This is a genomic window from Puia dinghuensis (assembly GCF_014642875.1).
GTDB lineage: Bacteria > Bacteroidota > Bacteroidia > Chitinophagales > Chitinophagaceae > Puia > Puia dinghuensis.
The window spans coordinates 225,385-456,070 of the sequence record NZ_BMJC01000002.1 but is presented as its reverse complement, the minus strand read 5'-3'; the positions used below and the strand labels follow the sequence as shown (position 1 = coordinate 456,070).

The 230,686-nt window shown below is 53.1% G+C and carries 181 protein-coding genes, 2 tRNA genes and 1 pseudogene (2 of these 184 running past the window's edge); 86 read left to right on the top strand and 98 right to left on the bottom strand.

Annotation, left to right across the window (positions count from 1 at the left end; translation table 11 throughout):
- Positions 1-459 carry the 5' portion of a MiaE family protein gene (locus tag IEY39_RS10125; RefSeq protein WP_188931070.1) on the bottom strand. It extends 150 nt beyond the left edge of the window, so only the first 459 of its 609 coding nucleotides appear in the window; the start codon lies at positions 457-459; the stop codon falls past the left edge of the window.
- Between the two features lie 36 nt (positions 460-495).
- Between IEY39_RS10125 and IEY39_RS10120 the strand changes: the two genes are divergently transcribed.
- The 3 genes from IEY39_RS10120 (at position 496) to IEY39_RS10110 (ending at position 4,643) form a co-directional block, all read left to right on the top strand.
- On the top strand, positions 496-1,611 hold the full coding sequence (locus tag IEY39_RS10120; protein WP_188931069.1) for an aminotransferase class I/II-fold pyridoxal phosphate-dependent enzyme: 1,116 nt from the start codon (positions 496-498) through the stop codon (positions 1,609-1,611).
- 196 nt (positions 1,612-1,807) lie between these two features.
- Positions 1,808-4,273 (top strand): penicillin acylase family protein, encoded by a 2,466-nt coding sequence (locus IEY39_RS10115; protein ID WP_188931068.1) that lies wholly within the window; start codon positions 1,808-1,810, stop codon positions 4,271-4,273.
- 13 nt (positions 4,274-4,286) lie between these two features.
- Positions 4,287-4,643 carry a hypothetical protein gene (locus IEY39_RS10110; RefSeq protein WP_229688856.1) on the top strand — a complete coding sequence of 119 codons (357 nt, stop codon included), beginning with the start codon at positions 4,287-4,289 and terminating at the stop codon, positions 4,641-4,643.
- On the opposite strand, the gene IEY39_RS10105 is transcribed toward IEY39_RS10110, so the two are convergent.
- Positions 4,615-6,546: a tetratricopeptide repeat-containing sensor histidine kinase gene (locus IEY39_RS10105; RefSeq protein ID WP_188931067.1), complete on the bottom strand. Its 1,932-nt coding sequence runs from the start codon at positions 6,544-6,546 to the stop codon at positions 4,615-4,617. The genes IEY39_RS10110 and IEY39_RS10105 overlap by 29 nt on opposite strands.
- Before the next feature lie 95 nt (positions 6,547-6,641).
- Here IEY39_RS10105 and IEY39_RS10100 point away from each other — a divergent pair, with 95 nt between their 5' ends.
- Together IEY39_RS10100 and trhO are read left to right on the top strand one after the other, a co-directional pair.
- Positions 6,642-9,191: a DUF5686 and carboxypeptidase regulatory-like domain-containing protein gene (locus IEY39_RS10100; protein WP_188931066.1), complete on the top strand. Its 2,550-nt coding sequence runs from the start codon at positions 6,642-6,644 to the stop codon at positions 9,189-9,191.
- Between the two features lie 63 nt (positions 9,192-9,254).
- Positions 9,255-10,298: an oxygen-dependent tRNA uridine(34) hydroxylase TrhO gene (gene trhO, locus IEY39_RS10095; protein ID WP_188931065.1), complete on the top strand. Its 1,044-nt coding sequence runs from the start codon at positions 9,255-9,257 to the stop codon at positions 10,296-10,298.
- 59 nt (positions 10,299-10,357) lie between these two features.
- Here trhO and IEY39_RS10090 read toward each other — a convergent pair whose 3' ends face one another.
- On the bottom strand, positions 10,358-11,587 hold the full coding sequence (locus tag IEY39_RS10090) for a CehA/McbA family metallohydrolase (protein WP_188931064.1): 1,230 nt from the start codon (positions 11,585-11,587) through the stop codon (positions 10,358-10,360).
- 398 nt (positions 11,588-11,985) lie between these two features.
- Between IEY39_RS10090 and IEY39_RS10085 the strand changes: the two genes are divergently transcribed.
- The gene (locus IEY39_RS10085) at positions 11,986-13,389 is read left to right on the top strand and encodes a sensor histidine kinase (RefSeq protein ID WP_188931062.1); all 1,404 of its coding nucleotides are present in this window, start codon (positions 11,986-11,988) and stop codon (positions 13,387-13,389) included.
- 54 nt (positions 13,390-13,443) lie between these two features.
- On the opposite strand, the gene IEY39_RS10080 is transcribed toward IEY39_RS10085, so the two are convergent.
- Positions 13,444-14,370 (bottom strand): phosphoribosylaminoimidazolesuccinocarboxamide synthase, encoded by a 927-nt coding sequence (locus tag IEY39_RS10080; RefSeq protein WP_188931060.1) that lies wholly within the window; start codon positions 14,368-14,370, stop codon positions 13,444-13,446.
- A gap of 96 nt (positions 14,371-14,466) precedes the next feature.
- Here IEY39_RS10080 and IEY39_RS10075 point away from each other — a divergent pair, with 96 nt between their 5' ends.
- Positions 14,467-17,292 carry a TonB-dependent receptor gene (locus tag IEY39_RS10075; RefSeq protein ID WP_188931058.1) on the top strand — a complete coding sequence of 942 codons (2,826 nt, stop codon included), beginning with the start codon at positions 14,467-14,469 and terminating at the stop codon, positions 17,290-17,292.
- A 12-nt stretch (positions 17,293-17,304) separates the two neighbouring features.
- Here IEY39_RS10075 and ychF read toward each other — a convergent pair whose 3' ends face one another.
- A complete protein-coding gene (gene ychF, locus IEY39_RS10070) occupies positions 17,305-18,405 on the bottom strand; it encodes a redox-regulated ATPase YchF (protein WP_188931056.1) in 1,101 nt (366 codons plus the stop codon).
- 77 nt (positions 18,406-18,482) lie between these two features.
- Here ychF and IEY39_RS10065 point away from each other — a divergent pair, with 77 nt between their 5' ends.
- On the top strand, positions 18,483-19,913 hold the full coding sequence (locus IEY39_RS10065; RefSeq protein ID WP_188931054.1) for a spore maturation protein: 1,431 nt from the start codon (positions 18,483-18,485) through the stop codon (positions 19,911-19,913).
- A 50-nt stretch (positions 19,914-19,963) separates the two neighbouring features.
- Here IEY39_RS10065 and IEY39_RS10060 read toward each other — a convergent pair whose 3' ends face one another.
- The 9 genes from IEY39_RS10060 to IEY39_RS10020 form a co-directional block, all read right to left on the bottom strand.
- Positions 19,964-20,761, bottom strand: a complete 798-nt coding sequence (locus tag IEY39_RS10060; RefSeq protein ID WP_188931052.1) for a DUF4397 domain-containing protein — start codon at positions 20,759-20,761, stop codon at positions 19,964-19,966.
- A gap of 22 nt (positions 20,762-20,783) precedes the next feature.
- Complete coding sequence (locus IEY39_RS10055; RefSeq protein WP_188931049.1) at positions 20,784-22,433, bottom strand: SusD/RagB family nutrient-binding outer membrane lipoprotein; 1,650 nt, start codon at positions 22,431-22,433, stop codon at positions 20,784-20,786.
- A 35-nt stretch (positions 22,434-22,468) separates the two neighbouring features.
- Positions 22,469-25,615 carry a SusC/RagA family TonB-linked outer membrane protein gene (locus tag IEY39_RS10050; protein ID WP_188931047.1) on the bottom strand — a complete coding sequence of 1,049 codons (3,147 nt, stop codon included), beginning with the start codon at positions 25,613-25,615 and terminating at the stop codon, positions 22,469-22,471.
- A gap of 137 nt (positions 25,616-25,752) precedes the next feature.
- Positions 25,753-26,499 (bottom strand): DeoR/GlpR family DNA-binding transcription regulator, encoded by a 747-nt coding sequence (locus tag IEY39_RS10045; protein ID WP_188931046.1) that lies wholly within the window; start codon positions 26,497-26,499, stop codon positions 25,753-25,755.
- Positions 26,500-26,718: 219 nt separating this feature from the next.
- Positions 26,719-27,228, bottom strand: coding sequence for a hypothetical protein (locus tag IEY39_RS10040; protein ID WP_188931043.1), 510 nt, complete (start codon positions 27,226-27,228; stop codon positions 26,719-26,721).
- A 58-nt stretch (positions 27,229-27,286) separates the two neighbouring features.
- Entirely contained in the window at positions 27,287-29,875 is a 2,589-nt protein-coding gene (locus tag IEY39_RS10035; protein ID WP_188931040.1) for an OstA-like protein, read from the bottom strand.
- A gap of 2 nt (positions 29,876-29,877) precedes the next feature.
- Complete coding sequence (locus tag IEY39_RS10030; protein ID WP_188931038.1) at positions 29,878-30,879, bottom strand: MlaD family protein; 1,002 nt, start codon at positions 30,877-30,879, stop codon at positions 29,878-29,880.
- 65 nt (positions 30,880-30,944) lie between these two features.
- Positions 30,945-31,889: an N-acetylmuramoyl-L-alanine amidase family protein gene (locus IEY39_RS10025; protein ID WP_188931036.1), complete on the bottom strand. Its 945-nt coding sequence runs from the start codon at positions 31,887-31,889 to the stop codon at positions 30,945-30,947.
- A 62-nt stretch (positions 31,890-31,951) separates the two neighbouring features.
- A complete protein-coding gene (locus IEY39_RS10020; protein WP_188931033.1) occupies positions 31,952-32,875 on the bottom strand; it encodes an N-acetylmuramoyl-L-alanine amidase family protein in 924 nt (307 codons plus the stop codon).
- 316 nt (positions 32,876-33,191) lie between these two features.
- Here IEY39_RS10020 and IEY39_RS10015 point away from each other — a divergent pair, with 316 nt between their 5' ends.
- Positions 33,192-35,786, top strand: coding sequence for a putative LPS assembly protein LptD (locus IEY39_RS10015; RefSeq protein WP_229688855.1), 2,595 nt, complete (start codon positions 33,192-33,194; stop codon positions 35,784-35,786).
- A gap of 40 nt (positions 35,787-35,826) precedes the next feature.
- Here IEY39_RS10015 and IEY39_RS10010 read toward each other — a convergent pair whose 3' ends face one another.
- Together IEY39_RS10010 and ung are read right to left on the bottom strand one after the other, a co-directional pair.
- The gene (locus IEY39_RS10010; RefSeq protein ID WP_188931029.1) at positions 35,827-36,606 is read right to left on the bottom strand and encodes a lysophospholipid acyltransferase family protein; all 780 of its coding nucleotides are present in this window, start codon (positions 36,604-36,606) and stop codon (positions 35,827-35,829) included.
- A gap of 149 nt (positions 36,607-36,755) precedes the next feature.
- Entirely contained in the window at positions 36,756-37,427 is a 672-nt protein-coding gene (ung, locus tag IEY39_RS10005; RefSeq protein WP_188931027.1) for a uracil-DNA glycosylase, read from the bottom strand.
- A 130-nt stretch (positions 37,428-37,557) separates the two neighbouring features.
- Here ung and IEY39_RS10000 point away from each other — a divergent pair.
- Positions 37,558-37,631, top strand: a tRNA-Arg gene (locus IEY39_RS10000).
- A 10-nt stretch (positions 37,632-37,641) separates the two neighbouring features.
- Here the strand turns inward: IEY39_RS10000 and IEY39_RS09995 are convergent.
- Positions 37,642-38,154 (bottom strand): hypothetical protein, encoded by a 513-nt coding sequence (locus IEY39_RS09995; RefSeq protein ID WP_188931025.1) that lies wholly within the window; start codon positions 38,152-38,154, stop codon positions 37,642-37,644.
- A 471-nt stretch (positions 38,155-38,625) separates the two neighbouring features.
- Here IEY39_RS09995 and IEY39_RS09990 point away from each other — a divergent pair, with 471 nt between their 5' ends.
- From IEY39_RS09990 to IEY39_RS09960, 7 genes are all read left to right on the top strand, one after another.
- Positions 38,626-40,008, top strand: a complete 1,383-nt coding sequence (locus tag IEY39_RS09990) for an AAA family ATPase (protein WP_188931023.1) — start codon at positions 38,626-38,628, stop codon at positions 40,006-40,008.
- A 14-nt stretch (positions 40,009-40,022) separates the two neighbouring features.
- Positions 40,023-40,961, top strand: a complete 939-nt coding sequence (locus tag IEY39_RS09985; protein WP_188931021.1) for a DUF4435 domain-containing protein — start codon at positions 40,023-40,025, stop codon at positions 40,959-40,961.
- A 113-nt stretch (positions 40,962-41,074) separates the two neighbouring features.
- Entirely contained in the window at positions 41,075-41,374 is a 300-nt protein-coding gene (locus IEY39_RS09980) for a DUF3892 domain-containing protein (protein WP_188931019.1), read from the top strand.
- 215 nt (positions 41,375-41,589) lie between these two features.
- On the top strand, positions 41,590-42,681 hold the full coding sequence (locus IEY39_RS09975; RefSeq protein ID WP_188931017.1) for a PD-(D/E)XK nuclease family protein: 1,092 nt from the start codon (positions 41,590-41,592) through the stop codon (positions 42,679-42,681).
- 1,282 nt (positions 42,682-43,963) lie between these two features.
- On the top strand, positions 43,964-46,408 hold the full coding sequence (locus IEY39_RS09970; RefSeq protein WP_188931016.1) for an ABC transporter permease: 2,445 nt from the start codon (positions 43,964-43,966) through the stop codon (positions 46,406-46,408).
- 275 nt (positions 46,409-46,683) lie between these two features.
- A complete protein-coding gene (locus tag IEY39_RS09965; protein WP_188931015.1) occupies positions 46,684-47,223 on the top strand; it encodes a cupin domain-containing protein in 540 nt (179 codons plus the stop codon).
- Positions 47,224-47,526: 303 nt separating this feature from the next.
- Positions 47,527-49,971, top strand: coding sequence for an ABC transporter permease (locus IEY39_RS09960; protein WP_188931014.1), 2,445 nt, complete (start codon positions 47,527-47,529; stop codon positions 49,969-49,971).
- Between the two features lie 1,018 nt (positions 49,972-50,989).
- Here the strand turns inward: IEY39_RS09960 and IEY39_RS09955 are convergent.
- The gene (locus IEY39_RS09955) at positions 50,990-51,361 is read right to left on the bottom strand and encodes a VOC family protein (RefSeq protein ID WP_188931013.1); all 372 of its coding nucleotides are present in this window, start codon (positions 51,359-51,361) and stop codon (positions 50,990-50,992) included.
- Positions 51,362-52,160: 799 nt separating this feature from the next.
- On the opposite strand from IEY39_RS09955, the gene IEY39_RS09950 reads away from it, so the two are divergent.
- Together IEY39_RS09950 and IEY39_RS09945 are read left to right on the top strand one after the other, a co-directional pair.
- Positions 52,161-53,204: a hypothetical protein gene (locus tag IEY39_RS09950; protein WP_188931011.1), complete on the top strand. Its 1,044-nt coding sequence runs from the start codon at positions 52,161-52,163 to the stop codon at positions 53,202-53,204.
- 89 nt (positions 53,205-53,293) lie between these two features.
- Entirely contained in the window at positions 53,294-53,620 is a 327-nt protein-coding gene (locus IEY39_RS09945) for a hypothetical protein (protein ID WP_188931010.1), read from the top strand.
- 3 nt (positions 53,621-53,623) lie between these two features.
- Here IEY39_RS09945 and IEY39_RS09940 read toward each other — a convergent pair whose 3' ends face one another.
- A complete protein-coding gene (locus tag IEY39_RS09940) occupies positions 53,624-54,772 on the bottom strand; it encodes a flavin-containing monooxygenase (protein WP_188931009.1) in 1,149 nt (382 codons plus the stop codon).
- A gap of 98 nt (positions 54,773-54,870) precedes the next feature.
- Positions 54,871-56,541 carry a LuxR C-terminal-related transcriptional regulator gene (locus IEY39_RS09935; RefSeq protein ID WP_188931008.1) on the bottom strand — a complete coding sequence of 557 codons (1,671 nt, stop codon included), beginning with the start codon at positions 56,539-56,541 and terminating at the stop codon, positions 54,871-54,873.
- Positions 56,542-57,008: 467 nt separating this feature from the next.
- Between IEY39_RS09935 and IEY39_RS09930 the strand changes: the two genes are divergently transcribed.
- A complete protein-coding gene (locus IEY39_RS09930; RefSeq protein ID WP_188931007.1) occupies positions 57,009-57,683 on the top strand; it encodes a Type 1 glutamine amidotransferase-like domain-containing protein in 675 nt (224 codons plus the stop codon).
- 5 nt (positions 57,684-57,688) lie between these two features.
- Here the strand turns inward: IEY39_RS09930 and IEY39_RS09925 are convergent, their stop codons facing one another.
- Both IEY39_RS09925 and IEY39_RS09920 read right to left on the bottom strand, forming a co-directional pair.
- Positions 57,689-58,159, bottom strand: coding sequence for a hypothetical protein (locus tag IEY39_RS09925; RefSeq protein WP_188931006.1), 471 nt, complete (start codon positions 58,157-58,159; stop codon positions 57,689-57,691).
- A 70-nt stretch (positions 58,160-58,229) separates the two neighbouring features.
- Complete coding sequence (locus IEY39_RS09920) at positions 58,230-58,805, bottom strand: Crp/Fnr family transcriptional regulator (RefSeq protein ID WP_188931005.1); 576 nt, start codon at positions 58,803-58,805, stop codon at positions 58,230-58,232.
- Between the two features lie 216 nt (positions 58,806-59,021).
- Between IEY39_RS09920 and IEY39_RS09915 the strand changes: the two genes are divergently transcribed.
- A complete protein-coding gene (locus tag IEY39_RS09915) occupies positions 59,022-59,570 on the top strand; it encodes a hypothetical protein (protein ID WP_188931004.1) in 549 nt (182 codons plus the stop codon).
- Positions 59,571-59,579: 9 nt separating this feature from the next.
- Positions 59,580-60,374, top strand: coding sequence for an arginase family protein (locus tag IEY39_RS09910; RefSeq protein ID WP_188931002.1), 795 nt, complete (start codon positions 59,580-59,582; stop codon positions 60,372-60,374).
- A 182-nt stretch (positions 60,375-60,556) separates the two neighbouring features.
- On the opposite strand, the gene IEY39_RS09905 is transcribed toward IEY39_RS09910, so the two are convergent.
- From IEY39_RS09905 to IEY39_RS09870, 8 genes are all read right to left on the bottom strand, one after another.
- A complete protein-coding gene (locus IEY39_RS09905) occupies positions 60,557-60,928 on the bottom strand; it encodes a hypothetical protein (protein WP_188931001.1) in 372 nt (123 codons plus the stop codon).
- Between the two features lie 488 nt (positions 60,929-61,416).
- Complete coding sequence (locus tag IEY39_RS09900; protein WP_188931000.1) at positions 61,417-61,785, bottom strand: hypothetical protein; 369 nt, start codon at positions 61,783-61,785, stop codon at positions 61,417-61,419.
- A 401-nt stretch (positions 61,786-62,186) separates the two neighbouring features.
- Positions 62,187-62,549, bottom strand: coding sequence for a DoxX family protein (locus IEY39_RS09895; protein ID WP_188930999.1), 363 nt, complete (start codon positions 62,547-62,549; stop codon positions 62,187-62,189).
- Positions 62,546-63,343, bottom strand: coding sequence for an SDR family NAD(P)-dependent oxidoreductase (locus tag IEY39_RS09890; RefSeq protein ID WP_188930998.1), 798 nt, complete (start codon positions 63,341-63,343; stop codon positions 62,546-62,548). The genes IEY39_RS09895 and IEY39_RS09890 overlap by 4 nt, the downstream gene beginning before the upstream one ends.
- A gap of 85 nt (positions 63,344-63,428) precedes the next feature.
- Complete coding sequence (locus IEY39_RS09885; RefSeq protein ID WP_188930997.1) at positions 63,429-64,283, bottom strand: helix-turn-helix domain-containing protein; 855 nt, start codon at positions 64,281-64,283, stop codon at positions 63,429-63,431.
- Between the two features lie 93 nt (positions 64,284-64,376).
- Entirely contained in the window at positions 64,377-64,676 is a 300-nt protein-coding gene (locus tag IEY39_RS09880; protein WP_188930995.1) for a hypothetical protein, read from the bottom strand.
- Positions 64,677-64,718: 42 nt separating this feature from the next.
- The gene (locus tag IEY39_RS09875) at positions 64,719-64,979 is read right to left on the bottom strand and encodes a Txe/YoeB family addiction module toxin (protein ID WP_188930993.1); all 261 of its coding nucleotides are present in this window, start codon (positions 64,977-64,979) and stop codon (positions 64,719-64,721) included.
- Entirely contained in the window at positions 64,979-65,233 is a 255-nt protein-coding gene (locus IEY39_RS09870) for a type II toxin-antitoxin system Phd/YefM family antitoxin (protein WP_188930992.1), read from the bottom strand. Before IEY39_RS09870 ends, IEY39_RS09875 begins: the two co-directional genes overlap by 1 nt.
- 716 nt (positions 65,234-65,949) lie before the next feature.
- Between IEY39_RS09870 and IEY39_RS09865 the strand changes: the two genes are divergently transcribed.
- Complete coding sequence (locus IEY39_RS09865) at positions 65,950-67,023, top strand: hypothetical protein (protein ID WP_229688854.1); 1,074 nt, start codon at positions 65,950-65,952, stop codon at positions 67,021-67,023.
- 46 nt (positions 67,024-67,069) lie between these two features.
- On the opposite strand, the gene IEY39_RS09860 is transcribed toward IEY39_RS09865, so the two are convergent.
- Entirely contained in the window at positions 67,070-68,551 is a 1,482-nt protein-coding gene (locus tag IEY39_RS09860) for a Fic family protein (RefSeq protein ID WP_188930990.1), read from the bottom strand.
- Positions 68,552-68,774: 223 nt separating this feature from the next.
- Between IEY39_RS09860 and IEY39_RS09855 the strand changes: the two genes are divergently transcribed.
- Both IEY39_RS09855 and IEY39_RS09850 read left to right on the top strand, forming a co-directional pair.
- The gene (locus IEY39_RS09855) at positions 68,775-69,524 is read left to right on the top strand and encodes a DUF4261 domain-containing protein (RefSeq protein WP_188930989.1); all 750 of its coding nucleotides are present in this window, start codon (positions 68,775-68,777) and stop codon (positions 69,522-69,524) included.
- 167 nt (positions 69,525-69,691) lie between these two features.
- On the top strand, positions 69,692-69,991 hold the full coding sequence (locus tag IEY39_RS09850; RefSeq protein ID WP_188930988.1) for a putative quinol monooxygenase: 300 nt from the start codon (positions 69,692-69,694) through the stop codon (positions 69,989-69,991).
- A gap of 123 nt (positions 69,992-70,114) precedes the next feature.
- Here the strand turns inward: IEY39_RS09850 and IEY39_RS09845 are convergent, their stop codons facing one another.
- Complete coding sequence (locus IEY39_RS09845) at positions 70,115-71,245, bottom strand: CocE/NonD family hydrolase (RefSeq protein WP_188930986.1); 1,131 nt, start codon at positions 71,243-71,245, stop codon at positions 70,115-70,117.
- 83 nt (positions 71,246-71,328) lie between these two features.
- Here IEY39_RS09845 and IEY39_RS09840 point away from each other — a divergent pair, with 83 nt between their 5' ends.
- The 17 genes from IEY39_RS09840 (at position 71,329) to IEY39_RS09765 (ending at position 90,361) form a co-directional block, all read left to right on the top strand.
- Positions 71,329-72,087, top strand: coding sequence for a class I SAM-dependent methyltransferase (locus IEY39_RS09840; protein ID WP_188930984.1), 759 nt, complete (start codon positions 71,329-71,331; stop codon positions 72,085-72,087).
- A 39-nt stretch (positions 72,088-72,126) separates the two neighbouring features.
- Complete coding sequence (locus IEY39_RS09835) at positions 72,127-72,711, top strand: Crp/Fnr family transcriptional regulator (RefSeq protein ID WP_188930982.1); 585 nt, start codon at positions 72,127-72,129, stop codon at positions 72,709-72,711.
- 43 nt (positions 72,712-72,754) lie between these two features.
- Positions 72,755-73,285 (top strand): YceI family protein, encoded by a 531-nt coding sequence (locus tag IEY39_RS09830; RefSeq protein WP_188930980.1) that lies wholly within the window; start codon positions 72,755-72,757, stop codon positions 73,283-73,285.
- Between the two features lie 137 nt (positions 73,286-73,422).
- Positions 73,423-73,983 carry a dihydrofolate reductase family protein gene (locus IEY39_RS09825; protein WP_188930978.1) on the top strand — a complete coding sequence of 187 codons (561 nt, stop codon included), beginning with the start codon at positions 73,423-73,425 and terminating at the stop codon, positions 73,981-73,983.
- Positions 73,984-73,985: 2 nt separating this feature from the next.
- Entirely contained in the window at positions 73,986-74,876 is an 891-nt protein-coding gene (locus IEY39_RS09820) for an alpha/beta hydrolase family protein (RefSeq protein ID WP_188930976.1), read from the top strand.
- Positions 74,851-75,432, top strand: a complete 582-nt coding sequence (locus IEY39_RS09815; protein ID WP_188930974.1) for a sigma-70 family RNA polymerase sigma factor — start codon at positions 74,851-74,853, stop codon at positions 75,430-75,432. The genes IEY39_RS09820 and IEY39_RS09815 overlap by 26 nt, the downstream gene beginning before the upstream one ends.
- Before the next feature lie 69 nt (positions 75,433-75,501).
- On the top strand, positions 75,502-76,500 hold the full coding sequence (locus IEY39_RS09810) for a FecR family protein (RefSeq protein WP_188930972.1): 999 nt from the start codon (positions 75,502-75,504) through the stop codon (positions 76,498-76,500).
- Between the two features lie 24 nt (positions 76,501-76,524).
- Entirely contained in the window at positions 76,525-79,149 is a 2,625-nt protein-coding gene (locus IEY39_RS09805) for a TonB-dependent receptor (RefSeq protein WP_188930970.1), read from the top strand.
- A gap of 5 nt (positions 79,150-79,154) precedes the next feature.
- A complete protein-coding gene (locus IEY39_RS09800; RefSeq protein ID WP_188930968.1) occupies positions 79,155-79,964 on the top strand; it encodes a DUF4249 domain-containing protein in 810 nt (269 codons plus the stop codon).
- Between the two features lie 168 nt (positions 79,965-80,132).
- Positions 80,133-80,933 carry an SDR family NAD(P)-dependent oxidoreductase gene (locus IEY39_RS09795; RefSeq protein ID WP_188930966.1) on the top strand — a complete coding sequence of 267 codons (801 nt, stop codon included), beginning with the start codon at positions 80,133-80,135 and terminating at the stop codon, positions 80,931-80,933.
- A gap of 11 nt (positions 80,934-80,944) precedes the next feature.
- Positions 80,945-81,430: a YybH family protein gene (locus IEY39_RS09790; RefSeq protein ID WP_188930964.1), complete on the top strand. Its 486-nt coding sequence runs from the start codon at positions 80,945-80,947 to the stop codon at positions 81,428-81,430.
- A gap of 15 nt (positions 81,431-81,445) precedes the next feature.
- Entirely contained in the window at positions 81,446-81,793 is a 348-nt protein-coding gene (locus IEY39_RS09785) for a YciI family protein (RefSeq protein ID WP_188930962.1), read from the top strand.
- Positions 81,793-83,022 (top strand): RNA polymerase sigma factor, encoded by a 1,230-nt coding sequence (locus IEY39_RS09780; protein ID WP_188930961.1) that lies wholly within the window; start codon positions 81,793-81,795, stop codon positions 83,020-83,022. Before IEY39_RS09785 ends, IEY39_RS09780 begins: the two co-directional genes overlap by 1 nt.
- 112 nt (positions 83,023-83,134) lie before the next feature.
- Entirely contained in the window at positions 83,135-85,363 is a 2,229-nt protein-coding gene (locus IEY39_RS09775) for a xanthine dehydrogenase family protein molybdopterin-binding subunit (protein ID WP_188930959.1), read from the top strand.
- A 275-nt stretch (positions 85,364-85,638) separates the two neighbouring features.
- On the top strand, positions 85,639-88,395 hold the full coding sequence (locus IEY39_RS09770; RefSeq protein WP_229688853.1) for a SusC/RagA family TonB-linked outer membrane protein: 2,757 nt from the start codon (positions 85,639-85,641) through the stop codon (positions 88,393-88,395).
- 36 nt (positions 88,396-88,431) lie between these two features.
- A complete protein-coding gene (locus IEY39_RS29765; RefSeq protein WP_229688852.1) occupies positions 88,432-88,887 on the top strand; it encodes a hypothetical protein in 456 nt (151 codons plus the stop codon).
- A 106-nt stretch (positions 88,888-88,993) separates the two neighbouring features.
- Positions 88,994-90,361: a SusD/RagB family nutrient-binding outer membrane lipoprotein gene (locus IEY39_RS09765; protein WP_229688851.1), complete on the top strand. Its 1,368-nt coding sequence runs from the start codon at positions 88,994-88,996 to the stop codon at positions 90,359-90,361.
- An 84-nt stretch (positions 90,362-90,445) separates the two neighbouring features.
- On the opposite strand, the gene IEY39_RS09760 is transcribed toward IEY39_RS09765, so the two are convergent.
- Positions 90,446-91,492 carry a glutamine synthetase beta-grasp domain-containing protein gene (locus tag IEY39_RS09760; protein WP_188930955.1) on the bottom strand — a complete coding sequence of 349 codons (1,047 nt, stop codon included), beginning with the start codon at positions 91,490-91,492 and terminating at the stop codon, positions 90,446-90,448.
- A gap of 211 nt (positions 91,493-91,703) precedes the next feature.
- On the opposite strand from IEY39_RS09760, the gene IEY39_RS09755 reads away from it, so the two are divergent.
- The gene (locus tag IEY39_RS09755) at positions 91,704-92,609 is read left to right on the top strand and encodes a helix-turn-helix transcriptional regulator (protein ID WP_188930953.1); all 906 of its coding nucleotides are present in this window, start codon (positions 91,704-91,706) and stop codon (positions 92,607-92,609) included.
- Between the two features lie 68 nt (positions 92,610-92,677).
- The gene (locus tag IEY39_RS09750; protein WP_188930951.1) at positions 92,678-93,100 is read left to right on the top strand and encodes an ester cyclase; all 423 of its coding nucleotides are present in this window, start codon (positions 92,678-92,680) and stop codon (positions 93,098-93,100) included.
- Here IEY39_RS09750 and IEY39_RS09745 read toward each other — a convergent pair.
- The 12 genes from IEY39_RS09745 to IEY39_RS09690 all read right to left on the bottom strand — a co-directional run bounded on the left by IEY39_RS09745 (position 93,097) and on the right by IEY39_RS09690 (position 106,229).
- Positions 93,097-94,458: an outer membrane beta-barrel protein gene (locus IEY39_RS09745; RefSeq protein WP_188930949.1), complete on the bottom strand. Its 1,362-nt coding sequence runs from the start codon at positions 94,456-94,458 to the stop codon at positions 93,097-93,099. The genes IEY39_RS09750 and IEY39_RS09745 overlap by 4 nt on opposite strands.
- A gap of 137 nt (positions 94,459-94,595) precedes the next feature.
- The gene (locus IEY39_RS09740; protein WP_188930947.1) at positions 94,596-95,258 is read right to left on the bottom strand and encodes a YiaD family glycine zipper/OmpA-like lipoprotein; all 663 of its coding nucleotides are present in this window, start codon (positions 95,256-95,258) and stop codon (positions 94,596-94,598) included.
- A 26-nt stretch (positions 95,259-95,284) separates the two neighbouring features.
- Positions 95,285-96,109 (bottom strand): tetratricopeptide repeat protein, encoded by an 825-nt coding sequence (locus IEY39_RS09735; RefSeq protein WP_188930946.1) that lies wholly within the window; start codon positions 96,107-96,109, stop codon positions 95,285-95,287.
- A 51-nt stretch (positions 96,110-96,160) separates the two neighbouring features.
- Positions 96,161-96,916, bottom strand: coding sequence for a slipin family protein (locus tag IEY39_RS09730; RefSeq protein WP_188930944.1), 756 nt, complete (start codon positions 96,914-96,916; stop codon positions 96,161-96,163).
- Positions 96,917-96,928: 12 nt separating this feature from the next.
- Entirely contained in the window at positions 96,929-98,215 is a 1,287-nt protein-coding gene (locus IEY39_RS09725) for an NfeD family protein (RefSeq protein ID WP_188930942.1), read from the bottom strand.
- A 70-nt stretch (positions 98,216-98,285) separates the two neighbouring features.
- Positions 98,286-100,565, bottom strand: a complete 2,280-nt coding sequence (locus IEY39_RS09720; RefSeq protein WP_188930940.1) for an outer membrane protein assembly factor BamB family protein — start codon at positions 100,563-100,565, stop codon at positions 98,286-98,288.
- Positions 100,555-101,856 carry an aminotransferase class V-fold PLP-dependent enzyme gene (locus tag IEY39_RS09715; protein WP_188930938.1) on the bottom strand — a complete coding sequence of 434 codons (1,302 nt, stop codon included), beginning with the start codon at positions 101,854-101,856 and terminating at the stop codon, positions 100,555-100,557. Before IEY39_RS09715 ends, IEY39_RS09720 begins: the two co-directional genes overlap by 11 nt.
- A gap of 62 nt (positions 101,857-101,918) precedes the next feature.
- Positions 101,919-102,080 carry a DUF6520 family protein gene (locus IEY39_RS09710; RefSeq protein WP_188930936.1) on the bottom strand — a complete coding sequence of 54 codons (162 nt, stop codon included), beginning with the start codon at positions 102,078-102,080 and terminating at the stop codon, positions 101,919-101,921.
- A gap of 142 nt (positions 102,081-102,222) precedes the next feature.
- Entirely contained in the window at positions 102,223-103,374 is a 1,152-nt protein-coding gene (locus IEY39_RS09705) for a family 20 glycosylhydrolase (protein ID WP_188930935.1), read from the bottom strand.
- A gap of 20 nt (positions 103,375-103,394) precedes the next feature.
- The gene (locus IEY39_RS09700) at positions 103,395-104,720 is read right to left on the bottom strand and encodes an ATP-dependent DNA helicase (RefSeq protein WP_188930934.1); all 1,326 of its coding nucleotides are present in this window, start codon (positions 104,718-104,720) and stop codon (positions 103,395-103,397) included.
- A 32-nt stretch (positions 104,721-104,752) separates the two neighbouring features.
- Positions 104,753-105,775: an acetamidase/formamidase family protein gene (locus IEY39_RS09695; protein ID WP_188930933.1), complete on the bottom strand. Its 1,023-nt coding sequence runs from the start codon at positions 105,773-105,775 to the stop codon at positions 104,753-104,755.
- A 31-nt stretch (positions 105,776-105,806) separates the two neighbouring features.
- Positions 105,807-106,229, bottom strand: a complete 423-nt coding sequence (locus IEY39_RS09690) for an acyl-CoA thioesterase (protein WP_188930932.1) — start codon at positions 106,227-106,229, stop codon at positions 105,807-105,809.
- A gap of 67 nt (positions 106,230-106,296) precedes the next feature.
- On the opposite strand from IEY39_RS09690, the gene IEY39_RS09685 reads away from it, so the two are divergent.
- Positions 106,297-106,878: a hypothetical protein gene (locus IEY39_RS09685; RefSeq protein ID WP_188930931.1), complete on the top strand. Its 582-nt coding sequence runs from the start codon at positions 106,297-106,299 to the stop codon at positions 106,876-106,878.
- Here IEY39_RS09685 and IEY39_RS09680 read toward each other — a convergent pair.
- Positions 106,826-108,211: a S41 family peptidase gene (locus IEY39_RS09680; RefSeq protein ID WP_188930929.1), complete on the bottom strand. Its 1,386-nt coding sequence runs from the start codon at positions 108,209-108,211 to the stop codon at positions 106,826-106,828. The genes IEY39_RS09685 and IEY39_RS09680 overlap by 53 nt on opposite strands.
- Positions 108,212-108,415: 204 nt before the next feature.
- Between IEY39_RS09680 and IEY39_RS09675 the strand changes: the two genes are divergently transcribed.
- Together IEY39_RS09675 and IEY39_RS09670 are read left to right on the top strand one after the other, a co-directional pair.
- Entirely contained in the window at positions 108,416-109,399 is a 984-nt protein-coding gene (locus IEY39_RS09675; RefSeq protein WP_188930927.1) for a hypothetical protein, read from the top strand.
- A gap of 152 nt (positions 109,400-109,551) precedes the next feature.
- Complete coding sequence (locus tag IEY39_RS09670; protein ID WP_188930925.1) at positions 109,552-112,416, top strand: CHAT domain-containing protein; 2,865 nt, start codon at positions 109,552-109,554, stop codon at positions 112,414-112,416.
- A 327-nt stretch (positions 112,417-112,743) separates the two neighbouring features.
- Here IEY39_RS09670 and IEY39_RS09665 read toward each other — a convergent pair whose 3' ends face one another.
- From IEY39_RS09665 to IEY39_RS09640, 6 genes are all read right to left on the bottom strand, one after another.
- A complete protein-coding gene (locus tag IEY39_RS09665) occupies positions 112,744-113,535 on the bottom strand; it encodes a tetratricopeptide repeat protein (RefSeq protein ID WP_188930923.1) in 792 nt (263 codons plus the stop codon).
- Between the two features lie 10 nt (positions 113,536-113,545).
- Positions 113,546-114,148: an RNA polymerase sigma factor gene (locus IEY39_RS09660; RefSeq protein WP_188930921.1), complete on the bottom strand. Its 603-nt coding sequence runs from the start codon at positions 114,146-114,148 to the stop codon at positions 113,546-113,548.
- Between the two features lie 187 nt (positions 114,149-114,335).
- The gene (locus IEY39_RS09655) at positions 114,336-115,502 is read right to left on the bottom strand and encodes a hypothetical protein (protein WP_188930919.1); all 1,167 of its coding nucleotides are present in this window, start codon (positions 115,500-115,502) and stop codon (positions 114,336-114,338) included.
- Between the two features lie 241 nt (positions 115,503-115,743).
- Complete coding sequence (locus IEY39_RS09650; protein WP_188930917.1) at positions 115,744-117,078, bottom strand: hypothetical protein; 1,335 nt, start codon at positions 117,076-117,078, stop codon at positions 115,744-115,746.
- Positions 117,079-117,138: 60 nt separating this feature from the next.
- A complete protein-coding gene (locus tag IEY39_RS09645) occupies positions 117,139-119,310 on the bottom strand; it encodes an alpha/beta hydrolase family protein (protein ID WP_188930915.1) in 2,172 nt (723 codons plus the stop codon).
- Between the two features lie 50 nt (positions 119,311-119,360).
- Positions 119,361-119,768 (bottom strand): group III truncated hemoglobin, encoded by a 408-nt coding sequence (locus tag IEY39_RS09640; RefSeq protein WP_188930913.1) that lies wholly within the window; start codon positions 119,766-119,768, stop codon positions 119,361-119,363.
- 134 nt (positions 119,769-119,902) lie between these two features.
- Here IEY39_RS09640 and IEY39_RS09635 point away from each other — a divergent pair, with 134 nt between their 5' ends.
- Together IEY39_RS09635 and IEY39_RS09630 are read left to right on the top strand one after the other, a co-directional pair.
- Complete coding sequence (locus tag IEY39_RS09635) at positions 119,903-120,829, top strand: helix-turn-helix domain-containing protein (protein ID WP_188930911.1); 927 nt, start codon at positions 119,903-119,905, stop codon at positions 120,827-120,829.
- A 96-nt stretch (positions 120,830-120,925) separates the two neighbouring features.
- Positions 120,926-121,630 (top strand): SDR family oxidoreductase, encoded by a 705-nt coding sequence (locus tag IEY39_RS09630; protein ID WP_188930909.1) that lies wholly within the window; start codon positions 120,926-120,928, stop codon positions 121,628-121,630.
- A gap of 10 nt (positions 121,631-121,640) precedes the next feature.
- Here IEY39_RS09630 and IEY39_RS09625 read toward each other — a convergent pair whose 3' ends face one another.
- The 3 genes from IEY39_RS09625 to IEY39_RS09615 all read right to left on the bottom strand — a co-directional run bounded on the left by IEY39_RS09625 (position 121,641) and on the right by IEY39_RS09615 (position 124,718).
- On the bottom strand, positions 121,641-124,022 hold the full coding sequence (locus IEY39_RS09625; protein ID WP_188930907.1) for an ABC transporter permease: 2,382 nt from the start codon (positions 124,020-124,022) through the stop codon (positions 121,641-121,643).
- Positions 124,023-124,164: 142 nt separating this feature from the next.
- Positions 124,165-124,485, bottom strand: coding sequence for a HigA family addiction module antitoxin (locus IEY39_RS09620; RefSeq protein ID WP_188930904.1), 321 nt, complete (start codon positions 124,483-124,485; stop codon positions 124,165-124,167).
- 17 nt (positions 124,486-124,502) lie between these two features.
- Positions 124,503-124,718 carry a type II toxin-antitoxin system RelE/ParE family toxin gene (locus IEY39_RS09615; RefSeq protein ID WP_188932239.1) on the bottom strand — a complete coding sequence of 72 codons (216 nt, stop codon included), beginning with the start codon at positions 124,716-124,718 and terminating at the stop codon, positions 124,503-124,505.
- Positions 124,719-124,787: 69 nt separating this feature from the next.
- On the opposite strand from IEY39_RS09615, the gene IEY39_RS09610 reads away from it, so the two are divergent.
- Both IEY39_RS09610 and IEY39_RS09605 read left to right on the top strand, forming a co-directional pair.
- Positions 124,788-127,022, top strand: coding sequence for an outer membrane protein assembly factor BamB family protein (locus IEY39_RS09610; protein WP_188930902.1), 2,235 nt, complete (start codon positions 124,788-124,790; stop codon positions 127,020-127,022).
- A gap of 114 nt (positions 127,023-127,136) precedes the next feature.
- Positions 127,137-127,478 (top strand): hypothetical protein, encoded by a 342-nt coding sequence (locus IEY39_RS09605; protein WP_188930900.1) that lies wholly within the window; start codon positions 127,137-127,139, stop codon positions 127,476-127,478.
- A gap of 10 nt (positions 127,479-127,488) precedes the next feature.
- Here the strand turns inward: IEY39_RS09605 and IEY39_RS09600 are convergent, their stop codons facing one another.
- Both IEY39_RS09600 and IEY39_RS09595 read right to left on the bottom strand, forming a co-directional pair.
- Complete coding sequence (locus IEY39_RS09600) at positions 127,489-128,094, bottom strand: response regulator transcription factor (protein ID WP_229688849.1); 606 nt, start codon at positions 128,092-128,094, stop codon at positions 127,489-127,491.
- A 6-nt stretch (positions 128,095-128,100) separates the two neighbouring features.
- The gene (locus tag IEY39_RS09595) at positions 128,101-130,059 is read right to left on the bottom strand and encodes a histidine kinase dimerization/phosphoacceptor domain -containing protein (RefSeq protein ID WP_188930898.1); all 1,959 of its coding nucleotides are present in this window, start codon (positions 130,057-130,059) and stop codon (positions 128,101-128,103) included.
- Between the two features lie 207 nt (positions 130,060-130,266).
- Here IEY39_RS09595 and treS point away from each other — a divergent pair, with 207 nt between their 5' ends.
- Positions 130,267-133,632: a maltose alpha-D-glucosyltransferase gene (gene treS, locus IEY39_RS09590; protein WP_188930896.1), complete on the top strand. Its 3,366-nt coding sequence runs from the start codon at positions 130,267-130,269 to the stop codon at positions 133,630-133,632.
- Here treS and IEY39_RS09585 read toward each other — a convergent pair.
- Genes IEY39_RS09585 through IEY39_RS09575 form a run of 3 tightly spaced genes read right to left on the bottom strand, consistent with a single transcriptional unit; the run spans position 133,613 to position 135,530 of the window.
- Positions 133,613-133,984: a DUF488 domain-containing protein gene (locus IEY39_RS09585; protein WP_188930894.1), complete on the bottom strand. Its 372-nt coding sequence runs from the start codon at positions 133,982-133,984 to the stop codon at positions 133,613-133,615. The two genes, treS and IEY39_RS09585, sit on opposite strands and share 20 nt — an antisense overlap.
- An 18-nt stretch (positions 133,985-134,002) precedes the next feature.
- Positions 134,003-134,554: a GNAT family N-acetyltransferase gene (locus IEY39_RS09580; RefSeq protein WP_188930891.1), complete on the bottom strand. Its 552-nt coding sequence runs from the start codon at positions 134,552-134,554 to the stop codon at positions 134,003-134,005.
- A gap of 4 nt (positions 134,555-134,558) precedes the next feature.
- Positions 134,559-135,530: an MBL fold metallo-hydrolase gene (locus tag IEY39_RS09575; protein WP_188930890.1), complete on the bottom strand. Its 972-nt coding sequence runs from the start codon at positions 135,528-135,530 to the stop codon at positions 134,559-134,561.
- A gap of 165 nt (positions 135,531-135,695) precedes the next feature.
- Between IEY39_RS09575 and IEY39_RS09570 the strand changes: the two genes are divergently transcribed.
- Positions 135,696-137,177 (top strand): glycoside hydrolase family 32 protein, encoded by a 1,482-nt coding sequence (locus tag IEY39_RS09570; protein ID WP_229688848.1) that lies wholly within the window; start codon positions 135,696-135,698, stop codon positions 137,175-137,177.
- 37 nt (positions 137,178-137,214) lie between these two features.
- Here IEY39_RS09570 and IEY39_RS09565 read toward each other — a convergent pair whose 3' ends face one another.
- The 4 genes from IEY39_RS09565 to IEY39_RS09550 all read right to left on the bottom strand — a co-directional run bounded on the left by IEY39_RS09565 (position 137,215) and on the right by IEY39_RS09550 (position 142,628).
- Positions 137,215-139,467, bottom strand: coding sequence for an outer membrane beta-barrel family protein (locus IEY39_RS09565; protein WP_188930888.1), 2,253 nt, complete (start codon positions 139,465-139,467; stop codon positions 137,215-137,217).
- Between the two features lie 121 nt (positions 139,468-139,588).
- Positions 139,589-140,293, bottom strand: a complete 705-nt coding sequence (locus IEY39_RS09560; RefSeq protein ID WP_229688847.1) for a LytR/AlgR family response regulator transcription factor — start codon at positions 140,291-140,293, stop codon at positions 139,589-139,591.
- The gene (locus IEY39_RS09555; RefSeq protein ID WP_188930887.1) at positions 140,287-141,525 is read right to left on the bottom strand and encodes a sensor histidine kinase; all 1,239 of its coding nucleotides are present in this window, start codon (positions 141,523-141,525) and stop codon (positions 140,287-140,289) included. Before IEY39_RS09555 ends, IEY39_RS09560 begins: the two co-directional genes overlap by 7 nt.
- Positions 141,525-142,628: a hypothetical protein gene (locus tag IEY39_RS09550; protein WP_188930886.1), complete on the bottom strand. Its 1,104-nt coding sequence runs from the start codon at positions 142,626-142,628 to the stop codon at positions 141,525-141,527. The genes IEY39_RS09555 and IEY39_RS09550 overlap by 1 nt, the downstream gene beginning before the upstream one ends.
- Before the next feature lie 273 nt (positions 142,629-142,901).
- On the opposite strand from IEY39_RS09550, the gene IEY39_RS09545 reads away from it, so the two are divergent.
- From IEY39_RS09545 to IEY39_RS09535, 3 genes are all read left to right on the top strand, one after another.
- Positions 142,902-145,901 (top strand): DUF2135 domain-containing protein, encoded by a 3,000-nt coding sequence (locus tag IEY39_RS09545; RefSeq protein ID WP_188930885.1) that lies wholly within the window; start codon positions 142,902-142,904, stop codon positions 145,899-145,901.
- A gap of 79 nt (positions 145,902-145,980) precedes the next feature.
- The gene (locus IEY39_RS09540; RefSeq protein WP_188930883.1) at positions 145,981-147,465 is read left to right on the top strand and encodes a hypothetical protein; all 1,485 of its coding nucleotides are present in this window, start codon (positions 145,981-145,983) and stop codon (positions 147,463-147,465) included.
- Between the two features lie 19 nt (positions 147,466-147,484).
- Positions 147,485-148,363 (top strand): inositol oxygenase family protein, encoded by an 879-nt coding sequence (locus IEY39_RS09535; protein ID WP_188930881.1) that lies wholly within the window; start codon positions 147,485-147,487, stop codon positions 148,361-148,363.
- On the opposite strand, the gene IEY39_RS09530 is transcribed toward IEY39_RS09535, so the two are convergent.
- A complete protein-coding gene (locus IEY39_RS09530) occupies positions 148,360-150,132 on the bottom strand; it encodes a PQQ-dependent sugar dehydrogenase (protein ID WP_188930879.1) in 1,773 nt (590 codons plus the stop codon). The genes IEY39_RS09535 and IEY39_RS09530 overlap by 4 nt on opposite strands.
- Positions 150,133-150,307: 175 nt before the next feature.
- Here IEY39_RS09530 and IEY39_RS09525 point away from each other — a divergent pair, with 175 nt between their 5' ends.
- The 5 genes from IEY39_RS09525 to IEY39_RS09505 all read left to right on the top strand — a co-directional run bounded on the left by IEY39_RS09525 (position 150,308) and on the right by IEY39_RS09505 (position 156,073).
- Positions 150,308-151,681 carry an alpha-L-fucosidase gene (locus IEY39_RS09525; protein ID WP_188930877.1) on the top strand — a complete coding sequence of 458 codons (1,374 nt, stop codon included), beginning with the start codon at positions 150,308-150,310 and terminating at the stop codon, positions 151,679-151,681.
- A 10-nt stretch (positions 151,682-151,691) separates the two neighbouring features.
- A complete protein-coding gene (gene galA / locus IEY39_RS09520; RefSeq protein WP_188930875.1) occupies positions 151,692-154,043 on the top strand; it encodes a beta-galactosidase GalA in 2,352 nt (783 codons plus the stop codon).
- Positions 154,040-155,077: a sensor histidine kinase gene (locus IEY39_RS09515; protein WP_188930873.1), complete on the top strand. Its 1,038-nt coding sequence runs from the start codon at positions 154,040-154,042 to the stop codon at positions 155,075-155,077. The genes galA and IEY39_RS09515 overlap by 4 nt, the downstream gene beginning before the upstream one ends.
- Positions 155,052-155,765, top strand: a complete 714-nt coding sequence (locus IEY39_RS09510) for a LytR/AlgR family response regulator transcription factor (protein WP_188930871.1) — start codon at positions 155,052-155,054, stop codon at positions 155,763-155,765. Before IEY39_RS09515 ends, IEY39_RS09510 begins: the two co-directional genes overlap by 26 nt.
- 125 nt (positions 155,766-155,890) lie before the next feature.
- Complete coding sequence (locus IEY39_RS09505) at positions 155,891-156,073, top strand: hypothetical protein (protein WP_188930869.1); 183 nt, start codon at positions 155,891-155,893, stop codon at positions 156,071-156,073.
- Positions 156,074-156,139: 66 nt separating this feature from the next.
- Here IEY39_RS09505 and IEY39_RS09500 read toward each other — a convergent pair whose 3' ends face one another.
- Both IEY39_RS09500 and IEY39_RS09495 read right to left on the bottom strand, forming a co-directional pair.
- Positions 156,140-158,365, bottom strand: coding sequence for a T9SS type A sorting domain-containing protein (locus IEY39_RS09500; protein WP_188930867.1), 2,226 nt, complete (start codon positions 158,363-158,365; stop codon positions 156,140-156,142).
- Positions 158,366-158,653: 288 nt separating this feature from the next.
- Entirely contained in the window at positions 158,654-160,198 is a 1,545-nt protein-coding gene (locus IEY39_RS09495; RefSeq protein ID WP_188930865.1) for a putative Ig domain-containing protein, read from the bottom strand.
- A gap of 128 nt (positions 160,199-160,326) precedes the next feature.
- Here IEY39_RS09495 and IEY39_RS30080 point away from each other — a divergent pair, with 128 nt between their 5' ends.
- The 5 genes from IEY39_RS30080 to IEY39_RS09465 all read left to right on the top strand — a co-directional run bounded on the left by IEY39_RS30080 (position 160,327) and on the right by IEY39_RS09465 (position 171,575).
- The gene (locus IEY39_RS30080; RefSeq protein WP_188930863.1) at positions 160,327-162,819 is read left to right on the top strand and encodes a glycoside hydrolase family 2 protein; all 2,493 of its coding nucleotides are present in this window, start codon (positions 160,327-160,329) and stop codon (positions 162,817-162,819) included.
- A gap of 4 nt (positions 162,820-162,823) precedes the next feature.
- The gene (locus tag IEY39_RS29755) at positions 162,824-165,145 is read left to right on the top strand and encodes an alginate lyase family protein (protein ID WP_229688846.1); all 2,322 of its coding nucleotides are present in this window, start codon (positions 162,824-162,826) and stop codon (positions 165,143-165,145) included.
- A 62-nt stretch (positions 165,146-165,207) separates the two neighbouring features.
- Positions 165,208-166,581 carry an alpha-L-fucosidase gene (locus IEY39_RS09475; protein ID WP_229688845.1) on the top strand — a complete coding sequence of 458 codons (1,374 nt, stop codon included), beginning with the start codon at positions 165,208-165,210 and terminating at the stop codon, positions 166,579-166,581.
- Between the two features lie 139 nt (positions 166,582-166,720).
- Positions 166,721-169,843 (top strand): SusC/RagA family TonB-linked outer membrane protein, encoded by a 3,123-nt coding sequence (locus IEY39_RS09470; RefSeq protein ID WP_188930861.1) that lies wholly within the window; start codon positions 166,721-166,723, stop codon positions 169,841-169,843.
- A 19-nt stretch (positions 169,844-169,862) separates the two neighbouring features.
- Complete coding sequence (locus IEY39_RS09465) at positions 169,863-171,575, top strand: RagB/SusD family nutrient uptake outer membrane protein (protein ID WP_188930860.1); 1,713 nt, start codon at positions 169,863-169,865, stop codon at positions 171,573-171,575.
- Positions 171,576-171,594: 19 nt separating this feature from the next.
- Here IEY39_RS09465 and IEY39_RS09460 read toward each other — a convergent pair whose 3' ends face one another.
- Positions 171,595-172,839, bottom strand: coding sequence for a glycoside hydrolase family 88/105 protein (locus tag IEY39_RS09460; protein ID WP_188930859.1), 1,245 nt, complete (start codon positions 172,837-172,839; stop codon positions 171,595-171,597).
- A 124-nt stretch (positions 172,840-172,963) separates the two neighbouring features.
- Here IEY39_RS09460 and IEY39_RS29750 point away from each other — a divergent pair, with 124 nt between their 5' ends.
- On the top strand, positions 172,964-176,260 hold the full coding sequence (locus IEY39_RS29750) for a rhamnogalacturonidase (RefSeq protein ID WP_229688844.1): 3,297 nt from the start codon (positions 172,964-172,966) through the stop codon (positions 176,258-176,260).
- A 22-nt stretch (positions 176,261-176,282) separates the two neighbouring features.
- Here the strand turns inward: IEY39_RS29750 and IEY39_RS09445 are convergent, their stop codons facing one another.
- From IEY39_RS09445 to IEY39_RS09425, 5 genes are all read right to left on the bottom strand, one after another.
- The gene (locus tag IEY39_RS09445) at positions 176,283-178,790 is read right to left on the bottom strand and encodes a S8 family serine peptidase (RefSeq protein ID WP_188930858.1); all 2,508 of its coding nucleotides are present in this window, start codon (positions 178,788-178,790) and stop codon (positions 176,283-176,285) included.
- Positions 178,791-178,877: 87 nt separating this feature from the next.
- The gene (locus IEY39_RS09440; RefSeq protein WP_188930856.1) at positions 178,878-180,842 is read right to left on the bottom strand and encodes an alginate lyase family protein; all 1,965 of its coding nucleotides are present in this window, start codon (positions 180,840-180,842) and stop codon (positions 178,878-178,880) included.
- A 4-nt stretch (positions 180,843-180,846) separates the two neighbouring features.
- Complete coding sequence (locus tag IEY39_RS09435; protein ID WP_188930853.1) at positions 180,847-181,758, bottom strand: AraC family transcriptional regulator; 912 nt, start codon at positions 181,756-181,758, stop codon at positions 180,847-180,849.
- 15 nt (positions 181,759-181,773) lie between these two features.
- On the bottom strand, positions 181,774-183,225 hold the full coding sequence (locus IEY39_RS09430) for a RagB/SusD family nutrient uptake outer membrane protein (RefSeq protein ID WP_188930850.1): 1,452 nt from the start codon (positions 183,223-183,225) through the stop codon (positions 181,774-181,776).
- A gap of 20 nt (positions 183,226-183,245) precedes the next feature.
- Positions 183,246-186,320 carry a SusC/RagA family TonB-linked outer membrane protein gene (locus IEY39_RS09425; protein WP_188930848.1) on the bottom strand — a complete coding sequence of 1,025 codons (3,075 nt, stop codon included), beginning with the start codon at positions 186,318-186,320 and terminating at the stop codon, positions 183,246-183,248.
- 249 nt (positions 186,321-186,569) lie between these two features.
- Between IEY39_RS09425 and IEY39_RS09420 the strand changes: the two genes are divergently transcribed.
- On the top strand, positions 186,570-187,586 hold the full coding sequence (locus tag IEY39_RS09420; RefSeq protein ID WP_188930846.1) for a LacI family DNA-binding transcriptional regulator: 1,017 nt from the start codon (positions 186,570-186,572) through the stop codon (positions 187,584-187,586).
- On the opposite strand, the gene IEY39_RS09415 is transcribed toward IEY39_RS09420, so the two are convergent.
- Positions 187,583-189,034 carry an arylsulfatase gene (locus IEY39_RS09415; protein ID WP_188930844.1) on the bottom strand — a complete coding sequence of 484 codons (1,452 nt, stop codon included), beginning with the start codon at positions 189,032-189,034 and terminating at the stop codon, positions 187,583-187,585. The genes IEY39_RS09420 and IEY39_RS09415 overlap by 4 nt on opposite strands.
- Positions 189,035-189,185: 151 nt before the next feature.
- On the opposite strand from IEY39_RS09415, the gene IEY39_RS09410 reads away from it, so the two are divergent.
- Together IEY39_RS09410 and IEY39_RS09405 are read left to right on the top strand one after the other, a co-directional pair.
- The gene (locus tag IEY39_RS09410) at positions 189,186-190,352 is read left to right on the top strand and encodes an RNA-guided endonuclease TnpB family protein (RefSeq protein WP_229688843.1); all 1,167 of its coding nucleotides are present in this window, start codon (positions 189,186-189,188) and stop codon (positions 190,350-190,352) included.
- A 90-nt stretch (positions 190,353-190,442) separates the two neighbouring features.
- A complete protein-coding gene (locus IEY39_RS09405; protein WP_188930843.1) occupies positions 190,443-195,290 on the top strand; it encodes an FG-GAP-like repeat-containing protein in 4,848 nt (1,615 codons plus the stop codon).
- On the opposite strand, the gene IEY39_RS09400 is transcribed toward IEY39_RS09405, so the two are convergent.
- Positions 195,277-196,332 (bottom strand): LLM class flavin-dependent oxidoreductase, encoded by a 1,056-nt coding sequence (locus IEY39_RS09400; protein ID WP_229688842.1) that lies wholly within the window; start codon positions 196,330-196,332, stop codon positions 195,277-195,279. The two genes, IEY39_RS09405 and IEY39_RS09400, sit on opposite strands and share 14 nt — an antisense overlap.
- 100 nt (positions 196,333-196,432) lie before the next feature.
- On the opposite strand from IEY39_RS09400, the gene IEY39_RS09395 reads away from it, so the two are divergent.
- The 3 genes from IEY39_RS09395 to IEY39_RS09385 all read left to right on the top strand — a co-directional run bounded on the left by IEY39_RS09395 (position 196,433) and on the right by IEY39_RS09385 (position 199,619).
- Positions 196,433-197,299 carry an SPFH domain-containing protein gene (locus IEY39_RS09395; protein WP_188930842.1) on the top strand — a complete coding sequence of 289 codons (867 nt, stop codon included), beginning with the start codon at positions 196,433-196,435 and terminating at the stop codon, positions 197,297-197,299.
- A 3-nt stretch (positions 197,300-197,302) separates the two neighbouring features.
- Positions 197,303-197,521 (top strand): type II toxin-antitoxin system antitoxin, encoded by a 219-nt coding sequence (locus IEY39_RS09390; RefSeq protein ID WP_188930841.1) that lies wholly within the window; start codon positions 197,303-197,305, stop codon positions 197,519-197,521.
- A 199-nt stretch (positions 197,522-197,720) separates the two neighbouring features.
- Positions 197,721-199,619 (top strand): T9SS type A sorting domain-containing protein, encoded by a 1,899-nt coding sequence (locus IEY39_RS09385; protein ID WP_188930840.1) that lies wholly within the window; start codon positions 197,721-197,723, stop codon positions 199,617-199,619.
- A gap of 33 nt (positions 199,620-199,652) precedes the next feature.
- On the opposite strand, the gene IEY39_RS09380 is transcribed toward IEY39_RS09385, so the two are convergent.
- The 4 genes from IEY39_RS09380 to pyrE form a co-directional block, all read right to left on the bottom strand.
- The gene (locus IEY39_RS09380; protein ID WP_188930839.1) at positions 199,653-202,166 is read right to left on the bottom strand and encodes a TonB-dependent receptor; all 2,514 of its coding nucleotides are present in this window, start codon (positions 202,164-202,166) and stop codon (positions 199,653-199,655) included.
- Between the two features lie 39 nt (positions 202,167-202,205).
- The gene (locus IEY39_RS09375) at positions 202,206-202,544 is read right to left on the bottom strand and encodes a hypothetical protein (RefSeq protein WP_188930837.1); all 339 of its coding nucleotides are present in this window, start codon (positions 202,542-202,544) and stop codon (positions 202,206-202,208) included.
- Between the two features lie 110 nt (positions 202,545-202,654).
- Positions 202,655-203,017 carry a heavy-metal-associated domain-containing protein gene (locus tag IEY39_RS09370; RefSeq protein ID WP_188930835.1) on the bottom strand — a complete coding sequence of 121 codons (363 nt, stop codon included), beginning with the start codon at positions 203,015-203,017 and terminating at the stop codon, positions 202,655-202,657.
- Between the two features lie 81 nt (positions 203,018-203,098).
- Complete coding sequence (gene pyrE / locus IEY39_RS09365) at positions 203,099-203,749, bottom strand: orotate phosphoribosyltransferase (RefSeq protein ID WP_188930833.1); 651 nt, start codon at positions 203,747-203,749, stop codon at positions 203,099-203,101.
- Positions 203,750-203,787: 38 nt separating this feature from the next.
- Between pyrE and IEY39_RS09360 the strand changes: the two genes are divergently transcribed.
- Complete coding sequence (locus IEY39_RS09360; RefSeq protein WP_188930831.1) at positions 203,788-204,411, top strand: NUDIX hydrolase; 624 nt, start codon at positions 203,788-203,790, stop codon at positions 204,409-204,411.
- Here IEY39_RS09360 and IEY39_RS09355 read toward each other — a convergent pair.
- From IEY39_RS09355 to prfB, 8 genes are all read right to left on the bottom strand, one after another.
- Positions 204,392-204,823, bottom strand: coding sequence for a hotdog fold thioesterase (locus IEY39_RS09355; RefSeq protein WP_188930829.1), 432 nt, complete (start codon positions 204,821-204,823; stop codon positions 204,392-204,394). The two genes, IEY39_RS09360 and IEY39_RS09355, sit on opposite strands and share 20 nt — an antisense overlap.
- A gap of 6 nt (positions 204,824-204,829) precedes the next feature.
- Complete coding sequence (coaD, locus tag IEY39_RS09350; RefSeq protein ID WP_188930827.1) at positions 204,830-205,306, bottom strand: pantetheine-phosphate adenylyltransferase; 477 nt, start codon at positions 205,304-205,306, stop codon at positions 204,830-204,832.
- Positions 205,307-205,339: 33 nt separating this feature from the next.
- Positions 205,340-206,266, bottom strand: coding sequence for an aspartate carbamoyltransferase catalytic subunit (locus tag IEY39_RS09345; protein ID WP_188930825.1), 927 nt, complete (start codon positions 206,264-206,266; stop codon positions 205,340-205,342).
- 28 nt (positions 206,267-206,294) lie between these two features.
- Positions 206,295-206,816: a bifunctional pyr operon transcriptional regulator/uracil phosphoribosyltransferase PyrR gene (gene pyrR, locus IEY39_RS09340; RefSeq protein WP_188930823.1), complete on the bottom strand. Its 522-nt coding sequence runs from the start codon at positions 206,814-206,816 to the stop codon at positions 206,295-206,297.
- A gap of 88 nt (positions 206,817-206,904) precedes the next feature.
- Positions 206,905-207,435 (bottom strand): hypothetical protein, encoded by a 531-nt coding sequence (locus IEY39_RS09335; protein ID WP_188930821.1) that lies wholly within the window; start codon positions 207,433-207,435, stop codon positions 206,905-206,907.
- A gap of 182 nt (positions 207,436-207,617) precedes the next feature.
- Positions 207,618-208,211: a porin family protein gene (locus tag IEY39_RS09330; protein WP_188930819.1), complete on the bottom strand. Its 594-nt coding sequence runs from the start codon at positions 208,209-208,211 to the stop codon at positions 207,618-207,620.
- A 238-nt stretch (positions 208,212-208,449) separates the two neighbouring features.
- The gene (gene pruA, locus IEY39_RS09325; RefSeq protein ID WP_188930817.1) at positions 208,450-210,081 is read right to left on the bottom strand and encodes an L-glutamate gamma-semialdehyde dehydrogenase; all 1,632 of its coding nucleotides are present in this window, start codon (positions 210,079-210,081) and stop codon (positions 208,450-208,452) included.
- Between the two features lie 14 nt (positions 210,082-210,095).
- A protein-coding gene (prfB, locus tag IEY39_RS09320; RefSeq protein ID WP_188930815.1) for a peptide chain release factor 2 occupies positions 210,096-211,188 on the bottom strand; the annotation gives its coding sequence in 2 pieces (ribosomal slippage) (positions 210,096-211,127 and positions 211,129-211,188; 1,092 coding nt in all).
- 80 nt (positions 211,189-211,268) lie between these two features.
- On the opposite strand from prfB, the gene IEY39_RS09315 reads away from it, so the two are divergent.
- From IEY39_RS09315 to IEY39_RS09285, 7 genes and pseudogenes are all read left to right on the top strand, one after another.
- Positions 211,269-212,612: an ABC transporter permease gene (locus IEY39_RS09315; protein WP_188930813.1), complete on the top strand. Its 1,344-nt coding sequence runs from the start codon at positions 211,269-211,271 to the stop codon at positions 212,610-212,612.
- Positions 212,590-213,660 carry an ABC transporter permease gene (locus IEY39_RS09310; RefSeq protein WP_188930811.1) on the top strand — a complete coding sequence of 357 codons (1,071 nt, stop codon included), beginning with the start codon at positions 212,590-212,592 and terminating at the stop codon, positions 213,658-213,660. The genes IEY39_RS09315 and IEY39_RS09310 overlap by 23 nt, the downstream gene beginning before the upstream one ends.
- A gap of 133 nt (positions 213,661-213,793) precedes the next feature.
- A complete protein-coding gene (locus IEY39_RS09305) occupies positions 213,794-214,096 on the top strand; it encodes a YtxH domain-containing protein (RefSeq protein ID WP_188930809.1) in 303 nt (100 codons plus the stop codon).
- Positions 214,097-214,431: 335 nt separating this feature from the next.
- Positions 214,432-215,079 (top strand): annotated as a pseudogene (locus tag IEY39_RS09300) (transmembrane-type terpene cyclase); the annotation flags it as partial.
- A 9-nt stretch (positions 215,080-215,088) separates the two neighbouring features.
- A complete protein-coding gene (locus IEY39_RS09295) occupies positions 215,089-216,108 on the top strand; it encodes a threonine aldolase family protein (RefSeq protein ID WP_188930805.1) in 1,020 nt (339 codons plus the stop codon).
- Positions 216,109-216,147: 39 nt separating this feature from the next.
- Positions 216,148-217,776 carry a glucose-6-phosphate isomerase gene (pgi, locus tag IEY39_RS09290; protein ID WP_188930804.1) on the top strand — a complete coding sequence of 543 codons (1,629 nt, stop codon included), beginning with the start codon at positions 216,148-216,150 and terminating at the stop codon, positions 217,774-217,776.
- Between the two features lie 51 nt (positions 217,777-217,827).
- Positions 217,828-218,073, top strand: coding sequence for a hypothetical protein (locus IEY39_RS09285; protein ID WP_188930803.1), 246 nt, complete (start codon positions 217,828-217,830; stop codon positions 218,071-218,073).
- A 107-nt stretch (positions 218,074-218,180) separates the two neighbouring features.
- Here IEY39_RS09285 and IEY39_RS09280 read toward each other — a convergent pair.
- Positions 218,181-218,251 (bottom strand) — tRNA-Cys (locus tag IEY39_RS09280).
- A 212-nt stretch (positions 218,252-218,463) separates the two neighbouring features.
- Here IEY39_RS09280 and IEY39_RS09275 point away from each other — a divergent pair.
- Complete coding sequence (locus tag IEY39_RS09275) at positions 218,464-218,952, top strand: hypothetical protein (protein ID WP_188930802.1); 489 nt, start codon at positions 218,464-218,466, stop codon at positions 218,950-218,952.
- A gap of 115 nt (positions 218,953-219,067) precedes the next feature.
- Complete coding sequence (locus IEY39_RS09270; RefSeq protein WP_188930801.1) at positions 219,068-220,162, top strand: hypothetical protein; 1,095 nt, start codon at positions 219,068-219,070, stop codon at positions 220,160-220,162.
- 4 nt (positions 220,163-220,166) lie between these two features.
- Here the strand turns inward: IEY39_RS09270 and IEY39_RS09265 are convergent, their stop codons facing one another.
- The 3 genes from IEY39_RS09265 to IEY39_RS09255 form a co-directional block, all read right to left on the bottom strand.
- Entirely contained in the window at positions 220,167-220,631 is a 465-nt protein-coding gene (locus tag IEY39_RS09265; protein WP_188930800.1) for a DoxX family protein, read from the bottom strand.
- 143 nt (positions 220,632-220,774) lie between these two features.
- The gene (locus tag IEY39_RS09260) at positions 220,775-221,200 is read right to left on the bottom strand and encodes a GNAT family N-acetyltransferase (protein WP_188930798.1); all 426 of its coding nucleotides are present in this window, start codon (positions 221,198-221,200) and stop codon (positions 220,775-220,777) included.
- A 42-nt stretch (positions 221,201-221,242) separates the two neighbouring features.
- Entirely contained in the window at positions 221,243-223,063 is a 1,821-nt protein-coding gene (locus tag IEY39_RS09255) for a M61 family metallopeptidase (protein ID WP_188930797.1), read from the bottom strand.
- A gap of 151 nt (positions 223,064-223,214) precedes the next feature.
- Between IEY39_RS09255 and IEY39_RS09250 the strand changes: the two genes are divergently transcribed.
- Positions 223,215-223,805 carry a hypothetical protein gene (locus IEY39_RS09250; RefSeq protein ID WP_188930796.1) on the top strand — a complete coding sequence of 197 codons (591 nt, stop codon included), beginning with the start codon at positions 223,215-223,217 and terminating at the stop codon, positions 223,803-223,805.
- Between the two features lie 41 nt (positions 223,806-223,846).
- On the opposite strand, the gene IEY39_RS09245 is transcribed toward IEY39_RS09250, so the two are convergent.
- On the bottom strand, positions 223,847-224,209 hold the full coding sequence (locus tag IEY39_RS09245) for a hypothetical protein (protein WP_188930795.1): 363 nt from the start codon (positions 224,207-224,209) through the stop codon (positions 223,847-223,849).
- 7 nt (positions 224,210-224,216) lie between these two features.
- Positions 224,217-224,795 (bottom strand): RNA polymerase sigma factor, encoded by a 579-nt coding sequence (locus IEY39_RS09240; protein WP_188930794.1) that lies wholly within the window; start codon positions 224,793-224,795, stop codon positions 224,217-224,219.
- Positions 224,796-224,971: 176 nt separating this feature from the next.
- On the opposite strand from IEY39_RS09240, the gene IEY39_RS09235 reads away from it, so the two are divergent.
- Entirely contained in the window at positions 224,972-225,751 is a 780-nt protein-coding gene (locus tag IEY39_RS09235; RefSeq protein ID WP_188930793.1) for a C40 family peptidase, read from the top strand.
- On the opposite strand, the gene IEY39_RS09230 is transcribed toward IEY39_RS09235, so the two are convergent.
- From IEY39_RS09230 to IEY39_RS09215, 4 genes are all read right to left on the bottom strand, one after another.
- Positions 225,734-226,105, bottom strand: coding sequence for a sulfite exporter TauE/SafE family protein (locus IEY39_RS09230; RefSeq protein ID WP_229688841.1), 372 nt, complete (start codon positions 226,103-226,105; stop codon positions 225,734-225,736). The two genes, IEY39_RS09235 and IEY39_RS09230, sit on opposite strands and share 18 nt — an antisense overlap.
- Before the next feature lie 14 nt (positions 226,106-226,119).
- Positions 226,120-226,665: an inorganic diphosphatase gene (locus IEY39_RS09225; protein WP_188930791.1), complete on the bottom strand. Its 546-nt coding sequence runs from the start codon at positions 226,663-226,665 to the stop codon at positions 226,120-226,122.
- Positions 226,666-226,775: 110 nt separating this feature from the next.
- Positions 226,776-227,180, bottom strand: coding sequence for a nuclear transport factor 2 family protein (locus IEY39_RS09220; protein WP_188930789.1), 405 nt, complete (start codon positions 227,178-227,180; stop codon positions 226,776-226,778).
- 65 nt (positions 227,181-227,245) lie between these two features.
- Positions 227,246-228,028, bottom strand: coding sequence for a PhoH family protein (locus IEY39_RS09215; protein ID WP_229688840.1), 783 nt, complete (start codon positions 228,026-228,028; stop codon positions 227,246-227,248).
- Between the two features lie 586 nt (positions 228,029-228,614).
- On the opposite strand from IEY39_RS09215, the gene IEY39_RS09210 reads away from it, so the two are divergent.
- Entirely contained in the window at positions 228,615-230,522 is a 1,908-nt protein-coding gene (locus IEY39_RS09210) for a tetratricopeptide repeat-containing sensor histidine kinase (RefSeq protein ID WP_229688839.1), read from the top strand.
- On the opposite strand, the gene IEY39_RS09205 is transcribed toward IEY39_RS09210, so the two are convergent.
- Positions 230,474-230,686: the 3' portion of a hypothetical protein gene (locus tag IEY39_RS09205; RefSeq protein ID WP_188930783.1), read on the bottom strand. It continues 69 nt past the right edge of the window; the window shows 213 of its 282 coding nt (coding positions 70-282); the start codon falls outside the window, past its right edge; it ends in the stop codon at positions 230,474-230,476. The genes IEY39_RS09210 and IEY39_RS09205 overlap by 49 nt on opposite strands.

Genomic DNA, 230,686 nt, shown 5'->3' with positions numbered 1-230,686 from the left:
CATGAAGCGGCGGTAGAACTGCCGGAGATAGGGGTCGTCGAGACCTTCGCTGAGGCGTTTGAAGCGTTCGCAGCTGCGGGCTTCGATGAGGGCGAAGATGAGCAGCCGATCGAGCAGGCGTTCTTCCTCAGTAGCGCCTTTTTTTTCAAATTCCATCAGTTGGTTGACGTATTGGTCTTTGCGCTGACGGCCGAGTTTGAGGTCGCGGCGTTGGAGTTCGGCTATTACCAGCCGGAAGTGCCCCCATTCTTCGGTGACGATGGGGGAGAGGTCGTTTACGAGGCGGTCTTTGTCGGAGTACCGCTGGATCAGCGAGATGCAGCTGGTAGCGGCTTTTTGTTCGCACCAGGCGTGGTCGGTGAGGATGGCGGCAAGCGAGATGCCGGCGAGATCGACCCAGCGTGGATCGGTAGGGAGTTGCAGGCCGAGGATGTTCTTTTGGCCGGTGGACGTTTCCATGGGGCGAAATTACGTACGTTTGTCCGAAATTTTGGCATGCAGAACGATAGCTTTTTGAACAGGAAATTGACCGAACGGCGGGAGAATGCGGCTTTCCGGCAGTTGCGGCTGCCGGAGGGGAAGGTGGATTTTTGTTCTAACGATTATCTGGGGGTGGTGAGAGATGGGTTGCTGGAGCGGGGGTTTGGGCCGGCGGGTGAGGGAATGGCCCCCCTGGCGCATGGCAGTGGCGGGTCGCGGCTTCTGGCGGGAAATTATTCATTGGTCGAAGAGACAGAGCGGCAGTTGGCGGTCTTTCATTCGGCGCCGGCGGGCCTGATCTACAATTCGGGATATGATGCGAATGTGGGGGTGTTGAGCTGTATCCCGCAGCGGGGAGATGTGGTGTTGTATGATGCGTTGAGTCATGCTTCCATAAGGGATGGGATGCGCCTATCGTTTGCGCAGTCATTTGGATTTGCGCATAATGATTGCGGGGAGTTGGAGAAGCGATTGGCTGCGGCTGCGGCGCCGAACATTTTTGTCGTGACGGAGTCGGTGTTCTCGATGGACGGGGACGAGGCGCCGCTTGCGGCAATGGTTGCGTTGTGCCGCAGGTATGATGCACATCTCATCGTCGACGAGGCGCATGCGACGGGTGTCATCGGGGAGAAAGGGGAGGGGCTTGTGCAGGCGCTTGGGCTGCAGGACGAATGTTTTGCGCGTATCCATACATTTGGCAAGGCGGTGGGTTGTCATGGCGCCATTGTGCTGGGGAGTCCGCTGCTTCGGGATTACCTGATAAATTTTTCGCGGAGTTTTATCTATACGACGGCGTTGCCTCCAGCCAGTGTGCGGGCCATCGCTGCCGCCTATACGTTGTTGCCGGAACTGCAAGCGCAGCGGGAGCAATTGCAGCGGCTTATCGACCGGTGGCGGGATACGGCTATCGGTTATGAACGGCTGGACAGCCGGACGCCGATACAGGTGGTGATCGTGCCGGGTAATAATGCTGCCAGGGCGCTGGCGGACAGGCTGCAGGCGGCGGGATTGGATATCCGGCCGATATTGTATCCTACTGTGCCGAAGGGAAGCGAGCGGTTAAGGATCGTACTACATTCCTTTAATACGGAGGAAGAGGTGGACAGGCTAACAGGATTGTTAAAAAAATAAGCCGACTCATTGCTGAGACCGGCCTATTCATCTACCTGAACCACCTGAACTAAATTAAAGAGTACGTTGTTTTTACCTACACAAAAATGAGACGAAACACGCAATCAGACAATACCATTTTGTGGTATTACCACTTGTGGGGATATTGAAAAATAGCCTATTTTTAGCCGACCAATAAAACCATAATAACCGTGGTATGAGAATTATCCCCTTCCTCCTTTCGCTTATCCTGACCACCGGCCTTATCATTTGCTTGAACCGACAATGGGGTGGCTTGAAGAAGACACCGCCTTTTGGCCAGTTTCTGAGTCCCCAACATGGATTTTGGCAGAATGCCGAGCCGGTGGGTCAACATATCGACGAGCAGGTGTCGCTGCCGGGATTGAAAGGGAAGGGGGATGTTTATTTTGATGAGAACCTGATCCCCCATGTTTTTGCAGCCAGCCAGAATGATGCCTGTTATATCCAGGGATATCTGCATGCCAAATTCAGGCTCTGGCAGATGGAGTTCCAGACTTTTGCCGCAGCGGGCCGGGTGAGCGAATTTCTTGGGCCGGGCCCGGACAACAACTATATCAAATACGACCGTAGCATGCGTCGCCTGGGCATGGTGACCGCGGCCAGGGCGGCTCTTGCGGAGATGGAGAAAGACAGCACTGTCAAGGCGGATTGCGACGCTTACACGGCCGGAGTCAACGCCTATACCAGCCAATTGAAGGCCAGCGAGCTGCCGTTCGAATACAAGCTGCTCAATTATTCCCCCGAGCCCTGGACCAATCTCAAGACGGCGCTTTTTGTCAAATACATGGCCTATGATCTTGCCGGGCATGACAATGATTTCGAGATGACTAATGCCCGGAGTTTTTTCAGCAAGGAGGATTTTGCCAAGCTCTATCCCGAGACGCAGGATAGTGCAGACCCTATCATCCCGAAGGGGACGCACTTTCAGCCACCTGCACTTTTGCTAAAGGAGCCGGCTACGGTGGATAGCCTATATCTCGGCCATCCCATGACGGTGACGGCGGCGGAGTCGAAGCCCGACAAGGACAACGGCAGCAACAACTGGGCTGTCAGCGGGAAGAAGACGCTTAGCGGCAGGCCGATCCTTTGCAACGACCCCCATCTCAGCACCAATCTCCCGGCTATCTGGTACCAGATGCAGATACACACCCCCGATTATAATGTCTATGGGGTATCCTTCCCCGGCGCGCCCTATGTCATCATCGGATTCAACGACAGCTGCGCCTGGGGCATCACCAATGCCGAGCGGGATGTGCGCGACTATTATTCGATAAAGTTCAAAGACGAGAGCCGCCAGGAATACTGGTATAATGGGAAATGGGTACCGGCAGAGATGCGGGTGGATACCATCCTGGTGAAAGATGGGTTACCCTTCTATGATTCGGTGGCGACGACTGTTTTCGGTCCGGTGATGTACGACCCGACCTTCCCCGGCTTTTCCGATGAGACCAACACCCGCAGCTATGCGGTTCATTGGAAGCCGGCCGACCCTTCCAACGAGCTAAGGACCTTTAGCAGGTTTCAGTCGATGCGCAGCTATTCGGATTATAAGGATGCCATTCTCACCTTTAAGAGCCCGGGGCAGAACTTTGCTTATGCCGACAAGAGCGGTGTCGTCGCCATCTGGCAACAGGGGGAATTTCCCGCCAAGTGGAAGGAGCAGGGGCGATTTGTCATGCCCGGTGAAGATAGCAGCTATCTGTGGCAGGGGAATATCAAGCAGGAAGAGAATCCAACCATGCTGCTGGACAACGACGACAATGGCCGCGGATTCGTCAGCAGCGCCAACCAAATTCCGGTGGACACCACCTATCCCTATTACCTGGGGGCAGGGTACCCGGAATATCGCGGGCTGATCATCAACCGCAAGCTAAGCGACATGAACTCCATTACCCCGGCCGATATGATGACGATGCAAACGTGCAACTACGACATTTTTGCGGAGATGGCCCGGCCCTTGCTGCTGCGCAATATCCATGAGGCCCGGCTTAGCGAAGATGAGAAGAACTACCTGAATATCTTCCGCACCTGGAATTTGAACGATGATCCCAACGAAGAGGGGCCCGTCATCTTCAAGTATTGGTGGAACCATCTTACCGAGGATATCTATGACGATGAATTCTCGAAGTCGAGCCTGGAGATGATGCGGCCTTATGAGAGCACCCTGCTGGAGGCGTTGCTCCGGGATTCTGCCTATTCCTTTATCGACAATATCAATACTGCGGAGAAGGAGACGTTGCAGCAGGTGGTAACCACCGCCTTCCTGCAGGCTATTCCCGACCTGGTGGCGGCTGCAAAAGATGACAAGCTCACCTGGGCCAAGAACAAGGATACCTGGGCCCGACACCTGTTGCAGATACCCGAGCTGAGCCGCACCCATCTGCCCATCGGCGGGGGTGTCCATTGTATCAATGCGGCCAAGAAATTACATGGCCCCAGCTGGAGGATGATCGTGCAGCTGACGGATAAGACCGAAGCGTATGGGATCTATCCGGGTGGTCAGAGCGGTAATCCCGGCAGTCCCTATTATGATACTTTTGTCGACAAGTGGGCGGCGGGCAAATACGATCCCCTTTGGGTGATGGGGCCCGAAGAGGTGAAGGACCAGCGTGTCAAGTGGGCGATGCATTTTTCCAATTAATAAAGCGGATGACATGATAAAATTCTTTGTATCGATTATTCTTATTGCCCTGCTAAGTTTTATCTGCGGGCTTTTTCTTCCCTGGTGGACGATTGCCGTGGCGGCCTTTGCCGTCATTGCCCTGATCCCGCAAAAGCCGCTGGCTGCCTTCTTTGCCGGTTTCCTGGCGCTCTTCCTGCTCTGGGGAGGGTTGGCGTGGGCGATAGATGCCGCCAATACCAGTATTCTGTCGGTGCGGGTGGCCAGTATGCTGTACTTGCAGGGGTCGTCTATTCTGTTGGTGTTGGTGACGGGTTTTATCGGGGCGCTTGTCGGTGGTGGCGGGGCGATCACTGCGAGTTTTATGCTGACGCGGGGACGGGCAAGGTAAAGGTGAAAGCCGTGCCTTTGCCGGGTTCGCTTACGAAGCCTATTTTGCCGCCATTCTTTTCCACCAATTCTTTGCAGAGGGACAGGCCGAGCCCGCTGCCTTTTTCACGCGATGTTCCTGCCGTTGTATAGGTGATCGACCGAAAGATCTTGTCCTGGTGGTCAGCCGGGATGCCCTGTCCCGTGTCGCGGACGGTGATGGCCACGTTGTATTTTCCGGGGTTAGCGGTGATGGAGACGGTATCGCCTTCGCGGGAGAATTTGAGGGCGTTCTCTACCAGGTTGCGGATGACCATGTCGATCATGACTTCGTCTGCGTTGACGAGCAGGGGTGCGGCTGCTTTTGGCGAGGGGCCGTGCGCGGAGTCTTCCTTGGGGCCGTTGGTGGGGCCTTCCCCGTCGATGACGAGGTTGATCTTCTTTTCAGCGGCGCGGCTTTGGACGAGGCGGCTGTTTTGTTCGATCACCTGGTGGATGTCGAAGGGACTGGCATTCACTTCTATTCCTTCCATCTGGCTCTTGGCCCAGAACAGCAGGTTATCCAGCAGGCGGCTGGTTCCTTCGAGGTTTTCACCCATCTTCTGGCTGAAGTAGTGGATCTGATCGGCGGTGAGAGTGGATTGGCGGAGAAGGTCGACGAACCCTTTTAGCGTGGCGATGGGACTGCGCAGATCGTGGCCGATGATGGACAGCAATTTATTCTTTACGGCGTTGAGCTCTTCTAATTGCCGGTTCTTTTTCCCGATCTCTTTGTTGCGGATCTCGAGCAGCTGGTTGAGCTGTTTGCGCCGGGCATTGCTCCTTACCAGGAAGAATGCCCACAGGGCCAGGAGGGCTACGCTTCCGGCAAGAAAGTAGTTGCGTATCCGGATGCGGGCCAGCTCTTCCTGTTGCAGGAGCCGGTCTTTGGTGATGAGATCGAGCTGGTGTTGTTTCTTTTCCAGATCGAAAGATGCCTGCAGGCTGCGCATCTGTTTTTCTTTTTCCAGATTGTATAAGCTGTCGTTGAGGGCGATCTCGCGGTTGCGGTAGTCGAGGGCTTTATCGAACTCGTGCAGCCCGGCATAACCGGAAGAAAGTTCGTGATAAGCGGCCTTGACGAATTCCCCGGCGTGGACCTTGCGTGCTTCCTGCAGGGCCATTGCTGCGAAGGCGATGCCTTGCTGGTATTGTTTGAGCGCAAAGCAGGCTGCGGCCATATGCACATGTACAGAGGCAGCCCCATTGAAATCATGTGCATTTATGGATATAGTCAGCGCCCGTTGGAGATAGGTCAATGCTTCCCGGGGCTGACCATTGCGGGTAGAGTAATCGCCAAGATCGTCCAGGCTCGCGCTGAGCCCGGTGACATCCTGGATCTCTTCGGCGATGGCGAGGGCGGCCTTGCAGTAAAAGATGGCCGAATCGAGCTGTTGAGCAGCGGCAAAGGTCTCGCCGAGGTTGATATAGTTATAGGCTATCCCTTCCTTTTCCGGGAAATGGCGGGCTATGGCCAGGGCACGCCGGAAAAAGTCCAGGGCCTTGGGGTAGTCCTTCATATCCGTATAAATGATGCCGATGTTGCCGCAGTTGTTGCCGGAGAGTCCTTCGAGCCCCAGCTGTTCGCTGAGGCGCAGGGATTTGAGGTCGCAATCCAGGGCTTCGGGATAGAGCCCTTTTGTCCCATAGGAAACGCCCATGGTAAGATAGGCCAGCGCCATTCCTTTGGTGTACCGGGCCCTGGTAGCGATGTCGAGCATTTTTTGCCCCATCAGCAGGGCGCTGTCGGCGTCGATGTCCCAATAATAGTGGGAAATGGTGTAATAAATGTTGGCGCGATCGGTATCTTCGCGGGCTGCCTGTAGTTTTGCGAACAGGTCGGCCGGATGCTGGGCCCGCGTGGTAGCGACGGTGAGCAGACCCATAAGCAGGTTTAGAAAAAGGGTTTGGGCTTTTATATTGGTCGGGTTTTTAGCAACAATCGAAATTGGATTTACCGTAAAATAAGGATTTTTACATCATGATCCGCAAATTTCTATTCCTATTAGTATGCTGTTTTTGCAGCCTTTTTGTCCATGCTACCAGGTTGACTGGTATTGTAACCGATGACAAAGGGAATGCGCTGCCTTATTCTTCCATTTTGATAAAGGGAACCACACGTGGCGTGACGGCCGGAAGCGATGGCCGGTATAGTATCGAGCTGTCGCCGGGGAGCTATACCATCGTATGTCAGTATGTAGGGTATAGCCGGCAGGAGAAAAAGGTTACGGTCGGCAATGAAACCGTAGTACTCGATTTCCGGCTGGCGCTGCGGCAGTTGTCGATGGCGGAAGTGGTGGTGAGGCCCGGCGGGGAAGACCCGGCCTATGCGATCATCCGGCATGCCATCAAGAAACGCCGGGACTATGAGAACCCACTTGATTCTTTTACCTGCGAGGCGTATATCAAATCGCAGATAAGGACGAGGGGGCTGCCGAAAAAGATATTTGGCCAAAAGATAGATGCCAAGGACTTGAAGTCGCTGGGGGTCGATTCGGCGGGGAAGGGGATACTCTATCTATCGGAGTCGCTGACTAAGGTGGCGTACAAGCGACCGGATAAGATAAAACTGGAAGTCTTATCGGGGCGGGAAAGTGGCGGCAACGGGTTTGGCTTTAGCATCCCCATCTTTATGAATTTCTACCAGAACAATGTGACGGTGATGGGGGATAAGATGCACCCGCGCGGGTTTGTTTCGCCGATTGCCGATGGGGCGCTGAATTATTATCGCTACAAATTCCTGGGAAGTTTTTTCGAGGATGGAAAGGAGGTGAATGAGATAAGGGTGATTCCCAGGCGGAAATATGAGCCGCTTTTCTCGGGGAAGATCGATATTGTCGATGGCGAGTGGCGGATACACAGCCTCGACCTGTTGCTGGTGAAGGAGTCGCAGCTGGAGATTCTCGACACGGTGAATATCAAACAAATTTATGCTCCCGTTGAAAGTGGGGGCGCGGTGTGGCAGGTGAAGAACCAGGTAGTTTATTTTACGTTCAAGCTACTGGGCATCGACGCGGTGGGGAATTTTTTGGATGTCTATAATAATTATGACATTGCACCGGCCTTTCGAAAACGGTTTTTTGACAATGTCTATATCAAATATGATACGGCAGGCAACAAGAAGACCCTGGCCTATTGGGACAGCATCCGGCCGCTGCCGCTGGAGCCCGATGAGAAAGCCAACTATATCATCCGGGACAGTGTCTACCGGTACCAACAGGACTCGATGGGTTTGCGGAAGAACCGGGATTCGCTGTTGAAGCAGCAGGGCCCCGTCAAGCCAGAGCAATTGCTGCTTACGGGTTTTGACCGGAGTAATTTCCGGCAGCCGCGGCCGTTGCGGTATTCTTTCTCGCCGCTGTTGCAAAATATCAGTTATAATACGGTGGAAGGGATCAATATGAAAGTAGAAGGGTCGGTGAGCAGACAATTGAAGGGGGGAGTGGGTGATCTATCTTTCTCACCGCATCTCCGATATGGATTTCACAACACCCGGCTGAATGCCTGGGGAGAGCTTACGTTGAACCGCCGATCGTTGAACCGGGAGGAGGAGGATGTGTCGGCTTCGCGGCAGACCTGGTCGCTGGCCGGGGGGAAGCGGGTGTCGCAATTCAATCCCGAGAATCCTATTTCCGAGCCGGTGAACGCACTGTACACCTTACTCTTCCGGCGCAACTATATGAAGATCTATGAGAACTATTTTGTGCGGCTCGGTTCGGCGACGCGATTCGACAACGGCATGCGGCTGCATGTGCAGGCGTTGTATGAAGACCGGAGGCCGGTGGAGAATACCCTCGATTATTCGCTTTTCAAATACAACAGCAGGTTCTTCACTCCCAACTATCCCGTGGAACAATTGTCTACACAATTCCCACGGCACGAGGCGGTGGTGACGACGGTTGACTTCCAGTACCAGCCAGGGCAGCGGTTTATCGAATTCCCAAATTCCAAAGTGTCCATCGGTTCGAAGTATCCGACCTTCGGGCTTAGCTATACGAAGGGTTGGGAGGGGGTGCTGGGAAGCGATGTGAATTTTGATAAGTGGCGGTTCTCCGTTTGGGATAATATGAACTTCAGGTTGCGTGGGGAGCTGCGTTACCGGTTGTCGGTGGGCGGGTTTTTGAACACGCATGCGGTGTATATCCAGGACTACCAGCATTTCAACGGCAACCAGACGGTGATAGCGAGTGAATACCTGAACAGCTTCCAGGTGGCGCCGTATTATGCCAATAGTACGACGGCTTCCTTTTATGCGACGGGGCATCTCGAGCATCACTTCAACGGGTTTTTGACCAATAAGATCCCGCTGTTTCGCCGGCTCAACTGGTTTCTGGATGGCGGGGCGAATGCTTTTTATGTGCGGAAGGACAACCATTATGAGGAGATGTTCTGGGGACTGGAGAATATCTTCAAGGTGTTGAGGGTGGATGTGGTTGCTTCCTGGCTGGATGGGCGGTATTATCAGACGGGGGTGCGGATCGGATTGGGCGGGTTGCTGGGGGATGGGTTGAGGGGCGATCGCCAGCGCTGAGGTGTGGGGAATGGGCCGTCCGCTCTGACGTGCGCCTGACGCGAATTTTATGTAATTTTGCCTATGGCTTCACTACATAACCGCGTCTCCCAGAAGGAGTTGAAAGAACGTTTGTACCGGGAGTCCGATGCGCGGACGACTATTTCCTTTTACCGATATTTTCCGATAGACCATCCCAGGGATTTCCGGGATGAGTTGTATAAGGCGCTTTCGGCGTTGAAGGTGTTTGGGCGGATCTATGTGGCGGCCGAAGGTATCAATGCACAGATCAGTGTGCCGCAACCCCGGTTTGAAGAGTTGCGGACCCTGCTGAACGGGTGGCCCGGTTTGCAGGACCTGCGGCTTAATGTCGCCGTCGATGACGATGGGAAGTCGTTTTGGGTGTTGAAGATAAAGGTGCGCGACAAGATCGTTGCGGATGGCATCGACGACCCGGGTTTCGATATGCGGCGGAAAGGGAAGTATGTCGATGCGGTCACTTTCAACCGGCTTACCGACAACCCCGGCACCATCGTGGTGGATATGCGCAATCACTATGAGTATGAGGTGGGACATTTCGACAAGGCTATCGAGGTTCCGTCCGACACTTTTCGCGAGCAGTTGCCGATGTCTGCAGAGATGCTCGAAGAGGACAAGGACCGCACCATCATCATGTATTGCACGGGGGGCATCCGGTGTGAGAAGGCCAGCGCCTACCTGCTGCACAAGGGGTTCAACAACGTATTTCATCTCGAAGGCGGGATCATCCACTACGCCAATACCGTGAAGGAGCAGGGGTTGGAGAACAAGTTTCGCGGGAAGAATTTTGTCTTTGACGACCGGCTTGGCGAGCGCATCAGCGAAGACGTCATCGCGCACTGCCACCAGTGCGGACAGCCTGCCGACACGCATACCAATTGCCGCAATGAGGCCTGTCACCTGCTTTTTATCCAGTGTCCGGCCTGCGCCGAGAAGTATGAAGGGTGTTGCAGTTCCGAATGCCAGGAGGCGATGCGGCTTCCTGCTGAGGAACGGCGGGCTCAGCGGAAGGGAACCGAAAAGGGGTTGCACGTCTTTAATAAGTCGCGCAACCGGATGCGGTTGGGTAAAAAGGGCGCGGGAGGGTAGGGACGCGGCCATCCGGGGCGGCGACGGGTGAGTGTGGGATCGGAAGTTGGCGGCGGCGGCTAGAAATTTGGATCGAAGTTGAAGTAGATGGGGTTGGACAGCCCGACCATGTTGCCGCTGAGCGCCATTGACCCGGGAACTTGCGGATAGGGTGTTGGCGGCCCTTCGACCGTGACACGATAGTACGTTCTGCCAAGCGTGGCCGGGGTATCGGTGAACTCGACGAAAGGGGTGTTGCCGCCGGTGATCTTCAGGCTGTCGAAGTCGTCCCCGTTTTTTACCACCTTTACCGTATATGTTGCTCCGGGAACCGTATTCCCTGACAGCTGCACGCGGAAAGTAACGGGCTTGCCATTCGCCTTTGCATTATCACCCATCATCATATCCATTTTACCATCCCGATCGAGATCGGCATAGAACTCGACGCGGGGTGCAAAGGGGTTCGCGCTGACGGAGACCCGTCCGTTGGTGAGCGCGTCGACTACGGCCTGTGGCGTCCGCGCGGTGGCGAAGACCCAGGTTGTCGGCGTACCGACGTAGTTGGCTTTGGCCTGGTAGCTGTTTTTTGTCGCCTTGTCGGGTGTCTCCGGGGTACCGTGATGGGCGTCGCTTCCACCACGGCCGGTAAGTTTGCGGCCCGATGAGAGCATGTCATCCCAGATCATGATTGCATTGGCATTCCTGCTCCAGATGGCGGAATTCCAGACCTCGATGGATCTCACCATGTCATAAGAATAACCGAAGTGGTCTTTTCCGCTGGGGTGGTTGGCGGACAGGTGAATGCCAAGCTCTTTGACGATAGCGCCGATGACGATGTCGCGCTGATCGCGGACATCGTAAAGCCGCTGGTGGTCGTAAGGCCGGGCGGAGAAGACATTGCCATGGCCGCGGGTCGTTGTCCATTCGGCCCCATAGAGCAGCAACAGGGAGTCGGACTTGAATTCGGGGTCTGCCCAGGTGTTATGGGCGACATCACCCTCCACGTGGTTGTCGTGATCGGTGATGCAGACATAGTCCATGCCTACAGATAGGGAAAACGAGATGATCTTTGCAATGGGGTTGTTAGAGGATTCCTTACTATGCCGGGAATGCACATGGAGGTCGCCCTTGAGCCACACTCCGTTGGTGATCGGGGCGATGGGGGGTAAGGGGCCGAGTTCGGTGGGCGCCCAGGGGCTGACGTGGGTCGACTGGGCCCGGGCGGGATGAGGGATGACGGTTGTCAGGATTCCCAGGAGGCCAATACAAAGGACGTGGATGCGCGGGAAAGTTCTTTTATGAAAGATCATGGTGTGATGGTTGTTGTGTTCGGACTGTAGTAAGACGAATGGCAGACAGAGAATGACTACGCGGGGGTATTAGTAAATTGTATATTCGTACTCCGAAGTGACCTTATTCGGCCAGTTTCGGGGTTGAAAGAGGCCACACCAGGGCTTTTGCGGGCGAGGAAAGAGACGTATCGGGTGGAAGTTTGTCCTGGGTGCTCTTTACGATTTATTAAAGTGGTATATGTGTAGTAGTTTTTGTTTCAGTTAAAATGAAATAAATTTACATCCAACAAAAAGTGTATTTCGTACGTTTAATAATTTTTTAGTAGCTAAATCGCTCATGCCCGATTGCCCGGGAGACGTGGTACGAATTCCTTTAATTGCTGGGACCCTCAAAACTAAACCCAAGGCTCTGAACCATGAACAAGGCGGCAAAAAGTTTCATTCGATTACGAAGCTATGTCTGGAACATCGGGTACAGACCTTCCCTGGGCAGCTACGAGAAGCGGAAACTGGGCATTTTCAACGTGATGAATTTTTTGGGGTTGTCGGCGGGTGTGGTAATTCCTCTAGTGGGCTTTTTTGGTGAAAAACATTTCCCTCCTATTGTCTGGTTAGCCGCCACCGCGCCCGCGGTGATCAGCACTTTTGTATTGGCGGCCAACTATTATCAGAAGTATGAATTTGGCCGGCTGCTTTACTTCACGCTTTATCCGCTGGCAACGACAATGTGTTATGCGCTGCGGATCGATGCGGGGATCGAGTTCTTCTTTATCCTTTACGGGGTGCTTTCGGTCTTCTTCCTCCAGAACATTTACAACATTGTTTTTTCGTTTACGCTTTCGATGGCCTGCTACTTTCTGGTGGCCACCATCTGGAAGGACTATAACTACAGCCTGGAGAAACAAAACTACTATTTCTATCTTTTCAACCACCTGCTTGCCGTCTTCTTCATCTTCTATGGCCTCCTGCTGATAAAGAACGAGAACACGCGATACCAGAACCAGACCCGCGACAAGAACTGGCAGCTGCGCCGGAGCAATCTCAAGATACTACGGCAGAAAGCGGATATCACGGGCAAGGCTGCGTTGCTGGAAGAGCAGACTCACCAGCTGACCGAACTGAATACGCTTAAGAACAGGCTTTTTTCCATCATCGCCCACGACCTCAAATCCCCGCTGTACGCCCTTCGCAACCTGTTTCGCAATGTGCAGCTGTACGATCTCCCAGGGGATGAGATAAAGATCCTCATCCCGGAGGTGGTTAACGAGCTTACCTATACGACGGGGCTTATGGAGAACCTCCTGCAATGGGCCAAGAGTCAAATGCAGGCTGAATCCGTCAAGCCGCAGCTACTGGATATTTCGCGCATCACGAAGGAGGTGTTGCAGTTGTTGCGGCTGCAGGCGGATGCCAAGCATATCTATATCTGCAGCAAGATGGAGCGCCCGGTGTATGTCTATGCCGACAGAGATATGATCAACCTGGTGTTGCGTAACCTGCTTTCCAATGCGATAAAGTTTACCCCCGAGTCGGGTTCGATCCAGATCGAGGCGAGGGAGATGCGTTCGTATATTGAAGTGCTGGTGCAGGATACCGGGACGGGGATCAGCCCTGAAGGGTTGCGGAAGCTGCTGGACGAAAATTATTTTACTACCCGGGGGACGGGTGGGGAAGCCGGGACGGGGCTGGGGCTGATGCTTTGCAAGGAGTTTCTTTCCCGCAACGGAGGACGGATGCGCATCGAGAGCGAGCCGGGGAAGGGCAGTACCTTCTCCTTTACGCTGCCAAAGGGTGGGGTTGAGCCAAATGCGGCGGGTTAGCGCCCTGCCAAAGGACCGGGCCGATGCGTGAGGGGCGTAGGCAGATGCGGCGGGTTAGCTCAGATTGCTCAATGAATATATGATACGCTGGTAGGTTTCCTCGTCGCTTAATGTTTGGGGGTGGAAGGGCTGGCCGATGACCTGCTCGTACAGTTCGATATAGCGCTTGCTGATGGTATCGACCCACTCGTCTGTCATTTCCGGCACCGTCTGTCCTTCTTTCCCCATGAAATTGTTAGCGATGAGCCATTCCCTTACAAATTCCTTGCTCAGCTGTTGTTGTTTTTCGCCTTTGGCCTGCCGCTCTTCAAACCCTTTTGCATAGAAATAGCGTGAGGAGTCGGGGGTATGAATTTCGTCCATCAGATAGATGGTATCGTCAATCTTTCCAAACTCATATTTGGTGTCCACGAGGATGAGTCCGCGTTGGGCAGCCAGCTCCCGGCCCCGGGCGAAGAGCGCAAGGGTGTATTTTTCCAGCTGGGCATAGTCGTTTTCACTTACGAGGCCGCGACGGATGATCTCATCCCTGCTGATGTCTTCGTCGTGTCCCACTTCGGCTTTTGTGGAGGGGGTGATGATGGGGGTGGGGAAGTAATCGTTTTCCTTCATCCCATCGGGGAGGGGTACCCCGCATAATTCCCGTTTGCCTGAATGGTATGTGCGGGCTGCATGGCCTGTGAGGTTGCCTCTGACGACCATCTCTACGCGAAAAGGGATGCATTTGCGGCCGATGGCGACGTTGGGGGCGGGTGTATCCACGAGCCAATTGGGGCAGATGTCGCTTGTGGCCTTTAACATGTAAGCGGCGATCTGGTTGAGAACCTGCCCTTTATAGGGGATGGGACGGGGAAGGATGACATCGAAGGCCGAGATGCGATCGGAGGCGATCATAACCAGCCAATTTTCGGATATCGTATAGACATCGCGGACCTTGCCGCGGTAGAAATTCGTCTGATGAGGGAATTGCAATTGCTTCATAATAGGTCGGGGCGCTCGTTAGGGCGCCTTTTGCGCAAAATTAAATTTTCAGGTCAACATTACAATGTGTATTTTGGTATAACGAAAACTTGCGCAATGAGAAATATCATACGACTACAGGCTGTACTGGCCATGTCCATCCTAGTTTCCCTATCTGCTTTTTCCCAGACCCCTATTACGCTGACCGGAACGGTCAGGCAATCGACGACAAAAGATATTGTTCCGGCGGTGAGTGTAACCATCAAAGGCACATCCATCGGTACGATTACGGACGGCCGGGGGAATTTCAGACTTTCAGTCACACAGCAACCGCCATTCGTCCTTGTTTTTTCCTCCATTGGCTATCAGACCCAGGAGGTGAATGTCACCGGCACGGGTGAGGCGTTGACGGTGGACCTTGTGCCGTCCTCGACATTGGGGCGGGAGGTCGTCGTATCCGCCACACGGGCCGCGATTCGCAGCCTGGAGTCACCGGTGTCCATCGAGCGAATCGGCGCGGCGGAGGCTCACAACGTTCCGGCGCCTTCTTTTTATGACGCTATCGCGAACCTGAAGGGGGTGGACGTGGTCACCTCTTCCATGTTGTTCAAGACGCCCGGTACGAGGGGGTTCAACGGCAGCGGTAACCTGCGGATGAACCAACTGGTGGATGGGATGGACAACCAGGCGCCGGGTTTGAACTTCTCCGTCGGCAATATCGTCGGTCTTTCCGAACTCGATCTGGACAATGTCGAGTTGCTGCCGGGTGCTTCGTCTGTGTTGTATGGGTCGGGCGGGATGACGGGTACCCTGCTGATGACGAGCAAGGACCCCTTCAAATACCAGGGCTTCAGCGCCCAGTACAAGCAGGGGGTGAACCATATCGGCGACGACCAGAGCAGCGCCAAACCTTTTTATAATGTCGGGGCGCGGTATGCCCAGGCGTTTAACAACAAATTTGCCTTCCGCATCTCCGGAGATTATACCAAGGGGACGGACTGGATGGCGAGTGACACCCGGGATTATCATCCTGTCACGGGCCTGATCACTTCGGACAAGGATCACAGCACCGCACCCGATTATGACGGGATCAATGTATACGGGGATGAGAGTGCGTATTTCAACGTGAAGTCGGCGCTTAGCAATGCATCGAAGCAATATGCCGCTGCCGCCGCAGCATATGCTGCCGCGGGGGATGCTGCCGATGCTGCGAAATACACGGCCCTGTCGCAGGGCGCGGCCCAGGCATCTGCGCTGACGCCTGCCAATTCGAATGTTTCGCGGACGGGTTATGCGGAGAAGGCGCTTACGAATTACGATGCCTATAACTTTAAAGTATCCGGCGGTCTCTATTACAAGGTGACCCCGGGTACGACGCTGAGTCTGACGGGCAATTTTGGGATGGCCAGCACTGTATACCAGGGTACGGACCGCTATAGCCTGAAGAATGTGAAGATCGGTCAGTATAAAGCGGAGATCAAAGGCGAGCACTTCTATGTACGGGCCTATACCACGCAGGAGAATGCGGGTGATTCCTATGACATGGTAGCGGTGGCTACGCTGATGAATGAGGCTTATTTGCCGACGGGGGGGCAGACTGGTTGGGCAGCAACCTATCTCGGCGCGTATGCCCAGGCCCTTCAGCAGGCGTATGGAGCCGGCCAGAGCGGGAACCAGGCCTATCTGACTGCCAGCAATGCGGCCAGGGGGTTTGCGGATGCGGGCCGGTTCCAGCCGGGTTCGGTAGGCTTCAACACCGCCTTCGGTACGCTGAAGAACAATGCTATTCCCTATGGCGGGAAGTTCAACGATCAGACCAACCTGTATGCCGGGGATGCCATGTATAATTTCGGGGATGTCGAGCACACGGTAGATGTCACGGTTGGCGCAAGCACCCGGGAATTCGTACTGAACAGTCACGGGACCATCTTTGCCGACACGGCGGGACGGATCAATATCAACGAGTCGGGCGCTTTTGCGCAATTGCAGCGGGCCTTCTTCGACGATGTCCTGAAGTTGACGGGAGCGGTTCGGTGGGACAAGAACTCCAATTTCAAGGACCGGTTTACACCGCGGTTTACGGCCTTGTTCAAGATAGCCAAGGACAATTATATCCGGGCTTCCTTCCAGACGGCCTATCGTTTCCCGTCCACGCAGAACCAGTTTATCAACCTGCAGACAGGGTCGGCGAGGCTCATCGGCGGGTTGCCGCAGTTTATCAGCTATTATGGCCTCAACGACGGGCATACCTATGATACGGCTACGCTGAACAGATTTGCGGCTACGGGTCAGCTGGGCAGCGCCTATCAGTATCAGCAGTTCAAGCCCGAGACGGTGGCTTCGTGGGAATTGGGTTATAAAGGGGTGATCGCGGATAAGCTGCTCATCGATGTGTACGGGTTCTATGCGCAGTATACGAATTTCATCGGGTTGACGGTGCTGGTGAAGGATCCGTTCGCTACGGGTTCGTATGTCCAGAATGCCGCCAATACCTTTGGGTTGTATACCAACAGCACCACCAAGGTGAACACGGTGGGTGCGGGTATCAGCCTGGATTACCGGCTGCCCGGCGGGTATATTGCCGGCGCCAACTATGCGTACAACAATATCTCCGATGCCAGCAATGGCCAGCAGACGGATTTCAATACGCCGAAGAATAAATTTAACCTGTCGTTTGCGAATTATACGATCGCAAAGTATTATGGATTTAATGTGACGTATCGCTGGCAGCAGGAGTACCTGTATCAGTCATCGTTCATTACGGGGATCACGCCGGCGTTTGGGACGCTGGATGCGCAGGTGAGTATGAAGATACCGCATATGACGAGCAGTGTGATAAAGATCGGGGCGACGAATCTGTTGAATAAGTATTATGTGGATGCGATTGGGAATGCGAATATTGGCGGCTTATATTACATAAGCTTTGGGTATAATATTCTCTAGTGATGAGCCGGATCAGACATTAAATCTGAAGTGCATCACGTCGCCGTCTTTGACGACGTAGTCCTTTCCTTCGATGCGGAGCTTTCCGGCGTCACGGGCGGCGGCTTCCGATCCGTATTGGATGAAGTCTTTGTAGGCGATGACCTCGGCTTTTATAAACCCTTTTTCGAAGTCGGTGTGGATGACGCTGGCGGCCTGGGGGGCTTTCCAGCCTTCGTGGATGGTCCAGGCGCGGACTTCCTGTACGCCGGCGGTGAAATAAGTGGCCAGATCGAGTAATTTATAAACGCTGCGGATGAGCTTGCTGAGGGCGGGTTCGGTCATCTTGTATTCTTCCATGAATAATTCCCTATCCGCAGGGTCTTCCATTTCGGAGATCTGCGCTTCGATGGAGTTGTTCATCACGATCACCTGGGCATTCTCGCCGGCGACGGCGGCTTTCAGGGCTTCGGAGAATTTGTTACCCGTATGCATCGAGGCTTCGTCGACGTTGGCGACATAGAGCACCGATTTTTCGGTGAGCAGGAAGAGATCGGCGATGGCTGTCCGCTCTTCCTTGCTGAGGGATAGTTCCCGGATGGACTTGCCTTGTTCGAGGTGGTCCTTGCACCGCTTAAGGGTCTCATATTCGGCCTTTATCTTGGGGTCGCCCGTCTTTAGCATTTTTTCGACGCGGGAGAATTTCTTCTCGACGCTTTCGAGGTCTTTCAACTGCAGTTCGGTATCGATGATCTCTTTGTCGCCGACGGGGTTGATGGGGCCTTCGTCGCGGAGGATGTTCTCGTCTTCGAAGCAGCGGATGACGTGGATGATGGCGTCTACTTCACGGATGTTGGCCAGGAATTTATTGCCCAGCCCTTCACCCTTGCTGGCGCCTCTTACCAGTCCGGCGATGTCGACGATGGCGACCTGGGTCGGGACGATGCGTTCGGGCTTTACGAATCCGGCCAGCTTATCGAGCCGTTCGTCGGGGACGTCTACGAGCCCGGTGTTGGGTTCGATGGTGCAGAACCGGTAATTGCTGGCCTGTGCTTTGGCGCTGTTGCTGACGGCGTTGAACAATGTTGATTTTCCCACATTCGGTAAGCCTACGATGCCTGCTTGTAAAGCCATAAAATCCTTCTTTGAGGCCGCAATATTAGGCAATTAATGCTAATTTCAGGGCGTTAACATGTAAATAATGGGTTACCATGGCTTTAAGCAGGATTTGGGCAGCTTTTATTTTAATATCTATCGTGGTGGCGGGGATACGGTATGTGTTCGTGCCGGCGGACAAGGAGATCTTTGGGCAGATGGTGACGGGGAAGGCGGGGGATACGGTGCGGATCGCGGCGCCCGTGGTGGCCGGTGTGGGTTCCGCGGGTGTTGCCGGGCGGACGGATAGCGCGAAGGGGCCGGGTGCGGGTGTTGCGGGGCCGGTGGGTGCCGCGGGAGTGGCGGGGTCGGCGGCTGCTGCGGGTGCCGCGCAGGGGTATGTGGTGCAGAAGGCGGATGGGCTTATCGAGACCTGTAAGAATGCGGTGACGCTTGCCCTGGGGCTTATAGGCATCATGGCGGTGTTTATGGGATTGGTGACTATTGCCGAGGCGGCGGGTGGGATGCGTTGGCTGGCGAGGGTGACGGGTCCATTTTTTTCGAAACTTTTCCCCGATGTTCCCAAGGGGCATCCGGCGATGGGGCATATGGTGATGAATTTTTCGGCTAACCTGCTGGGGCTGGACAATGCGGCGACGCCTTTTGCGCTGAAGGCGATGGATAGCCTGCAGGAGATAAATCCCCATCCGGAGACGGCATCCAACAGCCAGATCATGTTCCTTTGCCTGCATGCTTCGGGGCTGCAGGTGATCCCGGTGAGTATGATCGCTCTGCGGGCGTCGATGCATGCGCCCGATCCGACGGATATCTTTGTACCGATAGTGATCGCCACCTTTATTACGACGGTGGCTTCGATGTGTATCGTAGCGGCCTGGCAACGCATCAATGTATTCCAGCCTGCCATCCTTCTCTGGGTGGGCGGGATCTCGGTGATCATTACTGCGCTTGTCCTTTATCTGCGGAGCCTGACGGCCGACCATGTACAGGTATTTTCACGGGCACTTAGCGGGGGAATCATCCTGCTGATCTTTTTTCTGATCGTCGGGGCGGCGGTGTATAAGAAGATCGACATCTTTGGGGCATTTGTGCAGGGGGCGAAGGGCGGGTTCGACACAGCGGTGCGCATTATTCCCTACCTGGTGGGGATGCTGGCAGCAATAAGCCTGCTCCGGGTGAGTGGAACGTTCGATACGGTGATGGGTGGGATACGGCATCTGGCTTCGGCGTTTGGCGCAGACACCCGATGGGTGGACGGGATGCCGACGGCGTTGATCAAGCCGTTGACATCGGCCGGGGCGAGGGGGATGCTGGTGGATACGATGCATACGTTTGGGCCTGATTCTTTTGCGGCCCGGTTGTCGGGCATCATGCAGGGGTCGTCGGAGACGGTATTTTATGTCGTGGCGGTGTATTTTGGGTCTGTAGCTGTGCGCAATACACGGTATGCTATTCCGGCGATGCTGCTGGCGGAAGTGGTGAGTGTGTTGAGCTCTATTTTTCTTTGTTATTTATTCTTTGGGAAATAAAAAAACCCCGCTTGCGCGGGGCTCTCTCATGTGACGCCTTAACCGAAAAATCATTGGTTTACGTAGGCGATCAGGTGTCTTCGCTTAGGGTCGGTCTTCTTATTGCTAAGTGCATTTCCTTTATAAACGAGGGTATAGGACCTCAGCTGATAAAAGTATTGGGTATTGAGGGTGTCGAGGCCGATGTGGGTGCCCGTGCGGCGTACGAAAAGCGTATCGCTCAACAACCAGTTGGAGGCATAGGCGGAAAAGCCCGTGATAGTACCCGGCTTTGCGTTGGTATAGATGTTCCCGCTGTTCCTTTTAGACCAGATGTCGATGCCTGCCGTATCGTTCCAGGCGGCATTTACAAAGCGCAGGTTGTAAAAGCCCAACGTGTCCGGCGGCAGGACATCCTTGATGAACATCCGGGCGGAATCCCGGGTGGAGTTGATGGAATCCGTGATCATGAAAGTGTAGTACTGACCGGCGGTGAGGGTCTCATGAAAAGTGGCCAGCACCAGGGAGTCGAGGGTATTGAAGCCTTTGACAAATTCTATCTGCTGATTGCCGGCGGGCACGGCTGCATAACCGTTGGCGGTGCCGGCAAAGGGATAGATGGAGCCAAAGGTCATGGCTGCAGCGGTACCCGGGGTATTGCCGGTGACTTTGACGCCGTTGAACAGGACATTGAACGTGTCGGCGCTGGCATTGAGCACGTTGTCGAGATTGGGGGAAACGTCGATGAGCGAAATAAACGCGCTGCCGGCAGGGCTGTTCGCGGGATCCTTGAGGGCCATATCCCGTTTGCAGGAGAAGAGGCCGGTGAGCGCCGCTGCGAGGATGACCAGTATATTGATCTTTTTCATTGTTGTTGATTTTGACGGTGAATTATTGTTGGGAGAACCACATTTCATAGGTGTTGTAATTGGGGTTCTCTGCGCCAATTCTTGTCAGTTCGGGAACATCATAGAGGTATTCCGAGTTATACCTGGGCTTACAGCGGTAGACCAGCTTACCGGCGTTGGTGGGGTAGAGGTAGATGCCGGAAGGAACGACCAGATTGGCATAGACCTGGTTGCCGGTGACGGGATCAAGATCGGTGTAATGGTATCTTCGCATATCCGTCCAGGTTTCATGGACTCCCCAGCCATACAGGGCGATGTATTTTTGCAGCATGACATGCGAGAGGGTCAGCCCGCCGGCGGCCGGGACGACGGCCGGGTTGGCGAGATAAGCCGCTTTGGAAGCAGGCGTGATCACTTTGGCGTTGGGGATGTTTTGCGGAAAGACGCTGGTGAGCATATCGAAGTTCATGCTAATGCCATTGGTATAGGCGTTGAGTGCCGAGGCCTGGTTCTTTTTCCGGAGATAGGATTCGGCCAGGATGAATTGCATTTCGGAGGCGGTCATCATCGGGTATTCCCCGGTATCCTGGAAGATATAGCGGCTGTTGTTAACGGCAGGCGGCGTGGTGGCAGTGGCTGTTGCATTTCCCCAGTAGTTTTGCGGGTAGTCACCGGGTGCGAGGCCGCTTGTTCCCAGCCAGGGCGTAAAACCTTTGTATGTTCCGTTGGTGTTCTCGCGCAACATATAAGGTGTGCGGGGATCGAAGACGCCCGTGAACATCTGGGGGTTATTGCCCGACATCAGGTCGGAAATATACTGGCCCTGCCGGTAGCTACCCACGTTGCCTCTGAACGGACCATAAAAGTTATTCACCGCGGAGGTGGTGCCGCCCTGAAATTTACACATCGCGTTGTCGGCGTTGCTGGCCATGGACAGGCTGGCGTACTTGATAGCCGAGTCCACGTAGTCATTCTGTGCATAGAGGGCTTTATTACTGAGGTCGTTGTAGCTCCGCGCCAGGACACCATAGGCGAATTTCTTCCATTTGTTGACGTCGCCGTTGAAGAAGTAGTAGTCGCCTTTTGCCAGGTTGGACTGGCTGACATTGCCGTCGGTACGGCTCAGGAAGCTGATGGCGCGCTGGGCGATGACGCGCGCGCTATCGTAGAACAGCGCTTGTGAATCGTATTTGAACTGGGACAGGCTGGTGTTGAAAGCCTGTTGCAATGGAGCGTCGCTGTACTGGTTGGTAAGTGTCAGCCAGCCCCAGGCGCGGATGGCCCAGGCTACGCCGACATAATCCCATTTTTGCTGCTGGGTCCCCCATTCGATGATCTTGTTCACATTCTGCCCCTGACCGTAATATACCGTAGCCCAGATGGAGCCGGTGAGGTCGGATGCCCCGATGACCGGGCCCATTTCGCCGTAGCTATCGCCGTTGGTGGTGATGCCCCAGTACTGGATATAGCGGCCCAGGTACAAACCGTCGCCCATGAGGCCATAGCCACTACCGTTGGCGGTGTAGTAATAGGAGAAGCCGTCGATGACGGGGGCCAGGAGGGTTTCAACGGGCTCGACGACCGAGGCGTTGGGGTTCTGGTAGGCCTCATCGATCTTTTTAGAACAGGAAGCCGCGAACAGCAGGAACCCGGCACTGAATAGGAGGATCGCTGTAGATAATTTATATCGCATAAAAGAAGATTTGAGATTGATCATGCACACATAATTTAGAAACTGGCCCGTAAGCCAAGGCTCATGCTGACAGGCGTTGCCGGACTGCCGAAGTCCATGCCATAAGAACCTACGCCCCTGGTACCGGGGTTGTTGCCCTGGACATCCGGGTCGGCGCCTGCGTAGTTGGTGAGCATGACCAGGTTGTTGGCCGTGGCGAAGACGCTAAGGCTTTTCATCCCATTCACCCTCTTGGTAACAGTTTCGGGCAAGCGATAGCTGATCGTGATATCCCGCAGCCGCAGCCAATTCACATTGTGCTGGACGAATTCTACGTCCGGCAGATTGGTATAATAGAAGCTGTTGAAGTACGGGGTGATCACGATGTTGTTTTGCGTCGGATGGGCGGTGTTCTGGTAACCATCGTTGAGCACGCCTTTGACGATGATAGGTTTCATCCGATTGCTCGTACGGGCGCTCTTGCCAATCTGTGTGAGGAAATAGTCTGTTCCGTTGTAGATGTCGCCACCCACCTTCAAATCCCACAGGAAACTCAGATTCCAGTTTTTGTAACGGAAGTTATTGACGGTTCCCAGCGTAAATTTGGGAGTGCGGTCGCCGATGGAGTAGTTGAGCTGTTGCTGGATGGCGACGCCACTACCCGGATCGATGAGGATCTGGCCAGCGTTGTTCTTCAGGTAGTTGAAGCCGGTGATGGTGCCGGTGGAGTGGCCCCTGATGAGACCAGCCCGGACGTTACCCGAAAAATAGGTATCCGAGTTATAATAGTCGTTGAGTATCCCGATAGAAGCAGGCAGGGTGAGGACCTTGCTCCACATGTGGTTGAAGTTGAACTGGATGTCCCAGGCAAAATCGGTCTTTTTTATCGGGGTGACGCTTACAGTAAGCTCGACGCCCTGGTTGCGGGTCGAGGCCGCATTCTCGGTGTTGAGGATGTAACCCGTGGCGTAACTTGCGCGATATTGCTGCGCGATCTGGTTGTAACAATAGGTATTGTAATACGCGCCTTCCAGGCTGATGGCGTTGTTGAGCAGGCGTAGCTCGGTGCCTAATTCAAATGTCCTTTGCCGTTCGGGCTGGAGGTAGGGGTTGGCGTTGGTATAGCCATAGCCAAAGGAGGGGATGTACTGGGTTGCCAGGTTGTTGACGAAGAACGACTGGTTGGAATAGGGGTCGTTGAGCCGGGCCGTGCCGGCGACGCTTCCGCGCAGTTTCCAGTAATTGACTATGTTGTTATTTTTTATGGCCGGGATGATGTCCGACATAATCGCGCTAAGGCTTGCGGCAGGATAGTTGTAATTCCTGTTCTGTGCAGGCAGAGGCGAGGCGGATTCGAAGCGATGGCTGTAAGTGAGGTAGATGAGATCGCGCCAACTAATGGACAGTTCGCCAAAATAAGCTATTTCCCGCGTGATCTGCAGGTTGGGCAGGCCCTGCTGGTTGCGGAGCAGCCGGATGCGGCTGCTGGCGAGGGTGTTGCTGCTATCCGTGCTGGCTGAGTCCTTCAGATGGGTGCCATAGACATCCCAGGCCTTGGTCTCGAGGTCCTGCCACATAGTACCTACCAGTAACCGGGTGTTGAAGTTGCCGAATTTTTTGTGGGCCGTAGCCGTGATCGTATGGTTGTAGCCGTTATACCGGTGATAGTAGTTATCCAGGCTGCCGCCGGTGGATGCGGAGAGCAGGTAACTTTCCGGGTGGGTGAACAGGTAGCCATCCTGTTCGTAGGTGTCATAGCCAAAGCGACCGGCCAGGCTGAGCCAGGAGAAGGGGTGGATGTCGATGCCCAGGGTAGCGATGACCCGGTCGGTGACGTCACGGGATTTGTTGTTTTTGGCGCTCCACAAAGGATTGTCATAGTCGGCGTTGACATTACTCTGAAACAGAATCATCTTGGCGCCGGCAGCCGTCTGGTAGTTGCGGATATCATAATTGGCGGGCCAGGAGTAGAGGTCCTCCAGGTAGCCGGAAGCGCCTTTTACCGGCTTCAGGTTGTTGGAATGGATGTACTCAATGGAGGGATTGATGTCTACGTATTTGCCAATCTTCGTACTGTTGACGATGCGGATATTGTCCCGCAGATAGGTATTGTGCGGGACCACGCCTTCGTCGGTGAAATAGGAGCCGGAGATGCGGAACCCGCTGTTCTTGAATCCGAATTCCGTGGCGAGGTTATGGGTCTGCGAGAATCCAGTGCGGAAGAAATTATGCAGGTTGTCATAGAGCTGGGTGCCAGCCGGCCAAGCCGGTCCGAAGGAGGTGAACTGACCGACGAGGGGCGGGAGGGTAGGGATACCGTTGCTGGTGCCGGGACCATAGCCGTTGTCGACGGCAGCGAACCGGGTGATCTTTTGGGTGCGGAAATTATTGTCGTACGCCAATGATAAATGTCCGTTGGCCTTTGGTTTCCGCGTCACGATAACGATGGCGCCATTGGAGGCCTGGCTGCCATAGAGCGCGGTGGCTTCGGGGCCTTTGAGCACGGTGAGCGATTCGATATCGTTGGGGTTGAGATCGGCGATGCGGTTGGTATAGTCGTTGTTGCGATTGGGCAGGTCGGCAGCGACACCCACGCCCGTGCCACCGTAGGAGTTCTCGTTGAAGGTGGTATTATCAATGATGATACCGTCCACGACGAAGAGCGGTTGGTTGGTTCCGCCAAGCGTATTGAATCCACGCAGGACGATGGAGGCTGAGGCGCCAGCCTGGCCGCCGGTGGCGGTGATGGTGAGGCCGGAGACCCGGCCTTGCAGGGAGGTGATGAAGTTCTCCCGCTGCGTTGCCGCAATGGTTGAGCCGGCAACGGTCTGTACCGAATACCCTAATTCCCGCGGGTTGCGCTTGATGTCCATCGCGGTGACGACGGCTTCACCTATCTCGCTGGTCTCTATTTCCAGCTGAACGGCGTAGGACGTGGCGGCTCCAACGGTGAGCAGGGCGGTTTTGCGGCCGATGTGGGAGACAATGAGGACGTCACCCGACCGGGCGATAGCGGTAAAATGCCCGTCGTCGTTGGTGAGGACAGCCTTTTTTGTGCGTTTGTTGACAATGGTTGCGCCTGCGAGCGGGGTGTTATCCCTGGGGTCACGCACCGTACCGGTTATCGTCTGATCCTGCGCGAAAGCGAGGAGGCTGCAGACGAGTGCGAGGGCGCAGCATACAGGTCGTAGCAAATTTCGCATGAGTGTTAGTTTTGTTTGTTTGACGTGTTGGATGAAAAGCGCACATGGCAGGCATGTTCGTTCTGTTTCAGAGGGGGGGCCAGGAATAGGTTTGCAGCGACGTTGGGGACGGAAAGGGTTTTCGAATAGGGACGGATTTAAAATATTTCAATTCCTTTTTGACGATAGGGTTCGAGCATGGGGTCATCGGGGGGCAGCTCGGTGATGAGCATGTCGAGCTCTTCGACAGGGCAGACATGAAAGGGCTGGAAGGAGTCGATCTTCTCGGAGATGGTGAGACAGATGACCTTCTGAGCGGATTCGATCATGGCTTTTTTTACCTGTACCACTTCCCAGTCGTTGTCGGTGATGCCGTGCTGGATGTCGATGGCATTGACGCCAAGGAAGCAGATATCTGCTTTTATCTGGCGGATGCGGGCGATGGCTTCGCCGCCGACGGTGATGCGGGAGTTTTTCGATACTTTGTCGCCGATGAGGATCACGTCGATGAGGGGGTGGTGGCAGTATTCGAGGGCTACGGGCAGGCTGCCGGAGATGAAGGTTGCTTTGAGGTCTTTGGGTAGGGTACGGGCGAGCTCGATAAGGGTGGTGCCGCCGGTGGTGGTGATGAACATGTCGTTCTGGATAAGGGAGGCGGCTTTGCGGGCGATGAGCTTTTTCTGCGTATGGGCGTAGATGGGAGTGGCGGGGCCGTGGTCGTTGAAGGAGAGGGATAAGGCGCCCCCATGTACTTTTATGAGTTTTTGGTTGTCGGCAAGCTCCTGGAGATCGCGGCGGATGGTGTCTTCGGAGACGTCCAGTTGCTGGCTTAGGTTGGCCGAGAGCACCTGGTTGTGAAGGTTCACCTGGTGGAGAATGTAGGCCTGTCTCTCTGGTTTGAGCATGTTTGTTTTGGTTATTGGCGGCCTAAAGTAAGCTAAAAAGCTGCAAAAAAACGCAGATGGGGATTAAAATTTGCAAAATCACGCAAGTTTGGTGCGGGAAGGTGCGGGAATGGGGCGTCGGGGTTGGAGTTGTCGGCCGGTTGCTCCGCTGGGCCGGGTCGTGGTGGGGCGAGGGGTGTGGGGCCCCGGCGCGTGGGTGGGGAGGTGTGGGGGAGTTTTTTAGGGGGTGGGGCTGGTGCTGGTTTTTGCGGTTTGTCTGGCGAAGGTGTAGCGGACGGTGATGCCGAAGGCGTCGGGGATGAAGTCGATGTTGGGGGCGAGGTCGAGCTCGGGCTGCCAGTCGAGGGAGAGGTTGACAGGGGCATTGGCGAACTTGTAGTCGAGGCCGATGGCGCCGGTGGGACCGATGTGGGTAGTATTGTTATTGCGCCAGCCGACATAGCCGCCGACACCATAGAACCAGGTGAAGGCGGGGACGGCGCCGATCAACTGGTGACGTTCGTAAAGCCCGCCGACGCCAAAGCCGGTGCCGAATGAGATGAGCCCTTCCACCGCATTTGTTTCATCGAGGAAGTATTTTACGCTGACGGAGTTGTTGAGGGTAGGGGAGGCCGAACTAAACCGGATGCCCATCGCCAATTTGTAATCCTGTGCGGACAGACGATTCGTGCGGCTGCTGACGACCAGCAGTAGGATCACGCAGAAGGTGATGCGGGTGATGGTGCGCATAGATGTCTTTTTATTATCGAGGAACGCCGCCGGAGGCGGCAATATTGACTAACAGGTGTTAGAAGTTTCTTAAAGTGGAAGGTTTAACCTGAGATTTAGCAGGGGGCGCCGCCACAGGGGGTACAGAAGGCGGTGCAGGGGCCGGCGCTGCGGTGGGGGTCAGGGTGTCGTCAAAGTCTTCCTCCTGCTTGCGCTTCACCTCTTCATACAGCTCTTTCTTGCTCTTGGGACGCCGGTCTTCATACCACTTGAAGCCGCGCAGGATCATGTCATCGAAATTGACGTGTTTAAATGGATACATCGTTCCTGCGGCATCGTTGCGCAGCACCACCCGGTTGAGCTCTTTGCCGTTGGGCTTACCTACGGAGTCGAACTTCTGGGCGAAGATCATATCGATAATGTCGGCATGGGCCTTATTGACCCCGGTGTAGGCTTTCTTGTCATCAGTGACATAATAGATGCTTTCCGAATTGCCTTTGGCGCGGAGATAGTCTACCTCCCCTCCCTTGAAGAAGGCATTAATAGTCGTGCCTTTCAGCTGGTTGTAGAATTGTTTACCCACCCTGTTTATAGCCAGGGCATTTTCGAAGACATAGAGCCGCTGGGCCTTTTTGTTCTTCGTATAGACATACATGGTGTCGCCGGTGATCTGGTAATTACCGCTGCCCCAGGCAATGGGGTTATAGAAGAGCCGGAAGATGGAGTCCTTTGACGAATAATACAGACTGTCGGCCACGGCCTGCAACGAATCCGAGAAGATGCGGACATGATGGAAGCCAATGACAAAGCGCAGGGTCGTATCCTTTGTAGCAATACGCCCGATGGAGTCGGCTTCATGACCCGGCAGGGGGGCTTCGACGGTATCTTTTGGCGGCGGTCGTCGCGTTCGGGCCGCTAATTTTATACTATCCTGTCGTCGGATAGCATTGGCGCTGTCGACGAGGCCCACCCGCACGAGGCTGTCGATGAGGTTGGCATGCCGGACGCTGTCGGTATGGGCCACCACCTTGAGGCTATCGTTGACGACCGCCTGCCGGATACTGTCGGCGACGAACCGTTTTCGGGCCCGCTCTTTGGACTTGACCTCGGCAATACTATCAGCAATATCCTGCTGCCGGATGGTAAGACTGTCCTTTATGGCTTTCTGCCGGGCTTTTACGCTGTCGGCGCGTTCGTGGATCTGTTCCTTGACTTCGGCTATAGAATCCTTGATGGCCTGCCGGGCCGCCTTTTCTTTTGCGCGTTGTTGTCGCCGGAGCTCCTTTTCGGTAGGGGGGCGGGCGGCTTTTACGCTGTCGGCGCCCCCCCGGGTCCGGCCGGACCCGGTAGTGTCGGTTAGCCCCGGGTGTTTCTTGCCGGTGGTGTCCGCTCGTCCGGCATTCTTCCCACCCGTAGTATCGGCGGCCTGTATGCGGTGGAGGCTGTCGAGGGCCAGCTTCATGCTGTCGCTCTGTGCGCCTTGAAGGCTGTCACTGAGGTCTTTTACCTGCTGGTTCACCGTCGTATCGCCTGCGGGGGCGTGGGCTGCCGCAATGGAGTCACGGATCGCTTTTTCGAGGGCGGCCTTGTGGACGCTATCGGCCTGTACCTTTTCCAGGCTGTCGACATATATCCGGTGCAGGCTGTCGTCATGGGCCAGCCGCTTCTGCTGGGCCTCGAAGTCCACAAGCCGGAGGGACATCAGGGTGTCGGCGGTGACATAGAGGGAGTCTCCTTTCTCCTGCTTGAGGATCATCAGCGGCCGCTGGGTCGCCAGAAAAGTGTTCTTTTTCTTGTCATTGATCATGTAGTTGGCCAGCAGCTTTACCCCCTGGGTGGTGTCGGTGTAGATGGCGTTGCCGACGGCCGTGGCCAGCCCCGTACTATCATCCATGCGGACGCTGTCACCCGTGAGTTTCTGGCTGCCTTCCGTCATGATGGGACGCTTGCCGAACTGGGCCTTTTTGTTGGCAAGATCATAGTAGCCGTCCCGGGTGCGCACGGTGCGCTTGCTGCTGTCCTTGAATTGGATAAAGGTTTCGGTAATAAACGTAGAGACCTGGGTCTGGGTGTTGTAAAGCAGGGAGTCGGCGGTGAGGTCGTATTGAGGGTCGCGCAGAAGGACATGGTTATGGAAGTGGATATCCTTTGTATCCTCGTAATAGACGCCGTCGTCGCTGGTGAGGACGGATTCCTTGTTGACGATCTTCCCGCCGTTGTTGTAGGTTCCGACATGCTGCCTGAGATCATAAGTGAGCCAATTAGTGGTTAGAATACCTTTTCCATCGGTGAGCTTTACATTCTTATCGAAATTGACCATCTTATCAGCCACATAATAGACCATGTGGTCGGAATAGATGTTAACCGAGTCATTATCGTTGATGTGTACGTTGTTGAAGCACTCGATATAGTTCTTCGCAGGGAACATGTTCAGGCTATCACAGTAAATGATCGTCTTCTCCTGGCGGATGGCAACATGTCCCACAAGAGTGGTGATGCTATTGGAATCGTATTGTGCGTACCGGTATTGATCGCTGTTGAGGATGTCGACCACCTTTACGCTGTCATTGGCGGGCGACCGGAATTCAACCTTGCCCATCTGTGCCCGGGCACCGGTGCTCAGCAGGAAACAGCCCAGGAGGGCGGCTACGACAATACCTGGCTTCATCCTTACTTATTGACGGGTTTCGACGTGGACGTGGAGTCGATGATGGGTGACATCAGCGGTCCGGTCTTGTCCTTTTTACCGAATACAGAGATATTCACATAGCGTTTGGGGTGGACACGGAAGTCGTCCAGCAGGGTGTTGAGGCTGCGGGTAGAGGCTTCGAGGTTGTTGTAAAGCCGTTTGTCGTTGAGCAGCATACCCATCGAGCCGTTGGTGCTGTTCACTTTGTCGAGGACGTTCTTCAATTCGTTCATGGTGGACTGCAGGCTTTGGACGGTCTCGGGTATTTTGGCGGCGGCAAGATTAGCGGTGGTTTTATCGACGTTCTCAAGGGTATGCGTAACGTGGTCGTTGTTCTTTGCAAGGTTGCCGGTGAATTCGTTTACATTCCGGAGGGACTGGGCCAGGGCGCCCGACTGGGCGTTGAGCAACTTTTGCAGTTCGGCCGAAGATGCGGCGAGATTGGTGATGATGGAGCTGAAATTGTTTTTCAGTCTGGGGTCGAACATGGTGCCGATGACCTCGATGAGGCTGTCCAGGGAGGTGAGGGTACCACCCAGTTTTAAGATGACGGGGTTGACGCTCGATTGCACCTGGGAAAAGAGGTTGATCTTCCTTTTCGTTTCGATGGTGTCGCCGTTGTCCAGGAATTTGTCGCTGCTGCCTCTATCGATGACGATGGAGGCGGAACTGATGAGGCCGGAGTTGATAGAGGCGACGGAGTTGTCGGGGATATGGACGTCCTTTTTCAGCGAGATGGTTACGACGACGCCCTGGGAGAGGTCTTTATCCGACTCGTTGATGGAGGTGATGTTGCCGATCTGCAGGCCGTTGATCTGCACGGCGTTGGAGACTTCCAGCCCTTCGACGTTGTCGAAGACGGCATAGAGCTTTTTGGTATGTTGGAATAGGCTGTTGCCTTTGAGAAAGTTAAAGCCGAGGATCAGTGCGGCCAGGGCCACGACGGCCAGGACACCGATCTTAGTTTCGTTAGAAATTTTCATTGGACAAATATAGAGTATTTACCGGATCAACAGACTGTGAAACAGCCTGCTGACCGGGTTTAACTTTAATTTGTGGCGTGGTTCTCCAGGGTGGCCTTATACCGCCGGAGTGCGTCCATTATATTCTTTGCTACCTCGTCCTGACCTTCGTCGCTCATCAGGTATTGTTCCTCGTCTACGTTGGAGAGGAAGCCTGTTTCTATCAGGACGCTGGGCATGCCCGTTGCCTGGAGGACCCGGATGCCTACGTCGCGTTGGAAGACGCCCTCGCTCTCGCGACCGGCTTTTGCGAACTCATCTTCCACCAGGGTGGCGAAGAGGGCACTATTGGCGAAGTATTTCTTTTCATAGAGCTGGGCCCTGATCCTTGCCTCGGGCGAACTGACGTCGAAGGCGAGGCTGTCGGACTGAGGTTCCCCGGTGCTGTCAGTGAATTCACCTGCGCCTCTGTCATTGATGGCGTCGCCTTTGAAGCCACTGCGGTCGGCCTTCCAGATGAAGGTCTCCGTGCCCTTTCGGGTATGGTGGCCCTCATAGCTTTCATAGATGGCCACCCGATGACGATGTTTGCCTTTACCTACATATTTATGGCCGACGAGTCTGCGGACCGTGAAAGCACCGGCGGGATGGCCGTCGTTGTCGCAGTGAATGGCGATGAACAGGTCACCCCTCGACCGGTTGGCCAGATCGGCGCGGTAGTTGAGGCCGGAGGCGATGGTCGAACCGCCGCCGGGCATTTCGTCTGTCGTCCGGGTATAGACGATCTTGATATCGGGCCAGGTGTCAGAGATGAGTTTGCCTAATTTCAGGCCAATATCCAGGGCCACTTCTTTCTCCGAGATGTGGAGGCCTTTTGTGCCGGTGTCGAAGCCACCATGACCGGGGTCGATGATGATGGTGCGAACGGCTGCACGCTGATGCGGCGGTTTGGGGCCGCCAGCGTTAAATGAAGTAAGGGCGGTGTAGAGCCCGCCCAACAGGATCGTAGTCGATAGTTTATACCATTTCATTCTCTTCTCGTATTGCGAACCGCCAAGGCGGCACTTCTATTTCATAGTTAGCGTCGAGGGACCTATTTCCCATTGCCTTCCACCGCATCCTTATAATGCCGGAAGGCGGTGGCGATGTTTCGGGCGACTTCCGCCTGGCCTTTACGGCTGGCAAGATAGCGTTCTTCCTCCCGATTGGTGAGGTAGCCCGTCTCGATGAGAACGCTGGGCATGCCTGTCGCCTGTAACACCCCGATGCCTTCCTGCCGCTGAACCAGGCCCTCGCTGCGGCGTCCCATTTTAACAAACTCCTTTTCAACGAAGCTGCCAAATAAGGCGCTGTTGGCAAAATATTTTTTTTCATAGAGCAGCGCCCGCATCCTGGCCTCCGGGGAGGTAAGGTCGATGGCCGTACCCGTGCTGTCGCCCATGTTCTCGCCATGGATCAGCGACTCCCGCTGGTTGATGGCGTCGCCTTTGAATCCGCCGCGGTCGGCCTTCCAGATGTAACACGCCGAGCCACGGACGGTGTTCTTCACCCAGGTGGTCTTGTATACCGGGACGGATCTTTTATGAGCACCTCTGCCAACCGATCGATAGCGGACCAGCCTTTTTACCGGATAGCTACCCGCAGGTTTGCCCGAGGAGTTGCAATGTATGCAGATGAAGAGATCGCCGCCTGATCGATTGGCCAGTTCCGCACGGTAGCGGATACCTTCCTGCAGGGTGGGCTTGTTGCCGGGCATGATATCGGTCGTTCGGGTATAGACGATATGCAGACCGGGATAAGCTTGCTGCAGGTCTTTCCCCAGTTGAAGGGAAATGGCCAGAGCGATATCTTTTTCTTTTGCGATCAATCCGTGACAACCGGGATCGAATCCACCGTGACCCGGATCGATGACAATGGTACGGAGCAATGGCATTTGCGGCGGTGGCATCGGGACAAAAGACGTGATTCCAACAGCAATTCCACAGAGCGTTAACAAAGTGGCCGTCTTTTTGATCATAGTTATGTTATTTTGCCAATTCCCTTTAATCTTCACATAATCTTATGGGAGATATGGCTATTTTTGTCACCGCACGCCGCGATCTATTCGTTTTTTCTATATACGTATGAACAATAACGGACGCAAAATTAGCTCAAAATATTTACTGACATTGATTTTTACTGCTTTATTCTTTTCAGTAACGTTCAATAGTCCAGCAAATTATCCGGGTGTCGTCCGTTTTTGCAAAATCCTAACATCTGGCAGGGGTATCACCGGAGCCGACACGAGCAAACCGCGGCCCCGTCTTGGCCCTGATTCGATACTGCCGCGGGCGGTGTTACCCTCCCGGGCCCCATTGAACGATGTGACGACGGAGAAGGACACGGTCTTACGGCTGGCGGACTCCCTGCTCTCGGCCAGGCGGAGCGACACTCCGGAATATAAGATATCCAAGGATACGCTGGAGGCCAACATCGACTATAAGGCTTCCGACTCGATCGTCATGATCATCCCTACCCGCAACATCACGCTTTATACCAATGCCGAGGCGAAGTATAAGGATGCGGACCTCACCGCCGACCATATTGTATATGACCAGGACCGGAATGTGGTGATAGCACATCCTACAGTAGATACGGCCGGCAAGCCCGTGGGCATTCCCAAAATGGTTCAGACAGACAATACGATGACCTCCGACTCGATCGTCTATAATATCAAAACCCAGAAGGGGATCACACATAATACGATCACCAATTCGGGCGAGATGTTCGTGCATGCGGAGAAGATGAAGAAGATGACGCCGGAGGAGTATTTCGGATGGAAGGGTATCTTTACCACCTGTAACCTGGATACGCCGCACTTTGCCTTCCGGACGAATAAGATGAAGATCATCAACAAGAAGTTCGCCATTACGGGGCCGATACATCCTGAATTCGAGGGTGTGCCGTTGCCGATATACATCCCGTTTGGCTTTTTTCCTTTGTCGCAGGGGCGTCATTCGGGCTTGTTGCCGCCGCAATTCACTGCCAACGATCAGGCAGGTCTGGGGCTGGAAGGGCTGGGGTATTACAAGGTGTTTAGCGACAACTTCGATGCGATCTTCCGCACGAACCTCTACTCTTATGGGGGATGGAACCTCTATGTGAGCCCCGAATACCGGGTCAGATACCATTTTAGCGGAACCATGAATTTTGCGCTGCAGAATACGAAGTTATTGGCGACTGCCGGCAAGGATGCTTACACAACGTCCAAGACGTTTAGCTTCAACTGGAGCCACCAGATGGACCAGAAGGCGAGGCCGGGGACGAATTTCAACGCCAATGTGAATGTGGCTTCGACCAAATACAACCAATATCTGCTGAACAACCCGACGGCGAACTATACCAACCAGCTGAGCTCTTCGGTGACCTATTCCAAGACCTGGGTCGGCAAGAATACCTATAACCTGACGGTGAGCGGTACCCACAACCAGAACAATTCTACAAGGATCGTGAACGTGAGCATGCCCAATATCGCTTTTACAGCGCCGACGATCTATCCCTTTGCCAGGACCACCTTTGTAGGAGCGCCCAAGTGGTATGAGAAATTTGGGGTGGGGCTTAACACTACGATCGCCGGCGGGGCGAGCTTTTATGACTCGCTGTTTAGTCTCAAGCGCCTCACCGATACCTTCCAGTGGGGGGCGCAGAACAGTATCCCGTTGACGCTGGCCCTTCCTTTGAAGGGGGCAGTTCAGGTGTCGCCAGGTATCAGCTTCCAGAACCGGCTGTATTCGCGGAAGCTGTTTCGCAAGTATGACCCGGTGACCAACAGGGTGGATACTGCCGGCATCCAGAAGGGGATCTTTTATGCCAACGATATGTCCTTTAGCCTGAGTCTCGCGACGGCTATCTTTGGAACCTTCCAGGGGTTTGGCAAATACAGCAAACTAATGGGTATCCGGCACGTTATCCGGCCTACCGTCAGTATCAGCTATAAGCCCGATATGTCGGGGCCCTATTATTATAACCTGACGACGCCTTATGATACGGCGGCGGGGGCGACGAAGATCTCGCATGTGCAGCGGGTGTCGTATTTCGACGGATCGACGTATGGGCCTTTTGGCGAGGGGCGCTTTGGCGGGATATCCTTTGGATTGGACAACCATATCGAGATAAAGACCCGGAGCAAATCGGACACGAGCAGCACCGGGGTGAAGAAGACGACGATCATCGATGGTTTTGGGTTTAATGGAAGCTATAACTACCTGGCTGATTCGTTCAAGCTGTCACCGATTACCTTCTATTTCCGGAGCACGCTGTGGAACAGCATCAACATCACCGGCGGGGCTTCGCTCGATCCGTACCAGACCGACACTTTTGGTTTCGACAGGAATAAGTATGCGTGGCAGGGAAAGAGCTTCTCGCTGGGGCGGATCACCTCCGGCAACCTGGCGATCTCCACCACCTTCAAGAGCAAGCCGAAGGATGCCAAGCTGGAGCAGCAGAAGCAGCAGCTGCAGCAGAACCAGATGCCGATGACGATGGAGGAGCAGCAGGCGCAGCTGAACTATATCCAGCACAACGCCGGGCAGTTTGCCGATTTCAATATTCCCTGGTCGTTGAACCTGTCAATGGCGTTCAATTTTACGAAGTCGGAGAAGCCGGACTATTCCGGGTTTCAGACGAACATTACGTCGAGCTTGAACTTCAGCGGGGATTTCAACCTGACGGACAAGTGGAAGATCGGGCTCAACGGGTATTATGACCTGAAGTATCAGAAGTTGCAGTCGATAACGACGAATATCTCGCGCGATATGCATTGCTGGCAGATGACGATCAATGTGACGCCTGTCGGCTATAGCCATTATTTCAATATTACGATTAGTCCTAAGGCTGGGATATTGCAGGACCTGCGGATCAACCGGACGAAGTATTTCTACAATGAATAAGGGCGTTTGGGGCCGGGTCAGTGTTGGTGTGGGCCGGGGGTCAGCGTTGAGCGTTCGGGCCGGCGACGTAGTATTTCCACATGATGTCGAATACCCGTTGTTTTAGCGATTCGACGGTATCATCCGGTTGAGGGGTGATGGGGTCGAGGAAGTGCATGTAGAGGCGATGGGGATGGAAGTAGAACGATCTGCCAGGGGGCATCACTTTGCGGGTGTTGAAGATGATGGCGGGGAGGATGGGATTGCCAGTGTTGAGGGCCAGGCGGAAGGCGCCGTCGTGGAAGGATTTGAGGGGGTCGGTCGTTTTGTTACGGGTGCCTTCGGGATAGATGCACATATGAAGCCCCATGTCGAGGGCTTCTTTCATTTTTGTAAAGCTTTCGCGGCGGGAGTTTTCGCTTTTGCGATCGACGAGGACGCTGCCGGTGCGGTACATCATGCCGAAGATGGGGATGCGGGCCATTTCGATCTTGGCGATGGTTTTGTTGCCGCCGGGGATGCCTGGGTAGGAGATGGGGACGTCGAGGAGTGCGTTATGGTTGCAGACGACGATGTAGGGCTGGCCGGGTGCGAATTTTTCGCGGCCGCGGACGCGCAGGGGGGTGCCGGCGAGGGGGAGGAAGACGCCCATCCAGACGCGGGCCATTCGGGCGAAGAAAGTGGTCTTTTGCGGATCGGGACGGAAATAACTAAAGAGGAGGAAGAACGGTAAGAATAGTAGCATGGTGATAGTGAAGAGGGCGATGACCCAGATGGCCCATAGGGGACCGAGGATGGACCAGAGGGGGGACGGGGGGGTGCCCTTCGCTGATTGATTCATGCTGCAATTTAGGGGATAGTTAGTTATTGGGTTGCGTTAGGGATCGGAGCGGCAGCCCGGAGCCGAAGGCGAGGACTATAGCGTAGAGCCCGACCCGCCGCATAGCTTTGGTTTGCGGCGGCGGGGAAAGCCCAAAGACCGGTCTTGTGCTAGAGCATCCAGTCGGTGGGGTCGATGCCGTTTTTTACGAGCCAGGCGTTGGCCTTGGAGAAGTGCCGGCAGCCGAAGAAGCCTTTGTCCACCGAGAAGGGGGAGGGGTGGGCGGCTTTCAGCACGAGGTGTTTGGTTTCGTCGACGAGGGCTTGCTTTTCCTGGGCGAACTTGCCCCACAGCAGAAAGACGGTGTGCTCTTTTAGCGCTGAGACCTTGGAGATGACGGCGTCGGTGAATTCTGCCCAGCCGATCTTGGCGTGGCTCATGGGTTCGTTGGCACGGACGGTGAGGGAGGCATTGAGCAGGAGGACGCCTTGTTCGGCCCAGGGGGTAAGGTCGCCATTGTTGGGGATGGGCATGCCGATGTCCTGGTGCAGTTCTTTAAATATATTGACGAGGGATGGGGGCTGGGGGATGCCTTTGGGGACGGAGAAGCTGAGTCCCATCGCCTGGCCGGGGCCATGATAGGGATCCTGCCCGAGGAGGACGATCTTGACCTTATCGAAGGGGGTGGTGTTGAAGGCGTTGAAGATGAGGCTGCCGGGCGGGTAGATGGTTTTGCCGGAGATTCTTTCCGTCTTGAGGTGGGTGACGATCTGGAGAAAATAGGGTTTGTTGAATTCCTGTTTGAGGACTTCTTTCCAGCTTTCTTCGATCTTTACGTCCATAGATAGTGGTGAATGGTTTTGGTCGAAGGTAGGTAAAACCCGGGATGCAAAACGGTTTGGCGAGGAAGGGGAAATTTTTTATTTTTGCCGGCCGCTGAGGGCTGTCCTAAGTTGTCCTCGGAGGTTATTCGACCCGGTAGCTCAGCTGAATAGAGCTCCTGCCTTCTAAGCAGGTGGTCGTGGGTTTGAATCCCGCCCGGGTCACAACGACCCCTCAGCTCTGCTGAGGGGTTTTTTCGTTTGGGAGCGGCGCGAGTTTACTCGTGTGAGCGGACAAATGAAAAAGCCGCAGCGCCGACAGGTGCTGGGGTCGTTGGGTAAGGCCCTCGCAGGGCGCTGGGATCAGCGGAGCTAATCCCGCCCGGGTCACCAAACAGGACAAGTCAAAATCTTCTTTGGTTTGTCCTGTTTCTTTTTGGCTGAAACCCGCGTCCAGCGTGTATATTAACTCAACCGCTTCATTGACGCGCGTGGTTCGATATTGAAAACCGTCAAAAGTGAGTTTTTCAGGATAAATCGAACCAATGATCGTTCGCTTCCGCTTTGTATCCCCGTCTTGATATAGTTCGTCCAGGTGGGCCAGATTCGAAACGGCTTTTTCCAGCAGGGGTTCTATGTTGGCGGAGAGACTGGAAACCTCGATTAGCCGGGCCTCCAGCCTTTCGATCTTCCTTTCATTTTCCCTCTTGATCTCCCGGAAATCCTGGGCGTCTATTTCTTCCTTCAACAGCAATTGCCGCCCCCTGACGATATCATTACCCGCCGAGTCGATCTGTTCGGCGAGTGACCTAATATCTTTCCGCTTGGCTTTTTGTTCTGACCTTGTAAGGAGTATTCAGCACATGGGGAGAACGGAATGTAACGGAAATTCTCACCTACGCCAGACCAAAAGATCAAGTTCAAAATGCAAACGAATTGCTAGTATGTTTAGTGCGAAACTCTCAAGTTGACAAGGTCGAAAGGGGCGTTTATTATAGCTTCACAATTTTGTCTGTAACTCTGTCAAGACACCCAACGATCTTAAATATTTGCAAATCACCAGTTTGAGAAATAAACATCCGACGCCGGCGCAGGATTCTTTCCAGTCATCAAGCCCAAAATCTGTCTTTCGCACAACAAATAGGTGAAAAAACGGTTTTCCAATAGGCATGCACTTGTTATATTGCCGCTCTCTAACGAACAGAAAAGAATATTCGGAATGGATCCACTGACGAAAGAACATAATATCAAGTATTTTAGAATCGAGGCACTATTTGGAGACCGCAACATTCATTTAAACTTCGACCAGAAGTTCAGGGTTCTAATTGGTGAGAACGGAATCGGCAAGACGTCAGTCCTAAACGCTCTCTATTATACGTTGACTGGTCGTTTTAATAAGTTACGAACATTAGAGTTCAAAAGCATCTCTGTCGAATTTAATAGCGGCAAAAATATAACCATCGAAAAAGATGACTTAGTTTTTTCAAACGAAGAAGATTTGCATAGGAATAGACAAGAGCTGCTTGTCTCTGATTATATACAAAAGAATTTAACAGAACGGGAGCACGAATTCATCTCATTTAATCTTGAATCAGGCAAAAAGATCAGCCATTCTGATTTCAATGAAATCGTATCCAGACTTGGCAGTCAGTTACACTACCCCAGTTCCTTTATCAGACGCCACCTTCAGTACATGTTTTCCGGGAAGTCCGGCAAACTGGATGAAGCCCGGAGAGTGATCGCTAAGGAACTTGATGCCGATATCCTATATTTTCCAACATATCGACGAATCGAAGAAGAGTTGCACAAACTTGGATCGGTCAACGACATTAATATTCCCCAGGACGATAAACGTCTCATCCAGTTTGGAATGGACGACGTCAGTAACACATTCACTGAAGTTCTGGAAGTCATAAAAAACTCCGCGATCTTGGGATTTTCCGAGATCACTGGCGAAATGTTAAGCCAGTACCTCGAAGGCCCTCCCCAACTTGACAGTGACATAAAAGAAAGACTCGATCCTAAATTGCTTAAAATAATCCTGGAACGTGTTGGCCCAAATATTACGGACGAAAATAAAACGAGGATATTGGACCTAATTAAGTCTGGAGAGGTTTTTCAGTCGGACAATTACAGGTATTTACTGAACTTCTTGTCCAAACTGGTTAAAGCCTACGACCAGCAAAAAGACTTGGATAACGCGATAAAAGCATTCGAATCAACCTGCAATAGTTACCTGACCGGAAAAAAAGTGATTTACAATGAAAGCAAGGTCACGATTGACATCGTGAACCAAAACAGTGACCAAAGCATTGAATTGCGAAACCTTTCATCCGGAGAGAAGCAAATTATATCAATGTTCAGCAAAATAATCTTTAACAAGGCAGAGAACCTTATCGTTCTTTTCGATGAACCCGAGTTGTCTTTGTCCCTCGAATGGCAGAGAAAACTATTGCCAGATATTTTGAAATCCAAGAAATGCAAACTTCTCTTATCCGTCACGCATTCTCCTTTTATTTTCGACAATGACCTGGATTCTTTTGCCGAAGAAATGAACAAATACGTGTCATACATAAACCCCACTCAAGAAAATAACTCCTAAACCGCATCACTATTATGAATGTTGAAGAATTGCGAGAAAGTCGAAAGGGAGCAACCGTCATATTCACAAAGATCACCCGAATGAAAGAACAATACCCAAACAGTCTATTTTGTTGTTTTGAAGGGGATGACGCAAAATATTACTTTAATAGGATAGAAATGCGGACTGGGTACTCTCCCGAAGAGATTATTCCGTTCCATTGCGGTGGAAAGATAGAGGTCTTGCGACTGTATCGACTTTTCAAAGAAAAACAGGAATACTCAAGCATAAAGTTTTTGTATTTTATTGATCGCGATTTTGACGAACCTTACCCAAACGGCCAAGGGATTTACGAAACTCCTGTCTATTCAGTTGAAAATTTTTACACTACTTACGAAGCGTTCGTTCGGATTTTGAAGGCTGAATTCAACTACCTTGAGGACGATCCCGAATGGGCTTTTCTTACAAAAGCATTTAAAGAAAGGCAAGACGAATTCCATAGAGCAACTGCCTATTTTAATGCGTGGCTCGCCTGCCAACGGGATTATTCAAATAGTAATTCGGGGGCAACCCGCCTCAATCTTGATGATTTTTCATTAAAAAAGATCGTCCAGACGATAAATCTCGATAAGATTGAATCCAATTATGACCTAAACTCGCTTGAAGCCTTGTTTCCGTCGGCTGTCAAATTACAAGAACAAGAAATTCAAAAGAAAATAGCCGCGTTGACCAAGAGTTCGCCGCAACAAACTTTCCGTGGAAAATTTGAAGTCGATTTCTTATTCGATTTCCTGGAAGGCATTAAGATAGAATATGCGAAAAAGGACGCGAGCAGGCTCGAAAAAAAGCCCGGGTTTAAATTGAACCATAGCAAAAAGAATATGATGGGAGAGTTCAGCCAATATGCTTCAACTACACAATGCTTGATCGAGTATTTGACTGGCTTTAGTGTTCAGGGGACAAAAATTGCTTAGACAAGTGTAATGGTAGCAAGATATATATATTAGTTTATTTGTGTATATTAGGACCGTATTTGATTTTTCACTATTTTGACAGGTATGAATTACTTTTGATACAATTAATAGATATGGCAGTTAGAATTACTTGTATTAGGAAAGGTACTGGATTTTACGAAAATCAACATACGGCTATCACGGATTTAGGTTGGATAAACGAAGAAACGAAAGTATCTGGGTTGTCGACAAGATTACAAATCTATGAATTCCTCGAACAAGGCGGTCAGGCCTACGTTGTTGATCCTTTTGGCGTTAGAGCCTATTTGACACGCGCTCAGACAGACCAAGGAACCAAGTTTGTAAAAACAGCCAAAGACCAATCAACGGCCGACAACCTATTGAACCTTGGCCCATGCGCAGGTTCACTATAACTGAAAGGTCGTCTCTGGAATATTTAAACCCTTCAACTTACTGCCACATTCAAATTATGCACCTGGATGACATCTTTCAGCATTCAGCCAATAAAATTCACTATGAAGTTTTTGATAACATTGGAGATGTACATTTGAGAGAGGCTGACCAAAACGGATACATGAAAGCTGGAACCAGTAGTAACAGAAAGAAAATAAGTGACATTCTTTAAAATATGAAAGGAAAGACGGCTGAAGATCATCGAAAAACTAAAAACATTTGCGAGGCTATGACTATGCAAGATAAACGAACAGATTTTCTTGTTAAACTTCTTCGCTGTGGCTCAAATGAGAAGAGGAAAAGGCACGAAGATTTCATAACCCTTGTACTCGAGGAATTCTTCATTGACAACTTCATTATCCTTCAGAGTTTCTTAATGGAATTTTTCAATATTGAAACAAATTGCAACACAAAGGTCAACATAAAATCACATTGTTCTGGTAAAAATTCAATATATGATCTTCGAATTACTGACAGCAATTTATTTTATCTAATAATTGAACTCAAAGTAGCAGCAACAACGGACCCTAACCAACTGGAAAAATATTTAAGTAATTTAGAAAATAACCCAACTGCAAAAAAAGCACTTTGCCTGATTTCTCCTAGGCATAACGTCAATATTGAGAAAACGAAAATTTCATTTAAAGCAATGACATGGTCAGAATTTGTATCCTTTTTAGAAAAAAATATTTGTGCAAATAACAAGTGTTCCGTAGATCGTTTTTTAGAATTAGCCAAGGAATTAGATTTGGATTGCAGATTAACAAAGTCGAGAAAAGCCTGGAAATGCCCTGAGTGCGGTTTGCAAATTTCGGGGTATGGAATATATCGACACCAACGATCTGCTTGTTTTAGAAATAGAAGAGAAATTCGAAAAGAATTTTATGAAAGGGGGAATAAGCAAATTGAAGACTTCACTAGGGAATATAAAAAGGTTGAAGAAAAAATGGCAAGGCTAGAGTCAGAAATTGAAAAGACGCCTAAAATCCAGCAAAAAAGCTATTCAGATATATACGAACTTACGGATCAAATAAATAAGGCTCTTCCCAAAGAATGGATCTTATATTTCCTATTCCGTATCAGGTATCACTTTTCAAATAGCGTTTTTAATGAATATATCCAAGTTTTTCGAAAAAGACTCACGCTACAGGGAGTACTAAGTTTTGAACATCCTTCCGGCAATCTCTTAGATGAAATCAATTCGCATGTATATTTTGGTAGTACAAGGTCGATGCATAATATCATTGAAGAGCTAAGGATGATTTAACGTTAGAGAACGTCATGTTTTAAATAATTTTCTCATAGCGCATTACCCAAGCAATTACAAATTAAAGTAATTCAAGCACTTAGTTCCGCCCAGATCACTTTTAAACGCGGACATGATTCAACGTACAGTTTGAAGACATTCCCCCCATTTTTTACATAACGTTTATGGAGCCCTGCATTACCGGGGCTTTTTTTCTCGAAAAGACTATTCGTCACATCCTTTAAGCTGCTCTCTCTTCTTCCTCTCCTACTTGATTGGCATATTGGGTGGCATACCGGATGGTCAATTGGGCGGCCAATTGCAAATGATTGGCTGTAACTCAATACCGGCAACGTGTTTCATATATATGCACAGTAATATTGCACACTGCGTGGATAACCTGCGCTAATTTCTTTGTTTCGTTATAGTATTTTTGAGTTAGCTCCTTTCCCAAAAGGAGTAAGCCGCCCCTGGGTGAGATCTGGAAGCGGCTATGAGAGGGCGAAACTACGATTTTGTCTACAACGGGGGAAGGGCTCCAATCCCAAACCACGGCAAATACCAAAGTTTCCCCTTTTTTGTTTTACAAAAGCTCTACAAATGCCTTGCAAAAGCTCTACAAATGTAACGGAAGAGTACACTTTCCATTGTATGAATTATCCCCATCAATGTGTACAACCCTATATACGATTTTAATATAGAATCAAAAAGTCCTCCACCAATTGAGAGGCTTCGATAGTCGAGCAATTCAATTGGTAGCTCTAATTCTTGTAGCTGGAGGTCGGGGAAACCGGCATTTCCATCTCACCGCGATGGGACCACCCAGTTGTTTAACAAGAAAATTCCAAAGGGGCTACTGAATGTCAACACGTTAATTCAGCAACGAACCTCAAATCGGTAAAAAACGGTTTGAAAAGTGTCCAATCCGGGTCACTTTTTCATCTCCACGCTTTAAGACCCGCTCTGGCAGCGGGTTTTTTGGTTCGATACAGCTTTCTGCCAACTGTATCCGTCCACTAATTGGATGTCCAATCATTTTTATAACATACATGCCTACTCATTCTGTGAGATTCGTCGAACCGTAGGTGTTTGTCATTCAAGGCTTGGAATCCACTGCATTTTACAAATTCCCCGCATACCCTGCCGATGCTCGTTCCTGCACGATTACTGTATCGAAACCGAACATCGTTGTCTCTCACAGGCCTTGACAGAAGAATGGTCTTCAAGACTTTATAAACCCGGCACTCTTTTGGGACCATACTGATGATTTGGCCGCCTTACTCGTAATAAAACCGACCATCCCATGTTCCGCAACTATCTCAAGATTGCCTTCCGCAGCCTCAGGAAAAGCAAGGGCTTTACCGCCCTCAACATCATCGGTCTCGCTGCCGGCCTCGGCGTCTGTCTGCTGATCGTCCTGTACGTCACCGATGAGCTCAGTTACGACCGCTACAACGTCAACGCCGATCGCATCTATCGGATCGATGAGGATATCTACTTGAATAACACCCAGTACGACGCTGTCACCACCTCCAAATATTTCGGCCCCACGATCGTCGCTTCCTATCCGAAGATCCAGCAGATGGTCCGATTCCGCAACCCAGGCGATCAGCTGGTGAGGAAGGGCAACGACCACGTCCTCGACCATCGCTTCACCTTCGCCGACTCGACGATCTTCAAGGTCTTCACGCTGCCCATGATCGCCGGCGACCCAAATACCGCCCTCAACAACCCTCATTCCATCGTGATCGATGAAAGTGCCGCCCGCCGCTATTTCAACAGCACCGATGTCATCGGCCGCACACTGGAGGTAGGTAGTGCCAATACACCCCTCAAGATCACCGGGGTCATCCGGGACATGCCGGAACAGTCTCAGTTCCATTTCAGCTTCATTCGCCCCATCCGCGAAGCCTACTCCTTCAATGACCCCGCCGACAACGACTGGGTAAGTAATGCTTATTATACCTATATCCTTGTCCAACCCGGCACCACGCGAGCCGAGGCCCAGAAGGATGTAGACGAAGTCGTCAACCTCCATATTTACCCGGCCCTCCAGAGAATGTTCCGCGTTTCGGGCGCCGACCTCGAGAAAGCGGGTAATCATTTCCGGTGCCGCATCTTCCCCCTCACCGACGTGCACCTCCATTCCAATAAGTCTGGTGAGTTCGAAGCCAACAGCAATATCCAGTATGTATACATCTTTTCCGTCATCGCCGTGCTCATCCTCCTGATCGCCTGCGTCAACTTCATGAACCTCAGCACTGCCCGCTCGGCGAACCGCGCCAAGGAAGTGGGTATCCGCAAGGTCGCCGGCTCGACAAAAGGACACCTTATCCTCCAGTTCCTCACCGAGTCCATTCTGCTCAGTCTCTTCTCCCTCGTCCTCGCCCTTAGCATCGCTGTCCTGCTGCTGCCGATGTTCAATCAGCTTGCCGGCAAATCGCTCCATCCCGACGTGCTCTTCAGCGGCCGGTTTCTGGCCATCCTCATCCTGCTGGTGCTGCTGGTCGGCTGTCTCGCCGGCAGCTACCCCGCCTTCTACCTTTCCTCCTTTCAGCCGATTCAAGTATTGAAAGGAAAGATTGCCGCAGGCTTCAAGAGCAGCTGGCTTCGTAGCAGCCTGGTGGTCTTTCAATTTTTTATTTCTATTGGCCTCATCGTCAGCACCCTCGTCATCTATCGCCAGCTGCACTATATTCGAAATAAGGAAGTCGGCTTCAATCGGGATCAGGTACTCGTCATCCATGATACCTGGTCGCTCGGCCGGGATGGCACAACCAATCTTCGCAAGAACCTGCTCACCCTTGCCGGCGTCACCGACGCAACCGTCACCCCGGACATCCCCACCGTGGGCGGCGATCAGTACTGGCAGGAAGGCTGGTTCCGGGAGGCCTCGCTCGACGCCAGGAAATCGAACATCATGACCACGCTTAGGGTCGACGACCATTATGTTCCCACCCTCGGCATGCAGATCGTCAAAGGCCGCAACTTCGACCTCGCGCAATTTCCTACCGACTCCACTGCCATCCTCCTCAATGAGGCCGCCGTAGCGACGCTCGGCGTGAAGGACCCGCTCCATCTGATCCTCTACAATCACGATGATCTGTACAAGACTATCACCTATCATGTCGTCGGCGTCGTAAAGGATTTCAACTATAACTCCATGCATGACAAGATCCACCCCGTTGTCATGCTGGTCAACACGTTTAACTGGAGCACCATGGCCGTCCGCTTCCACACGAATGATGCCTTCAGTCTCGTCCGGCAGGTGGAAAGTAAGTTCCATGCCGCTAAGCAAGGAGTGCCCTTCAGCTACACCTTCATGGATAACGACTTTGATAAATTGTATCACGCCGAGCAGCAGACCGGCCAGATCTTCATCACCTTCGCCGTCTTCGCCATTCTCATTGCCTGCCTCGGTCTCTTCGGCCTCGTTACCTATGCTGCCGAACAACGCACCAAGGAGATCGGCATCCGCAAGGTCCTCGGCGCCCGCGTCAGTGGTATCGTCGGCCTCCTCAGCAGGGACTTTACGATGCTTGTCGGGATCGCTGCGCTCATCGCCTTCCCCGCCGCGTGGTGGGCCATGTACAAATGGCTCGAGACGTTTGCCTATCGTACGGAGATCAGCTGGTGGATATTCCTCGTGGCCGGCGCCGTTGCCCTCGCCATTGCCCTGTTGACGGTGAGTATTCAGACCATCCGCGCGGCCCTTGCTAACCCAATAAAATCCCTCCGCAGCGAATGATCGGCGAATTATTTTCGGGTCCTTCTATTTTACGGAGTGGCCAAACTCAAATGTTTAACAAAGTGACCACGCAAGGAAGTTCCAGGAGCGGGGTGATCAATCACTTAGATCTACGATTAACCTTAAATCATTTAGAAAGCGGTTCGAAAAGTGTCCAATCCGGGTCACAAAGGCCCTTCAGCGAAGCTGAGGGGCCTTTGCATAAACTGGTTTTATATTATATATTTATAGGGGTCTAAATTAAATCTTTTTCAAAAAAATACAAACTGACCGCGATGAAAAGGAGCACGTTTATTCTGACTTCCCTAATTGGTTCGCATATAGCAACTTTCGCAAGAGAAATCAGATATTTTCGACTTTCAAAACCCTTTAAGGTTGAGGCAGGAAAAGATCGTTTTAATGACGATTTTGTATATCGGGGTAATCACTTTCTTCTTAAAGTATCTGCTAAGGATACAGATGGCCAACTTTGTATTTTTGATACTACAAGAGTTAAAAAGGGAGGACCTCGCCTTCATTTACATTACTCACAGGACGAATGGTTTTTCGTCTTAAAAGGAGAATTTAACTTTAAGGTAGGTGATGAAACATTCTATTTAAAAGAAGGGGACACTTTGTTCGGACCACGAGGAATTCCTCATGCATTTGCGTTAACCAGCGAAGGTGAGGGGAGATTACTATTGACCTATCAACCCGCTGGCTCTATCGAAGAATTTTTTAAGGAAGCACGTGGTATGACAAATCCTACTGAAGAACAATCAAAGGAACTTTTTAAGAAACATGGAATGGAGCTTTTGGGTTCACCCATGGATTGAAATGATTTCAGCTGGTTGTTTAACATCAATCTCATAAACCGAGACTTCTCACCTTTGACAATCAGGCCCTTGCAAGGGTATAGGGATCAGCGGAGCTAATCCCGCCCGGGTCACAAATGCCTCGCACAAATGTAGTTGTGCGAACTTGTTCGTTCATGCACGACTACTGTATCGAAACCGGACATCATGGTCTCTCGCCGCCCTCGATAGACGGGTGGTCTTCAAGACTTTACAAATCCGGCGCTCTTTTGGGATCACCTTGATGATCTGGCCGCCATACTCGTCACAAAAACCGACCACTCCATGTTCCGCAACTATCTCAAGATCGCCTTCCGCAGCCTCAGGAAAAGCAAGGGCTTTACCGCCATCAACGTCATCGGGCTGTCGTCCGGGCTCGCCGTTTGTCTCCTGATCGTCCTGTATGTCACTGACGAGTTGGGCTATGACCGCTACAATGTCAACGCGGATCGCATCTATCGCCTTGACGCGGACATCTTTTACAACCATACGGGATACCTGGGGGCAGATGGGCCAAAACCCCTGGCCCCTTCCCTGATCCATGACAATCCGCAGTTCGAACAGTTTGTCCGGCTCAGCTATGCCGGGGATGTCATGGTTAGAAAGGGCAACAATTATGTCCAGGAACACCATTACGTCTTCGCCGATTCCACCTTTTTCAAGGTCTTCACCGTCCGGATGCTTGCCGGCGATCCGAATACGGCGCTGAATGAACCCAACTCGCTGGTTATCGACGAGAGTACAGCCAGAAAATATTTCGATGGATCCAATGCCCCGGGGAATGTAGTCGGCAAGAGCCTGGAACTGGAAAACCACACCATTTGCAAGATCACCGGCGTCTTCCAGGATATGCCCCGCCAGTCGCATTTCCATTTCAGCCTTATCCGCCCGATGCGCGAGGCCGGCATTGGCGATTATTGGCTCGGCCAGAACTGTATCAGCTACATTCTTGCCAGACCGGGCTACAGCAGTAGCTTCCTCCAAAGCCGCGTGAATGTCACGGTCAACACTTATATCGGCAAAGCAATGCAGACCGAGCTGCACCAATCCATGCAGGACATGGATCGGCAGGGAGCGCATATTCGGTACCTCCTGATGCCGCTGAGGGATATCCATCTTCATTCCAACAAGATTGCCGAATTCGAACCCAACGGCAATATCGTTTATGTGTACGTCTTTTTGTTTATCGCGATCCTCATCCTGGCCATCGCCTGCGTGAATTTTATGAACCTCAGCACTGCCCGCTCCGCCAATCGCGCAAAGGAAGTAGGCATCCGCAAGGTGGCCGGCTCCACCAAGGGACATCTCATTTTCCAGTTCCTTACGGAGTCGGTGCTGCTCAGCTTTTTCTCGGGGCTGCTTGCGATGGGCATCGCCGTTGCGCTCCTGCCCATGTTCAACCAACTCTCGGGTAAACAGCTGGACGCGGGGATGCTCTACTCTTCGCGCATCCTGCCCCTGATGGTGGGGCTGGTCCTGACGGTGGGTTTCCTCGCCGGCAGCTATCCCGCGTTCTATCTTTCATCCTTCCGGCCGATCCTGGTCCTCAAAGGCAAGATCGCCGCCGGTTTCAAGGCCAGCTGGCTGCGCAGCAGCCTGGTCGTCTTTCAGTTCTTTATCTCCATCGGGCTGATCATCGGGACGCTTGTCATCTATCGTCAGCTCACCTACATCCGCAACCGGGATATCGGCTTTAACCGTGACCAGGTGCTGGTCGTGCAAAATGCCTATTTGGCTGGCGACGCTGTAAGGCCGTTCCGCCAGGACCTGCTAAAGCTTAGCGGCGTGGTCGATGCAACCCTCACCAACAATCTCCCCACCAATCCGGGCAACTACAGTCAGAATGCCTGGTACCGCGAACGGAACATGGCCCCCGGGAATATGGTGCTCCTGACCAATTTGTTTGTCGACGAACACTATATCCCCACGCTGGGCATGCACATGGTCACGGGCAGGAATTTTACCCCCGCCGAATACCGCGCGGACTCGATGGGCATCATCCTCAATGAAGCGGCGGCACAGATGCTGGGCTTTAAGGACCCGCTCAACCAAAAACTTTATGTCCCCGGCGCGAAGGACTCCACCGGCGCCTATAAGCTCGACGAATACCATGTCATCGGTGTTGTAAAGGATTTTAACTTCACCTCGATGCATGAAAAAGTACAGCCCATGATCATGAACCTCGCCGACAACCGCGGCAGCCTGTCCATCCGCTTTCAAGGCGGTGTCATCCCTGCGCTGGTACAGGAGGTGGAGGCCGGCTGGCGACGCATTGCGAACGGGGCGCCTTTTAGCTATACCTTTCTGGACAACGACTTCAACAACATTTACAAGAGCGAGTCGCAGACGGGCCGGCTCTTTGTCACCTTTGCCGTCTTCGCCATCCTTATCGCCTGTCTCGGGCTGTTCGGCCTGGTGACCTATGCGGCCGAGCAGCGGATGAAGGAGATCGGCATCCGCAAGGTGCTGGGAGCAAATGTCGGCGGTATCGTGGCCCTGCTAAGCCGCGATTTCCTGCAGCTGGTGGGGATCGCTGCTATTATCGCCTTTCCCGTCGCTTGGTGGGCCATGAACCAGTGGCTGCGGAGTTTTGCCTATAGGACCGGCATCAGCTGGTGGATCTTTGCCGCGGCGGCTGCGGCCGCCATCCTAATCGCGCTGGTCACCGTGAGCTTCCAGACGATCCGAGCGGCCCTCGCTAACCCAGTGAAATCCCTCCGCAGCGAATGATCAGCGAATTATTTTCGGGTCCTGAGCGCAAACCGATTGCTTATATTCTTTCCAACTCAAAACCTTGATCTAATTGGTTAGTTCTATTTTACGGAGGAGCCAAACTCAAAAGTTTAACAAAGTGACCGCGCGAGGAAGTTCCAGGAGCGGGATTATCAATCACTTAGATCTACGATTAACCTTAAATCATATAGAAAACGGTTTGAAAAGTGTCCAATCCGGGTCACGAAGCCTTCAAATCACTGGATTTGAAGGCTTTTTCAGAAGATGCCCAAAATCATGCTCTATTAGAATCGCAACGTTGGACAGCCTTAATCTCGAACCTTCCATTCCGTAATTCATCAACACTCCTGTTTGTAACCTTTGATAGGCTTTACCCATCCCTAAAGACAGAAGACACCATTTTTTGCATTGCCCATCCCCCAAAAGGGTTCAAAAAGGAGAAATTGAACTCATTGATCGTCTCATTTCGCTTTGTGGCGATTGCTCGCAAAGTCTTGATCAGGAATGACCTCAGGGCAAACCCACAGCAGAAGACCAGGATGAAGAGCATTCCAATGACGGCAATACCTACGGTGCGATATTCCAGAAGATAGAGTATCCAATTAAAAAAAACGCAAACGAAACTACTATAAAGCAGAAAAAAAGTAATCCTATCCACAATTTGATCCGATGTACTTTCTGGCCTACGATTTCGGGAAACTTATCCTCTGCCGCCGTGACGAACCCCCACCACCATCCGCAATAGATTATTGCTTTTAAGAAAGCACAGATCCCCGCAGCTCTTAATGTTAGAAATAGCACATAAGGCATCGGATCCGATGGCATTCTGGAAAGGCCCAAAAGGACAATGATCAACATGATGATCCAGGGAATGCCCTGAACCATCCAAAATTGTACGTATGACAGCCTGATAAGAAGCTTCATTATGAGATAAATATAACGTTTTCATAGCGAACCTTGTAGATGTACAACCATTTTGTTTTTGCCCCTGCATCAAGTCTGTTTGATCACAATTTCATTTGATCCTCATCACAAATCGAAGTGTATTGCGGTCAGCATCGGTTACATAGAATTCACGACGGCCCCAGCTCTGGTTAATAGGCCCCTGGTGTACTGGTGATGCTTCTCTGCCCGACGTGTCCAATCCTCGCTGCTTGTATTTTGCAAAAAGCGCGTCTACATCCTCCACCCACACGTTGGCTACTGATCCAAAGAGATAATCACCCTCGTGAACCGTTAACTGGAAACAGGCGTCTCCGTTGCCCAGGTCAACTACGAATGAATCCACCGTATCCTCCGGATCTGTCATTACAAAGTCAAGCACTTGAGTATAATGTACCAATGCAGACCGCATATCCCGTACTTTAAAAACAGGAATGATTTTCATGTTAAACTCCTTGTTTTATAGTGAAAAGTCTTGTATGATGATTTGGCGTATATTGAACGGTTAACCTCGTTGGCACCCTGGCGGCAAATTTCGCAAAAATTGGGCAATTGCTGATAGTTGGTCCGTGTAGCGGCTTTCTAACATTTCCCCGGCAGCAGCGGAGCTAATCCCGCCCGGGTCACTTAAAGATCAGGCACTTAGAAAAATGTTTCCAGGTGCTTTTTTGGTTTTTGCACAGATAGTGTGTGCAGATCGGTTGATATATCGGTGATGGGTAAGTGAAGAAATAAGAAGCACCACGACGTATATGATTGATATTTACTGACTTTAATCGAGCTGTTTGGAAGGCAGTGAAACGAGAGAATTGTGAATTGCACAGCGCAAAAAAACCGGCTGGGTCGCCTCGAAAATATTTTTTCAAAAAAGGGTGATTTTACGGTTTTTTTTGTTAGGCCTATAGCGTATCTTCAGTCATAGACGACCATCGAGCAATTTTGCCAAAGATCCCCCCTAAAAAAATCCGGGTTTACCCGAAATTACCTGGCAAATAAATAGCTTTCTGAATACAATGCAGATAAAGCGCAGAGGCAATGGTTCACGAAGTATTTTGAACTTTGTGTCAATGTCAATTAAGCCTACGAAGGCATCTCGAAAGTGCAGAAACTCATGGACCTGGTAGTATCCACACCCAATACATTGGACACTGTAGTATCCGTCCTTGCTGTAGACAAAAAAGGTAATCTGACCCGCATACCTGGCGGCCACCTCTACCTGATCGAATAAAAGTAAATTGACAGTGATGGCATTTGCACACAAACCAACGGCAGCTCAGTGGACTACATCTGCCAAATCTACAATACCTCTTCAGGTGCACTATGGGAAGGGTGATCGGATAAAATCAACCGTTGAAGAATCCAAAGCTGAAATGATCGCACCAACATTGCCTCGCTTTGGGTTCGATTATGGCCGAATTTCCGTACATCCTCCTGTCGCAATGAAGGCCGAAGGAAAGCTTGCCGGTGGCGCGGAGAAGCTCATTGATGGGGGCACAAAACCTGCGGCAGTGGATGCGGGGGCTGCGATCGACCTCGAAAGCGACACTCTTCCGGCTACAAGGATGGATGCCTCATCCCCAGCGCCGGCACCGCCGGTGAATCCACCGCTTCCACCGCCTCCACCAGCCGGGCCCCTCTGGAAGCCTGGCCAGCACATAGTGCCCAAGTTCACTGTAACCGAGAAAGAGGGGCCGCGTTCGAACAGCGACCCGGCTACCACCGATGTCGATACGCCTACATTCACTGGCGCCGCCGCAGTAGATGGCAAAGCGAGTATGTGGCGCTACCAGCTCAAAGGGGTTGAAGGCAAGGGCCGGATCAATTTTGTTTACTTTACTGCAGATCATTATCCAGCGCCTAGTCCCAACGACGATTCCGGCGATTTGAGCAATGTCACGAAGGCCAACTGGAAAGATGTCGTCCACGACTTGGAGTCCCACAAGAACGGCGTCGCTGGTGATTGGGCTGCCTATCGACGTACGATCCTCCACGAGCGTTACCACTGGAATACGGAATGGCAAGGTTCGGTCAAGAAGGAGTTAGTCAAGGCGGAGAATGACATCGAGAAGGAAGGCGTGCCCTTTGCTGGCGCGGCCGATGCTTCGGCAGCCGAAAAGATCCTCGAGCCAAAAGTGAATAAGATCTTTGACCGTGGGATGGTGGAGGCACGGAGGGCTTACAACGCGCTGGGTGATTCACCAGGTGATCCACCCTACGTGGCTGGCTCAGTCGGTGCCGTTGATCTCGCAGCACGGGTCAAGTCTTACGCCACCGCTAAGAAATGGTAAGCCAGGAGGTCCCAAATATGGAGTGTTTCGTAGCGATCGTGACTACCCATCCGTTGGTACTTCATGTCAGTCTACACAACCCACTCACTGTGGCAACCTCGATTTACGTGCCACGGTCGCTAAAGCCGCTCGGCGCCTTCATGCAGGTTAAGGTGAGGGATAGTAAAGGCGCTATTGTTTACGAAACGCAGTTACCAAAGTTTGCGCCGAAACTCGAGATATCCCACAAGGCAAGCTATGTGGCAATCGACCCGGGCTACAGCTATGGCGTTCTCCTCGAATGCGAGACCGCACAGCTGCCAACCGGTGAATATCGTGTGGAGGTGTCGTACTCCAATTTGCAGTTTCGAGGGTTCCCGGGTAATTTCATCGGCGACCAGAAATGCCATTCTTCGATAACCGTAACGGTGGAATGACTATTACGATCCAGGTTCATAAATCGGTCGGCTTGTCGTGTCAGCAATTCCCCGGCTTTGCGGCGCCGAATGCGGCATCATAACCCGTCTCCTTATAAATTCTACCACATATTTTGCATCGCGGCCAACGCCTTGAATCATAGGTGAAGAAAATGCAAAAAGAAAATGCAGGCCCACAAAATATAGTCCCGGCTCGTTTGAAACCACACCTCGCTCGTGTAGCGGTTCTCCATCTTTAAATATAGGAAAATGGATCCAGGAAAAACCAGGGTGGAATCCGGTGCACCAAATCACATTTTTTACATCCAATACTTCGCCGTTCTCCAGTTCCGGTCTTCCATCTTTTATACCTTTCAAACGAGGCAATCTTTTGATACCCGCGCGCAGAAGATTTCCGGGTTTTTGTCGTATAAGCGGCGCACCCATTGAAACGACTTTGGGTTTTACTTTCCTACCGATAATTGTACTGGTGGTAAGCAACCGGTGAAATATCAAACGAAACACGATAGGTATAATAAATCGTTGAACATTGCGATTATCAATATTAAAGGGGACATGCCCTGTGTCGCGCCCCGCTAATAATACGATGTGACGATTGCAAACATCCAAGGCAATTTCTGCACCTGAATTTCCAGCTCCCACGATCAGCACAGGACCTGGCTGCAGTTGCAAAGAATTTTCATAGGCGGAAGAATGTAGCTGGACGACCGTCGCATCCAGTTCGCTGGCAAATGGAGGGATCTTAGGATACTGATAATTCGACATGGCTACCACCACATGGTCCGCCTCATAAAATTCTTCACCGCATTTTATTTTATATGTTTTCCCTTCGCGCCTCAAGGCATCAACCTTTGATCTCAGCTTCACGGGCAATTGAAAATGCTTTGCATATTGCTCCAGGTAATCGGCCATTTCATCTTTGGTAGGAAAGTGATATTTGGAAGCAGGAAAGGGAAGCCCCGGCAGCGCATTAAACCGGCCATAGGAAAACAGTCGGAGCGAGTCCCACCTTTTACGCCAGGTATCACCGATACATTCCCCGGCATCTAAAATTAGGAACGATATGCCTGCCTGGGCAAGATAATAGCCTGTGCAAAGGCCGGCCTGGCCGCCGCCAATAACAATGACGGTATACCGCTTTGTTTTTTCCATAACCCTTTGATTTTGTAATGTAAATTAGAAGGAAGTACTAAACCGGAAAACAGCGGTACTACGTAATTTTTATTACCGACTACGTATATTTTGTGATCTCAGGATATGAATAGGTTTTTCTTCACGGCATAGGAAGCGGCAAAAGCCCTGGCTGATTTTCCATAAACGCCCATTTTAAGATAAAGATTGGCAAGGTGTTTTTCCACCGTGCGGACGCTGAGAAAAAGTTGTTGAGCTATCGCCTTGTTATTTCTCCCTTCCGAGATCAAACGAAGGATTTCTAATTCCCTGCCTGTAAATTCCGGCACTTCATGTCTTTGTTCAAGCACCTGTTGCCTGCGAGCGGTTTTGAGCAGCTGCTTTATTTTTTCAGTGTGCTTTTCTGCGCCCATCCTTTGGAAGACTTTCAGCGCGGTAATCAATTCCGATTCAGCATTCCGATATTGTTTCTGGCTGATCAATACTTCGGAGAGAAGAATCCGGGTAGCGGCTGATTCAAACGGAACGCCAATGGTATCGTAAATATCAATTGCATCTTCAAAATATTGTCTTGCCGCCGCGGCGTCCCCACATGCGTCCTGCCCTATTCCGCGGCAAACAAGCAAGGAAGCTTTGACGGGTTCAGTATTGATAATTGCAGTGATTTCTTCGAATTCATTAACGACGTTTGTGGCATCTTCTATTCTCCGTTGCTTTGAATAGATGCGTATTAGCAATTCCAGTGCAGCTACTTTACTGATCTTGGCTTTACTGGGAATCTGCCGGAGATAGCGTAGCACTAAATCTCCCGCCATTTCCAGCTCTCCCTGATCGTACGCAAAGGCTGCACACGTAAGCAACTTGATGAAAGGAACCTGCGCTTGCTGAAGTAAGTCATTAGCCTCGATCCATCTACCTTGCTTTCGTCGCAACTCGGCCAGCTGCACCAGGAGCATGCTGGCATGTGTCGGGTGTAAATGTTCAACTTCCCCGGCCACAATCATCAATTCCTGTTCAGCCGCTTCCCATTCGCCTTTCCAGATAAGTACGGATGCATATTGTATACGACAAGATGAGAACAACATATCGCAGTGCCAGCGGTGGGCCATCTCTTTTAGCTGGCGGCACCATTGCCCGGCTCTTTCAAGATCACGGATACTCTTACAAGCTTCAATGAGAATGCAGCAAGTAATACCTGCAATTGCAAAATCCTTTACCTTACCCGTAGTAGCCAGTAAGGTTGCTTCGTCAAGGTAACTCATTGCTTCCCGTATCTTTCCCTCGGTGGTCAGTATTAAACCCTTGACGCCGGTAGCCATCATTTCACCTTCTATGCTGCCCACCCGTTTGCTAATGGAAAGACTTTCTTCCACAAGCTGCAAAGCAGCATCGTTGGTCGGATGCTGCATAAAACATATTCTTGCTTTAAGAAGGGTGATAAATGCAAGTTCCCAACACTCTCCGGCTTTGCTTAATAAATTGGTAGCTCTTTGTAACCAGCCGTTTGCGATAGCCAATTCGCCTTTTATTTGCAGGTAGTCCATCCCCAGCCAGCAGGCATTCCGTGCAGCGCCTTTTATATCACTGACTTGAACGAAAGCCTCGTAGGCTTCGAGACGATAATGAAAGACTTCATTAAAATCGTTCAGCCACCAACAGGTGCTTGCGATTTCTTCGAGTGCCTCAGCTGAAGGGCTTTCCTCAAGTTGTTGCTTCAGCAAATCGCGCGCTTCATTCCACCGGCCATCTGCCGCAGCTTCCCGGCTTTGTTGTAAGAGCGATTTTGGCATAAAATCCCTTTTTAAAGATCCATTCGTCCTTCATCAAATTTAATAAAATTGCATATATAAATAAAGTTATAATCACCCTGAATTGCTCCGCGAAAATCGCCCATGGATGGAAGCCAATGAGGTGAAGCGCGTGAAGGAACTGGAGGAGGAGAACGTACGTTTGAAAAGGATCTTGGCCAACCTTACCCCTTGAGGTCGATGCTGTTAAGAATGTGCTAGAAAGAAACACGGCGCGGAGCTGGCTTGTTGAAGATTATCAGGCACTCAGCTCAGCGGCCAGCCTCAAATGTCGCTTTTTACCCTAAGATTGTCGCAGTGAAGGCTTTTCGTGCTTAAAAGGATGTTCTAGTTTTGAAGGAAGATGATGATCAAAACCTTAAATGCGATCACATGAGAAAAGTACGATAACGACTCCGGTTTGGTGAAGAACTGGTATTCGGGGCGACAATATAGTCAAAGAAAAAAATATGAAGATTCTTCTCACTTCAGCAGGCATCAGCAACGCGAGTATTCGCAACGCACTGGTTGACTTACTGGGCAAACCGATTGACGAGGCGACCGCTCTTTTCGTTCCCACCGCAATATACGCCTTGCCCGGCGGCGGGGACATAGCACGAAGAGTCATTTGTGGATCATTAGGTGACCCTTTCTGTGAATTAGGTTGGAAGTCTTTGGGAGTACTAGAACTCACTGTGCTGCCCAGCATCAAACAAGAGCTTTGGCTTCCCATGCTTCAGAAGACTGACGTCTTGTTGGTAGGAGGAGGCGATTGCCAGTATCTGTGCTATTGGATGCAGCAGTCCGGACTGGCAGACCTTTTGCCATCGCTGCTGCTCAAGACGGTCTACGTTGGCTTAAGCGCCGGAAGTATGATAATGACCCGTTTTGGAACTACCTACGGTGGTCATATTCTGCCAGCGGAAAGCAATAAATCGCTGGGATTGGTTGATTTTGCGCTACATCCGCATCTGGATCATGAATGGTTTCCGGAGAATTCCCTGGCCAGCCTGGAAAAGTTGGCTGCAACGATACCCGTGCCGTCATATGCGATTGATGATCAGACAGCCATTAAAGTGACCGATGGTACTGTTGAAGTCGTCTCTGAGGGACAGTGGAAGCTGTTTACCCCTAGAGCGTTTTAAAAGGATCAGCCTGGCTTCGTTACGGTTAATATGATGGCCAGCAGGAACAATGTCAGCTGAATGGCATAAAAGATACGAAGACGGACGAGGGGCTGGCGGAGTTGCAGATGGATCTGGCTTTCCGGCGCATCAAGAATCTGCTTTATTTTCACCTCCTGGCGGGCGCCGAACAGGAAGCCATTCGAGATCAAAGCCACAACCACCCCCATTTTGAGCTGGAACCACAGCTGGCCATAGGTGTGAGTGATGAGAAGGAGGCCCACTCCTGATGAGATCAATAATATCGCACCCAACGGCAGGAGGCCGGATAAGCCCAATAGCTTTTTAAAGTAATATTTGACGGCGGCCTGGTCTTCATCCAGAGAGTTCGAAAGCTTTTTAAAGGCGAGGAAGCTGACGGCGGATGTTCCGGCCATCAGAGTAAGTCCTGTGAGATGGATAACCACCAGGGATTGTAAGAGTCGAAGAGTGTTCATGATGTGTCGTCATTTTTTTGACAACACAAAATTCTACAAGCCTCTCGTCTTTTTCATGCACCCAGGTTAACTATTTGGCCCCGGCAAGGCGCTTTCGGATGCGGCTCAACGATTGCGGCTTTACACCTACATACGAGGCAATATAGTATTGCGGGACGCGTTGGACGATGGCGGGATAATTGCGCAAAAAGTTCTTGTAACGTATTTCGGGAGTATCGGTGTACAAAGAGGCTATCTGGGCAATGGCATTTAAATAAACGGCTTCGATGGCCAGACGGCCAAATCGTTCGCCGTATTCCACCTCCTTATAGAACTGCTGGATGCCGTCAAAGCTTATCAGCCATGCTACACAGTCTTCCAATGCCTGTATGCTGATCCCGGAAGGACTCTGCGGCAAAAAACTCGTATAGACACATACAAATTCACCTTCCTTATTGAAATAATTGGTTTGGTCCTCACCGTCCTTATCTAGATAGTATCGAACGAGGCCGGATTCTATGAAGATGATATTGCGGCATATTTCTCCCCCGGCGAGCAAATGCGCCCCTTTTTTATATTCTTTTCGATGAAACAGTCGCTGTGCGACCGCCTCGTCCGCCGGTGAAAAGGGGATGTAATTCCTAATCGTTTGAATAAGTAGGTCCACGCCCGTAAATTAAGGATTATCTCCGGCTTTACCTCTATTTCAGAAACCCCTTCAAATAATCCCATCAACAAAATACAGGATCTGCTCCCACATCGATTTAAGAGTTAACGCGCGGACCTCGTCCACATATTCTTGAAACTAATAACGTGTTATTGCCCGGCAGAATAATTATAGCCAGACTTTTCGTATCTTATACCATCTCCCAACGAATTACCGATGAAGCATTTTATACTCGCTTTTTCTTTTTTTGTCTCCATTGCAGTTGCTGCACAGGTTAGGACAACGCCCGACAGCATTGCAGTAAAATCGATTAGCGGCATTGTTAACAAAATGCTCGATATACTCTCCGGCGAGAAGGGTAAAATCAGGGACTGGAATGCGCTCAGTAATTTATTTTTGTCGACTGCCACGTTCACTTGCTTAAATCACCCTAATGACTCAATGCCGAAGGCTGTTGAAACGGTATCGCTGACCGAATTCATCCAACTATTGCATGACGAGTATTATGAGAATGGATACCTAGAATATGAAACCGGTAGCGTGATTAACCAATACAATGGAATTGCTACGGTTTTTCAGAGTTTCTATGGGAAGGATTCAGAGGACAAGGAGGAAAGAGGCATCAATACTTATCAGTTGGTGTTTTTTGACTCGCGATGGTGGATCGCGAGTGTCCTGTGGACAACGGCTTCAAACGGGGTCGCGATACCAAAAAAATATCTAAAAAAATATGTATTTGGTCGGACGGATACAAAAAAACCGTAACAAATTATTATGATTTTCATTAACCCTCAATGGCAAGGTTCGGGTTTGACAGATGAGTTGAAATTTGGAGCGGAAACGCTTAGTTTATATTTCAATAACTTTGACAAAACAACAATTCCGCTCTCTGCCAAGAAATTAACGACCATAGACAACATAAAATGTTACGAGCCAATTTTAGAACAAACAAGCCTTTTCAGACAAATTCTTGCTGACAGCAAACTTAATAAGGTATCAACTATCGGTGGCGACTGTGGAATAGAAATTGTACCTATTTCCTATCTCAATAAAATGTACCAAGAGGACATCTGTATAGTTTATATTGATGCCCACGCAGACTTAAATACACCTGACAGTTCGCCAAGTAAGGCATTTCACGGAATGCCATTACGGACACTTTTAGGAGAAGGGAATGAAAAATTTATTGATTTACTCTTTTCAAAACTTAATCCCGAACAAATATGTTACGTGGGGTTAAGGGATTTAGACGAACCTGAAAAAGAATACATTTCAAGGCATAATATGACAACTATTACAAATTGTCAATATGCAGACATTCAAAATAAAATTGAAAATTTCAAAAATGTTTATATTCATCTCGACTTAGACGTTTTAGATAAATCCGAATTTGAGTTTTCAATGTTTCCGACAACAAGTAATGGTTTTTTAGTTTCGGATGTTGCTCATCTCATTGAAAAAATAAAAAAGCATCATAATGTCGTTGGATTTTGTATCACAGAATCAACGGCTACAACATTGGAACAATTGGACGCAATAAAACCAATTCTCGACCAAATTGAAATTTGAACAATCGGACGAAATGAAAAACTGCCACCAACATAGTAGAGTTTCGAGCCGGATAGATCGACGGTGTAATCCCCAGGTGCCGTTCCGATTGAAAGCAATGTATTCTGCTGAAGGACGTTCTCGGGGTTGCCGTTGACCACCCGATAAATTGAGACGGAAAACGGCGGAGTCGATCCGGCAACTCAATGATAAAGCATATCGAATACACTAATACCAGGAAGATCTTTATAAGACCCGAATTCGATTCGATCGAACTGGGAAACATTGACGATGATCGATCTGCCCCCTTTCAGGTCGTAGCAAAACACATATTTACCGGTCGATCCGAGATACTGGATGGTATCGTTCGTTAGCGGAAACCGCTTATCCTTCAGCCAGCCGATCACCGGTTTATTGATCTTATTCCTGTGGAATAGGAAAAGTTGCCGATCCAACGACCATATATAAAAGAACATGACGGCCATGAATAATAAATAGGTAAATACCCTTTTTTGAATGAAGGGTTTATAGCGGTGGACCTTTTTCCATAAGGAGATCACACCAACTATTAACATAACTTCAACGAATGAGAGGTTGATCAGCCAAAAAAGAAAGTACTTTTCAGTCCAGTGATTCCTGATGTTGAGAATAACTGCGTAGAGTAGATATGAAATTGGGTAAAGAATGACCAATAGACTGAAAAATTTGTGAGCAAGGGCTGAGTTCTGGTCCGGTACGAAAATATCAATAGGCTGGATCCGAGGACTGAATAACTGAAATATCAGGTAGGTCAGATAGAAGCCGGCAACGAGCAAAAAGAAATACAATACCAGCAAAGCGATCTCATTCAAAAAAAGGAGTATCGCCTCGCTAAAAGAGATGTAGTTCGTGATCCTGATATTGAATGTTGCGTAAAAGATATAGGACTGGAGAATACTGAGAAAGATCAAGGTAGACCCCAAAAACGATACGAGTCTGATCAAGGTGTCAATAGGAAGCGTCTGTTTCATGGCATGGTCGCAGGTTGGTTGGAAGGAGCAAAATACCAGGAGTTCATCATGGCTTATTGCCCGACAAAGGCTAAAAAAGTAATGGAATAGGGCTCTCCGTCATTTCCAATAAAATGTAGAACCGTGTTGGTATGATCGGGTGGGCCGGTTGTAGTTTGGCCTACATAAAATTTAAATTGTTGCTTCGTATAATCCAACACTACATTCACAGGATTCCCGGGCGTCTCGTATAACGCAATGCTGGTTGGAAATGCTTTTTGCTCTTGCAGCCAATTCGGAGTAGGTCCGGAAAAGAATATAAAAAATCCCCAGGTTTGAAACCAGATAATACTGCCTTCTGATGGAACACCTGAATTTGGAATGATTTGGCCATGAAGATGAAGGCAAGCAACCGACACCAAGAGTACAAATGCGCTTTTCATAACAAAAATTTTACGGAGTCATTCGATTGATAACGACTAATTTGAAGATGAAAGTCCCAAAATCTGGCAGAAACAACGCCCCCATCCCTTCAATAGAAATCTAAAGTATATCCCCAAATAATGCAACGTGAAAAACACCCAATTTTCCGCTTGTATTTCAGTTTTCTGTATAACCACTGTTTAAATGGTGGCGATGACTACACGATCTGTTCAACAAATTCTATGCAGCACAGCTATTAGCAGAACAGATTTTCAGGCACTTAGCCCAGCGACCGGCCTCAAATCCCCCAAGAAATGGTTTGAAAAGTGCCCAATCCGGGTCACAACGACCCCTCAGCTCTGCTGAGGGGTCGTTGGGTAATGCCTTCAGAGGGGTAGAGGGATCGCCCGAGGTAATCCTCTCAATTGCTTAGCCGCATCCTGAAATTCCACCACGAAACGGTAGTCAAAATCGAAATGATGAGTGGAACGATCACCTTTGTTGCGCCATCGCCAACCGCCCATCGGGAGGCAGCAGCACCGGAGAGGTCCAGCAAAATACCCATATAAGCTAAGTCTTTGATCCAGAGTTTTCGGGGAATGGCAATCACAATTGCACCAATCACCTTCCATGTGCCAAGTATGATCCTGAAATAAGACGGATAGCCCAGGTGATGAAGATCGGCTTCGATATGTGGAAAAGGGATCAAATTGCCTAAGCCTGTAACAAAAGACATTAGCGCCACTAATGTAGTCGTGAGGATATAAACCCAGTTACGCTTCATAAAATGTTGTTGTTCCTCTTTAGTATTCTGGCGGACATTTTCCGGCTCAATGGTTCCGGAATAAGCGCCCGCATCACCCTGAATTTGAGCCCTGGATAAACCAGCATCTTGTTCTTTGCTAAAGCATTCAGCGCTTCGGCTACACACTGCTCCACACTGAGCGGTTTTACAGGAGTATTTTGAAGGGAAAATCCGAGCTTATAAAAAATAGGTGTCTCGGTGGGTGTTGTAACCAACACCGTGATATGAATGCCGAACTCCTTGAATTCCGCATGCAGACTCTTGCCCAATGCCTGGATGAAGCCTTTGGTTGCCGCCTCGGTTGCCATATAGGGCACGCCCTCCACTGCCCCCATTGCCCCTGTCAGCAGTATGCCCCCTTTTTTCCGCAACGCCATTTTTTGGCCAAAATGATGGGTAAGCAACAAATGCGAGGTAGCGTTGAGGTGGATCCGTTCAGTAAGGTCTTCTGGGGCCCGATCGAAGAATCGGGCAACATTACCTGTGCCGGCGTTTGAGATCAACAGTCCGACCTCCAGGTTGCCGGTGCTCTCTATCACTGAATCAATACCCTCTTTCCTTGTCAGGTCCGCCTGAATTGCCTGGCATTGAATATCGTACCGGGATGAAAGCTTCCCGCCCAGTTCGAAAAGCAATTCTTTCCTTCTTGCTACCAAAACCAGGTTAAATCCCTCCGCCGCCAGTCGACGGGCAAACCCTTCGCCAATGCCCGAAGACGCTCCCGTGATCAACGCCCAATCGCCGAAAGCGGACGGCTCGATTTTTGATTTCATTGCTTTCTTTTTCTATTGGAAACAAAGTTGATGCGGCGGCCCCTAACGACCTTGCCTAAAAATTTCAATTCGTTGAACAATTCACTCAGCGCGATCGTTGTTTCTTGTCCGGTTGGCGGGAGGAAGCAGGCGTAATCCCGAATTGCTGCTTAAATGATCTTGAGAAATGCGGAACGTCGTTGAAACCTGTTTGAAAGGCAATCTCGCTGATGCTCAACGTGCTTACCTGAAGCAATTCCTTTGCCCTTTCCAATCTCTTTAGCTTGATGTAATTTGCGGGAGTATCATCGAATAGCGCATAAAACCTCCGGTTGAACGTAGCCAGGGTCATATTGGAAAGTTCAGCCAGGTCCTTAACCGAGGTATTTGAATATAAATGCCGTTGGACAATTTCTTTCAGACTCACCTCATGAGGCGTAAATAAGCCTTGCAATAATTCTTTTATCGAGGTTGCATTTCTGGTTTGCAACAGAATAAGTATGAGCTCCTTTACCTTTAGCTCGAGGATATCATCGTTTATAAGAGCGGGGTTCTCGAAATAGAAATAGAGGTTCTCCACGAACTTCTTTATTACCTCCTGCGAGGCGATCTTTTGCATGAATGGACTCCCAACATCCTTTTTCAGAAAGGTCGGAAATTCCTGCCGGTATAATTTTTGGAGCATTTCCGAATGGAGATGAAAGACCAGTATTTCGTAGAAATCGCCATCGGGATATTCGAGCAGGTTGGCAAAATATGTCCCGCAATTCAATATTACCGACTCATCGCTTCTGACCTCTACCTGTTCAGTAGGCGAGTTGATCAGGGTCTTACCCCTTTTATAGTAAATGAAGCAGGCCTGCTGTGGAAATTTTACCGACAGACGGTAAGGAGGTTTAATGCTGATCGTTTCAATCAGCGTTCTGCCCCACAGGTCAAGCTTTTTGTGGCTGATGACCATTAGCAGCCTTTTCGCGCGATCGCCTGCTTATGCAGTGTGGGGTCTATCCGGCAGATCAGTTCCGCTAATTTTTCGCTGTATGACATAAGACAGTTATTTCGCTTCGACATAAGCCTTGAGACCGGCCATAAATTTCTTGATGCCAATAGAGGAGTCAAGGATGATCGTGTATTGGACACCTTTGCCAGTACTGTCTCCAGCAGAGGTCCACGTAATCGTAGCACCGGTTGTGGTAGTGTCCACCAAGCGGACAGTAAAGGCATGCAGCGGGACGGGCGCGGCCGGTGCTGGGGCATGGACATCCTTTTTGCAGCCATAAGAAAAGGCAATAGCCAGGAGTAGGGGAGATAATATCGCATAGAACAATGCATAAATGTACAGCGTAATGACCAAATCTCATAGCACGGCTATGCAACATGAACTGTTGCAGATTACTCAGGCATCGTAGTGAAACCGACACTGAAGAATGTGCAATTGTTTATCCTTCACTGCATAAACCAACCTATGCTCATCAGTTATTCTACGGCTCCAAAATCCCTTGTACTGGCCCTTCAAAGGCTCCGGCTTTCCGATGCCTTTGAAGGGATTTCTCAGGCAGTCTTTGATCAGTTCATTGATCTTTTGAAGAACCTTCTTGTCCGTTTCCTGCCAATAGAGATAATCTTCCCATGCATGGGTCTGCCAAGCCAATTCCATTAATCTTCAATTAACTTGTGTTTCGCAGATTTCCCTGAGCGCATTTCCTCGATGGCTTCATCCAATCTTTTTTGATTGGCCTTGCTGCTCACCAAGTGCAGTGTTTCCTGAATCGAGTTGTATTCTTCGAGGGACATAACCACCACATTCTTCCCCTTGCTTCTTGACACGATGACGACTTCACTGTTGTCATTCACCATATTAAGATTTTCGGCAAGGTTATTCCTGAATTCTGTATAGTTGACAACTTGCATATTAAGTACTTATTTGAGTACAAATTTAAGACATTTAGCTTCACTTCAAAATCAATAGTTCATTTTATAAAAATCATGTTAGGAATCAAGCAATTAGATCAGGAATCAACCTCAAATCGGCCAAGAAGCGGTTCGAGAAGTGTCCAATCCGGGTCACGCAGCCCCCCTGGCGATAGCCAGGCCGCCAGCTTGGTAAGGTGATGAATTTGTTCGCCGGAGCGGATAAATGAAACAGCCCCATCCCGCTAAAGCGGGATGGGCTTGGGTAAGGCCTTCAGAGGGATAACCGAGCGAAGCGAAGGTTACGAACGAGGAGGAGCGAGGGACGAAGCTCCGACGAAGTCCTGGGATCAGCGGAGCTAATCCTGCCCGGGTCACAAGGCTCCGACGATAGTCGGGTTTTTTGTGTTTATCTCCTAAACGGTAATGGTACTTTTCTTTCACTCTGGCAATTACGATTCTCATGCAAAATGGGTGAAAAAACGGTGTATTAGCATTTTCGGAAATTCGTATCTTCTGGCATCCCCGAAACCTTTCGACCATGTTAAGCCTTGCAGGATTCATTAGGAGCACCTTCCTTTTTATCTTTGGCCGCATCAATCGTCCTGGCTTTCCGGTGGATAGATCAGAGCCGACACCGGCCATTCCATACACAATGAGCGGCCTCAGTTCTTCGCAAGTGAGTTACTTACGTTCCTAACAACCCAAAAATTACTATGAATATCATTTCTTTTATCAAGTCCAAAAGTATGACAACAAAAGTAGTGGTCATGGCTCTGGTTCTAATTGCGATAACGGAATTTTGCCTTAGTTGGGATTTAGTTGGGTTTTCCCACGCGCTAACTTACGCAGCAAACGATCCTGGCAAAACGATCTTTCATTTGATTTTACTGCCGTTTGCTTTCGTAGAATTTACCAGAAGCCTGCCAGATTTCAAGGTCATTTACCATGCACTTTCCGAGAATAGAAAGATCCAATTAAAGTGGATTGTAGGCATCCTAGCTGTTTTAGCCATAGCATTAATAGCAAATGAAATTGATTCCCATTGCAATCTGCATAAGAATCAAAAAGATCAAACTTATATAATGCCTCATGATATCAAAGACTCCATTACGAGAACGGAAATAATAGTTCTTAGAGATAAGATTTTCGACTCGACTACAAGTAATGCTGATTCGATGAAGATAGTTCGAATGAAGACTGAATATCTCAACAAAGTAAAATCAGTCTGTTGTGGTTTTCCGGCTTACATGACCCCTTTTATGAGCTTCAATTACCTCGAGTCGGCCATCGGAACAGTTTTTGGGGGCCTCATTTTATTTTTAATGATGACATCCGTTATCGCCTACTGGGACCTTCATAACGCTCCACAGTTTAAGGTGCCTCTGAATAATATCATCAACAGTTATTCAAAAATCGGTCTACTAATGATTGCAGAGGTCATCCTCAGAACTTATTCGGACAATTACATCAATTTCCTTCACCCTGGTCAAAGAAATCTGGACGTGTTCTTTATACTCTTGGCCGTTTTGATTTTTGTAACAATTTTTGCGACGAAAAATATTTCAAAAAAGCAAACAAACATCCTATCAGTGATCTACGCAGCAATTGCCGGAATTTTGGCTTTTGGGGAATCTATATTTAAGCTTCCCGTCCATGAATGGATGGGTTGGTTTTACGAATGGAATTTGCTGCCAAGGATTATTATATATCTGTTCTTAATACTTCTAGTAGTATTTTTTTCTATTGCCGGTAGAAACCAGAGCCAAGGAGATAATGGGGTTGGTTAGATGTGGCCGATCACTGTTCGATATTTTTTTGGCAGGAATTGCGGCTCTAGGCCTGATCAGTAACTAACATTACATCGAAATCAAACCTTTCAACACTGCCAGACAACTCAATGCTGCATTTTATAGGATAGTCGATTTTGAACATACTATTATTGCCAATACTTCCAAGCTGTTCAAGAAGGACAATATTAGGATTTACAATGAATACAGGTTGGTAATAGTTGGGATCATTAAATCCAGCTATTGAATAAGGTTGGCTAAACGACACTCCTTTACTTGTTACAGCATGAACAATGATATAAAGCCCATTCTGATATAACTTTGTGCTCCATTCATTCGGATGTTTCCAGTCAAATTTTGGTGTCAGCACAATTTTTTTTATTCGGATAAATGCACCTGCCTGTGGTAGTGTATATTCTTTAATTCGTTGGTCGTTGGTTAGAACTATTGCCACATCCCGTTTTATTAGATCCGTCACCGCGATGCTATACCGCGTACCTCTACCTGCACCGTGAACAACTAAATTACGCGCACTTACGAGATCGGTTAATATTCTTTTAACTGTAGAATTCGGGATATCTAATCGTTTTGCAATATCTCCACTGCTAATTCCAGGATTATTTTCGACGAGGGTATAGACATTTAATTCCCTCATGCCTATACCTATATGTTCCCTATTTTCTTTGTCTTTTAATTTTTGCATCAAAAGCCCTTGGATATTTTTCAGGCAGTCTAAGAAAAAAATTACCCATTCCGTTACATCTTCCCCTGGTCTGTTTCTTTGCGCCTCCATAAGCCTGAGATAATATTCCTTTTTTCTATGTTCTATTTCATGTTCGAAACTCACATATTCAATCCATATATAACCATTTTTCATCAACAAAAGTGTTGTTAATAGCCTGCTTAAGCGGCCATTGCCGTCCTGAAATGGGTGTATGCTCAGGAACTCATAAACAAAGATTGCCACCCTTATCAGAGCGTGGGTACTGGTATCATTGTTGTACCAAGCGATGAGCTGACCCATTGCATCCTGGGTTGCCCACCCTGGGAGAGCTGGCTCAAAAATCGGTGTCTTGGTGCCGTCCACTTCTGTTTGTTCGACACGATTGGTGTTGATTTTATAATCTCCTTTATGGTAGTTGTCTTTGCTGCTGTATTTCATTAAGAAATTATGCAATTGTTTGAGGCTGCTTTCAGTTACAGGAATATCCTGGTAAGATTCCCCTATTAAATTGAGGGTTTCATAATAGCCTGCCACCTCCTGTTGATCCCTTTCTGAGAGCTTGTTAATATCCAGGTTTTCTATTAAAACGGCGACTTCCTGGTCAGATAAACGGGAACCCTCTATGCGAGTTGAAGCACCTACGCTTCGCACAGTAGCAATCGACTTCAACTCTTTTAGAGTAGCTTTTTCTCTTCGCTCTATTGCCTGCCATTGAGCATCAAAACGGTCTAGTTGGCTTAATTGCTGAGCAAGTTCCATCCAGTTCGCTGGACTAAAAATAACAGTATGAATTTGCGTATTCATGAGACGATTTGAGACGTAAATGTACGATTTATATTTTTTAAAATGAGACGATTCAAGACGATTTTAGACGAAAAAATCCTTTACTCAATGAATATGAATTAATTATCAATGTCCTAAGTAGAAGAATCTCAGGCATTTAGTACGGCGAAAGAAATAACACTGTCAAATTCTCAGTATATTGTCAGGCAATATTTCTCCTATGTTGTTTAGATCAAAAAATAAGATGAAAACCGACAGCAGGATAATCCTCGGAATGATAATGCTTGAAGACAATTCTCCGTTTAAATTGGGACTATTCCTGGATGATATCAAAGAGACATGTGAATACAAAGTAGGCAAGCCCTCCGGCGACGAAAATGCAACTACTCTTAATATTGATGGAGAATTGGTAGCCATCGGATCAATGCCTGTATCCATTCCGATGGGGGATATTGAGGGTACAGCAAAATATGCCTATAACTGGGATAATGCAGTGGAAGAGGTGAAAGAGCATAAAGCGCATCTGATAGTCTCCGTTATGCAAGGGAGCGATAATATAGTAAAAAGGTACAAGATATTCACTTCTGTGATTTGCTCCTTATTGCGTACAAACAATGCTATTGGCGTGTATAAAGGAAATCAATCTCTTCTGATTCGTAAAGACGATTATTTGCAAGAGGGGGAAGGTATGAGTGATGAGTGGTATCCTTTGAACTTGTGGATATATTTCGGCCTTCGCCACGACAACGATAAGAATTCAGGGTATACATATGGGCTTAAAGAATTTAATAAACGTGAACTCGAAATAGTTGACTCCGTGAGAGGGCTTGCTGAAATAAGGGCGTTCTTGTACAATATGACGCATTATGTCCTTGACTATGATGTTGAATTCCAGGATGGTCAAACCTGCGGGTTATCTGAATCCGAAAAAATCGGCATAACGCTTTCAGCCGGTGTTTTTGTCGATGGTGAAACCTTTAAGATGGCCTATTAGCGTTGCATGATAACTCACAGATTCCAAACAAGGAGGCCCGAGCGAACTTCGAAAGAGGTCTGTGATGGCAGGCGCCGCGGCGGTGGTGATTGCGCTGGCGCGAGTCCACCCAACGGGAGGCAGAAAATTTGCGTTCTTAATTGTTATAAATCAATAAACAATTAGTTATGGTAAAATTTGCGTTGTTGGTCCGGCTGGAAGCCGCGGCCGGAAAAGAAAAGGAATTAGCGGATTTTTTGAAAAGCGCGCTGCCGCTGGTGCAGGATGAGCCCGGCACGGTCCATTGGTTTGGACTACAGCTTGGAGCTTCGACATTTGGCATTTTTGATACGTTTGAAACGGATGAGGCCCGGCAAGCCCATCTGGCCGGCAAAGTAGCGGCAGCTTTGATTGCCAGGGCACCGGAGCTTCTGGCCAAACAGCCGGTGATCGAACCTGTGGATCTGCTCGCGGTAGCTACCAAATAAAGGACTTAATTCGAAAATCAACCTCAAGTCCGCCAAAAAATAGCGGTTCGAAAAATGTCCCGTTTGGGTCACAGACCCCCGACGATAGTCGGGGTTTTGTGTGTGTGGTAGTGGTGTGAGTAGTTACTTTATTTCAACAACTGACTTATTTAAAGATTTTTCCAGCAAATTTTTGAAAGCGCGTTGATCTTTTATTTTTTCATCGATATAACTGAGTGTAAGATTAAGGACAGTTGCATATTTATCATCCTGGGAACAATTGCCGGATGCCTTTACAATTGGGCTAATGCTACAAAAATCCTGATGTTTGCCATTGACCACCTGAAGTATCTTTTTGTCCTTTAATGCATCGGCAAAATGATAAACTGAGTCGAAACTATCGTCGGGTGAAGACGATGGGCTACTTTCAAAGCGGAGGTAAGGTACATTTAAGCTACGATTTCTAAATTCCTGAGTTTGGACCAGGCTGTTGAAATTGCTATCCTCTTTTTTCGCGTCGGGGTCCTTTTGACCGTAATGATGAAACTCTGATCCTTCCAGAGACACAATACAGGCAATGCCTGGGATCTTATCAGGCAATAGGTTCCCACAAAGTCCACCCCAACTGTAGCCAATGATTGTGATCTTGCGGAAATCAATAAAAGAGTTTTGATAAAGATTCTTTATTGAAAAAACTGCATCACTAACCTGCTCGAACAGGTCTTCTTTTTCAGTCGTCATATCTCCAGGAAAGCGGCCAATGGAAGCAATTGAGACCACAAAATAACCTTTTTGGGCAAGCGATTCCAACAAAGTTAAATTTTCATAGCACATGCTTCCATAACTTGCGAGGTAAACCACAAGCGGCCATTTGCCTTTTTGTATCGGCGCACTTTTATATGTTTTTGTTCGAAATGCCAAAAGTTTTGCAGGATCAGAACATTTAAAGCCTTCGCAAAAAGCTTTTGCTACCTGTGTTGTTAAGCCGATTGAATTTGCAGTGCCGGTATAATAGTTTGCTCTGTTCTCCAAGAGCCTAAGTATATCTCCGTATACAAGCGCAGTATCTGTCGAAGATATATTAGCCGGATACCACAAATCAATATCAAGAGGCCTAAAATGGAGAGGGTCATTGGTTTCGGTACCAGGCCGATAAATACGAGAGCTATCTGTCAGATGTATTTCTTTGTAGCCAGCCACATGATCTTGGTTTTGCGCTTTCAAAGAAATAGAAATAAATATAAGCGCGATAAAGGTGAATAGATCTTTCTTCATCTTGTAATTTTAACCGAGGGGTAAGATATTATTTGGTTTCTTAATGAATTGGTAAATCTGCTTAAATTGGCTAATTAATGACAATGGATAAACGCTTCATTTTCGATTATGACCGGCACGGCGGTCAATATGCCAGTCACCGACGCACCGATGCCCGCATCGCCCGCTATGTTCATGACGCCCTAGGGGCCGCTGCTACCGTCTTGAACGTGGGCGCCGGGGCGGGTTCATATGAACCGGCGGACAGGTATGTCATCGCCCTCGAACCCTCCGCGGCCATGCGAGCGCAACGCCCCGTCGATCTCCCGCCTGCTCTGATCGGCGCTGCCGAGTCGTTGCCGTTGGACGACAAGTCAGTTGACGCGGCCATGGCTATGGTTACCATCCATCACTGGAAAGACTTGCAGAAAGGATTGCTTGAAATGAAAAGCGTTGCCCGGCAAAGGGTCGTCATCATGACTTTCGACGGCGATGCTCTCGATAGCTTTTGGAATGCAGAATATTTCCGGGAAGTGGTGGAGACCGAACGGCGCCGCTATCCTAAGATCGACTGGATCATGTCCAGTCTCGGAGGTAACTGCAGCATCACGGCGATTCCTATTCCATTGGATTGTGTCGACGGGTTTCAGGAAGCTTTTTATGGCCGGCCCGAAGCCTTCCTGGATCGCGAAGTGCGGCGGGCGCAATCGGCCTGGGGCTTCTTCTCCGATGCCGAGCAGGAAATGATGGTAAGCCGGCTGGCGGACGATTTGCATTCCGGAGCCTGGGATAGCAAGTATGGCCATCTGCGGACCCAGCCTTTCTTTACCGGCGCTTTGCGGCTGATTACAGCTTTCGTCTGATTTTTATAGAAACCGTATCTTGTGGGGCTATACCGCATTATGGCCGACCTTCCCCAGTACTGTATGTATTTCTCCCCGCTGACCGACGCAGCGCTCCACGATCTGCTGCAGGCGACCGAGACCAGAACCTACCGGAAGGGGCAATACCTGTTACGGAAGAACCAGACCTGCAATCATCTCTTCTTCATCAACGCCGGGCTGGTAAAATCCTTTTTCTTCAGTGGAGATAAACAATTCGTGATGCGCTTCTTTGCGGAGAATGTACTGTTCTCCGTGTTCGATAGCTACACCTCCCGAGCCCCCTCCAACTGCATGCTCATTGCGCTCGAGTCGACAACGGTCACCACTATTGACTATGATTCGATGGCGGCGCTTTGCCAAGCGCACCACTGTATTGAAACCTTTTTCCGAAAACTGTTGTCCGTTGCAACGACGAAAATGATGAAACGCATCGGCGAGATGCTGGAAGGGAAGGCTACCGAACGCTACAACCAATTCGCGGCGGAGAACGGCGCGATCATGCAGCGAATCAGCCTTGGCGATATCGCCAATTATTTAGGGATCACGCAGCAATCCTTGAGCCGCATCCGGGCGGCAAAGCATTATTTACCAAAGGGTAAATAAATCCGGGGACCCGCCGTCTACCTTTGTTGTAAAAGCAATAACCATGGCGACAAAGACAAAATGGACAATCGACCCCGGGCACTCCAAATTACAATTCAAGGTGAAGCACCTGGCCATCGCCAACGTGGTAGGGACTTTCAGAGCCTTCAGCGGCAACGTGGAAAGCGACGATGCGGCATTCGAGAATGCCGACGTCTTTTTCGAAGGGGATGCGGCCAGCATCGACACGAACAATAATGAGCGTGACAACCACCTCAAATCGAACCTCTTCCTCGACGTCGTGCAGCACCCGAAGATCATCTTCGAAGGAAAAGCGACAAAAGTTGGGGATGATCGCCAAGTCACCGGCAACCTTTCCATTCATGGCGTAACAAAGCCCGTCACACTTTTGCTGGAACACACCGGCACCGGCGAAGGACGGTTCGGCGACAAAAGGGCTGGCTTCGAGCTGAGCGGGAAGATCAACCGGAGGGATTTCGGCCTCGAATTTGACCTGCTGGCGGGCGGCAATCTTGTCGTGGGCGAAGAGATCCGAATCCAGGGGGATATCGAATTGGTGCAGTCAGGCGCTTAATTCCGCAACGCCGACAGGCGGGTGTTATCATTTGCGTCGCTTTTTGCCCTAAAATTGTCGCAGGGAAGCCTTTTCGTGCTTGGATAGATGTTCTATTTTTGAAGAAACTTGATACTCAAAACTTTAAATGCGATGAAATGAGAAATCTAGTCTACGCAATCAACCTATCCATCGATGGCTGCTGCGACCACAGAAAGGTCGGTGGCCCCGATGATTCAATGCTTGATTTTTGGATAAACCTCGTTCGGGATGCGGGCGTCCTTGCCTATGGGCGTATAACATATGAATTGATGGTGCCTTATTGGCCCGATATCGCAAAGAATCATTCCGGACAGGATAAGGGTGATATCGACTTTGCCGAGGCATTCGATTCCGTCGATAAGATCGTTTTCTCACAATCGTTAAATGGGGTCGAAGATAAAAGATCGAGACTTGTTCGCACAAAGCCTGAGGACGAAATATTGAAATTGAAACAGCAACCGGGGAAATATATTTTACTCGGCGGTGTTGCTCTCCCTTCGCAACTCATTGCGCTTGGCCTGGTTGATGAATATTATTTTGTGGTTCATCCAGTCATTGCAGGTGAAGGGCGACGATTGATGGAAGGTATTCCCCTCCAGGAGAGGCTAAAATTAAAACTTGTTGATTCAAAGGTCTTTAAATCAGGAAGTGTTGCGCTGCGGTATATGAAAAATTAGCTATGAAATATTTGCTGACAGGCTATTTAATTGGTGCAATATTTATAGGGGTAAGGGCGCAGGAGGCATACCAAATCCTTCATTTCTCCTCACCGCATAATTGCTTTCCGGATACGGCCAGGGATCATGGGCACCTGGACGGCGATGGAAACCATCTTCCCCGGGAAGGACATTATGACGATAGTTCGGTATTGCTGGTAGTACCGGCTGGGCTGCACATGGGGAAGGCCGTGGACCTGGTGGTCTGGTTCCATGGCTGGCATAACAGTATCGATACGGCTTTGCAATTTTATGGACTGGCTCGTCAATTTGCTGCTTCGGGGCGAAATGCAGTGCTGGTACTGCCGGAAGCGGCGAAGAATGCGGCGGACAGTTATGGAGGAAAAATGAGGCGGGAGGGGATGTTCAAATTGCTGGTCGCGGATGTGTTGGAGGAATTAATGCGACAAAGGGTCGTTCCCGCCGATGCCCAGGCAGGGCATATTGTGCTGGCGGGGCACAGCGGCGCTTATTCGGTGATGGCCGATATATTGGAAAATGGAGGCCAGGCAGTGGATGAGGTATTCCTGTTCGATGCGCTGTATGGCCGGCTCAACACGTTCACCCGATGGGCAGAAGATGGGAGTCACCATTTTGTCCATTGGTTTACCAATACCGGCTACGGACCGGACAAAATGAGTGATACGATGATGTTGCGGCTGCGCCAATATAAGATACCCTATGGATTGTCGGAGGAGGCATCGGTAGATGACGGGGTGATAAAGAACAATAGAATCTTGTTCGTACATAGTCCGAGAGAACATAATGTGATCATTAATAACCCGGATGATTTTGCATTGCTGCTGAAAAATAGTTTTATTTTAGCGAATGGCCATCCTTTCGAACCTGAATGACAGCGAATTACTCCAACTGCTCAAGGATGGCCGGGAAGACGCATTTACAGAGATTTACAACCGGTACTGGGAACGGCTCGTAGCAACGGGCTATTATTATACCCGCTGTAAAGAGGTTGCCGAAGAGATCGTCAATGACGTACTAATGGGGCTTTGGCTCCGGCGCGCCAGCCTGGTGATACAGTCCCTTCCTGCCTATCTCGGCACAGCCGTCAAATTCGCTGTATTCAAAGCCATGGCCCGGAATAAGAGACGGAACCAGCTTCTTAGCGGGCAGCTATTGGCCGAAGATGGAGCCGCGGCGCATAACGACACTGAACAGCAGCTGGATGCCCTCTTCCTGGATGAATGGCTTCGGGGTATCGTAGAACAGCTGCCCGAAAAGGCCCGGCTGGTATTTGTCTACAGCCGGGATGAAGCGCTTTCGGTGGAAGAGATCGCCGGGAAAATGGATTTGTCCCCCAAATCCGTTGAATATCATATGACAAAAGCGCTGAAAACCATCCGGGATTCCATCCGTAAAATGAGCATTTTCCTGCATTCTTTCCTTTCCTGAAAAAAAAACTTCGCTCCCCTTTAGGGATACACGGCGTCAAAGTGTACTATATGTTCAAACGATTTATCTATGACACAGGATAGATTGGATGAGCTGATCGATAAATATGCTTTCGGAACGATCAGCCCCGAGGAGCTACTGGAGTTGCTGGATTGGTATCACTCCGCGGAGATAGGCACGGTGGAATGGCCGACGGAAGATATTGAAGAGAAGGATCATTTACAGAAGCGGATGCTGCTACGATTGCAGGCGCAGATCGGGGCGGTAGGGGAGAACCCCGCGGTTCCGGCCCGGAGAAGAGTATTTCGCCTGGGCGCCTGGCAGGTGGCGGCTTGCCTGGCCATCATTTTTTCCTCCATCTGGATAGCCCGCCAATATCTGGATCTTACCGGGAGGCCTGCGTGGGTCGCGGTGAGGAATCCTACCGGTAAGATCCAGGCTATCCGCCTTCCCGACAGCAGCGAAGTCTGGCTAAACGCGGCCAGCGCTATCCGGTATTCCCCGGATATTGGCAAAGGGCACGATGCGCCAAGGGAAGTATACCTCGAAGGAGAAGGCTATTTTGACGTAGCAGAAGACCCTACCCATTCCTTTGTAGTACATGCCGGATCGCTGACCACTACGGTGTTGGGTACCCGCTTCGACGTCAAATCCTTTTCGGGAGAGCAGCTGGCTTCCGTTTCCGTCATCAGCGGCAAGGTAAAGGTGCGGGACAGCGCCCGCGTACTCGATGTACTTACGACCGCCCGGCAATTGCAGGTGGATGCCCGGACCGGGAATTCCACCACGGTTACCATCGATACCAGCCAGGTAGCCGGATGGCGGCAGGGAAAACTGCAATTCTCCGGGCAGACGATGGAAGAGATCACCGCCAGTCTCGGCAGATGGTATAATATTCAATTCGTGTTTGCGAATCCGGCGATCAGCCGTTGCAGGTATTACCTCAATTTTGAGAATACCATTTCTCTGCAACAAATGCTGGCAGCACTGAAGGAGACGACCGATCTGAGTTTCCAGGAAGATGCAACTCACCATACGGTGACTATCTCAGGGAATGGCTGCAATTAAAACCGTCCGTATCAATCCATTATTATGCGCGTATCAATCTTCATGATCGGGCTGCTTATACTAACAGCATCCCAATCGGCCCATGCCCAACAATTGGAAGAAGTAAAGATCACCTTGCAACTCAAACATGCCTCCATGAGAGAAGCTCTCCGGGAGATAGAATCGCGGACCCCATTTAAATTTCTTGCCCGGGCAGAAGATGTAGAACAACAGCAGGACATCACGCTCGACGTAAAAAACCAGTCTGTCGCCAAAATACTGCAGATTCTTTTCAAGGGAACTAATTTGCAATACAAACAGGTGGGGGTAAATATCATCCTGAAGAAAGTGACATCAAACAATGGGGGCACCGACTACACGATACCGATCAAATTCAAGCCGCCGGCTAAGTTTACCGTAAGCGGTACTATCCGGTCGGCCGCAACCGGCGAGACCATCCTGGGCGCAACGATCCATATCGAAGAGCCCTCCACCGGCACCGTGACCAATGAGTATGGGTTCTATTCCCTGACTCTTGCTTCCGGCGGATCCTACCGGATGACTGTAAGCGCCGTGGGGTTCAAAGCGCAAAGTCTGGACTTTACCTTGACGAGTGATCTCGTGGAGAATATCAAACTCGATGAAGAAGCAAAGGACCTTCAGCAGGTGACCGTTACAGCCTCTTCGAGCAGCCGGAGCCTGCAAAGCCCCCAGATGGGCCTGGAAAAACTCAACATCCGGGAGGCAAACAAGATCCCGGTTATTTTTGGTGAAAAGGATATTCTCAAGACCATCCAGCTGCTACCGGGCATCAAGTCTGCCGGCGACGGGAATAGCGGCTTTTATGTTCGGGGCGGGGCCGCAGATCAGAACCTGATCCTTTTGGACGAAGCCGTTGTATATAATCCTTCCCACCTGTTGGGGTTCTTCTCTACGTTTAATTCAGACGCCATTAAAAATATCGATGTCTACAAGGGCGGGATGCCAGCCCAGTATGGCGGAAGGCTTTCTTCCGTGGTCGACGTAAAGATGAATGATGGGAACAACAAAGATTACCGCGTCAATGGCGGCGTCGGGCTCATCTCCTCGCGGCTGACGGTGGAGGGGCCCATCCAGCAGGACAAATCATCGTTTCTTATCTCCGGCCGGCGAACCTATGCCGATCTTTTCCTGAAACTTTCCTCCGACTCCAATGTCAACAGGAGCCGGCTCTATTTTTATGACCTGAATGCAAAAGCCAATTATATTTTCGGGGATAAGGACCGGTTGTATCTTTCAGGCTATTTTGGCAGAGACGTTCTTGGCCAGGCTAATACAGTCGGTATCAATTGGGGCAATACGACGGCCACACTCCGGTGGAATCACCTATTCAATACCCGCCTGTTCTCCAATACTTCCCTTATCTATAGCAATTATGATTATAAGATCCACATCAATCAGAATGGGGACGATTTCGATATTTTTTCCCAGATAAGAGACTGGAATCTGAAAGAAGAGCTGCAGTGGTATGTGAGCCAGAAGAATACCCTCACTATTGGCCTCGATGCCATATTTCACACCATCCGCCCAGGTGAGATCACCGCCCTCGGTAATGACCCCGGTATCAATTCTGTTGCGCTGCAGCGCCGGTATTCGCTGGAAAATGCCGTCTATGCCACCGATACCTGGAAGGCAAGCGACCGGTTCAGCCTTACCTATGGCCTGCGCGTTTCGGCATTTTCCGTCCTTGGGAAGGGGGATTACTATGACTTCAATGCCAATGGCCAGGTGATCGATACGCTGCATTACCGTAACGGCCAGGTGGTAAAAACCTATGTCAATCCCGAGCCCCGGATCGCGGCCAGCTATCAGCTGAATCCTACTACGTCTATCAAGGCATCCTATGTCCGTAATACCCAGAACCTCCACCTTATTTCCAATAGCACTACCAATTCCCCAACGGATAAATGGGTGGCGAATACCAATGTGATCAAACCCGAGATCGCCGACCAGTGGGCCATTGGATATTATAAGAATTTGGCTGAGAACAAATATGAGCTGACGGTGGAGACCTACTACAAGACCATGCAGAACCAGATCGACTATCGCAATGGCGCAAATATCTTCACCAACCACGCCATCGAATCCCAGCTACTTTTTGGCCGGGGCAGGGCGTACGGGATCGAATGGCTATTGAGGAAAAGATTTGGCCGGCTCACGGGGTGGGTGAGCTATACGCTCTCCAAAACGGAACTACAGATAAATGGTATCAACAATAACCGCTGGTATAATGCCCGGCAGGACAGGACCCACGATATTGCTATTGTAGGTGTCTACGAGATCAACAAGAAGTGGAGCTTTTCTGCCGACTGGGTATTCTATACGGGCGATGCCGTCACCTTCCCCAATGGGAAGTATACGGTCGGCGGGGATGTTTATTTCTACTATACCAATCGGAATGCCTATCGGATGCCCGACTATCACCGGCTGGACTTTAGCTTCACCGACCAGCTGAAAAAGACCAAGCGGTTTTCCAGCGAGCTGGTTTTTGGCGTGTACAATGCTTATGGCCGGCAAAACGCCTATCAGATCGATTTCCGACAGGGCAAGAACGACCCCAATATCACCGAGGCAGTGGAGACTTCCCTCTTCCGTTGGGTACCCAGTATATCTTATAATTTCAAATTTTAGACTTTATGCAGCAGATACAAAACATCATCTTAACCATCCTCCTCGCGCTTCCGTTCTGCGCCTGCCAGCGGGTGATCAGTGTACCCCTGGACCCCGGCGCCACCAAATATGTGATCGAAGGAGTGGTCACCGATGAACCGGGTGGTAGCAGCGTCTCCATCACGCAAACCAAGGATTTCAGCGCCAATAATACTTTCGCCGGGGTCAGCGGGGCTACCGTTACAATAGAGAATAATGGCTCCAGCTACCTGCTTACGGAATCGAGCCCCGGGGTCTACACGACCAGCGCGCTGACAGGCGTGCCCGGCAACACCTACTACATGAAAGTCGTCCTCAATGGCGTCATCTACACGGCTACTTCCACCATGCCAAATCCGGTCGTAGGGATGGACAGTATTTACGTCAGCAACGGGACACTTACCGACAAAAGGTATGTTACCGTTGTCTTTACCGATCCGGCCGGCATTCCTAACTATTATCGGTGGGTGCAATATGTCAATGGCCGGCAGGAAAAGACCAATTTTCTTGGCAATGATGAATTTACGGATGGGCTGAGGATCAAGGACCAGTTAGAGTTCAATAACGATACAAACGATCGGAACCGGGACATCAAGACAGGCGATTCGGTACGCATCGATATGATCAATATAGATTCCGCCGTTTTCCAGTATTGGTATGCCCTTCAACGGAATGCCGACGGATCGGGCCAGAGCGCCTCCCCTGCCAACCCTACCGGCAATATTGCCGGAGGCTGCCTGGGATATTTCAGCGCCCAGGGGGTGAGGACCAAGAGCCTGCTGGTGGGGAAAGAATAGGTTGGTGGGCCGGGTTGGGTTGGCGGTCAGCCCCACGAGCTTAAGAGAAACCCTTCGCACATGCGAGGGGTTTTTGCATTTTGAGGGTATCTCAAAAAATATTTCCCGGGTTGTCCCCCTTTTAGTACCCAGGGCGTCATTGAGGTATAACCATAAAATTTTAAAAAAATGAACAGATTAAAAGACAAAGTTGCAGTAGTATATGGCAATGGCGCCATAGGCAGTACGATTGCAAAAGCTTTTGCTCATGAAGGCGCCAAGGTTTTTTTAACCGGGCTGACATGGGAGAAACTTAAAGCTATTGCTGACGACATCGCTGCCGAAGGGGGAGCAATTGAAATTGCCAAGGTCGATGCGCTCGACGAACAATCCGTGGAGAAGCACATGAATGAAGTCATCAAGAAAACGGGGCAAATTGACATTTCATTCAACGCTATCGGCCTCCCGCCAAAAGATATTCAACACACTCCGCTTACAGAGCTGCCCCTGGAGCAATTCATCCTGCCGATCGCAACCTATACACAGGCTCATTTCATTACCGCCAGGGCAGCGGCAAAACGCATGATGAAGCAGGGGAGGGGAGTGATCATCATGCATACGGCAAACATAAGCCAGGTAAGTTCGCCCGGCGCCGGTGGCAGGCCCGCTGCCTGGGCGGCCCTGGAAGCGCTCTGCCGCTCTCTTTCCGTAGAATGCGGTGGGAACGGAGTGCGGTCAATATGTCTGTTGACGAGTGCCATACCTGAAACACCTGCTATCCATTCGGCTTTTAAAGAGCTTTTTGAGGTCAGTTTCAAAGGAAATGGAACGACCTGGGAACAATTCAACAGCATCGTGGCCAATAACACGCCCAGGAAGAAATTAACTACGCTGAAAGAGTTGACAGACGCCGCTGTGTTCGCGGCTTCTGATGAAGGGAGCGCCATCACCGGAACAACATTTAACCTGACAGCAGGGATGATCCAATAAAATCAAACAAAATGAAAAGTATAAAAATTCTTGTCCTCCTTTTTGGGACAGTTATGTCCATGCTGCCTTCCGGCCGCACGTTAGCACAATCGAATAGCAGCGCCATCGTTGAAGACGCCAGGAAAGCAATCGCAGCGAGCAACGAACTATACTGGCAGGCTTATGCCAAGAACGATGCATCCCTGTTCGTCAACAGGTATGCAGAGGATTGCTGGATAATGACGCCGAATGCGCCGACTGTATGCGGCCCGGATGCGGTAGGAAGTTTCTTCCAGGCATCTTATAGTAAATTCGGGATAAGAAACGGAAAGTTCATTACCGTGGATGTGTATGGGATCAGCGAGGATATTGTGGCAGAGATCGGTTTCTGGAAAGTGTATGACGCCGGAAATGCCGAGTTCGACGATGGAAAATATCTTGTGCTTTGGAAAAAAACGTCCAATGGGTGGAAAATGTGGAGGGATTCATTTAACAGCAACCACAGTAAAAAAAATTAATATAATTTTATCTTTATGAAAGAATTCTTATTCGTCTACAGAGCAGACTACGAAACATATCCCAGCGCCAGGAAATCTCCGGAAGAGATGCAGGCGATAACACAAAAATGGATGAACTGGGTTGCGGGCATTGCAGCACAGGGAAAGCTGGCCGATAGGGGGAACAGCTTAGTACCTTCGGGAAAGGTCTTAAAAAGTAATGGTTCGATCTCCGACGGGCCTTATACCGAGATCAAAGAGTCAATTATGGGCTATACTCTTGTAAAGGCCTCCTCTATCGAAGAAGCAACAGCATTGGCAAACGGCTGTCCTATCCTGTCGGTCGGAGGGAATGTGGAGATACGGGAGATAAGGGCTATCTAATGCAGCAACATGAGTTGATACCACACCTGTTTAGAACAGAGTACAGCAAGATAGTTGCTGTACTCTGTCATTCGTTTGACCTAAAGCATCTTGAAATTGCGGAGGATATTGCAAGTGATACCTTTCTGAAAGCTGCCGAGACGTGGGGGATCAAAGGAGTTCCGGAAAATCCTGCTGCCTGGCTTTATGCCGTGGCAAAGAATAAGACCAAGGATTATTTCAGACATAATGCTGTCCGTGAAAAGCAGGTCAAAGAAACTATCAGATCGAACAATGTTGAAACGGAACCGGACTTTGAATTCACCCATCAAAATATAGCAGACAGTCAATTGTCAATGATCTTTTCGGTCTGCGATGGGGACATCTCACCAGATGCTCAAATTTGTTTAGCGCTTCAAATCCTTTGCGGGTTTAGCGTAGAAGAGATCGCAAATGCTTTTTTGACAAACCTGGCAACCGTAAAAAAGCGTCTGCAGCGGGCCAGGGCCGTCCTTCGTAATGGCAATTTTCACATCAAGACTTTAGTTGAAACAGAGATCAAGACCCGATCGGACAATGTTTTAAAAACCCTTTATCTATTGTTCAATGAAGGTTATTTCTCCAAAACAAATAATCAATTGATCCGAAAGGACCTTTGTTCGGAAGCTATCAGGCTAACATCCATACTTGTCGGAAATGCCTTGACAAACACCCCCCAAACGAATGCGTTGCTGGCTTTAATGTACTTCCAGAGTTCGCGGTTTGACGCAAGGACAGACGAGATTGGCGAGGTGATCCTGCTGGAAGATCAGGATAAAAGCTTGTGGGATAACGAATTGATCGAAAGAGGAAACCACTATTTGGTAAATGCCTTCCATGGTAATGAGGTATCCAAATACCATTTGGAAGCGGCTATTGCCTATTGGCATACTACACCGACCCCGGAGAGAAAGTGGGAGAATATTTTAACATTATACAACCAGCTTATTCTTATTGAATATTCTCCTGTAACCGCATTGAACCGGACATTTGCATTTGCGAAGGTTTATGGGACTGAAAAAGGGATACAGGAAGCTGAAAAACTACATTTGAATAACAGCAGCCCCTATCATTCTTTACTAGGCTACCTGTATGCGAACCTGGATATCGACAAATCGATCGATCATTATGAACAAGCCATAGCATTGACTAACTCCAGGATAGAAAGGCAGACGCTTACGAAGGAAGTCGAGCGGCTTAAGCGTAGGTGATCAACGACCGCAGCCGGGGGCGCTGGCCCGATGCTGTTTGTTAAAATAAGGATAATATATCACCATTTTTGCGCCTAAAGCATCAAATTTAATTGATCAACAACAGTTGAGCATGCACTCCCATCCAACTGATCTATCCCGCAGAGATTTTATCCGGCAGGCCTCTCTATCCGGATTGGCCCTGACGATCGGGGCTTATCTGCCTTCTTTTGACCGAAAAGGGAATGAGGCGGGCAGTGGCGCCCCCCGGATCGTAAATGCGGCGTTGCTGGGCGGATCCGGCCCGGATGGCGCTGACCCGGCCATCGAATTGATGTCCTGGATATCCATCGACTCCTCCGGGAAGGTGACGATCTTCAACCATCGCTCGGAAATGGGTCAGGGCACCTTCCAGTCCCTCCCGCAAATCGTTGCAGAAGAACTGGAGGTCGATCCCGGCCAGGTGCATGTCCGGTTTGCGCCGGCAAATCCGAAAAAATTCGGTCCTCAACCACAGGCAGGCAGCTTTTCTGTTCGGGGCTGGCGTGAGCAACTCCTTCATGCCGGCGCTTCCGCCCGGGAAATGCTCATCGAAGCAGCCGCTGAACAATGGAGGGTTCCCGCCACCGAGTGTTATGCCATTAATGGCGAGGTACACCATCGCCCAACGGGCCGAAAGTCAGGATATGGGGCATTGGTGAAGGATGCTTCCCGACTCAATCCTCCCTCAGAGGTGAAGTTAAAAGACCGAAAAGATTATAAGGTGATCGGCCGGCCGCTCCCCCGCAAGGATATCCCATCCAAAGTCGATGGCACCGCTGTTTTCGGTCTCGACAAGACATTGCCGGGAATGCTTTATGCCGTCGTCGAGCGCAATCCAAGGTTTCGTGGAAAAGTGAAGACTTTTGACAGCAAGGCAACGCTTGCTATTACGGGCGTAAAACGGGTATTCACCGTCCAACGGGCCGTGTTTGGCGATCTGTATGAAGGGGTGGCTGTCGTTGCCGACAGCATTTGGGCCGCCATGAAAGGGCGAAGAGCGCTGAAAGTGGAGTGGGATGATGAGGGATTCGAGCACTTCGACTCGGAATTGCTATTGTCGCGGATGCGGGAAGGCCTGGCCACTCAGGCCGGCGAATTAAACGCGTCCAGCATCCGATTTGAGACGGAAATCCAGAAGGCCGCGCAAAAGATAGAAGCTGTCTATGAGACTCCCTACCAGTCCCATAGCTGTATGGAGCCGCTTAACTGCACCGCCCATGTGCAGGATGATCGAATTGAAATATGGGGTCCCATACAGGAAGTCAATTGGATACAGGCAGACCTGAGCCAGCGGATGGGAGTGGCATTGGAAAATGTCTCCGTCAATATGACGTTCCTTGGCGGGGGATTCGGGCGGAAGGCCTTTACCGACTATCCGCATGAGGCGGCGCTTATTTCCAGGGAAATGAAAGCGCCCGTCCAGGTCGTATGGACGAGGGAAGACGATATGACGGCGGGGCCTTACCGCCCAGGCGCCGTATATGCATGCAAGGGAGGGCTCGACTCGGCGGGACATATCCTCGCCTTCCAGGCGAGAAGGGCCTCACAGCCGATGGGACCGGGAGGAGAGGGGGGCGCGCATGCGGATTATTCCCCGGTGTCTTATAACAGCGGTTACCTGGACGGGCTGGCAAGATCGTATCTTACTTCCATACCCCATTACAGTTTTGCCGACGTCTCCATTTCGTCATCGATACCGGCCATGTGGTGGCGTTCGGTCGATGCGTCTACCAATGGCTTTGCTGTCGAGAGCTTTGTGGATGAACTGGCCAATGCGGCGGGAAAAGATGCGCTCGCCTTCCGAAGAGAACATTTTGCCGATGCCCGCTATCAAGCCCTGATCGACCGGCTGGGAACCCTCAGTGGATGGAAGGCCGATGGGAAGGAGAAAGGCTGGGGCCTCGCCGTGACCGAGTGTTTCGGCAGCATCGTGGGACATGTGGTTAAAGTATCTCACAGGCCGGATAGGAAAATAAAGATCGATAAGATTACCGCGCTGATCGATTGCGGCTGGTATGTAAACCCGGATATCATCCGGGCCCAGGTGGAAGGAGCGATTGTAATGGGCTTGGGCGCGGCCATCAAACATGAAACGCATTTCAAGGACGGGAAAGCCGTTGAGAATAATTTCCATACTTACAAAATGCCGCGGATAAATGATATCCCGGCTGTCGAAGTTTTCATCATGGAGAACGATGAGAAGGCAGGGGGTGTAGGCGAACCCGGACTCCCACCCATCGCTCCAGCGCTTTGTAATGCCATTTTCGACCTAACTGGACGGCGTATCCGTAAGCTTCCTTTTGACCCGGATGCAGTGTAGAATGGCATTCCTATTCAATTCCCCCAAAAAGATGGTTCGAGATGGGTTGACATGCGCGCGACCACTCATCATTTTTTGTATAAATCGCTAATACTTTATTAATAAACTTGCCAATTAATATATGTTTAACATTAGCTTCATCCATTTATAACATAAACATACACGCGAATGAGAAATTTGTTCATGCACCTTGCCGATGGTCCTTGAACTATCCGGCACCGAATCTTACGTTAAAGTCAACTTCACTAGTCAACATTCAATCAACACCATTAAGTATGAGAACAAAACTGCTACTGCTGTTAAGTTCAGTAGTGTTCACGTTTGCTATTTCCAACGCGCAAACAATTCCCATTAAAGGAACAGTAACAAATAGCAAAGGAGTTGCAATCCCCGCCGCAACTATTAAAATAAAGTCGTCCAAAATAGGAACACAAACAGATGAAAACGGAAACTTTACCCTCTCCGTTGATCCGGGAAAGACGCTGGTGATCAGCGCCGTCGGTTATGAACCAATCGAACTTAAAGCCCAGGACAACCTGCAGGCCGTGCTGAAGGAAAAGGACAACAATCTGGCAGAAGTTGTCGTAACAGCCAATGCTATCAAAAGAGAACAACGGTCTCTTGGTTATGCCGCTCCGACCGTCAAGGCCGCCGAGCTGACAGTGGGCCAGAGTTCGAGCGCGCTCACGTCGCTGACCGGCAGGGTTGCGGGTATCAACGTCACTTCCAATACCGGAGCGCCGGGTGGTTCGACCCGTGTCGTTTTAAGAGGTGGGTCTTCCGTTACGGGGAACAATCAGGCCCTGATCGTGGTAGACGGGGTACCGTACAACAACTCCGACAATATCGGAGGCGGGTCGCTGACCGCAGTGAACTTCGGCAACCGCGGGAATGACATCAACCCTGACGACGTTGCGTCCATAACGGTGCTGGCTGGTCCCGCGGCTACCGCCCTGTATGGCTCGCGCGCATCCAACGGCGCGCTGATCATCACGACGAAAAGCGGAACCAACAACAAGAAGGCCGAGATAACGGTTAGCAGCACCAACACCTTCTCTTCCATTCTCAAACTGCCCGATCTTCAGAATCAGTACGGACAAGGCTACTACACCGGTGTGAAAAGCGATGGAACGCTGGCCTATAACACACAGGATTGGGGTGATAACTTCAGCTGGGGAGCTCCCTTCACGGGACAAGTGCTGCCCTGGGGACAGCAGATAGATGGTGTACAGCTGAAGAAACCTTACTCTGCCGATGCCAACAATATCAGGCATTTTTTCAGTACGGGCTTCGCCACCGATAATAATATTGCCGTTACCTCGGGTAACGACAAGGCCAGCTACTATTTGGGCCTGAACGCGCTGAACTCCAACGGTATCTATCCCACCAGCGTCGATGGTTATAACAAGTACAGCGTGCGGTTTAACGGGAAGGCCAATCTTTCCAATGATTTTTATACCAGCGTAAACTTCAACTACGTAAAGATCAACAGCGGCAACGTCGCTGGCGGTCAGGCCGGCGGCTCCGTACTGGCCAGCCTGTATCAGACCCCCAGGGATATTCCCATTGACAAGATGGGCGATCTGAACAATAAATACTACGGCTACGGCTATACGGATGCCAGCGGCGGATATCATTCCGACAAGTATGGTTTCTACAATGAGTTCTACCCCAGTCCCTATTTCCTGCTGGCCAACTACAGGAACTATGATGATGTGGACAGGGTCACCGGCGGCCTCAATCTGGGCTATAAACCGGTACCCTGGCTGGATGTACTGGAAAGAGTAACGACCGACTTTAGCTCGGACCGCAGAAGATTGCAGACTCCAAAATATACCTATTCACCAGCAGACCCCGGTACCGCCGGAAACCCTCCGGCTTATCCGGCTTCGGCGCTGGTGACCAGCAACGGCGGGTACGAGGAGGATACCTATACGATCGGGGAGATCAACCACGACCTGATGGTCACTGCCAAGCATGATCTGGGTACTGACTTTTCCGGTTCATTGATGGTGGGTAATAACGTCAGGTTGGATAATGCAACCACTACAACGATTTCCACGAACCAAAGCTCGGGGTTGATCGCTCCGGGCTGGTATAATTTCGGGAACAGTAACGGCCCGGTCGCAGCGACCAATAATCGCAGTGTACAGAGAAGGGTGTCTGTTTATGCCGGTCTCGACCTGGCTTACCGGAATATAGCGTACCTCGATGCTACGGCCAGGAATGACTGGTCTTCCACGCTGCCGGTGAATAGCAATTCCTTCTTTTATCCGAGTGTAAGCGGTGCTTTTATCTTTACGGAGCTGATCAAAGGAAGCAACTTCAACAGGATACTGAACTATGGAAAAGTACGTGCCAGCTGGGCACAGGTAGGTAATGATGCGGGCCCATACCTGCTGGGCACTACTTATTCCCAGGCAGCTATTGCAGACGGGTATAGCGGAGGCGTTACGGTCTTTCCCTTTAGCGGCGTTCCCGGATTCATGATCAACGACAGACTGGGTGATCCGCTGATCAAACCGGAAATTACGACCTCCCGTGAAGTGGGAACAGAGCTCGGGTTCCTGGACAACAGGTTGTCCGTTATTGCCAACTATTATTCCAACAGATCTAAGAACCAGATCATTTCTTCCTCTGTGGCTCCATCCAGCGGATATTTGTTCTCTACTGTGAATGCGGGAGTGGTAGAGAATAAAGGGGTCGAACTTACCCTGCGCGGAACACCCATCAAGACGCATAACTTCTCTCTGGAGCTGTTCGCTACCTATACCAAAAATGACAACAAGGTTCTTTCCCTGCCCAACCATGCACAGATAGTGATCGGCGGATTCAACGGCATGGCCATTGTAGCCCAGGAAGGGCTGCCTTATGGCGAATTCTATGCCGTGACCAACCAAACCGAAAATGGTCATACGGTGGTAAGCGCCGCCGATGGCCAACCTGTCCCGACCACCACTGCCGTGTACCTTGGCAGCTATAATCCTAAATACCAGGCATCGTTTGGTGGTACGCTCACTTATAAGAGCTGAACCCTGGGATTCCTGTTCGATACCAAACAGGGCGGTGTGTACTTTAGTAATACCAAGTCTAACGTCGACTTCAACGGTACCTCACTGGAGACCGGCGGGAATCGTAATCCGCAGATCTGGGCAGGTTCAGTTATCAATACCGGAACGGCAGGCCAGCCTTCTTACCAGCCAAATACAACAGCCAAGTATATTCCGCAGGACTATTTCACGAGCGTGCAACCTGCCGGGATGGACATTGTCGACGCTTCTTATATCAAACTGCGCTCTTTGCAGCTGGAATACTCGATCCCGACAAACCGGCTGGGCAAGTCGCCGTTCGGCCAGGCCAGCATCGGAGTGTTTGGTAATAACCTGTTTCTGTGGACGCCCAAGTCCAATAAATACGTAGACCCGGAGATGAACTCTTCGGGCTCCGGCAACGAACAGGGCTTCGACTTTACGGCACAGCCATCCGTAAGGAACTATGGATTCAAACTAAAGGTAACTTTCTAAAATGCAAAGATTTATGACCACACGAATCAATATAATAAAAAGGATCGCACTGTTTGTTTGCCCGGCGGTTTTGCTACTATCGTCAGGCTGCAAAAAGTTTCTGGATGTGAATCAGGATCCGAACAATCTTGTCTCGGCTCAACCTGCCCAGCTGTTGCCGACAATAGAGGCTTCCATCGGCGTAGCGTTAGGAGATGATTATTATCCCTACGGCAATATCTGGTCCCAGTATTTTACCCAAAGCGCGGTAGCTTCACAATACAAGACCATTGACCAGTACCTGCAGGTGAATGCAGATTTCAACTATGCATGGATGCATCTGTATCAGAATGCATTGATCAATGATCAATTGATGATTACCAATAGCCGGGGTAATACGGCACTGGTGCAGTATCTGGCGATCGGCTATGTGTTGAAAGCCTATGGGCTGCAGCTGGCGACCGACGCATTCGGCGATATTCCGATGAACCAGGCCTTACAAGGAACAGCCAATAAGAACCCGGCCTATGATCCGCAGGCAACGGTGTATGACACCATTTTCTCCCTGTTGGAACAAGGTAAAGCCCTTATGAACAATTCGGATCCCCACAACCCCGGTGCAACCGACCTCATCTTCCAGGGCAATATGAATAACTGGATCGCCTTCGCTAACACGCTGGAGCTGCGTGCATACCTGCGTTTGACCCAGGTAGATGCCGCCAAGGCCAAGGCCGGGGTGCAAGCGCTCTACGCATCCAATCCCAGCTTCCTTACTACGAATGCCCAGATAAGCTATACTGCCACCGGCGGTAACCAGAACCCTTTTTACATTAAGGAGGTAGCCCTGGGACAGACGGTGAACCTCGCGGCAAGCGGAACAGTCGTTAATGCTTTTGTCCGGAACAACGATCCCAGGCAGTTTGCTGTATTTGATACAATACCCGGGACAGTTGATACGGTGATCTATTTGCCGCAAGGCGCCTACGCTTCTTTTACCAATAAAGTTTGCTCAACGCCTGCTGCATTGGTAGCAGGTAATCCCCAGGATCCCAATTCGGCGCTTGCGCCTTTGTTTTTGATCTCCGCGGCTGAAAGCTATTTCCTGCAGGCAGAAGCGGTCGCCCGTGGATGGGCGACAGGCTCTGCAAGCAGTCTGTTTACACAAGGAATCCAGGCCAGCTTTGGTGCCGATGGAATTCCCGCTGCCGCAGCTGCGTATCTCAACTACGCACCGGACGCCCAGTTTCCTGCTGCCCCCGCGGATGAGATCAAAGCCATCATTACGCAGAAATATTATGCCATGTGCGGCTCTCAGGGTTTCGAAGCCTGGACTGAATGGAGACGTACCGGCTATCCCAGCTTCTTCGTGCCCTCAGCTGCCAACGGTGGACGGACTTATCCGTTGAGGTTCCTTTATCCTCAGTCGGAACTTACCGGAAACCTGAATTATCCCGGCACTGTTGCGGAAACAACCCCGGTGTGGTGGGATAAGTAAAAAGGAGTGTGCCGGTGAATCCGGATCACAAAGCCGGCCAGATCATTGTCTGGCCGGCTTTTTACTATGTTTAGGCAGGATGCCTTATGCTACATTTGCTTCGGCCAGTTTTTCCAACTGGGCTTCAGCGGATTTTACCGTCTTTACGATGCGGGCTGCAACTTTATACGGATCGGCAGCGCTATTGGGCCTGCGGTCTTCCAGCCAGCCTTTCCAGCCTCTTTCCACTGTGCCGATGGGGATGCGGATGGAGGCGCCACGGTCGGATACGCCGAATTTGAATTCGTGGATGGCCGCGGTCTCGTGTTTGCCGGTGAGGCGGAGATGGTTATCGGGGCCATATACTTCGATATGTTCCTGCACGACGGGGCGGAAGGCTTCACAGACTTTCACGTAGATCTCGCTGCTTCCACATGTTCTCAGCAGGGAGTTGGAGAAGTTGGCGTGCATGCCGCTGCCGTTCCAGTCCAGGTTGCCCAGGGGTTTGCAATGCCAATTGATGGCGATGCCGTATTTTTCACCTATTCTTTCCAGTAAGTAACGTGCGACCCAGACCTGGTCGCCGGCTTCCTTAGCGCCTTTGGCGAAGACCTGGAATTCCCATTGACCGGTGGCTACTTCAGCGTTGATGCCTTCGATGTTGAGGCCTGCGTCCAGACAGGCGTCGAGGTGCTCTTCGACCATGGCCCGGCCGAATGCGTTGTTAGCGCCTACGGAGCAGTAGTAAGGGCCTTGCGGTTTTGGGAAGCCACCTTCGGGGAACCCGATGGGTTTTTCTGTTTCGGGATTCCACAGGAAATATTCCTGTTCGAAGCCGAACCAGAAATCGTTGTCATCGTCTTCAATGAGCGCCCGGCCGTTGCTGGGATGGGCGGTGCCATCGGGGCTGAGTACTTCGCACATGACGAGATAACCGTCGCGCCGTTGGGGGTCTTTCGCCAGGAAGACAGGTTTTAGCAGGCAATCGGAGCTGCCGCCCGGGGCTTGTTCGGTGGATGATCCATCGAAGCACCACATGGGGCAATCTTCCAGTTTACCGGAAAAATTTCTTTCGATCTTTGTCTTGCTGCGCAAGCTTTGAATAGGCTGGTATCCGTCAAGCCAGATGTACTCTAATTTCGCAGGGGCCATTTGCATCTATATTTTTTAAAGTGAGAGAATGTGTTGATAAAGATACGAAGAATTGAGGGTGGATTGTATAGCGATAAAATGCAATATTTGCCAATTTTGAAAATGTTGATTTAATTAATTGTGAATTTGTAGAAATTAAAAATAGTGTGCCTTTTTTTGGTCGAATATTTAATGATTTAATACCTAAAAATTACATATAAATATTTTGTATATGAATATCATACACTTGCCGCAGGATGTTTTTCCGGGGGAGGACAGGATTGTCTTCCATGAGTATGCTGCATCGCCGGGGGCGTTTAAGGGGAAAGGCATTTTGCAGAAGAACGCTATCAGCCTGGTTATCAGTGGGGAAAAGACGATGCGTTTTGCTGAGACGACTGTCCATGCCAGGGATACGGAATTTCATTTTCTGTCGGCGGGGAATTGCGTGGTGACGATGAACCTGGCGGCAAAGACGGCATTCCGCAGTGTTCTGGTATTCTTCGACACCAGTGTATGGACCGACTTTTTTATTAAGTATGCCGGCCGGGTGCCTGCTTTGCCGGGGGCTCGAGAGGCTCGGGAGGCTCGGGCAGATCGGGAGGCTCGGGAGGCTCGGGCAGCTTATCTTTCCTTTCCCAAGGACCCCTTTATCCGGAATTATATTGATTCGGTGCGGCTGCTTCTTCCCGCAAAAGGGCAGTTTCCGGTGGAAATGCGCCAACTGAAATTGGAAGAACTGTGGCTCTATCTGCTGGAAAAATATCCAACGCGGCTATTGTCCTTCCAACCGGATGCGCCACAATATGGGGATGACCTGAACATCCGGAAAATAGTGGAAACGAATGTGATCAGTAACATCAGTATCGCGGATATGGCCTTTCTATGCCATATGAGCATGTCGACCTTCAAAAGACGATTTGTCCGGCTGTATGGTAAATCGCCCAATGAATGGTTTCTGCAGGAGAGAATGAAGCTGGCAAAAGAACTGCTGCTGCATCACCGCGCCATGCCCAGCGAGGTGTTTGATCGGGTAGGATATGAAAGCCATTCCAGCTTTAGCCAGGCTTTCCGGAAGACGTTCGGGAAAACACCCAGCGAATTTCAATCGGAATATTTGAACGATGGGCCACAGTAATTGACCGATCGGCGACAGGCTGCTGCCCGGGGTCAAGCGTAGTTTTGCCGGTATAAATTATTACCGCCATGCTATTTACTACTGAAAAAAACAAGGCAATCGTTTGCAGATTCAACAAAGAAGTGATCGAAGAGGGTAATCTCGAATCTTTTCATGAATTGGTGTCGCCGGATGCTATCAATCATGCGGCACCGGAAGGGATGTCAAACGGCCCGGAAAGCATGCAGCATTTTCTCTTTCACGTGTTGCGGGTAGGCTTTACTGATATAAAGGCGGAGATACTCGACCAGATAGCCGAGGGAGACAGGGTGACAACAAGAAAAATGCTTCATGGCACCCATACGGGTACGTTCATGGGTATCCCACCTTCGAACAAGAATGTGGCTATCAAGGTAATCGATATTATCCGGCTTCACGAGGGAAGGTACGTGGAGTATTGGGGGATCAGTAATATCCCGGAGGTGATGAGGGAGTTAAGTGACCCTCGCTAGAGCCGGAACAGAAAGGCGACGATGATGCGGTCTTCGGATTTGACAAGGTCGGGACGCCAGTCGGGGGGCAGGGGCGTGGTCGTGTAGCCGTCGGGGGAAGTGACGCCGCCGGGGCCGGCGAAATAGGGGACGTTGGCGTGCCGGTGAACATATTCTATGCGAAAGAGCACGCTTTGATTGGGCATCCAATCGAAATTGGTGGAACAGTCCCAGGCCTTGAAGGTGGTGCCGGGGCTGGTGTCGAAGGGATACTTTCCTTCCGTTTGGGTGGGATTGTTGGGATCGGGCAGGGGGCTGGCCTCACCCGTCGGCAGCAGGACGAGATAGCGACCCGGGTTGGTCATGACACCGCCGCCGATGGTCCAGGCGAATTTATTTTTTGCGAACCAGGTTCGGTTGTAGATCATCGAGCTTAGGAAATATTGGGCTGGTCCTTTGGTTGCGCTGTTGGAAAAGCCATTGACCCCATCACCAGTCTCGAATCCCAGGTCGCCGGTGAGCGAGAAAGCCATCCTGGAGATGCCGGTCTCATTGGGCATATTGTAATACCGCACCAGCAGGCTATTATCGGAGTGGAACCGTTGCCGATGTGGAAGGCCGCCGGCATCGGTGCCGTAGTAGTCGTTGGTCAGCAGTTTGAAACTGCTGGTTGGGTTCCAGGTGATGTTGGCTCCCACTCCCGGCCGCTTGTTGAACATGGCATAACTCTGCCACCCATTGATGATCCAGGGTTCTATCTTCAGGTATTTGGTGGGGAATATCTGTATCCGAATACCATTGAAGAACCATGGGGTATTGTCCGAGGTATAGGAAGCCTGGTATTCCCAGTTCTCCACCTGGTAGTAGGAGTTGAGCCCGATGTAGGACATGAACAGTCCCGCATCGACATTGATACCATACCATTTATTGAAATGGTATCCGACGTAGGTTTCGCTGAGATACCGGTATACATCTGCTAATTTGTACTGTCCCCTGTACGGGCTCAGATCGTTTCTCGGCACTACTTCGGAGCGTGTTCCTAATTGCAGCAGGACCTTGGCCCGGGCATTCTCATAGAACATTTCACCGCCAAGACTAAGCTGCGACAGTTGCATTTCATTATCCCTTGCGAGTGCTGTAGATCCGACGACGGTGTTGTCATTGGGATGGTTGAACGAGTGGGTGTAGTTGAGATCGATCATGACCATGGGATTTACATACTTGTTGTGGACGATGGAGGAATCCCTGCGGTCGCTGCCATTCTGCCAATTGGTTTCGATGTTATCCCACGGAATCTTTGGGGCTTTTGCCGAATCCTGGGCGTATAGCGCAGGGATATAGGTTATGAAGAGGCATACCGCAAGCAATACTTTTTTCATAAGCGTCATTTTTTAAGACAGTGAAGAGGGAGGCGGCAGGTGGAGCAAAGGTAAGAGAATCCGGGATTTTAAATGGGGCGGCCCCCGGCGTTAGCCGGGGGCCGCGGGTGAGCGCGCCGTGGTCAGGCGCGGGCTGATCAGTTGAGGGAGCCTTGCTGGGCTTGCTGTTTCATTTGGTCGTTGGCCATGATGCCTAATTCGACGCGGCGGTTTTGAGCGCGGTTGGCATCATTGTCGTTTGGAACCTTGGGTTGGGTCTCGCCATACCATTTGATGTCCATGCGGCTTGAGGCAACACCTTTGGTGACGAGGTATTCGCTTACGGCATAAGCGCGTTTCTTGGACAGTTCCATATTATATTCGGGTGTACCGGTGTTGTCCGTATGTCCTTCGATGAGGATGTTGGTATTGGGGTATTTGTTGAATACGCCGGCGCATTTTTCCAGATTGGCACGGGCTGCTTCGCTCAATTCGCTGGAGTTGATCTTGAAGAGCAAACCCGAATTGAAGGTCATATTGATGCCTTCACCAACCCTTGTGACCTGGGCGTCAGGAACGGCCTGTTTTATCTCTTCCGCCTGCTTATCCATATGATGTCCGATGAGGTATCCTGCACCGCCGCCGACGGCTGCGCCTATGAGAGCGTCGAGGACGGAATGCTTACCATGGCCGATGAGGGCACCGGCGGTGGCGCCTGCTGCAGCGCCGATGGCTGTACCCTTTTGGGTGTTGTTAGCGCTTTTACAATCGGTGAGGAGCACTGCGAGCAAAGCAGGTACAAATACGAGTGTGTTTTTCATTTTTTGTCCGTTTTAGCGATTCACAATTATTTACAAATGGAGGTCTGCACCAGATCGATGCCCATGTCCTGGACACCGGCCTGTTTGGAGGCAGCGATGCTGCTACAGAGTCTTTGGCGATCGGCGCTGCTGATCTTCCTGGAGAGGACACCGGCGTCGTCGGTCTTGTACTTCGACTGGTAGAGCTTGATGATGGTTGTTGTTTTGGCCTTCCAGGCTTCGGCGTCATTTTTGCCTCTTGTGATGGCGTCTTCGTAATTGGCGATGGCTGCGGTGTAGTTGCCCGACGCGACGTTGATGTCGCCCATCTGCATATAGAAGCGAAGGTTGCTGTTATCCATGGCAATGGCCTGCTGCACGTCCTGCAGGGCCTGGTCGTATTGTTGTTGATACATATCGACCTCCGCCATCTTCGAATAGAGAGTGGCGCGTTGTGCGGTGTTCCGGTTCTTGCCGGTGAGAAGATTGATGGTATTCAGATCGGCTTTTGCGCCAGAGTAGTTGCCCAGGCCTATTTCGGCGCTGGCCTTTTCAAAAAGATTGTCGAGACTGTTCTTATTGATGGCCAGGCCTTTTGTTGCCGCGTCGAGAGCGTCGGAATATTGCTGTAAGCCATTGAGCGATGCCGCCTTTCCGGCATAGCCTTTTTCTTTGGCATCGTAAGCATCACATTTTTGCAAAACTTTGTTGAAGTCGTCGAGGCCGTTGGAGTAGTTGCCGGCTTTGTTCGCTGCCTGACCCTGGCTTATGAGGTCGTAGCAGCCATTGGACATGGTGACAAGGCCGCTTTTGCATTGAGAGAAGAGAAGAACAGACAGGGCCAGACCACAGAGAGGCAAGTGATTTTTCATGATTATTCGATTAGCGATGCAAATATAGGATGGCGGATCGAAATGAAAAAATCAGGAGTGGTCCTTGAGGAATGGTTTTAGCAGATCGATAGGAATGGGGAAAATAGTTGTAGAGTTTTTTTCCGTTGCGATCTCGCGCAGGGTTTGCAGGTAGCGAAGCGTGATGGCGCTGGGTTGCTCGTTGAGGATCCTGGCGGCGTCGGCGAGCCGCTGCGATGCCTGGTACTCGCCTTCGGCGGCGATGACCTTTGAACGGCGTTCGCGTTCGGCCTCGGCCTGTTTGGCCATGGCGCGTTGCATTTCCTGCGGCAGGTCGATCTGTTTTACTTCGACGTTGGACACTTTGATACCCCATGGCTCGGTGTGGGCGTCGATGATCTGTTGTAGTTTCTGGTTGATCTTCTCGCGCTGGGAGAGCAGGTCGTCGAGATCGGACTGGCCCAATACGCTGCGCAGCGTGGTTTGGGATAGCTGGGAGGTGGCCGTGAGGTAGTTCTCTACTTCTACAATTGACTTTTGCGGCTGGATGACGCGAAAGTAAACCACTGCATTCACCTTTATAGAGACATTATCCTGGGTGATGACATCCTGGGGCGGCACATCCAATACGAGTGTGCGTAAGCTGACTTTGACCATCTTATCGATGATGGGGATGAGCAGGATGAGACCAGGACCTCTGATGCCCGTGAGGCGGCCCAGCCGGAAGACTACGCCTCGTTCGTATTCGCGCAGGATGCGGATGGCGTTTGCGAGCAGCACCAGCACGAAGAAAATAATGACGACGCTTATCACAGGAACTTTTTCCATATACATTGGCGGTTAACCCGCGATTGATTTTACATGTAAGGTCAGATTTTCCAGGCCGACCACCTGCACCTTTTCACCCTGGGTGATGTCACCACCTACCGCAACGGCCCGCCATCTCTCGCCATGAATCTGCACGGTGCCTGTAGGGGCGAGGGGCTCGATAGAGACACCTGTTTCGCCGATCATGCCTTCGATTCCCGTGACGGGTTTGCGTTGCTGGGCTTTCAATCCCAATCCGAGGATGCCAAGGAAGAAAAATACCGACACGGCGACGGTGGTGAATATCGCGGCGCGGGATATCCGTGCGACTTCCAGTGTCGAAGTCGTTCGGATGAGCATCAGCGAGCCCAGCAGGAGCGAAACGGCCCCTCCGATGGCCAGCAGCCCATGGCTTGCTATTTTTATTTCCAGCAGGAAGAGGATGACGCCGAAAATGATGAGTGAAAGACCGGCATAGTTCACCGGCAGCATATGCAGGGAGTAAAAGGCGAGTACGATGGCGATGACCCCAACTATGCCGGGGAAGATGGCTCCCGGGCTATATAGTTCGAAGAGCAGGCCATACATGCCAAGCATCATCAGGAGATAGGCAATGGTGGGATCGCTGATGATGTTGAGCATCTTTTCAAAGAAACCCATTTCCATGACTTCGATGTGTGCGCCCTTTGTGTGTAATATTCTGGAGCTGCCGTTGGCGAGATCGATCTTCTCACCGTCGATCTTGTCCAGGAGATCGTCCGGGTTTTTGGCGATGAGATCGATGACCTTGGCCGTCATCGCTTCGGTCTCGGAGATGGAGACGCTGTTGCGTACGGCATTTTCGGCCCATTGGATATTGCGCTGCCGTTTTTCGGCGATGCTGCGGATGAAGGCTGCGGCGTCGTTTGTTACTTTCTCGTTCATGACGGGGTCGGGCTCCTGCTGCCCGCCACTGACGGGATGGGCGGCTCCGAGGTTGGTGCCGGGGGCCATGGCGGCGATGTGTGCGGAAAGGGTGATGAAAACGCCTGCGGACCCGGCTTGTGCCCCTGAGGGGTATACATAGACGACGACCGGCACGGGGCTTGTCAGCATATCGCCCACCATGACACGGGCGGATTTCAGCAGTCCTCCCGGGGTATTGAGTTCGATGAGCAGGCATTCGGCGTGTTCGTTATTGGCTTTTTCGATGCCCCGGTGGATGAAGTCGGATGTAACGGGATTGATGGTGCCATCGATCTTCAAGGAAACCACGGACTGTGCTTGCGACAGCAGTGGCAGGAGAAAGCATAGGGAGGAGAAGACGATGCTGCGGTTCATATAATACCTCCTGGGATCCGATGGGAAGCGGGATCCCTCTGTAATTTACTGAATTTTCTGTATGGGCGCATCAAGGCAAGGCAAAGGCCATGATAGTGCCGGAGGGATGCCGGGCGTCGCCGGAGACGGAGAGGACGAGGTATTGTTTCCCGTTCCGCATATAGGTGCAGGGAGTGGATGAGCCAATGCCGGCTAATGTGGTTTCCCACAGCAGGTTACCGTGATCTGTATCGAAGGCGCGCAGCTTCCGGTCTTTGCCGCCTGCGATGAATACCAGTCCGCCTGCGGTGACTATGGGGCCGGGCGAGCCGGTGAGGCCTGTGGGCTGGCCGTTCTTTTGGTCGTTTTTGGGGGACAGGAGGCTGTCGTTGCCTACGGGTATCTTCCAGCGATAGTCACCGGTGTTGAGATCGAGGGCGATGAGTTCGCCCCATGGGGGTTTGATGGCGGGATAATTGCCGGCGCGGAAGGGGGCATAGGCTAAGATGTTGAGCCAGGTGGAGGCGGTGCCGGCGGGCTGTTGGGATGGGGTTGATTGCGTTGGAGTTGATTGCCTTGGAGTTGTTTGGTTCAGGGTTGTTTTGGCGATGGCCGAGCGGTTTTGGACGATCTCCTGAAGATCGTCTTCCTGGCGGATCAGCTTTTTGTTTTGTGCGGACAGAAGAAAGGTGGCGACGAGGGTTTCTTTTCCTTTTAGTATGCCGCCGAATGGGGGCATTTTTCCGCCGCCCTGTCTGATCTTTTCGATCACTTGTTGCCGTGACCTTCTTTTTTCCAGGCCGATGAGCGAAGGGTAGAGGGGTTCGTCGCCGGTTCTGTCTTCCTTGTGGCAGCCGCTGCAATACGTAAGATAGACGGTGCGGCCGGAGCGAAAGGGTGATGTGCTGGCTGCAGGTGTGATCTTTTGCAGCTGGTCGATCTCCGGGGAGTTGTTCGATTTGAGGTAGAGGATGCCGGTGGCCGGATCACAGGCGGCGCCGCCCCATTCCGATCCGCCGATGGTGCCCGGGAGGTTGAGGGCGCCTTGGGTAGATGGCGGGGTGAACAGTCCTTCATAGCGCAGCGACCGGAACTGGCTTACCAGCGAATCGTGTGCGCCGCGGGAGAAATCGGTGAGGTCGTCTATGGTCATCGACTGCCGGGCGTAGGGCGCGGGTTTCAATGGAAAGGGCTGTGTCGGCCAGGCTTCTTCGCCGGGGATGGTGGAGGCGGGGACCCGGCGTTCTTCAACGGGAAACAGGGAGCGACCCGTCTCCCGGTCAAGCACGTAGAGGAAACCGACTTTGGAGGTCTGCGCCACGGCGTCGATGGGTTTGCCATCTTTGTTGATAGTGACGAGATTGGGTGGAGCGGGAAGGTCGTAGTCCCAAAGATCGTGATGGATGGTCTGGAAATGCCAGACATGTCTGCCTGTCGCTGCATCGAGTGCGACAATGCAATTGCCATAGAGGTTCTGGCCTTTGCGGTCGGCGCCATAAAAATCATAAGAGGGGGAGCCAAGTGCGAGAAAGACGAGACCTCTTTTTTCATCGAGGCTCATGCCTGCCCAGTCGTTGGCGCCACCGGCATATTTCCATGCGCCGGGAGGCCAGGTGTCATAGCCGGGTTCGCCGGGGAGGGGGATCGTGTGGAATGTCCAGACCAGTTTTCCGGTTTCGATATTGTATGCCCGGACATAGCCCGGTTGCGCACCATAGAGTTCAGATACTTCGTTGCCGATGATGAGCAGATCGTGATAGACGATGCCGGGGGAGGTAGGCTTTATAGAAATGGTGTTGGGATCGTCGCGCATGCCGGGGTTCATGCTGACGCGTCCGTGGTCGCCGAAGGTGGGGATGGGCTTTCCTGTGCGGGCGTCGAGGGCAAAGAGGTTGTCGCCGCCGGTGAAGAGGATGCGGCGATCGGTGTCGTGTTGCCAGTATGTGACGCCGCGGCTTACGCCGCCGCCTTCTCCGCCGTCAAAGGGGTCGAAGGTCCAACGTTGCTTGCCCGTGGTTGCCGAGATGGCGTATACGCGGTGGCGTGCGGAGGTGGCGTAGAGGGTGCCGTCGATCTCGATGGGATTGCATTCGCTGTTGCCAAAGCGGGAGTCGGGAAGGGCGTCGGCGGGGTCGAAGGTCCAGACGAGCTGAAGGGCGGTGACGGTTGTTTTGTTGAGTTGGGTCAGGGGTGAGTAGCTGGTGCTGCGTGCGTCGGCTTTGTATATGGGCCAGTCAAGGTTGCCGCCGCTGCTGCGATGGTTGCAGGCGGGGAAGAGGACTGCCAGGCATATAGAGAGCGTAAGCAGGGCGCCAGGCCTCGAAGACTGTAGGGAGTTAGACTGCGAAGACGGAAGGCAGCTAGACCGCATGTGTCAGCACCTCTTTTACACGTTGCACGACGATTTCGACCTGGTCGGGGCGCAGCAGGACGACACCGATGAGGAGCTTGTCTTCGTGGACACCGGTGACGATGCTGGGATTGCCGTCCTGCAGGGTCTGGCGGACTTCTTTGGGGGTGATCTTAAAATGCTGACGATCCCAATCTACGATCAGGTTGGGGAAGGCGTTGGCGGGACCGGGGTTGGTCCAGATCTCGGTTTTGAGGGTTTGGAGCGGGGCGAGGCGGGTGGCGATGTGTTTTGCCCGATCGAGCCATCCGTTCCATTCTTTTTGGTGATCGCGATCGAGGTACGATTTCAGGGCGGCGTACATGCCGAACATTTCTTCCTTGTTGACTTTCATCGGGCGGCCGATAGGGGCTTCGTGGGGGCTGTGGTTGAGCTTGGCGGCTTCGATGAGGTCTTTGCGGCCGAAGAGCAGACCTGCGCTTTGCGGACCGCGGATCATTTTGCCGCCGGAGAAGGTGACGAGGCTAAAGCCCATCTTCTGGTATTTGAAGAGGTTTTCTACCGGTGGAACATCGGCAGCGGCGTCGAGGAAGGTAGGGATGTTATGCCGGCCCGCGATGGCGAGGAAATCTTCGTGGGTGATGCTATGTTTTTCTGCCGCGTTGAAGAAGAGGGCCATGACGGTTTGGGGAGTAAACGCTTTTTCCATCTCGTCGGGGCCTTCTACCTCTACGATGCGGGCGCCTGTGGTAGTGACGGCCTGATCGAAGAGATAGCGGTGGCTTTTTTGCATGATGACTTCGGCGCGCGGGCCGGGGAGGTTGGGGATGTTTTTTATTTTGTCTTTGTCGGTGCCGGTGATGCAGGCAGCGGTGCCGAGAAGGATGGCGCAGGCGGCGCCGGAGGTGACCATGGCGGCTTCTACTTTTAGCAGTTCGGCAATTTTCGCTCCTACCTTATCCTGGAGTTCGAACATATTGGCGAAGTCGTGGGCGGTGGAGTTGATCGCTTCGAGTACTTCGGGCAGCATGAGCGATCCGGAGAGGAAGGTCATGGTGACGTCGGCGTTTATGATGCGGCGGACGCCGAGTTCGGCGAAGAGGTCGCGGGTGACGGCCGGGGGGGTGTGGGCCGCTGCGGCGTCGTGGCCTTCGCCGGGGGTGTTGCCGGCGGTTGGAAGCTTGGCGCCAGGAGTCCTGGCCGGATCGGTTTCGGGTAAGGGTTCCCGGGTGGCTGCCAGCGCTGCGCTGCCGATGGAAGTGGCTGCGAGGGGCAGCAATGAAAGTCTTTTTAGGATATCCCGGCGATTCATGGCGAGTAGTTTGGTGTGACCAAATATAATTTTTATTTGGCGGGTGTGCAAAAAATTTGCAATTAGAGTGCCGTTTTTTTGCAATTAATATGCCGGGGGTGGGCGGAAGAGGCGGATGGGGTTGGGTGATCGGGGCGGCCTGGTTTGTTTTCCCGGAGAGCGAAGGCGCCGGCTACGGCGATGATGACAGCGGAGCTTGTTAGGATAAGTTTTAACTTTTTCATGAGATGTAAGGTTTACACGGCAGATTATGCAATATCCCGTAGTACGCCGCATTGATGGTTCAGTGAGGGCGTGCGGTCGAGTTCGCCGAGACCGAATCAGGCTCCATAAGGACTATGTGGTGCAGTTTGGGGTATGTTCGATTTAGGGTGTATGATCAATGCCGAGGGAGTCGATGTGTTGGAAGACGTCACGGAAGCATTGCCAGGCGGTATTGGGGCGGGGGGCGCCAGTTTGGCCGATGCCGTAATAGCCGCTGAGGAAGAAGCGGGTCTGGCTCCAGGTTGTTTCGACGATGCCGGAAAAGCGGGGCTTCATTTCGGGGGTTGAGCCATCGCGGAAGCGGACCATGTCGTCGACCTGGGTGATGCCGTACCGGGCGTTGCGCCAGGGGCAGGTGACCACCTGGAAGCCTTTCATGGCGAAGTATACGGCGGTCTTGTCGGGGCGATCGTAGTGCCAGTCGCAGATGACGACATCCTTTGGAATGAGATCGATGGCGCGATAAGTGTTGTTAAAGCTTGCTTCCCAGATGCCGAGACCAGTGGTTTTGCCATCGAGGAGACGGTCGCCCCAGATGAAGAGCTGCCGTCCTTTTTGGGCGAGGTGATCGTGGATGGTGCGGACCTCATCCGCAAACAGGACGGAGGGGTCGTGGCCACCGCAGCGGGGACATTTGCTTTCACCGATATAAAAGACTTCGTCCATCCCTGCATGAAAGGCGGTACATTCAAAGGCGTCGCAGAGCTCGTCGATGACGGCGAAGAGCACTTCATGAATCTTTGGATGGAGGGGGCAATAGCTGCGGCAGTAGAGGTTGTCCTCGTTGGGCCAGACATAATGTTCGGGGTTCTTTACCCAGGGGGTCTCGTCAAATTCGGGATAGGCCTGTAATAGCTTTCCGGGGTGCTCTTCCCAGCCCTGGTGGCCGAGCAGGTTGATCTGCGGGATGATGCGGATATGATGTTGGGCGCAGGCGCTGACGATCTTTTTTACCTCTGCGTTGGAAAGGGCGAAGCTGTCGATGAGTTCGGGATGGGTTTTAAACTGGTAATGATAATCCACCAGCAACAGTAAGGTGTTGACCTTGCGTGGCGCGAGCTCCTCGTGGATGAAATGTACGAAGGAGTCGAGGCCGCTGGGGCGGGGCAGGTCGATGCAGAAACCTCTCACGGGCATCATGCTGTCGAGCGGATGCTGCGCCTGCGCGGGATGCGATTGTTGCGCCTTTGCGGGATGCGGCTGCGCTAGAAATACGGTGACGGCGGCAAGGGCGGAAAGCAGATAGATTCTCATAGTGGGAAGGTACGGATTTCTCAGGCGGCGGAGCCGGAATTGGCGTGGGTGGTGATGAATTGTTGTACGCCGGGGTCGAGGATGAGGTCTTTGCGGCGGATGGGGGTTTTGAGGATGATGCCTTCGAGGCTGGTGCAGCGGCTGAGGGCGACATAGGTCTGGCCATGCGTGAAGGCTCCGGGGCCGAGATCGATGATGACCTGTTCGAAGGTTCTGCCCTGGCTTTTGTGGATGGTCATGGCCCAGGCGGGGCGGAGGGGAAACTGCGTGAACGTTGCGGCGGCGCCGGGCTCGATGTTTTGTTGCTGGCGGTTGTAGCGGTATTCGACTATCTCCCAGGTGGCGCGCTCAACGGGATAGGAATGTTTCCCGATGCGGACGGTGATCTTGTCGCGGCCGATGCGGGTGATGCGGCCCAGGCTGCCGTTGACCCAGCGTCGTTCGGGGTCATTCTTCAGCATCATCACCTGTGCGCCTTTCTTCAGGATGAGGATGGGATCGGCGGGGCAGGAGTTGGGGTCTCTGTTGCCGTCGGTAGCGGCTTCGAAGCGATGGGGCTTGCCCGGCAGTCCGGCCATTCTTTCGGTGTTGATACTGTCGGCTACCTTATTAGTGGTAGTGAGGGTGAGGCGGATGTCGTCCGGGGGGATGAGGTGGCCGGGAAGATAGCGGGTATTCAGCACCGAGAGCTGATCGTCGGTGATATTGTTCTCGCGGATGGCGTTGAGCAGCTGTTTGAAGGTTTCGTCCTTTTGCCGGAAGATGGTTTGGAGCTGGATGTATTGTAGTTGGATGTTATTGAATACCCGGGCGTTGAAAAAGCAGTGGCCGCCGAAGCGAGATTGGAAGTAGCCGGTGAGGTCTTTGTTGAGGGTGGGGAGAAGCTGGTATAGGTCGCCAAAGCAGATGAGCTGGACGCCCCCGAAGGGGGCGTCATTTTTTCTGTATAATTTGAGCGTATGGTCGATAGCGTCCATGACGTCCGCGCGGACCATGGAGACTTCGTCGATGATGATGGTGTCGAGCTTTTGAAAGAGAGGAGCGCGTTCGGCATCGGGTTGGATATGGTGTGGTTCGACTACTTGCAGCGGAAGCCGGAAGAAGGAGTGGATGGTTGCTCCCCGGACATTGAGGGCGGCGATGCCGGTGGGGGCGAGTATGACGTGTCGTTTTTTTGTTTGTTGGCGGAACCAGGTGAGCAGAGTGGATTTGCCGGTGCCGGCTTTACCGGTGATATAGACGCAGGAGTTGGTGTGTTCCATCCAATGGAAGGCTTGCCGGAATTCTTCGGTGATGACGAGGCGGGGATTTGCCTTCCCCAGGATAAGGTTGAGAAGCGATTTCATATGGGTGTGAGATAAAAGGCAATGAAGTTAGACTATTTTTTTTTAAAAATGTTTTTTGGCAACATGACGTGGACGCCGACGTTGCCGTCCACGAGTTCGGTGATGTCGACATCGGCGGCGACGCTGCAGAGCATGTAGGCATCGGTGCGGCTCATTTGTTTTTCTTCCATCAGCCAGGCGATCATTTCCCGGACGGCGATGTGGGTGGCGGCGTTGAGGTCGCGGTCGCAGCCCATGGTGATGATGTGGGTGGCGGTCTCGGCGCGGGGCCAGTGCAGTGACTTGCCTTTATGGACGATGAATTGCAGTTTCCCGATGAGGGAGGTTTCGATGGCGGTGATGTCTACTTCGCCGTTGCCCTGGGCGGCATGGCCGTCGCCGATCTCGAAGAGGGCGCCTTTTACGAATACGGGGTAGTAGATAGCAGTGCCGGCGACGAGCTCTTTGTTATCGAGGTTGCCGCCATGGATCCACGGTGGGGCGCTGTTCCACCGGCCGGCTTCTTTTGGCGGGGCTACGCCGAGGCTGCCGAAGAAGGGATGGAGGGGGATATCGATGCTGTCGGACCAGTGGCCTATCATCTTTTTTGCGTCGAGGGGGATGATGCGCATTTTGCGATCGAAGATCTCGTCGGAGAGGAAGCCGGCTACGCCGATGGCATTATACCCATACGGGATGGCGAGATCGATAGATTGGAGCCTTACTTCGAGGATGTCGCCGGAGTCTGCGCCTTCGATGTAGATGGGGCCGGTGAGGACGTGACCGCCGGGGCCTTTGTCTTTTACCGATTGGACGTCGCGCAGCTGCTGTTCGACCTGGGCGGCGGGGACACCTGCTGCTTCCAGCCGATCGGGGTTGGAAGTAATGAGGGTGTGGACTTTTACGAAGTCGCCGGATCTGATGGTCAGCACCGGGGGCGTTTCAGACCAGTAGTGGCCCCAGGCTACGGTGGTGAGGGTGGGTTCGAGGATATATGGGTTTGATTCCGTGCCTTGCTGGGCGAGTGTGGCCAGGGTGAGAGAGCAAAAACAGCTGATGAGGCCAAGGCGTAACATGCGCTTTGTTTTGGTATACGTAAATATACCGCTAAAGTTCGCCGTCCCATTCGGGGACATCCGCTAATTTTTCCGTTAGTGCCTCCGGCAGGAAGGGGCGACCGCCGGTGGAGCGGACACATGTGCCGGAGAAGACGGCTTTTGTGACGATCTTGTTGTTGAGCAGGATAGTTTGTTTGAAATGGAGGACGGCTTTGTTTGTTTTATCCCGGAGGGGGCTGCAGGTGACCTGGAAGGTGTCGCCTTTTTTTAGCGACCGGACGAATTGGAGGGTATAACGGGAGAGGACCATGTTGACGCCGTTGCGGGCTTCGGTTTCGAAGTCGAAGCCAAGCACCTCGCGGATATATTCGTGGCGGCAGTATTCCATATAGAAGGGGTAATAGAGACCGTCGACGATGTTTTGAATGTCGATGTGTTCATCGTTTACCGTGTAGGTTTTTACGTATTCCATTGGAGGATTTTTATAGCTGGCAAAGGTAGGGGGATGTGTAGTATATTCGATGCTAAATTTTGGTTTGATGCAGGCAATTGAAAAGGTTTTGGGTTTATTGGCGGGGATCGTTATCGGGAGTGCGCAGGTGATCTATATTATCAATACGGTGACGCGGAAGGTGCGGCCGCATGTGTTGTCGTGGACAGGGTGGGCTTTTTTGATGGGGACGAGCCTGGTGTCGCAGATCGTGGGGAAGGGGTGGCAGTGGAGTATGACGGGCATCCTTTGTTCGACCGTGGGGTGTCTTACCATCGGGATGACGGCATTGGTGAGCCGCAATTATTCGCTCGAGCGCAAGGACTGGCAGTATGTGGTGTGGAGTGCGCTTTGCGTGAGCATCTATCTTTTGTCAAAAAATCCCTGGGCGACGACGGTGTTTGCCATCGCTGCCGATGCTATCCTCGGGGTGCCGACAGTGATGAAGGCGTGGCGCGACCCGGTGTCGGAGAAGTCGCTGGCCTGGGTACTTGGGGTGATCTCATCAGTGCTGGCGCTGGTGATCTGCGTGGGACACGATTGGATCTACGTGCTGTTCCCGGCGTATTTGGTTTTATTTAATGGGGTGATGATGTATCTGACGCGGGTGAAGCGGGTTGCAGCGATTTGAAGCTGAGGCCGCCATTGCTCCAGTGCATATTGATACCGGTGATCTTTCCGGACGGGTCTTTTACGAATTCCACTACCACATTCTCATCGAGTACGTAGTTGTCGGGTGATATATACAGCAGCTTGAAGACCTCGCCGCCCCTTTCGGCGTTCTTACAGTAGAGATCGCCTTCGCGGACATAGAAATCCAGACCACCCTGGTAGACGCCGGTGTAAGGTGCAAGCGTGGCGGGATCGGGCTTTTCTTTCGATTGCCGAGCCTGGATATTATTCAATTGCCATTGGGCCCTTCTTTTTTCCTCTTCTGTTGTTGCCTTCTGCAGCTGTGCGGTGAAAATAGCGGCTTCCGCCGTCTCCAAGGCCTTATCCGAGGTGACGGGGATATCCGGGTACACCCCCGTACCTTCCCAGTCGGTATGGGTATAAGGGTCTAAGGAACGGGCATGGGGAATGCTGGCTACAAAGCCAAAGCCGACGTTGTACGCTCCCGTTGGATGAGCACCGCCGCCCGTAGTATCGCCGACGACGACTGCCCGGTGGATGCTTTGCATGCCGTAGGAAAAATCTTCGGCGCCGGAGAAGGTGCGTTTGCTGGTGAGAATATAGACCGGCATCTGCAGGAGCGTGCTGTCGGTCTTTGCAGGGTCTGTCCAGAGTTCGTTTTTTCCACTGCTGCGGTTGATGATGTCCATCATGTGTGTTCGTACCGGGAAAAAATAGCTTTCTGCCCGGCTGACCATGAACGGGCTGCCACCGCCGTTGGTCCGCATATCGATGATCAGGGCATTCGTATGGGCGACGAAGCGGAAGGCGCTGGTGAACGTAGCCATAGCTTCATCCGCAAGACCCGTAAAATGATTGAATTTCACATAGCCGATGTTGCCGCGAAGGATCTCTACTTTTTCGAACCCAAAATTGGCTTCCCCCTCCTGGACCAGCGCGTGGGCATAGCCGTCTTTTTGCCGCTGGGCGGCCCCGGTGGTATCGGTATTGGCCAGCTGCCTGGCAAACTGGGGTTGATATCCAAGGTGCAGGTGACCGTCATGGTGGGCTTTTTCGAGATCGCGCCAGAGCCGCTCGGCCAATTGCTGTGGGTTTTTGATTTCCGCATACGCGCCTTTCCGGTATTCCGTTTCCAGGTACGCGACCATTTTTTGCGCCGTATCGGGGAAGATATAGTGTTGGCCCAGCGAATGGCGGAGGCTATCGATGAGCGAGTGAACGATGGCGGGCGTGATTACCAACGGCGTGTTGCCGGGTTGCTCCTGGGCGGTGCAAAAAGTACAAGTTGCAGATAGTAAGGCTGCAACCACATAGAAGAGAGGCTTTTTCATATTTCGGTCAGGTTTGGTGTATGATGCAAAAATCTGCTTTTTACCTAAAAAGGGCATTGGAAAGGTGGGGATTGATTGTCAATTGTTTGTGAAAAATGTGGCCGGAGGCGGTTACGAATCAGAAAGCGGTGGTTACCAAGATTTAGTAAAGCCAGGATTATTTACTATTTTGTTAAGTGTTACCCTTTATCTAAATGCCTACTTATGAAAGCTATTCCGTGGATTGCCTTACTTCTTGTGATCGCGGTAGTTGCGTGCCAAAAGGAAGTGTCGGTCGAGAGCGATGCGAACCTGCGGGCGCTGATGGGTGCACCGGGCGGGTTACCCGGGAAGCATGACTCGACTGCGTCGAAGCATGACTCGACTGCGCCGAAGCCTGCGGATACGACGAAATCGGATACTGCGACTGTTCCGACGCCGCCATATCCCCAGCATACGTCGAACAACAACAATTCGACGGGGACCCAGGCGCCTTCCTGTCCCGCGCTTCCTATTTATGGTGATACCATTGTTTTCCCACAGCCTACGGCGGGTGACGATATCATCAAACCGGTGAACAATCCCGGAACGGGTAAGTATTTTAGCTGGCCCGTTGGTATGGTGCTGGACCAGAACAGCGGCGCCATCGACCTGACCCAGAGCCAGACGGGTATGAAGTATATCATGGGATTTGTGCCGGCGGGGACGACGGATACCTGTTTGAGCACGCTGATCATCGGTGGTGCGGCGTATTTTGACAGTGTATATGTGTTTGCCGACAGCGAGACGATGGCTGCGCCTTATTTCGAAGCCAATCCCTATCTTCCTTCGGTGTGTGCCAATGGTGGCTGTACGTTTGACGTGACGGGGTCGGCGGCTGCGCAGAAGGTGATCGTTAATTCGACGACGGGGGTGATCGATCTGCAGAAGACGTTGAATGGAACGGGGCTGCTTGGCGGGGCGTTTGGACTGTTGCCGGTTAGCGGGTCGTCGATCACTACGACGATCTATTATAAGATAAATTATGGTAGTAATAATGCGTTGCAGCAGATACAGGTGCAACTGATGTATTATGACAAGAAGTCGCTGATCGGTGCGGGTTTGTTGGGCGGACTGGTCAATAAGCTGAATAATGTTCTGAGCGGGAATATTATTTCGACATCGACGAACCCGCGGCCGCCGTTGGTGATTATGACGAGATATAACTAGTCGTTAAGCTTCTATCACGGATAAGAGAGCGAGGGATGTCAATCCTTCGCTTTTTTTTGTGGCTGGTGCAGGCGCAATAAGGCCGGGGTGGCGGCGTTGTAGGACACATGTCGAGGGGGATTGCTTTATTGATGGGGGCGTTGATCTTGCGCATGCCCCTGATGGCTTCACCGGGTGGGTCTGGTGGCGACGGGCTTCTTGCGCTGTATCGTCATGCCGACAGTCTTTACCATTTGAACCAGTCCACTCCGGCCAATGACAGCCTGGCCCTGGCGGAGTTTACCGTTGTTGCCGATGTGCTGGAGAAGGGGGGTAATCATGGCGGCAGTGATACATTGCTCACCGGGGCGCTGCTGAAGAAGGGTATCCTCCTCGATGCGGGTGGGGATTATGCCCGGGCCAGGGTGGCTTATTGCCGCGTATTGGGTTATCATCCGCCCAATGATTCGCTGATTTTTGTAACCTCTGTTCTTGTGGGGACGGTCTATTACAACCTGGACCGGTTCGATTCGGCAAGCTATTACCTGTTGCGGGCGGAGTCGGCGTCCGGCAGGTTCAAGGACCGGGATAACAGTGTTCGGCTGTACAATACCCTGGGTGCGTTGTACTGTGATAACGGGAATTACCGGCAGGGGAAGAACTATTTTGACAAGGCCCTCGAACTGGTGCGGGGGGTGAGGGTGTATGATACTGCGGCGGCGGTTAGTCTACAGATCAATATAGCGACAGCTTCTTTTCGTGTCGGTCAGTATGCGGACGCGCTGGCGATCTACCGGCAGCTGCTGGGTTACCGGCCGTTGCGCGATTATGTGTATGAGAATATGGGTCGCGCCTATGTGGGGATGGAGGATTACCGTTCGGCAATGGACTGGTTCAGGCGGGTGAAGGTGGAGCAGATTCCGGGGGTGTTGAACGAGATGGCGAATGCGGAGCTGCATATGCACCGATTGGATAGTTGCGAGTGGTTTTTGCGGCGGCTGCGGGAGGTGGTGGCGGCGTCCGGCGGGAAGAGTATGCCTGTGGGGGCGGTGGCGTCCGACGGGAAGACTGCGTCCGGGGCGGCAAGGGTGCATCCGCTGGATATGGGGGTGAATGCTTTCTATGCGGCGGCGGAGTTGAATGAGCGGGGGGATCTGCCGGGGGCGTTGGCGTCGGTGCAGCAGGCGATAGGGCAGTTTGCCGGGAGTATAAATAAGAAGGATGCTTATGGTAACCCCACGAATTTTACGGGGGCGTTTGCGTATTACCGGTTGTTCGATGCGCTGGTGTTGAAGGCGGAGTTGTATGATAGGGTGAAAGACCTGGCGGCGGCTTATGCGACATATACGGCGGCTTTGTCGCTGTTGCGTTATATCGAGAAGAGTTATGCGACGGATGAGGCCAAGCTGTTTTTGAAAAAGAAGAGTGCGCTGGTGTATGCGGAGGCGTTGTCGGCCTGTCTGCGACTTAGTATATTGCATCCGAATGGCGATTACCTGGAGCAGGCGTTCCTTATCGGGGAGAAGAGCAAGGCTTCGGTGATCACGGCCAACCTGGAAGAGACGGCGTTTATGGGCGTGGCCGGGCCGGAGCGCGATCTGTTGCAAAAAGTGAACAACTGCAAATATCGTATCGCCCGGCTCGATGTGAAGAGCGAGGGGATGACAGACTCTGCTGCGCTGGCGGCGATGACGCGGGAGAAGGAAGGCGATGAGCTGGAGCTTTCGCGGCTGCAAAAAGCGTTGGAAAAGGATGGGGAGTACTACCGTGTTAAATATGGCGATGAGGGTGGGACGGTTAGCGATCTGCAGGGAGAGCTGACGGCCAGCCAGGCGTTGGTGAGTCTTTATGTGGCGAGGGATGTGCTGCATGTGTTTGTCGTGACAAAGGATGGGTTGCGGCATGTGGCAGTGGATTCGCTGGCGCAGTTGGAGAAGGATGTGGAGGGATGGCTGGATGCGTTGAAGACGACGGGTAATGGGCATCGCTTCTCGGGTGGGGAGATCGGCCGGCGGTTGTATACGAGGCTGGTGAAGCCGATACGAGAGACGACAAGAGGGAAGACGGAGTGGGTGATCGTCCCTGATGGGGTGTTTGCGCTGTTGCCGTGGGAGTCGTTGTATGCGGATGAGGAGGGGAAGCAATGGCTGGTAGAGACGACGACGATGAGTTACCGGTTTTCTTCACGATTGTTGAATGCAGAGGGCGGTGCGGGGATGAAGGAGGGGGTGTTGGCGTTTGCGCCGTTTGCGAGTGCGGGCGACGGCGGTGCAACGAGTGCGGGATCCGGCGCGGCTGGGGCAGTTGGAGGTGGAAGCGGCGCGGCGACGGGGGGCGGCGGGAGTGTCGGTGGGGAGGTTTTTCAGCGGCTGCCGGCGTCGCGGGAGGAGATTGCAGGTTTGCCGGGGGTACAGTACCTGGACACACGCGCTACGAAGCAACAATTCCTGGCGGCTGTCAATCATTATCCGATCGTGCATCTGGCTACGCACGCGGTTTCTTCGATGGACGATGCGGCGGCTTCCTTTATAGCCTTTTATCCCGCGGGGCGCGGGGTAATGGATGACCGGTTGTATCTGGAAGAATTATATGGTCTGAACCTGCGGTCGACGCGGCTGGTGATCATCAGCGCCTGTGAGACGGGGCAGGGAGAGGTGGCGCCGCAGGAAGGGGTGATCAGTCTTGCCCGCGCTTTTGCCTATGCGGGGTGTGGCAGTACGATCAACAGTCTCTGGAAGGCGGATGACCAGGCTACGTCGGCTATTTTGGGCCGATTCTATTATTATCTGAAGCGGGGGGAGACGAAGGCGCGGGCTTTGCAGCTGGCGAAGCTGGATTATCTGAAAAGCGATGCGATAGATAAGAGCCCTGCTTACTGGGCCCACCTGGTGCTGACGGGCGATAGTGGTGCGCTATATCCGAAGCGGCGCTGGATCTTGTGGGCAGTGGAGGGTTTTGCTTTGCTGGTGATGGTGACGGTTGCGTGGAATTGGAAGAAGTGGGAGAAAAAAAGCCGGCGAATTGGAAATGCTTTTTAGTAGAGTTAAAGGAGGTACTTTCTGGCCTTAATGGGATATCAAGTTTTAGCATTTACAGGTTCTTCTGGTCTTCGCCGACTTTTTTTTCATGGTGTCGTTTTTCAAGGATAGCAGTTTTAGAAACGGGTGGTTTTTCGCGGATGGTTGGATGTTGTGATAATGGATTTTGCGGTTTTTGTGGATGTTTGGATTGGCGGTTTTTCGCGGAGGATTGGCTTTGCGGTTTTCGGTGGATGTTGGTGGTTTTTCGAGGATGATCGGAGATCAGGTTCTTCAGGCTTATATTAATTAGTAAGAGACGGAGGACCGGATGTAACCGGGATAGCCTTATTTATTTTCTTTGTATTGCGCCAGTCTGAGGTCTAAAAAGGACATTTTCATGACTTTTTCGTGATATTGGTGGTGCTGGTCGGTCAGAATCTTTTCCAGGATGGGCATTGCTTCGTTGATTTTCTTACGCGCCAGCCAGCTGATGGCCAGATAGTATTCGGCTTCGTCCTGGTAGTAGTCGGTGCCTGCATGGCTGTTGACGGCGATGATCTGTTCGAAGTGGCTGATGGCTTCATCGTACTGCTTTTGTTCGAGACAGGCCATGCCGGCAAGGAAGTCGGTCTGGTTGGTGTGGGGCTTTGCCGTGGCGGCGAGATGGCGGACGGTGGTCCAGTCCTTTGCGTTGTAGGCCTGGCTGATGAGGTCTGTATCGCCGGCGCCGCGGGCGGTATTGAGACTATATGATGAGTAATACCGATCGTATAAAGAGGCGGAGCTTACCGAGAGATATTTATAGATGGCTGTGCTGCCGGTGATGATGAGGATGACGGCGGCGGCGCGGAGGGTATAGCGGTAGAGGGTGCGGACCGGCGTTCGGGATTTGGTGGTGACGCCGGGGACCGTTGAGGATGCATCCGCGGCTTGCCCGGCTTTCCACGCGGTGCGGACGGCGGCGACCTGTTGGTTGAGGCCGGCGTCTTTAATCGCGTCGACAGCGAGAGACAGGTAGTTCCATTCCTTTTCTGCTTCGGGATCGTTGGCGATGATGTCGTCGGGAGGGGCGGTGGCCTTGCTCCGGAGGTTTTCATCGAGGTGGTCGATCAGCAAGCGGGTTTGATCTGGTGTCATAGTTTAACGGCTATTTGATAATTTCCTGCATTTGCCGGGCAATGGCAGGATTATCTTTTATAAGCCCTGTCAGTTGCTGAAGGCACTTGTATTTTTTATTTCTTACTACCTGCTCGTTCTCATAGGGCAGGTGGCTAACAATCTCTTTCATCGACATATTCTCATAGTAGAAGAGCAGAAGGATCTTGCGGCAGGATTCTCCAAGGCTGTCTACTATGTCGCGGAGCTGTTTCTTGCGTTCGAGAAGAGAAATATGCTCGGCGATGTCGGGTTCGTTCTGGTCGCGGCCCAGCTCGAATTTCCGGTGGCGCTGGTCGGCGCGATCACGTTTTTTCAGCTCGTTAAACCAGCAGTGTTTGGCGATGGAGGCCAGGAAGGTGCGGACGTTTGATTCCATCCGGAACTTCCCTTTTCGAACGATGTCGATGAAGGCGACGACTGCTTCCTGGAAGATGTCGTCTGCATCCTGTTCGCTTCCACCATAATGCCGGATAAAGGCGCTGGTTGCCTCGGCGTGCTGCCGGTAGATGAACTGGATTGCCCTGTTCAGATCGGTACCGGCACTGATGGCTGCGATGAGTTCGACATCAGTATAGTTGACCTCGGCTTTCATTATATAGTCAATTCAAATGGAGAGGTTGTAACCGTTGGAAGGTATTAATTTTTGTCCTATTATAAACGGAAGAATGGCATACTATTGTATGCCATTCAGTTAGATTGGCCCCTGGGAGGTGGAAACGGGCGCCGAAGGGGTGGGGCCAGGGTGAGGGGGTTTATGTATAGCTGTGATTTACAGGTGGTTATTTTCCCAACATTTCCTTTAGTTTTTGTCCATCGAAATTTGCGCGCAACTGGCGGTCGAGGTCGCTGGCGAGGGGTTCGTTGGGGTCGAAGCGCCAGCCAACGAGGAAGAATTGAGGTTTTTCCTCGCTGAGGGAAGGGTTGAAGCAGGCGGGGTTGGCTTTGACCAGCATGGTAGCGCCGGGCTGACCGTCAGCAAAACCATTGAAAGCAGCTGCCTGGCCGGGGGTAGCCGTAGTTGGCTGGACGCCCTGATCGGTGGTTGCTTCGTTGGGGTCGGCGTCCTGGCCGGCGATGATGGCGGGGCGATCGAGCTGTGCTGCGCCGGTGTTAAGCAGCAGGCTGTCGATGAGATGCAGGGTGCTGCACTGGAGGGCGGTGGCTTTAGTGATGGTTTGCTGCAGGAAGGTTTCGTCGCTGGTATAATGTTGCAGATATATCTTTTTGCGGGCTTCGAGCTCCATACCGCTGTAAAGGGTTTTCAGCTGCTGGAGTTCCTGTTGCTTTTCAGCTTCCTGTTCTGCGGCGGGGCGGATGGTGATCTTGTTGCGCCACTCGGTGGAGATGAGGGTGGTGTCGCGGATCAGTTCCTTGCGGGCTTCGATGAGGTATTCTTTCCGGGTGACGGGTAGGTAGGGAAGGTTGGTGTTGTCGGCGGTGATGAGCCAGAAAGATGTTCCGGTCTGGGGTTGCTGGAAGTAGAGGCAGCCGTTTTGGCTGGTGACGTTAGCCTTGATGGTGAAATAGTAGTTATCGTTGATGGTATAATGTCCGAGAAGGGGGGAGAGATCGTTGGCGAGGATGAGAAGATCGGCCTTTGTGCCGTCGGTTTTCTCCTGGCCGTAGAAGCTGCACTGGGCGGCGAATTTCAACAGGGAGCCGGAGAGTGACCGGCCGGAGAAGTATTCACCGTGCCATACGGCTGCACCGGTGTTGAAACAGGAGTCCTGGAGCAGGCGGATGAGGGCCTGGGTCCTGTTCTTCATGCTGGAAAGTTTATCGTGGGCGATGTGACCGTTGATGAGATCGGGTGTTTTCTCCCAGGCTTGGGCTTTGGGGGCGGGAGTTTCGCCGTTGAGCAGAGAGTCACGGCCGTTTGCGGCAGCGTTAGTGTTGGTCGAGAGTACAATAAGGGCCAGAGTCAAAAGGGTGTAAATACGGTTCATGTCTTGCTTTCTTTAGGGTACGGTCGTCATAGGAAGAAGGAGAGCAAGATTTTTCGGGGGATATGGAGATAGGGGAATGCCCTTATGATTCAATAGGTGGGCCAAAAATGTAAGAAATTGATAATGAGTGAGATGGGGAGTTTTGGGTATGCCGAAGTATTCCCGTGATGGGAAGGGGGCGTCCCAAAGTGAGGGGCGTGGCTGCCCGGTTTGCGGCGGGGCGGATGGGGTTCCCGGCAGTTTAAGGTAGGGTTACGCGGTAGACACCATCGGCGTGGACGGAGATGATGGTATGCGGGTCGAGCTGGAAGTCTTCGGTGCCATAGGGGGTGGAGTAGCAGTGCAGCAGCGTGGTGGTTTTGGTATTCAGATCAAGCTGGTAATAGCCGCTGATGTGGAAGGTGGTATCCCATCCGAAGCTCTCGTAAAAGACGAGGCGGTTGTTGGTGATGCTTGTCTGCCGGGGGATATTAAAGCTGCAGTTGGTGAGGTTGTTGCTTTGATAGATGGAATTGCCATGGGCATAGACGCCGAGGTGACTTTTATAATAACCAACGGGAGGGACGGAATCGGGGAAGATGGGCGAGTACCAGGAAGTGATGGTATATCCGGTGGCGTTGTCGGTGACTTCGATGCCCGCGCTATCGGTGGCAGGGATAAGGTTGTGGAAGGTTCCGGTGATGGGGTCCACTATCTGGTTGCGATAATAGAGGTGATCGAAGTTATTCGTGCCTATTAAGACGAAGTTTACTGAGGAATAGGGGTAGGTGGTCGTCGATGTATCGACAAGGCTGATGAGTTGGGAATTCCCAGGGTAGAGGGGTTGGGTGATGAGAAGATGATTGTCGATGATGCGGGAAATGCGGCTATAGTTTGCGGAGACGAAGGCAACAAAGCTGGTCTTTTTTGTATAAAGGTTATATCGGGCGAGGATAGCCGTGTCGCCGCCGGGGAAACGGCCATTGTAGGAAGAGCCGCTGACCAGGAGCTCGCTGTCGGAGATGGCCCGCAGGACACCGTAGGGAACGCCGCTGCTCGAGTCGATGCTGCCATCTGTGAGGGATAGCCGTTTTGTGATGAGCCAGTTGTGCTCGTCGTCGGTGATGAAAAGGGTCTTGCGCGATGGCGAGATGTCAAATTCATTGAGGCCGAGGCTTTGCGTAAGGGACAACAACTGCTGAAAAGTGAAGGAGGTTATATAGGTGTGGGTATAGTTGCGTAGCGCATAGCGGATGACGATGCCATCGGCGGGTGCGGATTCTACGATGAAGGAATATTGCTGTCCCGGCTCGAAGGGATAGGTGATGTTTGCATTATCGTTGCCAGATTGCCGGGTAACCGGGAATTGGCCGAGGACTGTGGTGTCCTTTTTGAGAAAGACCTGAGCGATGTGGTAGGACGTGGGAAAGGTCAGCTGCAGTTGGTTCGTGGCCAGCGGGGTCGAAAAGAACGGCGGAATGGCGGCGGTGTACTTATAGATGAGGGGTGGGGCGGGCGGAGTAGCCGGTGTGGTGTCGTGTTTGGAGCAGGCGGTAAAGGATAAGGCGGCCAGCAGCAGGAGGTGGTGAATTCTCACTAGATAGGTTTTATCTGACAAAGATAAGGAAGGCGGCCGTAGGCCGCCGTAAAGAAGAAGTTAACGAATATAACGTTGGAAGAATTCCCAGGTTCGCAGCATCTGGTCGATGCGTTGGCGGTTGTCGCCGCTGCGGGTGAGCTCATGGGTAGCGCCAGGGTGGCGGACGTATTCGACGGGCCGGCCCAGGACCTTGAGGCTGCGATAGAGCATTTCGCCCTGGACGAATCCGGTGCGGCGATCGCTCTCACCATGGAAGATGATCAGCGGTGTGGTGATGTTGGCTACATAGGTGATGGGGGACTCGTGCTGAAGGATGGCTTTTGTCGCGGGTTCCCAGGGATAGCCCCCGAAATAGTTGTGCACGAGCCGCCAGGCATTGCCTTCGCCGAAGAAGGTGGCAAGATCGTAGACGCCGCGTTGAGCGCAGGCGGCTTTGAAGCGATGGTCGTGACCGACGATCCAGGCGACGAGATAGCCGGCATAGGAGCCGCCGCTGACGACCAGCCGGGAAGTGTCGGCCCAGCCTTCGGCCACTGTTTTGTCGAGTGCGGTGAGGACATCGCTGGTGGGGCCAGTGCCCCAGTCCTTTATATTCGAGCGCAGAAACTCGAGGCCATAGCCGCCGGAGCCTCGCGGGTTGCAATAGACGACGCCATAGCCTTTTGCACAGAAGAATTGAAACTCGTGCCACATGGAGGCCTCGCCAGGGCCCCACATGGCTGCCGGTCCGCCATGGATGTCGAGCAGCAGCGGGTAGCGTTGCCCCTGGGTGTAGCCCACGGGTTTCATGACCCAGTATTCGATGGTCTGGCCCAGGCTGTTGCGGAACGAATGTTTTTCGGGCAGGACGAGCTGGCGGTGTTGCAGCCAGTCGCCGTTGACCGCGGTGAGGAGTTTTGGCTGGTGCATGGTAGCGTCTGCGGTGTAGAGTTCGGAGGGGTCGGCGACTTCGGTTCTTGCGAAGACGAGACGACCGGCGCGGAGGTCGAAGCTCAATGTGCCGCTGTTGTAGTCGGAAAGCTGTTCAACCTTTTTTGTCGTGAGGGAGGTGCGGTAGAGTGGCGCGCCGCCGTTGGATTGGGCGGTGAAATAGAGATATTCGTTGTCCTCGCTCCATTCGAAGCCGCTGGCGGCGCGGTCGAAGGGGATGAGGGTTGGGATGGTGGCGTTGCCGGCGAGGTTCATGATGTACACCTGGGGAACGGTGACAAATGATGTGGGGCTGACGGTGTAGGCGAGGACGTTACCATTTGGGCTGATGCGGGGATTGTTGAAGACCTTGTCTTTTTCCCCCAGTAGCTTATGGAGGTGGCTGCCGTCGCGATCGGCCATGAAGATCTCGGACTCTAACGCCCGATCTGGATTTTCGGTGGAATCGATATGGACGACGATGACCAGCTTTGTGCCGTCGGGCGAATAGTCGACGCTGTTATAATTATAAAATCCGGTGGTGACGGCTACGGGAGTGGCGCCGGGTTTTAGGGATTGTTCGAACCATTCGGTGAAGACCATTTCGGGGTTGACTTCCATCTCGTCCTGGAAGTTGAGTTTTGTCACCACTTTTGCCTTTTTATCCGTGACATCGTTGTCCAGGTATGCCATGATCTCTTCGAGGCTGCCGTCGGGGTTTGGCTTTGCGGTGGCCGGACGCAGTACGGTTTTGTCGAGGCCGGCCTGTTCGATGGGCCAGGCGGGGAGGGCGTGGTTGGGGTTGAGGACGGAATCCTTTATCATCTCCTTCCAATTGATGCGGGCGGAGAAGAGCAGCTCTTTTCCGTCGGGGGACCATTTTGGCGAAGAAGCGCCATAACGGAAATGGGTAAGCTGGGTGGGTTCGCCGCCGTCAAAGGGCAGCAGGAATACCTGGGGTTTGCCATCTACGGTGCGGACGAAGGCTAGTTGCCGGCCGTCGGGGCTCCAGGCGGGTTGGGTGGCGCTTTCTCTTGTGGTGAGCTGGCGTGGTTGGGTGGCGCCGTCGGTGGATACGATGAAGAGTTGGGTGACGTATTTGTAATCCCATTTGGTGGTTTTGGGAGTGGTGTCGGGTTCTATGGAGGTGAGGGTGAAGACGGCTTTTGTGCCTTCTTGGTCGAGATGGACGTCGCCTATGGTTTTGATCTTGAGGAGATCGGTGACGTGGATGTTTTCTTTTGGGGATTGGGCGTGGAGGGTGGTTGCAATGGTGATGTTAGCGATTGCGGCCAGGGATAGATAAGCGATTTTTCTCATGCGTTAGGTTTAATAGCCTAACCTACGAAATGTTGGGGAGAATTCGGGTGCTAGTTTAATGCAGTGGGGTAAATGGGTGGCTGGCCGCTGTTGTAAGCGGTGATGCGGGACAGGAAGGTGCGGGCGATGGTGCCGGCTTTTTTCATGGCTTCGCCGGCGACGGGGCCGTTGAAGTTTTGCTCGAGGGTTTCGAAGAAGAGGTGCAGCCAGCGGTTGAAATGGGTTCCATCGACGGGGAGGGTGAGATGTTTGGAGAGCGGGTGGCCGGAATAGCCGTCGTTGCCAAAGAGGGCCATGCCCCAGAACTTGTACATGGTTTCGAGGTGTCGGTCCCAGTTTTCCCCGAGGCGGGAGAGGAAGATGGGGCCGAGGAGATCGTCGGCTTTTACTTTTGCATAGAAGGTGTTTACGAGGAGTTTTATATCTGCTTCGGTGTTAATGTCTTTTTGTGGTGTCATGCTTTTATTGGATGACCCGGGCTATTGGGTCACCGGCGGCAAAGATACGAAGATGGGTGGAAATAAAAGACTTTTTTGTCTTTTATTTAGGCGGTGGGCGTTGGCGGGACGGCTGTGTTATCTTTGGTGGCAATATGAAGACCAGTAAAGCGGATATTCCCAAATATGATCTTGACCATTTCCGGCCTGTTCACCGGCAGGAGGATGATCCTTCGGTGTTTGGGTGTAATAGTCTTCCGCGGAGCCGGTTTATTCCGGGTTTCGAGTTGTATTCGAGTATGGGATTGGTGCATTCGGTAGGGCCGTTGCGGTCTGAATTCTACCGCGTCAGTATTACCGTGAGTGGAAAGCTGGACATGCAGATCGGGCTGGAGCGTTATCGTCACCAGGACCGCACTATCTGCTTTACTTATCCCAATCAGATATTTTCCAAGACGATAAACGCCAACACTCTTGGGTATTATTTGCTCTTCAAGGCGGATTTCCTTGATGAGGTATTGCCTGCGGGGCGGTTGCCGGGGGAGTTTCCCTTTCTGAGTACGACGGGTGTGCCTTTGTTTCAGGTTTCTGTAGAAGAGTTGGCGGTGGTGGTCGATCTGGTGAAGAAGATGGATGTCGAAGTGCGTGAGGATCGTCGCGATAGGGCCCGGGCGGTGCAATTGTATTTGTATCTGCTGTTGCTGGAAGCCCGGCGAAGTTATGAGCGGCAGCAGCTGGACCATCCGGCGCCGGTGGCGGCGGGGCATGGCCTGGTGGCTCGTTTTCAGAAGCTGGTGGGGGAACATTTCCTTGCCAAGCGGCAGGTCGCCGACTATGCGCGATTGCTGGCGGTGAGCGCCAACCATCTCAACAGAGTAGTGAAAGAGGTGACGGGACGGACGGCTTCGGATAGTATCCGGGAGATGTTGGGCCAGGAAGCGAAATCGCTTTTACGATATACCGATAATTCGATCTCAGAGATAGCCTACCGGCTTGATTTTAGTGATCCTGCGTCGTTCAATCGATTTTTTAAGACGGAGACGGGGGAGACGCCGCTTGTTTATCGTAATAGGAATAAGTAGGGGCGGCGGGCGAGGAATAATCCAGTCAATAGAATGCAGTATTGAGTGAATGGCCGGACGGCCATTGTGGAGGAGCTTTGTGGTAAATATTCAATTATGAAATTTAAGGATCAAAAGATTGTAATTGCGGGTGGAACATCGGGGATCGGATTGGCAACGGCCCGGCATTTTTTTCAGCAGGGGGCGACTGTTACGGTGATGGGGCGTAGTGCGGAGCGGGTAGCTGCCGCACAACGTGAAGGACTAAGCGCCGTAATTGTAGATTGTGGTGACCGGAAGGAATTAGATGCTTTTTTTGCGAGCTACGGGCCGGTGGATCATCTTGTCATTGCGCTTGGGGGCTCCAAGGGGATGGGGGAATTTGCGGGGTTGTCCCTGGCTTTGTTGCGGGAAGGTTTTGCGGAGAAGTTCTGGCCGCATCTGGAGACGCTGCAGGCGGCGTTGTCTTATCTGCGTTCGGGTGCGAGTGTTACCTTGATCACGGCTATCTCGTCGATCTGCAAGATGCCCGGGACATCGGGGCTCGGGGCTATCAATGGGGCGCTGGAGGTGATGGTGCCTGTTTTGGCGAGGGAGTTGCAGACGATGCGGATCAATGCCGTTTCGCCGGGGGTGGTGGATACGCCATGGTGGAGTTTTGTGCCGGCGGAGAGCAGACAAGATGCGTTTGCGCAGTTTACGGCAAATATCCAGGCAAAGCGGGCTGCGCAGCCTGAGGAAATTGCCGATGCGGTTGGCTTTGTGGCGGGGAATGCGTATATGACGGGGAAAGTCATCTTTGTGGATGGGGGGATTGCGTAAGAGGGAGGCGTTATTCCGATCGCAGGCTATTGATCGGATTGCTCATTGCCGCTCGTACCGCCTGGGTACTGACGGTGAGCAGGGCGATCACGAGGGCACAGCCGCCGGCGATTGCGAAGACCCACCAATGAATGGCCGTGTGATAAGTATAGGTGGACAGCCAGTCGCTCATCGCCCACCAGGCAAGGGGGAAGGCGATGGCGCAGGAGAGGAGCACCAGTTGGAGGAATTCGCGGGAAAGGAGGCTGGTGAGATGGGGGACGGAGGCACCCAGGACTTTGCGGATGCCCAGTTCTTTTGTGCGTTGTTCGGCGGTGTAGGCGGCCAGGCCGAAGAGACCGAGACAAGAGATGGAGATGGCGAGGATGGCGAAGACACCGGCCAGGCGGCCGATGCGGGTCTCGGTGTCGAAGCGACGCTGGTATTGTTCGTCTGCGAATTTGAGTTCGACAGGATATCCCGGGTTGTTGGCTTTGATGATGGCTTCTATTTTGGCGATGGCAGAGGGCAGCGAGGCGCCGGATCTCAACCGGATATCCAGACTGTGTGCATATCTGAGAAGGGAAGGGTTGCAGTACAATAACAGGGGAGTGGCCTTGCCATACATATCGTTGAAGATGAAATTGCGGACGATGCCGACGATGGTCAAGGGTGGATTACCATGTGTGGAAACGAGCTGACCACCTACTTTACCGTCCTTGCCCATCAGCGTGGCCAGGCTTTGGTTGATGATCACCGAGGTGCTGTCCATATTGGGGTCGGGATAGAGATCGCGGCCTTCTTTTAACTGCAGACCCATTGTAGACAGGTAGCCGGGCGAGATGACTTCCTGGTTGATGACGACTTTGTTATTAAGATCATTACCTGCCCAGCTGAATTGGGTGTTGTCGGTGCCGCTCCACATTTCCAAAGGTCTGCTAAAGCTGAGAGCGGTATTCTCCACGAGGCCGGTGGCCACGAGCTGATCGTGAATGGCGTTGAAGCGATCGCTTATTTTCCCCTGAACATCGAGGTAGAGCAGGTTTTGTTTGTCATAGCCAAGATCACGGTCTTTTATATGTTGCACCTGCTGATATATAATGACGGTGGAGACGATGAGGATCACCGATAGCGTGAACTGTGTTATAACAAGCCCTTTGCGGATGATGCCGGCCCTGCCTCTTGTATGGACCTTTAATCCTTTCAATACGGCGATGGGGTTGAAAGAAGACAGATAGAAGGCGGGATAACTGCCGGAGAGCAGGCCGCAGCCGATGCCGATGGCGAGCAGACCGGTGAGATGGATGGGATGGAGCGGCTGGAAGGTTAGTTCTTTGTCGACGAGGTCATTGAAGGCCGGAAGGGAAAGATACACGAGCAGGATGGCCAGCAGGACGGAGAGGAAAGAGAGCAGGAGGGATTCCGAGAGGTAGCGGCCAATGAGTGACTGCCTTAGTGCGCCCAGGGTCTTCCGGACTCCGACCTCTCTTGCTCTTTGCCCGGCGCGGGCGGTGGCAAGGTTCATGAAATTGATACACGCAATGAGCAGGATCATCGAGGCGATGAGGGAGAACAGCCGCACATATTTTATCTGACCGCCATCGGGTTTGCCGTTGGTGTAGTTGCCATAAAGATGCCAGTCGCTAAGGCGCATGAGGACAATATCCGCTTTGGTGAATACCGGTTCTTTGGGTCGGATGAGCGATGTCAGCTGCCGGTTCACCGTTTCTGTCGGAGTATTCGGGCCCAGTTCGACAAAAGTGGTGATGCCCCAGTTGACCCAGGGTTCGAGCCATTTGTTCTTTTCGAGGTAGTTGTCGATGGGGGCGATCCAGTCGAAGTCGAGGGTATAATTGGAAGGGAAGTCCCGGATGACGCCGGTGATGGTATAGTCCTGTTCATTGTTCATGCGCAGAGTCTTGCCTATGGGGTCTGCCTGGCCGAAGAAGGTCTTTGCCATCTTCTCTGTGATGACCAGGGAATGCAGTTGCCGGAAGGCGCCGGCGGCATTGCCTTTGACAAAGGGCAGGAGCATCATGTCGAAGTAGTTGCTATCGGCAAAGTAGCCTTCCTGGTATATCGTTTTATCCTGCCGGCTAAAGACTATCCTGCCGCGACCGGAGATGCGGGCAGCGTTCCTGATGGTGGAGATGGTTTCGCGAGCGGCTTTGGCCATGGGACCGGGTACGCCTTCGTAGCTGGTGATGCCGCTGCCATAGTGCATATTGAGGCGGACCATGAAGAGTTGATCCCTTTTGGCAACGGCGTGGTCGAAGTTGAGTTCGTCCTCCACCCAGAGGAAGATGAGAGTAGCGCAGGCGATGCCCAGGGCCAGGCCGGCGATGTTGAGCAGACCGTAGGTGGGTTTGTTGCGCAGGCTGCGGAGGGTGGTGAGGAAGTAGTTCTTCAGCATGTAGTGGTTGGCACCAAGGATGTGCCAGAATTGCAGGGTGTTGGTTGTTAGCTGATTGGCGGGTGGGCAGGAGGGGGATTGTTCGGTTTTGATACGTAGGGTGTGCGGTTGAGCGGGGGCCGGGCGACCATAGGGGATTGGTCTAGCTTGCTTTCCAGGCCTTTGAGCGTTCTTTTGTCCTAAGCGACCGGATATGGGTTATCTTGATCTTCGAACCGGCATGCCACAGATCGTAGTTACGCTGCATGTTCAGCCAGAGTTCGGGGGTGGTGTTGAAGGCCTTTCCCAATCTTAGGGCCATTTCGGCGCTAACGCCCATATGGCAATTGACCAATTGGGATACTGTTTTACGGGCCACTCCGAGATTATCGGCGAGCGCGGTGATCGTGATACCAAGGGGTTCGAGGTACATTTCTTTTAAAATTTCGCCCGGATGGATGGGGGGCATTGCTTGTTGCAACATTCTTAGTTTGTTTTTAATTAGTGATAGTCGAGGTAATCTACGAGGTGTGCATTCCCATTTTCAAATCTAAAGATTATTCTATAGTTACCTGTGACTGTAACAGACCAATAACCTTTCAAATCCCCTTTCAACGAATGCAAACCTGCGCCGGGATAATTCAAATCTTCTACCTTTTCTGCGCCATGCAACAAAATAAGGATATTCCTGATCTTTTCCACCTGCTCTGCCGGCAGAGGACGAAGGCGGGCGGCTCAGCGGCGGACATGGGTTAAATTTATGTATATTCATTCTTAAAAGATCACATGCGCATTTGTCTGAACGATTGTTTGGCGGCACTGCTTTTTTTCTTAGTGGCCTGCCATTCCCCACGGCGGGATGCCAATGTCTCCTGGGCTGTGTATGGCGGCACCCGGGGGAATACCCATTATTCTTTGCTAACACAGATCGATACCAACTCCGTCGGCCGGCTGCAGCGGGTATGGGAATATCATACCAGGGACGGAGACAGCGTCTCGCAGATGCAGGTGAATCCGCTGATGATCGACGGAGTTTTGTATGGAGTGTCGCCGAAGCTGAAGCTTTTTGCGTTGGACGCGGCGTCGGGCCGGGAAAGATGGGTCTTTGATCCTGCATCGCCCGTGGGTGGGGGGGCACCGAAGATCTCGATCGCGATCAATGCCTGCCGCGGGGTCGCTTATTATACCGGGGGGCTAACGGACCAGCGGCTTTTCTATGGTGCGGGCTCTTATCTCTTTTGTATCGATGCGTTGACAGGAAAGCAGGAGGCCGGGTTTGGAGACAGTGGAAGGATCGATCTGCACAGCGACCTGGGAAGGGATGTAAAAGACCTGTATGTGGCGGCGACCACTCCGGGGATGGTCTATAAGGATATGATCATCGTTGGCGACCGGGTTGCGGAGGAAGCGGATGCTGCTCCGGGACATATCCGCGCCTATGATGTACATACGGGCAAGTTGCGTTGGATATTTCATACTATCCCCTATCCCGGGGAGATGGGATACGAGAGCTGGGACGACACGGCTGCGTATAAGCATCTCGGTGGGGTAAACGCCTGGTCGGGCTTTAGCCTGGATGAAGAGAAAGGGATATTGTATGCGCCGATAGGGTCGGCTTCCTATGATTTTTATGGCGGCAGACGCAACGGCAACGATCTTTTCGCCAACTGTGTCCTGGCGCTCGATGCCAATACGGGTAAACGGCTCTGGCATTTCCAGACCGTGCATCACGACATCTGGGACCGCGATCCGCCGACGCCACCGGTGTTGGTGACCGTGCGAAAAGATGGAAAGGATGTGCCCGCCGTGGTGCAGGTGACCAAGAGCGGATTGGTTTTCCTCTTCGATCGCCTGACAGGACAACCACTTTCACCGATCGAAGAAAGACCCGTGCCGCCCGACACCGCATTGCCGGGTGAAAAGCTGTCACCTACCCAGCCCTTTCCGGTAGGCATGCCGGTGTTTGCACGCCAATCCCTCACCGAAGCCGATCTGAATCCGCTGGTGCCGGATTCTTCGCTTGCTGATCTGAAGAAGCGGCTGGCGGGTTACCGGACAGGGCGGCCTTTTATCCCGCCATCGAGACAGGGGACCGTGATCTTTCCGGGGTTTGACGGGGGCGCGGAATGGGGCGGGCCGGCTTATGACGAGGAAACGGGATTGCTTTATATCAATGCTAACGAGATGCCGTGGGTATTGACGATGATAGATGCAAAGAAGGGCGTGGCCGGTGGGGCAGGTGGTAAGGAGGCGACGCCGGTGGCTGGGGGCGGTGCGGGGCATGGTGCGCATGGGGCGGCTGTGCCTACGGTGGGGGAGGCGGCAAAGATGCTGTATGCGACGGATTGCCAGGTTTGTCATGGCGCCAACCGGCAGGGTGGGGGGAATTTTCCGACGTTGGTGGGGATGAACAAGAAATATACTACCGAAGGGTTTATTTCGCTGATCTCGGAGGGCAGGCGGATGATGCCGGCATTCAAGCAGCTGAGCGCGGATGAAAAGCAGGCGCTGGCGGCTTATATCCTGGACCAAACCGCAGCGCTTGGAAAACGGTTTGTCAATGCGTCCGCCAAACCGACAGACCCGTATTTCCAGTTGCCCTATGTGGCGACGGGGTATAATAAATTTTTGACAAAGGAAGGATACCCGGCGGTGGCGCCGCCCTGGGGGACACTAACGGCGATGGATATCAGCAAAGGGACCATCGTCTGGAAGGATACGCTTGGGGACTACCCGGAGTTGAAGGCCAGGGGTATCCATACCGGAACGGAGAATTATGGCGGTGGGGTGGTGACGGCAGGCGGACTGCTGTTTATCGCGGCTACGAGCGATGCGAAGATCAGGGCTTTTAATAAGCGGACGGGGCAGTTGTTGTGGGAAGGCGATCTGCCCGCAGCGGGATTTGCCACTCCAGCGGTGTATGCGGTGGATGGGCGTCAGTATGTAGTTATTGCATGCGGTGGTGGAAAGCTGCATAAACCTTCGGGAGACTCATATGTGGCGTTTGCATTACCGGAATAGGAGACCGTTTTACCGGTTTGGGGGGCTTTTTTGCGGCGTTCGGGGATGTTGACCCGGACAGGATGTTACAGTTGTTTTTTTGCCGGTGTCTTTTGAGGCATAAAACTTCTGATGATGAGAAACTTCCTAATACCCCCCGTTTTGTTGCTCATCGTTTTTGCGGCCTGTACCACGACTTTGCCGACCGCCTCCCTGGAAGATGCTTATTTTGTACGGGTGGAATGCCAGGGTGATGTTAATTCGCGACAGATGGTGTTATTATGCTTGCGGCAGGGAAGGGCAAAGGATATGCATGAAGACAACAACGGCAACGTGCTGGTGATAGAAACGGCCTATTATAAGTCGGAGACTTCGGAGGGAGTCATGCAGAAAATAGCAGATGACCTGCGACGGATGCCGGTGGTGTTGTCTGTCGACGTTGCAGAAAATCGATCTGTGATACATCAGTCTCCCTAGGTGAGGCCGGCTATTTTAACAGGTGGCCGTTTTGGCCGACCCATTTGAGCAGGGCGTTGTTCTCATCGGCCAGTTGCAGTTTGCGGCAGATGTTGTGGCGGTGGTTCTTGATGGTATAGCGGCTGAGGTGAAGCGTGCCGGCTATCTCCACGGTTGTCTTTTTTTCGCGGATAAGGCGGAGGATGCGCAGTTCGATCTGGCTGAAGAGGTTGCCGGGTTGGAGAAGGGGCTTGCCGGTGAGGTTCTCCGAATCGAGGCGGCTTATGACCAATTGCACACCGGCGAAGAGCTGGGTCTCGTCGATGGGTTTTATGAGATAATTGGCGGGGTGAGTGGCGGCGGCTTTCTGGATGATAGAGTGGGTCTGGTACGAAGTGATGTAGATGACCTCGAAGGCGTAGGAGCGGCGGAGGTCGGTGATGAGATCGATGCCCGAGAGCTCGTCTTCGAGCTGGATATCGCAAAGCAGGAGATGGGGCAGCATCTCGGTCATAGCCGTTTGGGCTTCCGCGCCGGAGACGGCGATGCGGGTCTCGCAGGTGAAGTGGTTGCGGAGCTGTTGCTCGATGAAACGGCCGATAATAATTTCGTCTTCAATAATCAGGATCCTTATCATGGATGGTTAAACTGGGATGGTGAAAGAATAGCTCAGCCCCTGGTCCCCGGTGATCGTCATTTGACCGTTCATCTGGCGGGTGAGGTCTTTGATGAGCGGGATACCCATCGTAAACTTTTCGCTTGTACCATTTACGGGGATGCCGGTGCCGTTGTCCGAATAGGTGAAATGCAGCATACGGTCGCCCGTCATCACCGCTTCCACGCGGATGCAGGGATCGGGATGATCTTTGAAAGCGTGTTTGAAGGTGTTGGTGAACAGTTCTGACAAAATGAGACCAAAGGAGAGGGTATGTTTATCGCTAAGCCGGAGGTCTGCAGGGATATTCTGCAGGACTCGGGTCTTGTCTTTTATGTCGTAGATCTTTTGCAGATGCAGGGCCAATTCGAGGATGAATTCGCACAAGCCGATGCTACGGCCTTTCTCGAAGTTGAACAACTTCTCGTTTACCAGCATCATGGCCCTGATCTTCCCGATATTTCCCATCAGGATGTCGCGGGAAGTGTTATCGCTGACCATGGGCAGCTGCAGGCTGAGCAGGCTGTAGAGCAATTGGAGGTTGTTCTTTACCCGGTGGTTCAGCTCATTTATGAGGAGTTCGATCTTGGTATTTCTTTCCGCGAGCTGGTGCTTCTGGTTTTGCAGCCGCTGGTTGGAGACGCGCAACTGCTCCGTCCTTTCTTCCACCCTTTTTTCCAGGAAGTTGTTCTGATGCTGCTGAAGCCGGTTGAGTTGTTCGAGCGCCGCCTGTTTGGCCACTTCGTGGCGGCGCATCTCTTCTTTCAACCCGGTGGAAAAGAGCAGGAAGACGGTGAGGACGAGGCAGGCGCCGACAAGGCTGATGCTGGAGAGCGTTCGTTCGTGTATGATGAGGGCATTGAGCGCCAGGAAGAGCCCGGCTACTTCGGTGAGCAGGATGCCATAAGCAAGGTAGCGTTGGGCGGGTTTGAGCCGGGGCCAGCAAGTATAGAGGATAGCCGCGACGAAGGCGAGCATCAGCGGTTGGCCGACGAGGCAGGTGAGGAGGGTGGCGAGTCTATAGTTGCCGGTGAAATAGTCGATGAAAAAAATGATCACGGAGGAACCTGCGATGATCACCGGTACAAGCCGGGCCCAGGTGTAGAGTTTTGGAAAGTCTTTTTTCAGGCGCCAGAAGTCGGCAACCAGGAAGTAGAGCCCGATGGTGCCTGCATGCAGGAAGTGGATGTTGAGCAGCCAGGCGCCGGCGGGGTGTTCGGGGGAGAACCAGTCTATCCAATAGCCGCCGGAGGTGATGACATAGCAGCCGACGCCACCGATGAAAAGCAGGAGCCAGCCATAGGGCCGGAAGCGGCTGACGATCCAGGACAGTAGCGTATAGACGAAAAAGAGGGTGACGGCGCCCAGGAGAGCGGCGTCGATGAATTCCCTTGACCGGACGATGTCGAAATATTGCCTTTTCGGCAGCATCTCGAAATCGAATCTGGGTTGAAAGTGTTTTGTATGCTGCACCCGCAGCAGGATCGTATAGGTTTTGTTCTTTTCCAGGGGAAGGATAGTGAAGAAACGGCCGTCACCATCGTTGAGCTGACTGCCCGGACGGAAGGCGCCGGCGAGCCGATGGGTGATGAGGTTGCTGTCTTCGTAAAGGTATACCTCCACGAAGGTGAGATGGCTGAAGGCGAGGACCTCGCCCGGATCGGGGACGTCGCTTGTGCGGACAGTGGCCCGGAGCCAGTATACACTGACGGGGTTGCCTTTTGGCAGGGAGGCGAGGGGAATAAAAGCGTTGGGACGATGGATGAGGTCGCCGGCGGTGGAGATGCCAGCCGCATCTTCGAGAGCGGTGAACCAGGGTTGCAGCGACAACCGCTGGCCTGCCAGGAGGGGAGTCGTTATTGTTCTACCATCAGCCTGACCAATACTAAGAAGAAACCCTGCCAGGAAGAGCCATCCCGCGGGCTTTAGCAATTTTCCACAAGCCATTCTGATAAAAGTACAAAAATTTGAATGTTACCTACCTGTAGATGTACGTAAAAAAAGTAGATAGAGACTTGGAGTAGGCAAAAATTATCCTGGATTAGGTGATTTTTAACCAAATGGGAATATATTATATAAGTTTATTATTGGATGAGCGCGTTTTAGTGCATCCTGGGTGCGGGGAAGGGGAATGAGATTTGCCGTCATTTAGATATGCTGAACGACGAGTTGCACTGGTATAAGGATGCGATCATTTATGAGTTGCATATAAAGGCCTTCTGCGATGGTGATGGAGATGGCGTGGGGGATTTTCAGGGATTGATGCAGAAGCTGGATTATTTACAGGACCTGGGTGTAACCGCCATCTGGCTATTGCCTTTTTATCCATCGCCATTGAAGGACGATGGCTATGATATAGCCGATTATTATACGATCAACCCGTCTTACGGTGATGTTTCGCAATTCCGGCATTTTTTGAAAGAAGCGCACCGGCGTAATCTGAAGGTGATAACCGAATTGGTGATCAATCATACCTCCGATGAGCACGTGTGGTTCCAGCGGGCGCGGAAGGCGCCGAAGGGGTCAAAGGAGCGGAACTTCTATGTGTGGACAGACAATCCCGATCAATACAAGGATGTGCGGATCATCTTCCAGGATTTTGAGAATTCCAACTGGACGTGGGATCCCATAGCGGAACAGTACTACTGGCACCGGTTCTATCATCACCAGCCCGATCTCAATTATGACAATCCCGTTGTGCAGGAAGAAGTATTCCGGATCATCGATCACTGGTGCCGGGTGGGAGTGGATGGGTTTCGACTGGATGCCGTCCCCTACCTTTTCGAGCGGGAAGGAACGAACGGGGAGAACCTGTCCGAGACGCATACCTTTTTGAAGCTGTTACGGCGGCACCTGGACGAGCATTTTCCCGGAAGGGTATTGCTGGCGGAGGCGAATATGTGGCCCGAAGACTCCGCTTCCTATTTTGGCAATGGCGACGAATGCCATATGAACTATCACTTTCCTGCGATGCCGCGGATGTTTATGGCGTTGCAGATGGAAGACCGCTACCCCATCACGGATATTTTTGATCAGACGCCGGAGATACCCGAAGTCTGTCAATGGGCCATCTTTCTGCGGAATCACGATGAGCTGACGCTGGAGATGGTGACGGATGAAGAGCGGGATTATATGTATAAAGTATATGCCCGGGACCCAAAGGCGCGGATCAACCTGGGTATCCGGCACCGGCTGGCGCCCTTGCTGGACAACAACCGCCGGAAGATAGAATTGCTCAACTCCCTGCTTTTTGCGTTGCCCGGGACGCCGGTGATCTATTATGGGGATGAGATCGGGATGGGCGATAATTTCTACCTGGGCGACCGGGATGGTGTGCGGACTCCCATGCAGTGGTCGCCGGACCGGAATGCGGGTTTTTCCGCCGCTAACCCGCAAAAGCTGTATTTGCCACTTATCCTCGATCCGGAATATCATTATGAGTCGGTGAATGTAGAGACCCAGCGGAGCAATACTTCCTCGTTGTTCTGGTTTATGAAGCGACTCATCGCCGTGAGGAAGAAATTCAAGACATGGGGCCGGGGCAGTATGAAATTCGTCAACACGGAGAACCCGAAGGTGTTGACCTTTGTCCGGGTGTATGAGGACGAGACCTTGCTTGTTGTTGTCAACCTGTCCAAATTCTCGCAGGCGGCTGAAGTGGATCTGCTTGCCTATAAGGGATTTGTACCGGTGGATGTGTTCAGCAGGAACCGCTTCCCGGTGATCCGTGAGGATGGACAGTATTTTTTTACGCTGGCGTCGTATTCCTTCCAGTGGTTTGTGCTGGAGAAGGCGCATCCGGAGATGGATGAAGAAAAGCCCCTGCCGCTTTTGGTGTTGCGTCAGTGGTCGGGATTGATGGAAGGCGCGGCGAAGCGGCAATTGGAGAATACGATATTGCCGCGCTACCTGGTGAGGGCGAAGTGGTTTATTCCGAAAGAGCGGAATACTTACCAGGTGGTGGTGTCGGGCTATACCTTGTTACCTGTTGGGGGCAAGCCGGTCTTCTGGCTTCTGCTGGAGATCGTGGGTGATGACGGCATGCCGGGGATGTATCAGCTGCCGGTGTGGATCGTCGGGCCGGAGGCTGCCAGGGGGCTTGGCGAGACCTTTCCCGAGGCGCTGATCGCGCAGGTGAGGTCGGAGGAAGGTGAGGGGGTATTGGTAGATGCCTTTTTTAGTCCTGAGTGGCAGATGGCCTTGTTGCAGCGATTGGCGCCCGGACATAAGGGGCATTCGGCGGCGTCTGTTGTTTTTGAGGGGAGTCCGAAGGTGAAGGAGTATTTGAAAGGGGAGACCGCGACGGCATCGAAGATACATGTTTCCGACCTGTACAATACTTCTATTGCTTATGGTACGCAATTTTTTTTGAAGCTATACCGGAAGATAGACCGGGTGGTAAATGCGGATCAGGAGCTTACACACTTTTTGTCGAAGGAAGCGAAATTCCCGTATCTGCCTGCCTTTTTCGGCAGCATTGAATGGCGGGATAAAAAGGGGGTTATCGTGCTGGGGCTATTGCAGGAGATGATCGAAAATCACGGGGATGGGTATAGTTTTTTCCGGGAGCGGATCACTAATTATATCGAGCGGATCATGACGGCAGGCAAGGATGCGGTGTTGCCGCAGGAGCGCTTGGGAACTCTTGCAGCGCCGATGGCTTTTGAAGAGCTGTCAACCGATTTACAGACTCTGTTTGGGGCCCATGCTGCCGAGGAGGCGAAGCTGATCGGGGTGCGGACGGCGGAAATGCATCTGGCGCTTGCTTCGGCGACCGGCAAGGACCTAAAACCAGAGCCTTTTTCGCTGTATTATCAGCGGAGTCTTTTCTCTGCGATGCAGTCGCTTGTACGCGAAACCTATCAAAATCTTGCGCGGAACACGCAATCGCTGCCGAAGGACATGCAGGAGCGGATGGAGCGGATCGTCGCCTATCGCCCCGAGCTGCTGGCGACGTTGACAAAGATCTATGCAAAGAAATTGGATACGTTGAAGATACGGGTGCATGGCAATTATCATCTTGGGCAGATACTGCTGACGGGGAAGGACCTGGCCATCAATGATTTTAGGGGAGACCCTGCGCTTAGTTACAGCGAAAGCAGGTTGCGGCGATCGCCTCTTGTCGATCTGGCGACGATGATCGTCAGCATCCATATTGTAGCGTTTGAGGGGATAATGAAGAGCCAGCAGCTGCATGAAGAGGACATTAAGCGGCTGTTGCCGATGGCGGGGCTTTGGGCGCATCATGTCAGCGGGTGGTTTGTCCGGGCATATAAGGAGCGGGTCAGGGAAGGGGCACTTTTACCGGCGAAACGGGAAGATTTTGAGACGCTGCTGAATTATTTCCTTGTACAGAAGGCGATTGCGTTGTTTAATAGCTATTTGAAGCATGATCCGAGGTGGTTGATCATTCCCCAGGCGATATTAAGAAGTGTCCTGCGGCCACAGCCGGAAGTGGTTGTCCCGAATGTTGCCGATGTAGCGCCGAAGCCGGCCGGGGTTAGTGGAAGCGGTGGGTGAAGGCGTGTTCGAGATATTCTTTTAAGACGAGGGCGTTGTTATGTTCTTCGTCTTTTTTTGCGTAGATGAGGGTGAGGAGTTTTTCCTGCTGGTATTTTTCGATGAAGACTTCGACGGCCTCGTTGTGCTTTAATTCAGCTTTGTATTTTTTTTCGAACTCGGGCCAGCTGCCGGGGGCGTCATGGTAGGACTCCCTGAGTTCGGTGGATGGGGCGATATCTTTTGCCCATTCATCGATGTGGGCTTCTTCCTTTTTTACTCCGCGCGGCCAGAGCCGGTCGACGAGGATACGGATGCCGTCCGTTTTGTCGGGGGCTTCGTATGCGCGTTTGAGCTTGATGGTGGGATGCATGGTGTTATGTTTTTTGTGTTATGTCCAGTCCCAGAGGACCACATGCCAGATACCGGCTTCGTCGTGATGGGTGTCGATGGTTTGGAAGCCGACCTTTTCATGGGCCTTCATGGAGCGGGGATTGGCGGGGGAGATCTCGGTTATAAGGAGATCGTAGGTCTTGCTATAGAATTGCCGGTGGCCCTGGTAGAGTATTTGGACGAGTCCTTTACCGCGATAGCCTTCGGCGACGCAGATCTGCCCCATGAGATAGAATCGTTGTTCGCCCAGGAGACGGCCTTTGTACGGCAGGGTGGAGGCATGGTTAAAGGTAGGGATGGCGTTTGGATAAGTTTCCAGGGATTCGGGGGTAAGGGTGAGGGCATAGCCGGCGAGGGTGTCACCGTCCATGACGATGACGGATGGGGCGATGACGTGGAGGGTGCGGAGGATCTCCGGGGTATAGACCCAGGAGACAAACCCTTCTTTCGCCTTTGTCTCCGCCGAGATATTGGCCGAGAGGTTGGCATTGGAGAGGGCGGCGATCTGGGCTATTTCTTTGTCGCTGGAAACGAGTTTTGGCGATAGCATGGGCTTAGAATAGTGAGGTTTGGATGGAGGTGGGTTTACCTTTGTTAGCCGTAAGGGCTTTGCGGCGTTTGCCGGTGGTTGGGGTGGAGGCCGGAGGTTTCGGATTGACGGATGACTGTGCGGCGGCAAGCTGGGGTGCGGTGTGTTGCGCGGGTTGGGGACGGCGTTTGCCTTCGGGGGTCCAGTCGGGACCGGGTGTGCCGCTATAGCAGCCATCGATGGAGTATACTTCGGATTCGGTGTGACGGGAGGCCACGGTGATGGTTGTCCCTTGTGATTGCTCTTCGAAGAGGGCCTGCGCCAGTTCGGGCCGGTTGTTGTCCTGCGAAAGGTGGGACAACAGGAGGTGGCTCATAAAGGACGGGCGGTAGGCGGAGAAGAGCTCGAGGGCCTGGCGGTTGGACAGGTGGCCGTGGCCGCCGCGGATACGATTTTTCAGCGGCCAGGGATAACGGCCTTTTTCGAGCATTTCTTCGTCGTAGTTGGTTTCGAGAAAAGCGGCGTGGCAGCTGGTGAAATGCCGGATGAGGTTGTCACAGACGGCGCCGATATCGGTGAAGATACCGATGCGGACGGTGGGGGAGGAGACGACAAAGCTATAGGGATCGGAGGCGTCGTGCGCTTTTGAGAAAGCAAGGACGCTGAGGCCGCCGATGGTGACTGACTGCCCTTCGCTGAAGCTTTTCACGAGCTGTGGGTCGGGAGGAAAGCGGCATTCCGCCAGCGTCGGCTGGGTGATATAAACCGGCAGCTGATAGCGGCGGGACAGGACCTCTACACCACGGATATGGTCGTCGTGTTCGTGGGAGATGAAGATGGCTTTGACGCGGGACAGGGGCAGGCCGAGGCGGCGCATACGACGTTCGGTCTCCCGGCAGGAGAGGCCGGCATCGATGAGAACGGCTTCGTCGTTGTTGCCGATGTAATAACAGTTGCCGTTGCTGCCCGAATTTAGCGATGCAATGTAGAGCGTCATGGGTGACAAATTTAGCTGTATTCAATGGGGCCGCCAATATTTTGGTGGTCCAGACGTTTTTGAGTGTTTTGAGCGGGGACTGGTATATGAACTTTTTTGTATATTTAATGAAAGCAATACCCTATGTGTAGAAGCCGATCGTTTCTTTTTGTTGGATTGAGTTTTTTGATCCCAATCCTGGGTGCGGCGCAGCCTTATCATGAGCTGTACCGCCCCGGCTTTCATTTTTCGCCAAAGGAGAAATGGATGAACGATCCCAACGGGCTTGTCCGGTATGACGGTGTCTACCATCTTTTTTTCCAATATTATCCCGATGATATCGTGTGGGGCCCCATGCACTGGGGACATGCGACGAGCAAAGACCTGGTACACTGGCAGCAGCAGCCTATCGCGCTGTATCCCGATAGCCTAGGCTATATCTTCTCCGGCAGCGCCGTTGTGGATTCGATGAATACGAGCGGATTTGGTCAGGGTGGCAAGACCCCGCTGGTGGCCATCTTTACGCATCATGACCCTGCGGGTGAGAAGCGGCATGCAAACGACTTTCAGAATCAAAGCCTGGCGTATAGTCTTGACAAGGGCGCCACCTGGACCAAGTATGCGGATAACCCGGTGTTGAAGAACCCTGGCATCACCGATTTCCGGGACCCCAACGTCAGCTGGTATGCGAAGGGGAAGAAATGGATCATGACGCTGGCAACCAAGGACAGGATCAGTTTCTATTCCTCGCCCGATCTGAAGAACTGGACAAAGGAGAGCGAGTTTGGCGTGGGTGTCGGGTCACATGGCGGGGTGTGGGAATGCCCTGATCTTTTTTCGTTTACCCGTAAGGAGGCCGACAAGGAGAAGACGTACTGGATCCTTTTAGTTAGCAACAATCCCGGCGGGCCCAATGGGGGATCGGGGACACAATACTTTATCGGCGACTGGGATGGCCATACTTTCCGGCCACAGGATACCACTGTCAGATGGGTGGATTATGGCCCGGATGACTATGCAGGTGTGCTTTGGAACAATGCGGGTCGCCGGCGCATCTTTCTGGGCTGGATGAGCAACTGGGATTATGCGCAGACGGTTCCTACCTCTACGTGGCGCAATGCGATGACTGTGCCCCGGAATGTGTTTCTGATGGATGCGGGTGGGAAGATCTATCTTGCTTCGCGGCCAGCGCAGGAGGTGTTGAGCCTGATAAAGCGGAAGGAGACCTTTCGTCATCTTATCGTCGACAGCAGCGGCGACCTGTCCTCGCGGATGAAGGATGATGCGGGCAGGTATGTCCTCGATATCCGCGGGGCCGCAGACCAGAGCGTTGCTTTTGCCTTTTATAATGCTGCGGGCGAGCAGCTGGTGTTTGGATATAACAATGTGAAACAGGAGTATTATATCGATCGGAGCGCTGCGGGGCGGACGGATTTCCATCCGGGTTTTGGCGGCATCTATACGGCGCCGCGTATCAGCCAGGAGAAGGATCTCGACCTGGAGTTTGTGATGGACCGCAGTTCGCTGGAGGTTTTTGCCGATGGGGGATTGACGGTGATGACGGGTGTGTTCTTTTCGAAGCAGCCGCTTACGCGCGTGAAGGTGAATACGACGGACAGATGGATCATCAAAGAGATGAATTATATGGCGGTTGGGTCGATATGGTGAGAGGGCGGCGCCCCGTGAGGGGCGCCGCCTGAGGGTGTTAATTGTTGAGGCCGCCGCCGCCCTGGGCGCCGACGCGTTTGCTTTCTTCTTCGGCGCCGGTTTTGCGGGTGCGGGCCGCCTTGACCTGCGCATTTCCAAACTTATAGGTGAAATAGAGTTTCAGCTGCCGGCTTTCGGTATGGCCGGTGGCGCGGAGGTATTGGCCCGCGAAGTCGCTGACGGCTGTCCAGTGCAACGTGTAGAAGACATCGCTTACCGAGAGTTTTACCGATCCTTTCTTTTGCAGCACGGATTTTGAGATGCCAGCGTCGAGATTGCCCAATGCATGCGTTTTGAATGTCCCCTGCCAGATAGCGGGCGACGTGTAGAAGCCGCTGAGGTCGGCCATCCAGTCCTTACCGATGCGGAAGCTTTGCTGGACGAAGGCGTTTACCGCGAAGACATGCAGGTCTACCGTCCGGCCCGCACCGAAATTGGCGTTGAACAGCGAATAGTAAGCGTTGACGTTGGCAAAGATGCTATACCGGCCCAGCTGCCAGGGGTAACTGATGTTGAGGCTGGTGATATCCTGTGTCGCGAGGTTTTCCTTTATGAGGAATGCCTTCGATCTGTCGATGGTGTCCACCAATTGGGTGAACACGTCTTTTACATGACTGTAATTGAGGGTGGCGACCAGTTTTGTTTTATAGACATAGCTTAACCCCACGCTGTTGGTATATTGCGGGCGGAGGGTGGTGTTACCTTTTCTATACGTGTATTCGTCCAGTTTGAACTCGAAGGGGTTCAGGTCCTGATAGGCGGGTCGGTCGATGCGGCGGCTATAGGTGAGGGTCCATTGTTGGGCGGGGTTTTTGTTATACGTGATAGCGCCGCTGGGGAAGAAGTCGGTATAGTGGCGATTGAAAACCGAGTCATAGGTCTGGTAGCCCGTTATTCCCTCACGGTAGCCATTGCTTGTTCCTTTCGCGTTGGTGTTCTCTACCCGTAAGCCTGCCTGGATGGCCCAGCCTTTGAAGGGCCGGCTATAGTTGGCATATACCGCGTTGATGTTCTCCTTGTATAAGAAGTTGCTGCTGTTGAGGGTGTCCTGGAGTTTTGTAGTGGCTACCACGTCGTATTGGCGGAAGTCGTTGCTGCTGGTGACGTAGGAGGTCTTCAGGCCGAGGTCCAGTTTTCCTTTCTTAAAATTCTGATCGTAATCCGTCTTGAAAGTATAGATATCGATATCGGTGGGCGCCAGCATGTCGAAGATGTCGCTGTACATCAGGCTGCCGCCATCCGGGGTGAAATAAAGGTTGGGCTGAAACTGGTCGCTGTGGATGCGGTAGATGCCATAGTCGCCGTCCATGGTTAGCTCGTGGCCCAGGGAGTCGATATGATGATAGTTGAGATCGAGGTTGCCGTTGTTGCGATAGCCGTGGGCGCTGTTATCCGCCTCAAGAATACGGTTGGGCTGCCGGTTGTCGGTAGTGCCATCGGGAAGATAGTAGATATGGGTATTGGAGGAGGTGGGTATGCTGAAGTTGGTGAGCGAACCATCCACCATTACTCCGAGGGTGTTGTTTTTGTTCAGAAAGTAATCCAGGCCGGTTTTGAAGGTGTGGCTGCTGAGGGTAGGAGTGATGTTCGAATGCTGGTCGAAAAGGGTATCGAGCTGGATCCGGTAGAGGTCCATATGGGTTGTGTTGGTGGTGTTGTTGTAGTTGTAGTTACCGAACCAGTTGAGGTGTGCGTCGCGGTGGTTGAGGGCGAGGCCGCCGTTGTAATTGGAGTGGGTACCGATATAATAACCGCCGGTGAGGGAGCCGTTGTCGCCAAAGGCCTTGTTCTTCCTCAGGCGAATGTTGATGATGCCGGCGTTGCCTGCCGCATCATAACGTGCCGAGGGGTTGGCGATGAGTTCGATGGATTCGATGTCCGAGGACTGCAGGGTTTTTAGGTAGTCGGCAAGATCGGTGCCGTTGAGGGGCACCTGCCGGCCGTCGATATAGATCTTTATGCCAGTCTTCCCGCTGAAGCTGATGTTGTCGTCTTTGTCCACCGTGATGCCCGGCGATTTGCGCAGGAGATCGAGCGCATTCTGGCCGACGGAGTTGGTGCTGCCTTCTACGTTGACGATGGTGCGATCGGCCTTTACTTCGATGGGTGGCTTGCGGCCGTGAACGGTGACGGCTTTGAGGCTGTCGGCCTTTTCGGCGGTGGAAAGGCGCTGGGCGTTGACGATTATGGGTAGTAAGACAGTGTTAAGAGCAAGCAGCAGGATGGTGACGAGTGTGGCGAGTTGTTGCATGTGATTAGCTTTATGGGTGTAAAGCTAACCGGCGGAAAGCGGGGCCGGAGGCGTTATTCGCCGAACAGCTGGTTATTCGCTGAACGGGAGGATTTTGGCGACGAATGACGCTGGTTGCCTGTCACTTGCGGATTTTCCGGAAGACTTCCTGGCGGTGTTCGCGCGAGATGGGGATGAGCTTGCCGTCGATGTCGACGCAATTCCCGTCGATGAGGTTGACCTTGTCGAGGGCGATGGTATAGCTGCGATGGACGCGAGCAAATCCGGTGGAAGGGAGCTTCTCCGTTATATCGGTGAGGGACTGGTAAGTGATGAAGGAGTTGTCGCGGGTGCGAACCCGGACGTAGTCTTTCAGGCTTTCGATGTAGAGGATGTCGGTGATGAGCAGCTTGACGAATTTCTTATCGACCTTGAGGAAGAGATAGTCGTTGGAGGTTGGGTTGGGAGCGGCGGGTTGTTGGTGGGGGCGGCTTTGTTTGGCGAGCTTTTCGAGGGCCTTCATGAAGCGGGGGAAGGCGATGGGTTTTACGAGATAGTCGATGACTTCGAGTTCGAAGCCTTCGACGGCGTAGTCGCGATAGGCGGTGGTGAGGATGATGGCCGGGGGTTCTTTCATCGCTTTCAACAGATCGAGGCCCGAGAGCAAGGGCATCTCGATGTCGAGGAAGATGCAGTCTACCGATCGTTTCTGGAGGAATTGGAAGGCTTCGACGGCATTGCCGCAGCGGGTGATGCTGGTGGCTTCGAGACGCTGCAGATAGTTCTCGATAACGTCGATGGCGAGGGGTTCGTCGTCCACGATCATATAATGCAGGTCTTTTAACATAGCGGCATTTTTAGGAAGACGATGAAGAGCTTGTTTTCCTCGCGGATGTCGAGGGTGTATTTGTCGCCATAAAGGAGATCGAGGCGGCGGCGGACATTCTTCAACCCGATGCCTTTTGTGTCCGGGTCGGATTCCTCTTCGGAGACGGGGTTTTCGACATGGAAGTACAGGTGATTGTCCGTGACTTTCAGGCGGATGTCGAGTTCGATGTTGCTGAGATTGTTCTTGACCCCATGTTTGAAGCTGTTCTCGAGGAAGAGGATGAGGATCATGGGGGGAATGTTGGCCGTGGCTGTCTCTCCTTCGATGGTGAAAACGATGGTGAGGCGCTGGCCGAACCGGAGCTGTTCGACGTCGAGGTAGTTGCGGAGATAGTCGATCTCTTTTTGCAGGGGTACGAGGGGGGCGGTGGATTCGTAGAGCATATAGCTCATGAGATCGGATAGTTTCAGGACGATGTCGGGCGCCTGGTCGGATTTTTTCAGGGTGAGGGAATAGATATTGTTAAGTGTGTTGAAAAAGAAATGGGGCTGGATCTGGGCGCGAAGGAATTTTAGTTCGGTTTCGAGGTAATGTTTCTCTCTTTCTTTTTGGAGCTGCTGGTTGAGGAGGGTATCTTTTACGAATTTTATCCCGGTGGCGAGGCCAAGCGCATAGATGAATTGGATGATGCCGACCAGCCAGATGTTGATGGTGAGGATATGGGGCTTCACTGTCGTGTTGTTTTCCAACCAGCTGTAGTAAGCCTGTTCGACGGACAGGACGAGGAAGGGGCAGAGCATCAGGATGGCGATGAGGGAAAGGATATACCAGGCATATTTCCGCGTGAACAAGAGGCGGGGGATCAGCAGGTAGAGGTTGAGATAGCAAAAGCCGGCCTGGAAGAGGATCATCATGGCCGTCATGAGGTATATGCCGGCGTGGATCTTTTCCCGGAGGTTGGCGTAGAGAGCGATGGTGAGGCCATAATAGCCCAGCCAGAACAAGTGGTGATAGAGCCAGCGTCTTTTCAACAGGCCTTGCGGATACCGGCCTGCGATGAAGGCCGTGTCTGCTGCCGGGATGGTATGAATGGTCGCGTCTGCCAAGGGGATGGCCGGGGTAGGCCGGTTGAGATAAAGGTAGGTTTTTTGGATTTGCGGCAGTGGGTTCTTCGCTGTTTGGCAGTGGTTGCTCGATGAGTGGTATGAAAACGCCGACCACCCCTTCGGGGCGGTCGGCGTCTTGCGCACTATGATTTGCCTTTTGTGGGTTTCAGTCCGCCCACAACATAGCAGGGATGCATTTTGCCGACGCCGGGTGCGGGCCTTGGCATGACCATGGCGATGGGTGGCGGAGTGGTGAGGCGGCAGGTGGGTGCTGGTTCGGGTGTGATGATCGTCGGTTTTTGGACGGGTGGGAGGATTGCAGGTTTTTGGACATAGGTACGCGAGGTGGAAGCCGGAGGTGCGGGTGCAGCGGGTGGTGTTGCTACGGCGACGGGTGAGGGTGCCGTTGCGACGACGACGGATTCGGGTTTGGGTTCGGGTTTGCGGGTCTGCGATGGTTTGCGCGAGGAAGCGGGTTCGGTTGTCACCGGGGGCAGATAGCGAGTATGGCCGGCGGCGAAGGCTTCGTTGACGCTGGGCGAAATGAGATCACCCGTAGTGGAAACGAGGGATGAAGAGAGGGCTGGTGCGGAAGGCCGGCGGGTTGTCTGGTGGGTAGTAAGTATGGGGGCAGGTTCGGCGACGCGGGGCTTGATAGCGGGTTTGGCGGGTACGGCAACCGGGCGTTCGGCAACCTGTGGTTGGGCGACTGGTTGGGCGACGGGTATCGGATCGGCCGTACGGCGCCGGAGAATGAGGACGCCTATGGCGGAAAAGAGCAGCATGACCACAGATCCATGGAGGTGGATCAGGCCTCCAGATGGATATGGTAGGGTGAGATCGGCACGAACTCCGAAAGAGTCGATGCCATTGCTGATATTTTTGGGCATATAGTCCTGGGCCAGATAGAAGAGACCGCCGCCGGCGAGCAGCAGGATGAGTAACGCTCCTAAGCCGGTGAGGGCTTTCCAGACCCTTCCACTCTGGGATATCGAAGGATTATTGCGAATGATCCCTGAGGAAGGGGCGATGAAATAGAACAGCGAGAAGAGGACGGTCACCGGAATAATGTCGATCACCGGCAGGGGAAGGGGGATGTCGAGGAAGACGATCATCGGCCGGATGCTACCCAGGCTGCTGAGCATGGGAAAGATGGGGGCAACGAAGAATTGCTCTACTACTATGGAGATGATCAATAATAGGGTGACCATGAGCAGGTTATTTCTACGGCCGGCTGGGGTAGACATAAAGAGTTTTTTTCGGATGAATTTTTTGGAACTAAATGACCGGGTAGAAAGGAACCATCGGTTTTTTTGTGGGGATGATGTTGGGTATTAGAACGCGATTTTGGGTTGAAGTTATATATAATGATTGCAAAAGAAGAGTTAAAATAACGTCTGTCCTGGCGGACAATCCGCCGGAGGCGGATTTAGGGCGATGAAGTCGGACGGCGCGATACTAACGGCGGAAAAATCGGTTGTGTAATTTTTCGGGCGGCAGCATCTCATAGAAAAAAAGTTATGCTACGCCGACTCTTGTGCTGCTTTATCTCGTGGCTGCCTGTGGTTGCTGCAACCGCCCAAATGCCTTCTCTTTCCACGGATGGGAAGGTTTCTTCCGATGTATATCTGCAAAAGCTGGAAGTGGATGTGTCCATCAACGGCGTCATCGCCACGACTACCTGGACCATGACCTTCAGGAATTCGACCAGGCGTATCCTGGAAGGTGAATTGAACTTCCCTCTGCCGCAGGGCACCAGCGTGTCGCGCTATGCACTGGACATCAATGGCAAGATGCGGGAGGCCGTGCCGGTGGAGAAGGAGAAGGCCACGCAGGTGTTCGAGAATACCGAGCGGCGGCGCATCGATCCCGGACTGCTGGAGAAAGTAGATGGTAATACTTTCCGGACGCGTATCTATCCTATCAATCCGGAAGGGGTGAGGACGGTGCGCATCGGTTATGAACAGGAGCTGTCATGGGAAGACGAGGCCGATCTGCGTTACCGGCTTCCGCTTGCCTTTACCCGGCCGATCGAGTCCTTTAGTATACACATCGCGGTAGCCGGGACGGCCACGAAGCCGCGGTTTGACGAGAATACCGGCGACGCCCTGCAATTCGGTGAATGGCAGCATTCCTGGTCGGCCACGAAGGAATGGAAAGATTATACACCCGATAGGGCGATAGCGATAAGGATCCCGCAACTGCCCGGTGAAGGCGCCATCCAGATGCAGGCAGCGGGCAATCATTATTTCTTTGCCGCGAGTGTCTTTCCGACCGCCAGGACTGTCGAGAAACCGCTGCCGCATCAAATCGCGTTGTTGTGGGATGTCTCGCTTAGCGGGATGCACCGTGATGTGAAGAAGGAGCTGGAACTGCTGGACACCTATTTTTCGAGGCTTGGGAATGTCGAGGTGAACCTGGTGGAGTTCAGCAATACGGTGGGGGCGGTGCAGCGGTTCTCCATTCATAACGGTGACTGGCAGTCGCTGAAGAAAACATTGCAAAATGCTGTTTTCGACGGCGGGACGCAATTCGGGGCCTTGAACCTGGCTGCTTATCCGGCGGATGAGTACCTGCTTTTCAGCGACGGTCATTCCAGCTTTGGCAGCGACCAGATGGGGTTTGGCAGCCGGCCGGTGTATGCTATCGCCAGTTCGGCGGATGCCGATTTCCCCTTCCTGCAATCCATCACCGAGCGCAGTGGTGGGGAGCTGATCAACCTCAATGCGGTGTCCTTGGCGAAGGGTCGCGATCTGTTGTGTACGCAGTCCTTGCATTTCCTGGGGGTGATGCCTGCCGATGGGATCGAAGAATGTTATCCGTCGGTGTCCACGCCGGTGACGGGTGCGTTGATGGTGGCGGGGATGGTGTATAAGCCGGTGCAGAATGTGGTGCTGTTGTTTGGTTATGGTAAGACAGTGACGAGACAGGAAACGGTGGCGCTGGATTATTCCAGGCAGCAGGCTTCGGGTGTCGATCTTGCAAGGGTGTGGGCGCAGAAGAAGATAGCAGAACTCGATACGCGGTATGAGGAAAATTTTTTGGAGATAAGGCACCTGGGGCGGAGCTATGGCATCGTGACACGGAACACTTCGCTGGTGGTGTTGGAGAATATCAATGATTATATCGCTTATGAGATAGACCCGCCGGCCGAATTGCGGGAGGAGTATGACCGGTTGTTGAAGGGGAGGCAGGATAATGACAGGTGGAGGCGGAGGCAGGTGGCGGATCATGCGGAGGAATATTTTAATGAATTGCTGACGTGGTGGAAGGGCGAGGCGCCAAAGGCCCCGGTGCAGAAAGAAGAGACCGGCGCGCGGACTGAGCCAAGGGAGACCCGGACTACGCATGCGTTGCTGGATTCGACGAAAGCGTTGCTGGACAGGGCTTCGGGGGTGGTGGCCAATAGTGCGGCGCCGGGAGATCAGCGGCGGGTAATAATTCGGGGGCTGGCGACTACGACACAAAATGCGGCGGCGGCACCCCAGTACAGATCGAGACCGGCAAATATGGATGAGGCGGTTGTGGTGGGGGGCTCACCGATGGATCTGGAAAAGGATAAGGCGGGGGATGCGGGGACTACCGGTGGAGAGCCGGGGAAGGGTTCTTTTACGGTGTTGAAGACGGAGGCCAATACCCGTTATCTGGACGAGCTGAAGGCGGCCGCGCCTGCCAGCCGGTATGCGGTTTATCTCCGGCTGCGGAAGGATTATCTCAACACCCCGTTGTTTTATTTCCATACGGCGGAGTTCTTCCTTTCGGTGGGAGAGAAGGCGGTGGGTGTGCGTATCCTTTCCAATATCGCCGAGATAGACGCCGAGAATTACGAGTTGTATAAAATGATGGGCTATAAGCTGAAGGAGCTGGGGGAGACGCGTGAGGCCTGTGCGACCTTCCGCCGGGTGCTGGAATGGCGGCCTTTTGAACCGCAGAGCTACCGTGACTACGGCCTGGCGCTGGAGGATGCGGGACGCTATCAGCATGCGTTGGATACCCTCTATCTGGCGTTGACGAAGAATTATGATGTGGCGATCAGCGGGCTGTACCCCGGGATAGAAGAGACGTTGATACCGGAGATAAACGAACTCATCGCCCGGCATAAGGGAGAGCTGGATATCAGCGGTATTCCGCGTAAGCTGTTGGCGGAAATGCCAGTCGATATGCGGGTAGTGCTTAACTGGAACCAGAACAGCACGGATATCGATCTGTGGGTCACCGATCCGGATAACGAGCGGTGTTTTTACGGGCACCGGTTTACGGCGATGGGTGGCAGGATCTCGCATGATTTTACGCAAGGGCTTGGGCCGGAGCAGTTTCTGTTGAAGAAGGCAGTGAAGGGGCGGTATAAGGTGGAGGTGAACTATTACGGGGATACACAAGTCAAGCTGGCGGGGGAGACGACCTTGCTGGTAGAAGTGTATACGCATTATGGTACGCCGCAGCAACAGCGCAGCCTTGTAACGCTGCAGATGAAGCCGGGTTCGAATGGAGCGGTGTATGTGGGTGATTTTGAGTTTTGAGGACGCGGGCCTGTGAAGGGGTCCGGGCGTTGAAGGCTTTGGGGGCGTCCGGTTTTAGCCTTATTTTTGGCCGGAACCTATGTTGAAAAAATTGATACAGGACTGGAGATGGACGACGGCGGCATGGCTGACTGTCGTCCTTCCTATTATGGCCATAGAATGGATCGTTTTCAAGTGTTGCTATCCCTATGCCGACTTTTTTACCGATTCTTATAGTTATATCCAGGCTGCAGCGCAAGGGGATCTGATCAGTTTCCGGCCGATAGGGTATTCGGTGTTTCTTCGGCTGGTGAGGGTGTTTACATCCAGCGATACGGTGCTGGTGACCCTGCAGTATGCGCTGGTGCAGGGGGCGACGCTGGGGCTTGTGTTGTCGCTGCGGCGGTGGTGTGGACTAAAGGAGCGGCCGGTGGGCGTGCTGATGGCGTTTGTGCTGCTGAACCCGGTGATACCCTATGTCTGTAATTATGTTTCGAGCGATGCCTTGTTCATCGGCCTGAGTCTTATCTGGCTGACGGTGTTGATGGGGATATTGCGGGAGCCGGCCTGGTGGCGCATCTGGCTGCAGGTGGGGCTTTTGTTCGCGATACTTAACACGCGGTATGTGGCGCTCTATTATCCTGCCGTGGCGGCCCTTACGGTGTTGCTGACGAAGCGGGGGGCCGGTTTTAAGATTTGGGGTGTGGCGCTGAGTGTTGGGGTGGTGGTGGCCGGAACGCTGGGGATCAAGGAGATCACGAAGCGGGAGACGGGCGCCGATCTGTTTTCGGCGTTTAGCGGCTGGCAGATCGCCAATAATGTCCTTAACCTGTATGAACATATCCCGGTGGATACGGCCGGGCTGCCTTCGCCGGAATGCCAGGAGCTGGCGGGATATGTCCAGCGGTATTTTCAGGCGGGGCGACGACAGGCGGATACAGGGCAGCATATGATAGGAGCGGCGGAGGTGGATGAGACGTCGTCGGTGACGACGATGTACATGTGGGCGCGGACCAGTCCGTTGCATCAGTATATGAAGGCGTACAAGCAGCAGAACAAGTTGTCTTATTTCACAGCCTGGAACAGGGTGGGGGTTGTTTTTTCGCAATATGGCTATTTTGTTGTAAGGCGACATCCTTTTGCATTTCTGCGTTATTATGGATGGCCGAGCACAAAGACCTTTTTTCTGCCAGGCCTCGATGTATTTGCGGTGTATAATGAGGGGCATACCGAAGTGGATGAGGTGGCGAAGAACTGGTTTCACTATCCAACGCTGCGGCCGAAGGTGGTATCGGCGACCATCCAGGCGCGGCTGCTGGCGCCGATGCCGTGGATCGCGCTGTTGTTGAATCTTTCGTTTATCGTTGTGGCCGCGTTGCTCTTGCCGTCGCGGGCCCTGCGGCTGCGTGATCCGGTGTTTACGGGCAGTTATGAACTTGTCTCGGCTTTCCTTCTTGCCAATGCATGTTTTTGCATTTTCGCATCGCCGAGCGTGTTTCGTTACCAGGTGTTGCCGATGATCCTGTTGTTTGTTTTTACGGTGAGCGGGATTTCAAAATCCCGGATTTTTTTCGTACCTTCCTAGCTAAAATTTAGCGCAACTGATGCAACCAATTAATTCAACCGAAAAAAACCCATTGTCTTCTCTCGATGTATGGGAAGACGATCTGTTGGAGCGATATCCGGACCCCGAGTCGATCGCCAAAGGCAAGACGACGGAAGAGTATCGCAATTATGAGACGCCGGGCCGTGATTCGGTGCGGGAATTCTACCGGCTCAACCATATGTACCAGACGTATGAATTCGTGCAGCAGAAGAGGGCGGAGTTTCTGCCTTTCGACAAGAAAGAGATGTCGGTTTGGGATGCTTTCGATTTTCTCAATCAATTAGTGGATGATAGCGATCCGGACACCGATCTGGATCAATTCCAGCATCTGTTGCAGACTTCCGAGGCGATCCGCAGGGATGGGCATCCCGATTGGATGGTGCTGACGGGGCTTTTCCATGATATGGGGAAGGTTCTTTGTCTGTTTGGCGAGGCGCAATGGGCGGTTGTCGGGGATACGTTCCCGGTGGGCTGTGCCTGGAGCGACAAGATCGTGTACCCGGAGTTCTTCCAGTTGAACCCGGACAAGGATGTAGAACAATATCAGACCAAATATGGGGTCTACAGCCCCAATTGCGGATTGCGCAATGTACATATGTCCTGGGGGCATGACGAATATGTCTATCACATGCTGAAGGATTATATCCCCGAGGCCGGGTTATATATGTTGCGTTATCACTCCTTTTATTCGCAGCACCGCGAACATGGCTATGACCATCTGATGGATGATCATGACCGGGAGATGTTCAAGTGGGTGAATCTTTTCAATCCCTACGATCTTTATTCCAAGAATCCCACCCCGCCGAATTGGACGGAGCTGAAGCCGTACTATGAGGACCTGGTGGCGAAATATCTGCCCGCAAAAATAAAATTCTAACGAACTGTTGCATTACGCACCCTGGTCACCTCTTCGGAGAGGACCGGGGTGTTTTGTTTATTGAAACTCCTTTCCACGTAGGTGAGGATAGAGGCGATGGCGTGGTCGTCGAGGAATGCGCCGTGTGCGGGCATGATGCCGTTGAAGGTCTTTCCATTTACCTTTATTTCGCCCTGCAGACCGTGCAGGAGGACGCCGATGAGGCGGTTGTGGTCGCCTGTCACCCAGTCTGAATTGACGAGTGGGGGATAGCGATTGTTATCGCCTTTGCCGTCGCGCTGGTGGCAGCTGACGCAATACGAGCCGTACAGGATATGGCCGGCCATTTCACCGCCCTTGCCCATGTTATCCTTTATTTCGTCGGGTGTCTTGATGTAGGTGCGGGATTTCCGGCCTTCCATGCCGGCTAATTGGGCATCACCGAAGCTGTGCTTATCGCCTTTGAACATGACGCGCCATATCTTCCCTTTATTCGATTCACAGATGTAGAGTGAGCCGTCGGGACCTTCCGCCAGACCCATGGGCCGGTAGACGGCGTCGCTGGTGTTGACGACGGTGTCTACGCCGGTGAAGCCATCTGCGAAGACTTCCCATTTGCCGGTGGGCTTGCCGTTGGCGAACGGAACGAAGCAGACGATATAGCCGGCCTGGGGATAGGGAGAGCGGTCGGTGGAGCCGTGGAAGGCGACGAAGGCGCCCTGTTTATATCTTTCCGGGAACTGGTTGCCCTGGTAGAAGAGCAGGTCCATGGGCGCCCAGTGACCGGGGAAGGCCATGAGGGGTTTGTCGAAGGATGCGGCGCGGCCGATGGTTTTTCCGTCGCCGCCATAGGCCGGTTGCAGGATGTTCTTTTCCTGCATCTGGTCGTAATACGCATAGGGCCAGCCGAAGTTGGAGTTTTTAGTGACTTTTAGCAGGGGTTCGCCGGGGAGGACGGCTGCCTGCCAGGGGGTAAAGATGGCGGGGTAGCGGGTGTGGAAGTTGTCCATGCCGTTCATGACTGCGTAGAGGCTGTTGTCGGCGGGGTTCCAGGCGATGCCGAGGACGCTGCGGATGCCGGTGGCGTATTTGATACCATCCTTTTGGGTCTGGCCGGTTTTGGCGGCATCGAACTGCCAGATGCCGGCGTGCCATTCCAGATCGGGGGAGGGGTCGAGGCCTTTACCGCCTGGCATGCCAGCGGGGCCAGCTGTTTTCATGTCCTGGCCGCCGTCGTCAGGAGCGCCGAAGGGAATGTACATATGGCCCTCGTTGTCGAAGGCGAGGGGCTTTTGGCTGTGCCAGTGACGGAAGAGCCCGGAGTCGGTGTCGGTGAAGATGATCTCGGGTTTGCTATCGGGGAGCAACTGTCCAGGAATGAGCTTGTTACGCAGGACGTATCTAACCGTCGATGTATAGAGATAGCCGTCATGGATGGACATGCCGGCGGGTAGGCCGCCTTCGTCCTTGTAGTCGCCGAAGTAGGCGAGGATGTCGGCTTTGCCGTCGTTGTCGAGATCGCGGAGGCCGACGGTGCCGCCGTGGCTGTGCAATAATTCGTTGTAGGTGAGTTTGACGTAGATGTCCCCGTTGTCATTGACGGCGAGGTGTCGCGCCCGACCGATGCTGTCGACGACCACTACGGCTTCGAAGCCGCCGGGCAGGAGGAGGCCGCCGTTGTTGCGGTCACCTGGGGGTAGGGGCTGATCGGGTTTTTTAGGATTGTTGCATTGGAGGGTGAGGGCCGCTATAAAAAGAGGCAGGACCAGGAAAAGGATGGGTTTGTTCATAACCAGGACGAGCGAAGGTTGTGGTGTGCGATTTATTTGCAATTAAATTTAGCGAAATTTTCAGTTTTTGCAGGGTTTGGGACGGAAATGGGATGAACGGTGAAGCGCATGGGGGACAAGGGTAGTTTTGGGGGTGTGGGGAGGGTGGCTTAATTTCGGCGCAAACAATTGCCACATGAGACGACGCTTATTGCTTGTGCTTGCCTGTACCTGGCTGTCCGCGACGGGACTTTTTGCCCAGGCCTACCAGCCTGACTGGGCATCGTTGGACAAACGCCCGGTACCGCAATGGTACAAGGATGCCAAGTTCGGTATCTTTATTCACTGGGGGGTGTATTCTGTTCCGGGGTATAGTAAGAAGCGGGAATATGCCGAATGGTACCAGTATGGCCTCAACCACAATGATACGGCGCGTATCCGCTATCACAAGGCTAAGTTTGGCGATCTGACGTATTATCAGTTGGCCGATCAGTTTAAGGCCGAGCTGTACGATCCGGCGGAATGGGCGCGGGTGATCGAGGGATCAGGAGCGAAGTATGTTGTTCTGACCTCAAAACACCACGATGGATTTGCCAATTGGCCGAGCCAGGCTACTGCACTTGCCTGGAGTATGCCATGGAATGCGGGGGTGACGGGGCCGCACCGTGATCTGCTGGGCGATCTTTTTGCCGCGCTGCGCAAGACTTCGGTCCATCCAGGGATGTATTATTCCCTTTACGAATGGTTTAACCCTATCTGGCTAAATGATAAGCCGCGTTATGTGACGGAGTATATGTTGCCGCAGATGCACGATCTGATCAATACCTACCACCCGGATGTTTTTTGGACGGATGGGGATTGGGAAGCCAGCGATACGCTGTTTCATTCCCGGGAATTCCTGGCGTGGCTTTATAATGAGAGTCCTGTAAAGGACCAGGTGGTGACCTACGACCGGTGGGGGAAGGGTATCCGGTTTCATCACGGCGGTGTTTATACGCCGGAGTACCAGCCCGACCTGGATTTCAAGGACCATTATTTCGAGGAGAGCCGCGGGATGGGATTTTCCTATGGGTACAACCGGGCGGAGGATTCGTGGGATTATAATTCTGCCCAGTCGCTGGTGTTGGCGCTGATCGACAAGGTGAGCCGCGGTGGGAATTTTTTACTGGATATCGGTCCGGATGAACATGGCAAGATACCTCCTATCATGGAAGAGCGGTTGCAGCAGATGGGGCATTGGATGTCTATTAACAGCGAAGCCATTTATGGGGCGGTGCGGTGGAAGAAGGTGTCACAGGGGGATTCGGTGAAGGAATGTTTTTTTACGTATAGTCCTGAGCGGAAGGATCTGTATGTGCTACTGCCCAGGTGGCCGTCGGGCGGGAGGTTCGTAGTCCGGGACCTGGCGTTGCCGGCGGGGACGACGGTGGAGCTGCTGGATACGAAGCAGGCGTTGACGTGGAAGGCGGTGGGGAAGGATGTGGAGATACGGCTGCCGGCGTTCGATCCGAACAGGATGACGAGCGAATATGTCTATGTGATCAAAATTCATTCGATAAACAATAAATAAACAGACCAGAATGAAACAGTTGTTTTTTTTGATGGGGATGTTGGTGGTGTCGGCCGGCGTATTGGCGCAAGAGCGGCAGCGGATCAGTTTTGATGAAGGCTGGAAATTCCATTTGGGGGATGCCACCGATCCGCACCGGGATTTCAATTATACGATTGGCAATATCCTTGCCAAGACAGGGGATGCAGCGAATACCTGTATCAAGATGGATTTTGACGACCGGGATTGGACGCCGGTGAGTCTGCCGCATGACTGGGCGGTGGGTCTGCCTTTTAACCATGTGCACAACGGGGATGTCGATGCGCATGGGTATCATGCCGTTGGCGCTCTCTTCCCCGAGAACAGCGCCGGCTGGTATCGCAAGGCCTTTATGGTAGACAGGAAGGATTCGGGAAAGCGGTTTGTGATCCAGTTCGATGGCATCTTCCGGGACAGTAAGGTATGGGTCAACAACTGCTATATGGGCGGCCATTTCAGTGGCTATAGCGGGGCGGCTTATGACATCACCGACTTTTTGCGTTATGGCGGGAAGAATGTGATCGTGGTGCGGGTGGATGCCAGCCAGTATGAGGGCTGGTTCTATGAGGGCGCGGGGATCTACCGGCATACGTGGTTGAATGAATTCGACAATACGCATTTTGCGTTGAATGGGGGAGTGTATGTACATACGGCTTCGAAGGGGGAAGATGCCGAGGTGACTATCGAGACGAATATAGAGGGTAGTGGAGCTGAGACGGTGTCGGCTTCTATTCTTGACCGGAAGGGTGAGATGGTGGCAAAGGGGGATGGCGGCGCGACTATTGCGTTGACGGTGAAGAAACCGGTGTTGTGGTCGCTGGAGAATCCTTATCTCTACCGGGCCGTAGTGTTATTGCACAGCGGTGGCCGGGTGATAGACAGCCAGACGGTGCGTTTTGGTATTCGGACGGTGACGGTGGATAAGGACAAAGGGCTTTTCCTGAATGGAGTGCCGGTGAAGATACAGGGTGTCTGCTGTCACCAGGATCATGCTGGTGTCGGCAGCGCGCTGCCGGATTATCTTCAATATTACCGCATCGGGTTGTTGAAGGAGATGGGTTGCAATGCCTACCGCACCAGCCATAATGCGCCGACGCCGGAATTGTTGGATGCCTGTGACAGCCTGGGGATGCTGGTGCTGGATGAGACGCGGCTGCTCAACAGCGGGGCGGAATATGGGGCGGACTTCGAGCAGCAGATCTTGCGCGACCGCAACCATCCGTCGGTGTTCATGTGGAGCATCGGTAATGAGGAATGGGTGATCCAATACTCTGTTACGGGGAAGCTTATCGCCCAGCATCAGATAGACCGGCAGCGGCGGCTCGATCCGTCGCGCACCTGTACGTATGCGGCCAATGTCGGTAATGTATGGCATGGAGTGAATGAGGTGATCCCGGTGAGGGGTTTCAATTATAATCTGGGTGGGCTGGATGCCTATCGCAAGGAACATCCGGATCAGCCCATTATGGGTACGGAAGTGGCGAGCACGGTGTCTACGCGGGGCATCTATATCAAGGATACCGTCAATGCCTATGTGCCGGATTATGATAGTGTGGCTCCGCCGTGGGCGAGTACGGCCGAATTCTGGTGGCGTATCGCTGCCGAGCGTCCATGGTTCATGGGTGGTTTTGCGTGGACGGGTTTCGACTACCGGGGCGAGCCTACACCTTTCCAGTGGCCGGATATCAATTCGCATTTTGGCATCATGGATATGTGCGGGTTTCCGAAGACAGTGTATTATTATTACCAGTCGTGGTGGACGGACAAGGATATGGTGCATATTGCGCCGAACTGGAACAGGACGGGCAAGGAAGAAGGTAAGCCTGTGGCGGTGTGGGTGAACACGAATGCAGAGAATGTGGAGCTTTTCCTGAATGGGAAGAGCCTGGGAAAAAAAGAGATGCCGCGAAATGGGCATCTGGAGTGGATGGTTCCGTATACGCCGGGCAAACTCGAGGCGGTGGCGTATAAGAAGGGAAGAAAGATAACGGCGGTGGAAGAGACGACGGGTGAGGCTTACCGGATCGTGGTGTCGTCTTCGTCCGGCGGAGGTGTTACGGTGTACAATTGCGCGGTCGTTGACAAGCAGGGCAAGGAAGTGCCGGATGCGCAGAACCTATTGCATTTTTCTGTGAGCGGGGGAGCCCGCATCATCGGGGTAGGGAATGGTGATCCGAGCAGTCATGAGGCCGATCAGTACCCCGAGGGGGGCTGGCAGCGGCATTTGTTCAATGGAAAATGCCAGGTGATCGTGCAATCGACGGGAGCAGCGGGGCCGGTGGTGTTTACTGTGACGGGTGAGGGGTTGGTAGCGGCGCAGATGAAGGCCGGCGGGGGTCAATGACAATGATGGTGACGTCCAGCGAGATAAGAAAGCAGGTGTTGGTGGCGCTGTATTCTTCGGTCGCCATCAGCCTGCTTACGACTACGCCGGTGTTTATGATGACCCGGCTTTCCTTTGGGATTTATCCCTGGGCATTGGTGTTCACTGCCGTGCTGGCGCTGGTGATGTGGGGATTGAATATCGGGCTTTTTTATTTTACAGCGGGTGGGGGGCGTGGCAGTCGATGGGTGAGGTATGTGGGCAGCTATGTGTTGTGTATGGTGTTTTCGATGGGGATATTTCATGGATGGCAGTCCCCGGGGATCAATGGCGGGCTCACGATGCGGGGGCGGGGATTCTATTTCCACCTGATCTTGTTCTTTTCGGTGGATACGGTATTGCTGATCATTCAAGACCTGGTGGTGACGCGATGGAGGAAGGCAGCGGTGGAGCTGGAGAATGCGCGGCTGCGGGCGAGCAATATGGAGGCGATGAACCAACAGCTGAAGCAGCAGATACAACCACATTTCCTGTTCAATTCGCTTAGTACGTTGAAATCGCTGATCCGCCATTCTCCTGCGGCGGCGGATGAATACCTGATGAAATTGTCTGCTTTCCTGCGAAGGGCGATCGATCATCCCGGGGAGGTGGTTACGGTAGGTGAAGAGCTCGCGCTTTGCGTCGATTACCTGGAGATGCAGCGGATGCGATTTGGCGAGGCGTTGCGGTTCTCGGTGGAAGTACCAGCCGGGATGCAGGGGTTCGATGTGCCGGTGTTTGCGTTGCAGCTGCTGATAGAGAATGCCATAAAGCATAATGTGTTGACAAAAGAGCGGCCATTGTCGATACGGGTAGTCGGGGAAGGGAGGGTAATAACGGTGATAAATAATTTGCAGCTGCGTGATGGGGGCGAAGGGAGTGGAACGGGTTTGGCGAATTTGCGCGAGCGATACCGGGTGTTAGGGGGTGGAGAAGTTGTCGTCGTGACAAGCGCCACTGAATTTTCTGTCAGTATAACCGTGTTGCAACATGAAGATCGTGATCATAGAAGATGAGCCATTGACCGCGAGGGATCTGGCGGCTTGTATCGTGGCAGCCGAGCCTTCGGCGGAGATTGTCGCCAGCCTTGCTTCGGTGGGGGAGGCGACGGCCTGGTTTGCCCGGCATGAGGCGCCCGACCTCATTTTTAGTGACATTCAGCTGGGGGATGGGAAGTCTTTTGTGGTGTTCGAGCGGTTGATGCAGCTGGTGCCGGTGATCTTTTGTACGGCCTATGATGCTTATGCGCTGGAGGCTTTCCGGGCGGCGGGGATCGATTATATCCTGAAGCCGTTTGATGAGAAGAGTGTGGGATCGGCGCTGGAGAAGTTTAGGGCGTTGAGAGGGGCGCCGGCGGTCTCGAGGGGGACAGGGGCGATATTGGTTTTTTATAAAGAGAAGATATTGCCGGTGAAGGTAGGGGATATTGCGTTGTTCTATTTACAGAACGAGCTTGTGCGGTTGGTAACCTTTGAAAAGAAAGAATATATTGTCAATAAGCCGTTGGAGGAACTGGAGGGGCTTGCCGGTGGGGCTTTCTACCGGGTGAACCGGCAGTTTTTGGTGAACCGGCAGGCGATAAAGGATGTGTCGCAGTATTTTGGACGGAAGCTGTTGGTCAATCTTTGTTTTTTGTGGGAGGAGAAGATTACGGTCGGGAGGCTGAAAGTGAATGATTTTTTAGGTTGGCTGTCGGGCAGTTGAGGGTGGCAGCTGGTCATTTCCCCTTGTATTTTGGCTATTCCGGGAGGATGTAGTTGTCTGCGGGTATGCGGGCGGGTATTTTCGTGCCGATAGGTTCCTATTTCTTCATTCTTAAATTGATGATCATGAGTACGAAGATTGTACTGATCGGCGCCGTGTCGGTGCTGGGCGTTGGTGCGGCGTTGCATCATGCGCATTATTGTCCGTTGCAGCATATGCTGACGGCGATGCATCAGAAGAAAGCGACTACGGCTGTTGCCAAGACAGTCACGCCTCCGGCAGCAAAGAATGCGGTGGCGATGAAGTAGCATGCAATGGTGAGGGCGTCTCAAAAGTAACTGAGACGCCCTCTAATCTTATCGATCAAACTACACTTAGTGTCCAGGCATCACCAACACCTTACTGGTATACACTTTCCCATCCACTCTGATCATACAATAATGGATACCTGCTCCAAGCCCGCCGGGGCCCAGCGTCAGCTTGTAGCTCTGGTTGGCCTCTACCGTATTCTGGAATAGCACCTGTTCCCGCACCCCAAGTGAATTATAGAGCTCGACGCTCACCTGGCTCCGGGAAGGCGACTGGAACTCGACATAAGCGACCGTGCTCACCGGGTTGGGATACACCTTATACGTGAAGGCGGTTGCTGTCTGAGGATCCTGCCCACCCTGTGCAAAGGTAGCAGCCTTTCCCGTCGTCAACGCCCGCGCCACACTGGAGCAGCCCGTTAAATTCGCAGATACATAGGTCGAAGCATTCGTACTACACCCGTTGCCCGAACTGGTTACTGTCAGCACATACGTTCCGGAGTCGGTAGCCGTTGTAGACACCTGCTCAGGATCAAAGAATCCGTTCGGACCCGACCAGCTATATGTCACATTCGACGTCGTGGAATTGCCCGTCAGCGTTACTGTAGAGACAGTACACGTGATCGGACCGGAATTCGTAGCCGTCACCCCTGCCGGGGTAGCCGTATCCGCCACTACCGTGAGCTGTTTGGTGGCCGTACAGCCATCGGCAGGGTTCGTTACGGTGAGATTATATACGCCTCCCAGCGTTGCCGATGCCGACTGCGCAGCCGAAGTGAATCCACCCGGCCCTGTCCAGGCATAGGTAGCGCCGGAGGTGGCAGAGTTTCCTGTTATCGTTACACTCGTGGTGAAACACGATATCTTGTTCGATACATTCGCCGTCACCCCGAGCGGAACAGCAATGTTCTGTGTCACCGCGTTGGCCGTGGCGGCAGTAGAACAGCCGTTGTTGGGGTTGGTAACCGTCAGGACATAGCTTCCCGGCGCCGTCACCGTCGCCGATGCACTGGAGGCGGAGAAGCTGTTGGGGCCTGTCCAGCCATAGGTAACACCCGACGTCGAAGAGCTTCCGGTCAGAACGACATTCGGCGTGCTACACGTAAGCGTAGCATTGGCAGATACGCTGCTCGTCGTTATTGCCGTCGGATGCGCTGTATCCTGCGTTACGATGGCTGCAGCGGTAGAGGAGCAGCCATTGGTTGGGTCCGTTGCCGTTACTGTATAGGTACCCGGCGCCGACACGGACGTATTGGCACTTGTGGCCGTGAACCCATTGGGACCCGTCCAACCGTAATTGGCTCCTGCTACGGAAGAGTTGGCAGTGCAGGCGATACTGCTGTTGGTACAGGTCAATATACCCGAGGCAGTAGCCGTAACTCCCGCAGGCGCAATAGTATTCTGCGACACGGTGGTGGAGGCGGTCGACGTACATCCGGTGGAAGTATTAGTCGCCGTCAGGGTATAGGTACCGGCAACTGTAGCAATAGCCGAAGCCCCCGTAGCTGTGTAACTGCTGGGTCCTGTCCAGGCATAGGTGACACCCGAGGCAGTGGAAGAAGAGCCACTCAACCCAACGCTGGTGGTGGAACAGGTCAACGGACCATTATTGCTGGCCGATACACTGGCCGGTGCCGTGATATCCTGCACTACAGTGGTAGGATTCGATGTGGAACATCCGGTGGCAGTATAGGTAACCACCATTGCATAGGTGCCGGGTACACTGACGGTGGGAAATGCATCCGTTGAGGTGTAGCCATTGGGTCCTGTCCAGGAGATAGTGATACCCGTGTCAGAGCCAAAAGGGACGAGGAGCGAGACGCTGGTGTTAGAGCAGGTCAACGGCCCGGTATTGCCGGCCGTCATACTGGGCGGGGCTGTCGTATTCGAAGTGACAGTTACACTGGCGCTGCCCGTTTTCCCGGAGTTGGTACCCGTCACGGTGTACGTACCAGCCGTGCTTACCGTCACGCTGGCCCCCGTAGCCGTAAAGCTGTTAGGCCCCGTCCAACTGTAAGTGGTAGTACCCGAGGCTGATGTTCTGGCCGTGATGGTCGTCGACGGATTTGTACAGGTCACCACCCCCGAATTAGTGGCCGTTGCAGTGACAGTGATGTGGGTCCAATTCCAGTGATCAATCGTTCCGATCCTGGGAGCCTCCGCATGATTTCGGACAGAATGACGCTCCTGTCCCCCCGGCGAGGCGAACAGCGGTTTCCCTATCAAAGAAGAAAGCAAAATAAAAGATATAATGACTAGATTATACCTTCCTTGGAGTAACGATAACTTCATATGTATTGGTTTGGTTTAACGGGGAGGTTGGAATAATGATAACTATATACCATATACGATGAAGCAAAATTCCGATTTTTATATCAGTCAATAATGACCGCTGCGTCCCAGAAAGCAACTACTTTTGATATGTGAGAATGGGAAAATATGTAATAGGAGAATATTCATAGCCGTGATAGGCTGGATTGTAGTAAAGAAATGTATAGTTTATAAATAAATCTTTACCTATCATCCTTAGGGTAAGTCGTCCAATAAATGGGAGGCCGTCCCCTCATCATTTTGCGGGAGCTAATTCTTTCGGAGCGTGATGAGGATGACGCCGTGGCGGGGGACGTCGGCTACGAATTGGTCATCGAAGACGCCGATGTCTTTTTGCCGCCAGAGGTCGCGGGCGATATGCTTGCCCGTGATGCCGAGATCGGACCAGCGGACGACGACCTGCTGCGTGGCGGTGGAGTCGCCGGGATTGAAGAGTCCTACTGCCTTGCTGCCGTCTGTGAGGTCTTTGGCCATCACGCCGGCTTCGCCCTGGAGGGAGACGACGGTTGCCTGTTTGCCGAGCGGGTCCTGGTTGAGGGCCAACACTTCGTCGTTGGTGAGCAGGCTGAGGGTGAAGGTGTCCAGTTTGGTGAGGTCGCAGCCCAGCAAAAGCGGTACCGACATGAGGCACCAGGCGCTGACGTGGGTGTATTGTTCGTTGCGGGTGAGCATGGTGGGACGCGGGCCTTTGCCCCAGCCGACATAGCCGACGATCATCATATCGGGGTCGTTCCAATGGCCGGGGCCGCCATAGGGCGCCCATTTATCCTGGGTGAAGAGGCGGGATTTGAGGGACTTCCAGTTGTCGCGGATGTCACCGCCAGTGCGCCAGGCGTTGGACCATTGGGCCCAGTCGGCGACGCCGGCAAAGGGCGCGCTGTTGGAGAGGCTGAGGACGACGTCGCGGCTGCTGTTGCGGAGGGCTTCGTACATGGCTTTTGTTTCGGGCAGCTCGATGGGATTCCAGTCGTATTTCAGATAGTCAACCCCCCAGGCGGTGAACTGTTGGACGTCGTTGGACAGGAAGGAATATGTTCCGATGGCGAAGGGCAGCTGTTTTTTGTTGCGGGGGATGTTCTCTTTTGTACGTTCGAAGGTGCCTTCCTGATTCATCGCCGAGCCACCGATGTGGTGGCCATAGGATTCCACCCAGGGCGTGGAGTAGATGCCGATCTTTAGCCCGAGGTCGTGCACCTCCTTACAAAGACCGCCCATATCGGGGAAGATGGTCGAATCGGGGAGGATGCCGTGATAAGCTCCGCCGCGGGCACCCTGCCAGCAGTCGTCGATATTCATATAAGTCCAGCCATGGTCGATGAGTCCGCTTGTCACCATGGCTTTTGCGTTGGCGGCAACGAGAGGCTGGGTGATCTTTGACGCATAGATGTTCCAGCTATTCCAACCCATCGGTGGGGTGAGGGCGATCTTTTCGCCGACGACCAGTTGGAACGACCGATCGGCATGGCCGGCTTTGTTGCGCGCGTGGAGCGTGAGTGTGTAGTCGCCGGGGGTTGTTATGGAACCGGAGAGGCGGCCGGTGGTTTTGTCGAGATGAACGCCGGCCGGGAGTTTGTCGGCGGTGAACTGCATGGGTCGCATGCCGGTGGTAGGGATGGTATATTCGATGGGGTGGCCCGGCCTGACGCCGAAGACGGATGGACCGTTGATCCGGGGGGCAGGTCCAGCCGCGGGGGTTAGGATGAGCGTGGTGTCGTCTGAGGGGCTGTAAACGGATTGTGCATTTGCTGCTGTGGCAGCGAACAGGATCAGGTAGAGTAAGATGCGGATGGGCATGGAAATCGTTATTTGTGGGATAAAAATAAGGGATTGGCGGGCGTGGTGGAGGGAATGCCAAGATAGGTTAGAAGAAGGGTAATTGGAGGATGTGACGGATTGGCTAAAATGCCTTTAATTGCGGTGTGATGATCCTACGCTACTTTGTTTTCACGGCCCTGTTAGCGGCGGCAACCGCTGCCCGGGGGCAGGAATCCATTCGTTTGACTGCAAATTGGGAGTTTATCCGCCAGGATCTGGGTGGGGTATGGGAGGCCGTGAGACCCGGGAGCGGCGCAGACGCTCTGGCCGGAGGCCAATCGTCGAATCGGGGTGGGCCGGAGAGCGTGCCGGTGTGGCAGCCGGTGACCCTTCCGCATTGTATCAATGCGCGGGACGGGGTCGATCCGGACGGGAATTATTACCAGGGGCCGGCCTGGTATCGAACGATGCTGGCGGTGAAGAACCCGTATCCCGGAGGAAGGGTGCTGTTGCACTTTGAAGGCGCGGGGCAGGCTACCGATGTATTTGTGTTTACTACCAGGGTGGGGCGTCACATCGGTGGTTATGATGAATGGACAGTGGATATTACGGATGCGGTGGCGGCTTTTCGCCGCGATTCGGTTGAAGTGAAGCGATTCAATGATTTGATCCCGGTGGCGGTGCGGACGGATAACAGTCGCGATGCGGAGCGGATACCGTCTTCGATGTCTGATTTTACTATTTATGGGGGATTGTACCGATATGTCGATCTTGTGTATGTGCCGCCGGTGTCGTTTGCCGGGGTGTTTGCCGATGCGATGGTGGAGGGGGCGACCGGGCGTGTGGGGGTGAGGGCCTTGGTGTACCGGCCGACGGCTTCACGGGTGGCGGGAATTTCGTTTCTGTTGAAAGATGCGGCAGGGAAGGTGGTGGCGATGAAGGAAGCGGCGGTGGGTGAGGGGGATACGCTCGATCTTGGGTCGGCGGTGGTGAAGGCGCCGCGGCTGTGGACGCCTGACCGGCCCGAACTGTATACGCTGGAGGCGATGGTGAGGGATGGTAACGGCGGGGTGTGCACGTATACAACCCAGATTGGTTTTCGGAGCTATCAGTTTGCGGATCATGGGCCTTTTTTGTTGAATGGAAGCCGGTTGTTGTTGCGGGGCACGCACCGGCATGAGGATGCGGCGGGGGAAGGGGCGGCGATGACAGAAGAGGAGATGCGGAACGAGATGATACTGATGAAGGAGATGGGAGTAAACTTTATCCGGCTGGCGCATTATCAGCAATCGCCGATTGTCCTGCATTTATGCGACAGTCTTGGCATTCTTGTATGGGAGGAAATACCGTGGTGCCGGGGCGGGCTTGGCGGGGCGAGGTACCAGGAGCAGGCCAGGCGGATGCTGACGAATATGATCAGCCAGCATTATAACCACCCGGCGGTGATCCTTTGGGGTCTTGGTAATGAGAATGACTGGCCGGGGGATTTCCCGGATTTCGATAAATCGACAATCAGGGATTTTATGAAGGGGCTGAATGCGTTGGCCCACCGGCTTGACCCGGGGCGGAAGACTTCGATACGCCGTTGTGATTTTTGCAGTGACATCCCCGATGTGTATTCGCCATCGATCTGGGCGGGGTGGTATCGGGGTGTCTTTACCGAATACCGGGCTTCGACGGAGGAAGAGTTTAAGAAAGTTCCTCATTTTTTACATGTGGAATGGGGTGGTGACAGTCATGTGCGGCGGCATTCGGAGAATCCTGATAAGGCGTTGTTGCATGTGCGTGGCGGACAGGGGACGGATGAGCGGACGGGGGATGCCTCGCTGTATGGCGGGGCGGCGCGGGTGTCGAAGGATGGGGATTGGAGCGAGACCTATATCTGTAATCTTTTCGACTGGACCCTGAAGGAGCAGGAGAAGATGCCCTGGCTTACGGGGACTGCGCAGTGGGTGTTCAAGGATTTTTCCACGCCCTTGCGGCCTGATAATCCCGTACCTTTTGTCAATCAGAAGGGGGTAGTAGAGCGGGATGGGGCGCCGAAAGAAGGATATTATGTTTTTCAATCGTATTGGGCGACGAAGCTGATGGCGCATATCTATGGTCACAGTTTCCCGATGCGTTGGGGGGATGAGGGTGAGCAGAAGATGGTGAAGGTATATTCGAATGCAGCCGAGGCGGAGCTTTTTGTCAATGGGATGAGTGCGGGGGTGCGAAAGCGGAACAGCCAGGATTATCCTGCCGCGGGGCTACGCTGGGCGGTTATTTTCCGTCGGGGAGAGAATCGGTTGTTTGTGGTTGCGCGGCGAGGGGCGGCCGTAGTGAGGGATTCGGTATCTTTTCAGTACCAGACGGAGAAGTGGGGGAAGCCGGCAAAGATGGAATTGACCCGGGTTGGGGATGGTGATACGGTGTGGGTGCGGGTGCGGTTGGTGGATGCTGCCGGGGTGCCTTGTCTCGATGCGGCCAATTGGGTGCGTTGGGGGCTGGCGGGTGATGGGCGGTTGATCGATGATCTTGGGACGTCGACGGGGTCGCGGTATGTGCAGGCTTTTAATGGGGTGTCGATGATCCGGGTTGCGATGCGGCGTGGGCGGTCGGTGGTGAGTGTAGCGGTGGATGGGCTGCCGACGGGATTTTTGAATCTATCAAAGAATTGATAATATGAGAAAATTATTGTTTTTGTTATTTCTTGCGGGTATCCAGGTGTTGGGTGCAAAAGCACAGGATGCTGTGGTGATTAAGACGTTGAAGGCTTCCATTATGAAGGAGGCGGCAGAGGCGATGAAAGAGGCGCCGGTGACCGTGACCGCGGCGCATTCCGAGCGGAGTGCGGGAGGGAGGCATGATTTTTTTTCCGAGGCCGATTATTTTTGGCCGAACCCGGCTTCACCCGATAGTCCTTATATCAACAAAGATGGTCAGACCAACCCGGGCAATTTTGTCGCGCACCGGCTGGCGATGATCCGACTGAGCCGGTTGGTAGGGGGATTGGCGTCGGCATGGATGATCACCCACGACGACCGGTATGTGCGGCAGGCGTTGGCGCATTGCAAGGCATGGTTCGTCGATACGGCCACGATGATGAATCCTGATCTGCAGTTTGCACAGGCGATCAAGGGGAGGGTCACGGGGCGGAGTTATGGGATCATCGACACGATCCATCTGATGGAGGTGGTGCAAGGGTTAGAGACGATGGAGGCATCGGAGGCCATGGATAAGGACTTGCTGGAAAAGATCAAGGCCTGGTTCTCGCGGTATCTGAGCTGGCTGACCAGCCATCCCTATGGCCTCACCGAGATGAATGCCGCCAATAACCACAGCACCTGCTGGTTTATGCAAGTGGCGGCTTTCGCACGGTTTACCGGGAATGACGGGTTGTTGAACTTCTGCCGGACGCGTTATAAGACGGTGCTGTTGCCGAAACAGATGGCGCCGGATGGCAGTTTTCCGCTGGAGCTGAGGCGTACCAAACCCTATGGGTATTCGCTTTTCAATCTCGATGCAATGGTGATGCTCTGCCAGATATTATCGACACCGGGGGATGATCTCTGGCATTTTCAGGCGGACAGCGGGAAGTCTATTGAAAAAGGCATCGGGTATTTGTATCCGTATATTGCAGATAAGCGTAAATGGCCGCTGAAGCCTGATGTGATGTACTGGGATCAGTGGCCGGTGGCGCAGCCGGCGCTGGTATTTGGGGCTTTGGCCTTTGGGCGGAAGGATTGGCTGGAGACGTGGAGGAAGCTGGATCATATGCCGGAGAATGCGGAGGTGATTCGGAATCTACCGGTGCGGCATCCGCTTATTTGGATGAAGAAGGAGCCTTCGCCGGTGGATATGAAGGCGGTGATGGCGGATGTGGAGGCGCAGACAAGGGTGATGTTGAAAGAGATTGATTCGGTGAAGCCGGGTGGATCGGGGGCTTCGGGTGGCGGGGCTGAGCCGGGGAGCCTGCCATTTTCGCCGCGGACGATCGAGAACGGACGTTTGAAGCTGGTGGCTTCGCGGGATTGGACGAGCGGGTTTTTCCCCGGAGAACTCTGGTTCCTGTATCATTATACGGGCAATCCGGAGTGGGAGAACCAGGCTATGCTCTTCACCGCCGCGATGGAGCGGGAGAAGACCAATGCAACGACACATGACATGGGGTTTAAGATCAACAGCAGTGTGGGTACGGGCTACCGGTTTTCGCATGATGTAAATTATAAGGCGGTGATGATCGAGGCGGCGCGGACGTTGTCGACGCGGTTCAATCCGAAGATCGGGTGTATCAGGAGTTGGGACCATCACCGGGAGCTGTGGCAGTTTCCCGTCATCATCGACAATATGATAAACCTGGAATTGTTGTTCGAAGCGACGCGGCTAAGTGGTGACAGTTCGTTTTATCGTATCGCGGTGAGTCATGCCAATACGACGATGAAAAATCATTTTCGGAAGGATTATAGCAGCTATCATGTCGTGGAGTATGATACAGTGACGGGGCAGGTGCGGCGGAAGATGACCTGGCAGGGATTTAGCGATTCATCGGCGTGGGCGCGGGGGCAGGCCTGGGGCTTGTATGGGTATACGATGTGTTACCGGTATACGCATGATGCGCGTTATTTGATGCAGGCTGAGCATATCGCGGCGTATATTTTGCATCATCCGCGGTTGCCGGCGGATAAGGTTCCTTATTGGGATCTTGATGCGCCAGGGACGGACCAACCGCGGGATGCATCGGCGGCGGCGGTGATGGCGTCGGGGCTGTATGAGCTGAGCGGGTATAGCCGGATGGGGTCGGAATACCGGTCGGCGGCGGATGCGATGCTGGTGAGCCTGACGAAGGACTACCGGGCCCCGGTAGGTTCGAACAGGGGATTTATTCTGTTGCATAGTACGGGAGGTAAGCCTACGAATACTGAGGTGGATGTGCCGCTTTGTTATGCGGATTATTACTACCTGGAAGCGCTTGAGCGCAGCGGGGATGCCAAAATAGTTGAATGATTGGTGAGATGGGGGAAGCCGGGATAGGGGAAAATGTAGTTAGTTGCAACAAATTGATGCATATGAAAAAATTTTTGCTTGTAGGATGTTTTATGATGGGGATGATAGCGACGTTGGCTGCACAGACGCGGGACAGTTTGACGCGGGATGAGCGGATGGCGTGGTGGCGGGAGGCACGATTCGGGATGTTTATCCACTGGGGCGTGTATGCGGTACTTGCGGGAGAATACGACGGGCATACGATCGGCAGGGCTTCGGAGTGGATCATGAACCGTGGGAAGATACCCGTTGCGGAATACCAGAAGGCGGCGCGGCGCTTCAACCCGGTGAAATACGATCCCGATGCGTGGGTGCGGATGGCGAAGGATGCGGGGATGAAATATATCGTCATCACGGCGAAACACCACGACGGCTTTGCGCTTTTCCATACCAAAGCGAGTAAATGGAATATCGTCGATGCGACGCCTTATGGAAAAGACCTGCTTAAACCATTGGCGGCGGCCTGCCGGAAGTATGGGCTCAAACTTGGTTTCTATTATTCGCAGGCGCAGGACTGGAACAATCCCGGTGGGGCTGCTGCCCGGAAGGTGACTTCTGAAGGCTGGGCCAATCCTGACAGCACGACCATCGATGCATATACGGCTGCACATAATGGTCACTGGGACCTAACACAAACGACGGATTCGATGGGGGATTATATCGACAAGGTGGCTGTTCCCCAGGTGAAGGAACTGCTGACCAATTATGGGGATGTGGCCGTTTTGTGGTGGGATACGCCCACGGGGATGACAGATGAATATGCCGGGAAACTGCATGCGCTGCTGGCTATGCAGCCCAAGATCATCACTAACGACCGGCTTAAGCGCCCGGATTTCCCCGGCGACTATAAGACACCCGAGCAGCGGATCCCGAATCTCAGTGACCTGGACGGCAAGGATTGGGAGACTTGTATGACAATGAACGGAACATGGGGTTTCAAGGCATCGGATCATAACTGGAAGTCGACGAAAACGCTGATCCATAATCTGGTGGACATCGCTTCCAAGGGGGGTAACTACCTGCTTAACGTTGGGCCGACGGCTGAGGGAGAAATACCTCAGCCGAGCATCGATACGTTGAAGATCATCGGGGCCTGGATGAAGGTGAATGGGGAAGCCATCTATGGTACTACGGCAAGCCCGTTGCAGCCGTTGGCCTGGGGCCGGTGTACGAAGAAGACACATGGGGGGGCGACTACGCTTTATCTGTCGGTGTTCGACTGGCCGGCAAACGGGAAGCTAGTGGTGCCTGGCGTAAACGGGGAAGTAAAGAAGGCGAGCCTGCTGGCGGGGGGTAGTACATTAACGACAGAGAAGGGAGCGGATGGACTAGTTATAAATGTTCCGGCGACGACGCCGGATGCAAATGCTTCGGTTATCAAGGTTGAGTTGAAATAGCGGATCATATTGCAATAGGAAAGCGCGGTTGACAATCTAGTTGAATAAAAAGCAATTTGGGCGAAAGCGGCGAGGCTAAATTATAGCGTAGTTGCAGGTAGTTACAGATTGCTTTTTTTATTTAACTAAAACTGCTCGTATGAAAAGTTCAAAGTACGCTAGCCTGCTTTGTATCGCGCTGCTTTATTCCTTCCTCCTTTCCGCCCAGGAGATCGCGGTGAGTGTCCGGGGTACTGTCCTAAGCGCCAATGGTGAGCCGCTGGCGGGTGTGTCCATTATGGTGAAGGGCACCAGTCGTGGGGCAACGACGGGCGCAGATGGTTCCTTCAGCATTTCCGCACCGGCGAATAGCACCCTGGTGATTTCTTTCACCGGGTATGCTTCCAAAGAAATCAAGGTGGGGGCGGGTGCGCAGCAACAATTTCACCTGCAGCTGGATGAAAAGAAAAACGACCTCGACCAGGTGATCGTGGTAGGGTATGGCACGAGGCGCAAGTCGGAGGTGACGGGGGCTATCGCTTCGGTGAGCGAGAAAGCCATCCAGGATGTCCCTTCCGCCAACCTCAGCCAGGCCATGCAGGGGCAGGCTGCGGGTATCGATATCGAGAAGAGCAAGGGCAACAGCCATCCCGGCCAGTCCCCCACCATTCTGATCCGCGGGACGCGATCGGTGAAGGCGGGTAATGGTCCATTATTCATTGTCGATGGCATTCCCTTCGAAGGCAGCATCGATGACATCAACCAGGACGATGTCGCGTCGATCGAAGTGCTGAAAGATGCTTCTTCCACCGCTATCTATGGTTCGCGTGGCGCCAATGGGGTGATCCTCGTGACGACCAAGCGGGGCAGGGCCAACAGTAAGGCCAGGGTGACGTACAGCGGGTATGCGGGTTTTACCAAATGGCTGGGTGAATACCCGATGATGAACGGTCCACAATACCTGCAGCTGAAGAAATGGGCTACCTATCTCGGCAACCCGGGTGTTTATACGAGTGTGGACGATCCGAATCTTATCAATGGATCGCTTATCGCGTTGGCGCCGGAGGAAAGACAGGGCATTGCTATGGGGCGGAGTACGGACTGGCAGAAGCTGGTGTACAAGACGGGTATCAGCACCGATCATCAATTGGGTGTCCTGGGTGGGACGGACAATACACAGTATGCTATGGGCGCCGGTTATTATGATGAGAAAGGGGTTTATCCCGGTCAGGAATTTACGCGGTATACGCTGAAGCTAAGCGTCGACCAGAAGTTGGGTAATTATATCAAAGTAGGGCTTAGCAGCTTGAATACGTATTCGATCACTCGCGGTGAGAGTGTGAATCCGATGGGGCAGGCGTTGCGGGCCAGCCCGCTGGTGTCGCCATATGACAGTACGGGCAAACTCATAAACAATTTCCTGCCGGGCAGCGCCAACCAGGTGTGGAATCCGCTGGCGGACTTTTTGCCGGGGAATTCGGTGGAGAATCGCAACCGGCTTGGTACTTTCTCAACGGTGTATGTGGAGTTGAGTCCGATGAAAGACCTGAAATATCGTTTTAATGGAGGGGCGGAGGTGAGGTCGGATGTGTATGGGAATTTTTACGGAAGGTATAGCACTTATAATCTCGGGGTTCAATCTACGGCCGAAAATGCTACGACCCAAACGACGAGTTATACGTTGGAGAACCTGTTGATCTATGACAAGACTATTGCGCGACTGCATAAGGTCAACTTTACGGGTTTGTACAGTTTTCAGAAATACAGCAGCCAGAATCAGCAGTTCAATTATACGAGTGTGTTATCGGATCAGGCCCAGTATCTCAATCCGGCGTTGGGTTCCAATTTTCAGGCGACGAACAACACTGACAATAGCAATACGCAGAACGGGGCGCAGACCTGGGTGCTGATATCCTATATGGGGCGGTTGAACTATACCTTTAACGATAAATACCTGCTGACGTTTACGATGCGGTCTGACGGGTCGTCGAGGCTTGCGCCCGGCAACAAATATCATGTCTTCCCATCGGCGGCCGTTGCGTGGAATGTGATCAAGGAGCGGTGGCTGCAAAGTCATTCCTGGTTGACCAATCTGCGGTTGAGGGCCAGTTATGGGGAGGTGGGTAACCCGGCCATCGGCGCCTATCAGACGCTGGGTTCGCTGGCTACGCAGACCTATAACTACGGGTCGACGAATACGACGGGGCTTTATCCCTATTCTTCACCCAATCCGAATTTGAACTGGGAATATACTGCGACGGCCAATGTAGGTGTCGATTTCGGATTCTTCCAGAACCGGCTGTCGGGGGGCATCGATCTGTATCATTCCTATACCCGGGACATGATCATGCCCGTGACGCTGCCTGCGAGTTCGGGTATTCCTGCACAGATATTGACCAATATCGGCAAGAGTGAGAACAAGGGTATCGAAGTGCATGTCGCCGCCGATATTATCCAGCCACATACCAACCATGGGGTTTCCTGGAGTGCGGATGTCAACTTCTATCTCGATAGGGGGGAGATCACGCAGCTGTTACCCAGCATCACGACAACGCTTGACGGTAAGCCGGCGGATATTGCCAATAAGTGGTTTGTGGGGCGGCCGATAGGCTCGTTCTATGACTATGTACGGACGGGCATCTGGCAGGCTACGTCGCAGGATTCCGCTGCCGCCAAGGCCCTGGGGCAGACTATAACGGGGCCGAAATCGGTGATCGGTCAGGCCAAGATACTCGACCGGAATCATAACGGGCAGATCGATGCGGGTGACGAGGCTATCGTCGGGACACCGCAACCGAGTTGGGAAGCGGGGATGACCCAGCGGATAGCTTATCGTGGGTTCGATCTTACGGTCGTGGCTTTTGCGCGGGTTGGCGGCACCATCGAGTCGGCGTTGTTCGGTGCAGGGTTTGCGGCCACGATGCAAGGCAATTACAATAATGTCAATGTTCCTTACTGGACGCCGAAGAACCCGACCAATCGCTGGAGTTCGCCGAATTCGGCACAGACCAACCCGCCTTATCACTCGACGTTTGCGTATTTCGATGGCAGCTTTTTGAAGATCAGGAGTATGACGCTTGGCTATACGTTGCCGGTTACGATGGTGAAGACGATCGGGATGCGGTCGGTGCGGTTCTATGCAACGGCGAAGGACCCCTTTATTCTTTTCTCACCTTACCGGAACACCTATCACGGTATAGATCCGGAATTGACGGGTACAACAGATAACCTTAATACGCCGGCCACGTGGTCGATGCTTTTTGGGGTGAATGTTGGCTTTTAATCCATTAAAATTTAAGAAGATGAAAAATATTGTAATGTTAGCGTTTGCGGGTCTTGGGTTGTTGGCCTGTAACAAGCAGTTGGATGAAAATCCGCAATCGATCGTGACGCCGGCCTTTTTTGCCACGGCGCAGGGCTTTCAATCCGGGCTGGATGCCGCTTATGGCGGGATGCGGAATCTCTGGGGGACGGAGAACCTGTTTACGATGACCTGTATCGGGACGGATGAATTTATCACCGGTAATGATGGGACGGGCAACAACATCAACTACTACAGTAGTGGGTATACGCCTTCCGACGGTCATGTATCGGGCATCTGGAACCCCTGTTATACCTTTATCAACGACTGTAATGGATTGGTCGACTATGGGCCGAAGATCACGGGTCTGGATTCGGTGACGCGCAACAGGATGATGGCGGAGGCGAAATTCCTGCGGGCGAATTATTATTTCGTGCTGGTGCAGTTTTGGGGCCCGGTGACGTTGAACCCGCATTTCCAGGCTTCGCCGACGACGGCTGCGCAGCGTAACCCGGTAGCTGACGTCTATAATTTTATTATCCAGGATTTGCAGGATGCCATCGCGGGCCTTCCGGCCAGCCCGGTGCAAGGTGGGGTATTACCGGGTAAGGCGACGGCTGCTGCTGCGCGACATTTGCTGGCTAAGGTATACCTGACGCGGGCGACATCCCCGGCGGCGCAATCGGATGACTACCAGAATGCGTATAATACGGCTGCGTCGCTGATCAACAGCAGCGCTTCGCTTGGGCTGGGGCTGCTGCCCGATTTCGGGAGTGTATTCGCAGAGGGCAATGAGACCAACAAGGAAGTATTGTGGACGGTGCAGCATACGACGGCGCTGGCTTATAACGGATCGCCCTTGCAGAACAGCAGCGGCAATGACAATGTGCTGGTGCATATGTGGGTGCCCAAGTATGAGACCTTTGTGCCGGGGATGCAGCGGGATATCCTTGACGGGCGGCCGTATATCCGGGCGATCCCCACGCGCTGGCTGACGGATACGGTCTTTAAAGACAAGGTCAATGACACGCGTTGGAACAAGACCTTTCAGACGGTGTGGTATTGTAATAATGCGGGGAGTATTCCCAAGTGGCCCAACCCGGTGCCGCCGGGAGTCAATCCCGCATTGGCGGGCAAGCCCAAATTTGCGCTGGGGGATACCGCCTGTTATATGCCGGGCTATGATGTATCGGATGCGACTATTGCCGCGACGCGGTATCTGCTGATGCCTCCGCGTAAATACAATATCCAGATGGGGCCGTATATGCGAAAATATGTCGATACGCACCGGCCGGATATGAATGCGCCGTCGATTCGCCCGGTGATCGTCTGGACGTTGTCGGAGACCTATCTTATTGCGGCGGAGGCGGCGATGCATTTGGGTAATACGCCGCAGGCGGTGAGCTATATCAATACCATCCGCGAGCGGGCGGCTTATCCGACGGGGAATGTCGCGGCGATGGATATTACTGCGGCGCAGGTGAGCCAGGATCTTATCCTTGACGAGCGTACCCGGGAGCTTTGCGGGCAGATGGTGCGGTGGTGGGACCTGGTGCGGACGCATCAGTTGTTGCCGCGGGTGATCGCGCACAATTCGGATGGGCGATTCAATATTATACCGAAGGATACGCTGCGGCCTATTCCGCAGACACAGATCAATGCGGTGACGTCGGGGCCGGCGTATGGGCCGATGGGGGATGCGTTGTGGAATTAGCATAATAAAAGAAAAGGCCTTAGCGGGCCTTTTCTTTTGCGAGGATGAGTTCGGTGCCGGCGAGGAGGAAGGCGCCGAGGCCGTGGGTATCGTTTGTTTCGCGGGGGCGAGAGTAGTAGAAACGGATGTTCTCTTCGACGTTGGTGCCGATGCAGATGTCGGTTACCTGGCCGTCAGCGGTCACCTTACGGGACAGGCCATCCCAGCCGTTGAGGGCGATGGAGAGGTAGTGGGGGCTGATCCAGCCTTTGTTGACTGCGTGGGCAACGGTATAGATGAACATCGCGGTGACGGAGGATTCCATATAGCTATCGGGTTTGTCGAGCAGCTGGTGCCACATCCCCGTGCTGTCCTGGTACCGGGAGAAGCCGACGATCTGGCGCAGGAGCATCTTTTGGAGATGGGGGCGGCGGGGGTCATCGGCGGGAAGCGCGTCCAGCAGGGCGGTTTGCGCCAGGGCGACCCATCCGTTGCAGCGGCCCCAGTGTGCGACGCCGTTGATGTTCTCGTCGTTGTAGAAGACGTGGAAATAGAGGCCGGAGGTGCTGTCATAGATGTAGTGATTGAAGGCTTCTACCTGCTGAACGGCGAAATCGAAGTAGCTTTTGTCGCCGGTGATCTTGCCCATGCGGGCCAGGAAGGGAACGCTCATATACAGATCGTCCGCCCAGAGGGTCATCTTACGGGGACCAGTACGGGCGAGGGTGCCATCGGGAAATTTTACCTGCCGATTGCGAATATAATCGCCTACGCGTTGGAGGTAGTCCATGTAGACGGGGTTCTTGTCAAAAGCATATACTTCGAGCAGGCCCGCTGCCATGGAGCCGCAGTCGTCGAGGGAGTTGATCTTTAGTACGGGCCGCCATTCTACGCTGGTGGCACCACCTTCGTATTGTTTTTTGAAGTAGTCGAGGTTGCTGAAGATGAAATCATAGTTCTTCCGGGCGTAGTCGGAGTATTTAGCATCTTTCAATACGGCGGCAGTCTGCATCATTCCCACGGCGAGGACGCCATTGACGTATTGCCATTTATTGAATTTGCTTTCTGCTTTTATATCGGGTGTGGCGGTGAGGCCTTTGGTCGTGGTGTAGGTTTCGTTCGTTTTATTATTGACGAAGCGGAAGGTGGTGGTCTGGAGGATGTGGTCGGCGACGCGGCGTACCAGGGTTGCGGGATCGGCGTCTAATGATTCTGTCTGCGCGGTGACGCCGCCGAGTGGGATGGTGAGAAAGAGGATGAAAAGCAATCTTTCGAGTCTATTCATAGCTGATGATTTTAGCCTAAACTTCCGACATTTTTACCTGCTACGGAAACGGATGCCAGAATTGTTGAATAGATTGCTAATCGGGTGGCCTCGGCGTGCCCGAATTATTCTTCAATTGCATGTTATGAAAAAGTTGTTCGTTGCTGCTGTTCTTTCCCTGCTTTTTGTTTTGCGGCTTTCTGCTTCACCTGGTCCCGCTTCGAAGGGCAGCCTGGCCGTAAGCAGTCCGGATGGCCATCTGTCTTTTTATTTGTCCATGGGGGAAGGGGACCTGCTTTTTCGGGTGGAGGCCGATGGCCAGCGCCTGGTGGAAAATTCTCCCTTGCGTTTCCTGCTGGATGGACGGCAGCTGACCGGCGGCGTGGTTCTAGCGGGCACTAAGAAATTTACGATGCATGACTCATACGATTGGGTGGGCGCCCATACGCCGGCGGTGAATGATTGCAATGGGCTGACGTTGCAGCTTGTGAAGGGTAAGACGGCTTTTACGCTGGAGATTCGGGTGTTTAATGACGGGGCGGCGTACAGGATCGTCGTTCCGGGAGGACCTGCGGTTGAGCGGATCCCGGATGAAGCCACGGTTTTCCGGCTGCCGGGGGATGCGACTATCTGGTATCACGATATTACGGGTCACTATGAGGGCGAGTACGTAAAGAAACGACTCGCAGATGTGCAGGCGGAGCAGTGGGTTGCCCCACCTGCCACGCTAAAGTTACCTTCGGGGTTTTATATGGCAATCACGGAGGCTGATCTGCAACGCTATAGTGGGATGGTGTTGCAATCCGATGGGAAAGCCGGTTTGGTGGTAAGACTGGCAAGCCACCAGCCGGCTTCTCATCCTTTTGTGTTGCGCTATTCAGCCGATGATGTGGCCAGGCTGGCGAAGCCAGCCGTTGTCAGGGGGACGATAGCCACTCCCTGGCGGACGATGATCATCGGCAAAGATCTGAACACGATGGTGAACAGCGATCTGTTGCACGATCTCTGTCCGCCGCCGGACCCGGCGTTTTTCCCGGAGGGGGTGCATACGACGTGGTTGCGGCCCGGTCGTGCGGTGTGGAAGTATCTCGATGGCGGTGGCGATGGGACGCCGGAGGTGATGAAGCAATTTACGGATGAGGCGGCCCGACTGGGGTTCGAGTATAATATCCTGGAGGGTTTCTGGCGTAAATGGACGGATGAGCAGTTGAAGGATCTTGTCGATTATTCGCGCAAGCGGAATGTAGGCATCTGGCTTTGGGTGCATAGCAAAGAGTTACATGATACGGTAGCGCGAAAGGCCCTTTTTCAGCATTGTCATGATCTGGGGGTTGCGGGACTGAAGATCGATTTTTTCGATCATGAGGCAAAGGAGGTGGTCGATCTGTATGACGCCATTTTGCGAGAGACGGCTGCGCTTGGATTGCTTGTCGATTTTCATGGCAGCAACAAGCCGACAGGGTTGTCGCGGACCTTCCCCAATGAGATGACGAGGGAGGCGGTGCGAGGGATGGAATCGAGCCGGCTGGCGGACAGGGCGACGCATGAGACGACACTACCTTTTACCCGGTTGCTGGCCGGGCCGGCGGAATATACTGTTGTCCATTTTGGCGAGCGGCGGAGGAATACTTCTACGGTTAATCAGATAGCCAGCGCCGTTATCCTTGGCGGGGAGCCGATGCTGACGTATGCGGCGGATCCGGAGAAACTGCTGGCGAGTCCGGCGGTAGACCTTATCCGGGCGATTCCTTCGGCATATGATGAGACGGTGGTGTTGCCGGGGTCGGAGATCGGGAAGCTGGCGGCTTTTGCGCGGCGGAAGGGGAAGGAATGGTTTGTGGCGGTGATGAATGGGGCTACGCCGGGGAAGGTGCGGATACCGCTGGATTTTTTGCGGAAGACGGTTGGCGATGGGGGGAGAGTGGAGGCGATGATTGCGAGTGATCCGGTGGGTGGGAAGACGGATTCGTCGGGGGGCATCGAGGGTGTCGAACGGAGCCGCGTGTCGTATTCGCCGGATGATGTGGTAGAGCTCGATCTGGCGGCGGGTGGGGGATGGCTGGCGAAGATGGTTGAGCCGGTTGCTGCCGGCGCGGTATATAGTGTGCGGGATTTTGGCGCCCGCGGGGATGGAAAGACCAACGACCGCGACGCAATCGAACGGGCTATCGATGTCGCAGCGGCTTCCGGTGGCGGACAGGTGTACTTCCCGGCAGGCAATTATCTCTCCTATACGATTCATCTGAAAAGCAATATTTGTCTTTATCTCGAGCAGGGCGCTACGCTTATCGCGGCCGAGCCTGTCGACAAAAAGGGTTATGATCCACCCGAGCCCAACGCCTTTAGCCAATACCAGGATTTTGGCCACAGCCATTGGATGAACAGTCTTATCTATGGCGAGGGCTTGCATGATATTTCCATTATGGGGCCGGGTCGCATCTGGGGCAGGGGGCTTACGCGGAGCACCAATGTTCCGGAAGGCGGCGGCAACAAGACCATTGCGCTGAAGCTTTGTTATAATGTGATAATACGTGATGTTTCGGTGCTGCATGGCGGGCATTTTGCCTTGCTTGCCACCGGTGTCGACAATCTCACGCTGGACAATATGAAGGTGGACACCGATCGCGATGGCTTTGACATCGACTGTTGTAAGAATGTGCGGGTGTCCAATTGTACGGTGAATTCGCCGTTTGATGACGGGATATGCCTGAAGAGTTCGTTTGGACTCGGTTATGCGCGGGCTTGTGAGAACGTGACGATCACGAATTGCCAGGTTAGCGGATATGATCTTGGGAGTCTGCTGGATGGGACGTTTACGCGGAATTATCGGCGATACAGCGACAGTACGACCACAGGGCGGATAAAGATGGGAACAGAGTCCAATGGCGGGTTTAAGAATATCACCATCACCAATTGTGTGTTTGACTATTCGCGGGGGCTGGCATTGGAAACGGTGGATGGCGGTTTGCTGGAGGATGTCACCATCAGCAATATCACGATGCGGGATATTGTCAACGCGCCCATTTTTATTCGCTTGGGCGCGCGGATGCGGGCACCGGATAGTATGGCGGTGGGCGCCTGCCGGCGGATCATCCTGAGCAATATCGTTGTCTACAACGCAGATCACCGGCATGGCTGTATCATCAGCGGGATACCGGGGCATCCCATCGAAGACCTGCGGATGAATGATATCCGCATCTATTATAAGGGGGGAGGGACGGCGGAGATGGCGGCCCGGAAGGTTCCTGAGTATGAAAAAGATTATCCCGAGCCCTATCGGTTTGGGGTGATGCCGGCATACGGATTTTTTGTGCGGCACGTAAAGCAGTTGCACATGCGTGATGTGGAGGTGAGCTATATGAGCCCGGAGGCGCGCCCGGCGTTTCTGTTTGATGATGTGGTTGGGGTGACGCAGGAGGGGGTGAAAAGGAGAACGGACTAATTGTCCGTTCTCCTAATGGGGTTTATTGTTTCATGAGTTTTATGGTTTTGACTTCGCTGCCCTGGATGATCTTCAGGAAGTAGATGCCGGGGCGGTAGGCGGTGGCGTCGATGTCGATGACGCTGGTGGCGGCGGCTACGCGTTGGGTTTGGAGTTCGCGGCCGTCGGCGCTATAGAGGGTGAGGATGATGTTTTGGGGCTGGTCAAGCGACAGGTAGAGCCGGAAAAGGCCGGTGGAGGGGTTGGGAGAGACTTCAGCGATGGTGGGTTTGGCGCCGGCTGCGAAGGACTTGCCGGTGGCCGTGGTTGCGCCGAGGGCGTCGCTGTTGGCGGCGGAGACGGAGTCTTTACCACATTGCGCCCTGGTACTATAGGCCAGGCCGAGATGGGGAAACTCGAAGTTATCCTGCCAGGTGATGCCAGCGATGACAGGCAGCGGTCCGCCACGATAGTACAACGCTGTCGTCGAGAAAGTGGTGTCGCCGGGTTGCATGGTAAAGCTACCCCGCTGATCTGAGCCGATGACGAACCAGGAGACTTGCACCTCGAAGGGGTTGGGATTGGTGATCTGGAAATTACGGGTCTTCGACGGATCGGGTGAGCACAGCGGTTGCAGCTGCAGCGCCTGGACATAGGCGTTGGGGAATTTTACTTCGCCCACGGCGCCGGTTGCTTTTATGAGGCCGTAGCCCGCGGCGAAGTTGAAGCCCGTTGCGGAACCCGGTGTATAGGGGTCGACCATGCCCCAGGTGTTGGATTCCATGACCCCTTTTATCTGCGAGGGGGTGATGGTATGCAGCCGCTGGGCGTCGATCATCAGCGCGGCCACGCCCGCGGCATGAGGGGTGGCGGCGGACGTTCCGAAGAATTGCGGGTAGGAGCCCGGAGGAATAGTTTCGTTGAAGGGGTTGAAGAAAGACGTGAAGACGCCGTCGGGCGCTACGATCTCGGGTTTCTTCCGGATGAGCGGGGCGATGCGGTTGCCTTCTATGTCATAGTAGTTGGGAACGCCGCCGACAGAGGAAAAGCCTTCCAGGACAGGTGGATTGACGCCATAGGGTGGGGTTTGCTGATAGTAGGCTGCGCCTACGGAGATGGCCCCCGCTGCTTTTGTATGGCCTACGAGGGAGGGGGTGAGGATGCCAGGGATCGGCGGCTTCGTCAGATAGAAGAGGGCATCGTCATAGAGAATATATTTCAGGTTTTGCGGATCGATACCGGCAAATTTCACGATCACCAGGTAGAAAGTAACATTCTTGGTGAGGTTTTGGTAGCCAAAGACCTCGATGGGGTCGCCGCTGGCCAGGTTGTTGGAGTTGCCGGCTGCGACGATGTTGCCCTGGTTATCCAGCAGATAGATGTCCATGTCGGTGGAGTCGCCGACGCCGCTGGCGGTGAAAGAGGACTGGTCCCATTGGAAGGAGGTGATGAAGATGCCGCCTGTTGGAATATAGATGGGCTGGAAGTAACGGGGCGGGGCGCCGGGTCCGCTGAAATTATGCGCGGTGCCAAAGCCCGGGCCGAGGGGTTCGACGTTGGTGGCCCGGTAGGGGCTTGTATACGAGCGGATGCTTTCGTTGCCGGCCGCGGAGAAATAGGTGACGCCGCGCTTTTTTGCTTCATCCACCGCCTGGGCGAGGATGCCGTCCTGGAAGAAGGGTTCTGCGAAATAGAAGACGTCGTCACCGATGACCGAACAACCCACGCTTGCTAACTGGAGGATGCCGTTGGCGAAGTCGGCCTGGCCTTTGTCGGCGGTGTGGAAGGCGAGGGTGGAGCCGGGTGCTACCGAGTGGAGGATCTCCATCATGGCGCGGCCTTCGTCGGTGCCCCCGCTGTCGAGGTCTTCGAGCACCTGTACCGGGGTCTTAAATCCAAAGGGATTGCCATGTCCTGGCAGTTCGCCGTGGTCTACACCGATGTCTGCCGTCCCGAGATTGTTATAGCTGTCCGAGAGGACGCCGACTTTTACGCCGCTGCCGTTGACACGGTATTGCTTCCGGGCGAGATAGGACAGTTGAGCGGTGTCGCCCTGGCTGATCACGGGTGCGGGTTTTGGGCCAGCGGCCGCGGCATAGCGGACTCCTACATGCATCGGCTTATAGGCGGGGCGGACGAAGCGGATGGTGGCGGAGCCTTCCAGCTGGGGCAGGGCGCTGATGGGGATGGATGCCGAGATGACACGACCATAGGTGGAGATGACGGTGGCGCCCAGCTGCTGGAGTTCGGCCTTTGCCGAGGCGATGTCTTCCTTAGCTGTAACGTCGACCAATACGTTATTCCCTTTCAGCTGCAGATAGCCGGTGTATTCACCGACACCCGGAGGTATAGGTTTGCCGATGGCGGCAGCAGCCTTTTTTGGGGGTGTTGCGAGCTTTTGCAGATCGGGGCTCAGCGTCGAAGAAGATTTTTCAACGGTGGCACCAGCGGCTACTCCCGGGAATGATGGGTCGCCTTTGATCTGAGCGTTGACGGAATGGAAAGATAAAGACAGCAGGGTCGCTGCAATGAAGGGTAGAGCGCTTTTCATAATAAGGTGTTTTGGTGATTAAGATCACAGGGGAGGATCGCGGGAATGAGAAGAAGTGGGGAGAAGATACGAAGAAAACAGGAGAATTCAGAGACCCCAGGTGATCTCGGTGACGGGGTTGCCACCATTGGGGTAGATGAGCCGGGCGTCGGCGAGATATTTCTGGTCGGAGTAGACCGGATAAGCCTGCAGCAGGAGTGCGTAGAGTTCGTCCTTGTTATAGGCGCTGATCTGTTGGTATTCCCATTTCTTTTGGTCGAGGGCATAGGGGATGAGCCAGTCGAAGGCGATGCGGATGCTGCCCTGCTGCTGGTCTTTGTACTGCCAGAGATCGACGCCGGTGTGACCGGCGAGATGGGCGAGGGTGAAGAAGGCCTGCAGGTTATAGGTGCTATAGCCCAGGCCGTTGGTGCGGGCAAGCTCTTCGGGCATTTTGCCGTCGACTTCGATCTGGTGGTCCATCTTGGCTTTTCCTTCTTCGGCCAGCATGCGGGCTTTGGCGGCGTCACCGATGTAGAGGGCGCAGGCGGTTGCCTGGGCGAGGAACCACGTTCCGTGGTTGTTGGTGGCGTTGTGCTCTTGTGTGCCGTTGTTGCTGGAGAGCATCCAGTCGAGGTATTGGGTATACCAGGAGCGGAGGGCTTTTGCGTCGGTAGTTGTCCAGGCTGTCGAGCCTTCCAGCAGGAGGGCTGCCTGGGCGATGCCGATGAGGGGGATGGTCTCGATGATGCCGGTGCCACGCCCGGTGTTGATACCGGGTATCCCCTGGGCGTATTCGAGGTTGGGGTTCATGCGGGTGGCTTCGTCGAGGAACCAGTGGCGGAGCAATTGGGTGGCTTTTGTGCAATAGCGGTCGTCGCCGCTGAGGTACCAGGCCAGGGTGAGGGTTTGGACATTACCGCCCAGTTCGCCCAGGTTGCGATGATCGGTAATCTTGTAGATCTCGGGATTGCGGCGGCCGTCGTGGCGGATGTAGGGCAGGCCGTTGGGTTTGCTGCTATCGTACCAGTAATAGGGGGCGTGGCTCATGTAGTCATGCTTGTTACCGCTGGGAGGCGTGACATCCTTGTCCATGACGGAGGTGAGGGGTAGTTGCAGGAGGTGGTCGGCCTGGGTGCGGAGCTGGGCGATGAGCTGTGTTGCGTTTGCGTCGCTGGTCTGGGCTTTTTGTCGCAGGGTGGCGAGGCGATTGTCATTCCAGAGAAGGGAGGCGGCGCGGTTGGCATCGATGAGGCGCCAGGCCGAAACCGTCTTTGTGTTGAAGCCAGGGATGTACAGGGTTTTGGTTGGGATGTCGTAGTGGATGTCGGCGGTGTTCTTTTTCTCCTTTTGTCTATCGAGCAGCAGCTCTTTACGGCCGTCGGCATAGACATAGTAGACAAAGCCAATCCATTCACTGACGATGAGGTCGCCGTCGCCGGCTTCTTCCACTCCATCGCCGCCGTTGGGGAGGGTGGTGATCGTTTTCAGCTGCTTGTGGGCGTCGGCGAGCAAAACGGCTTTATTGGCAAGGATGTAGAGCCCGGCTTTTGTGGCTTTGAGCCCGTTGGCCCCGGCCAGGTTGTCCATGTACAGCTGGGGGACGTCCCTTTCGATGCGATAGACCTTACCGGCTTTCGAGTCGGATACATATACGATGCCGTTAGCATCGACCGTGATATCGTTGAGGCCGTTGGCGCCGGCGATGTCAATCTTTTTTTCAATAGCCCCTTTTGCGATGTCGATGACTACTACGTTGCTGATGTCGGCGACATAGAGTCTGTTGCCGAAGCGGCCCAGCCCTTTTGGCGCGTTGAGGCCGGTGATCCAGCCGGGCGTGTAGTGTTTGCCGTCGAGGCTGAGCTTTCCTACGCCACCTTTGCCATCTACATCCCAGCCGCCGCCATCGATGAGGGAGACATATAGTCCGGTGTTTGTGGCGTTGGGCAGGACGGATTCGGGGATGGCGACGATGGTGTCGGTCTCCCATAGTTTTTCAAGAAAGTGAGCATTCGTCTGTGCCTGTGAGAGGGATGGGAGGATAAGGGCAAATGCCCAGCATAATTTTTTCATGTTATTATGTTTGTGTGAGCTCTACTTCGGCCACTTCGGCCGGGCAGCTTCCAGCTGCCCAGGCTTTTTGATAGCCCAGCGGGCTTTTTCCCGTGATCAATTTAAAATATTTGTAGAAACTGGTGAAATTATTAAATCCGCTTTCGTAACACAGTTGTTTTATACTGAGGTTGTTTTCGATGAGCAGCTTGCAGGCGTGGCCGACGCGCAGTTCGAGCAGGAAACGGGAGTAGGTTTTGCGGGTTCTGGACTTAAAGAACCGGCAGAAGGAATTAGGACTGATGTTAGCAACGGCGGCTATCTCTTCCAGCTGAATGGGGCGCCGGAAGTGGCGGAGGCTGTAGTCATAGATGAGGTTGATGCGGAGATGTTCGGCCTCGCCGAGGCTATGTTTGAAGCCGATGGAGGCGAGGGGCTGTAGCTGGTCGGATTCGGCCAGGACGTGCATGGCTTCGATGAGGAGGATGACGCGGGTCATGCCTTCGGAGTCGAGGAGCCGTTCGAGCAGATGGGCGACCCGGTATTTTGCTTCGCCTTCCACCTGGAGGCCCCGGCGGGCTTTGTCGAGCAGGGCTTTGAGCAGGATATTCTCCGGAAGATCGAGGAATGAGCCGCCCCAGAAATTTTCGGAGAAATGGGCTACACGGACGTCGGTCTGCTCTTCGTACTGTTCGTCGAAATAGGGGTCGTCGAAGCGCCAGTAATGAGGCAGGTTGGCGCCTACCAGTACTACGTCACCGGCTTTGAAGCGCTTCATGTTGTCGCCTACGAACTGGGTGCCACGCCCATTCTTGAAGTGGATGAGCTCTACTTCGGCGTGAAAATGCCATTTGTTGTTGATATATGGAACGAGGTCACGCCTCACGCTGAAGGAATGGCCGGGTTCCCGGGAAACTTTCAATAATTGAGGTCGCATAAAAGTGGGTTTATGTTAGTAACCTGTGTTCTGAACCAAGTTTTTGTTCGCGTCCAGTTCGGTCTGGGGGATGGGCATGAGCAGCAGATGGTCCTGCAGGTTCATCCCGATACCTGCTTCGATCTGTTTGTAGCGGCCGAGACGGATGAGGTCCCAGCGGCGATGGCCTTCCACGCAGAGTTCGCGCTGGCGTTCTTTGAGCAGGCTGTCGACGAAGTTGGCCTGGGAAACGTTGGTGGCGCTGAACTGGTTGGCCGCAGGGACCTTTGCGCGTTGTTGTACGGCGTCGATGCCGGCGAATTTTGTCGGGTCGGCGGGATTGAGGTTGTTCTTTGCTTCCGACTGCATCAGCAGCACGTCGGCATAGCGCAGGACGATCCAGTTGACCTGGGAGTTGTTGGAGCCAGCTACCCATGAGGGGTCGCGGTATTTATAGATGAAGGGGGTTACGGTGGTTGTGCCTACTTTGTTTGCTAAATTCCAGTTGTGGCGCATGGTGTCGTAGACGGGGTAGCCGTTGTTGTAGAAATTGGTGTTAGCTACAAAGGAGCCCGAGCCGCCTAATGGCGAAGGGGAGAACATCCGACAGGTGATGTTCTGGGTCGTCCCGCTGCCATTAGAGCCGAATTGCACGGCGAAGATGACTTCTGTTTGCGTAGGGTAATATTTCTTATTTACATTGAAGACGTCGGAGTAGACGGACATGAGCGAGTATACGCCGGAGTTGATGACGGTGTTGCATTCGGTGAGCGCATTCTGGTTGTCGGCAGGGTCGGCCCAGGCGGTGCTGGCGCGTTGGAGATAGACCCTGGCGAGCATAGCCGAGGCGGCGCCGGAGGAAACCATGCCCTTGCTGGCTGCGGGGATCTTTGGCTCGGGGAAGCAGTTGGCCTCTGCGTATTTCAGGTCGGAGATGATTTGATTATAAACCGTTGCGGCCACCGTGCGTTTGGGGAAGAGGGAGGTGTCCGAGGGGCTGGTGATGGGTTTGAGCAGGAGGGGTACGTCGCCAAAGCTGCGGACGAGATCGAAATAGGCCATGCCTCGCAGGAAGTACGCGTTGCCGAGGATGTGGTTACGGGTTGGGACGTCCATGCTGATCGAAGGCACATGGGCGATGATATCGTTGGCGCGGCTGATGAGCTTATAGCTGTTCTGCCACCAGTTGGTGATCTCCGGGTTGGTAGGCGTGTATTGCAGCTTGTACATATCGATGCGCTCCTGGTTCTGGGTGAGCAGCGGCTGGAGGCAGTCGCCCGGGCATTCCGTCATGATATAAATGGTACGCTGGTAGTAAGCCTGGGGTGTTAGTGCGCTGAGCGCGCCGTTGATGGCTGACTGGGCGTCGGCGGCCGTCTTATAGAAGTTGGAAGGTGTCTGGAAGCTGTAGGGCGTCTCCGTCAGCTCCTTTTTGCAGGAGCCGAGGATGAGGGCGAGGATGGCGAATAGTGTTATATGGCGTGTCATAATATTTGTCTGTTGTTTGTTTAGAATCCAAATCGAACACCGGCTAACCATGTCCGAATGTTGGGATAGGGGTTATAGTCGGAATTGAGGGAGGTGTTGGAGTTGCCATACGAATTCACTTCCGGGTCGAATCCCGAGTAGTGGGTGAGCGTAAGGAGGTTTTGACCCGTGATGTAGACGCTGGCCGATCTGAACACCTTGGTGAGGGTGGGCAGGGGCAGGTCGTAGGAGAGGGTGACCGTCTTTACGCGCAGGTAGCTGCCGTCCTCGAGGAGGTCGCTGGTGACGCCGAGCGAGCGGCGCAGGGTGCTGACGACACTGGGGAGGCGGTTGTTGCTGGTTGTGCCGGGCACCCAGCTGTCCTGTGCTACATAGGCGAACTTATTGTCGGCGGTGGTGCCGTTCTCCATTTCGATCTTGTTTTCATTGAGAATGTTATCTCCATAGACGCCCTGGATGAGTACGAAGAGGTTGAACCGGCCGACGGTGAGATCGCTGGTGAAACCATAAGTGAATTTTGGCAAGGCATGGCCGATGATGGTGCGATCGGCGGCGGTGATGGCGCTGTCGCCGTTGAGGTCGGCATAGTGGGGGTCGCCGGGGCGGACGTTCTGTTTCGTTCCGCTTTTGAGGATATCTGCCTGCGACTGCCAGATGCCAAGGAATTTATAACCATAGAAGGAGCCCATGGGTTGGCCTACTTGCAGGATAGATGAAGCCTGGCCGCCGCTGGGGAAGAGGCTGGTGCTTACGCTACCCACGAACTGGTAGGGTACGCCGCCGAGGCTGAGGATCTTGCTCCTGTTCTGCGAATAGTTGAAGGTTGTCACCCAGCGGAGGTTTTTGGATTGCAGGTTGACGGTGGTGAGCATGAATTCGAAGCCCTGGTTGCGGACGGCGCCGACGTTCTGGATCATGTTGGTAAAGCCGGAGGTGGAGGGCAGGGGTACGGAGTAAAGGAGGTTTGTTGTTTTCTTATTATAGTAGTCGGCGGTGAGGCTTATCCTGTTCTGGAATAATCCGAGGTCGAAGCCACCGTCGAACTGTGCGGTGGATTCCCAGCTGAGATCGGGGTTGGCGATGTTGTTGGGGGAGATGCCGACCACCCGGCTGGCATCGAGATAGTAGGTATTGGTGCCGTACTGGGTGAGGGAGTTGTAGTCGCCGATGTCCTGGTTACCGGTCTTGCCGTAGGAAACGCGGAGCTTGAGGTCGCTGATGGATGGCACCTTCTGGATGAACTTTTCATCCGACATACGCCAGGCGACGGCGCCGGAGGGAAAGTAGCCCCATTTTTTGTTGACGCCGAAGCGGGACGAGCCGTCTGCGCGCCAGCTGAAGGTGAGCAGGTAGCGCTCGAGCAGGCGGTAGTTGAGGCGGGCCAGGCCCGAAACGAGGGCATTGTCCGATCGGTTGGATGTTGAAGTGAGGCTGGCCGCTACGCCGAGGTTGTCGGTGCCATAGCTGTTGGAGGAAAGGTTATTGCCGGTGACGTTCGAGGAGCGATAGGTATATTGCTGGTTGGTCCAGCCGCCGACGAAGTTGATGGCGTGGATGCCAAAGGTCTTGTCGTAGGTGGCGGTATATTCCTGCAGCCAGTCGTAGTTGTTGTTGGTGTTGATAGCGGCATAGCCGTTGGTGCTGTTGCCGAGGTAGGTGGTGTTGGGCCGGAAGACGTCTTCCCGGTAGTTGAGCAGCTCACCGCCGAAGTTGGCGCGGAGCTTCAGGCCGTTGATCACTTCCCATTCGCCAAAGGCGTTGGTGAGCAGGCGGATGTTCCACCCATGGTCCCAGTTGAGAGCGGCTGCCGCGATGGGATTGCCAAGGATGTCCACATAGGGCTGCGGACCGTTTTGATAGGTGTAGTTGCCCGTGCTGTCCTTGATGGGTATGATGGGGCTTGCGCGCAGGGCGTCGAGGATGGTGCCGCCGCCGGCGCCGCCGTTGGTGTTGATGTTGGCCTTGTTCTGGTAGTCATAAGAGGCTTGCGAGTTGAAGCCGATGCGTATCCTGTTTCCGGCCTTATGGTCCATATTGAACCGGATGGTGCCGCGTTTGTAACCCGAGTTCATGACTACGCCTTCCTGGTCGAAATAGTTGAAGCTGAGATAGCGGTGGCCTTCGGCGTTGCCGCTGCTGAGGGCCAGGTTGAAGTTGGAGATGGGGGCGTTGCGAAAAAGGGCTTTCTGCCAATCCGTCCCCGGGCCCATGGCGTTGATCTGTGCCTGGGTGTAGGGGATGGGGGTGTTGGTGTTGTTGTTCTGGTTGTTGATAGTCGTCACCTGATCGAGATAGGTGGCGAACTGTGGGGCGTTCATCATTTTCAGGGTGCGGGCCACCTGCTGGAAGCCGGTGTACATATCAAAGGTGACCGCATTGCGCCCTGTGCCTTTCCTGGTGGTGATGATCACAACCCCGTTGGCGCCACGGCTGCCGAAGATGGCGGTGGCCGATGCATCCTTCAGGACGTCGATGGAGGCGATGTCGCTGGGATTGAGGGTAGAGATGTCGGCGCCGGGGAAGTCGTCGACGACGTAGAGCGGGTCGCTACCGGAGGAAATGGAGCTGAAGCCCCGGACACGCACCTGGAATGTGGAGCCTGGCTGGGAGTTGACCTGGGTCACCTGAACGCCGGCAACGGTGCCTTCGAGCATCTGGCTGGTGCCCGTGATAGGGGTTTTGTCCGGGTTACCCAATTGCACGATGCCGAAGGCGCCGGTGAGGTCCTTTTTCTTTGTTGTACCATAACCCACGACGACCACTTCATTGAGGCCTTTGGCCGCCTGGGTGAGCCTGATAGTGAAATTGTCGTGGATGAAGACTTCGGAGGACACCTCTCTCGGCTCGTAACCGATGGCGGACACCTCGAGGATGTAATTGCCATTGGGGATGGAGAGGGTGAATGATCCGTCATTGTTGGCTGCGACGGTGTTTCTTCTTTTACTGCCTTCGGTGGGTTCGATGGTGATGGTAGCACCGATGACGGGTTTGTTGTCTGTGGATGAAATCACTTTTCCGGTGATGGTTTTGACCTGTGCGTACAGGCCATGCCCAAGGAGGAGGACCATCCCCAGCGCGACAAGCAACTTTCGCATAAGCATACTGGCGAGTTTTTTTAGTGGGTTTGTAGAATTCCACCGTCAAATTGGAGAAAAGATCATGAAAATGGGTAGGTTATGGGGTACTTTATTTACGGAAACGGTTGCGTGGATTGTTGCGATCGCATGCAGCGCAAATCCCCTCCCACGGCGGGTTTCTCAACTACAACGTTTTCGTAAATAAAACCGCGGCTGGGAAAGGGATATCGTAAATTTCGGGAATCAAACTTTTGCTTGCTACTACATATGAATTCAGTCAACCTGAAACAACTGGCCCAGGAGCTAAATTTGTCCGTCAGTACCGTGAGCCGGGCACTGCGGGATAGCTGGGAGATCAGTACTCCTACTAAGCAGCGGGTCTTCGACCTGGCCAAGAAGATGAATTTTCAGCCCAATCCTTATGCCAGCAGTCTGCGCAAGCATCGTAGCCGGACCATCGCCGTCGTCATTCCGGAAGTTGCCAATAATTTTTTTGCCCTGGCAATCAAGGGTATCGAGACAGTAGCCCGGGAGAAGGGTTATCATGTGCTGATCTACCTGACGAATGAGGAGGTGGCTGAAGAGATGGCTATTGCAGCCAGCCTGCAGAGTGGGCGGGTAGACGGGGTGATCCTGTCGCTTTGCGGGTCGACGCAGGATACCAGGCACTTGTTGGACCTGCAACAGCGCAATATTCCGCTTGTGTTCTTCGATCGGGTAAGCGATGGGATCACGGCGCCCAAGGTGATGACGAACGACCACGAGAGCGGGTTCATCGCCACGGAGCATTTGATCAAAGCCGGTTGCAGGCGGGTGGCGCATCTGACGATTTCGATGAGTCTTAGTATCTCGCACAAGCGGCAGCAGGGGTATGAGGATGGGTTGCGGCGGTATGACCAGCCCTGGGATCCCGACCTGGTGATCCACTGTGGCAGCGATGAGGAAGTAAATTACCGGATGATCAAGGAGCTGTTTTTGTCGGATAAAAGGCCTGACGGGGTGTTTGCATCAGTCGAGAAGCTGGCCGTGCAGGTATATCATGTTTGCCGGGAGCTGGGGTTGCGAATACCGGAGGATGTGAAGGTGATCAGCTTTTCCAATCTTGTGACGGCATCGCTGCTGAGTCCTTCGCTGACGACGATTGCGCAGCCGGCTTATGACATGGGTAAGGAGGCGGCGACGATCCTTTTCCGGCGGCTGGAGAAGAAGTATATCGTTGTGCCGGAAGATCGCGTGATGCTGCCGGCGAAGCTGGAGGTGAGGGCGTCGACGATGTCCTCTTAGCGGGGTTCGGTAGCCAGCAGGGGCCAGTCTTTGTTGTATTGATGGGCCTGTTGCATGTCGGCTTTTATCTGCCGGACGATGTCGGGGTGCTGGGCGGCGACGTCCTGTTGTTCGCCGGGGTCTTTCTCCAAATCATATAATTCTATAGGCGGATCGGCGATGGTATTAACGCCAAGCCGGACACCCTTCCATTTCCCCCATCTTACGGCCTGTTTACCACCGGATTCGTGGAATTCCCAATAGAGATAGTCATGGGCTTTTGCGTTGCCGCTTTGTCCCAGCAGTACGGGCAGGATGGAGAGGCCGTCGATGTTGGGGGTGGCGGGGATGCCGGCTACCTGTTCGAAGGTGGGGAACAGATCCCAAAAGGCGCCTTTCCAGGTGCTGACGGCGCCGGCCTTGATCTTGCCGGGCCAGACGGCGATGAAGGGTTCGCGGATGCCGCCTTCGTAGAGGTCGCGTTTGATGCCTCGCAGGGGGCCGCTGCTATGGAAGAAGGCCGGGTCGCCGCCGCCTTCCTGGTGGGGGCCGTTGTCGCTGGAGAAGAGGATGAGGGTATTGCCGGCGAGGCCGAGGCTTTTGATCTCTTTCAGGATATCGCCCACATACCGGTCGAGACGGGTGACCATGGCGGCAAAGGCGGCGTGGGGGTAGGGTTCGAAGGCGTATTCGGCGTTGCCGTCGCCGGGGGTTTTTGCGGGTTCATTGAAGCGGGCAACGTAGTTGTTGTAGACGCTGTCATGCGGAACCTGTAGGGCGGCATGGGGGAGGGTATAGGCCAGGTAGAGGAAGAAGGGGTGGGTGCGGTTGTCACGGATGAACTGTAAGGCATGCTGGTGGATGAGATCGGCGGAGTAGACGGAATCGCCGTGATGGCCGGAGGTGTTGCCGGAGCCGTTGTTGTGGCTGGGAGTGTTGCCAGGCAGATCGACGCGGGCGCCGTTGGCCCAAAGGTGGTCGGGGTAATAGTTATGTGCGAGGGTCTGGCAGTTGTAGCCAAAGAAGTCGGTAAACCCTTTTTTGTCCGGGGTTCCGGTAGAGCCGGGATAGCCGAGGCCCCATTTGCCAAAGATGCCGGTGGTATAGCCGTTGTTTTGGAGGACGGTGGCGATGGTGAGACTGGAGTCGGGGAAGGGGAACTGGCCTTCGGGTTTGAAGCCCCGGTTGCCGCGGATGGCGGTGTGGCCGGTGTGGAGGCCGGTCATGAGGCTGGCACGGGATGGTGCGCAGACGGCGGTGCCCGCGTAGAACTGGGTAAAGCGCATACCCAGGGTCGCCATGTGGTCGATGTTGGGGGTATGGATGAAGGTGTTGCCCTGGTAGCCTACGTCACCGTAGCCAAGGTCATCGGCGAGGATGAAGATGATGTTGGGGTGTTGCTGGGCGGATGCGGCTTGGACGAGGGTTATGGTCAACAGGAGGAGGATGATGCGGGTATACTGACTCATGGGTGAACAGGCAGGTTATGTATAAAGATATGGTAACGATATATCAAATTGCACCAACTAATAAAAATCTATGATGCAGGTGAAAATTAGTTGCTAATTAAAATAGTATTTAGCCAACTATATTAGTATATTTGATCTGTACATTGTCCCTATGTTGAAGGCATACAAATACCGTCTCTATCCTACCAAAGAACAAGCTGCGCAGATCGATAGGTCTATCGGCGTATGCCGGTTGGTCTTTAATCTGGCGTTGGAGGTAAAAACCTGGGCGCACCGAAACGGGACAACATTATCGGCTTTCGATCTCTGTTACCAATTGGTCGATTTGCGGGATACCTTTGAATGGATAAGGGAAGTAAATAGCCAGGCGTTGCAAGCCGCTGTCAAAAAGGTAGACGTGGCCTTTAAAAATTTCTTCCATGGAGGCGGATTCCCGCGGTTCAAGCGCAAGCGCAACGGCGGGAGCTTCCAATGTCCGGCTAATACTCGAAAGATTGATTGGGAAAAAGCAACCTTGACCATCCCCAAAATAAAAGACATCCCTATTGTTTTATCCAGGAGATTCGAGGGAAAGATAAAAACAGTGACTATCAGCAAGACCGCAACAGGCAAGTATTTTGCTGCCGTGCTGGTGGAGTTGCTCCAGGAGGAGATCATGCCTGCAAAAACGGAGCAGGCCATAGGCATAGACCTTGGGCTTGCACATTTTGCGGTATTATCAAATGGAGAAAAGATCGATAATCCCAGGTCCTTAACCAAAATGCTGGCCCGGATTAAGGTCCTACAGCGAAGGGCAAGCAGAAAGAAGAAAGGTAGCCAAAATAGCAGGAAGGCCAACCGGAGAGTGGCCGTCCTTCATGAGAAAATTGCCAATCAGCGGAATGATTTCCTTCACAAGGTATCCACCCGGCTCATCGGTGATAACCAAACCGATACGATCTGTGTGGAAAGCCTTAGGGTGAGGAATATGGTGAAAAACCATCGGCTCTCCCGGGCGATCGTTGACGTGGGTTGGTCGAAATTTATAGCCATGCTGGAATACAAGGGTAGGTGGTATGGGAAAAAGGTGATCCGTATAGACCAGTGGTTTCCCAGTTCAAAGACATGTTCCTATTGTGGTCATATATTGACGGAGCTGGACCTATCGGTACGGGAATGGACCTGCGCCTCCTGCCAGGCGACGCATGACCGGGATGTGAATGCAGCCAGGAACATCCTGGCCAAAGGAATAGAATCAGGGGTGGGCAGCCCCGCAGAGCCTGTGGAGCCGCGGCGGATGCGCCGGACAAGGAAGCAGGAAAGTATACCACAAGGGTAAACTTGTATATCATTGCCAAAGATATGGATTTCATAATTTGGAGATAGCGGGTTTTCTGGCTATTTTGAGCGCATAAAACTCCCTGACCTGATGTCCCTCCGCACCTGCCTGCGAACACCGGCTAACCTGCTTAAGCCAGCCATTCTCGGCTGCTTGTTACTTCTATTTTGTCATACCCGCGTTTCCGGCCAGCTACGCGAGATCCATCTCGAGGCCGACTCGAGCAATGAGGTGCGCCGCGTTAGCTTCTATTCGCCCAATGAGGGCTATGTGGCTTTTGCGAAGTGGCTTGGGTATACCACCGATAGCGGCAGGACCTTTACCCAACTCAACATCACCAGCAGCAATGTAAACTTCAACAATTACAACGTCAATTATCTTTACGGTTTTGATATAGCAGGGGTCAAAGCATTCGACAAGAATACCCTCTTCGTCTATGGTTCTTATGCTCTGGTGCCGACCATCCTGTCCTCCAGCAATGGGGGCGCCACATGGACTGTCGTGTTCTGGTCGCAATTCAACCCTACCATCTTTCGCACCGGCATCAGAGACCTGGTCTTTCCGCAAAACGACAATATCGGCTATGCGGTGGATGCTGACCGTGTCCTGAAGACGACGGATAAGGGGCAGACGTGGACGGCACAGGTGACGGCGGAGGCCAGTTATTTCTCCAATATCGAAGCGGTGGATGATAATAATCTTGTCGTTTTTGTCACGGATCCCAATGGGCCCCGGATGATAAGGACTACCAACGGGGGTGCTTCATGGCTGAATGTGCCGCTGCCCGGTGCGGCCGGAGAAAGGCTGGACTATGCTTATTTCCTCAACGTCGATACCGGCTGGGTGAGCATGGGCGGCAGCGTCACTCCCGGCGAATTTTATAAGACGACCAATGGCGGCGCTACCTGGGTGCAGCAAAATAATTCCGACGCCACGCCATTCGACTGCAATAAGATGCATTTTGTGGATAACAATACGGGCTATGCTCTTGGGGGTATTTTTTATCTATGGAAGACATTGAACAGCGGCGTCACCTGGGAGCCGCTTCCGAACAATAATCCTTACACTTATCTCGGGTTTACCTATAACGATCTGCAATGTTATTCCGCCAATCAGCTTTGGGCTGGCGGGGGGCATGGCTATCTGGCGATATCCGCCGATGGGGGCGGGACACCGTTGCCGACGGCCTATTTCAGCATCGACACCACCGGGGTGTATGCGACCGGGAATGTAAACCTGATAAACTATTCCCGGAGTGGGTATACTTACCAATGGGCGGTGAACGGGCAAGTGTTGGCTTCGAGCTATAATGCTTCCTATGCTCACTACATAGCCAGGGTGCAGGACACTATCCGGCTAATTGTGAGTTCGGGCGGTATTTCGGATACGCTTGTAAGAAAGCAGTCGTTCTTTGTGCCTGTGCTGCCGAATCCCACGGGCTTTTCTCCCGCGGGTGGCGGGGCGGGGACGCAACTGACGATAACCGGCTCGGGATTTACCAATGCAACGGGGGTGACTATCGGCGGGGTGCCGGCGGCCTCTTATAGGATCGCTAACGACACTCTCATCCTGGCGGTGGTGGGTGGCGGCGCGTCGGGGGCGGTGGCGGTAAGTGACATTCACGGGAGCTTTTCGATTCCCGGATTCAGCTTTTTCCCGGCGTCCGCGGCTGCGCCTCCGGTGATCGCATCGGTTAGCCCCGCCTTTGGGGCGGTAGGAACGACGGTGACGATCGGCGGGTCGGGATTTGGCGTTTCGACGGCGGCCAACGCGGTGTTCTTCGGATCGATAGCTGCGCCGGTGCAGTCGGCTACGGGGACGAGTATCGTTTGTACTGTTCCGCCGGGAGCCAGCTATGCCCCCCTATCAGTCCTCAACAAGACCAGCGGTCTACAGGCGCAGACGGCAATGCCCTTCAACATTCCTTTTGCCGACAGCAGCAATTTTACGCCAAACTCTTTTGTCAAGGTCTTTTCGGATCAATATACGGAAGGATACTCTCCTTATTCGGTGCGGGGCCAGGACATCGACGGGGATGGGCGGCCCGATCTGCTGGCAACGGTCACCGGCTACCCTGCGGACTCATTGGCGGTTTATCCCAACACGAGCAGCCCGGGCAAGATCAGCTTTGGGGCGAAGACCAACGTTGCGCCTTTTCCTAATTTGCTTTCTACCGATTATTTCGAAGCCGGCGATATCGATGGGGACGGGCAACCGGATGTTGCCCTCGTTTCCAACAGCTACTATATATCTGTTTGTCGCAACCAAAGCACAAAAGGAAAGATCTCTTTTTCGGCACCAGTGAGTGTGCCCACGATGGATGGATCGCAATCGCTTGTTATTGCCGATCTCGATAATGATGGAAAGAACGATATCGCGGTGGCGACCTTCAATTATAAGATGGTGTCGGTGGTGCGGAATACCGGTATTCCGGGCGCACTGGCGTTTGCGCCCACCCAGAATTTTCCTGCGGGCGGCAATTGTACGGGGATTGCCGTTGGCGATCTTGACGGGGACGGGAAAAAAGACCTGGTGACGCTGAATTACCTAAATGGTACGAGTGCAACGTCGAGCTTCTCTTTTTTCAGGAATACGAGTGTGCCGGGTGCGATATCCTTTGCGCCGGAGATTGACGTCTCGGTATCGGGGGTTACATCAGATGGAAGGTTTGTCGCTATTGCGGACGTCGACCGGGACGGCCGGCCCGATGTGATCATTGCCAATGACTTTAACCTATGTGTTTTCCGGAACGTGGGGGCGCCCGGCAGTGTTGCATTTGCCCCGCCGGTGGTGGTGCCATTGAACGTGATCGGGCAGGGGGCAAGCATGGCCAACTACAGCGGCAGCAGTCTGCCCGATGTTATTTCCGGGAATTGGAGCGCCAGCTATTTTCTTGCGTATAGGAATATCTCGCGGCCGGGCAACGTAGGGTTTGATCCGGTGATGCAGTTGCCGGGGTGGAATCCTTATGTCACCACTGCTGCTGACTTCGATGGCGACGGCCGGCCGGATCTTGCGGCCGCCAATACCAACGACGGTTCGGTTTCCGTATACAAGAATGGTTTCGGGATACCGATAGCCCTGACGCTTTGCGTGGGCAATCCTTATGGCACCCAGCTGACCTCGGATCTTACCGGGACGCATTACCAATGGCAGGAGGACAAGGGAAGCGGCTTCACGAATGTGGTGGACAACGACAGCCTGTCGGGTTCGGCCAGCGCCACCTTGAATTTTAAGAAGACCGCACCTGGCTGGATGGGGTATCGGTTCCGTTGTGTCGTCGACAGCTTCTACAGCAGCATTTATATAGTGAAAGTGAACATCCCGGTGGATCCCGGGGTGAATCTTGCGGCAACCGACAGTATCATCTGTTATCGCAATCCCGTCTGGTTTACGGCAACCACCGCGAATGGGAGTACGGGGAACTATAATTTTACCTGGCTGGTGAATGGGGCTATCATTACGGGTCCCGCCTTTGTGCAGGGCTATAAGCTATTCGACGATGAGCTGAAGGATAATGACCGGGTGCAGGTGGTGTTGAGCTATTATGATGTTTGTGGCGGGATACATTATGATACCAGCCGGACCATTACGATGCATGTGACCACGCTCACGGTGCAGATAGCGGCTTCCGACACGATCGTCTGTGCGGGCACGCCGGTGACGTTTACGTCGTCTACGACGAATGTGACGGGGTCGCCCGGCTACCAGTGGAGGGTAAGCACGAGTAATGCCGTGTGGACCAGCCCTTCCTTTACTACGGCAGACCTGTCGAGTTATTCGTCGGTGTCACTGGTGCTGGATTGCTCGGCGCAATGTGGTCATCCGACCGCTGTTTCGAGCAATTGGATCGCCATGACGGTGAACGATACTACCCGACCGATGGTGCATATCGTGGCAAATGACACGGCTGTCTGCGCCGGTGCTACGGTGAACTTCACCGCCACGGAGACGGGCGGCGGCAATTCGCCGGGCTATGAATGGCTGGTCAATGGATCGGCGGCCGGTGGGAATTCGACCAGCTTTAGCAGCGCCGGGTTGCGGGATAATGACAGGGTGGAATGTGTTGTGACCAGCAGTCAGATATGTACGGCGGGCGACATGGCGGGCAGCAATCCCATAATCATGCATGTGAAGGCGATTGTGGTTCCCCAGGTGGCCGTTGCGGTTGCCGACACCGTTGTTTGTCCGGGGGCGGTTGCCAATTTTTCGGCTATCGCCAGCGACGGCGGCAGCGCCCCGCATTATCAATGGACAAAGAACAGCGCTGTCGTGGGTGGTGATGCGCCCACTTATACGGATAATACGGTTACGGGCGGTGAAGTCGTTGTTGTTCGATTGGTGAGCAGTGAGAGTTGTGCCAGTCCCGACACGGTGACCAGTCAGCCGGTGGTGATCTCCCTGGACAGGCAAGCGCCCGTGATGAGGATAACGGGCGATACGGCGGCCGGCATCGGAGTGCCGGTGGAGATGAGCGCATCGACGACCAATGGGGTTGGTGTAATCACTTATCAATGGCAGGATAGTACGGGGCTTCATTCGTGGCAGAATATCGGCGGGGCGGTGAATCCGACATTGAGCTATATTTTTTCCGCGCCTGGCGATAAGATCCGTTGTCTCGGGACGGGTACGACCGGTTGCCTGGCTGTCAGTAATACCCTTACCTGCGGCTTCGACGGGAATGCGGGTGTCAATGGTGTCCGGTATTATCCCAATCCGGCTACCACTGTGCTTTATATCGTCGACACCGACCCTGGCGACCCCATCGATGCACTATCGATCGCCAGCGCCACCGGGAATCCGGTGATCGTTCTTAACAGCGTGAACAGCCGGTCGCGGATAGCCGTTGATGTAGCCACGTTGAATCCGGGGATGTATTTTGTAACGATCACCCGGAGCTCCGGAAGCCGGAGTGCTTTTTCCTTTATAAAGCGGTAACCGACGCGGGCCGGATCGCGGCAGGCGTCAACTCAAATTCACGCGCAAGCAACTCGTACGACCGGAGGCGGCCGGCCGGGTCTTCGGTGAAGGTGGAGATGACGAACTCATCCGTGTCGAAGTCGGCGGCGAGGCCTTCGAAGATGTCGCGCAACTGTTGCGGGGTGCCGACGGCTGTCCGTCTGCGGTTGTGGAGGACGCGTTGCCATTCTGCCGGCGTATAGTCATAGGCGAGAGCGGCGGCGACGGTAGGGATCTCGTCGTAGTTGCCTTTTTCGAAGCCAAGAAGCCGGTAGTCGATGAGGGCCTGGGTTTCGTGTACTTTTTGCGGGTCTTCGGAGCAGAAGGCGAAGATGCCGACGGCCGTATGGGGTTCGGTGAGGGTGGCGGAAGGTTTGAAGCGGTCGCGGTAGGCGCGGAGGGCTTCGGGGCCGCCGACGGGGTTGATGAATTGTGCATAGCAGAGCGCCATGCCGAAGTGGGCTGCGAGCAAGCCACTTTCGCCGCTGGAGGTGAGCATCCAAAGTTGTGGCCGGGTGTGGATGCTGGGGATGGCGCGGATCTTTCCTTCGAAGTTACCGGGGGTGGGGGTATCGGTGAGGAAGGCTTCGAGGTCGTGGAGCTGTTTTATATACTCCTGTGGGTCGAAGGTATTGGTGGGGTTGAGCAGATGGGCTGTCAGCCGGTCGCCGCCGGGGGCGCGGCCCAGGCCCAGGTCGATGCGGCCGGGGTAGAGGGCTTCGAGGAGGCGGAAGTTCTCGGCTACTTTCAGGGTGCTGTGGTTGGGGAGCATGATGCCCCCGGAGCCCAGGCGGATATGGTGGGTCTCCGCGGCGAGGCGGGCGATGAGGATCTCGGGCGATGCGCCGGCGAGGGTGGTGGTATTATGGTGTTCGGACAGCCAGTAGCGGGTGTAGCCCAGGCGATCGGCCAGCCGGGCGAGGCGGATGGATTCTGTGAGGGCAGATGAAGCGTCGCCATCCTTGCGGATGGGGGTCTGGTCGAGGACGCTGAGGCGGAATTGCTTGGACATGTTTCTCATAACAAGAATTAGGATGAATGGTTTGGATTTTCCCCTGTCTGGGTGTAGATTTGTATCATTATGATATCGTTTTGATATCATACACCTAAAAACCGTTTATATGAGCGCTTTTACTGCGGAGAAGATCCGCAAGCCTATCAATGGGTATTCCATTCTTTTGCTGATGGCGGTGGTAGTGTTTTTGGCCTTTTTAATGTTTGCCACGCAGACCGCTATTCCGTTGGCGATAGTGTTATGGGTGTTGTTTCTTCTTTTAGCCAGGGGATTGGTGGCTGTTCAGCCAAATACGGCCAAGGTGTTGGTGTTGTTCGGCGATTACAAGGGGACAGTCCAGGAGAGCGGGTTGTTTTGGGTGAATCCTTTTTATCAGCGGCTGACGGTGTCGGTGCGGGCGCGGAACTTCGAGAGTGAGCAGTTGAAGGTGAATGATAGGATGGGGAACCCGGTGTTGATCAGCGTGATCCTGGTGTGGCGGGTGAAGGACACGTACAAGGCTTCTTTCGAGGTGGATCAGTATGAGAATTTTATAAAAGTCCAGACGGATTCGGCGGTGCGGAAATTAGCCGCCTCCTATTCTTATGATCATTATGAGGATGAACGTGCGGAGGTGACGCTGAGTACGAATTTTGACGAAGTGAATGCCACGCTCGAACGGGAGACGGCCGAGCGGCTGGTGATTGCGGGGATAGAAGTAGTGGAGGCGCGGATCACCCATTTATCGTATGCCCCGGAGATAGCGGGTGTCATGTTGAAGCGGCAGCAGGCGTCGGCCGTTGTTGCGGCGCGGCACAAGATCGTGGAGGGTGCGGTGGGGATGGTGGAGGCCGCGTTGCATTTGCTGTCGTCGAAGCAGATCATCGAGTTGGATGAAGAAAAGAAGGCGGCGATGGTGAGCAACTTGATGGTCGTGCTTTGCGGTGACAGGGAATCGCAGCCGGTGTTGAATACCGGGACCTTAAATCATTGATGAATGGCGGAAAAAAAAGCTTTTCCCTTGCGGATGAACGTTGCGATGATGAAGGCCATCGAGAAGTGGGCGGCGGACGAGTTTAGAAGTGTCAATGGTCAGATAGAGTGGATACTTCACCAGGCGTTGGCCGAGGCCGGAAGGCTGAAGGAGGGAGCTGATGTGCCCAAGGAAGAGCCGGGTAAAGAAGGAGCGGTGAAGAAAGAGAGTAAAAAAAGATAATGTGATGATATGACTATTGTGTATATGCGCTGATTATATCGGCTAGTGGGTTTATTTATATATGCTACGGGTTTATTATCAGGGACCCCGGGGTTTAATTTTTATCTCCCGGATACGCAAAGCGGATTGAGTTGCGTTTATAGGGTTGTCGCAAATAAACCTTACCCTATTTGACTTGAAAACCAACCCTGAACAACCAATGCGTCCCTTTAGACCTTTCCGCTACGCGTGTGCGCGGATGATGAAAAACCTTTTGCTCCTGTTGCTAAGCGCAGGAGTATGTTCGATCGCCCATGGGCAGATAAATGCCTATGCGAAAGTGACGGGCATTTCGGGATACAATCTCACCCTTTCCAGCACCCATATCAATCAAACCTACCATACGTTTGCCGCGGGCGAACAAGTGATCCTCATCCAGATGCAGGATACGGTGATAGGAGCCGACACGTTGAATAATACGAACTTTGGGAAGATCGGCTCTATCTCTTATGCGGGCGAGTATTTTGTGTATATGATCAGTTCGATCTCGGGCTCTACGATGACGTTGACGGCCAGGCCAAGTTCTTCTTTTAATGCCGGTTCCAAGGGGAGTCTGCAGGTGGTGAGCTACAATAACCTGGGCGCGAGTTATACCGTTAACACCGCCATCCCGGCGTTGGCCTGGGATGGGTATATAGGCGGCGTCGTCGCCTTGCAGGTGAGTGGTACCCTGACCCTGAACAATAATATCTACGCGGATGGGCTCGGATTCCGTGGAGGAAGTGTTTCCGCGAACTATGAAGTTACCTGTGAGCCGACAGTATATAATTCCACCAGTTCGAATTATGCATATAAGGGTGAAGGCGTCTATGGTACGCCGACGATCAATACCCTTACGAATACGGGACGTGAGCCGCTGGTGAGTGGCGGTGGTGGTGGCAGTGATGACAATGCGGGTGGTGGTGGAGGCGGTAATTATACGGCCGGCGGGCAAGGTGGCCAGGGATGGACCTGTACGGCGGCGACGGCATCCGGTGGATTTGGGGGCCTGTCCCTTTCGGGTTATATCTCCGGCGGTCGGGTCTTTATGGGCGGCGGTGGAGGTGGTGGCCAGCAGAACAATAGTGTCGGCTCTTCGGGCAGCGCCGGGGGCGGTATCGTTTTTATCAAGGCTGGTACTTTAAAGACACAGAACAACTGTAGTCCTGGCAGTGTGAGCATCAGTGCAGAGGGCGCCGCGGCGGGCAATAGTGGCAATGACGGTTCGGGTGGGGCGGGTGCGGGTGGCACGGTGGTGCTGGCGATCACTACTTTTGCGGCCAGGTCTTCGTGTCCGCTGACGATCGCGGCCGATGGAGGCAATGGCGGGAATGTGACGGACCCCAATTCGCATGGCGGTGGGGGTGGCGGCGGCCAGGGGGCGGTGATCTTTGGCGTGTCCCTTCCTACTACGAATATCACGGTGACGACCAACTCCGGTACAGGAGGCACCAACAACAGTGCCGGGACGACAAGCGCCTCGAGTGGTAGCGGGACCCCCGGTTCGGGCATCATGACCAGTGTGCCCATAGTGCTGCCGGTGGACTTCCTTTCTTTTACGGCGGAGAAGAGCGGACAGGAAGATGTCATAGACTTCAGCACGAGCAAGACCTTACAGGCGGTGACCTTTACGGTACAGCGGTCGGCGGATGGGGCAAGCTTTAGCGATATCGGCGTGCTTCCCGGCGTTTTCGATGCCGGTGCAACCGAGAGTTATGTTTATACGGATGTTGCTCCGCTGGCGGGGATGAACTACTACCGTGTGAAGGAAACGGACCTGTCCGGTGAAGTGCGGTATACGGAGATTGCGGTTGTCGATCGTACGGGTGATGCCGGCGGATTCCATGTATTCCCCAACCCTGCGCACGGGGCCTTTACGATAATGCTGACCAAAGGGGTGACGGAAACGGTATCTTATTCGATAGAAGACCTGTCGGGTGCAACGGTCTATCGCGGCCAGTCGGTTGCGACGGCGGGGAGGATAGCTGTTGCGGCCAGCCCGGTGCTCACAGCCGGGATCTATCTTATCCGGGTGGAGACGAAAGAGGGGATACAGGCGGGGAAGTTGATCTTACATTAGATCCTCCCGGCCACGGCCGGGAGGATCAGGATGCTATTTTGCTTTGGGCGAAAGATCGAACGGAACAATTACCTTGAAAGTGAAATTCTGGCCCATGTTAAACATGCCGGGCGTAATATTGGGTGGAACATTCGGGCTGTCGAAATACTTCAGGCGGCTCATGTTCGACTGATAACTGACATTGCCCAGGTTGGTACCTTCGATGAATATTTGCGCGATCTTTTTGCCGGCGGCATTCACCAGATCGACTCCCAGGCCGGCGCTCACCAGGTTATACCCGTCTGTATACGTTTCCGTGCCAAAGGCTGCAAAGAAACGGTCCTGGGCATTGTAATGGTCGAATCCCACATAAGCATAACCGTTCTTGAAAATGCCGAAGCCCTTATGATCCACTGCGCGCAATTCCGAGTGCGTGTGCAGCGGCGGGATAAACGGCAGGTATTTAATGCTATCCGCTGCATGACCGTTATTGGAGAGGTTGGTACCGTAAGTGAGGGTCATGGAGTTTTCGAAATGCAACCAGGAGACGGGATGAATATCCAGGTAGAACTCTCCGCCGTCGATGCGGGCCTTTGTTTGTACATAGCCGAATTCTGCGTAGAGGCCGTTCGGGTTGGGCGTCCCGTCCGGATTCACCCGCAACGGATTGCCGCTGGCATCCAGGATCTGCTCCTGGAAAATATAATTCGAGATATTATTGTCGAAGAAGCTGGCGCTGGCCGTCAGGAAGGGTAAGGTGAGTGTCGCACCGAAGTCATATTGCAGACTGAATTCGGGTTGGAAATTGCTGTTGCCTACGTGGTAGAGCTGCGAACCCGGGTCGGGTCCGTTGGCTGACAACTCGGCAATGCTGGGCGCGCGGTAGCCCCGGGCAATATTGGCTTTGACCAGGAAGTGGTCCGAGAAATTATAGGTTCCACCTACGCTGCCGGTGACCCCCGAAAAGGTTTTGCTCAACGCGGGAAACTGCGGTGCAACGTTAGGTGCGGTGGTTGGGTTGGCCCCTGTGTACAGCGTCGGGTAATAAGCTACACTCGTGTCGATGTAAGCGGCCTTCCCGGTGAAAGAGCGGGAGTCGAACCGGATGCCACCCATGAGGTCGAGTTTCCCAAAGCTCTTCTTCTCTGTAAGGAAGGGACCAATGTCGAATTGATGATAAGCCGGGATGGGGAAAGCAGTGCTGTACCCGAGGGTATTATTCTGGTACATGCCGTTGACGCCAACGCTGGTCTCATACCCGTCACCCAGGGTGAAATTGTACTTGATGTCGTAGGTGTAGGTATTTAGTTGCAGGTTGAGGCCGGGGACATCCGGGGCTGTCGGATGGGTAAATTCCCGGCGGTGGCTGTACTGCCAGCCCAGGTTGACGATGAGGTTACCATTACCCAGGGCGAAATTGCTGACGTCGTATATACGGTACAACTGGACATGCTGGTGGATGGGAGGGATCGTATAGCTGTTGAGTTCGTTATACGGAACGATGGGCCGATAGGTATCCGAATCCGTTATCTGCTTGGTGAATGCCCGCGTTGCCGAGTCGCGGCTGCCGTCGGGAATACTCTGCAGATCGTCGAACAGCGAGGCATTCAGATAGGAATAGCCCCAGCTCTTATTCAACCCGATCATGGCCCGGGCGTCCGTTTCACGGAAATTAGTATGATAGTCCCAACCGTCATGCGGATTGCGGTAGTTCCTGGCCAGCTTTTCCGAACCTTGAACACCCCATACCAGGCCGTTTTGGTTGCCCTGTAGCCGCAGCGAAGAGTTTGTAAGCCCGTTGTTCGTCCCGTAGGCGCTGCTTACGTAGCCGAGTATCTTGCCATTGGGTACTGGCTGAGGCGTGAGCAGGTTGACCACGCCCCCGATGGCGTCCGAGCCAAAGCTGAGGCTCGCGGGGCCTTTGATGATCTCGATGCGATCGATGGAATTCTGGTCCACCTCGATACCGTGTTCGTCACCCCATTGCTGACCTTCCTGCCGGATGCCGTCTTCGGCCGTAACAACCCGGTTGTAACCCAATCCATGGATGAAGGGTTTGGAAATATTGGGACCGGTGGTCACCGCGCTCACACCTGGCAGGTTGGCTACCGCATCTATAATATTCGTCGCGGCCGAATGCTGTTGCAAATATTCCTTGCCTACGGCAACGATGGGAATCGGGGCCCTTTTTATTTCGGTGGCCCTGCTGACGCCGGTGACTATTATTTCTTCCGTCTCCAGGGTAGATAGAGACAGCTGTACATCCAATTGGGAAGTCTTGCCAAAATCCACGTTCTGATAGAATGTACCATAGCCGACGTAGCTGACTTCCACGAGGTGAATGCCCCTGGTGCTGAGGTTGATGGTGAATTTTCCATTTGCGTCGGAAACGGTACCTGTTTTCAGATCAGGCACCATAATGGTGGCGCCGGCGATGGGTTTGCCGTCCGTTTTGCTTGTAATGGTTCCGGTTAAATTTCCGAATAAAGTGGGTTCCCCCGCCAGGAGGGACTGAGAGCAAAATATGCAAAATAGCAGGAAGAAGAATGCGTTAAGCTTCCGGTTCATAATCCGTTGTGATTAAACAATAAAAAATGAGAATGCAGGTCAGGAGCAAAGGGGCGTGAGAGAGAGGGAAGGTGGCGGACCTTTTAGCGAATAGTATATCGCTTCGGTGTCGGGAGTGGGGGATTGGGGTGCACTTCCGAGTTCAGTAGCTTTTTGCGTGGGAACAGTGAGGGTAAAAATGGCAGTTTTCTGCAGCGGCAACATGGCATCTTCAAAGCAGTCACAGGCCAGCTGTATCTTGTCCGAGCCAGGCGTAGCGTATGAAGAGATGGTCTTGCTCGCGTGAAGCCAATGGTGCATCCACAGGCGGAGCCCTGCCTTCTGGCTGAATACCAGTAGCAGCAATACAGCTATTGTTTTGGAGTACCGTCTTAGCATGCGACCGCAATGATAGTTGATTTGCAACGGTATTGCAAATTTATTTTGTAAACCAAATGTAAAAGCCCGGCAGGTGCCGGGCTTTACTCTATAATTGGGTTAGGTGTTCGCTATTGTTTTTTGCCGCCGCCGCCGTCTTGCGGTTTTTTGCAGCAGGTGGGCAGCCTTTTGTAGGCGTCGGGTTCAGCGGTGACATCGTCTGCGTCATAGCCAACGTTGGCGATGTCGGTTTTTATGTTTTCGATGTTGGTGCGATCGGTGAGGTAGGTGACGGTGGTGATCTTCTTTTTATAGTCGACATTTATTTTTACGATGCCGTCTTCGTGGGACATGTATCGTTCGATGCGGTCTTTACATTCCTGGCATTGGACGGTGGGGGTTTTGATCACAGCGGTGAGCTGGGGTTTTGTCTGGGCCAGGCTGGCCGTGGTGAAGCCGAAGATAAGCGCGAGAAGGAATTGAATTTTTTTCATACTTAATCGGATTGTACAACTAAATATACGGATTTTTTTGGATTACAGATGTTGGGTTGCCGGGAAGGGCGCGCTCATGGGTTAGACGCCTTGCCATTCTGCCGGACTGGCGCTCCATTGGAGGAGGATGCTTTCTTCTGCCGGGGTAACCAGGCCTTTTTCCAGGGCCAGGCTGATGAGGGTGGGGTAGTTGGACAGGGAGGTATAGGCAACGCCGGCTTTTTCAAAGGCTTCCTGTGCCACGGGGAAGCCATAGTTGAAGATGGAGACGAGGCCGATGACTTCCAGGCCTTCGCTCCGCAGGATGTCTACGACCTGCAGGCTGCTCTTGCCTGTGGAGATGAGGTCTTCGATGACGACGACGGGCTGGCCTTTTTCGTAGTAACCTTCGATCTGTTGTCCCAGGCCGTGTTCTTTTGGTTTGCTGCGGACATAGACATAGGGGAGTTTCAGCTGGTCGGCCGCCATGGCGCCCCAGGCGATGCCTGCCGTGGCTACGCCGGCCAGGAGGCCTGCTTCGGGGTATTGGGCGAAGAGGACGTTGCAGAGTTCGGATTTTATAAAATCGCGGATATAGGGGAAGCCGAGTACCCTGCGGTTGTCGCAGTAGATGGGGCTTTTCCAGCCGGATGACCACGTGAAAGGTTGTTTGACGCTGAGGCGGATGGCCTGTACCTGCAGGAGGCGTTCGGCCACGGCCCGCTGATTGGTGGTGATGATCTTTTCTGCCATGACGCGAAAGTAACTAAATTGCACGAAACCCACCTCCCATGTACATCAAGATCTACTTTAACGATAAGCCGTTGTTTCTTTGTAATGAGATGACGGACGAGATAAGGGTCTATGCCCATCATGACGATGCCGTGCTGATCGATGAATTCTCGCATCCGGCGGTGAATTCGATGATCCATGAGATGCGGCAGCCCAAAGTTCATGCGGGCATTTTTATTCATCATGACCTGGAGGAATTGAGGAAGGCCTTCTGGAAGAAGTTCGTGCTGGTGAAGGCAGGAGGCGGACTCATACGTAATGGAGAGGAGAAGTACCTGTTTATGTTGCGGCGGGGCATCTGGGATCTGCCGAAGGGGAAGCTCGATCCGGGGGAGACGATCGAACATTGCGCGATCCGGGAGGTGATAGAGGAAACGGGTATCGAGGGGGTGATCCTCGAGGGGCCGTTACTACTGACCTATCATACCTATGATGAGAGTGGAAAACATATCCTGAAGGAAACGCATTGGTTTAAGATGAGTGCGCCCGCGCCGGGGGAGCTGACGCCACAGCTGGAAGAGCAGATCACCGAGCTGCGGTGGGTGGATACGACGGGTATGCAGGAGGTGCTGCGGCATACCTTTCCGTCGGTGAGAGATGTTGTCAAAGCTGTTTTGCAATGATGGATACGGTGAGACGGCTGATGCAGACGAGTTTTTCACGCTCGTCGTAGATCTTTATTTCCCAAACATGGATGGTGCGTCCGGTGTGGAGCGGTTTGACGACGCCGGTGACGAAGCCTTCGCGGACGCCGCGGAGGTGATTGGCGTTGATCTCGATGCCAACGACGTTGAATTTCGAGTGGTCGACGACGAGGGCGGAGGCTACGCTGCCGAGGGTTTCAGCGAGTGTTGCCGATGCGCCGCCATGAAGGAGGCCATAGGGTTGTTTTGTGCGGGGATCGACCGGCATGCGGGCTTTGATGTAGTCTTCGCCTATTTCGGTGAAGACGATGCCGAGGTGGTCGCCCATCGTGTTATTGCCCAGGGGGCGGATGTGTTCTATTTTTACGGCAGGATCGAACCAGATGGCCATAGGCAGTTATTTGGTAGAGGTGAGCGATCGCTTTACTACATCGGGCAGGAATTGCATCACGTCGCCGCCATTTTTCAACACATCGCGGACGAGGGTGGAGGCGACTGAAGTATATTGGGGCAGGCAGGTGAGGAAGATGGTTTCGATGTTGTGGTCGATGCTGCGGTTCATGTCGGCGATGGCTTTTTCGTATTCGAAGTCGTTGACATAACGGATGCCACGGAGGATGAATTGGGCGCCCACCTGCTGGCAGCAGCGGACGGTGAGGCCTTCGTAGACGACGGCTTCCACCTTGGGGTTGTTTTTATAGATCTCGCGTATCCAGCCCAGCCGTTGTTCTTCGGAGAACATGGGTTCTTTGTTGGCGTTGCGGCCGATGCCGATGACCAGTTTGTCGAACAGCGGCAGCGATCGGTTGATGATGTCCTGGTGGCCGATGGTGATCGGGTCGAAGGTTCCCGGGAAGAGGGCGATACGGTTCATAGACAAGTGCGGTTTGAGAGCAAGATAATCCTTTTATTGTGTTCCCCCGGCTAGCAGATAGAGAACGGCCATGCGTACGGCTACACCGTTCTCCACCTGGTGGAGGATAATAGACTGTTTGCTGTCGGCGGCGTCGCTGTCGAGTTCGACGCCCCGGTTGATGGGGCCGGGGTGCATGATGACGATCTCTTTGCTGAGGCTGTCGAGCAGCCGCTTGTTGACCCCATAGGCAAGACTGTATTCGCGCAGGGAGGAGAAGAGCGGCTGGTTCTGCCGTTCGAGCTGGATGCGCAGGATGTTAGCGACGTCGCACCATTCGAGGGCGTTGCGCAGGTTGTATTCCACCCGGACGTCGAAGGCCTCGGTGAGGTGGACGGGGATGAGGGTAGGGGGACCGGCGATGGTGACTTCGGCGCCCATCTTCTTCAGCAGCCAGATATTGCTCAGGGCTACGCGGGAGTGCATGATATCGCCGATGATGGCTACTTTTTTGCCGGCCAGTTCACCGAGTGCTTCGCGGATGGAGAAGGCGTCCAACAGGGCCTGGGTCGGGTGTTCGTTGATGCCGTCGCCGGCGTTGACGATAGCGGCGGGGATATGTTTGGCCAGGAAGTGTGGGGCGCCGCTGGCGCTGTGACGCATCACCACCATATCCACTTTCATGGAGAGGATATTGTTCACGGTGTCGAGCAGGGTCTCGCCTTTGGCGGCGGAGGAGCCGGATGCCGTGAAATTGATGGTGTCGGCGGAGAGGCGTTTTTCTGCCAGTTCGAAGGAGATGCGGGTTCGGGTCGAATTTTCGTAGAAGAGATTGACGATGGTTACATCCCTGAGGGTTGGGACCTTCTTGATGGGACGTTGCAGAACTTCTTTGAATTGAGTGGCGGTATCTAAAATGAGCTGGATATCAACCGGTTGGAGGTCTCTAATGCCAAGAAGATGTTTGGTACTCAGTTGCATTAGAAAGCAAAGTTAATGGATTTTGTGATCAGAGTAATTCGACTTCGTCCTTTCCGTCTTTTTCTTTCCAGAAGACTTTTACTTTTTGGGTGATGATGGAGTCGATGGGACGGCCGACGTAGTCTGCCTGGATGGGTAGCTGGCGGCTGAAGCGGCGGTCGATGAGGACGCAGAGTTCGACCTTTGCGGGTCGGCCGAAGTCCAGGAGGGCGTCGAGCGACGCCCGGATAGTGCGGCCCGTCCAGAGGACGTCGTCGATGAGCACGACATTCTTATTCTCGATGGAGAAGGGGATCTCGGTATAGTTGAGCTCGTGGAGACCCTTCCGGACATCGTCGCGGTAGAACGTTATATCGAGCTTGCCATATTGGATGGCTTCCGGTTTTACTTCGGTTTGCAACTGGCGGACGATGCGGTCGGAGAAGTAGATGCCCCGCGGCTGGATGCCGATGAGCACGGTATTTTGGAGATCAAGATGGTTCTCGAGTAATTGGTGGGTCAGACGTTGGATGGTGATCGCTAGCTGCTGTTCGTTGAGGATGATCTTCAAGCGTTTTTTTTATAAAAATAAGCCAAAAAAGCATAAGCCCGGTCGACAGGTACCGGGCTTAGCAGGAAGTCAGATAGAAGAAATAAGATTATTTTTTGCCGCCGCCGAATTTGTAGAGAGCGGTGAGACCCAGGTAGGTGAGGGAGCCGCCGTTTGCGGAGACGCCGTCATAGGCAAGGATCACCTGGAACTGGTCGGCATTGTAGCCTATCTGTGGGCGGTATTCGAATCCGCTGGCGCTTGCGCCGCCGCCGGTGTAGTCGCCAAAGCCGATCTGGGCGCCGAAGAAGAATTGTTCGCTGGGATAGTAGCGGGCGCCGACGATGACAGGGATATGGCCAACGGCGGGCGCTTTGTAGGTATACCCGTAGCCTAAGTCGACGGATTTGCCAAAGAAGTCGGTGTAACCGGAGGTGGCCACACCCGTGACGTTTTCGGTGAAGGCATATTCGCCCTGGATGATACCGCCAATACCAAAGGAGTTGGTGGTGTTAAGATTGCCGGTAGGCAGGGCGAGTTGGACACCGGCGCTGAAGGTAAAATCCCCCTCGGTCATCTGGGCTTGAGAAGTCATAGCGGACGCGCAAATGATCGCTAGAGCCAAAACTGTTTTTTTCATACGTGAGTGTTTTATGGTTGGGGGCAAAGCTATCGTGGAAGGGCGAATACGCAATACTACTAAGTGGGTATTTTGATAAATGGGTACAAATTTTTTTTAATTGTGGATTAAAACAAGGCGGCCGCCCTCCGGGCGGCCGCTTCTTGCAAACATTCTATACAAACTTCTAAAAACAAACGAGACTATCTTAGTCCGTTGAACAGGACATAGGTGATGCCCAGTTGCAGCACATCATTGCGTATGCTGCCGTTGGAGCCCGTTGTGTTGCGGTCTTCTACATTGGCAATACCGACATTGTAACGGAGGTCGATACCGACCGGGCTACGCGGGATCCTGACACCAACGCCGAATACCCAGGCGAGGTCTGTGGTATTGTAGCTGTTCTTATCATTGGTACTGTTACCATTGATACTTTGGTGGGCGCTGAGCAGGAAACCCAGTTGGGGACCCGTCTCTACGTAAGGACCCACGGGCCAGGAATACTTGAGCAGGACGGGGATGTTCATGTAATTCGCATGGTATTTCAGGGTACCATTGGTGACGTCATAGCTTGCACCTTGCCCGGAATAGACCAGTTCGGGCTGGATGCCGAGATGCGGGGCGATCGCGAGCCGGAGGAAGGCTCCGGCGTTGACGTTAGTCAGCGTCTTAGCGTCACCGGCATCGCTGCCTGTCTGGGTGGCGAAGTTAGCGCCAGCTTTTAGCCCGAACTGTACCTGCGCGTGCGCGGTTGCGAAGGAGATACCTGCAAAAAGGACTAATGCTAGTTTTTTCATAACTGAGAATTAATTTATTGTTACGGGATGCAAAGATAATGCCCCATATCTAACTGCCTTCCTACGCAAAGGGCATTTTTTTATTGTGTATTGCCAAGAAAATGCGCAAATCGGGTTGTTCTTTCCTTTTAGCCAGTATTTTACGTATTGTATGTTAATGTTATCCCAATTTGTGAAAAAAATGTTATTGCTGCGTGATGCTATCACGTAGACACATAACCGCAGTGTTTGGCGGGCGTTATTCAGCGAGGAAGGGATACCGATAGTCGGTGGGTGGAACGAAAGTTTCCTTTATGGTCCTTGCGCTGAGCCAGCGGTAGAGGTTGAGCATGGAGCCAGCCTTGTCGTTGGTGCCGGAAGCGCGGGCCCCGCCAAAGGGTTGTTGACCTACTACTGCGCCGGTGGGTTTGTCGTTGATATAAAAGTTACCGGCGGCATTGCGGAGCCGGTTGGTGGCAAGGTCGATGGCTGCCCTATCCTGTGCGATGATGCTACCGGTGAGTGCATAGGGAGATGTCGAGTCGACCAATTCGAGGGTCTTTTCGAATTCGCCGGTGGGGTAGACATAGATGGTGAGGACGGGGCCAAAGATCTCTTCGCACATTGTCACGAATTTCGGGTCTTTTGCTTCGATGACGGTGGGTTCTATAAAATAACCTTTTGTTTTATCGCTGTTGCCGCCGGCGAGGATAGTGGCTTTTGTCGGATCTTGTTTGACTTTGTCGAGATAGGATTGGATCTTGTTGAAGCTGCGTTCGTCGATGACGGCGTTGATGAAATTGGAGAAGTCTTCGACAGTGCCTATTTTAAAACTCTTTATACCCGCTACCAGCTTTTCCTTTACGCTTGCGGCGAGGTTCGCCGGGATGTAGGCGCGGGAAGCGGCGGAGCATTTCTGCCCCTGGAATTCGAAGGCGCCGCGGAGCAGGGCCGTAGCCAGGACATCGGCATCGGCGCTTTCATGGGCCAGTACGAAGTCTTTGCCTCCTGTCTCGCCGACGATGCGGGGATAGGTGCGGTAGTGGCTGATGTTCTCGCCGATGGTCTTATAGATATGGTTAAACGCGGCGGTGCTGCCGGTGAAGTGGATGCCGGCAAAGTCTTTATGACCGAAACATACTTTTCCGAGCACGGGGCCGTCGACATAGATGAGGTTGATAACGCCATCGGGCAGGCCTGCTTCTTTCAGAATGCGCATAAACATCTGGGCGGAGAAGACCTGGGTGTAGGCGGGTTTCCAGATGACGGTGTTGCCGCAGAGGGCTGCGGAAGTGGGCAGGTTGCCACCGATGGCGGTGAAGTTGAAAGGAGTAATGGCCAGGACGAAACCTTCGAGGGGGCGCCATTCGGTGCGGTTGTGAATGCCGGGGCTGCTGACGGGCTGCTGGCGGTAGATCTCGCTGAGGAAATGGACGTTCCAGCGGAGGAAGTCGATGAGTTCGCAGGCGCTGTCGATCTCGGCCTGGAAGGCGTTCTTGCTCTGGCCGAGCATCGTCGTACCGTTGATGTACGAGCGATATTTTGTGGAGATGAGATCGGCGGCTTTCAGGAAGATGGCGGCGCGGTCTTCCCAGGCGAGAGCGGTCCATTTGGCCTTTGCTTTGAGCGCGGCGTCGATGGCCTGTTGTACATGGGTTTCGTCGCCTTCATGGAAATAGCCGAGCGTATGAGCAATTTCGTGCGGGGGGCGCAGGGCGATCTTTTTGCCGGTGCGGACCTCTTTATCCCCGATGTACATCGGGATATCATGTTCGATGCTTTTGAGTTGCTTCAGGGTCTGCTTGAGGAGTTCGCGCTCTTTGGTCCCCGGGGCGTATGTGAGGACCGGCTCGTTGGATGGCGCGGGGTATTGGAATGTTCCTATGCTCATGTGTGTGACGATTTTTAAGTAGTGGTTTCCTTTTCGCTCATCAGGTAGGCTTTGATAAAGCCGTCCAGTTCTCCATCCATCACCGGTTGTACGTTACCTACTTCAAAGTCGGTGCGGTGGTCTTTTATCATTTTATAAGGGTGGAAGACATAGCTGCGGATCTGCGAGCCCCATTCGATCTTCTTTTTTGTCGAGTTGGTGGCGTTCTTCATCGCCTCGCGTTTGCGCAGTTCTTCTTCATAGAGCCGGCTTTTCAGCATTTTCAGCGCTTTCTCGCGGTTCTCTCCCTGGGTGCGGGCCTGCTGGCATTCGACAATGATGCCGCTGGGGATATGTTTTAAGCGGACGGCGGTCTCCACCTTGTTGACGTTCTGGCCGCCTTTACCGCCGCTGCGGTAGAATTCCCATTCCAGATCGGCAGGGCTGACCTCGATCTCGATGCTGTCGTCTACTAAAGGGTAGACGAAGACCGAGGCGAAGGAGGTATGGCGCCGGGCGTTGGAGTCGAAGGGGGAGATGCGGACGAGGCGGTGTACCCCGCTTTCGGCTTTGAGAAAGCCGTAAGCGAACGGTCCGTCGAACTGGAGAGTGGCGCTTTTGATACCGGCGCCTTCCCCGTCCTGCAGGTCGAGTTCGGTGACGGACCAGCCTTGTTTTTCGCCGTACATCCTATACATGCGCAGCAGCATTTCCGCCCAGTCCTGGCTTTCGGTGCCGCCGGCGCCTGAATTGATCTGCATGACGCCGGGGAGTTCGTCCTCCGGCTGGTTGAGGGTACTTTTGAATTCTGCTTCTTCTATCCGGGCGAGGGCCTTGACGTAGGCTTCGCGGGTCTCTTCTTCGGTGGCTTCACCGGCCTTCCAGAAATCGAAGAGGACGGCAAAGTCTTCCACGGCCGAATCGACAGACTCATAGAGCTTGACCCAGTATTCGTTGAGCTTTATGTTCTTGAGAATCTCGGTGGCGCGCTTGTTGTCGTCCCAGAAACCCGGGCTTAGAGAGAGTTGTTTCTCTTCGTTGATCTTGAATTGACGGTTGTCGACGTCAAAGAAACCTCCTCAGGACGACCACGCGGTCCCTCATAGATTTGAGCTGTTCTTGTGTCATAAGTCCGCAAAGGTAGGGAAAAGCTACGAATTTGGGATGACAGGTATGGAAGGGAGCGTGGGAATAAGTTATATTCGGTTATGCTAATCGATCATCTGCGCAGCGCCTTGCGGACCCTGCGGCGTAACCCCTTTTATAGCTTGATCAGCATCGGCTGTCTGGCGATCGGGATTGCCGTGAGTATGACCATACTGCTTTATGTGTTGCATGAACACAGTTATGACAAGTGGCAGGCCAATGCCAAACGGATATTTTCGGTGGCGGGAACGTTCAAATTCGGGGATGCCGTTTTCAATATGGAGCGGATGAGCTATCCTACGGGGCCCATGGTAAAGCAAGCCGATGACGATGTCGAGAGTTTTGTCCGGGTTTATGAGGACTCCAGGCCGATGAATATGGAGAGCCGGATGATACCGGGTGTTGCTTTTACGGAGAAAAACAATTTCCTCTTTGCCGACAGTAATTTTTTCCGGTTCTTTTCTTTCCGGTTGTTGAAGGGCGACCCGGTGAGGGTTTTGGATCGGCCTAAAACGGTGGTGCTGACTGAGCGGACGGCCAGAAAATATTTCGGAAAAAAGGAACCTGTTGGCCAGATGCTGCGGCTGAATGGCCGTGATGACCTTGAGGTTACAGGGGTTGCGGCAGACCCCCCTTCCAATACCAGCATTCCCTTTGATGTTGTCGTTTCTCTTAGCAGCATGCCGGCGATGCCTGAATACAAGTGGATAGAGAACCCGGTTTCCGTGCAGGGGGGCATGATCAGGACCTGGCTGTTGTTGAAGAATGCAGGCGCTGCGGACCGGGTAGCGCGGACCCTCGACCGATTGTCCATCGTACCCGGCCAGCCGGAGAAGGACAGGGATCATTATTTTTTGTCGGCCATCGGCGATGTGCATCTGCATAACAATTTTGGCGACAGCAGCAATATCCGCTATTTGCAATTCTTTCCGCTGGTGGCAGGGTTGGTGTTGTTGCTGGCGTTGATCAATTATATGAGCCTGGCCACCGCGCGGGCGTCGGTGAGGGCCAAAGAGGTAGGGGTGCGTAAGGTTCTGGGAGCGGGTCGAAGCAGGATCGCGGGGCAATTCTATACAGAGTCGGCGGTGTATGCGCTGCTTTCCTTTGCTCTTGGGACGCTGCTTTTCCTGCTGCTGCGGTCTACGTTCTTCGGGTTGTTGCAGATGAAGATCGACAGTGCCTTTTTGCTCGACCCGCTTGTGCTTGCCGCCTTTGGCGGACTGCTGGTGGTGGTGATCGTCCTTTCAGGGAGCTATCCTTCGCTTGTGTTGTCGGCCTTTAAGCCGGTGATGGTGCTGTATGGAAAGCTAAGCCCGGCGACGTGGAGCGGAGCGGGTGCGGAAGGGGTTCATCTTTTTACAGTTCGCGATCTCTCTATCGCTGGTGCTTTGCAGTATCATCATTGAAAAAGAGTTGTATTATATCCGCAATACCGAGACGGGGGTCGACCGCGACAATGTGGTGATGATCCCTTTTCACAAGATGGTGCATTATGCGGCTTTTAAACGGGAGGTGGAAGCGTTGCCCGGGATCGCAGCAGCGGCAACATCGCATTACCCGATGTATGGGGGAATGGATGGCTTGGCAGTAAAGGGGCCGGGGGCGGATAAGGCGGTACAGGTGTTTATGATGCATGTGGACGATGGCTTTATTTCGCTGCTGGGATTGCAATGGCAGGACAAGCCGGTGGATGAAGGTGTTCTTGGGGACGGAAAGCATTGGATACTGAATGAAACAGCGGTGAGGACCCTTGGCATCAGCGGTGACCCGATTGGCCAGTCGCTGGACATTGCCGGCGACAAACAGCAGGTTGCGGGGGTGTTAAAGGATTTCAATTACGGGTCATTGAGAAGCAAGATCGGTTCGCTCGGCATCCTGATCGACAGGGATACGGCTTCGACCTGGGGTGGGATGAGCGGCTGTCTGCTGGGCAAGATCAAGACGCATGTCAATATACCGGCGACGGTGGATGCCATTCGCAAGATCTTTTCGAAGTATGATAAGCAGACTGCTTTCGAGTTCGATTTTGCGGATGAGGCTTTCGACCGTCAATATAAGGCAGAGGACCGGCTGGCTGGTCTTTTTGGGATGTTTACCGTTATAACGGTGATGATCGCCTGTCTGGGGTTGTTTGCGCTGGCGACCTTCTCGGCCCAGCAGCGGGTGAAGGAGATTGGTATCCGCAAGGTGATGGGGGCTTCTGCCGCGTCGATAGGGGGATTGTTGTCGCGGGATTTTCTGCGCCCGGTGTTGCTGGCGGTGGTCATTGCCTGGCCCCTGTCCTGGTTGGTGATGAACCGGTGGCTGGAGGATTTTACTTACCGGACGGATGTTCCCTGGTGGATATTTGTGCTGGCGGGGCTGGGGCTGCTGGGGGTGTCGCTGGCGACGGTGTTGTTTCGGAGTCTGCGGGCGGCGAGGGGGAATCCGGTGGACGCTCTGCGTAGTGAATGATGGGGAGAAAATTGCCCAATGCTGCGGATAAAGAATGCCTGCGTCACCTTTAACGATTTCCGGCATTGTTATTGAAAATAGCAAAGTATCCAACGGCTACATTTACCATTATTCACTTCTAAAAAATACTAATATGAATGCGCAGAAAGTCATGATAGGCGCCTTATCGGGGCTTGTCGCAGGAGTAGCTATCGGTATCCTTGTCGCCCCGGCTGAGGGAAAGGAGACTCGTCAACGTATTGCCGACACTGCCGAGTCGCTGAAACGGAAACTGCGGCAGCTGAGGGGTGCTGCCATCGATGAATTGGACGAGCTGAAGGATATCTTCGAGAAAGAGGTGGAAGGCATGAGAGAGGATGTCCGCAACCACGTGCTTGAACTGATCAAGGCCGCCAAAGAAAAAGGCAACCACATTAAAGAACATGTTATGTCCTAGGCTGACGCCATGGATGGTCGCCGGAGGGCGCAATGCTTGTCGAACAGGAATGGGGCCCCGTAAGGCTCCGGAGTGGCCCGCCGTAGGGGGGCCACTTTTTTTACGTCCTGATGGAGTAAAAGGTGGTCGTGCCGGGGTAGGACAGGGGGTGTAAAGCTATCTTGCGGGAGAGGGCGTTTGGGTAATTTTTACATCGGGGGTTAGTAAAAATACTATGCTTTTCAAGCCCTTAGGGCGTGCTATAGCTTTTGGGGGCAGGGTCTGCCCCTGGAAATAAGTGGAAACGCTTAGTATATAAGTAGCGAATTTCGTAATTTAGGGTAAATCCCCTTTCCCTAAACATGATCGAGTTTCTAAACCAGGCGCTATATGTAGTGAGCGGCACAGCATGGTCTGTCGCATATATCCTCATTATTTTACGCGGTTTTCGAGATAAGACATACGGGATGCCATTTATCTCGCTGGCCTTTAATATTTGCTGGGAATTTTGTTTTGCTACCATTTTTAATGACGGGAATCCGGTGCACCGGGCGGTGAACGGAGCGTGGTTTCTGCTGGATATCGGGATCCTGTACACCTATTTCCGGTATGGAAAGCGGGACTGGCCGCAGAGGATCAGTACTAAATACTTTTATCCCTATTCTTTCTTCATCCTTGCCACGGCTTTTGCCATCATTTGGTTTGCTACCAGGGAATTGCACGACACCTATGGCGCCAATATGGCGTATATGATGAATTTAACGATGTCCGTCCTTTATATCAACATGATCAATTCGCGGGGAAATCTTTCGGGGCAGTCGGTTGGGATCGCGGTTGCCAAATTGATCGGTACGGGCAGTTATACTATCATCTTCTATGTCTGGCATGCGAAATTCCTTGCATTTGCCGGCGGTCTTATTGTAATCTTCGATCTTATTTATCTGTTAATGGTTGTCAATGAGGGGCGATTGGTCTGGCCATTTCGCCTTAAATTGCGCTCCTAAACAGACTTTATGCCCATTGACCTTCGTTCGGATACCGTTACGCGTCCGACACCCGCCATGCTGGAAGCTATGTTCAGGGCTCAGGTGGGGGATGATGTTTTCGGCGAAGACCCTACGGTGAATCAATTAGAAGCCATGGCTGCCCGGCTCTTCGGGATGGAAGCGGCGCTTTATTGTCCCAGCGGGACGATGTCCAATCAAATAGCGATTAAGTGTCATACCCAACCGGGAGATGAGGTGATTGCCGAACGGAATGCCCATGTCTATATTTATGAGGGTGGCGGCATTGCCTTCAATTCCGGCTCGAGTGTCCGGGCGCTGGAGGGTGACCGGGGCCGGATCACGGCCGAGCAGGTGTCGCTTGCCATCAACCCGGATGATGTTCACCGCCCCCGTACTTCCCTTGTCACGTTGGAGAACACCTGCAACAGGGGTGGGGGCAGCTGTTATGACTTCGATGAAATGAAGAAGATAAGGCAGGTGTGTAGCGATAACCACCTGAAATTACATCTCGATGGGGCGAGACTTTTCAATGCCCTGGTGGCTACGGGTAAGCCTGCGCGGGAATACGGCGTCCTTTTTGACAGCATATCGGTGTGTTTGAATAAGGGGTTGGGTTGTCCGATAGGCAGTATCCTGATCGGACCGGCTGCTTTTATCCGCCAGGCCCGCCGGGTGCGGAAGGTGTTGGGCGGGGGGATGCGTCAGGCCGGGTTTATGGCAGCCTCCGGCCTCTATGCATTGGAACATCATATCGACAGGCTGGCGGAGGATCATGCGCATGCCCGGCAGATCGCTGCGGCGCTGGAGAAGAAGGATTTTGTCCATAGCGTGATGCCTGTCGAGACGAATATCATTATTTTCGAGACGGGAGACACCGTGGATTGCGCCAAGGGTCTGTCCCAGGAGTTGCGACAGAAAGGAATTTTCTGCATCGCCATTGGCGGCAACCAGATAAGGATGGTCACGCACCTGGATGTTACGCCGGAGATGGTCGGTGAGGTGATTGCCGTGATCGAACAATTATAAAATCGCTTTGTTAACACCCAAATAAAAAAGATTTTCCTTATGTTTCCGAAAGTATCACCCAAAGAAACGAAAGCCTGGCAGGATCTGCAGAACCATTATGATAAGGAGATGAAGGGCGTGCATATGCGCCAGCTCTTTGCAGCCGAGCCCGGCAGGTTTGAGCATCATTCGCTGAGGCTGGATGACATCCTCTTCGACTACTCCAAGAACATTTTTTCGGAAAAGACCCTCGAGCTCTTGCGCAGTCTCGCTGTAGAGAGCAAGGTTCCAGCCGCGATCGAGGCGATGTTCACCGGTGAGAAGATCAATGCAACGGAGAACCGGAGCGTGTTGCACACGGCCCTGCGGAATCTGCCGGGAAAGCCGGTGTACAGCGACGGCAAGGATGTGATGCCCGATGTGCTGCGTGTGCTGGCCCAGATGAAGGATTTTTGCGCCCGCATCCACAGCGGGGAATGGAAGGGGTATACGGGTAAGAAGATAAAATACATCGTCAATATCGGCATCGGGGGCAGCGACCTGGGTCCGGTGATGGTGACCGAGGCCCTGCGGCCTTATTGGAAAGAGGGGATGCAGGCCTATTTTGTCAGCAATGTCGATGCTACGCATATCGTAGAGACGCTGAAGAAGGTGACACCAGAAGAGACGCTTTTCCTTGTCGCCTCCAAGACCTTTACCACTCAGGAGACGATGACCAATGCGCATTCGGCCCGCGACTGGTTTCTGAGATCCGCAAAGGATGAGGCGCATGTCGCCAAGCATTTTGCCGCCCTGTCCACCAATGAGAAAGAGGTGACAAAGTTTGGCATCGACAAGGCCAATATGTTCGAGTTTTGGGATTGGGTCGGCGGACGTTATTCCCTGTGGAGCGCTATCGGGCTGTCCATCGCGCTGACTGTCGGGTATGACAACTTCGAGCTGTTGCTGAAGGGTGCGCATCAGACGGATGTGCATTTCAGGACGACGCCTTTCGAGAAGAATATTCCGGTGACGATGGCCGTGATCGGGCTTTGGTACACTGATTTCTTTGGATCGCAGACGGAGGCTATCCTTCCCTACGATCAGTATATGCACCGGTTTGCCGCCTATTTCCAGCAGGGGAATATGGAGAGCAATGGTAAGAGTGTCGATCGCAATGGCAAGCCGGTGGAGTGGCACACGGGGCCGGTTGTCTGGGGGGAACCCGGCACCAACGGACAGCATGCTTTCTACCAGCTGATCCACCAGGGGAGTATCCTGATCCCTTGTGATTTTATCGCGCCGGCCCGGAGTCATAATCCCCTGGGGGACCATCATGCCAAGCTGCTGTCGAATTTCTTTGCTCAGACGGAGGCCTTGATGAATGGAAAGAATGAGGCGGAATTGCAGGCGGAGAAGGTTCCGGCGGAGCTGATCCCTTATAAGAAGTTCAGCGGCAACCGGCCGACGAATTCCTTCCTTATAAAGGAGATTACGCCGTTTACGCTTGGGGAATTGATCGCGTTGTATGAGCATAAGATCTTTGTGCAGGGGGTGATCTGGAATATCTTCACTTTCGACCAGTGGGGGGTTGAGCTGGGCAAGCAGCTGGCGGGGAAGATCCTGCCGGAGTTGCAGGGAGATGGGGAGGTGAAGAGCCATGATTCGTCGACGAATGGGCTGATCAATGCGTGGAAGAAAATAAGGTAAATTTTTTTATGTAATAGGGCGGGGCCCTGCATCCGGGAGGAAAATATGCGTATGAAAATACTGTATGTTGTCCTGCTGGTGGCAGGGCCTTTTGTCGTTAGGGGGCAGATGGTGTGGCGGCCCGGAGGCGGTGATTCGGTGCGGGTCATGCGGCCCGATGGGATGGCCTGTCTTGTGCCGGACAGGGCGAAGGTGGAGCGGATGCCGGTGGTGCGGGTCAGGAGTGGGGACAGGATGCCGAATGCGCTGGCGATGAAGCCGAAACGGTGGGAGCTGAGGATGTGGCCGCAGCCATGAGGGCGGGTGGCGGTGGGCTGATGCGGGCATAAAAAAAGGGTAGTGTAGAAACACCACCCGCAAAGGTCTAACCATTGTTGCCATAAAAATCGATGGGTATGCCTGTGCAGTTACGGAAGGAGTCGAACCCCCCTAAAAGGTCTTGCTGACCTCCGCCTCGCCGCTCGGCCACGTAACTCTTATGGATGCAAGATAGGGGATGGCTATTAGTCTACCAAATTAGTGGACTAATATTTTTTTTTATGGCGGGCAACCATGGCACAAAGGCTGCCGTTTGCATTAAAGGATCTCACTTATCCAGCCGGAAAGAACTTCCCGCGAGGCACTTCCATTAGCTTCCACCAGCCACTCTCGCACAATCGATTGTTTAACCATCTAAAAACGTTGATTATGAAAAAGGTAATGACGATTGTTCCCGCCGTCGTGCTACTATTTGCTTCGTGTAGCAAAACAGGAATGGTAACGCAAACCGGATCAAAGACCAATTCAACGCGAACCGCCGTACAAAGGGACAGCATGGGGGCTGAAAGCGCAATACCGGCCTATTATGATTCCATGCTTTTAAAGATCCATTTTGTTGAATTTTCGTCTACTGGCGAGGCAAGCCTGATCGCACACAACAAGAGTATCAATCACATTTATCGATCGGATAATGGGTTGCCCAATAACCAGCCATTCATTAGTGTGATAGATGCCATACAGACAGATCATTTTAATCCACTTTGGAGAGAGGTGCAGGTGGTATTTAATCCGGGATTCACGCCACGTCAGTTGTTCAGTGATAATGAAGTATTGGCTGCGGCTTCGGGGGTCAATCCTGAAATTATGCTGGATACGACGAATGAGGTTTACTGGTGTCCGATCGTAGGGGCCAAGTAAAACTTGTGGGCGAGTTGTCCACATTTTTTAAGAAAGTGTTATAAAATAAAAGGCTGAGGGGTTCGTTTTCCGTTAAATTTGCCCCGAATTAAATTACAGCGGGGCTGGTAAAATAATGGGAACAAACTCTGGTAATTCTTATAAAGCATTGCGGGCGGCTTGTGTAGTGGGCGTCTGTGGGCTGATCGTGCTTAGTGGGTGTAGTAACGGCAGTTCGGCAAAAGCCGGGAAGGTTGATACTACAAAACCGGCGGCCAAGGCTGCTGTTGCGCAGGATACGGTTGCTCCGGCGCCGGCAGTCGCGGAGGGGCCGCTGGATACGGCCTTGTACAACAAGATAATTCATCGTCTGGCGAATGGGGATTCTTCGGGGCGGTGGCCGGTAAAGACGGTGTATCCCAATGCGGGGGCTGTGCTGCCTTTTCATCGGATAGTAGCCTATTATGGCAACCTGTATTCGAAGAGAATGGGCGTGCTGGGTGAGTATCCACCCGACGAGATGTTGCGGCGCCTGAAGGTTGAGCTAAAGAAATGGCAGGAGGCCGATACCAGCATCCCGGTGATGCCGGCGCTGCATTATATCGCCGTAACGGCTCAGGGGAGTGCGGGAAAAGATGGAAAATACCGGGCACGTATGCCCTTCAAACAGATAGACTCAGTGCTGCACATGGCAGCAAGGATCAATGCCATCGTTTTTCTGGATGTACAGGTGGGCTTTTCGAATGTACAATCGGAGATACCCCTCCTGGAGAAATATCTCTCTATGCCCAATGTTCATTTGGGGATCGACGCGGAATTCGCCATGAAACGCGGAATGAGGGTGGGTAAAAACGTCGGCACTTTCGATGCTGCGGATGTCAATTTTTGTTCGGATTATCTGACAAAACTGGTGAAAGCCCACAACTTGCCGCCCAAGGTTTTCATCGTGCACCGCTGGACGCAGAAAATGATCACCAACTACAAGCAGATACGCACGCGCCCTGATGTACAGATCGTTATGGATATGGATGGATGGGGGCCTCAGCAGCTAAAAATGGATACCTATAGGAATTATGAATGGGCCCAACCTGTTCAATTCACCGGATTTAAGCTGTTTTATAAGAACGATGTCAAGACCCTCGCGAAGGTGAAATTCGCGGCCACTTCGATGATGACACCCAAGCAGGTGCTGGCATTGAAGCCGTCTCCAATCTATATCCAGTATCAGTAAATATTTACGGCAGATTGCGGCCCTGCCCGTGTCCACGGTTCTTTTTGAAGTAGCCGTCGAGGGAAAGCGGTCCGCCGCCTTCGATGAGGAAGAAGACTACCAGCAGCAGGGTTATAACGGCCAGGATCAGCTCGGAATCTGATGCGGGTCCGCCCCTTTGCGTATTGAGGAAGATGATGGCGCCGATGAGGATCGGCAGTTGCAGCATCGCTACGAAGCGAGTCCAGAGACCGACGATGAGGAACAATCCTGTCAGCAGATTGGCACAGGTGATGAGGATGGGCAGCCAATGGATCTGGTCTTCGGCCAGGGATGCACGGCCGTAAAGAAGCTGGTCGATGAGGGTTGAATCCCGCATGAAGGTGATTCCTTTTGCAAAAAGAAATAGTCCCACTATGACGCGGACAATGACCAACCATCGCGGATGATGGACGGTACCCCAATCACGTATTTGTTGCAATGTAGTCATAGTAATTAATTTATATACGAAGTTACATTACTATGATTGCAAATGCAATGCCCCTCAAGAACCGACGGTTCTTGGGCCGAAGGCCAGACATTAGCGGCGTCAGCGCGAGGCGTAGATTTAGCCCAACGCCGCAGCGCTGACCATTAGGATAGCTTTTTAATCAAGTATTTAGGGGATTCTTCATAGCCTTGCCGGTGGTAGAAGGCATGGGCCCGGGTGCGGCGGGTATGGCAGTGTACTTCCAATAGCGCGCATCCTCTTTCTTTTGCCAGGCGGGTGGCTTCGGCTTCCAGTTGCTGGCCGATGCCCAGGCTTCGGGCGGATTCGTCGACGGCGAAGTAGCTGATGCGGGCGAAGTCACCTTCCAGTGCTATCTGGGGGATGAAGTGGAGGGAGAGGAAGGCGAGGATGTGGTTGGCGGGTTCGGCCCATACGAGGAAGACTTCGTCGGGGTGGGCGAGCAGGGTGGCCAGGCGGGTGGTGATGAAACGTTCGGTACCAGGGTATTCCAACTGTGTGAGGAGGCGGCTGATCCCGGGGGCGTCAGCGGGTATGGCGCGTCGTATCATGGGAATGATTTATGGCATATCGGATCATCAATTGCGGCTCGGTTATTTTGAACCGAGCCAGCTCTTGCGGAACTGCTGGATAGCGGGAGTGACGGGCTGCCCGGCCTGTTCGAAGGTTTCCACCGACACGACAGGATTCTCCTGGACGGTGATAGTACCTTTCTTTTCCTCGCCGCGATGGAGGTACCGGATACTAACCGATGCACCGGGATGGAGTTTTCCGAGAATGGAATTGAGGTCACCGACGGTGCGGGTATCCTGGTTGTCGATGGCCAGGATCTTATCGTCTATATCGAGACCGGCTTCATAGACCGGCGTGCCCCGCAGGGTACCCGCTTCGATGATGAGTCCTTCTTTCTCGGAGAATGAACGGGTGCTGCCGATCCATGCCCGGCCTGCCTCTGTCTTCTTCAAGAGGAAGCCTGCCGGCGCCAGGAGGGGATTGTAGTCGATGGGTTCGTGGCCATAAATATACTTCTCGAAGTATTCGTCGGCAAACTTCTTATCACCCGTGACGCTGGCGAGCACGTCACGAAGTCCTGACACGGTATAGGGGATCTCGGGTTTGCCGAATTTCTTCCAGGCGGCCGTCATATAATCATCGAGGGTCTTGTTGAACCGGCTGCGTAATTCGAGATCGAGCGCCAGGGCAATGGCTCCGCCATAGGGATAATAGGAGGCGAAGATGTTGGGGAAGTTGGTCTTGTCTATGGAAACGCCGGCATCCGTGAAGACGGCTTGTTCGCTGGCCTGAACGGGGGAATAGTAGCGGGCGCCGGGAGCATTCATCTTGAGATTGATGAGAGCGGCGAGGGTATGTTTGACATAGTCGGTATCCTTTGTAAATCCGGCCCGTTGGACAAGCAGTTCACCATAATATTGGGTAAATCCTTCGGCAAACCAGAGTTCGTAACTCATATCACTCTTCTCGAAGTTGAAGGGTTCGAGGGTCCTGGGCCGGATGCGTTTGACATTCCAGCAGTGGAAGAACTCGTGGGCAAAGACACCAAGCAGGTGGTCGTCGCCGTGGAAGACGATGGGGATACTGATCATGGTGGAATTGCGGTGTTCCATGCCGTCACCATGCACATACGGGTTGATGCTGGCCAGGAAGGTGTAGTTGCCATAGTCGTAGGCGGGCGTTTCGCCGAATACGGCCTGGGCCTGATGTACAACCTTTTGTACTTTTTCGCTAAACGTGGTGAACGTGGAGTCATCGGCGCCGCCGTCGAGGGCGATGCGGAAAGCATAGGTCTTGCCGTCGGGGTTCTTTACCGTCCAGTTGCGATAGTGCAGGGCGCCGATCTTTGTCGGGCAATCCATGAAGTATTGAAAGTTGCGGGCCAGGAAGGTGAGGCTGTCGCCGGTGGGTTGCAGTTGGGTGGCGACGGTCCAATGCCATTCCGGCGGGACATTAAAATGAATAGTGATGGGGATGTTCTCCGCGCCTTTCATCCAAAGAAAGGCACCCGGCATATTGAAGTGGATGTCGGTGGGGTCGAGACCTACGTATGTACCGTCGGCATAATTCCCATAGAGCGTATATTGGACACGGATGTATCCGGTGTGGCGGGAAACTTCGTAGACGTCGCCATCGGTGCGGTTTACGGTGAGCGGTTTGCCGGATTGGTCGAAGGCCTTGACATCGTAGATATTTTTCCCGAATTCATGGGTGGCATAGCGACCGGGAGAGGACCGGCTCATGCGGAATACGGCGGTGCGACTGGTAACGTCGCTGACGATGAGTTCTACCTGGGCTTCATGATGCGCAAGATTGGGAAAGGACACGATATAACTGACACGTTGGGCGAAGGCCGGCTGCAGGCAGAGGGTCAGGGACAAGAGGACGAAGATCTTCTCCATATAAGCAACTAAAAATTAGCCGAATATAGACAATTTGGGGGAATGTCAGTAAAAAATGCCGGGGCTTCCCTGCAGAATTTAGGACAGCGAAGAAATTTGCCTATATTGGTAACGGTAAATTTTTTTGTTTCAAATCCAAAGACTTCCAATTATGAAAAGAGTCTCTACGCTTACTCTTGCCATTGTCATGGCCATTTCTGTTTGTCAAGCTTCTTCTTCGATCGTCGCACCTGGCGCCCGGCGGGCCGAAACGCCCGCATCTGCTGTCGTCGCTGCCCCGGCCGGGGAGATTGTTGCTGCAGCTCCGGTGGTTGCGCCTGCTGTAACCGCTGCTTCGCCTGCGCGGTTGAAAGCGACCGATATCATCATTCCGTTGGGCAGTAGCGGGAAATCCGTCAACCTGCAGGAACTGGCCGATATGAATGTTGCCGACATGGAGAAGATGACCGGCAAGAAAATGAGCCTGCTGCGCCGGGTGGAGTTCAAATTAGCTCAAAGGAAGCTGCGTCATTCCATCAATGCGGATGGGACGCTGAGCGACAAGCGGCTGGCGATGCTGGCGAACCAGGATATGAATGGAGAGACCGGTTTTCATATTGGCGGCTTTGCATTGGGATTGTTCCTGTTCCTCATCGGGGTGTTGATCGCTTACCTCATCGACGACGGCAAGAAGCAGAACCGGGTGAAGTGGGCGTGGATCGGCGCCGGGGTGCTACTGGTGATCATCCTGTTGGTTCATTAGTATAAGATATCCCCCATGGCCGAAGGCTATGGGGGATATGGCTAATGGTGAAGGAGGCTGCGGATGACAATGTAACCAAGGATACAGAGGCTGATGACGATGGCGATGGCGACGAGGGGCCAGGGTTCTTCCTTGAGGCGGCGTTTGAGCCGGCGGCTTTTCTTTTTAGCAAGGGTTTTTTGCATGGCCGCGTTGAGTTCGTCCACATAGGCCTGCATGTTCTTTTTGTCGCCGATCTGCTGGAGCCCTTCTACCGCATCGTTGAGGAATTCATTGTCAGCCATGGACCGCTCGACCTCATGCCGGGCCTCGTCGGAGAGTTTGCCGCTGAGGTAGTCCATCAACAGTTGATTGTCGATATCCTTGTTGCTATTGGATAATATGTTGAGCAAGTCCTTATTCATTTCCCATTTATTTCTGAATGCCCTCCCGGGCCTTTTTTTCGATGGACAGTTTGAGATTTCGCTTGCCGTTTTGGATATAACTCTTCACCTGCATTAACGTATAACCGGTGGCGGACGCAATCTCCTGGTAGGTCCTTTTCTCCAGGTAGAACAAAGTTACACAGAGTTTTTGCTCATTTCCCAATTCTTCAAGGGCCTGGCTCATCCATTGGAGCAGCTGTTCTTTTTCCCAATGCCTGTTCTTGCCGGGTTCTTCGTCCCAGGCGGATAGCAGGGAGTCGGAGAGCTGTGTCTGCCGGCCGTGCTGATCGCGCAATTTCATCAGGCAGTGGTTTCGGGCGATGGTGTAGATCCAGGATTTGAAGTATTCTACCCGGTATTTGGATAATTCGGTTATCACCTTTACGAAGATCTGCTGGACGCAGTCCCGGGCTTCTTCTTCATTCCGGATGTATTTCATGCATACCCCGAGAAGCAGGAGGGTGTAACGTTGCAGGAGGTGTCCCAGCCATTCGGTGTTGTGGTCGCTGTAATAGCGCGCCAGCAACTCCTGGTCGGTCATATGGTCGAATGGGTCTTTTCTCACAGGTGGTAAATGGGTTCTTTCAGGGGGTTTATAGGGGTTTAACCATAACTAAGATGCAAAGGTCTCAAAATTGCATAAATGCTGTAAAGTTTGCATTAAATTTTTATGTTTTAAGTACTGAATTGATCTTAACGCATAAAATTTTGCAGTCGGCAAAACCTTATTTAATTTACCGTATGATCAGAGCAATTTGTTGCGTCCCCGTAAGCCCGCTGAGGGCAGAACCTTCACACCGGACAGAAATGGTTAGCCAACTGATCTTTGGCGAGTGTTGCGAGATATTGGAGCAAACCAAGGACCAATGGTGCCGCATCCGAGCCACTTTTGATGGTTATGAAGGCTGGTGTACCGATTCCCACTTGACGGAAATAGACGAGAACGAATTTGAGACCGGGATAGCCCCGTTGATCCCGGACTGGGTGACTGCGCTGGAATACAATGGGCATCCGATGATGGTGCCCATGGGCAGCCATCTTACGGCGATGAAAAATGGCCGTGCGCTTTGGCGTAAGAACACCGTTCATTATAAGGGGAAGATCTGGGAGCCCGACAGCTCGACCCATGATGCGAAGGCCATCCGTCAGCTGACGTATAAATTTCTGAATATCCCCTATCTGTGGGGCGGGAAATCCGTATTTGGTTTTGACTGCAGCGGATTTGTCCAGACGGTATATAAGTTTCTCGGGGTACCGGTGTTGCGGGATGCGCATCAGCAGGCGACGCAGGGGGAGGGGGTTGGTTTCCTGGAAGAGACGAGGACGGGTGATCTTGCTTTCTTTGACAATGAAGCGGGGAACATCACGCATGTAGGCATTTTATTAAACGCCTATGAGATTATCCATGCATCAGGGAAGGTGAGGATCGATAAGATCGACAATATGGGTATTGTCCGGTCGGAGGACCATCAGCGTACGCATCATCTGCGGACCATCCGCAGGTTACTTCTCGAAAAATAGTGCTTTCACGGCGATGAGAATCAGGGCGATGGCGAAGACCTTTTTGAGCATGGTCTCGGACAGGCTGAGGGAGAGTTTGCTTCCCAGCCAGCCACCGACGAGAAATCCCACAAACAGCAGCAGGACTACTTTTATGTCGATATAGCCTTTCTGGTAGTAGTTTAGTACCGCGAAGATGCCAGCGGGCAGCAGCAGGATGCCGAGAGAGGTACCCTGAGCTTCGTGCTGGTTGAATCCGAGCAGGAAGACAAGGGCGGGGACGATGATGACGCCGCCGCCAATGCCTACGAGGCCGCTGAGGATGCCTGCAAGCAGGCCTACTGCCACCAGTATGATGATCGTTTGAATAGACATATGGCAAGTGTGGGTTATTGCTTCCGGAAGGTGTCGTTGTACAATTTTGCGGCGTCTCCGATGACCTTGAGGGCTGTCGATTTATCGCCGAACTCTTCCACGACCACCGTTTTGTTCTCCAGTTTCTTATATTCTTCGAAGAAGTGGCGCAGTTCTTCAAAGAAGTGTTTGGGCAATTCTTCGAGGTTGTTGTAGTGGTTGACACTGGGATCGTTTGCTGCGACGGCGATGATCTTGTCGTCTGCATCGCCGCTGTCGACCATCTGCATGACGCCCATGACCTTTGCTTCCATGAGGCAGAGGGCCTGTACAGGAAGGGAGGTGATGACGAGGATGTCCAGGGGATCCTTATCGTCGCCATAGGTTTGGGGGATAAAGCCATAGTTGACAGGGTAGTAGAAGGAAGAGTAGATGACCCTGTCCAGTTTGAGCAAGCCACTGTCCTTGTCGATCTCGTATTTTGCGCGGGAGCCCTGTGGGATCTCGATGATTGCATTGACGACCCTGGGGGCATTTTTTCCGACCGGCACTCCGTGCCAGGGGTGTGAGACTGTCATCATAAGTTGTCTATAGCGATTAAGTTGAACAAATTTATTGTATCCCGGCGGACGGATAAAATTTCATTTGGCAGAGGCGGCTGCGGAGGCGCATGGGAGTGAGCCGGTGGGGCTTAGTGCCGGTTGTTGAGAATCTCCTTGAGATCGACGAGCCAGTCGCCGTTGACGCGCATAATGCGAATGGTGGTAGTGTCTTTCTTATAGGAGTTGGCATAGGTGAAGCTGGCAACGGAGTCGTTCACCGGGTGGCTATCGAAGACAAGGATATCGGCGTCCTTGTACTTCTGCTTCTCATTGGGGTTCATGTTGTCGTAGTCCTTTTTCCACTTGGCGAACATCATTTTGTTGGTGGAATCGGGGTAAAGGTAGAAGGATGCTTTTTCGTAGTTGCCGTCGAGGGAAGCGCGGATGAATTCGCGGCCGGCGTCCTGGGCGTCTTCGGCTTTTTTAAAGGATTGCGAGTTGTTGCAGGCGGCCAGAAGGAGGAGTGTGGCGGGGAGGAGGAATTTCTTGATCATAGGGGTAAAGGTAATGAAAAACGAAAAACCCGCCTTGCGGCGGGCTTTTCGATAAGTTGATCTTATTATTTAGTCTCTTCCTCTTTCTTGTCGCGTTCGTAGGCTTTGATGATGGCTTTTACGAGGCGGTGACGGACAACGTCTTCTTCGTCGAGTTCGATGTGGGCGATGCCGTCGATATTCTTGAGAATGTAGAGGGCTTTTGCGAGGCCGCTCTTTTGGTTCTTGGGAAGATCGATCTGGGTGAGGTCGCCGGTGATGATCGCCTTTGCATTGGCCCCGATGCGGGTGAGGAACATCTTCAGTTGAAGATCGGTAGCATTCTGGGCTTCGTCAAGGATGATAAAGGCGTTGTCGAGGGTACGACCGCGCATATAGGCTAACGGAGCGATCTCGATGGTCCTGGTGCTCATGTAGTATCCCAGCTTGTCGGCGGGGATCATGTCGTCCAGGGCGTCATAGAGGGGCCGCAGGTAGGGATCGATCTTCTCCTTGAGGTCGCCGGGCAGGAAACCCAGGCTTTCGCCGGCTTCCACTGCCGGACGGGTGAGGATGATCTTTTTGACCATTTTGTTCTTAAGGGCCCTGACGGCCAATGCTACGGCTGTATAGGTCTTACCGGTACCGGCGGGGCCGATGGCGAAGACGATGTCATTCTTCTCGGCGGCGCCGACCATTCTTTTCTGGTTGACGGTGCGGGCGCGGACGGTCTTGCCATTCGGGCCAAATACCAGGATGTCGTTGGGATGCCGATCGACAAAATGGTCTACTGTCTCGGCGTCGTCACCGCCCAGAATTTGCTCGAAGTAGTTCTCGCTTACATGACCGTTTCGCTCCAGATATTGCACTAACAAATCGATTTTTTCCTTTGCTGTTTCCACTTGTTCGGGCGATCCGCTCAACTTGATCTGAGTACCGCGTGACAGGATCTTCAATAGGGGAAACTTTTTCTTCAGGATGTCTAACTTACCGTTATTTACGCCAAAAAACTCAATGGGATTAACGGTTTCCAGGTTAATAATAGTTTCAGTCAAAATCTGTTCTTTTTAGCGTTCTGAAATTAACCGGATGACGGTCTCTTGTGCGGGGACTTTGTCCGGCTGGGGTACTGTCCGCTTATTTGTGCTCTTTTGCTGTCTCATCAAATATAATCCGGACATCCCTGATTTTCATGTAATTCTTATTAACAGCATGTGAATTAGTTGCAGGAAATGCGTTTTAGGGAATTTAACGCATTTCCTGCAAACGGCTAATGTCGGTTTGCGGGGGCTTGCGTTTTTTTTGTATGTTTACGGGCTGCTGCCTCTCTGTCTGTGCTGTATTATCAGACAACGCTGAATCCCTTAAAGTATTACAATCGGCTTACGATTTTGTTCGTAAGTACGCTAATTTGCCTTCCTGACGCCACTTGATGAATCAAACAGTACGATTAGAATGAGATCTCTCTGTATTGTAGCCTGGTTAATGGCTTTTTTACCGGGGATTGGTAGTAGCGCCCCTGTGGGGATGTATAAAACCGTGGACTCTCTCGACCGGCTCGCGCGCGCCTATTACGGTATCAACGCCGACAGCGCCTTCCTTTGTGGGCGCAGGGCCCTTGAATTGGCCGAAAAGGCCGGTTATCGCAAGGGTGAGGCCGAGAGCTGGCGGATGCTTGGGAATACCTATGAGATGGTCGGGGACTATCTGAACATGCTTACCTGTTACCAGCATTCGCTGGATATTGCCGAGCAGATAGATAATACTACACTGATAGCCAAGGTAAAAGTCAATTTCGCACTTTTTTACAAACAGCAGGAAGAGTACGATAAGGCCCATCAACTGATAGAGCAGGTGCAGCGACTTTATCAACGCAGCGGGGATAGTGTGCAGGAGGCGTATGTCGCCAACAATTTAGCCGATATCGCCCTACGGCAGGGGCAGTATGACCAGGCCTTGCAATATGCACAGCGGGCGCTGCAGGTTGCCCGCAGGATGATGGATGCGCCGACCATTGCCACTTTTAATAATGACGTGGGCCGGATACTGACGGCTAAAGGGGATTATACCGGAGCGTTGAGCCATCTGCTGGAATCCCTTGCCTATTACCAGGGAAGGAAAGAGCGGCTGGGGACTACGGCGACGAAGAGCCTGGTTTCCCAGGTGTACCTGCAACTGAAGAACTACCCGCGGGCCTTGCAGTATGCCAATGAGGCGTTGCAGGAGGCCCGGGCGATCAGGCGGAAACCGGAGATCCAGGAATCGGCCCGGGTGCTGGCGCATATTTACGAGGCGAAGGGTGACTACCGCAATGCCCTCCATTTTTTCAAACTCTATAAGGATTATTCGGATAGCCTGTTTAACGACCAGTCCCGCAAAGAGATCTTGTCGCGCGCGGCGCAGTATGATTATGAGAAACAGGCAATGCGGCTGCGGGAAGCGCAGGCGATGAAGGACGCGGGGTATGAGCGGGAGCTGCGTAAGGCGGCTTTGCAGATAGCGGTGACGGTGGGCGCGTTGATCGTTTTGAGCCTCATAGCCTTTATCCTGATGCGCAGCAGAGCCGTCAACCGGCGAATGAACCAGCTTTTACGGGAGAAGAACGAGAAGATCGAAGAACAGAAGGAGGCGCTTGAGCAGCAGGCGGTTCAATTATTATTAAACAACCAGCAAAAGGATAAGCTGTTTTCCATCGTCGCCCATGATCTGCGGGGACCGCTTAATTCCCTGAAGGGGCTGATGGATTTTCTTAAAGAGAAGAAATTGTCCGAGCAGGAGATCGGTGCGATGATGAACGAGCTGCGGCGAAATGTCGATTATTCCTCGGAATTGGTGGGTAACCTGCTGTATTGGGCCAGCAGTCAGCTGAACGGGATGGTGGTGAAGCCGGTGTTGCTCGAGCTGAATGAGGTGGTGCCGGAGGTGCTTGCCCTTTTTGCTCACCAGGCGCGGGAGAAAGGAGTGCTGTTGCGTATGGAGATGGCGCCTTTGCTGGTCGGTTTTGCCGATAAGGATATGGTGCAGCTGGTGATCCGCAATCTGGTGAGCAATGCGATAAAGTTCTGCCGCAGTGGTGGCATCGTGACGGTGAATGGATGCAGGAAGGCTGCGGAGATAGAGCTGGTGGTGGCGGATACGGGCGTCGGGATGCGGGAGGATGCGCTGGAGAAGATCAGGCGCAGGGAGAGTTTTACCAGTTATGGAACGGCCAAGGAGAAAGGCACCGGGCTTGGTATCCTGCTCTGTCATGATTTTGCCGAAGCAAATAAGGGACGCTTTTTTGTAGAGAGTGAGTGGGGAAGGGGGAGCCACTGTTATTTTACCATACCTGCGGCGCCCAGCTCTTCTTCGATGAGCGTGTGAAAAACTGCCTCATTTTCCCATATCCATGTGGGCAGTTGTTGTTTGATTATTTTCCAGACACCGTCTTCGCGTTGCATTCTCAGGACGATGCGATTGCCGCGATCGTCGCTTACATCTACGGTGAACAGGCCTTCCTGCAGTCCATTGGACTTGCGGAAGTTGAA

Coding starts and splice junctions, on each gene's coding strand:
- IEY39_RS10120 (WP_188931069.1), top strand. CDS start 496: ATGCAGAACGATAGCTTTTTGAACAGGAAATTGACCGAACGGCGGGAG.
- IEY39_RS10115 (WP_188931068.1), top strand. CDS start 1,808: ATGAGAATTATCCCCTTCCTCCTTTCGCTTATCCTGACCACCGGCCTT.
- IEY39_RS10110 (WP_229688856.1), top strand. CDS start 4,287: ATGATAAAATTCTTTGTATCGATTATTCTTATTGCCCTGCTAAGTTTT.
- IEY39_RS10105 (WP_188931067.1), bottom strand. CDS start 6,546: ATGGGTCTGCTCACCGTCGCTACCACGCGGGCCCAGCATCCGGCCGAC.
- IEY39_RS10100 (WP_188931066.1), top strand. CDS start 6,642: ATGATCCGCAAATTTCTATTCCTATTAGTATGCTGTTTTTGCAGCCTT.
- trhO (WP_188931065.1), top strand. CDS start 9,255: ATGGCTTCACTACATAACCGCGTCTCCCAGAAGGAGTTGAAAGAACGT.
- IEY39_RS10090 (WP_188931064.1), bottom strand. CDS start 11,587: ATGATCTTTCATAAAAGAACTTTCCCGCGCATCCACGTCCTTTGTATT.
- IEY39_RS10085 (WP_188931062.1), top strand. CDS start 11,986: ATGAACAAGGCGGCAAAAAGTTTCATTCGATTACGAAGCTATGTCTGG.
- IEY39_RS10080 (WP_188931060.1), bottom strand. CDS start 14,370: ATGAAGCAATTGCAATTCCCTCATCAGACGAATTTCTACCGCGGCAAG.
- IEY39_RS10075 (WP_188931058.1), top strand. CDS start 14,467: ATGAGAAATATCATACGACTACAGGCTGTACTGGCCATGTCCATCCTA.
- ychF (WP_188931056.1), bottom strand. CDS start 18,405: ATGGCTTTACAAGCAGGCATCGTAGGCTTACCGAATGTGGGAAAATCA.
- IEY39_RS10065 (WP_188931054.1), top strand. CDS start 18,483: ATGGCTTTAAGCAGGATTTGGGCAGCTTTTATTTTAATATCTATCGTG.
- IEY39_RS10060 (WP_188931052.1), bottom strand. CDS start 20,761: ATGAAAAAGATCAATATACTGGTCATCCTCGCAGCGGCGCTCACCGGC.
- IEY39_RS10055 (WP_188931049.1), bottom strand. CDS start 22,433: ATGCGATATAAATTATCTACAGCGATCCTCCTATTCAGTGCCGGGTTC.
- IEY39_RS10050 (WP_188931047.1), bottom strand. CDS start 25,615: ATGCGAAATTTGCTACGACCTGTATGCTGCGCCCTCGCACTCGTCTGC.
- IEY39_RS10045 (WP_188931046.1), bottom strand. CDS start 26,499: ATGCTCAAACCAGAGAGACAGGCCTACATTCTCCACCAGGTGAACCTT.
- IEY39_RS10040 (WP_188931043.1), bottom strand. CDS start 27,228: ATGCGCACCATCACCCGCATCACCTTCTGCGTGATCCTACTGCTGGTC.
- IEY39_RS10035 (WP_188931040.1), bottom strand. CDS start 29,875: ATGAAGCCAGGTATTGTCGTAGCCGCCCTCCTGGGCTGTTTCCTGCTG.
- IEY39_RS10030 (WP_188931038.1), bottom strand. CDS start 30,879: ATGAAAATTTCTAACGAAACTAAGATCGGTGTCCTGGCCGTCGTGGCC.
- IEY39_RS10025 (WP_188931036.1), bottom strand. CDS start 31,889: ATGAAATGGTATAAACTATCGACTACGATCCTGTTGGGCGGGCTCTAC.
- IEY39_RS10020 (WP_188931033.1), bottom strand. CDS start 32,875: ATGATCAAAAAGACGGCCACTTTGTTAACGCTCTGTGGAATTGCTGTT.
- IEY39_RS10010 (WP_188931029.1), bottom strand. CDS start 36,606: ATGAATCAATCAGCGAAGGGCACCCCCCCGTCCCCCCTCTGGTCCATC.
- ung (WP_188931027.1), bottom strand. CDS start 37,427: ATGGACGTAAAGATCGAAGAAAGCTGGAAAGAAGTCCTCAAACAGGAA.
- IEY39_RS09990 (WP_188931023.1), top strand. CDS start 38,626: ATGGATCCACTGACGAAAGAACATAATATCAAGTATTTTAGAATCGAG.
- IEY39_RS09985 (WP_188931021.1), top strand. CDS start 40,023: ATGAATGTTGAAGAATTGCGAGAAAGTCGAAAGGGAGCAACCGTCATA.
- IEY39_RS09980 (WP_188931019.1), top strand. CDS start 41,075: ATGGCAGTTAGAATTACTTGTATTAGGAAAGGTACTGGATTTTACGAA.
- IEY39_RS09975 (WP_188931017.1), top strand. CDS start 41,590: ATGAAAGGAAAGACGGCTGAAGATCATCGAAAAACTAAAAACATTTGC.
- IEY39_RS09970 (WP_188931016.1), top strand. CDS start 43,964: ATGTTCCGCAACTATCTCAAGATTGCCTTCCGCAGCCTCAGGAAAAGC.
- IEY39_RS09965 (WP_188931015.1), top strand. CDS start 46,684: ATGAAAAGGAGCACGTTTATTCTGACTTCCCTAATTGGTTCGCATATA.
- IEY39_RS09960 (WP_188931014.1), top strand. CDS start 47,527: ATGTTCCGCAACTATCTCAAGATCGCCTTCCGCAGCCTCAGGAAAAGC.
- IEY39_RS09955 (WP_188931013.1), bottom strand. CDS start 51,361: ATGAAAATCATTCCTGTTTTTAAAGTACGGGATATGCGGTCTGCATTG.
- IEY39_RS09950 (WP_188931011.1), top strand. CDS start 52,161: ATGGCATTTGCACACAAACCAACGGCAGCTCAGTGGACTACATCTGCC.
- IEY39_RS09940 (WP_188931009.1), bottom strand. CDS start 54,772: ATGGAAAAAACAAAGCGGTATACCGTCATTGTTATTGGCGGCGGCCAG.
- IEY39_RS09935 (WP_188931008.1), bottom strand. CDS start 56,541: ATGCCAAAATCGCTCTTACAACAAAGCCGGGAAGCTGCGGCAGATGGC.
- IEY39_RS09930 (WP_188931007.1), top strand. CDS start 57,009: ATGAAGATTCTTCTCACTTCAGCAGGCATCAGCAACGCGAGTATTCGC.
- IEY39_RS09925 (WP_188931006.1), bottom strand. CDS start 58,159: ATGAACACTCTTCGACTCTTACAATCCCTGGTGGTTATCCATCTCACA.
- IEY39_RS09915 (WP_188931004.1), top strand. CDS start 59,022: ATGAAGCATTTTATACTCGCTTTTTCTTTTTTTGTCTCCATTGCAGTT.
- IEY39_RS09910 (WP_188931002.1), top strand. CDS start 59,580: ATGATTTTCATTAACCCTCAATGGCAAGGTTCGGGTTTGACAGATGAG.
- IEY39_RS09905 (WP_188931001.1), bottom strand. CDS start 60,928: ATGTTAATAGTTGGTGTGATCTCCTTATGGAAAAAGGTCCACCGCTAT.
- IEY39_RS09900 (WP_188931000.1), bottom strand. CDS start 61,785: ATGAAAAGCGCATTTGTACTCTTGGTGTCGGTTGCTTGCCTTCATCTT.
- IEY39_RS09895 (WP_188930999.1), bottom strand. CDS start 62,549: ATGAAGCGTAACTGGGTTTATATCCTCACGACTACATTAGTGGCGCTA.
- IEY39_RS09890 (WP_188930998.1), bottom strand. CDS start 63,343: ATGAAATCAAAAATCGAGCCGTCCGCTTTCGGCGATTGGGCGTTGATC.
- IEY39_RS09885 (WP_188930997.1), bottom strand. CDS start 64,283: ATGGTCATCAGCCACAAAAAGCTTGACCTGTGGGGCAGAACGCTGATT.
- IEY39_RS09875 (WP_188930993.1), bottom strand. CDS start 64,979: ATGGAATTGGCTTGGCAGACCCATGCATGGGAAGATTATCTCTATTGG.
- IEY39_RS09870 (WP_188930992.1), bottom strand. CDS start 65,233: ATGCAAGTTGTCAACTATACAGAATTCAGGAATAACCTTGCCGAAAAT.
- IEY39_RS09865 (WP_229688854.1), top strand. CDS start 65,950: ATGAATATCATTTCTTTTATCAAGTCCAAAAGTATGACAACAAAAGTA.
- IEY39_RS09860 (WP_188930990.1), bottom strand. CDS start 68,551: ATGAATACGCAAATTCATACTGTTATTTTTAGTCCAGCGAACTGGATG.
- IEY39_RS09855 (WP_188930989.1), top strand. CDS start 68,775: ATGAAAACCGACAGCAGGATAATCCTCGGAATGATAATGCTTGAAGAC.
- IEY39_RS09850 (WP_188930988.1), top strand. CDS start 69,692: ATGGTAAAATTTGCGTTGTTGGTCCGGCTGGAAGCCGCGGCCGGAAAA.
- IEY39_RS09845 (WP_188930986.1), bottom strand. CDS start 71,245: ATGAAGAAAGATCTATTCACCTTTATCGCGCTTATATTTATTTCTATT.
- IEY39_RS09840 (WP_188930984.1), top strand. CDS start 71,329: ATGGATAAACGCTTCATTTTCGATTATGACCGGCACGGCGGTCAATAT.
- IEY39_RS09835 (WP_188930982.1), top strand. CDS start 72,127: ATGGCCGACCTTCCCCAGTACTGTATGTATTTCTCCCCGCTGACCGAC.
- IEY39_RS09830 (WP_188930980.1), top strand. CDS start 72,755: ATGGCGACAAAGACAAAATGGACAATCGACCCCGGGCACTCCAAATTA.
- IEY39_RS09825 (WP_188930978.1), top strand. CDS start 73,423: ATGAGAAATCTAGTCTACGCAATCAACCTATCCATCGATGGCTGCTGC.
- IEY39_RS09820 (WP_188930976.1), top strand. CDS start 73,986: ATGAAATATTTGCTGACAGGCTATTTAATTGGTGCAATATTTATAGGG.
- IEY39_RS09815 (WP_188930974.1), top strand. CDS start 74,851: ATGGCCATCCTTTCGAACCTGAATGACAGCGAATTACTCCAACTGCTC.
- IEY39_RS09810 (WP_188930972.1), top strand. CDS start 75,502: ATGACACAGGATAGATTGGATGAGCTGATCGATAAATATGCTTTCGGA.
- IEY39_RS09805 (WP_188930970.1), top strand. CDS start 76,525: ATGCGCGTATCAATCTTCATGATCGGGCTGCTTATACTAACAGCATCC.
- IEY39_RS09800 (WP_188930968.1), top strand. CDS start 79,155: ATGCAGCAGATACAAAACATCATCTTAACCATCCTCCTCGCGCTTCCG.
- IEY39_RS09795 (WP_188930966.1), top strand. CDS start 80,133: ATGAACAGATTAAAAGACAAAGTTGCAGTAGTATATGGCAATGGCGCC.
- IEY39_RS09790 (WP_188930964.1), top strand. CDS start 80,945: ATGAAAAGTATAAAAATTCTTGTCCTCCTTTTTGGGACAGTTATGTCC.
- IEY39_RS09785 (WP_188930962.1), top strand. CDS start 81,446: ATGAAAGAATTCTTATTCGTCTACAGAGCAGACTACGAAACATATCCC.
- IEY39_RS09780 (WP_188930961.1), top strand. CDS start 81,793: ATGCAGCAACATGAGTTGATACCACACCTGTTTAGAACAGAGTACAGC.
- IEY39_RS09775 (WP_188930959.1), top strand. CDS start 83,135: ATGCACTCCCATCCAACTGATCTATCCCGCAGAGATTTTATCCGGCAG.
- IEY39_RS09770 (WP_229688853.1), top strand. CDS start 85,639: ATGAGAACAAAACTGCTACTGCTGTTAAGTTCAGTAGTGTTCACGTTT.
- IEY39_RS09760 (WP_188930955.1), bottom strand. CDS start 91,492: ATGGCCCCTGCGAAATTAGAGTACATCTGGCTTGACGGATACCAGCCT.
- IEY39_RS09755 (WP_188930953.1), top strand. CDS start 91,704: ATGAATATCATACACTTGCCGCAGGATGTTTTTCCGGGGGAGGACAGG.
- IEY39_RS09750 (WP_188930951.1), top strand. CDS start 92,678: ATGCTATTTACTACTGAAAAAAACAAGGCAATCGTTTGCAGATTCAAC.
- IEY39_RS09745 (WP_188930949.1), bottom strand. CDS start 94,458: ATGAAAAAAGTATTGCTTGCGGTATGCCTCTTCATAACCTATATCCCT.
- IEY39_RS09740 (WP_188930947.1), bottom strand. CDS start 95,258: ATGAAAAACACACTCGTATTTGTACCTGCTTTGCTCGCAGTGCTCCTC.
- IEY39_RS09735 (WP_188930946.1), bottom strand. CDS start 96,109: ATGAAAAATCACTTGCCTCTCTGTGGTCTGGCCCTGTCTGTTCTTCTC.
- IEY39_RS09730 (WP_188930944.1), bottom strand. CDS start 96,916: ATGGAAAAAGTTCCTGTGATAAGCGTCGTCATTATTTTCTTCGTGCTG.
- IEY39_RS09725 (WP_188930942.1), bottom strand. CDS start 98,215: ATGAACCGCAGCATCGTCTTCTCCTCCCTATGCTTTCTCCTGCCACTG.
- IEY39_RS09720 (WP_188930940.1), bottom strand. CDS start 100,565: ATGCGGTCTAGCTGCCTTCCGTCTTCGCAGTCTAACTCCCTACAGTCT.
- IEY39_RS09715 (WP_188930938.1), bottom strand. CDS start 101,856: ATGAATCGCCGGGATATCCTAAAAAGACTTTCATTGCTGCCCCTCGCA.
- IEY39_RS09710 (WP_188930936.1), bottom strand. CDS start 102,080: ATGAAAAAGTTAAAACTTATCCTAACAAGCTCCGCTGTCATCATCGCC.
- IEY39_RS09705 (WP_188930935.1), bottom strand. CDS start 103,374: ATGAGAATCTATCTGCTTTCCGCCCTTGCCGCCGTCACCGTATTTCTA.
- IEY39_RS09700 (WP_188930934.1), bottom strand. CDS start 104,720: ATGAAATCGCTTCTCAACCTTATCCTGGGGAAGGCAAATCCCCGCCTC.
- IEY39_RS09695 (WP_188930933.1), bottom strand. CDS start 105,775: ATGTTACGCCTTGGCCTCATCAGCTGTTTTTGCTCTCTCACCCTGGCC.
- IEY39_RS09690 (WP_188930932.1), bottom strand. CDS start 106,229: ATGGAATACGTAAAAACCTACACGGTAAACGATGAACACATCGACATT.
- IEY39_RS09685 (WP_188930931.1), top strand. CDS start 106,297: ATGCAGGCAATTGAAAAGGTTTTGGGTTTATTGGCGGGGATCGTTATC.
- IEY39_RS09680 (WP_188930929.1), bottom strand. CDS start 108,211: ATGAAAAAGCCTCTCTTCTATGTGGTTGCAGCCTTACTATCTGCAACT.
- IEY39_RS09675 (WP_188930927.1), top strand. CDS start 108,416: ATGAAAGCTATTCCGTGGATTGCCTTACTTCTTGTGATCGCGGTAGTT.
- IEY39_RS09670 (WP_188930925.1), top strand. CDS start 109,552: ATGCCCCTGATGGCTTCACCGGGTGGGTCTGGTGGCGACGGGCTTCTT.
- IEY39_RS09665 (WP_188930923.1), bottom strand. CDS start 113,535: ATGACACCAGATCAAACCCGCTTGCTGATCGACCACCTCGATGAAAAC.
- IEY39_RS09660 (WP_188930921.1), bottom strand. CDS start 114,148: ATGAAAGCCGAGGTCAACTATACTGATGTCGAACTCATCGCAGCCATC.
- IEY39_RS09655 (WP_188930919.1), bottom strand. CDS start 115,502: ATGAACCGTATTTACACCCTTTTGACTCTGGCCCTTATTGTACTCTCG.
- IEY39_RS09645 (WP_188930915.1), bottom strand. CDS start 119,310: ATGAGAAAAATCGCTTATCTATCCCTGGCCGCAATCGCTAACATCACC.
- IEY39_RS09640 (WP_188930913.1), bottom strand. CDS start 119,768: ATGACACCACAAAAAGACATTAACACCGAAGCAGATATAAAACTCCTC.
- IEY39_RS09635 (WP_188930911.1), top strand. CDS start 119,903: ATGAAGACCAGTAAAGCGGATATTCCCAAATATGATCTTGACCATTTC.
- IEY39_RS09630 (WP_188930909.1), top strand. CDS start 120,926: ATGAAATTTAAGGATCAAAAGATTGTAATTGCGGGTGGAACATCGGGG.
- IEY39_RS09625 (WP_188930907.1), bottom strand. CDS start 124,022: ATGCTGAAGAACTACTTCCTCACCACCCTCCGCAGCCTGCGCAACAAA.
- IEY39_RS09620 (WP_188930904.1), bottom strand. CDS start 124,485: ATGTTGCAACAAGCAATGCCCCCCATCCATCCGGGCGAAATTTTAAAA.
- IEY39_RS09610 (WP_188930902.1), top strand. CDS start 124,788: ATGCGCATTTGTCTGAACGATTGTTTGGCGGCACTGCTTTTTTTCTTA.
- IEY39_RS09605 (WP_188930900.1), top strand. CDS start 127,137: ATGAGAAACTTCCTAATACCCCCCGTTTTGTTGCTCATCGTTTTTGCG.
- IEY39_RS09600 (WP_229688849.1), bottom strand. CDS start 128,094: ATGATAAGGATCCTGATTATTGAAGACGAAATTATTATCGGCCGTTTC.
- IEY39_RS09595 (WP_188930898.1), bottom strand. CDS start 130,059: ATGGCTTGTGGAAAATTGCTAAAGCCCGCGGGATGGCTCTTCCTGGCA.
- treS (WP_188930896.1), top strand. CDS start 130,267: ATGCTGAACGACGAGTTGCACTGGTATAAGGATGCGATCATTTATGAG.
- IEY39_RS09585 (WP_188930894.1), bottom strand. CDS start 133,984: ATGCATCCCACCATCAAGCTCAAACGCGCATACGAAGCCCCCGACAAA.
- IEY39_RS09580 (WP_188930891.1), bottom strand. CDS start 134,554: ATGCTATCGCCAAAACTCGTTTCCAGCGACAAAGAAATAGCCCAGATC.
- IEY39_RS09575 (WP_188930890.1), bottom strand. CDS start 135,530: ATGACGCTCTACATTGCATCGCTAAATTCGGGCAGCAACGGCAACTGT.
- IEY39_RS09565 (WP_188930888.1), bottom strand. CDS start 139,467: ATGCAACAACTCGCCACACTCGTCACCATCCTGCTGCTTGCTCTTAAC.
- IEY39_RS09560 (WP_229688847.1), bottom strand. CDS start 140,293: ATGTTAAAAGACCTGCATTATATGATCGTGGACGACGAACCCCTCGCC.
- IEY39_RS09550 (WP_188930886.1), bottom strand. CDS start 142,628: ATGTCTACCCCAGCCGGCCGTAGAAATAACCTGCTCATGGTCACCCTA.
- IEY39_RS09545 (WP_188930885.1), top strand. CDS start 142,902: ATGCTACGCCGACTCTTGTGCTGCTTTATCTCGTGGCTGCCTGTGGTT.
- IEY39_RS09540 (WP_188930883.1), top strand. CDS start 145,981: ATGTTGAAAAAATTGATACAGGACTGGAGATGGACGACGGCGGCATGG.
- IEY39_RS09535 (WP_188930881.1), top strand. CDS start 147,485: ATGCAACCAATTAATTCAACCGAAAAAAACCCATTGTCTTCTCTCGAT.
- IEY39_RS09530 (WP_188930879.1), bottom strand. CDS start 150,132: ATGAACAAACCCATCCTTTTCCTGGTCCTGCCTCTTTTTATAGCGGCC.
- IEY39_RS09525 (WP_188930877.1), top strand. CDS start 150,308: ATGAGACGACGCTTATTGCTTGTGCTTGCCTGTACCTGGCTGTCCGCG.
- galA (WP_188930875.1), top strand. CDS start 151,692: ATGAAACAGTTGTTTTTTTTGATGGGGATGTTGGTGGTGTCGGCCGGC.
- IEY39_RS09515 (WP_188930873.1), top strand. CDS start 154,040: ATGACAATGATGGTGACGTCCAGCGAGATAAGAAAGCAGGTGTTGGTG.
- IEY39_RS09510 (WP_188930871.1), top strand. CDS start 155,052: ATGAAGATCGTGATCATAGAAGATGAGCCATTGACCGCGAGGGATCTG.
- IEY39_RS09505 (WP_188930869.1), top strand. CDS start 155,891: ATGAGTACGAAGATTGTACTGATCGGCGCCGTGTCGGTGCTGGGCGTT.
- IEY39_RS09500 (WP_188930867.1), bottom strand. CDS start 158,365: ATGAAGTTATCGTTACTCCAAGGAAGGTATAATCTAGTCATTATATCT.
- IEY39_RS09495 (WP_188930865.1), bottom strand. CDS start 160,198: ATGCCCATCCGCATCTTACTCTACCTGATCCTGTTCGCTGCCACAGCA.
- IEY39_RS30080 (WP_188930863.1), top strand. CDS start 160,327: ATGATCCTACGCTACTTTGTTTTCACGGCCCTGTTAGCGGCGGCAACC.
- IEY39_RS29755 (WP_229688846.1), top strand. CDS start 162,824: ATGAGAAAATTATTGTTTTTGTTATTTCTTGCGGGTATCCAGGTGTTG.
- IEY39_RS09475 (WP_229688845.1), top strand. CDS start 165,208: ATGAAAAAATTTTTGCTTGTAGGATGTTTTATGATGGGGATGATAGCG.
- IEY39_RS09470 (WP_188930861.1), top strand. CDS start 166,721: ATGAAAAGTTCAAAGTACGCTAGCCTGCTTTGTATCGCGCTGCTTTAT.
- IEY39_RS09465 (WP_188930860.1), top strand. CDS start 169,863: ATGAAAAATATTGTAATGTTAGCGTTTGCGGGTCTTGGGTTGTTGGCC.
- IEY39_RS09460 (WP_188930859.1), bottom strand. CDS start 172,839: ATGAATAGACTCGAAAGATTGCTTTTCATCCTCTTTCTCACCATCCCA.
- IEY39_RS29750 (WP_229688844.1), top strand. CDS start 172,964: ATGAAAAAGTTGTTCGTTGCTGCTGTTCTTTCCCTGCTTTTTGTTTTG.
- IEY39_RS09445 (WP_188930858.1), bottom strand. CDS start 178,790: ATGAAAAGCGCTCTACCCTTCATTGCAGCGACCCTGCTGTCTTTATCT.
- IEY39_RS09440 (WP_188930856.1), bottom strand. CDS start 180,842: ATGAAAAAATTATGCTGGGCATTTGCCCTTATCCTCCCATCCCTCTCA.
- IEY39_RS09435 (WP_188930853.1), bottom strand. CDS start 181,758: ATGCGACCTCAATTATTGAAAGTTTCCCGGGAACCCGGCCATTCCTTC.
- IEY39_RS09430 (WP_188930850.1), bottom strand. CDS start 183,225: ATGACACGCCATATAACACTATTCGCCATCCTCGCCCTCATCCTCGGC.
- IEY39_RS09425 (WP_188930848.1), bottom strand. CDS start 186,320: ATGCGAAAGTTGCTTGTCGCGCTGGGGATGGTCCTCCTCCTTGGGCAT.
- IEY39_RS09420 (WP_188930846.1), top strand. CDS start 186,570: ATGAATTCAGTCAACCTGAAACAACTGGCCCAGGAGCTAAATTTGTCC.
- IEY39_RS09415 (WP_188930844.1), bottom strand. CDS start 189,034: ATGAGTCAGTATACCCGCATCATCCTCCTCCTGTTGACCATAACCCTC.
- IEY39_RS09410 (WP_229688843.1), top strand. CDS start 189,186: ATGTTGAAGGCATACAAATACCGTCTCTATCCTACCAAAGAACAAGCT.
- IEY39_RS09405 (WP_188930843.1), top strand. CDS start 190,443: ATGTCCCTCCGCACCTGCCTGCGAACACCGGCTAACCTGCTTAAGCCA.
- IEY39_RS09400 (WP_229688842.1), bottom strand. CDS start 196,332: ATGAGAAACATGTCCAAGCAATTCCGCCTCAGCGTCCTCGACCAGACC.
- IEY39_RS09395 (WP_188930842.1), top strand. CDS start 196,433: ATGAGCGCTTTTACTGCGGAGAAGATCCGCAAGCCTATCAATGGGTAT.
- IEY39_RS09390 (WP_188930841.1), top strand. CDS start 197,303: ATGGCGGAAAAAAAAGCTTTTCCCTTGCGGATGAACGTTGCGATGATG.
- IEY39_RS09385 (WP_188930840.1), top strand. CDS start 197,721: ATGCGTCCCTTTAGACCTTTCCGCTACGCGTGTGCGCGGATGATGAAA.
- IEY39_RS09380 (WP_188930839.1), bottom strand. CDS start 202,166: ATGAACCGGAAGCTTAACGCATTCTTCTTCCTGCTATTTTGCATATTT.
- IEY39_RS09375 (WP_188930837.1), bottom strand. CDS start 202,544: ATGCTAAGACGGTACTCCAAAACAATAGCTGTATTGCTGCTACTGGTA.
- IEY39_RS09370 (WP_188930835.1), bottom strand. CDS start 203,017: ATGAAAAAAATTCAATTCCTTCTCGCGCTTATCTTCGGCTTCACCACG.
- pyrE (WP_188930833.1), bottom strand. CDS start 203,749: ATGGCAGAAAAGATCATCACCACCAATCAGCGGGCCGTGGCCGAACGC.
- IEY39_RS09360 (WP_188930831.1), top strand. CDS start 203,788: ATGTACATCAAGATCTACTTTAACGATAAGCCGTTGTTTCTTTGTAAT.
- IEY39_RS09355 (WP_188930829.1), bottom strand. CDS start 204,823: ATGGCCATCTGGTTCGATCCTGCCGTAAAAATAGAACACATCCGCCCC.
- coaD (WP_188930827.1), bottom strand. CDS start 205,306: ATGAACCGTATCGCCCTCTTCCCGGGAACCTTCGACCCGATCACCATC.
- IEY39_RS09345 (WP_188930825.1), bottom strand. CDS start 206,266: ATGCAACTGAGTACCAAACATCTTCTTGGCATTAGAGACCTCCAACCG.
- IEY39_RS09335 (WP_188930821.1), bottom strand. CDS start 207,435: ATGAAAAAAACAGTTTTGGCTCTAGCGATCATTTGCGCGTCCGCTATG.
- IEY39_RS09330 (WP_188930819.1), bottom strand. CDS start 208,211: ATGAAAAAACTAGCATTAGTCCTTTTTGCAGGTATCTCCTTCGCAACC.
- pruA (WP_188930817.1), bottom strand. CDS start 210,081: ATGAGCATAGGAACATTCCAATACCCCGCGCCATCCAACGAGCCGGTC.
- IEY39_RS09315 (WP_188930813.1), top strand. CDS start 211,269: ATGCTAATCGATCATCTGCGCAGCGCCTTGCGGACCCTGCGGCGTAAC.
- IEY39_RS09305 (WP_188930809.1), top strand. CDS start 213,794: ATGAATGCGCAGAAAGTCATGATAGGCGCCTTATCGGGGCTTGTCGCA.
- IEY39_RS09295 (WP_188930805.1), top strand. CDS start 215,089: ATGCCCATTGACCTTCGTTCGGATACCGTTACGCGTCCGACACCCGCC.
- pgi (WP_188930804.1), top strand. CDS start 216,148: ATGTTTCCGAAAGTATCACCCAAAGAAACGAAAGCCTGGCAGGATCTG.
- IEY39_RS09285 (WP_188930803.1), top strand. CDS start 217,828: ATGAAAATACTGTATGTTGTCCTGCTGGTGGCAGGGCCTTTTGTCGTT.
- IEY39_RS09275 (WP_188930802.1), top strand. CDS start 218,464: ATGAAAAAGGTAATGACGATTGTTCCCGCCGTCGTGCTACTATTTGCT.
- IEY39_RS09270 (WP_188930801.1), top strand. CDS start 219,068: ATGGGAACAAACTCTGGTAATTCTTATAAAGCATTGCGGGCGGCTTGT.
- IEY39_RS09265 (WP_188930800.1), bottom strand. CDS start 220,631: ATGACTACATTGCAACAAATACGTGATTGGGGTACCGTCCATCATCCG.
- IEY39_RS09260 (WP_188930798.1), bottom strand. CDS start 221,200: ATGATACGACGCGCCATACCCGCTGACGCCCCCGGGATCAGCCGCCTC.
- IEY39_RS09255 (WP_188930797.1), bottom strand. CDS start 223,063: ATGGAGAAGATCTTCGTCCTCTTGTCCCTGACCCTCTGCCTGCAGCCG.
- IEY39_RS09250 (WP_188930796.1), top strand. CDS start 223,215: ATGAAAAGAGTCTCTACGCTTACTCTTGCCATTGTCATGGCCATTTCT.
- IEY39_RS09245 (WP_188930795.1), bottom strand. CDS start 224,209: ATGAATAAGGACTTGCTCAACATATTATCCAATAGCAACAAGGATATC.
- IEY39_RS09235 (WP_188930793.1), top strand. CDS start 224,972: ATGATCAGAGCAATTTGTTGCGTCCCCGTAAGCCCGCTGAGGGCAGAA.
- IEY39_RS09230 (WP_229688841.1), bottom strand. CDS start 226,105: ATGTCTATTCAAACGATCATCATACTGGTGGCAGTAGGCCTGCTTGCA.
- IEY39_RS09225 (WP_188930791.1), bottom strand. CDS start 226,665: ATGATGACAGTCTCACACCCCTGGCACGGAGTGCCGGTCGGAAAAAAT.
- IEY39_RS09220 (WP_188930789.1), bottom strand. CDS start 227,180: ATGATCAAGAAATTCCTCCTCCCCGCCACACTCCTCCTTCTGGCCGCC.
- IEY39_RS09210 (WP_229688839.1), top strand. CDS start 228,615: ATGAGATCTCTCTGTATTGTAGCCTGGTTAATGGCTTTTTTACCGGGG.